Origin of the sequence: Bacillus sp. B1-WWTP-T-0.5-Post-4 (genome assembly GCF_009183795.1) — a bacterium.
Lineage (GTDB): Bacteria > Bacillota > Bacilli > Bacillales > Bacillaceae_G > Bacillus_A > Bacillus_A cereus.
This window is the reverse complement of the sequence record NZ_WEIJ01000002.1, coordinates 1-230,686: the sequence shown is the minus strand read 5'-3', so window position 1 is coordinate 230,686 and position 230,686 is coordinate 1. Positions and strand designations below refer to the sequence as shown.

Here is a 230,686-nt window from a genome sequence, read left to right as displayed (position 1 = left end):
TTCTCGTACTGGTGAAGTTATTCAGCGCTATTGGATAGAAATATGATTAAGTAGGAATTTGAAAAGGTAATGCAAGCTGTAATATCGAAATAGATAAATGAAATATAGGGGATTACTGCAATTTTAGGGGGAAATGAAATGGGATTAAAAGAGAAAGCGATAGAGATGTCAGAGATTTATAGGAAAAATCCGAAAGTAGAAGCTATTATTTTAGCGGGTTCAGTAGCTAGAAGGCTTGAAGATGAACATTCAGATATAGAATTACATATTTTATGGTCAACACCGCCGGAAGATGAGGATCGTAGGGCCCCTATTTATCATATTGATGGGAAAATATTATCGTATCATCCGTATGAGGAAGAAGAATGGTCGGAAACGTATTTAACGAAAGAGGGAATTAAATTAGAGATTAGTAACTTTTTAACAGAGACAGTAGAGAAAGTGATTTCGGATGTGGTGGATCAATATGATATAAGTTATGAAAAACAATGTATTGTATCATCCATTCATGATGGTGTTAGTTTGTATGGAGAAGGGAAAGTGAATGAATTAAAAGAAAAAGTAGCGGCATATCCAGATGAACTAGCAAAACGGATGATTTCAGAAAATCTATGGTTAAGTAATCGTTGGCACAATCGAAAGGCGCTTTTAAAACGGAAAGATTGGCTTATGCTTTATGACGTTATTTGCGAAGTACAAAGGAACATATTCGGTGTTTTATTTGGTTTGAATAAAATGTACGTACATCATCCAGCGTTTAAATGGATGCCTAATAATGTGGAACGAATGACTATTAAACCTGAAAAATTATATGAACGTATGGCGGACACATTAATAGGGAATCCAGAAAAAAGTGTGCAGGAGTTAGAGTTGCTAATAGAAGAAGTGTTGCAACAAGTTCATACATACGCGCCAGGAGTAAATGTGGATGAGCAAGAAAAATCTATTTTTTATTTTGTGAAATAGAAAATAGTAATAAGGGGGAAGTTATGGGGTTTTTTAATAGGTTTTTTAAAAAAGTTGAAAAAGTAAATGAGCAAGAAGCTACTCTTCATGAATTAAGTGAAGAATTGTATGTTGAATCACCGGTAGAGGAAGCGACTAGTTACTGGGTATCAATGGCACAAAATATAATTGTTAATGCTGTAAAAGCGGCTGACAATGATGTGGAACGTGCCTTCGTGTTATTGAATTTGAAGAAAGGTGAGGCTTCATTTGATATTTTTTATCAAATAAATGGGCAATTGTATTTCTGGGATCAGCTAGAAAATGAGACGATAAGAAATAGAATTCAGAACGAGTTGTTACCGCAAGCTCCAGAAGTTTCAAATGCAGTAAATGAGCAATTTCGTGGAGCTGATCACCCTATAATTTCGTTCGCACAATTGCAGTTTGAATGGGAAACGAAAGCCTGGTTCTCACATATAATTTGGGAAGATAGCCTTGCTGCTCAATTGCCCAAAACTCAAATTCTAAATGAATGGTTTCGTGTAATTAAAGAAGAAACGAAAAATAGACCACTGGATAGTGATGCGAAATTTTCTTGGTATCCATCAAACTCTTAAAAAATGAATACAGAGAGACAGGTTATGTTTCTAGATGATTTGTATTATTGAATAAGTATCAATAATACGTAATTCTTTTTCTATTGCCTGTTAGAATTCGTTATGTACTAAGCTACTTGTTTTCTAAACTAAAACTTATATTTCGAATTTTCAAATAGATTGTAATACATAAAAATTCGAAATATAAGTTGACACTATTTTTAATGTGTGATAAAAATGATAGTAATCAATTCGGAAAATAATATTTGGGCAATGAAAGGGTATAGTAGTGAATATCTCCCTATTTCAGAGAGCTGATGGTTGGTGTGAATCAGTATATAGATTATTCATGAAGTTCGTCCTGGAGCATCTTTCATAAATCTCATATTTTGAGGAAATGAAAGACGGTAGTTTATACCGTTATCAAATAAAGTGGTGAAGATTTTTTCACAACTAGGGTGGTACCGCGATATTTATCGTCCCTACGTATTTACGTAGGGACGTTTTTTATTTAGGTCCTAACTTTGGTGTGGCTTCATAACTAGGGTGGTACCGCGATATTTTATCGTCCCTACGTTTTTGCGTAGGGGCGTTTTTATTTAGGTGGTTTCTTAGTGTTCTTCACAACTAGGGTGGTACCGCGATAATTTTGTCGTCCCTACGTATTTACGTAGGGGCGTTTTTTTATTATTAGGGAGGAAGTGAACGTATTAGAAAAGAGTATTGATAGAACAATATAAATACCGAATTGTAACAAAGAAAAAGAGATAGAGAGGAGATTAACAAATGAATTCACAGCAATGGACATCGAAATTAGGTTTCGTATTAGCTGCAGCAGGTTCGGCAATTGGTCTTGGGGCGATTTGGAAATTCCCATATATGGCCGGCATTGGAGGAGGCGGAGCGTTCTTCCTAATTTTCATCGGTTTCACATTATTAATTGGTTTACCGCTATTATTAGCTGAATTTGTTATTGGAAGAAGTACACAAAAAGAGGCTGTCGATGCATATAGAGAGATTGCTCCTAAAACGTTATGGCCTTGGTTAGGTAAATTAGGAATTGTAACATGTTTCATATTACTTTCTTTCTACAGTGTTGTAGGAGGCTGGATTTTATTATATTTATGGAATGCAATTACAGGTAGACTATGGGAAGGAAATGGAGCATACGAAGCTACGTTTGGTGAAATCATTTCCAATCCATATTTAGCAGTTGGATCACAGCTATTATTCATCCTTATTACTATTTTCATCGTAAGTAAAGGTGTACAAAATGGTGTTGAAAAAGTAAATAAATATTTCATGCCAGCATTATTCGTTTTATTCTTTGTATTAATCGTTCGTGCACTTACATTAGATGGTGCTGGAGAAGGCGTTCGTTTCTTCTTACAACCTGATTTCTCACATGTAACATCAGAAGTTATATTATACGCAATGGGGCAATCGTTCTTCTCATTATCTGTCGGGGTAGCCGTTATGGTAACGTATAGCTCATACTTACCGAAAGAAGAAAGCTTACCACGTTCAGCATTTTCTATCGTAGCCTTAACTCTTGTTATTACATTACTTGCAGGACTTGCAATTTTCCCAGTTGTGTTCGCATTTGGAATGGAACCATCTCAAGGGCCGGGACTATTATTTATCGTGTTGCCAGCTATTTTCAGTAAAATGGCGTTCGGAAAATTATTCTTCATTGTTTTCTTATTACTATTCTTCTTCGCTACGATTACATCAGCAATTTCGATGTTAGAAATTAGTGTTGCATCGTTAACATCAAAAGGTAAAGGGAAACGTGAAAAAATGGCCTTAATCGTAGGGTTATTAATCTTCGTTGTTGGGGTACCATCAGCATTATCATTCGGTATATTAAGTGATCTGAAGATTTTCGGGAAGACAGTCTTTGATTTAGCGGACTATGCAGTAAGTAACGTATTAATGCCACTTGGTGTATTATTAGTTTCTATCTTTGTTCCTTTAAAAATGAAGAAAGATGTATTAATGAAAGAGCTAGGTGTAAGTAAAAATAAAGGTTATAAACTATTCGTATTATGGTTATTCTTACTTCGTTATATCGCACCAATTGCGATTATTATCGTATTCTTAAATGTACTTGGCATTATATAAAAAGAAAGGTAGCGTATCATACAAAGATACGCTACCTTTTTATTTTGCTCTTTTTTGCAATTCATTTACTGTTACGAACTGATAGCCCTTCTTAGATAAAGAATCTAAAATACCTTCAATCGTTTGTAAATTTTCATTAGACTCATCATACATAGAGTGCAGTAAAATGATAGAACCTGGTTTTACATTTTTATTAACGTATTTAATTTTATCAGCCGCAGATTTATAAAAAGTATCGGGCTCAAGATCCCATGTGATTGTTCCGATATTGTTTTTATTTAAATAATATGGCAGCCCTATTAACTTCTTACCGTTAGGGGGCCTAAAATCAATTTCGCCTGTAAATCCTGTTTGGCGGATTAATGAATTCGTTTTTTCTATTTCACCTTTAATAAAAGAAGGTGTTTTGAAAACCATTCTATTATGAGAATATGTATGGTTTCCAAGTTGGTGCCCAGATTGCGCGATAGCTTCACCTAACGATAGATTTTTCTCTAATTCATTTCCAATTAAAAAGAAAGTAGCTTTAGCGTTGTATTTATCTAGTAGCGGTAATATTTGTTTTACATTGTTAGTAGGGCCATCATCAAAAGTTAAAGCGATCACTTTTTCATTTGTTTCTACACGTTGTGTTAAATATCCAAATAATTGAAAGCTTCTTGCGTTCATCAATTTGTATGTTCCGAATAATGCCGTGATAATAAAGAATAGTGTAACGATTGTAATGATAATTTTTTTCTTCATAATGTAACCTCACAATGATTTTTGATTCAATTAAAAAGTATTATATCAAACTAAGTAATTTCGTGCTTTAAGAAGGGTGTGGATGCAAGGAGAAGGAATTTATCATATAATAAAATACAAAAGGTATATTAGGAGGTGTTTATATGGCGATTATAATTCAATTGCCAGACACTGCAACGTCTCATGCAAAGCCAAGTATGGAAATGGCGATACTTTGCGTGAGGTAGACAAGTAATATACAATCGCCTATATGAGCTCGTATCATTTTTTATATTTGGCTTTGCACCTTATTGAAATGAACCATAAAAAATAAGGGGCGAGCAGAAATGAAATACGTAAAAGCTAATGCTGTTTTACCGGAGAGTTTAATTACTGAAATTCAAAAGTATATACAAGGTGAAACAATTTACATTCCGAAACAAGAAACGAAACATTATAAATGGGGTACACGATCTGGCGGAAGAAAACAACTAGATGAAAGAAATAAAGCAATTAAAGAAGCTTTTAAAAGTGGGATTGCTATTCATCAACTTGCAGAAGAATATTTTCTTTCTGGGGAAACGATTAAAAAGATTGTGTATTCTAAATAAGAGGAAAAGAGTCTGATTCATATATTACTTTGAATCAGACTCTTTTTGTTTTATATGTATTGGATATATGAGGTGTGAATGGGCATGATAATAGAAAAAATGTGCCGTTTTTTTATTAAATGGTATACAGAGCATTTGAAAAGTAGAAAGGTGAACATATATGAATCATATTGGACAAATAACGATAGAGCTTTTAGTTGGTTTTTTTGTTCTATTAATTGCTACAAAAATATTAGGGAAAACACAAATATCTCAGCTAACGCCATTTGATTTTATTTCTGCAATCGTCCTAGGTGAGCTCGTTGGAAATTCAATATATGATCCTAAAATTAAAGTATGGTCTATTTTATATTCAGTATTTGTTTGGGTAATTTTAATTTATACTATAGAAGTGATAACACAAAAAGTAAGAGGAACAAGAAGGTTTTTTGAAGGATATCCTTCAATTATTATTCGTAATGGAAAGATTGATCGTGAACAATTAAGCGTAAATCATTTGGATATAAACCAATTACAACAAATGCTTAGGCAACAAAAAGATATATTTTCAATCCGAGAAGTTGAATATATGATATTGGAACCGAACGGAAACATAAGCGTTCTGAAAAAAAGTAAATACGAATCTCCTACTATAAATGATTTAAGTTTAAAACATAAGCCTGTATACTTACCAATTTCATTAATTAGTGATGGAAAAGTAGTTAAGGATAATTTGAGGGAAGCGGGATTTGATGAAGGATGGCTTTATAAACAAATAAAGCAAAAAGGAATTACTAAATTTGAAGACGTATTATATGCGGAATGGAAAACAGATGATGGCTTCTTTTGTCAGGAAATGCAGCGGTAGAGAATAAGTGATATATGTAATGTTTGTTTCTAAGTTATCTTTTACATATCAAAAAACGTAATCATTGTATACAATAAAACTAGATCAACAATTTGTATGGAGTGATAAAGATGGAAGCGTTTATTAGAAGTGATCAATATAATTTTATAAAATCACAAGCTTATATTTTAGCAAACGGGCATGCAACGGCAAATGATAGAGGTGTAATTCAAGCGTTAAAATCGCTTGCGATTGAAAAGATAATACATGTATTTGAGAATTTAACGGATGAACAGAAAGAGTTAATTGATACGGTATTAACAGTTCAAAATAGAGAAGATGCAGAATCATTTTTAATGAAAATAAATCCGTATGTAATTCCGTTTCAAGAAGTTACAGCACAAACATTAAAAAAATTATTTCCTAAAGCGAAAAAGTTAAAACTTCCTGATATGGAAGAAATGGATATGAAAGAAATATCTTATTTAAGCTGGATTGATAAGGGGTCAAGCAGGAAATTTATTATAGCGAAAAATGATAAAAATAAATTTGTTGGTCTGCAAGGAACGTTCCAAAGTTTAAATAAAAAAAGCATTTGTTCGTTATGTCATGGACATGAAGAAGTAGGAATGTTTTTAGTTGAAATTAAAGGCGATGTACCAGGAACTTTCGTTAAAAAGGGAAACTACATTTGCAAAGATGGTGTAGCTTGCAATCAGAATATGAAATCGCTAGATAAATTGAACGATTTTATTGAACGCTTGAAGAAATAACGAGAAAACCTCTAGTATTTAAACTGGAGGTTTTTATTTTTTGAAGAAGTACAATAAGCTTTCTTTGTAAATGTAGATTTATAATGAAATTTGATAAAAATATCTATTATGATACAGTTGCTTATATGCAAGGAGGTAAAACATGGATTACCTTTTATCGAAAGAAAAAGTGAAGCGATGGCCCAAAGATATGATAGCGGCGGGGCGTTGTCATACAGTTGGCCTGAAATCGGATGGCACGGTAGTAGCGGTGGGCCGGAATAAAGAAGGGGAATGTAATGTAAGTGGCTGGCGAGATATTGAAGCAGTCGCAGTGGGCAATGTTCATATGGCAACGAACACGGGTAATGCTCATACAATCGGTCTTACATGTGACAGTACTGCGGTAGCAGTGGGTTGGAATAAGCATGAACAATGTGATGTAAACGATTGGCATAATATTGTAGCGGTTGCGGCAGGGTGGCGTCGTACTATTGGCCTGAAATCGGATGGCACGGTAGTAGCGGTGGGCCGAAATAAAGAAGGAGAATGCAATGTAAGCAGTTGGCAAGGTATTGTGGCAGTCACAGCGGGTGACTGGCATACAGTCGGTCTTAAATTGGACGGCACATTGACGACTGTGGGGAATAATCGATATGGTCAATGCAATGTAAGTAGCTGGCGAGGTATTGTAGCGGTCAAGGCTGGGTATCTTCATACTGTTGGTCTTAAACGAGACGGTACGGTGACAGCAGTGGGGAATGATAAACATAACCAGTGTGATGTAAGTGGCTGGCGAGATATTGTAGCAATAGCGGCTGGTACGAATCATACAATCGGACTTAAATCAAACGGTACCGTGGTGGCAGTGGGTTGGAATGAGTATGGTCAATGTAACGTAAGTGATTGGAGAGATATTGTAGCGATAGCGGCTGGTTGTGCACATACAGTCGGACTAAAATCAGACGGCACGGTGATCGCGGTAGGTAATAATGAATTTGGCCAATGCGATGTAGTTAGCTGGCGCGACATTCGGTTACCTGGCAAATAGTCAATTTACAATAAATCATTAGTAATATTATTCTATTTTAGGAGTAATTATGGAATAGGATATGTAGAAAATAATTAAACTTAAATCTGCTGAATAAGAATCTCTTTTGAAAAGGGATTCTTATTATTTTTCATAAAATGAGGGTGTAAATGGAATTTTTGAACAAATTTTATTTCAAAATTACAGTAGAAGATATAAATTAAAAAGTATAGAGGAGATAAAGGAATGCTTAAAAGGTTTTTACTTTCTTTACCGGATGTTTTACTTATATGTATCGTTCTCTACATAATGTACACAAATTCTTTTAGTTTTGGACAGATGCTAGTAATTTCCATTGCAATCGGAATTATTGGTGGTCTTGCTATTAGAATTTGTAAGGATGTATTCACGTATATAAGATGGACAATTAAACAAAGAAAAAATTGAATATGTTTAATAGTTATTAGGAGGGAATGAAATGACTAAGAAAAAGAATAGAGTGAAAAACGAGATAATACTTTGGTCACTAACAGCAATTGTTCTGTTAATTGTATGGTACTTTTATCAAAAATAAAAACGCAACGTACTAAAAAAGCACGATGCGTTTTTATTATTTTTTTTGCCAATTTTCTTTTATAAAGTCTTCACGCCCAGATTCTTTTTGCTCAGTAGCATATTTCTCTGGATTCTTTTTATAGAAATGTTGGTGGTATTCCTCTGCTTCGTAAAAAGGTGCAGCAGGACGAATTTCAGTCACGATTGGATCTTTAAACATACCGCTTTCTGCAAGAGCTTGTTTTGATTTTTCAGCAAGCCCTTTTTGTGTTTCGTTATGGTAAAAAATAGCGGTACGATAAGATGGACCACGGTCAAAAAATTGTCCGCCATCGTCAGTTGGATCGATTTGTGGCCAATATAAGTCTAGTAATTTCTGATAAGGAAAAATAGAAGGATCGAATGTAATTTGAACAACTTCTAAATGTCCAGATGTTCCAGCTTTTACTTGTTCATATGTTGGATTTTCTACATGACCTCCTGCATAGCCAGAAAGTACTTTATGAATACCAGGAAGTTCATCAAATGGTTTTACCATGCACCAAAAGCAACCGCCTGCGAAGGTTGCGAGTTCGTATGTTTTTTCGGACATTGCTGTAATCCTCCTAAATGTATATGTTTTATATAGTATTATATAAATTGTTTTATTGCGCAATAAAAAAGATTTGAAAATATATGTTTTTTATAAACAAGATCCTCCGCTCACATCAATTAATTGTCCAGTAACCCAGCGGCTGTCTGGAGAAGCAAGGAATGCAGCAGTATCGGCAATGTCTTCTACTTCACCTAAGCGATTGAAAGCGGAAATAGTAGTAGCGTACTGCTTCATCATTGGGTCGCTCAAGAGTTCTGCATTCATATCTGTTTTAATAAACCCTGGAAGTATTGCATTCACCGTTATTCCTCGTGCTCCAAGCTGTTTTGCTAGCGTAAAAGTCATTGTATTAATAGCGCCTTTCGTCATACTATATGCAACAAAATCAGGTAAAGAAATGCGGGTGGCAGCGGATGAAATATTAATAATTCGGCTATTGTCACGTAAACGTGGTAGTGCTAGTTGAATGATAAAGAATGGAGCTTTTGCATTTACTGAAACCATTCTATCAAAAAATTGTTCAGTCGTTTCTTCAATAAAAGCACCAGGACCAATGCCAGCATTGTTTATTAAAATATCAAATTGTGTTTCACCAGTGCGCATTTGTAATTCAGTATCTAAAGCGTTATAAAGGTTTTCTACACCGTGTAAGGATTCTAAATTTGCGCCGATAGAAAAAGCTTGGCCACCATCTGATCGAATTTCATGAACAGTTTCTTCAGCGTCATCTTTTCGATTACCGTAATGAACAGCAACCAATGCACCGTCATTTGCTAAACGTTTAGCGATTGCTCGTCCAATTCCTCGGCTTGCTCCTGTAACTAACGCTACTTTCCCTTTTAACATAGTTTCCTCATCTCCCCATAAACTTTATAAGTTTTTCTTTATGTAGTAATGCAAACATACTTAAGTAATATATGAGTGTATGTAAGTAATGCATTCCAATTTTGATTTGAGAAAAAATAAATAGAATGAATTTTGATTTTTTTGAAAAAACATGTTGACAAGGAAAAGAACAACGTCCTATAATACGTGTAACAAATAAAAGTTAATTAAGAATTTTCTAACTTTACATGTTGTATATGCAAAGAAGAGGAAAGTAGATGATTATGATCGTTTCAGAGAGCTACTCCAAGGCTGTGAGGGTAGTAACAATCGAATCATTGAAGATCACCTCGGAGCATCGCTTGCGAAAGGGAAACTGAGTAGAGGGCGGCGGCATCGTCTCCGGTAAAAGGACGGAGGTCTGATTGGACCTACAAAGCTTATATTTCGTGAGAAGTATAAGGAAGCTGAGTGGTAACGCGAAACTCTCGCCTCAGCAATCAAAGCTACTAAATTGTAGTAGTTGATTGCTGAGGCGAGAGTTTTTATTTTTAAAAATAGAAGAAGAGAATGCGTAGAAGAGGAGAGTAAATGATAAAGATTGTTTCAGAGAGCTGCCCCGAGGCTGTGAGGGTGGTAACAATTCACTCATTGAAAATCACCTTGGAGCACTACTTTTGAAAACTAGTAAAAAGTAGCGGGGTTGTTCCCGATAGAAAAACAAAAGTCTAATTGGACTTGCAGAGCTTATATTTCGTGAGAAGTATAAGGAAGCTGAGTGGTACCACGATTCCCTCGTCTCAGTAATGGATTGCTACAAGTATGTAAGTAATCGATTGTTGAGACGAGTATATTTTTAAGGTTTATATACTGAATATTCTGTTAAAAATACTCATCTCAGCAATCGATGTAGAAATAGATTGCAAAAAATAGAGAAAAAAAGAGGAGCGATGTGAGATGGGAAACCAGTACATTTACATGAATGGGGAATTTGTAGAAAAAGAAAAGGCAGTTGTTTCAGTATATGATCACGGTTTTTTATACGGAGACGGTGTATTTGAAGGGATTCGTAGTTACGGTGGAAATGTATTTTGTTTAAAAGAACATGTGAAACGATTGTATGAATCAGCGAAATCTATTTTACTAACAATTCCAATGACGGTAGAAGAAATGGAAGAAGCAGTTTTACATACACTCCAAAAAAACGAATATACTGATGCTTACATTCGCTTAATTGTCTCAAGAGGAAAAGGTGACTTAGGGCTCGATCCGAGAAGTTGTGTGAAGCCGAGCGTAATTATCATTGCAGAACAATTAAAGTTATTCCCACAAGAATTTTATGATAATGGGCTAAGCGTTGTATCTGTTGCATCAAGACGTAATACGCCAGATGCGTTAGATCCACGTATTAAGTCAATGAATTATTTAAATAACGTACTTGTAAAAATTGAAGCAGCACAAGCAGGAGTGTTAGAGGCTCTTATGTTAAATCAACAAGGATATGTTTGTGAAGGTTCTGGTGATAATGTTTTCGTTGTGAAAGATGGAAAAGTATTAACCCCGCCATCCTATTTAGGAGCATTAGAAGGTATTACGAGAAATAGTGTTATCGAGCTATGTGAGCGACTGAGTATTCCGTGTGAGGAAAGACCGTTCACTCGCCATGACGTATATGTAGCGGATGAAGTATTTTTAACAGGAACAGCAGCGGAGTTAATTCCAGTTGTAAAAGTTGATTCGAGAGAAATTGGAGATGGGAAACCAGGAAGTGTAACGAAACAATTGACCGAAGAATTTAAAAAATTAACGAGAGAAAGAGGAGTACGTGTTCCCGGGCTGACGGAAAGCTTAGCGTAAATAAGGAGAGGAGTTAATGGAAATGAAGCAGCAGTATACAGCGTATGAGAAGTTACAGTATGAAGAAATGACAGGCGCTGGGCACGTGATTCAATGTTTGAAGAAATTGGGTGTAACGACCGTTTTCGGCTATCCAGGCGGAGCGATTTTACCAGTATACGATGCGTTATACGAAAGTGGTTTGAAACATGTTTTAACTCGTCATGAGCAAGCTGCCATTCATGCGGCTGAAGGATATGCGAGAGCTTCTGGAAAGGTCGGGGTAGTCTTTGCTACCTCTGGCCCAGGGGCGACAAATTTAGTTACGGGCTTAGCAGACGCTTATATGGATTCGATTCCTTTAGTTGTCATTACCGGTCAAGTTGCGACGCCTTTAATTGGTAAAGATGGATTTCAAGAAGCGGATGTTGTCGGAATTACAGTACCTGTTACGAAGCATAATTACCAAGTTCGTGATGTAAATCATGTATCACAAGTTGTGCAAGAAGCTTTTTACATCGCCAAAAGCGGACGACCGGGACCAGTATTAATCGATATTCCAAAAGATGTTCAAAATGCAAAAGTCACCAGTTTCTTTAATGAAGAAGTTGATATTCCGGGGTACAAACCAGAACTTGTACCAGACAGCATGAAACTTAGAGAGGTGGCTAAAGCAATTTCAAAATCAAAGCGTCCACTTCTTTATATTGGAGGAGGTGTCATTCATTCAGGTGGATCCGATGAACTCTTCGAATTCGCAAGGGAGAACCGTATTCCAGTCGTTTCAACTTTAATGGGACTTGGTGCATATCCACCGGGAGATCCATTGTTTCTAGGGATGCTTGGTATGCATGGGACATACGCTGCTAATATGGCGGTAACAGAATGTGATTTATTACTTGCATTAGGTGTTCGCTTCGATGATCGTGTAACAGGAAAATTAGAACTTTTTTCTCCGCACTCGAAAAAAGTACATATTGATATTGATCCTTCTGAGTTTCATAAAAATATAACTGTAGAGCATCCGATTGTTGGTGATGTAAAAAAAGCGTTACACATGTTGTTACATATGTCTATTTATACCCAAACAGACGAATGGCTTCAGAAAGTAAAGGCATGGAAAGAAGAATATCCACTTTCTTATAAGCAAAAAGAATCTGAGTTAAAACCACAGCATGTGATCAACTTAGTAAGTGAATTAACGAATGGTGAAGCGATTGTCACAACAGAAGTAGGACAGCATCAAATGTGGGCTGCTCACTTCTATAAAGCAAGAAAACCTCGGACGTTCCTTACTTCTGGAGGATTAGGAACGATGGGGTTTGGTTTTCCAGCAGCAATCGGTGCTCAGCTAGCTAAAAAAGAAGAACTTGTTATTTGTATTGCAGGTGATGCTTCTTTTCAAATGAACATTCAAGAACTACAAACAATTGCTGAAAATAATATCCCTGTAAAAGTATTTATCATAAATAACAAATTTTTAGGGATGGTAAGGCAATGGCAAGAAATGTTTTATGAAAATCGTTTATCAGAGTCAAAAATTGGATCACCAGATTTTGTGAAAGTAGCAGAAGCTTATGGAGTAAAGGGATTAAGAGCAACAAATTCAACCGAGGCGAAACAAGTGATGTTAGAAGCATTTGCTCACGAAGGTCCTGTCGTAGTTGATTTTTGTGTAGAAGAAGGTGAAAACGTATTTCCGATGGTTCCGCCAAACAAAGGAAATAACGAAATGATTATGAAGAGGTGGGAAGAATGAGTCATACTTTTTCACTCGTTATTCATAACGAGCCAAGTGTCTTATTACGTATAAGTGGGATTTTTGCTCGACGTGGTTATTATATTTCTTCTTTACATTTAAATGAAAGAGATACTAGTGGTGTTTCTGAAATGAAACTCACAGCAGTTTGTACTGAAAATGAAGCGACATTACTTGTTAGTCAGTTGAAAAAATTAATTGATGTTCTGCAAGTAAATAAATTATAAGGAGTGTATGGAATATGAAAACATATTATGAAAAAGATGCAAATGTAGAGTTATTACAAGGGAAAACTGTTGCAGTAGTTGGTTATGGATCACAAGGGCATGCGCAAGCACAAAATTTACGTGATTCTGGTGTAGAAGTAGTAGTTGGTGTTCGTCCTGGTAAGTCGTATGAAGTAGCGAAAGCGGATGGGTTTGAAGTAATGTCTGTTTCAGAAGCGGTTCGAACCGCACAAGTTGTACAAATGTTATTGCCAGATGAACAGCAAGCACATGTATATAAATCAGAAGTAGAAGAGAATCTCCGTGAAGGACAAATGTTACTTTTCTCACATGGATTTAACATTCACTTCGGCCAAATTAATCCGCCAAGTTACGTAGATGTAGCAATGGTTGCGCCAAAAAGTCCAGGTCATCTCGTTCGCCGTGTATATCAAGAAGGAAATGGTGTTCCGGCATTAGTCGCAGTGCATCAAGATGCGACGGGAACAGCGCTACATGTAGCATTAGCGTATGCAAAAGGTGTAGGTTGTACACGGGCGGGTGTAATTGAAACGACATTCCAAGAAGAAACCGAAACGGATTTATTCGGTGAGCAAGCTGTACTTTGCGGCGGGGTAACTGCACTTGTGAAGGCCGGGTTCGAAACGTTAACGGAAGGTGGATATCGCCCTGAAATTGCATACTTTGAATGTTTGCATGAATTAAAGCTAATTGTTGACTTAATGTACGAAGGTGGATTAACGAATATGCGCCATTCTATTTCAGATACGGCAGAGTTTGGAGATTATGTAACAGGATCGAGAATTGTTACAGATGAAACGAAGAAGGAAATGAAGCGTGTTTTGACAGAAATTCAGCAAGGTGAATTTGCGAAGAAATGGATTTTAGAAAATCAAGCAGGGCGTCCGACGTATAACGCAATGAAAAAAGCAGAGCAAAATCATCAATTAGAAAAAGTGGGAGCAGAGCTTCGTGAAATGATGAGTTGGATTCATGCACCGAAAGAATTAGTAAAGAAATAGAGTAAGAGAGTATAAATGAAAAATATGTAAGAGGGGATTTGACAAGATGAGAAGTGACATGATTAAAAAAGGTTTTGATAAAGCGCCGCACCGTAGTTTATTAAAAGCAACTGGTTTGAAAGATGAAGATTTTGATAAACCTTTTATAGCGATTTGTAATTCTTTTATTGAAATTATTCCAGGGCATAAACACTTGAACGAGTTTGGGAAACTTGTAAAAGAGGCAGTTCGTGCGGCAGGTATGGTACCATTCGAATTCAATACAATTGGAGTTGACGATGGTATTGCGATGGGGCATATTGGTATGCGTTATTCTCTTCCGAGTCGTGAAATAATTGCAGATTCAGTAGAAACGGTTGTAAATGCACACTGGTTTGACGGCATGATTTGTATCCCAAACTGTGACAAAATTACACCAGGTATGATGATGGCTGCACTACGTATTAATATTCCGACTGTGTTTGTTTCAGGCGGCCCGATGGCAGCAGGAAAAACATCTAAAGGAGAAGTTGTTGATCTGAGTTCCGTTTTTGAAGGAGTAGGAGCTTATCAATCTGGGAAAATTTCAGAAGAAGAATTAAAAGATATTGAAGATCATGGCTGTCCATCTTGTGGATCTTGTTCGGGTATGTTTACCGCGAACTCTATGAATTGTTTATGTGAAGTGTTAGGTTTAGCTCTTCCTGGTAACGGGAGTATTTTAGCAATTGATCCAAGACGTGAAGAGTTAATTAAACAAGCAGCAGAGAAATTGAAAATTTTAATTGAAAGAGATATTAAACCAAGAGACATTGTAACGGAAGAAGCAATTGATGATGCGTTTGCGCTTGATATGGCGATGGGCGGTTCAACAAATACAGTGTTGCATACATTGGCGCTCGCGCAAGAGGCTGGATTAGATTACGATATGAACCGTATTGATGCCGTTTCAAGACGTGTACCACATTTATGTAAAGTAAGCCCTGCTTCCAATTGGCATATGGAAGATATTGATCGTGCGGGCGGGATTAGTGCAATTTTGAAAGAGATGAGCCGGAAAGAAGGAGTACTTCATCTTGATCGAATAACTGCTACGGGGCAAACATTAAGAGAAAATATTGCTGAGGCAGAGATTAAAGATAAGGAAGTTATTCACTCTCTTGAAAACCCTCATAGTGAGGAAGGAGGATTGCGTATATTAAAAGGCAACCTTGCGAAAGATGGAGCGGTTATTAAAAGCGGTGCAACAGAGGTAAAGCGTTTTGAAGGACCTTGCGTTATTTTTAATTCACAAGATGAGGCACTTGCTGGCATTATGCTTGGGAAAGTGAAAAAAGGAGATGTAGTTGTCATTCGTTATGAAGGACCAAGAGGTGGCCCTGGTATGCCAGAAATGTTAGCACCAACATCAGCAATTGCTGGAATGGGATTAGGTGCTGAGGTTGCATTATTAACGGATGGACGTTTCTCTGGAGCTTCACGTGGAATTTCAGTAGGACATATTTCACCAGAAGCAGCAGCGGGCGGGATGATTGCACTTCTTGAACAAGGGGATATTGTATGTATTGATGTTGAAGAACGTTTGTTAGAAGTAAGAGTGAGTGATGAGGAATTAGAAAAGCGTAAAAAAGAATGGAAACGACCAGAACCGAAAGTGAAAACTGGCTGGCTTGGACGTTATGCACAAATGGTAACATCGGCGAATACAGGGGCTGTTCTGAAAATCCCAAATTTTGATTGAGCCAATTTAAAAGAGATAAGGATGATATATAATGGTGCAAAAGGTCAAGGAGAGAGTGAAAATTGAAGATATCTTAATGGCTCATAATTGCATGAAAGATATCGTTATTAAAACACCGTTACAACGTGATACAGTTTTATCTGAGAAATATGATTGTGACGTTTATGTAAAACGAGAAGACTTACAATTAATTCGCTCTTTCAAAATTCGTGGTGCATACAATTTGATTCAAAGTTTACCGAAAGAAAAGTTACAAAACGGTGTTGTTTGTGCAAGTGCTGGTAATCATGCGCAAGGAGTTGCTTATACATGTAATTTATTGAAGATTCCGTCGAAAATATTTATGCCCACAACAACACCGAAACAAAAAGTATCACAAGTACAATTTTTCGGTGGTGATTTCGCAGAGATTGTATTAGTTGGTGATACATTCGATAGCTCTTTCCAAGAAGCACAGTGTTATTGTGAAGAAAATAGAATGACATTTGTTCATCCGTTTGATGATCCGTATGTCGTTGCTGGTCAAGGGACAGTGGCAGTTGAAATTATGCATGATATGGAGAAACCGGTTGATTATATCTTTACAGCAATCGGTGGTGGTGGATTAGCATCAGGTGTTGGTACATATGTAAAAGGTGTTAGTCCTACTACAAAGGTTATTGGTGTAGAACCGATGGGAGCTGCATCTATGAAAGAGGCTTTTCTTCAAAATGATAATGTCGCATTAGAGAAAATAGATAGTTTTGTTGATGGGGCAGCGGTTAAAAAGGTAGGAAAGTTAACTTTTGAAACTTGTAAAGATGTAATTGATGACATTGTTTTAGTACCAGAGGGAAAAGTTTGTACGACGATTTTAGAACTGTATAAGAAAAATGCGATTGTAGCTGAACCGGCTGGTGCACTCTCTATTGCAGCACTTGATTTATACAGGGATGAAATAAAAGGTAAAACAGTTGTATGTACGCTAAGTGGTGGAAATAATGATATTGATAGAATGCAAGAAATGAAAGAGCGTTCGCTCATTTATGAAGGACTGAAACATTACTTTATCATTGAATTTCCGCAACGTTCAGGTGCGCTAAGAGAATTTCTTGATAAAGGATTAGGACCAGAAGATGACATTACGCGCTTTGAGTATATTAAGAAACATAATAAAGAAAATGGTCCAGCATTAGTCGGAGTAGAATTAAAACATAAAGAAGATTATGAGCAATTAATTACTCGCTTTAAAGAAAATAATATTCAATTTATGGAGCTTAATAAAAACCCTGTTTTGTTTGATTTGCTTATTTAATAGAAGGGAAGAGTTAGCATCTAAATAAAAAAGATAGATACAAGCGAGGAAATATAGTGCTTGTTCTATCTTTTTTATAGTTAAACTAGAACATAAAAGTAGAACTGCTATAGACATTTTATAAATATTCTCTAACAAACTTACATTTTCTAATAAGTCTTTCAGCATGTTTATCACCTATTCTGTAAAGTATATTACAGAGAAATAGATCTTGAACTGTCTAGTTTCGTTTGTTTTTTATTTTCCCTGTATCATCAATTTCTACATCAGTTGAAATTGTTTGTAAATATTGAAGAGCTTTTTTCTTTTCTTCCTCATTTACAGGGGAAACTTGGTTGTTGCGAATGATATAAGGATTGAATGACATTTGGACATCCTTTCCTTTAAAAGTTAAAGTTAATACGCCAGTTTCAGCGCTTTTCCCATTCACATAACTCGGGAATAAAAAGTTACCTAATGAGTAAGCGATAGGAACTTTATTATAATACTCAAATCCTTGTAACCAATGTGGGTGACTCCCGACAATCGCGTTAGCTCCTGCTTCAACCATTTTAGGTACATATTGCTTTTGGTATTCTACCGGACGGTTTGATTTTTCAACGCCCCAATGCATATAGACGATTAAATAGTCTGCATCTTTCTTTTGTTCTTTAATTGTTTTTGTTACAAGATTTAAATCATAGCCATTCGCAACGCCAGGTTTATTTTCACCAGCTACCCAATTAGAATCAGGCATAAATCGAACGAAGGAAAGAAATTTAAATTTTTTCCCTTTTACGGTCATTTCTCGTGCTGTATATGCATCTTTCGCATTTTTTCCAGCTCCAGTGTAAGGGAACTTTAATTTTTCTACGTGAGAAATCGTATCTAATAATCCATCTTGCCCATAATCAAGTGTGTGGTTATTCCCAATATTTACGATGTCATATCCAGTGTTTTTAATAGCTTGTAGTGTAGATGGATCACTTTTAATCCAAAACAGTTGTCCAGGTGCTTTCTTTTCTTTCGTTGTAAATGCCGACTCTAAATTCACAAAAGAAATATCAGCTTTTTTTATTTCTTCTTTTACATGTTGGAATGGGTAATCAGCCCCATTCTTTTCGATTATAGGACGTAATTGCCAATCAAACATTGTATCACCAGAGAAGGTGAGTGTGATTTCTTGGTCTTCTATTTTCTTTTCGCTTTTTGAAGCGGTTTTACTAGATTTGTTTTGTAAATCGGGTTTGTCTTTTGCTTTTGAAATAAAAGAGTAATTGATTAATAAAACAATCGGTGTAATGAAAAAGGCTATTAACAAAAATCGTTTTAGTAAAGTTTTCATGTATACCTTCCCTTTTAATATTATCCCGCAATTAAATTAACACTGAATCTATTAAAGGTAATTAAAGTTACAAAAAATAGCGGGTTATGCAGTGGAAAACATTTGTTAATATTCTCAATATTAAGTTAACATATAGATGACCTGTAAATCAATGTATAAACCAAAATATAGAAATAAAGAATTCGAAGGGTGAAGAATGAGAAATGGTTATATTAGGAGCAGTTGTAAATGGAATTTGTATTATATTTGGTACTTTACTTGGTAAATTATTTAGTAGGATTCCAGAAAGTATGAAAGGGACGATAATGCACGCAATCGGTTTAGCGGTTACTGTGCTTGGGCTTCAAATGGCATTAAAAAGTGAAAACTTTCTTGTTGTCATACTGAGTTTAGTGATTGGTACGGTAATTGGAGAATGGTTACAATTAGAAGAAAAGTTAAAACATTTAGGGGATTGGCTAGAAAATAAAGTTGGATCGAAAGGGAAAGGTAGCATATCAGAAGGTTTTGTAACAGCTACTTTAATTTTTGCAATTGGCGCGATGGGGATACTTGGTGCACTTGACAGTGGGATTCGCGGAAATCATGATATTTTATTTACAAAGGCGATTATCGATGGATTTATTTCTATTATATTAGCGACAACTCTAGGAATTGGCGTAGTATTTTCGGCGATTCCAGTTGTTTTATATGAAGGTGGTATTGCAGTTTTTGCAACACAAATTAATAGTTTTGTCCCGAAAGAATTAATGAACCAATTTATAGTGGAGATGACGGCTACGGGCGGCATTATGATATCTGCTATTGGATTGAACTTGCTTAGTATTATTAAAATCAAGGTGGCAAATTTACTTCCAGGTATATTGGTAGTGGGTGTAATTGTTTCAATTATTTATGGTTACGGTTTGTTAGTAAATTAGTAGAGGATGGAAACACATATGGAGGAATTTCAATTTACAAAACGTGTGCATAAAATATTGGAGATTGCAGCAAAAGAGAGTGAGTATAACATAATTCACCCAGTCCATCTGTTTATAGGTATGTGTAAAGAAGGTACAGGAGTTTGCGCTGAGTTATTTATGTATTTGTTTCACAAAGTCGGTCCAGATTTTTTAGAAAAACTTTCGTTACGAAAACAATTCGATTTACATAATCAAGAGTATAAAAAAATAGGGCAATATAAACTATCTTATAAGGCGATAGAAATTTTACAAATAGCGAAGAAACGTATGGAACGCTTTCAGCAAGTAGTAGTAAATGAAGGACATGTTATGTATGCATTATTTCGTGTAGATACAAATATTGGTGGATTTATACATACACAAATGCAAAAAGATATATTACGTATTACAGCTGCACCGAGAGACTTAGCGGTTGATTTAAATCGTTTTAAAGCTATTTATAATACATTATTTTGTCATGTAAGAAGAGTTAGTCCTTCTGATTTTGATAAGTTATCACGATTTGTAGTGGATGAATTTGGTGAACGGTGGTTACAGTCGATTGATTATGGATTTCGGACATATAACGAAAAGTTACCTATCTATATTGCACAGCAGGAGGAAGTAATAGTTGGTTTCGCCTGTTACGATGTAGTGAGAGGAAAGAAAGGCTTGTTTGGTCCAATGGGCATAGCGAAACAAAATCGTGTGAAAGGTGTAGGAAAAGAATTATTGCATCATTGTTTATATAATATGAAGCAAGATGGATATGAATATGCGAGTATTGGACAAGCAGGTCCCATTGAGTTTTACGAGAGAAATTGTAATGCTCGTTTAATACCGATAGATAATAAGTAACCAACTTCATATAGAGGAGTTGGTTTTATTATGAAAATGATGTAGAGATGTAGTGGTTTTTACTAGAAAATAGCGGGTTTTGTAGTAAATCTTGCATATAAAGCAAATTACTAAACTTTTTACAAGAAAGGGTGTAGAATGGGTATCTAAAGAAAGAAGGTGTGAAAATGGCCAGCTGGAAACGGAATTTAATGATTTGTTGGCTAGGTTGTTTTACCACTGCAGCCGGTATGAGTTTAGTAATTCCTTTCTTATCTTTTTATATTGAGGAATTAGGAGTAACTGGCACTTCAAGCATTGCACAGTGGTCGGGACTTGCATTTGGTGTAACATTTTTAATGGGTGCGATCGTATCGCCAATATGGGGAAAGCTTGGTGATATACATGGACGGAAATTGATGCTTATTCGTGCTAGCCTCGGTATGGCGATTATTATGACGCTTATGGGGTTTGTAACGGATGTGTATCAACTAGTCGCACTAAGATTTTTAATGGGAGCAGTATCTGGTTTCCTTTCAACAGCGATGACATTTATTGCAGCAGAAACTCCGAAAGAACATTCAGGTTGGGCGATTTCCACAATTTCAACTGGTGGTGTGAGCGGTTCGTTACTTGGCCCGTTACTTGGAGGTTATTTGTCTGAGTTAATTGGAATGCGTCATGTCTTTCTTGTTACAGGAGCTTTTTTATTCCTTTCCTTTCTCATCGTTTTTTTCTTCTTGCATGAAGAAAATCACTCTGCTCAAGCAAAAAAAACACAGCCGAAAAAAGTATGGACGATGGTCCCAGCGAAGCATTTAATTATTAGTTTATTTGTAACAACATTTATTATTCAACTTGCTAATATGTCAGTTCAACCAATTGTTACATTGTACGTGAAAAATTTAGTAGGTCCTCATACTGCACATATTGAAACAATTGCGGGTGCAGTTATGTCAGCGACAGGATTAGCAGTTATTTTGGCAGCACCAAGACTAGGAAGATTATCAGATCATATCGGTCCTCAAAAAACGTTAGTTGTAGCGTTGTTTGCAGCTGGAATTATTTTTATCCCGCAAGCATTTGTAACCTCAGCTTGGCAACTATTAATTCTTCGATTTTTATTAGGTATCGCACAAGCAGGATTATTGCCTTCCGTACAAACTCTACTAAAACAACATACACCAACCCATGTTACGGGACGAATATTTGGATATAATCAGTCGTTTCAGTTTTTAGGAAATATGATTGGGCCAGTGCTCGGGGGACAAATTGCAGCGCATGCAGGCTTCCAATATGTTTTCCTCTCTACATCATCACTATTATTTATTGCGTGTATTTGGGTTTATTTTCATAATAAGAACGAAGAAGTATCAGAGAAACAACGTTTGGAAGTTAGTTAACTAAGTGAATGAAAAAGAAAAAGGATGAAGCAACATGTGCTTCATCCTTTTTCTTTAAAATCGAAGACAAAGATAACTTAATGTACCAAGCTCGTAACTACGGTGAATGACTTCACCGCTATTTTCACTACTTCCCATAGCGATAAATAAAGGAACAAAATGTTCTGCTCTTGGTACTGCTAATTGTGCATGAGGAGCATTTTTCTCCCAATTAAACAATGAATCTTTATCGTTATTCTGCATATGTTTAATAATCCAATCATCAAATTCAATTGCCCATTTTTCAGGTGTAGTTTGATTCCATTTCAGTGCTCGTAAATTATGAACGGTAACGCCACTCCCGATTACTAAAATATCTTCTTGTCCGAGTCCTTTAAGTGCTTCTCCAATTTCAAATTGTTCTTTTGCAGAAAGGAATGGATTGACTGATATTTGCACGACAGGAATATTTGCTTCTGGATACATGCGGTGCAGGAGTGTCCATGAACCATGATCTAAACCTCTCGTCATATTATGATGGACTGAAATACCTTTGTTCTTAAATTTTGTTTCTAAAATAGATGCAATATGAGAAGAGCCTTTCGCACGATATTTGATTTCGTATAACTCAGGGGGAAAACCTCCAAAATCATAAATTGTTTCATACTCGTTATCTGATGAGGAAATCGTTAATACTTCACTTTCCCAGTGAGCAGTGAAAATAACAATTGCTTTCGGTTTATATGTTTCTCCAAGTATTTTTAAAAATCGTGTATAGTCTGTATCTTGAATAGCGAGCATAGGCGAACCATGTGCTAAAAATAATGATGGCATCATAATAGTAGAAACCTCCTAAAAATTATATAGTTACTTTATGTAAGTAACTATATAATTTTATTTTGAATTCGTCAAGAGATTAGTTTAAAAGCAAGTCTGAAAAATACATCATTTGTCATAATGAAAGCAATTACATATAATATAAAATAAGAAAAGTGAATGGATATTCATTTTCTTAAAGCTATACATAATAGAGTTGGGGGCTGACGAAATGAATGTACAGGAAAGTTTCGTTACGGCATTGGATGGATCGGAAATTTATTTGCGTAAATGGTTACCAGAAGGAGATCCGAGAGGAATTATTCAAATTGCACATGGCATGACAGAGCATGCAGGGGTGTATACAGAATTTGTAGATGCTTTATTGGAAGCAGGGTATGGTGTTTATGCGCATGATCATAAAGGACATGGGAAAACAGTAAAAAAAGAAGAAGATTATGGTCATTTTGAACCAAATATAGGGTGGAATCAAGTTGTATCGGATGTTATCTTTGTTTCAGAAAGGATAAAAGAAGAGCAGTCAAGTCCTTTGTTTTTACTTGGACATAGTATGGGTTCTTTTTTATCAAGACGTGCTGTACAACTTAGGGGTGAACTATACGATGGATTTCTGATTTCAGGAACAGGTGGAAATCCAGGGCTTTTAGGAGCTATTGGTCATAAAGTAGCAACAATCGAAATGAAATTGCGCGGGGCAAAAACGAAAAGTCCAATGTTAAACTTTTTATCTTTCGGAAACTTCAATTCGAACTTTAAGCCAAATCGTACAAAATTTGATTGGTTATCTTCAGATAATAATCAAGTTGATAAATATATTGCGGATCCGTTATGTGGTTTCATTTGTACGACGAGTTTTTACCGAGAATTATTTTCTGGAGTATTAGAAGTAAATAAACTAGAAGAATACAAGAAGACGCCAAAGAATCTTCCAATACATATATTCTCTGGTGATCGTGATCCTGTTGGCGATATGGGGAAAGGTGTAAAAGAAGTATATGAAAACTATAAAAAATGTGGTGTGAAAGATGTGACACTACGTTTATATGAAAATGGTAGACATGAAATGTTTCATGAAGTAAATAAGGATGAAGTATTTAAAGATTTAATTTCGTGGTTAGATGCGCATAATAAATGAGAAAGATAATCCCAAACTGTTTGTAGTTTGGGATTATCTATTATACAGAAATAGGGGCAATAAATTCTTAAATTCACTTTACTTAATAAAAAATAAATCTTATTCTATAGTCGTTCAAAAAATAAAGAAATATTGTATGAGAGGAAACCTCACTTTTCTGAAGTGAGGTTTTTTGTAGTAACGAAGTAATAGTGAATAAAACTAATTTTAAAAGTAACCTAAAATCAAACTTTTTATAAAGCAACAGATGCTCGTTCATAATAGTAGTATAATAGTGAATGAGGTGTTAATAGAATGGAAGATAGAACATTAGGTTTATTACTAGATGTTGTTGGGGAATTATTTTCAGATGAAATTTCAATTGCTGTTTCGAATACGAAAGAATATATTTACTATCGGCCAAGTAAACGAATTGATTTAAAGATTAGTGTCGGGGATCCTATAAAGGAAGGAACGATTGCTCATAAAGCGATGGTGATGAATCAAAAAACATCTGAGTTTATGAATCGGGATGTTTTTGGTATTCCTTATCATGGAATGGCTGTACCATTTTCAAACAATGGAAAGCTTGAAGGGTGCGTAACGGCAATTTATCCAGCTTTAACGGATGGAAAGTCAGTCGTTACTTTAAAAACAACAGACGGCTGGATTCCGGTTCCTTTTTCAAAGGTTATGTATTTAGAGGCTAAAGATAAAAAGACGTACGTGAATTCAGAAGAGTTATCAGGAACACATAAATACTCTCTGCAAGAATTCGAATACTTGCTTCCGAAAGATTCATTTATTAGATGTCACCGTTCGTTTATTGTAAATGTTAATCATATTAAAGCGATTTATCCTGATACCCATTCTACTTTTGTACTTTCGATGGATAATGGTGAGAGAGTACCAGTTAGTCAATCATACGCTAGTTATTTCCGTAAGCTTCTAGGATTCTAAATTTTTCTGCTTTAGAACCTAGATTTGCTGTTCTGTCTGAATTTTCGGCATTGTATACTAAAATCCCTATTTTGATAGTGTTAATGTGTAAAATAATTATGAATATTCAATGAGAGAGGGATTACATATGGAGAATAATTTAGATAGAATCAGAGATCAACGTCTAAAAGATCGGGTAGTTACACCTGAAGAAGCAGCTTCCTGGATTCAAAGTGGAATGACTTTAGGCTTAAGTGGGTTTACACGTGCAGGTGATGTAAAAGCAGTCCCATTTGCGCTTGTAAACCGAGTTAAGAATGATGAATCTTTTAAAGTAAATGTTTATACTGGGGCTTCTTTAGGCTCGGATGTAGACAAATTATTTGCTGAGGCAGGAATTTTAGGGAAAAGATTACCTTTCCAAGCTGACGCGACTATGCGAAAAGGAATTAATAACGGAGACTTTTTATTTGTGGATCAACACTTGTCTCATACAGCAGAGTTACTCCGCGCTGACGTTCTGGATATAGATTTCGCTATTTTGGAAGCGGTTGCGATTACAGAGGACGGAATGATTATTCCAACCACTTCAATTGGAAATTCCTTAGCGTTTTCCTTAAATGCTAAGTCTATTATTATTGAAATGAATATGGCTCAATCCGCGCAATTAGAGGGGCTACATGATCTATATGAACCAGGTAAACAAGGGGAGAGGCTTCCAATTCCGCTTGTGAAAACAGATGACCGAATTGGAACAATCGGTATTCCAATTGATCCTGAAAAAGTAAAGGGAATTGTGTTTACGAATCAATTGGATTCGCCATCGACAATTGTTCCTCCGGATGAAGAAACTGTTATTATGGCACAGCATTTAATAGAATTCCTTCGAGAAGAAGTTAAAGTAGGCCGATTAACAAATCGTTTAGCGCCGTTACAATCAGGAATTGGTTCAGTGGCTAACGCCGTATTGCATGGAATGTTAGATTCAGAATTTGAAGATTTAGAAGTATATTCCGAGGTTTTACAAGATGCAGTTTTTGATCTTATGGATGCTGGAAAAGTCAATTTTGCTTCTTGTTGTTCTATCACGCTTTCTGAAGAGAAAATGCAACAAGTATTTTCTAACTTTGAAAAATATCGTGACAAATTAATGATGCGTCCGCAAGAGATTTCCAATCATCCTGAAATCATTCGTCGCCTTGGATTAATCTCAATTAATACTGCATTAGAATTAGATATATACGGAAATGTTAACTCTACTCACGTTTTAGGTACAAAAATGATGAATGGTATTGGTGGGTCTGGTGATTTTGCAAGAAATGCACGCTTAGCTATCTTTGTTACTAAATCGATTGCGAAAGGTGGTAACATTTCAAGTATTGTTCCTTTCGTTTCTCATGTAGACCATACTGAACATGATGTAGATGTTATCGTCACTGAACAGGGGTATGCCGACTTAAGGGGACTTGCGCCAAGAGAAAGAGTGGAACTTATTATTGAGAATTGCGCACATCCAATGTATCGTGATCAACTACGTGCTTATTACGAAGAAGCAAAAACAAGAGGTGGACAAACTCCTCATATTTTAGAAAAAGCTTTTTCTTGGCATACGAATTATGCTAAAAATGGAACAATGCTTGAAGCGGTAGTAGAAACTGTATAGGTTTGTATCGTACAAAATAGTAAAATGAATGAGTGAGTTTGAAGATTAAATTTTAGAAAAAGAGAACGCCAACTTTTAGGGATGGCGTTCTTTTTCTTTAAAAAAATTGTTGAAAATTGTACTGGTTATAATAAAGATTTATAAAAATAATCTCTAATTTATGAAAATAAAAGGTTTTTTGAAGTGCTTTCCGAATCAATTTAGTAGTTTACATATCGAAGGTGAGGAAAAAGAATCATGAAGATAAGAGAAGTGTTATTAAGTGAAGCAAATGAATTAAGTGAACTCGCACTACAATCAAAAGCAACGTGGGATTATAGTGAAGAATTCATACTTGCTTGTAAGGAAGATTTAACAATTACAGAAGAATACATAAAAAATAATTTTGTATATGTTTTAGAAAACGATAATGCGAAGATTGGTTTTTTCTCATTTTTACGTAATGATAAAGCTCTCGATTTCTTGTACATTCATCCTGATTACAAAGGAAAAGGTTACGGGAAAATACTTTGGGAGTATGTAATAGAAAAAGCCAATGAACTAGGATTAAAAAGTTTTACGATTGATAGTGATCCGAATGCAAAAGGATATTACTTGAAAATGGGAGCACAGTTAATAGGAGAGACACCATCAACTGTCTTTAAGGGTCGTGTACTGCCTCTTTTGAAATATGATGTGTAAAACTATTAATAGTAGGGGAAGATTAGAATGGATGATGTAAAGGAAAAAAGAATATATGAAGCACTAATAAAATCGTGGTCGATTGAAACAAGTTCAAAGTGGATAATTGAAAACCCAGCAAAGGGACAATGTGGTGTTACAGCTCTTGTCGTTCAAGACATATATGGAGGAGAAATTAAAAAGACAAAAGTAAGAGAGGTATGGCACTTTTATAACTTTATAGATGGGCAGAGATTTGATTTTACAGAGACTCAATTCAATGGAAAATTGAATTATATGGATGAAAAGTCAAATCGGGAAGAAGCATTTGCAGATACAAATGAAAAACAATATAGCATTTTGAAGGGAAAAATAACGAAAGAATTAAAATTATCTTTTGACTCTTAATCTTTAATAAGTTACTATAATGGTGGTAACTTATTAAAGGGAACTTCATAGAGTTGAAAGGGGAAATACTTTTGAAAACAACTTATGTAAACGCTACAATTGTAACGATGAATGAACAAAACGAAGTGATAGAAAATGGATATATCATTGTAGAAAATGATCAAATTATAGATGTAAAGAGCGGAGAATTCGCTAATGATTTTGAAGTAGATGAAGTAATTGACATGAAAGGAAAGTGGGTTTTACCAGGGCTTGTAAATACACATACACACGTTGTAATGAGTCTCCTAAGAGGTATTGGCGATGATATGTTATTACAGCCGTGGCTTGAGACGAGAATTTGGCCACTGGAAAGTCAATTTACTCCCCAAATTGCGGTCGCTAGTACGGAATTAGGATTACTTGAGATGGTGAAAAGTGGTACAACATCATTCTCTGACATGTTTAATCCAATTGGAGTAGATCAAGACGCAATTATGGAAACGGTATCAAGGAGCGGGATGCGAGCTGCTGTTTCAAGGACTTTATTTAGCTTCGGAACGAAAGACGATGAAAAGAAAGCGATTGAAGAAGCTGAGAAATATGTGAAGCGTTACTATAACGAAAGTGGCATGTTAACTACGATGGTTGCACCACATAGTCCATATACATGTAGTACAGAATTGTTAGAAGAGTGCGCACGGATTGCAGTAGAGAATCAAACAATGGTTCATATCCACCTTTCTGAAACAGAGCGTGAAGTACGTGATATTGAAGCACAGTACGGAAAACGTCCAGTAGAATATGCAGCGAGCTGCGGATTGTTTAAACGCCCAACAGTTATTGCACACGGTGTAGTATTAAATGATGATGAGCGTGCATTTTTAGCAGAACATGATGTTCGAGTAGCACATAACCCAAATAGTAATTTAAAACTAGGTTCTGGTATAGCGAATGTAAAAGCGATGCTAGAAGCAGGAATAAAAGTAGGAATTGCAACAGATAGTGTTGCATCTAACAATAATTTAGACATGTTTGAAGAAATGCGCATAGCGACTTTATTACAAAAAGGTATTCACCAAGATGCAACAGCATTACCAGTTGAAACAGCTCTTACACTTGCGACTAAAGGGGCTGCTGAAGTAATCGGGATGAAACAAACAGGGTCACTAGAAGCTGGTAAGTGTGCTGATTTTATTACGATTGACCCGTCTAATAAGCCGCATTTACAACCAGCGGATGAAGTGTTATCACACCTTGTATATGCTGCTAGTGGAAAAGATATAAGCGATGTAATTATTAACGGAAAACGTGTCGTTTGGAATGGCGAATGTAAAACGTTAGATGAAGAGCGTATTATATTTGAAGCAAGTCGTTATAAACGAGGTCTGCAAAGATAGATAATTATGTGGCAGTTGAAAAAGCTATCCTTTTAAAAGGATAGCTTTTTTCTTGAACGAATAAATATTCAAAAGAATGTCGCATCTTTCTGTTAGTATTTCTGCTATAATATATTACGCTTTATAATATTTTATATTTAAGGAGAACAACTCATGAAGCGAAAAAAGAGCCATTTAATGGTAATGGCACTTGTTACATCTTTATTATTAACAGCTTGTAATAATAAAGCGGATAAAAGTGACATAGAGGTTAAAAAACAAGTGTTAAATGTAACAGTATCAGAAGAAATTCCTTCTCTGGACACTGTGAAAACAACAGATGGTACATCAGCACACATTATGCAGAATATATTTGAAGGGTTATATGTATTAAACGATCAAGATCAGCCTACTCCAGCCATAGCAAAATCGTTTAAAAGAAGTGAAGATGGTAAGAAATATACATTTGACTTGCGTAAAGATGCAAAATGGTCAAATGGGGATAATGTAACAGCAAATGATTTTATATTTGCTTGGAAACGTGCAATTAACCCTGAAACAGCCTCTCAATATGCGTCCATGCTCTTTTATGTAAAAAATGCGAAAGAGATCAATAAGGGAACAATGCCTCTTGATGCACTTGGGGTTAAAGCGATAAATAATTATACGTTAGAAGTTGAACTCGAACAGCCAGTTCCGTATTTTTTACAGTTGTTAGCACTACCTATATACTTACCACAGCATGAATCATTTTTGAAAGAACAAGGAAACAATTATGCATTGGAACCTAGTAATCTCATATATAACGGTCCATTTGTATTAGAAAAATGGAAGCATGAACAAGAGTTTCAATTAAAGAAAAATACTACATATTGGGATCGAAAGAAAGTGAAATTAGATGAAATAAACTTTCATATCCTAAAGGATACAATGACAGCTGTAAATTTATATGAAGCCGGAGATTTGGATCGAGTACCTATTAATTCGCAAGTTGTAGACAAGTATAAAGGGAATAAGGAATTACATATGTCGAGTGATCCTGGAATTGCTATGCTTCGTTTTAATGAAAAAAATAACGCGTTAGCAAATAAAAAGGTGCGTCAATCTATTTCATTAGCGTTAAATAAAGATGATTTCGTTGCTCACTTTATTAATAACGGAGCAAAACCTGCAAGTGGACTTGTACCAGTTGGTCATGTAAATGAAGTGACTGGTAAAGATTTTAGAAAAGAAAATGGAGATATTTCCTCATATGATTTGCAAAATGCGAAAAAACTTTGGGAAGAAGCGAAAAAAGAGCTTGGGGTAGAACAAGTAAACCTAGGGTTCTTAACGTTCGAACAAGATAACGCAATACGTATGGCAGAATATATAAAAGGTGATTTAGAGAAGAATTTGCAAGGACTCGCGATACAAATTAAACAACAGCCATTTAAGCAAAAATTACAGTTAGAACAAATAGGTGATTACGATATAACTATGGCAAATTGGGGACCTGACTATAAAGACCCAATTAGTTATTTAGAGTTATTTACGACAGGGAATCCGAATAATAAAATGAATTATTCTAATGTTCGTTACGATGAATTAATAAAGAAAGCGAAAACGGATTTTGTACTAGATACGGAAAAACGATGGGAAGCGTTGCGAGAAGCCGAGCAGGTATTATTAGAAGATGCTGCGGTGGCGCCGCTTTATCATATTGGCTCAGCATATGTACAAAAGGATTATGTAAAAGGAATTGAAAAGCATCAATTTGGTGGTATTTATACTTATAAGAATGCTTATATTGCTAATGAATAAATACAAAAAACCTTACTTTTTAAAAGTAAGGTTTTTTACACATGAATTCTATTAAACCGATTTTAATAAAGCGTAAAAATTCGTATCATATGGGACATCATCTTGATACATATAATTTTTTAGAACGCCTTCTTTTTCAAAGCCTAATTTTAATAGTACTTTATTGGAAGCTTCATTTTCAAGAAATACAATTGCTCCAATCCGCTTTAAATGAATCGTATGGAAACCGTATGATATAACTCCAGAAACAGCTTCAGTCGCATAGCCTTTTCCCCAGTATTCAGGCAAAAAGGCATAACTTAAATTGGCTCGTTTATGCTCAGAAGACCAATCGTGAAAACCGATGGTACCAATGAGTTCTTTTTGGTTTTTTAATTCAATTCCCCACTTTATACCGCTTCTTGCATTGTAATTCAGTTTAAAGTTATGAATGATTTGTTTTACTTGATCAATATCCTGTAATGGCTTTTGCCCATAATAGCGCAGTACGTCATTATTAGAGAAGCATTGTAGTATACGTGGTGCATCTTTTTCGGTAAGTTCTCTTAAAATGAGTCGGTCGGTTTTCAATATAGGAAACATGCTTTCACTCCATTTCTTTTGAAACTAGAATGTGTTGTTATTATATAATCTAGTCTGAAAATAAAGATTATTCAAGGCGTAAGGGAATTATTGTCTGGAAATAGATTATATAATTTATCTTAAAAAGAGTTTATAGGATTAATACAAATAATGAATTGAAAAAGGATATTCCAAATAAAAATTGGAATACCCTTTTTCATTACCCTATAAATGTTTGATACAGTAAGAAGATATTTAAAACGATAACGAGTGCTGCAATTATCCAAGCGATAAATGTTGTTATACGGTGGTTAACGAGTGCACCCATAATCTTTTTGTTACTTGTAAACATAATAAGTGGCACTAGTGCAAATGCAATACCGAATGATAAGACGACTTGGCTCATGACTAGAGCGTAAGTTGGATTTACACCTAAAGCGATAATAACTAATGGTGGAATCATTGTAATAAATCGGCGTAAGTATAACGGAATATGCATGCGAATGAAACCTTGCATAATAATATCACCCGACATTGTACCGACAGAAGAGCTAGATAGTCCTGCTGATAAGAGCCCAATTCCAAACAAAGCAGCTGATACAGGACCTACTAAGTTGGTAAATTGAGTGTAAGCAACATCTAAATCTTCAACGTGCAAGCCGTTTTTAAAGAATAGTGCAGCAGCAACAATTAACATACTTGCATTAATTGCTCCAGCAATAACCATTGCAATAATAATATCAATAAACTCGAAGCGGAAAATCTTTTTCTTTTGTTCATCATTTGTTCCGACTACGCGGCGCTGCGTTAAGGCGGAATGCAAATAGATTGCATGCGGCATAACTGTCGCACCTAAAATCCCTGCTGCAAGTAATATACTGTCTACGCCTTGGAATTTTGGAATAAATAGTCCTGAAAGAAGGGGACTTAATTCTGGTTTTGCATAAAAAACTTGAATCCCAAAAGCAATTACTACAATGAAAATCATTCCTGTAATAATAGCTTCTAGTGGACGAAATCCTCTACGTTGAAACTCAAGAATAATAAATGATCCGGCTGCTGTAATTAAAGCGGCAGGTAGCATCGGGATTCCAAATAGTAAGTAAAGTCCTAATGCAGCTCCAATAAATTCCGCTAAATCTGTAGCCATAATAACTAGTTCACCTTGTATCCATAAACCGATAGACACAGGCTTTGGAAAGTTTTCACGAGCTATTTCGGGTAAATTGTTTCCTGTAGCAATTCCTAATTTAGCTGATAAAGTTTGGATTAATACAGCCATTAAGTTAGAAGCGAGTATAACCCATAATAGTAAATATCCATATTGTGAACCAGCTGCGATATTTGTAGCAAAGTTGCCAGGATCAATATAAGCAACGGACGCGATAAAAGCGGGTCCTAAAAATGGTAACAGTCTTTTCCAGCCTTTTGTTTCTCCACTTAAAGCTAAGTGAGCTGATTGTACGGTTGTACTTTCAGAAGGGAGATGTTCATCTTTTGTTATATCTTTATTCATAGTAGTTTTCCCCTTTAAAATGTTAACTTGATGAAATTATTGTATTTATTCTTACTCATTATTTCAATACATTTAAATATGTTATATGATAATTTCATTTGAGCACGAAAGTTTCCTTAATGCAAATTATATGCCTTTATGCAATGGATGGTGTGATAACGTAAAATAAATTGGGAGTTTATGGTGGGATGACGTGGGGAAACATAATAAATTAAAGGGTCAATTTTGAAATTTATGTGAACATAAAGCCGATAATCCAGCATATTAATTGATGGAATTGCATTTGTATGATATATAATATATTGGGATTACAACATAACCATAGTGTTTTGATGTGTAATCTTGTTTTTTATTTTTGTTAACTGATAGAAAATAGTATAAAGAAAAGAAAATGGGATTCATTTTCTTATTATATATGTTTTGATATGAACGTTAACTTATACATGATTTTAAAAATTAGATAGGTGGTAGAAATACATTGGCAACTACAAAACCATACAGAGTATTACTATATTACATGTACACAACAATTGAAAACCCAGAAGAATTCGCGGCAGAGCATTTAGAATTTTGTAATTCACTTGAATTAAAAGGAAGAATTCTTGTAGCGAAAGAAGGTATTAACGGAACTTGTTCAGGAACTGTAGAACAAACAGAGAAATACATGGAAGCAATGAACAATGATCCACGTTTTGACGGTATCGTATTTAAAATAGATGAAGCTGATGGTCATGCATTCAAGAAAATGCACGTGCGTCCTCGTCCAGAGTTAGTTACACTTCGTCTAGAAGATGACATTAACCCACACGAAATAACTGGCAAGTATTTAGAACCAAAAGATTTTTATGAAGCAATGAAACAAGAAGATACAGTTATCATTGATGCACGAAATGATTATGAGTTTGATTTAGGTCACTTCAAAGGTGCGATTAAACCTGATATCGAATCATTCCGTGAATTACCAGATTGGATTCGTGAAAATAAAGAAGTACTTGAAGGTAAAAAGATTTTAACTTATTGTACAGGCGGAATTCGTTGTGAGAAGTTTTCTGGTTGGTTAGTTCGTGAAGGCTATGAAGATGTAAGTCAGCTTCACGGCGGAATTGTAACGTACGGAAAAGACCCAGAGGTACAAGGTGAGCTTTGGGATGGACAATGTTACGTGTTCGATGAGCGTATTGCTGTACCAGTAAACCAAAAAGAACATGTTATCGTTGGTAAAGACCACTTTACAGGTGAACCTTGTGAGCGCTATGTAAACTGTTCAAATCCAGAATGTAATAAGAAAATTTTATGTTCTGAAGAAAACGAAGCGAAATATTTACGTGCATGTTCTCATGAATGTCGTGTAAGTCCACGTAACCGCTACGTAATACAACATGAATTAACGGAAGAGCAAGTAGCTGCTGCATTAGAGCAAATCGAAGCAGGGAAGTAAACTGAATTCGTATAATAAAAGGGGTACTCCAAGTTTAATTTTGGAGCACCCTTTTTTTATTATCCGGCCCTTTTATTTGTCGGTTTTTGTCGGTAAGTCGATATATTAAAAAAATCGCTGATATATTTTGAGTTGCGCTGATATATCTTAAAAATCGCTGATATATTTCGAGTTGCGCCGATATAATCGGAAAATCGCTGATAAAAATTTCACTTACTGCAGCGCACCAAGAATTTGAAAATAACTTTCTTTAATTTTTATCTTCTTTCTCTTTAACGGCAGAAAGTACAGTTTGTTTTACCCAAGCTTTTCTTCGTTTATGCTGTAAACCCCATTGGTATAAACTTTGAGCTCCTAAAATAAGTGAAATGACAATGCCGCTAATCGCAATTAATAGAGCGAAAAATTCAAGAGGTGACGATATTTTGTTTGAATCGGTGTTTCTTAAAAGGTCAATCATAGTAAACCCTAACATTTGGCCCACTACAGAGTAGAGCGTTAAAATTAATAATAAGAGGCTATCTTTTTTAGAGGCGACATTTTCTTGATATTTAAACAAACTATCAAGATTTTGTTTCGCGTTCGAATATAGAACCTCAATATTAAAAAGTTTTCTTAAACGAAAGAAAATATCTTCACTCTGTGATTGGGATACTAATTCTAAAGAAAAATAATTAGCAGTGAACGAATTGATCGAATAAATTAATTTCTCTATTTCATTAGTATCTTGTTCAATATTTAGCTCAGCATAGGCGTTCGCCATTTTTAATAAAACAATTTTATGGAATAGGTTTAATAATAAAGCGTAATAAAATTCCCCGTACATTTGACTAGCAAGTTTAGCGATTTCGCGTTCTCCTTCATTTGTTACACATGTAAAAATATGTTCTTCCATTATGAAATAACGATTTGGAGCCCATCTCTGGTAAGCGTGTTTTTTTAAATAGTCATGAATGTAAGGAAGGTTATTTGCACTCACATATGGCTTACCATCACTTGTTAATCCGGAAAGACTAGAAGTACGATAAACATCCACTTCATTAAGTTCCATACCTTCTTTTAGTGACAATAAAGTTTGGACGTACATTCTTTGGTCTTCGAAGAAAGGGAAGGTTTGAAAGTATGAACTTCTTAATCTCTTCTTTTCAAAGAAATCAGTTACACCATGAAATAAATAACCAAAAATGAATTTTTCAACTTGGGAATACTTTTTTCCGTTACATTCAATACAAATAGTCTCATTTGTATCATTTTTAGTTTCAAGTACACGGAAGCGAGCAGCGAATTCGATTGCTTCAGATAAAGTCATGTTTGGAGCAGTGTTTACTTCTGTTCGAATTGTTAAGAAGCCAAGTTCATAAGGACAAAGTGTTACATCAATAGAGTGTATCTTGAATGGGATTGAAATAAGGTTTGTTGTTAAATGTCCAGTTAAGTTAAGGTCCTTTGAATAACGTTGCAAGCCCTTTTGATGCTCTGAGTGAGGAAAGAGAATTTTATTGGTAAATGAAAGATAGTATGCTTCCATATTTTGATGTGAAACTTTAAACTCCCCATAATATGTATTTTCATCATCGAGATGATCGAGCCGAAAAGGACGAAAATCGTTTTTTTGTAAGAAAGGGAACATATTTTGTTCATATCCAGTTTTAAAAGAAAACGGGAATATAAATTGAAATATAGCTGTTGTTACATCTTTTTCCTCAATTGCTTGTATTGCCTCCATCTACATTGTTTCCTTTCCGTATATGCTATAGAAACAACATGCCCAAATTTATTTGAAAATAACCACTGTTTTATACCCGATTGAGAGTGAAAATTCAGCTTATTTAGCAGAGGACATGTATAATGTTATGTATACTAAAAGTTATAAAATTTTATTTTGAAAAGGGGGATGCTGTATGCGGATTTTAGTATTAGGCGCTGGTGGAGTCGGAGGATTTTTTGGTGGCAGATTAGTCGAAAAGGGAGCAGATGTTACATTTCTTGTTCGTAGTAAACGGAAAAAACAATTAGAGGAAAGAGGACTTGTAATCCGAAGTGTTAACGGGGATTTTTCCTTTCAACCGAAATTAATAACGAAAGAAGAGAGAACTTCTCCATTTGATGTCATTTTATTTTCAACAAAAGCGTATCACTTAAACGAGGCAATTCAAGATTTGAAGCCGTTTGTTGGCGAAAATACTGTAATCATTCCATTGTTAAATGGTATCGCTCATTTATCGCTATTACAAAAAGAATTCGGCGAAGAAAAAGTAATTGGCGGTTTATGCTTTATCGAGACGACGTTAAACAATCAAGGAGAAATTGTACAAACTAGCGCTGCCAACAGACTTGTGTTTGGAGAAATTAAGTCTCAAAATTCAGAGAGAGTAAAGCATATTTCTAAAGCATTTGCAGGTACGAAATCTAGTTTTGTTTTAAGTGAAAATATTACGCAAGATATGTGGCATAAATATTTATTTATTACTGTAATGTCCGGTGTGACAACGTTAATGCGTGCACCAATTGGACCAATCCGTGAAAGTGAAGGCGGCCGTGATTTTATCCGTAATGTATTTGAGGAATCTGTACAAATCATGAGAGTATTAGGAGCTCCAATAAAGGAAGATATTGCCGAGGAACATATGAAAACAATTGATAAAATTTCGTATGATATGAAGTCATCGATGCAACGTGATATGGAGAAGGGTTCGTTTATTGAAGGAAAGCACTTGCAAGGATATTTACTGGATGTAGCAGAGAAATTTTCTATAGCGGCACCATTATTAGAATCTATATATCAAAATTTAAAGGTGTATGAAGAGATGACCTTTAACAAATCTGTAATAGAATTAGATGTATGAAAAAATAAAAAAGATAGCAATATATAAGTGTATTGCTATCTTTTTTATTTTTTTGTATGACAAATTATTTATTTCTTTTCGTTCTATCTGTCAAATTTATTTCCTGTTCACGTTTACCATATAACTGATTAATTTCATTTGCTACTGCATCTAAATATGAATCGGAAAAAATAGGCTTCTTTTCTTTAGACATATGGGTCTCCTTTGCGGATTTTTAATATTCATTATGTATATTTCTCAGCGGATTATGCGCAATCATTTTAATTTTTTTCTTATTAAAAATTTTTGTTTACTTTTTGAAAATAAAGGAGTATTATAATCCACAGTTTCAATTTTCTAAATCGCTGAAACCGCATGGTACGGGGGACCCGTTTTTACGGATTAGTACATAATCCGATGGGGTGAATCCTTGAAAAAGGTAGGGCTACTCATAGGCCCGAATCCGACAGCTAACCTCGTAAGCGTTATATTGAGAAGGAAGGTGGAGCTTGTGCGACAAAAAAAATAATGTCTACAAGTCTATTTCGCTATGGCTTGTAGACATTTTTTGTTTTCTGAAGAAATAGTTTACTGGCTGTAACAAGCAGAAAAGTTCGTACAAAATTATTGGAGAGTGGACAGCATTGGTTTCATCTATTAAAAGATTTTTAATTGGAAGACCGTTAAAATCAACAGAGCTTGGAGAACAAAAGCTTAATAAAACGAAAGCTTTAGCTATTTTATCTTCTGACGCATTGTCATCAGTTGCTTACGGTCCAGAACAAATTTTAATTGCTTTAGCAGGTGTGGGAGCGATCGCTTATTGGTATTCCATTCCGATCGCTGTTGGGGTATTAGTATTATTGACAGCCCTTATTTTATCTTATCGTCAAATTATTTTTGCTTATCCGCATGGCGGGGGAGCGTATGTTGTATCAAAAGAAAATTTAGGGATGAATCCAGGCTTAATTGCTGGAGGATCTTTATTAGTTGACTATATTTTAACTGTTGCGGTAAGTGTGTCCGCTGGTACAGATGCAATTACGTCTGCGTTTCCTAGCTTACATGCACACAACGTAATTATTGCGGTTATATTTGTTATATTAATTACGATATTAAATTTAAGGGGAGTAACGGAATCAGCTTCCGTTTTAGCATATCCTGTTTATTTATTCGTTTTAGCACTATTTATATTAATTGGTGTGGGCATATATAATATTTTAACTGGTCATGTTTCACCCACTTTACATTCGCCGATTGGTACACCAGTTGCAGGGATTAGTTTATTTTTATTACTAAGAGCATTTGCATCAGGTAGTTCTGCTTTAACAGGTGTTGAAGCAATTTCAAATGCAATTCCGAACTTTAAAGATCCTGCGCCAAACAATGCTGCAAAAACATTGCTTGCAATGGGTGCATTACTTGCTGTGTTATTTTCAGGAATTGTATTTTTAGCTTATTATTACGGAGTGACTCCGAGTAAAGAAGTAACAGTTGTTTCTCAAATTGCTGAACAAACATTTGGACGTAATTTCATGTACTATTTCATACAAGGTACAACAGCTTTAATATTAATTCTCGCTGCTAATACAGGTTATTCTGCATTTCCTTTATTAGCGGTTAACCTTGCAAAAGATAAATTCATACCGAGAATGTTTACGATTAGAGGAGACCGTCTAGGTTACTCAAACGGTATTATTATACTTGGAGTTGCTTCGATTATTTTAATTGTAGCTTTCCAAGGACAAACAGAACATTTAATTCCGTTATATGCAGTAGGTGTATTTATTCCATTTACACTTTCTCAAACAGGGATGGTATTAAAATGGCTTCGCGAAAAGCCTGAAGGATGGGCTTTAAGATTAGCGGTTAATTTAATTGGTGCAGTTATTAGTTTTATCGTAATGAGCATGTTCTTTTTAACTAAATTTGCACAAGTTTGGTCGATTCTTATTTTCTTACCAGTTATTATCTTCTTATTCCATCGAATTAAGAAGCATTATGATGCAGTGGGTGATCAATTAAGTTTAAAAACTTGCGAACCTCTTATTCCAATTGAGGGGAATGTAATTGTCGTTCCTGTAGCAGGTATGACCCATGTAGTAGAAAATTCATTGAACTATGCGAAATCTCTTTCGGCAGATCAAGTTATCGCAGTATATGTTGCTTTTGACAGAGAAGAGGAAAAGAAATTTGAAGAGAAATGGAAGAAGTGGCAACCTGAAGTAAGGCTTGTTACATTACATTCTCATTATAGAAGTATTATTCAGCCGCTAACGAAGTTTATCGATACAGTGCAATATAAGGCGAGTGAATCGAATTACCGCGTTACGGTCGTTATACCACAGTTTATTCCGAAAAAAGGTTGGCATAACATTCTTCATAATCAATCCAGTTTACTCATACGTGCGTATTTACTTTATAAAAGAAATGTTGTTATTACGACAGTTCCATATCATTTGAAAAAATAAGAAGATTTTTAAGGATAGCTTTGTGAAAATGAAGCTATCCTTTTTGTGTATATGCTATGCATAATTGCATACGGGCTTGAAAATTATACCGATATAATTTAATTGGTTATTTGAAAGTAGTGTTTTCTGTTGTGATATGTAGATATTTCAATCGATAAAGCGAATCGGATTATATTTTGAAATAAGGACATGAAAGCTTGAAAATAAAGGGAATGAAAATACTTCTTTACGATATATAAACAGCTGTGTTTAAATGACCTTACAGTACAAAACTTATATGAAAACAAAACGGAATTTCATATTTACTTACGTTATTAAGTTTAAAATGAATAATATTTTTATGTAATATATTCACTGTATCGATGTGGAAAATGAGGGTCGATAGAAAATTTATGCAATGTTATTCATACTAAGCACATATGAAAAGTTTTATAACAATAAGTAAGTACTGTAGCAATAACAGTTGGGAGAGATGGTTCGTACGTCAATCACGGTGAGTACGTCCTCTATTTTAACCATCTTAAATTATATGCAAGAAAATAGAATAATAAAATGCGATAGTAATAGTTGCTAATACATAGGAGGAGTTAAAGTGAAAAAAACTTTAATTACAGGGTTATTGGTTACAGCAGTATCTACGAGTTGCTTCATTCCTGTAAGCGCTTACGCTAAGGAGGGGCAAACGGAAGTGAAAACAGTATATGCGCAAAATGTAATTGCTCCAAATACATTATCCAACTCAATTAGAATGTTAGGATCACAATCACCGCTTATTCAAGCATACGGATTAATTATTTTGCAACAGCCAGACATTAAGGTCAATGCGATGAGTAGCTTAACGAATCATCAAAAGTTTGCAAAGGCGAATGTACGAGAGTGGATTGATGAATATAATCCGAAGCTAATTGACTTAAATCAAGAGATGATGAGATACAGCACTAGATTCAATAGCTATTATAGTAAGCTCTATGAACTAGCAGGAAACGTAAATGAAGATCAGCAAGCAAAAACAGATTTTATGAGTGCATATGGAAAATTACAATTGCAAGTACAGAGCATCCAAGAGAGTATGGAGCAAGATTTATTAGAGTTAAATCGATTTAAAACAGTATTAGATAAAGATAGTAACAACTTATCAATTAAAGCCGATGAAGCAATAAAAACACTGCAAGGATCAAGCGGAGATATTGTGAAATTAAGAGAAGATATTAAAAGGATTCAAGGGGAAATTCAAGCTGAACTAACTACTATTTTGAATAGACCTCAAGAAATCATTAAAGGTTCTATTAATATCGGTAAACAAGTATTTACAATCACAAATCAAACTGCACAAACGAAAACAATCGATTTTGTTTCTATCGGTACTTTAAGTAATGAAATTGTAAATGCCGCAGATAGTCAAACGAGAGAAGCAGCTCTTCGTATTCAACAAAAGCAAAAAGAGTTATTGCCACTTATTCAAAAGTTATCACAAACTGAAGCAGAGGCGACTCAAATTACATTCGTTGAAGATCAAGTAAATAGCTTTACAGAATTAATTGATCGTCAAATTACAACTTTAGAAACGTTATTAACGGATTGGAAAGTTTTAAATAATAATATGATTCAAATTCAAACAAATGTTGAAGAAGGCACGTATATAGACAGTAGTTTACTTCAAAAACATTTTAATCAAATTAAAAAAGTAAGTGATGAAATGAATAAGCAAACAAATCAATTTGAAGATTACGTTACAAACGTTGAAGTACATTAAACAGAAAAATAATTAGCGATATAGGGAGAGAAGAAAAATGACAAAAAAACCTTATAAAGTAATGGCTCTATCAGCACTGATGGCAGTATTTGCAGCAGGAAATATTATGCCGGCTCATACGTATGCAGCTGAAAGTACAGTGAAACAAGCTCCAGTTCATGCGGTAGCAAAAGCTTATAATGACTATGAAGAATATTCATTAGGACCAGAAGGCTTGAAAGATGCAATGGAAAGAACAGGTTCAAATGCTTTAGTAATGGATCTGTATGCTTTAACAATTATTAAACAAGGTAATGTTAACTTTGGAAATGTATCGACTGTTGATGCAGCTTTAAAAGGAAAAGTGATTCAGCACCAAGATATAGCTAGAGGAAATGCGAAGCAATGGTTAGATGTATTAAAGCCACAGCTTATTTCAACGAATCAAAACATCATTAACTACAATACGAAATTCCAAAACTATTATGATACTTTAGTTGCTGCGGTAGATGCAAAAGATAAAGCGACTCTTACGAAAGGCCTAACTAGATTATCAAGTAGTATTAATGAAAATAAAGCACAAGTGGATCAGTTAGTAGAAGACTTAAAGAAATTCCGAAATAAAATGACGTCGGATACGCAAAACTTCAAGGGTGATGCAAATCAAATTACATCTATATTAGCTAGTCAAGATGCAGGAATTCCACTTCTGCAAAATCAAATTACAACGTACAATGAAGCAATTAGTAAATATAATGCAATTATTATCGGTTCATCTGTTGCGACAGCTCTAGGACCAATTGCAATTATCGGTGGTGCAGTAGTTATTGCTACGGGCGCAGGAACACCGCTAGGAGTCGCATTAATTGCAGGTGGTGCAGCAGCTGTAGGCGGTGGTACAGCTGGTATCGTATTAGCGAAGAAAGAACTTGATAATGCACAAGCTGAAATTCAAAAAATAACTGGACAAATTACAACTGCTCAATTAGAAGTAGCTGGGTTAACGAACATTAAAACACAAACTGAGTATTTAACAAATACGATTGATACTGCAATTACAGCGTTGCAAAACATTTCAAACCAATGGTATACAATGGGATCAAAATACAATTCTTTACTTCAAAATGTGGATTCAATTAGTCCAAACGATCTTGTTTTCATTAAAGAAGATTTAAACATTGCGAAAGATAGCTGGAAAAACATTAAAGACTATGCAGAAAAGATTTATGCTGAAGATATTAAAGTAGTAGATACGAAAAAAGCATAATCGAATACGAATCGTTAGGGCGTTAAGTGTTGATGAATGATTTGAAGCTCCTGTTCAGTTGTGAGCAGGAGCTTTTGATATCCTTATAAAGAGAATAGGTGAAAAATATGCAGAAACGATTTTATAAAAAATGTCTTTTAGCGGTAATGATTGCTGGGGTGGCAACGAGTAACGCATTTCCTTTACATCCTTTTGCAGCAGAACAAAATGTAACGGTGCTACAAGAAAATGTGAAAAACTATTCTCTTGGACCAGCAGGATTCCAAGATGTAATGGCACAAACGACATCAAGCATATTTGCAATGGATTCATATGCAAAATTAATTCAAAATCAACAAGAGACGGATTTAAGTAAAATAAGTTCGATTAATAGTGAATTTAAAGGGAATATGATTCAGCATCAAAGAGATGCAAAAATTAATGCGGCATATTGGTTAAATAATATGAAGCCTCAAATTATGAAAACAGATCAAAATATTATAAATTACAATAATACTTTTCAATCGTATTATAATGACATGTTAATAGCGATTGATCAAAAGGATAGCGGAAAATTAAAAGCGGATTTAGAAAAGTTGTATGCGGATATTGTAAAGAATCAAAATGAGGTAGATGGATTATTAGGAAATTTGAAAGCTTTTCGCGATAGAATGGCGAAAGATACAAATAGTTTCAAAGAGGATACAAATCAGTTAACATCGATATTGGCAAGTACGAATGCTGGTATTCCAGCTCTAGAGCAACAAATAAATACATATAACGATTCGATTAAAAAGAGTAATGATATGGTCATTGCTGGTGGCGTACTTTGCGTAGCTCTAATAACATGTCTTGCTGGCGGGCCGATGATTGCGGTTGCGAAAAAAGATATCGCAAATGCAGAAAGAGAAATCGCCAATTTAAAAGATAGAATTTCAGGAGCACAAGCAGAAGTCGTAATTTTGACTGATGTAAAAAATAAAACAACAAACATGACAGAAACAATTGATGCAGCAATTACAGCACTACAAAACATATCAAATCAATGGTATACAGTAGGTGCAAAATATAATAATTTACTACAAAACGTAAAAGGAATTAGTCCGGAAGAGTTTACGTTTATAAAAGAAGATTTACATACAGCGAAAGATAGCTGGAAAGATGTAAAGGATTATACAGAAAAATTACATGAAGGTGTGGCAAAGTAAACAGTGGACTAGTTCTGCTGTTTATTTTTTTATCCTGTTTTTTGTAAGGGTTGAACTTGCAATTATATATAAGTTTGTCATGTGTTTTATCCATGTGTGCGTAAAAATCTTTTCGTTATCGCTCCCTTTGATAGAATCCATGTTCATATAGTTTTTTTACCGAATTTTTTAAAAATTAAATTTTACGACTTGATAATTCGTTTAAAATGATTTAATCTTATGTCAAATGATATATTTATCTATCAAAAATACTTTTGTAAAGATAAAGAAGTGATTGAGAATGTTAAACGCCCCATTGATGGTAAACCTTTAGGTGCAGCAGCATTGAAAAGATTGGGAAGAAATGAGTGAGCTTTCACAATAAAGAACTCTATAATTTGATGTAGTGTTTGATACCTTTCGATTAGATTTTTTGAAAAACAAACCAATATTAATTGAATCAAAGTTTAGAAAGTATGGTATGAAAGCAGGTTAGTGAGGGGAATTCAAAACCAATTTGATAAAAGCGAGGTAAATAATATGACTTTTGAAGAAAAATTACAAGCATATGCAGAACTTACGGTGAAAATCGGTGTCAATATTCAACCAGGGCAATACTTATTAGTCAATACATCAGTAGTTGCACTGGATTTCGCCCGTATAGTTGTCAAAGAGGCTTATAAGGCTGGGGCAGCGCGTGTTCATGTTAATTTTTCGGATGAAGAAATGGAACGTGCGTACTTTGATTATGCCTCAGATGAAGAATTTAATCGCTTCCCAGAGTGGATAGTCAAAATGAATGATGAGCTGCTCGAACGTAAAGGAGCACTATTAATGATAGATGCTGCAGATCCTGATAAATTTACAGGTATTTCATCTGATCGTCTAGCTACCTATCAAAAGGTAGCAGGAGCTGCTCTGAGAAACAATCGCAACGCCGTAATGAAGGATTCAATAGCTTGGTCGATGGTAGCAGTTCCTTCACCAAAGTGGGCATCGAAGGTGTTCCCGGATTTAGCAACTGAGGATCAAGTACCAGCATTATGGGAGGCTATTTTTAAAGCTGTTCGTATTGGTGAAGGCAGTGCTATTGAAAAATGGTGTGAACATGTAACAAATTTAGAATCTCGTGCGGTCCTACTGAACAATAAAAAATATATGAAGCTTCACTATACAGCGCCAGGTACTGATTTAACAATTGCATTAGCACCACAGCATAAATGGGTTACTGGAGGTGGTAAAACTCCTGATGATACTATCTTTATGGCTAATATGCCGACAGAAGAGGTTTATACGTTACCGATGAAACAAGGTGTAAATGGCTATGTAAGCAATACAAAACCATTAGTTTATCAAGGAAATATTATCGATGGCTTTAAACTGACATTTGAAGAAGGAAAAATTGTTAAAGCTGAAGCACAGGTAGGACATGATTTATTACAGGAGCTTATTAATGTGGATGAAGGCTCTTGCTATTTAGGTGAAGTAGCACTTGTACCACATGAATCACCAATTTCAGCATCGGGAATTTTATATTTTAATACATTGTTTGATGAAAATGCATCGAACCATTTAGCGATTGGTAAAGCTTATCCAACTTGCTTAGAGGATGGAAGAGATTTAGAAAACGATCAGCTTGAAACGTTAGGGGCAAATATTTCAGTAACACATGAGGACTTTATGATTGGCAGCAGTGAGATGGACATTGACGGTATTCTACCAGATGGAACTGTGGAACCAATTTTCCGTAAAGGTAGCTGGGCATTTTAAGTTTTTAATTTGAATAAAGGAGTAGAATGAATGAAACGGTTACTAAGCATAATTGGTGCAACTATATAGGTGTTTCATCTGCTTTTGCTTAGGCTGAAAACTACCTCTTTAATTAGAAGTAAAATGCATGCAAAGGAGATAGGCCAATGAATTTCTGGGAAGTTGTTTTGATAGTAGTGAATTTTAGTCTATTGAGTTGGATACTGTTAATAGGCAGAGAAACGAAAAAGTGGTCTAAATTAGCTACTTTGATTGCCGTTGTAATGGTTACAGTTCAGTTATTGGCAGAAGGTTTTAGGTGGCAGATGATTCCGGCATATGTATCCCCAGTTATCTTAATTTTATGCTATTTATTAACTGGGCGGAAAAAGGGCTTTAGAAGTTCGGGTATATTCATAGTTAAGACTTCGTTACTATGTATCTATTTGTCTGTAGCAGTTGCGCTACCCTTACTTATGCCAGTATTTTCATTTGAAGAACCAACTGGTCCACATAGGGTCGGTACGAAGCTATATCATTGGGTTGATCATCAGAGAAATGAACCATATTCGAAAAATCCAAACGATCGGCGCGAACTGATGGTGCAAATTTGGTATCCTGCAGCTGAAAAAAGCAAGGGGGATCCAGAACCTTATATTCGTAACATAAATGAGCTCTCCAAGGGATTGGAAAAAACATTGTCTATTCCTGCATTTGCATTCAGCCACATGGAATTGGTAAAGTCTCATTCGTTTATGGATTTACAACTCTCAGACTCAGAGAATCACTATCCCATATTACTCTTCTCTCATGGTTTTAATGGTTTTCGTAATCAAAACACGTTTCAAGTTGAGGAGTTGGCTAGTCAAGGATATATTGTTCTAAGTATCGATCATACCTTTGATGCTGCAGCTACCGTCTTTCCAGGTGGTCGAACTGCTTACGTACAGCCCATCAATTTAACTGATGAAGGAGATAGCCACATAAAATTATGGGAGGAAGATGTCAGCTTTGTCCTTAATCAGATAGAGAAACTTAACGAAAACGATGAGACCGGTTTCTTTACAGGAAGACTGGATACCTCGCGAATTGGAATGTTTGGCCACTCTTACGGTGGAGCTACCGCAGCACAAATACTTGCAAAAGATTCTCGTGTCAAAGCAGCTATCAATATGGATGGTACATTGTATGGTGAAATCTTGCCTGAAAGTGGCATTGGAAAACCATTTCTGCTCATGAGTGCAGAAGAGCCTGATGAAGCAGATCCCTTTGAAGTGAGGGAGCGATACGGACGCGGGTTAGCTGGCGGTGGTATGTCAATGGTCATTCCTCATACGGATCATACAAGCTTTACCGATTTACATTTGTTCTCACCTTTGTTGGAGAGCCCAGGTGAAAATCCAAAGGAAGTTCATCGTATTATTAACGAATTCAGCCTGGCATTTTTTGACCAGTATGTAAAACAGAAGGATGACGGCTCCACCCTTAAAAGGCTGATGACCAAATACCCGGAAGTGAATTTTAAAGTAAACCGATAACTTTATGCAGAAAGTAACGCGTACCATTTCTTTTGGCTTTTGTATTTATTGCATTAAAGAATTGAATTTCTTCATCGTTATCTAAGTAATGGAATGATAAAAATGAAACATTCAAAGTGCTATCAGTTTCAGTAATATAATTCTTTTTGAAAAGCTACATTCAGCAGCTGGACACTTTATTTGAGATTGTTTATTATAATATCAAATGATATATTTATCTATCAAAAATGACGACTTTATACAGACAAAGGGAGAGATTGACGATGAAGAAAGACTTGTCAGCGTTTAAGGAAGCGAGATTTAATGCAATTCTTGATTCAGCTACTATATTGCTTGTTGAAAATCCTACTGCTTCGATGAATGAAATTGCGGAATATGCGGGAATTGGAATTGCTACGCTCCATCGCTACGTCGAAAGCAGGGAGAAATTGATGCTGTTCTTGGGCCATCGGGCTATACAACTAGTAAGTGATACCGTAAACCAGATTCCACTGGATGAGGAAAGAATCGAAAACTATATCCCTGAACTCATTGAAGCATTAATCCCTTTAGGTGACAAAATCTATTTTCTAGGTCATGATGCATCTGTATTTAACAACAAAGAATTAGGTGAAGCAGAAGAGAAACTGAGGGAACCCTTACGACGCGTTATTGAACTGCTACAACAAAGAGGTTACTTTCAGCAAATGGTTAGCAGCGAATGGATTTTGAATACGCTTTATGCTCTGCTTTTCCATACTTGGGAACAGGTACATGAAGGAAATGTGGCTAAAAAATCTGCTGCAGAGCTTGTTTTAAATACATTTTATTATGGTTTCAAAGCTAAGGATGAATTGAGAGGGGAGTGAACTGATTCACATCCATGATAATTAATATTAATAATATAGAAAGTGAAAAGGAGCAATAGGATAATGAATAAAATTTCTATTGTAAAGGCTGTTCATCAATCCATGGTCGGCGCCCAGCTAAATGTAATGGCATTGGAATACATGGCGTTTCCACTTGCAGGATCTGAGGAGAAGAACACAGTCGATTGGACATTTTGTAAGCTATGGCGGCAGGAGAACAACCGTTTTAGTCATCAATACGCCTATGAAGCTCAAATGGACGGGAAAACTTTAGGGATGATTACTTGCTATCCCATACCCGTTTTAAATCGTCTTACCTGGCCCACTTTTAAACAGCTGCTTTCGTTCCGAAAGCTGGGGTTTGTTGTTTATAACATTCTGAATATCAAAATGCTTTATTCCATGTTTACCTTGAAGGAGGGAGAAGATGACGAGTTTCACGTCGGAACAATTGCCTTACTGCCCGAAAGTCGAGGACTAGGGATAGGTACCAGATTACTTGAGTTTGCAGAGGAGCAAGCTTCGCTGCAAGGCTTTTCAAAATGCTCTCTGACAGTAAAGAAAGAGAACCAACTTGCCATTAAATTGTATCAGAGGATAGGCTACCAGATTACAGGTGAAATCAATAAACCAAAGTTATCGTTGTACAGAATGGTCAAAAACGTAGAAACTTACAACCGTTTATAAAAAAGTTGTACAGTATTAGGGTAACGCAACATGCCCATAAACTTAAGGATTCAAAATTACCCCAAAGCGAAAAAATGGACATTTTGTACAAGTTAACACAAAATTTTTAGCTTGATAGTGATGGGATGGGGCCTCTATATAAAAAAACACAGTTTACACTCAAACTGTGTTTTTTCGACGTACAATGATTTATTAATATCTCTTTTTATTTACTTATATACGTACAGCTGTACCACTGACAGCAACCATTAACATTCCATCACGAACAACTTCGTAATCTACGTCAATGCCAACGATAGCGTTCGCACCTTTTTGTTTTGCAAGTTCTTTCATTTCGTCCATCGCAATATCACGGGCTTCTTTTAGCTTACTTTCATAAGCACCAGCACGGCCACCGACAACATCACGAACGGAGGCGAATACATCGCGTACAATGTTTGCACCCATAATAGCTTCACCATTTACAATATCAATATACTCAATAATCTCTTTACCTTGAATTCCAGAAGTCGTTGTTACAATCATGACTGACACTCTCCTAATATATTATAATTTTTGATTAGCTTTCTTATGCCATAGAAAAAGTAGTTCTGATGCCAAAAATGCTTGATAGAAACATAGAATATTTTTGGCATCAGAAACAAGTCTGGTTTCTTACAGAATGAAACCAAGGCAATTGTTTAACATATGTATCGCTATAACATATGCAATGGATCTTTTAGAAATAAGGTAAGCCGCAGTAAGTATCAACGATCCAGGTAAATAAATAGCAATATCCGCAAGTTGGTTCGTATGAAGAAGTGTAAAAATCATAATCGAAATGATAGATGCAATAGCAGTACCAATATGGTAAGAAAAACGATTTATTAATATGTGGCGAAACACAATTTCTTCAAGTATTGGACCCAGAATACCAAATACAAGCAATGTAAATACAAGAGGTACCTTTGTACCCGTTTCAAGGAGCTGCTCTTGGTTCTCTGGTTGACCAGTTGCTAGAAAATGCATAACACACTGTTCCACAATTAACGTAAATAAAACTACCATAGGAATACTTACTATTTTCAAAATTGTCTTCTCTTTAAAATAAGTAAAACTTTCAATAATTTCTTTCCTAAAGCAAATGATTCCTACAATAGCAGGTACAGTAAAACCGATGGCACTAAGAACAAATTCTGATTCAACTAAATTGACATTAGCTAAAAGTGATATGCCAAATAGTATGTACAAGCCAATTTGAAATGGTACAAACAGTGTAAAGATTATTAGCATAATGATTTCTTTTTTATTCATTTTTATAAAGTTCACTGTATTGCCCCCATAATTAAATTACCTATAATTTTTGATTTTTCTTTCTGCATAACGCTCTCCTTCTAAATATATTTATATAAGATTCTAAACCGGACGGTTCGGTCTGAATCGAAATCTAATGATACTACAAGTTTCTAGTTTTTTAAACCCTTTTTATAAAGTATTAACAAAATCAAAATGGAAAAAAGCAAATATATTTATATTTCAGTTGCTTTGTTACAATTTAATTCCAGTAATCATTAATGGTTAATCTTTTATAGAATGAAGTGAAAGTGGGAGTAGTTCAAACACTTTAGCTAAACATATTGATAAAAATTATATATAATAATCATATGTCTATACATTAAAATTAACTATATATTTTTACATCTCTACAATTTTAGATAAAATTAGTTGTATAATATGACTGAATTAAACAATTGGTCATGTTGTTTTAACAGAAAATTCACTTAATTTATGTGGGTAATACAATTTGATTAACTTCTTTTCAAACTGTATTGTTTGAGGTTTCCATAAGATAGGGATTGATAAGATATTTCTGTTCCAAACTTATTTATACTTACAAAAAAATTAAGAAAATAGAGGGTAAACATTACCTAGAATATTAGGATCGTTTTCATTAGGAGGATTACAAAGCATGACTAAAGTTGATAAGGTTAAAGAAAAAATTATTGAAACATCTTTATATTTATTTAATACTAATGGGATAACTCGCACATCCATCCAGGATATAATGACAGCTACTGAACTACCTAAAGGATCTATTTATCGTAGATTCAAAAGTAAAGAAGAAATTGTCCTTGCTGCCTACGACAAAAGTGGTGAGATTATGTGGAGTCATTTTCATAAAGCAATGGAAAATAAAAAAACAGCAATTGATAAAATCCTTGCAATTTTCCTTGTATATCAAGATGCAGCTAATAATCCTCCTATTGCTGGAGGCTGTCCATTACTTAATAGTGCCATTGAAAGTACTGGAGTATTTCCAGAATTACAAAAAGCAGCAGCAAAAGGTTATGATGATACAGTAATGTTAATGGCTTCTCTCATAAAGGAAGGAATAGAGAAACAAGAACTTAAAGAAGATATAGACATTATATCGCTCGCTTCTTTTCTTGCATCTTCAATGGAGGGAGCTATTATGGCAAGTCGAGTATCTAACGATAATATACACCATCATTATTTTATTGAACAAATAAAACATCATCTTTTCACTTATTCTAAATAAGTGAGAACTTGCATTGTTTCCATCCAATTTTTATAAAGTTGAATTGAATAAATACCCCTTATAAACAGTATCTTCTGTTTATAAGGGGTATTTGAATAGTTTTTAGCAAAGGTAGTCTTTAGATGATGTTTCATGTTTCTTATTGAACGATTTCATTATATATAATAAGCGTAATAGAAGTTCAGTTAAATAAAATTCAGTAGTCGAATTTTTTTGCATAAAGCTGTATAATGCTTGTAACGAAAGGGAAATACAGGAAGGGATTTGTAATGAGTTACTATGGAAAAAGATAAACAACAATTAAGCGTTGAAGTTGCAAGATTATATTATCAATCAGATTATAGTCAGCAAGAAATTGCTAATAAATTAAATATTTCAAGACCGACGATTTCTAGATTGTTAAAGTACGCGAAAGAAAAAGGGTTTGTTCAAATTAGCATCGCTGATCCATTTGCTGATTTAGATAACGTCGGGAATTTACTGAAAGAAAAGTACAACTTGTTAGAGGCACATGTGGTATTTTCTCCAGTGCCGGAATATGCAACGATTACAGAGTATATAAGTAAATATGCTGCTGAGTATATGGAAAAGACGGTTAAAAACGGTGATATTGTTGGTGTAAGCTGGGGCATGACTATGTATGAAATCGCTAGAAAAATCGTACCGCAACATGTAAAAGGGGTAGAGGTTGTCCAGCTAAAAGGTGGTATTAGTCATTCAAGTGTAAATACGTATGCGAATGAGACGATAGCTTTATTTGCAGATGCTTTTCAAACGACGCCAAGAAATCTACCTCTTCCGGTTATATTTGATAATGCAGTGACAAAAGAATTAGTGGAGCAGGATCGACATATTCATCACATTATCGAAATGGGAAAACAAGCGAATATTGCAATTTTCACTGTAGGAACAGTGCGAGACGAAGCACTATTATTCCGATTAGGTTATTTCGATAAGGATGAAACAAATTTACTCAAAAAACAATCGGTCGGTGACATTTGTTCACGTTTCTTTGATGGAGACGGAAATATTAGTAGTGAAGAAATCAATAAGCGTACCATTGGAATTGAGTTAGAGGAACTGAAATTAAAGAAACGCTCTATTTTAGTTGCAGGTGGTAATAGAAAAATAAAAGCAATTGATGGTGCGTTACGTGGCGGGTATGCAAATGTATTAATTATCGATCAGCATACAGCAAAAGAATTGTTACATTATCAAAAAGATTAGAAATAAAGGGCGTTCTCAAGATGTTAATTTTGAGAATGCCTTTTATTTTGTTATGTATGAATGATAGGAGTCTTTTTTGAACACAAATTGCCTTTTTAAAAATAATTATGGATATGGAGATACATACTACCATTGTTAACATAAAAATTTTGATTATATATCTGAAGTGTTCTTTGTTAGAATGCGCTTTATTTGCTACAAGAAAATTACTTTTAAAAAAGAATGAACAAAATTTCAAAAGTATATTTACATTTGTTCAACTAAGAGTTAGAATGAAGTTGTTAAAAGATATGAGGAGTGAAGATAATGAACATTGCAAAGTTAATTGACCATACAATTTTAAAAGCTAATTCTACAAAAGAAGATGTTATGAAAGTAATCGAAGAAGCAAAGGAATATAAATTCGCTTCTGTTTGTATTAACCCAACATGGGTAAAATTAGCGGCTGATGAACTAGCTGGACATGATGTAGATGTTTGTACTGTAATCGGTTTCCCATTAGGAGCAAGCACGACTGAAACAAAAGCATTTGAAACAAAAGATGCTATTGCAAAAGGTGCAACTGAAGTTGATATGGTAATCAACGTAGGCGCTTTAAAAGATGGTGACAACGAACTTGTTGAAAAAGACATTTATGAAGTAGTACAAGCAGCAAAAGGAAAAGCTCTTGTAAAAGTAATCATTGAAACTTGCCTATTAACAGATGAAGAGAAAGTACGTGCTTGTGAATTATCAGTAAAAGCTGGTGCTGATTTCGTAAAAACTTCAACTGGATTCTCAACTGGCGGAGCAACTGCTGAAGATATCGCATTAATGCGTAAAACAGTAGGACCAAACATTGGTGTAAAAGCATCTGGCGGTGTTCGTACACGTGAAGATGCAGACAAAATGGTAGCTGCTGGAGCTTCTCGCGTTGGAGCAAGTGCTAGTGTTGCAATCGTATTAAATGATGCAAAAGGTGCTACAGATAACTACTAATCGATAAAAGATTAAAGCAATAGATATACATTTAAAGTATATCTATTGCTTTAATAATTGAAAAAAATGTAAGCGGATACGAATGGGAGGAAACGGCTTATGAAATACTTAATCGGTGTTTTTGGCCTCGTATTGATTTTAGGTATCGCTTGGCTTGCTAGTAATGATAGAAAGAAAGTCAAATATCGCCCAATCATAACGATGGTTATATTACAATTCATTTTGGGGTTTCTATTATTAAATACAAGTGTAGGGAATATATTAATAAGCGGAATAGCAGATGGTTTTGGAGAGCTATTAAAATATGCTGCTGACGGTGTGAATTTCGTATTTGGTGGATTAGTAAATCAAAAAGAGTTTTCGTTCTTTTTAAGTGTATTAATGCCAATCGTATTTATATCAGCCTTAATAGGTATTTTGCAACATATTAAAGTATTACCTATTATTGTGAAATCTATCGGTCTAGCATTAAGTAAAGTAAATGGAATGGGGAAACTAGAATCATATAACGCTGTGGCATCAGCGATTTTAGGACAATCGGAAGTATTTATTTCAGTTAAGAAACAACTAGGGTTATTGCCAGAGAAAAGAATGTATACATTATGTGCATCAGCAATGTCTACAGTTTCTATGTCTATCGTTGGATCATATATGGTGTTATTAAAACCACAATATGTTGTAACCGCTTTAGTGCTTAACTTATTCGGTGGCTTCATCATTGCTTCTATCATTAACCCGTATGAAGTTACTGAGGAAGAAGATATGTTAGAAGTACAAGAAGAAGAGAAAAAGACTTTCTTTGAAGTATTAGGGGAATACATTATTGATGGATTTAAAGTTGCGATTACAGTAGCAGCTATGTTAGTCGGTTTCGTTGCTCTTATCGCATTCATTAATGCAGTATTTAAAGGTGTAATCGGTATTTCATTCCAAGAAATTCTTGGTTATGCATTTGCACCATTTGCATTTATTATGGGTGTACCTTGGCATGAAGCAGTTAATGCCGGAAATATTATGGCAACAAAATTAGTATCAAATGAATTTGTCGCTATGACAGATTTAGCACAAGGAAACTTTAATTTCTCAGATAGAACGACAGCGATTATCTCTGTATTCTTAGTTTCATTTGCAAACTTCTCTTCAATTGGGATTATTGCAGGAGCAGTTAAGAGTTTAAATGAAAAGCAAGGGAATGTAGTCGCAAGATTTGGTTTGAAATTACTATTCGGTGCAACATTAGTAAGTTTCTTATCAGCAACAATCGTTGGCTTACTATTTTAATAGATTCATATAATATAAAAAGGAATGGTGATTGTAATGAGAATGGTAGATATTATTGCAAAAAAACGTGACGGCAAAGAATTAACGACTGAAGAAATCAAATTCTTTATTAATGGATATACAGACGGAAGTATTCCTGATTATCAAGTGAGTGCGCTTGCAATGGCAATCTTCTTTAAAGATATGACAGATCGCGAACGTGCAGATTTAACGATGGCGATGGTTGAGTCTGGAGAAACGATCGACTTATCAGCAATTGAAGGAATTAAAGTAGACAAACATTCAACTGGCGGTGTTGGTGATACAACAACATTAGTATTAGGACCATTAGTAGCTGCTTTAGATGTACCAGTAGCAAAAATGTCTGGTCGTGGTTTAGGACATACGGGCGGAACAATTGATAAATTAGAAGCGGTAGAAGGATTCCACGTTGAAATTACGAAAGAGCAGTTCATTGATATTGTAAACCGTGACAAAGTAGCTGTTATTGGACAAACAGGAAACTTAACACCTGCAGATAAAAAAATCTATGCATTACGCGATGTAACCGGAACGGTTAACTCAATTCCTTTAATCGCAAGTTCAATTATGAGTAAAAAAATTGCAGCTGGTGCTGACGCAATCGTACTTGATGTAAAAACAGGTGCTGGCGCATTTATGAAAACAGAAGAAGATGCAAAAGAATTAGCACATGCAATGGTACGTATCGGAAATAATGTAGGACGTCAAACTATGGCTGTTATTTCAGATATGTCACAACCTCTTGGATTTGCGATTGGTAATGCTCTAGAAGTGAAAGAAGCGATTGATACGTTAAAAGGTGAAGGTCCAGAAGATTTAACAGAATTAGTACTTGTATTAGGAAGTCAAATGGTTGTACTTGCGAAAAAAGCAAATACGTTAGAAGAAGCTCGTGAAATGCTAATTGAAGTGATGAAAAACGGAAAAGCAATTGAGAAATTTAAAGAGTTCTTAAGTAATCAAGGCGGAGATAGCTCAATTGTAGACAATCCAGAAAAAATGCCACAAGCTAAGTATGTAATTGATGTACCTGCAAAAACTTCAGGTGTTATTTCTAACATTGTTGCAGATGAGATTGGTATTGCAGCTATGTTACTTGGTGCAGGTCGTGCAACGAAGGAAGATGAAATCGATTTAGCGGTAGGTTTAATGTTACGTAAAAAAGTTGGCGATGCAGTAAAAGAAGGCGAGCCATTCGTAACAATCTACGCAAATCGTGAAAATGTAGAAGATGTAAAAGCAAAAATTTATGAAAACATCTCTATCGCTGAAACAGCAGTGGCTCCTAAATTAGTTCATACAGTTATTACTGACTAATCATCATTTCATTTACTTTGAGGGGGAAATAATATGGATAAGAAAAAATATATTGAAGAAGCAAACAAGATGTTATCGAAAGCGTATATTCCGTATTCTAAATTTCCTGTTGGCGCAGCGTTAGTTACGAAAGAAGGGAAAATCTATACTGGTTGTAATATAGAAAATGCTTCTTACGGTTTATGTAACTGTGCAGAAAGAACAGCAATATTTAAGGCAGTATCAGAAGGTGAGCGCGATTTTAGTTATTTAGTTATTACAGGAGAAACTGATGGACCTATTTCACCATGTGGTGCGTGTAGACAAGTAATTGCTGAATTCTGTGATCCGAAAATGCCTGTATTATTAACGAATGTAAAAGGTGATGAAAAAGAAGTGACTGTTGAGCAATTACTTCCAGGTGCTTTCTCAATAGAAGATTTAAAATAAGTTGAAAAGTGAACTGCACCTCCAGTTGTTAGACACGCATAACAATTGGAGGTGCAGTTTTTTTACTTTATATTGCGGTGAATTATTTACTGATATTTCGTCCCCTTTTTCATCAATTTATTATTTTACCACATGTGAAATTTTAAAAATTAAATATTAATGTAGTGTAAGTACAATATAAATTCCCAATTAATATTAAAAGATGATAGGCTATTTTTATAATTGAATTACCTTTCGTACTCTAAAAAACACCCTACCAACAAAGGTTCTCTATCAATATAAAAATCTATACTAATATGGTATAAATTTCATGCTCTATTAAGTATAGAAGGGGTTTATACGCTGGGACAATTTCAAAGTAATTTTCAAAGCGCTACACAAATCGCAACGCAAATGAGGGTAGCTTCAGATACAATCCAAAGCGCAACAAATCGTTCTATAAAAAAGGCGACACGTACTACGCTTTCAGTTAATTCAAAAGCACAAGAAGCGAACCAACAAGTTTTAGATTTGACGAAACAATTTTCCACCGCCTTTCAACAAGCGGTCGATAATATTCATTCGGTAGCCAAAGAGTTTGAGAGAATGGATCACGAGCTTCACAATACTTTCCGCTAATATGACCACCTTCGTAAAGATAAAACGGTAGGAGGAAAAAAATGGATCGAGATATCAAAAACCAAATTAAACAGTTAAATCAAAAATTACGAAGTGTATTTGAAGAACAGGACCGAAATTAATCCGCGCTTCGAACTCAGGAACAAGCGGAAGCTGATTTTCACGAATTGAAAAATCGAAGCAACCGCTTATTTAACCGTATTTTAGAAACTTGGCACAACGATAAAGAGTTATCTCATTTCTTTATAAATATCCGTCAAGAAGCACAACACATTGAGCGAAAACTTACATTGAATGCAAAAGATTGGAGTACATGGCCGGGGCACCCTAAATACGGTAATGTTCCGGAAATTATAAGACTAGAAATGTTAGAACGTGAAGCAGTGGCTAGAGAAGCTTTGAAAAAATCAATAAAAGAGAGGTTACAATCCATTGAAAACAATAGTTAAAAATATAGGTGGTAAAAAGATAATAGCTACAGCAGAAGAACATTTAGGCCCCCAGATAGAAAAGTTATTGTATTTGCTAACTAAAGTAGAAGATAACAAATTAGTTGATAGATTTTCTATGCAAGTTGGTTGGTCTATTTTTGTTCTATCCAAACGTGAAGATGGGTATCATATTATTGCCCCAGATTATACAAAAAATCCATTTAAGGATACTACAGATGATCTAACAATTGCTTTATGGGTGCAATTAGAACAAGTACATTGTTTACGTCAGTTAAATATTGACGGTGAAACAATAAAGTTTAGCGATAAAATAGTGACTTCAAAAAATGTGTTACAACTAGATGAGGTTTATTTACAAAGAGCTAGGGATTGTGACAAAGGTGATTCTGGTTGGTATATCGGTCCTGTCGATGAAACAGAAGAAACTGACGGTGAATTAGAAGTATATTACGCATATCAGCTACTAAAAATTAGACCTTCAATTATTCAAGTTTTAGCCTTACCTTATGAATATCTGGTAGTTTTTGAGAAAGATAAAATCAAAGCCATTTTAGATGATAATGATGTCGATGTTTGGAATGGAGTTACAAACTAAGATTAGTTAAGTTCTAAAATAATTGAGAGGGCTTAACCGCATGAACTCAAAAATCCCGGAAATTTTAGGAATATTAGACGGTTATGAGAAAAGGGTAATTTTAGTAATTATAGAAACTGAAGCAATGGTTTAAATTAAGCTAGAAACTTACAGGATGGAAAATAATCAATAATGAATAAATTATAAAAGAGCATCCCACCATTAAAAACTGAACTGCACCTCCAATTGTTAGACACAGTCTAACAATTGGAGGTGCAGTTTTTCTATGGTTAAATTCACAACTGATGAAAAAATATACATCGTTCAACGTTATTTGAACGGAAATGAAAGTTACCGAGAAATTAGTAAAGCTATTGGTATAAGAGACACCGTAATTTTGAAATGGGTAAACCAATATAAACAAAATGGCTTTTTATTTGAAAATAGGATGTAATATTTTATTCATATTCCGTTCATAAACTTTCCGTAAAATGATTGCAGCGAATATAGAAAGTTTACAACAGGAGGAATAGAATGAAGAAATTATATAATGCGGCATTTATTTATTTAATTATTGGTTTATTATCAGGTGTATTTGCAAGAGAGTATACGAAAGCACAAGGAATTAAAGGATCCACAATGTTGCAATTAGTGCATACACATGTATTAGTGCTCGGTTTTGTATTCTTTTTAATTGCTTTAGCTTTATGTAAAGTGTTTCATGTACAAGAAACAAAGAGCTTTTGTGCATGGTTTGTTGTTTATAATGTAGGAGTAATCTTTACTATTGCTACAATGCTATGGAGAGGTCTTCTACAAGTAAATGGAACTGACTTTTACGGTTTAAGCCATATGGCTGGATTAGGTCATGTTATTATAAGTATCGGGCTCGTTTGGTTTATGATTTTGTTAAAAAAGTCATTTAAATAGATAGGAGTGGAAAGTATGATAGCACTTTTATCAAGTGTCGTAGCAGTTTGTATGGCTGTTGGGGTAATGTTTCTACGTTTTAAAGCAGCGAAAAAGCCGGTAACGAAAAAGAAAATTATATTGCCGCCAATTTTTATGAGTACAGGCGGGATGATGTACTTTTTACCAGAGTTTCGATTAACATCGTTAGAAATAGTCGAGGCAATTAGTATAGGGCTTATCTTTTCTATTTTTCTTATTAAAACAACTAAGTTCGAAATAAAAGGCGAACATATATTTATGAAACCGTCAAAAGCATTCATATTTATTTTAGTATGCTTATTAGCTGTACGCGTGGCATTAAAGTCATATTTAAGCCAATCAATTGATTTGGCAGAGTTAAGCGGAATGTTTTTCTTACTTGCATTTGCGATGATTGTGTCGTGGAGAATTGCGATGTATCGCTCGTTTACTAAATTAGAAAAGACAATAAACAGAGCTGGAATTTCTATATAGGAAATCCAGCTCTGTTTATGTTTTATTAAAATTCTTTAGCGCGGAACTCATTTGCTTAATTTTAAACGTATTTGAGCATCTTGTAATGCGGCTGGTGTAACGTTAAGACCATTTTGATCAACAATTTTTGTGTTTAATAAAATGGAATCTAAGCTTCCACGAAATGTTTGTGTATAGTTTTGACGCAACATTTGTTGTTCTTGTTTTTCATCAACTGTTAATCCAGTTGCTTTTTCTTTTTTGGACAATTCGTTAATACGGAATAAAATATTTTTCATTTGTTTCACCTCTAGTTAGATTTAATTACATTAGCTACTTACTAATGTATAGTTATTTTAACCTATCTTTTAATAAGTGTCAATGTCTATAAAATGCCTTGTTTTGTAAGTGTATGGGGTGAGAGAGAATGTAAATGACTACTAATACTTGAAATAGAAAAGATGTTAATATACAATACCGTAGTAGGGTATAAAATTGTTGTTTTACATTATGAAAGAAATGAGCACAAAGGAGTATGTAATAATGAATGCAGTAATTTCAAAGAAAGAAACAATCATCTCATATACGATTGCTATTTTATTTATTTTAGCCATGGTAACAGCGGGTGTGTTATTAAATGATCCAGAAGTCATTCTGCCGGAAATAGCAGCGATGGCAATTGCTTTATGGGCGTATCGTGAGCCAGGATGGTTAAGGCAACCAGAAAAAATCTTCATTGCACCTTCAATAACAGCTGTGATTGGTTTTATGGTGAATCAAATGGATATTGCTTATTTAGGGAAAGTAAGTTTAACGCTTGTATTCATGATGCTGTTTTTGCGTGTAATTCAATCCAATTTAGCACCATCAATTGCGACAGGTTTATTACCATTAGTAACAAATGCGACGGAATGGTCATTTGTTATCGCGGTCTGCGCTTTAACATTTATATTAATGGTTGGTGTACTTATATTTAAATTGAACAGTGGTCTGGAGCGAAAAGTGAATATACAGTATAAGTATATGATTGTATTTCTAATACTAAACTTTGTGTGGATCAGTTTATGTTGGATAACTGGTTATGAACAATTAGCAGTTATTCCACCAATATTAGTTGTCGTGTATGAATCACTTCAAAAGCCGATGTACAATGAAAAAATGGCTTTTAAACAAATAGTCGTATTAACTGCATCTGCAACTGTTGGAACAATATTGTACTTTGCGATTGATTCATGGATTGTAGTCACTTTATTAAATATGATATTAATGCTTATTTTATTAAAAATTGTTGGTGTACGTGTTCCAGCAGTGTATGCATTTCCATTATTGCCGCTCGTATTTCCAGATGGAATGATAAAGATGTTACCAGTAGCTTCATTTGTTGCGGGAGTATTTTTATTTGGTGCAGTACTACTGTATAAAAAGTGGGAGATGAAGCAAAAGGGCATGGCAATGTAGATAGAGTAAAGATAGCTTTTAATTAGTAAAATAAATAGACACCTGTGAGTGTCTATTTATTTTATGAAAAATTTAGTTTAATTCATTTAAGTAATGAACAAGTTCCGATGCTTTAGAGAAAAATGGAGAATGATCAGCTTCTAAAGTAATAATTTTCTTGCAAGGTGTTTCTGTATTCATTCGGCGCTGAAAATCAATTGGAATCGCTCTATCTAGAGTCGTTTCAATATAAATGCGATCTATGGCTCCAAAGTTTTCTTCAGATATTTTCAGCTCTTGTTGGAAGGGTCCTAGTGGTTGAGGACGCATTTGATTAAAAGATGCTTCTTTAATAGAACCGTCTTCTGTAGCATTTAAAAATGTTTGTTCAATTAGATTAGGTATAAGTTCAGCAGTCAAGTCATTTTCATTTATAGTGAATTGCGGGCCATCTTCTCCGTCTAATTTACTACCAAGACTTTCTCCGTTTTGTGGTAAAAAGGCACAAAGATATACTAATTTATCGATTTTATTTGGTATAAGTTCAGCAGTTTGAGTAATAACGATTCCACCCATACTATGTCCAACAAGAATAACCTTTTCATTTTGTTGATTTATATTAGCTGTTACTGCATCAACATAGGAATCTAACGTTATATTTTGTGAAGGAGTTGTATCTTTCCCACTTCCAGGTAAGTCTAGTGTAATAACAGTGTGACCTAAAGCCTCTAGTTGAGGTTTTACTAATTCCCATGCCCATTCACCTTGCCATGCTCCATGTACTAAAATGTAAGTACTCATTTAATCAACACTCCTCTAGGGTATATAAGTTTCATCTATTTGTAATATTGATGATGTATACTCAGTGTAAATGAAGTGGTTTCATAAATATAATGAAGGTTATTTATAGATGATATAAATATATTTTATATAAGGAGAACAGAATGAATGTTTTTGATTTTAAAGTCTTTACATATGTGGCTCGTTTAAATAGTATTAGTCTGGCAGCAAAGGAATTACATATGACACAGCCAGCAATAACCCATATTATTAACAAATTAGAGAAACGATATGCTATAACGTTATTTGATCGCTCTAGACAAGGAACGATTCTAACTGAAAATGGCAAAGAATTTTTAGTTGGTGTGAATCGACTTCTAATGGAGTATGAAAAACTTGAGGAAACAGCTTTCCAGTTGAAAAATAAAAGCTTGTATAAAATTGTACTAGCTACGTATCCTTCCGTTACTGTATATTGTTTGGCGGAGTGTATTCAACTAGGGAATATTGATCATAGTCAATATGTACTTGCAGTTCGAGAAGGAAGCTATCAAGAAGTGTTAGATTGGCTATCATCAGGTAGTGCAGATTTTTCTATTTCTATAAAAGAAAATTTAATACAAGGATTTCATTATGATGTCATTGGTGAAGATCCGTATGTTATGGTTTCTTCAAAAAAAGTTCCGCCTAACCTTACTATTAATGATATAAAAAATTATCCTTTTATTATGCCGCTTTCTGGTTGCAAAGAAGTGCTCGAACCGTATTTGATGAAAAATGAAATAACAGTTAATAAAGTGATGGAGTCAGAATCAATTAGTTCAGCATTAGCACTTACTATACAAGTTAATGGCATAACAATCGTTCCGTTATCAGGACTACATAAGCAAATTATTCATGACTTCATTGTACAGCCGATAGAAATTACAATTCCACGACAACTTATTATGCAATGGTCACCTAAAAAAGAGAATGACCCGCTGTTTCTCGCGTTTGTTAAGAACTTATTAGCTCAACTACAGCAAAAGAAAAAATGAATATAATATTACAAAAGATAAGCTCATTTCACTAGAGCTTATCTTTTGTATGTATTACCAATAAAGAGCAGTATCATAAAATCCGATTAAAATAAGGAGAAAACCAGCTATACGCTGAATGCTATTTCCTATTTTCCTGCTCTTCTTTAGTAATGCCCCGTTTAATCCCAGATAGGAGATGAAGGACATTAATACGACGATAGGAAGAGCAGTTCCTATCGAAAAGAACGTTGGAAACAAGTACCCGTAATTAAATGATAAAGATAAAGGGATTAACGTTCCAAAAAATAGAACGAACATAGTCGGACAAAAAGCTAAGGAAAAGAAGAATCCGAGTAAAAATGAACCAACTTCATTTTGATTTCGTATAAATTTAATCGAGAAGAAATATCTTCTTTTTATAATACCTGACAACAGTAGCCCCATTAAAATTAATAGAGGTCCCATCATTTTTCGTAACCATGGAAAATACAAAGTCAATATTTGCTGAATCTCTTTTCCTAAAAACCATACTAATAGTCCAAGCGTCGTAAAAGCCATTATTTTTCCTAAAATGAATAAAAGTATATGTTTCCATACATGTTCCTTTTGTAAAGATTGGTTGCTATAAAGTGTAATAGCACTAATGTTTCCTGTTAATTGGCAAGGAGCAAGGGTACCTACTATGCCTAATAAAAACGAAAATAAAAGAGGTACAGATTTCGTAGCATTCGCGGCATCCATTAAAGGAGACATGAGTTGATAGCTCCATTCACTAATTGTTGAAAACACGTTATATTCACCCTTCTACTTAAATTGGAATGTTCCTTCATTAGCAATCTGCTTCCACGTATTACCCTCATCCGTAGAAAGGAACACATTTGCTTTCATTGTAGCAAATACAATTTCAGCTGAATTTTGAGGGTTTTGTGATATATACATAATTGTATCTTTAGGATCTAAAGGTGGAATTTGTATGTTTGTCTCCTCATTTGTAGCAATTGATTTCTTCGTTACGATTTGCTTATTGATAGGCGCGTAAATAACATCTTCATTACTTAATGTAATTGCGGTCGATTCAAGTGATTTAGCGAATATTTCAAACGTATTTCCGTAATCTGTAGATAAGTAAACACCGTCTTTGGCACTTACTGCGACTACACTAGATTGATTCGGATGTACGGAAAAGGAATGAATCATACTTGAAAGACCTTTTAACTTACTATTTTCCCAATCTTGTCCGTTGTTCGTACTGAAATAAAAACCTTGTTGTAATTTAGAATTTGGACGCTCATTGTATAAATAAATTGCTTCTGTATTATATCCGACAGCAAGGTTATGAAAATCAGATTCTCCGTAAAATGCTAGCTTTTCAAGAGTATTACCACCATCAGAACTTTTCAATAATCCTAAAGGGTTTTTTAAATTTGCACCTGGTTCAGGGTGACCGCTGGCAAAGAATCCGTTCTTCGTTGCCTGAAATCCCATATAATCATGTAGCTCAGTCTTAGTTTCAAACCATTTGCCATCTTGATAAACTTTTATCCCGCTATGAGTGGCAATAGAAACACCTGGCATATTTCCTGCATAGCCAATTCCATGAATGTGCTCGATTTTTCCAGATGTAATTTCTTTATAGAAGTCTTGCGGATTCGTATTTGCTGTTTTTGTATTTTTTGGTTGAGATTGCGCCGTTCCTTTCTTAACTGGTGCTGTTTCGACGTTGCTAGAACATCCTGAAATTATTAATAAAGAAGTAATTGCTAACCCTGTTGCTACATAATGTTTCAAATTTGTAGGCCCCTTTCCTATATACGTGATTTTAAGTATATGGAATAAATGTCAAGAAATTGTGGAGTGGTATGCATAATTTAGCGTGGAAGGGACCTTAGTAATGAAAATTCTCCTTTGGCTATGAGTACTATTAATTGACGAAAAATTATAACAATAATAGAATGAATTGTATTGATGATTAGTTTCACAAGCATACATAGAACACTAGGGGGATTATTATGAAATCAACATTTTTTGCTCAAAATAGAGAACGATTAGCAAACACATTACCAGAGGGATCTATTACGATATTATTTGCGGGACAAGCACCGCATATGTCAGCTGATGCACATTATAAATTTGTACCGAATCGTAATTTTTACTACTTAACGGGCATCGATGAACCAAATGTTATTTTTATGCTGAAAAAGGTTGGAAGTAGTGTTGAAGAAACACTTTTCATTGAAAAGTCAGATCCAGTAATGGAAAAATGGGTCGGTAAAACAGTTTCTAACGAAGAAGCAGAGAAAATTTCAGGTATAAAGAAAGTTGTATATTTAGATAGCTTTGAAAAGACAATGTCAAATATACTTTTTACAGAAAATGCGAAGCATCTATATTTAGATATAGAACGTCGTGATTGGAATGGTACGGAGACAAAAACATTAGCATTTGCTAAACATGTAAGAGAAAAATACCCACACGTAACAATTGGTAATGTATATCCGAACATTTGTGAATTACGAGTATTTAAAACAGAGGAAGAAATTGAAATTATTAAAGAAGCGATTGCTATAACGAAAGACGGTATTTACAACGTACTTAAGCATGCAAAAGCAGGCATGATGGAGTATGAATTAGAAGCACAATTTGATTTTACACTGAAGTCATCTGGAATTAAGTACCATGCGTTCAATACAATTTTGGCGAGTGGGAAAAATGCTACAGTTCTTCATTATGAAGATAATGATGCACAAATTCAAAATGGTGACTTAGTATTACTAGATTTAGGTGCTCAAAAAGAATACTATAACGCTGATATTAGTTATACATTCCCGGCAAATGGAATATTCTCTAGTCGTCAAAAACAAATTTATAATATTGTATTAAAAGCATTAAAAGAAACAACAGCACTTATTAAGCCAGGATTAAAGTTCGCTGCATTAAATGAGCATACAAAAAAGGTACTGGTAGAAGAGTGTAAAGCAATCGGTTTAATTCAAGAAGATGAAGAGTTATCAAAATACTATTATCATGGTGTCAGCCATTTCCTTGGTTTAGATACACATGATGTAGGAACATATAAAGATAGAGTGTTAGAAGAAGGTATGGTTATAACAATTGAACCTGGTCTTTATATTGAAGGAGAATCAATTGGAATTCGTATTGAAGATGACATTCTTGTAACGAAAGACGGGTATGAAAACTTGTCAAAAGATATCATTAGGGAAGTTGAAGAAATTGAAGAATTTATGAGTGTAAATAATGAACATGTAAAAGGAAACCAAGCTGTAGTTAAATAATAAAAGAGTCATCACTAATTTATTTGAACTTTATCTCGAATCGTGGACAATTAAAAAATCCATGATTCGGGATAGGGTTCTTTTCTTCGAAATACTAATCTTTAATTATTAATCCTAATAAAGTAGCAAACTGAACAGCTTGATATGTTGATACTTTACATCCTCTTAAATCGTTCACTGAAACTGTAAGTGTATCAAAGGTAGAAGAACTAATATCTATCCCCTTCAGTGATGTCTGATCAAAATTAGCTTCATCAAGACTACATAATTGGAATTCAACTTTTTTAAGTTTACAGTCAAAAAAATCTGCATTATTTAATGAAGTTTCATTGAAGATGATTTTTTCTAGTTTGGAATTTCCAAATGCCGCTAAATTCAAAATTGAATTCTCAAATTTAACATTTCCTAAGCTAGATTCTGTGAAATTTACTCCGATTAATTTACTGTTTTTAAATTCGACTCTGTGAACAGAAGAATTGCTTAAATTAACATTTGATAGATCACAGTTTTCAAAACAAACATCTGTAATATCAATATTGCTAAAGTCTGTATTAGTAAACTTACAGTTTTTTATCACCGCATCATATAATCGCACTCTATCTACAGATTCATTTTCGAAAGTGGAGTCTATAATTTCACACACTTCCAATGTTGGATCTTCTTCATAAAAAATATCTTGAAAATTCTTTGAAGATAACTCTGGTGAAATTTTTGGTCTATCAATTTTCATCGTATATCAATCCTCTTCTATTTGATATATTTGTGTAATTTGAGTCCATTGTTTCCTTGTGAGGAACATTAGTTCTTATTATACAAAAATCTAAGTTCTTTTGTGAAGAGCATTTTAGCTACATTTTTCTTATTTAATAATAGCAGTGTTATTGTTTCTTAAGAAATAACGTCAAAATAAATATGAGAACGGCTAATATAGTCGCTACAAGGGAAGTATTTTATACTTTTAAAATATTCGCCTCTTGTAATGTCTCCGCTTTTAGTAATCTTCCAATTAGCTTACGTATTATCTAATTACATCTCCTTATTTTCTTGAAAATCAAGTTCTATAATGATTTTGAAAAAGAAAAAGGAGGGATTTTCCATGAAGCGATTTGTATTAACAGCTGTTACGGTCTCTGTAATATTTTTAATTGCTGCATGTTCTTTGGCCACAAATACAACAAATGATCATAAAAATATGAAAGATAAAAAAACAATACAGGCTGAAACAGCTACAAAACCATTGAAGGTTGAAAAAGGACCAGAAGTTACTTTAGTGGCGAAAGAAGAAAAGCAAAAGTTAGGTAACGGTGTTATTGTTCCAGTCTGGACATTTAATGGCTCATCACCTGGTCCAGAAATTCGGGTGAAAAAAGGTGAAAAGGTGAAAGTGACATTAAAAAATGAATTATCTGCACCAGTATCTATTCATTGGCATGGATATCCTGTCCCAAATAACATGGATGGAATTCCAGGCGTGACACAAGATGCAGTTGAACCAGGAAAAAGTTTCACTTACGAATTTGAAGCGAACGTACCAGGAACGTACTGGTATCACTCGCATCAAGATTCTGTAAATCAATTAGATAGAGGTTTGTATGGAGCGCTCATTGTAGAAGATACAAAGGAAAAATATGATAAAGATTACACATTAATGTTGGATGAATGGGTTACAGATAAAGAAGAAATGAATAAGCAGTTAAAAGAAATGACAAAAGGGCAAATAGGTAATAAATCTAAAGGTAATGAAAATGAGGAAAAGAATGATGATAAGAACGGCATGGCTCATTCTGGTATGGACATGGGCAGTGATCAAAAAGACTCTGGCAATATGGCGGGAATGGACCATGGAAATATGAAGATGGAAGGTCATGATATGAGTATGTATGATTTATTCACAATCAATGGAAAAAGCGGTGATTTAGTAGTGCCATTGAAAGTGAATAAGGGAGATAAAGTTCGTCTTCGACTCGTTAATGCTGGTTATCTATCACATGATATACATGTTCACGGTCATGATATAAAAGTAATTGCGACAGATGGTCAACCAATAAATGATCCAAAAGTTATAAAGGATAAAGTAATTTCAATCGCACCGGGTGAACGTTATGATATTGAATTTACTGCTAATAAAACTGGGAAATGGTATGTTGAAGACCATTCGAAAAATAAAGGTGCAAAAGGAATGAAAGCTGTTATTGAATATGATGGCAGCAAAGAGATGAAAGATAAAGCAGACGAAAAAGAAAAATTACCGAAAGTAGATATCATGAAATATGGTACTAAAAAATTAGGAAGTTTCCCGTTAAATCAAGAGTATACTGCCACATATAATATGGACTTAAATACGCAAATGAATGGAAATGAAATGGTATATACAATTAACGGAAAGGTATTTCCGGATATTGACCCAATTCAAGTAAAAAAGGGTGATTTAGTAAAAGTGAAGTTGGTAAATCGTTCTAAAATGGATGATCACCCAATGCATTTACATGGTCATTTCTTCCAGGTGTTGAGTAAAGATGGAAAACCGATAGAAGGTTCTCCGATTGTTAAAGACACATTGAATTTGAGGCCAGGAGAAGAATATGAAGTAGCCTTTGTAGCAGACAATCCTGGTGAGTGGATGTTCCACTGTCACGACCTACATCATGCTTCAGCAGGGATGGTAACGGAAGTGAACTATACAGATTATGAATCTGGTTATGTTCCAAACCCTAATATTCCTAATAAACCAGAATAATGTGAAAATCATGTAGTTTATTAATGATGAAAGCAGTTATCTTAATAGGTTGCTGCTTTTATATGTCATGTTGTGAATTGGGAATATTATTTTTATAAAAGTTTAGATAATACGAGAAGGTTATCCTGTAGAAAGAGTTTACAAGGTGAGAATGTTTTTTGTTATTTAAGAATTAAAAAACATGGTGGTTTTTGATTAGAAGTGGATAAATTTATTGTATTATATTGTAGTTCCACAAGATTGAATACTTATATTTGACCTTTCTTTTATTTTATACTACAATTCGTAGTGTGAAAGGAGAAGTCAGATATTCAAGCAAAATTATGAGTTAAATGAAGAAGGATTCAATTATGATTTTTTTATTTTTGTAGTATTAATTATAGGTGATTATTTTTTTGGTAATTAAAACTACATTGTGTAGTGTTCGATTGAAAGAATGAGAGGATTTTCAGAGTGTTATGAATTTAAATTTCTTTTATTACTAGATATAGATTATTGTGAATGATTAGAAATTTAATATGGGAAGTAAAAGAATAATTTTGCTGAATGGTTTAAGTGGGAAAAATATAATAATACTTGAATGTGTTTATAGGAAGGTGTTTTGTACTTATGAAAAAGATTTTAGCTAGTGTAGCAGTAGCTTCTGTTACAGGAAGTGTATTTATTAGTACTGCTCAAGCGAAAAATACTGTTATACCAAAAGACACGAAGCATGAGCAAACGACTGATGTAGTAAAATATGAAAATCAAGTAACAGTAAATACAAATGCTCTACGTGTCCGCACACAACCAAATATGTCTAGTGCAATAATGGGACGCGTGTATGAAGGAGAAGTTTTACAAGTTATTGGAGAAGAAAACAGTTGGCTGAAAATTAATCATAAAGGAAAAACTGGCTATGTAAGTAGTGAATTTGTTTCGGGAAATAATGTATCAGCGAAGACAAATGTAAGCATGAGTCGTAGTAAAACTGTAACTGCTAATGTATTACGTGTTCGCACACAGCCAAATACGTCTAGTGCAATAATGGGGCGCGTATATGAAGGGAAAGCTTTACAAGTTATTGGAGAAGAAAACGGTTGGTTAAAAATTAATCATAATGGAGAAGTAGGTTATGTAAGCAGTCAATTTGTAATAGACGGTAGTTCAAATGGAAGCGACAATAACAATGGAAAAGTTCAAGTAGCGAGTGGCAATTACAAAGTTAACGTATCTTCTCTCCGCGTACGTACAGGTCCAAGTACTTCCCATGCAATTTTAGGCTCTATACATAAAGGACAAGTTGTTCAAGTAACTGGTGAAATTCAAGATTGGGTCAAAATTAACTATAGTGGACAAACTGCTTATATTAGTAAAGATTATATTTCAAAGAGTGGTTCTAATGCAAATGTAGACCAAACAAATGAACAACAAAAGAATGTTACGGTTCAAACTGACGGCACATACATTGTAAACGCTACTTCTTTACGTGTTCGCACGGGCCCTGCTACTTACCATAGTGTAATTGGTGGTGTATTAAACGGACGAATATTGCAAGTAACTGGCGTTGAAAATGGCTGGTTGAAAATTAATCATAATGGAAGAACTGGTTATGTAAGTAGTGAATATGTAAAATTCGTTAAAGGAGGTACACCATCAAAACCTGAAACTAGTAATCTATCTACTGGGGCAACAGTTGGTGACTACTATGTTAACGTAAACGTGTTAAATGTAAGAAACGGCGCTGGTACAAATCATGGTGTAATTGGTGCATTATCAAAAGGAATAAAAGTACAGGTTCTATTTGAACAAAATGGCTGGTTGAAAATTAATTACAACGGTAAAAACGGTTATGTATCAAGTGAATTTTTATCAAAAACAAGTGAGACTGATGCAGAGAAGTGGCGGCAATCCCAAGAGGTAAATAAAACAAATGACTTTATTCAACCAGCTGCAGGAAGATATACTTCTAGATTTGAGAAACGTGGTGGGAAAATGCATCATGGATTAGATATTGCTGCTTCAGGAACAGTGCCGGTTGTTGCTGCCGCAGAGGGGGTAATCACTCGCTCTTATTATTCTACAAGCTATGGTAATGTTGTGTTTATTTCTCACAATATTAACGGACAAACATATACGACTGTATATGCTCATTTAAAGAGTCGTCCTGTTTCTGCTGGTCAAAAAGTGAAGCAAGGACAACAAATTGGCATAATGGGGAATACAGGACAATCTGAAGGACAGCACTTACATTTTGAAATCCATAAAGGTGAATGGAATGCAAAGAAGAGCAATGCTATGGATCCAAAAATATATATTGGTTAATTGAAAATTTATCCCGCACTAACGGGCAGTAAGCCCCACGTCTCAAAATTCAGCGAAAGCGAAGAAGTTAGGTTGGGGATCAACTGCCCGTAAAAGCCCGATTGGTGAGGGCTGATAATCAGTGGGGATGAACAAAACCCCTACTGATTAAAGTTTCGCTTTATTATTTCAACCTGGAATAGTATATTTTCTCAAGCAAAGAGAATTTCATAGATTTAGAAGTTTTGAACTAACAATTCAAAGTGTTTTTATATTTGTCTGTTAAGAAATAAAAATAATGAAATCGATCCCCTCTACTATGATGAAATAGTAGAGGGGATCGATTATAGTTGTTAATGTTTATGTTGTTCTTCTGTGGAAGAGGTGGGCGGGATATGCTCTGGGAACGTTACAAATATAGTCAGGATAATTACTACACCAATTGAGAGTAATAATGGAAAACGTCGCTGAATAACAGCAGAAAAACTTTCTGATAAAAACTGAATCATACATGACATAGTTATTGTTATAGTAAGTAAAAGGCTAATGAACAATATACTATGAGCTTGTTGAGCATTTAACATTTCTGTAATCATTGCTCCCATCATACTTGCCATTAATCCAGAAAACATTCCTTCTAAAGCAGTATATAGGTGAAAACGTAGACCCACTAAAAAACCGATAAAACCACTAATTAAAATAGCAAGTAAAGTAGAATATAGTAATTCCCCCTTAAAGAGAATGCCTAAATAAAAACCAATACTTAAACCGATACTCATACTAAAAGACATAATAAATACCATATACTCCATTAGGGTACCCTTACGTTTAGAAATATTGGATGTAATAAGAATTGAGGTACAGCAAAGTGTTAAGGTAGTTAACGTATAAGCAAACATTATGATACCTCCTTGTCCTATCGTTCATTTCATCATATGTGTACTTATAATAATTTATATCTGCATATTATCTGCACAATTTCATAGATGTAGGCAAAGAGACGTTTGATTTTTTAGGGCGTCTTTTTTAATTGTAAGCATGTGAAAGAAATTGTTATATTATGAGTTTCTATTGTGAAGCCATAAAGAATAAGCGTATAATATTATAGGTCTCCCATTTGCGAGACAAACCGCGAATGATAAATAAGATTGTTGTTTTATCATCGCTTCTAAACATATAGACAATGAAAGTAACACTGGAATACAGATAGGGAGTTATAAAATGAAATTAATTATTGCCGAGAAACCAGATCAAGGGTTGGCTCTTGTTTCACAGTTTAAATATCGCCGGAAAGATGGATATTTAGAAGTAGAAGCGAATGAGTTATTTCCAAATGGAGCGTACTGTACATGGGCAATTGGTCATTTGACGCAGTTATGTAATCCAGAGCATTATCACGCAGAGTGGAAAAAATGGTCACTTGATACGTTACCGATGATTCCTGAACGATTTCAATTTGAAGTAACAAAGTCAAAGTATAAGCAATTTAACGTTGTGAAACAGCTGTTACATAATCCACAGGTAACAGAAATCATTCACGCAGGAGATGCTGGGCGTGAAGGGGAACTGATCGTACGAAATATTATTAATCTTTGTAACGTGCAAAAGCCGATGAAACGTCTATGGATTTCATCTTTAACGAAGCAAGCTATTTACCAAGGATTTAAAAATCTACTTGATGAATCAGATACAATTAATACGTATTACGAAGCATACACAAGATCTTGCGCTGACTGGGTTGTTGGTATGAATGCATCACGTGTCTTTAGTATTTTGTTAAAGAAAAAAGGAATGAATGATGTATTTTCTGCTGGTCGTGTCCAAACACCAACGTTAGCATTGATTGTAAAGCGAGAGAAAGAAATTGAAAACTTTAAGCCAGAGCCTTTCTGGGAAGTGTTTGCAACCTTTAATATAGAGGGAAAGAAATATGACGGGAAATGGGAAAAGGATAATGAATCCCGCTTAAAAGACCCTGATATGGCGAATAAAATTGCGGCATTTTGCCAAGGGAAACCGGCTGTTGTGAAGGAAATGAAAACGGAGCGTAAAGAGTTTCAGCCGCCGCTTTTATTTAACTTATCATCACTGCAAGCAACGGCAAATAAAGCCTTTAAGTTTTCACCGAAAAAGACGCTTGATATAACGCAAGCACTATATCAAAAAGGGATTGTTTCTTATCCACGTTCAGATTCTAACTATGTTACACAAGGAGAAGCAGCGACGTTCCCTGATATTTTACAGAAGTTAAGTCAGTTTGATGAATATAAAGGCTTATTACCGGCTCCGGTTGAATCCATTATGAATAACAAGCGTTATGTAAATGAAAAGAAAGTAACAGATCACTACGCAATTATTCCGACAGAGCAAGTTACAAACCCAAGCAGACTATCAGGTGATGAAAAGAAAATATACGATATGATCGTAAGAAGGCTTATTGCAGCTCATTATGAAGTTGCAATCTTTGACTATACAACAATCATTACGCTTGTAGATGAACGTGCTGAATTCATTTCAAAAGGAAAACAGCAAATTCAAGAAGGTTGGCGTAAAGTTATTTTCCAAGACGATAAAGATGACGAAACCATTCTTCCAATTGTAGCTGAAGGCGAAGAAGGAAAAGTTGTAAAGGTGAAAGTGAAAGAAGGAAAAACACAGCCACCGAAGCGCTATACAGAAGGACAACTTATTACGTTAATGAAAACAGCTGGTAAGTATTTAGAGAATGAAGAGCTGGAGAAAGTATTAAAGAAAACAGAAGGTTTAGGTACGGAAGCGACTCGCGCAGGTATTATTACGATGCTGAAAGACCGTAAGTATATAGATGTAAAGAAAAACCAAGTGTATGCAACTGATAAAGGAAAAGTATTAATTACCGCAATTGGTGACAAAATACTAGCTTCACCAGAAATGACTGCGAAATGGGAACAACGTCTTGCGGAAATTGGTGAAGGTACAGCTTCACCAGCTACATTTATGGAACAGACGAAAAAGCTATCAGCTAAAATTATTGAAGATGCAGTGGAAATGTCAGAGAAATGGGACTTTACTGGATTGCATGTTGAATCGATTGAGCGAAAAGGATCGAAATTTACAACAGGTAAAAAGGTTGGTAGCTGTAAAAAATGTGATGGCGATGTAATTGATAAGTCAACGTTTTACGGCTGTTCTAATTACAACACGACACAATGTGACTTTACCATCTCGAAGAAAATATTAAGTAAAACAATTTCGCAAAAGAATATGACAAAGCTATTAAAAGGTGAAAAGACCGATTTAATTAAAGGCTTTAAAAAGGGCGAGAAAACATTTGATGCGAAGTTAGAGTGGAAAGATAATAAGATTAATTTTGTGTTTGAGAATTAAGTTGTTTTAACAAATAAAAATATGATAATTAAAAAATATCCTATAGAATAGACGCTTAAAAAAGTCTATTCTATAGGATATTTTTTTGAATAAGTAGTACTATATATTTTTGTTTGAAATGAAATATACAATAAAAAAATCTTTATAATTGATAATTATTTATTGTAAAACAATAAATTGTGTATTAAAATCATTATCATAATAAATCAGTGAGATGCTTTTTATAGAAAGGTAACAAAGCTGTTTTTTATTAGAGGAGGTAAAATTATGAACAATCAAAATTTGATTATCGAAAATATGGATAACCCTCATGAGTTGGAGAAGATGTATAGAAAAGATCCGAAAGCTTTTAAAAAATCATTCTCACAAGCATGGGACCAAAAACCTGATTCTCAGGTTCTAGCTGCTTGGTATGAAAGGTTGCATTTCAAGGAGAAGGTAAATAAAGAAAAAACATCTTTGTTTCAAAATGGTTTCTTATTCATGGGCCTTTTAGCTATTTTGGCCGGCATAAGCACTAGAATCATTTTCCACTTTGTTGAGCAGGAAGCAATTGCTCCAATTAATTTGGCTTTTGGTGTAATTCCCTTTATTGCTGCTTATTTTGTTTACAATAATACTCCGAAAAAAAGTATTATTTATTCCCTTGCAGCGTTGTTCCTAATTTCCGGGTATTATCTTAATACGCTGCCAGTAAATTATAAAGACAGTACCATACTTGCTTATTTACATCTTCCTATATTTTTATGGGTCTTAGTAGGGCTTGCATTTACAGGAAATGAATATTCAAAAGGCAGTACAAGATTAGCCTATATTAAATTTAATTTAGAATATTGTCTTCTCTACGGGAGCATGGCAGTGAGCGGAATGATACTTGCGGTATTCACCATGCGTTTATTTAGCTTTGTTGACTTAGATATAGGAGAATTCTATTTTAGTAATGTTGTTTTATTTGGAGCAGCGGCTCTCGCTATTGTGACTGCATACTTAGTATCAATGAATCTTAAGCTTGCTAAAAATATTACACCATATATATCTAAAATTTTTAGTCCTCTCGTCCTGATTACCTTGCTTATCTATCTTATAACGGTAATTTGGGTCGGGAAAAATCCATTCTTGGATCGCAATTTCCTAATGGCCTTCAACGGAATACTGCTTGGCGTATTGGCTGTTACTATATTTTCTATCGTTGAGAGTGACTCGGACGAGAAAAAGAACATTTCAGATTATATAAATTTTTCCTTAATTGTTCTGGCGCTTATTATTGACACTGTCGCATTGTCAGCCATAGTATTCAGACTTTCTTCTTACGGGATTACACCTAATAGACTTGCTGTTTTAGGTGTAAACATACTGGTCTGGGCAAATTTAATTTGGATTATGTTTTCCTATATGCGTTTCTTGCAAAATAAATCAGGACCAAAAGCTATCCAAGATGCCGTTACGAAGTATTTGCCAATATACGGACTTTGGGCAGCTTTCGTTATATTTACGTTTCCTATCATTTTTAATTAGAAAGGATCTGTTAATGTAACGAAAAGTTAATTCTCTATAACATATAAAATTTTTAGAGCCGATCAATTTATAATTGGTATTATTACGTTTGTAGTTTCGGTAATTTCATTTGTATTGATAAATAAGAAGTAAGTGTTGTATGTAGTCTTTCCATAATAAAAAACGTCCCAAAATGGGACGTTTTTTATTATGCATATTGCCGTTTTTTCTTAATAAGCAACAAAACTTGTGACACACAAGCTAGTACCGGTAACTCAATCAATGGTCCAATAACGAGTGCAAGTGCGATAAGAGGTTCGTCTGGAAAAGCGGTCACAGCGATAGCGAGTGCAACAGGTGAGTTTCTTGCTAACGTTGTTAAGCTTAGACTTACTGTATCTTTGTAAGATAAATGCATCATGCGCCCGATAAATTGTCCTAGTAAAAAATTAATGATGAAGAACAATAGAACAGGAACGAGTAATAATAAAACGACATTCATATTTTGCAGTAAATATTTACCTTGTGATGCAAACATCGCTACTATTGCTAAACTTAAAAATATAATTTGAGCAGAGCTGAAAAACGGAATGAGTTTATTCTCGAGAGTTTCAGCTTTTTTCATTTTATTCATAATGAACTTTGTAGCGTGTGCAAGTATAAATGGTAAGACGATTACGATAACAATACTTTCTACTAAAACAGAAATCGCTACAGTTTTCATGACACCAGCAAATAAAAATAAATAAATGGGAAGGAGCAGTACTTGCAAAATTAAATTTACAGGTAAAATTGCAGTAGAAAGTGCTACATTACCTTTCGCTATTTCAGTAAAGATTAAGTACCAATCTGTACATGGAGTAACCATTAACATTATAAATCCAACCCAAAGTGCTGGATGATCGGAAAGAAATAGTGCTCCTAACCCCCAAGCGAGTAAAGGTGTCCATAAGAAGTTAATAGTAAGACTTGTTCCAGCAAATTTTAAATTGCGAAATCCGTTTTTTATTTCTTTTAATGGAATGCTGAGGAATAATCCATATAGCATGAAAAATAAGAAGGGGACAATAAATTTGTCTGAATACGTATGTATCATATTAAATTGTCCGAGTACGATGCCGCATGTAACAGCAAAAAGAATAATAAAAGTTTGAAGCTTTTCTATAGTGCTCATGAATAAATCCTTTCTATATATGAATTTTCCTCTCAAAGTTTATTATACAAGTAATAAAGATGTATTTGGTGTTCAATTGTATTTTAGTTAATATTTTTAATTTGAGATTTTATTTTTTTATTAAAAGTTACTTGACTAAAGTAAGTGACTATATTACAATCACTTACATAAGGTAATTAAATAACAAAAAGTTGTGATAGCGTAACTTAAGGTATCTATTGGAACTTTTTCTTAGAATAAGAATTTTTATGATGATGAATAATGAATATGAAAAGAAAGATTAGGTGAAGAAAATGGGACTATTTAGCTCATTATTTGGTAAAAAAGAAGAAAATACGAATGTAGAGGGGAATAAAAAAATGTCAAAAGTATTATTTGTAAAAGCAAACGATCGTCCAGCGGAGCAAGCAGTTAGTTCAAAAATGTATGAAACATTTGTAAGTACTTATAAAGAAGCAAATCCAAATACAGAAATTACGGAATTAGATTTATTTGCATTAGATCTTCCTTATTACGGAAATATCGCGATTTCAGGTGGATATAAACGTAGCCAAGGCATGGAGTTAACTGCTGAAGAAGAGAAGGCAGTTGCTACAGTAGATCAATATTTAAATCAGTTTTTAGAAGCTGATAAGGTTGTATTTGCATTCCCATTATGGAACTTTACAGTACCAGCGCCATTAATCACATATATTTCATACTTATCTCAAGCTGGAAAAACGTTTAAATATACAGCAAATGGCCCAGAAGGTTTAGTTGGTGGTAAAAAAGTAGTTGTGTTAGGTGCTCGTGGTTCAGATTACTCTTCAGAGCAAATGGCTCCTATGGAAATGGCAGTTAATTACGTAACAACGGTATTTGGATTCTGGGGAATTACAAATCCAGAGACAGTTGTAATTGAAGGACACAATCAATATCCAGATCGTTCACAACAAATTGTTGAAGAAGGTCTAGAAAACGTTAAAAAAGTAGCAGCAAAATTTTAATTCATGATAGTAAATGGAAAAACCAACATGGATGACCATGTTGGTTTTTTAGTCTATTTTTCATGTTAAAAAATGTATATTTATAAAATAAAAGAAAAGTTCGAAAATAGTATTGCAAAATATTATATAGCAAACTATAATGAGTTCAAGAATAGTTGATAATTAAATTAAATATTCAGAAAATTCAATTAGTTAAAATTGGAAAATGAGATAAGGAAACTTGAATGGGGGTTATATTATGGCGAATAAAGTACCGTTTTCGTTCATAGTAGTTATTGGATTAATGTTATTTGCACTATTTTTTGGAGCGGGAAATTTAATTTTCCCAGCGATGCTTGGTCAATCAGCAGGAGAGAATGTATGGATTGCTAACGCTGGATTTTTAGTAACTGGTGTTGGATTACCATTACTAGGTGTGCTAGCATTTGGTTTTTCAGGTAAAGATGATTTGCAGTCGTTAGCTAGTCGTGCTCACCCAGTGTTTGGGATTGTGTTTACAACAGTTTTATACTTAGCGATTGGTCCGTTATTTGCAATACCGAGAACAGGAAATGTTTCTTATGAAATTGGTCTTAAGCCGTTTATGCCAGAGGGAGTAGGTTCTACACCTTTAATTCTTTTCACAATTATATTCTTTAGCATCACTTGTTTTTTTTCGCTAAATCCCGCGAAAATTGTCGATATTGTTGGAAAAATTTTAACGCCAATTAAGTTGACTTTCATCGGTATTTTAGTAATCGTTGCTTTTATACATCCGATTGGAGATATGCAAGCACCAGTGGAAGCTTATACATCACATGCATTCTTTAAAGGATTCCAAGAAGGATACTTAACGATGGATACGCTCGCATCATTCGTATTCGGGATTATCATCATCAATGCTATTAAAGAAAAAGGTGCGAAAACGAAAACACAAATTATGGTCGTTTGTGCAAAAGCGACAATTATTGCAGCATCTATTTTAGCAATTATCTATACAGCACTTTCTTATATGGGTGCTTCAAGTGTTGCAAAGCTTGGACATTTAGAGAACGGCGGAGAAGTATTAGCGAAAGTTTCTAACTACTATTTCGGATCATATGGCGGAGTATTATTAGGATTAATGATTACAGTAGCTTGTTTAACAACTAGTGTGGGACTTGTATCAGCATGTTCTTCATTCTTCCATAAGTTATTCCCAAATGTTCCTTACAAAGCAATTGCAATCACGCTATGTGTATTTAGTGCAATTGTTGCAAATGTAGGATTAACACAGTTAATCGCAGTTTCTGTTCCAGTATTAACAGCAATTTATCCACTAGCAATCGTATTGATTTTCTTAACATTCTTCCATTCATTATTCAAAGGAAGAGCTGAAGTTTATCAAGTGAGCTTAATCGTAACATTTATCATCAGCTTATTCGATGGATTAAGTGCAGCTGGAGTTAACATTGAAGTAGTAAGCCAAGTGTTCACTAAATTCCTTCCGATGCAGGAAGTAGGATTAGGCTGGATCTTCCCAGCGATTATCGGTGGATTTATCGGATATGGACTTAGTATTTTAAAAGTGAAAAACCAAGTTCAACCAGCAACTAGAGCGGATAAAAAAATAGGTTAAATAAAAAAAGTTATAGAACTTGTTTCTATAGCTTTTTTTGTTACTATTAATAATGAGAAAAAATAAAGTAGTAGGGGAAATAAAATGAAAAAAACAATTGATCATATCGGAATCGCAGTTCGTGATATAGATAGTACGATACGTTTTTATGAACAGGTTCTATCAGGAGAATTAATAGATCGTTACGTAAGTGAAGCTCCTGGTGTGGAAAGTGAAGTAGCCATTCTTGAAGTGGCTGGAGATAGAATTGAATTACTTGCACCGACGAATAATACGACATCTCCAATTGCCCGTTTTATTAAACAAAAAGGTAAAGGTGTTCATCACGTTGCGTATCGTGTCGATGATTTAGATGTGGCTCTAGAAGAGTTAAAAGAACAAGGTATTCGGACATTAGAGCATACACTACGCATTAATAAGCACGGTAGAAGGTTAATTTATCTTAACCCAGCGGATACTGAAGGAACGATTATCGAGTATTGTGATTATCCGGAAGAGAAATAGGAGAGGGATATTTTTTTAAAGGTGTTACGTAATAACGTAATACCTTTTTATTTATGTATTTCACATTTTCTTCACAAATGATTCACGATAACTTTTCTTCTTTGATAACTTACATAAATATATTTTATGATATAATAACAATCGGCTTTAAAAATGTAAGTTGTATCTATCATAATAGTTACTATTATATTGGAAGTTTAGAGGTGGAAGAGAAATAAAGAGTTATACTTTATAGAAATTTATATTTAATCAGGTTAATATTTCTATGGAGAATCAAACTTTGGAAGTTAAAGGAATGAAAATAGAGCAATGAGGAAGAAAGAAGTGAAATGAGTGTGAAAGTAATGAGAAGATTAGGGACATGGTTATTACTTGCATGTGTGCTTATCATATTGATACCGAAAAGTGCATCTGCTCATGCGTACGTTGTGAAATCAAACCCTATGGAAAATGAAACGTTGAAGAGAGCACCATCTGTTGTAAAAATTGAATTCGATGAGGACATACAAGTTTCACGTTTTAATACATTGTACGTGAGAGATACATCAGGTAAAAGGGTCGATTTAAAAGATGCTCATATTGATAAAAAAAATAAAAAACTATTAGAAGCCGGATTAAAAGAAAACCTCAAAAATGGTCTCTACTCTATTCAGTGGAAAGCTATTTCAGCTGATGGACATCCAATTCAAGGGGTTATTCCATTCCGTATTGGATTAGCAGAAGCGGGAACAGACGATGTACAAGTGGAAGAGATGGGGTATGTCCCGCAAATCGATATGATTATGGAACGTGGAATTTTATATGCGAGTTTCTCGCTATTTTTAGGAGTTCTCTTCTTTAATCTTATTATGTATAAAGGGAATGCAACCTCGGTTCGATCAAGGAGTAAGAACATAATATGGATCTCCTTATTTGGGATATTTAATAGCTTGTTATTCAACCTACCATTGCAAGCGAAAATAAATGCTGATGTTTCATGGCTAGAAGCATTCAATCCTTTACTATTAAAAGAAACATTACAGCTTTCTGTTTTTGGTTATGTATGGATTACTCAAATGGTTCTCATTAGTACGCTTATAATTGTTACGTATTTTGCGGTGAAGCATGAGAAGTTTTCGTCGTTTAAAGTATGGAGTATTCCAATACTATTGTTTATAGGGTTACTTGTTATGAAAGCCTTTAATAGTCACGCATACGGTTTAAAGTTTAAAGACATTGCTGTCGTTATGGATTTTCTACATTTATTCGCAGCTTCATTATGGGTTGGTGGTTTATCATCTATTATTCTTCTTTTACGTAAAGAGGATAACAAGTGGCATATGTATTGGGATATGATTAAGCGTTTTTCACCGTGGGCAACAGGTGCTGTTATCGTGATTTTAATAACAGGCCTTTTTAACAGTACATTTTTTATTCCAACAATCCACTCGTTATTTGATACGAAGTATGGATTGGCTTTATTAACAAAGATACTTTTATTCATTTTCATGGGGATATTGGGAATTATTCATTATATGAAAGGGAGAATGCGAGCGAAGCAAGGATTAGGTGCTACGGTGAAAGTAGAGTTTATCATTGGAATTATCATTTTCGTAATCGTAGCTTTTATGACAAACGTACAAACACCACCGATGCCTCCTACTGGACCTTTTACAGAGAGTAAACAATTAGATAATGGATATGAAATGACGCTAAATGTAAGTCCTAATAGAGTAGGACAAAATATATTCCATATTACTTTAAATGATGAGAACGGACAACCCGTTACTGATATGGAACAAATTATATTAACGACTCAATCGTTAGATATGAATATGGGAAAAGGATCATTTAAAGTTTCGGCAGTTTCACCGGGAGAATATGAAGCAGAAGGTATGTATATTAACATGACAGGAAACTGGAATATACAAGTACATGGATTAACGAAATCGCTTGATAGCTTCGATACGGATTATAAATTTATTGTAGGTGGCAGATAAAGTGAAACTTTAAGCAGCCCTCATCAATTGGGCTACCCGGCGAATAGCGGGATAAAGAGTAGGTATAGATAAAAAGGAGCTAATTGAAAATGAAACGCATAAAAAAATTAGGAACAACAATGATCGCAACAGTAATTGCAATGGGAATGTTTTCGTTACCTGTTAGTGCGCACGTTACTGTGAAGCCAGCAACTTCTGACATCGGTTCTTGGGAGACTTACACGATAAAAGTACCAGTTGAAAAGAATATAGCAACAACAAAAGTTACACTGAAAATACCGTCTGGTGTGGAATTCCAACAGTATGAACCAGTGCCAGGGTGGAAAATGGAAGAGCAAAAAGATAATGCCGGAAAAGTGAAAACTGTAGTATGGGAAGCAATAGGAGAAGGGATTTTACCCGGTCAGTTCCAACGATTTACTTTCGTCGCTAAAAATCCGGATAAAGAACAAAAAATAGCTTGGGATGCATATCAACAATATAAAGACGGAGAAATTGTTGAATGGACAGGCGATGAGAAAGCTGAAAAACCGCATTCACTTACTACAATTGCAAAAGGTACGTCATTAACAGGAGAACATGGTGAAGTATCTAATGTAGAAAAGAATGAAGGTACTAGTAATATGCAATTGATAGCGATTGTTTTATCTATTTTGGCAATTGTATCTTCGGTAGGTGCGTGTGTTTTTGTAGTGCGTCGTAAAAAATAAGATATAAAAAAGAGTCTACAAATAGTAGGCTCTTTCTCATATTTATTTCACTTCAACCTGCTGCCTTACAGCAAGTGTTTTCGGTTTTATATTTACAAAACAAATGCTCACAACAATAAATAATAGGCCAATAAATAAGCTCATTGTAATGGCTTCATGTAAGAAGATTGAACTTACAATAATAGCGATAAGGGGAATAAGGAATGTATAAGCCCCTACTTTACTCGCTTCACCAGCTCCAACGAGTGTGAAGTATGCAAGCCACCCCATTGCAATAACAAAGAATGAAATAAAGAGTAGTACACTAACAAATGGCATACTCCAAGCAATACTAGACCAACTTTCAAATTCTGAGCCAAATCCGATTAAACAAAGACCACCAATAAGAAGCTGAATTGTTACCATCCAAATGGCATTCACACGGTGACCAGTTTTCTTAATAAATACTGTTCCAAGTGCCCAGCCAATCGCACATCCTAATGCAAGAAGAATGCCAATGACAGAAATATGTCCAGTTAAACTACTAGAGCTAATAACACCTACACCAATAAATCCGAGTACAAGCCCGAAAATTTTTAAACCGTACATTGCTTCTTCAAGCCATATCCATGAGAAAATACCAAGTAAAACAGGTTGTAAAAATACGATAGCGGAAAATAGACCAGCAGGCATATATTGAAGGCCGACAGTTTGTAATCCGTAAAATATAATGATGTTAAGTAAGGAAGAAATAACGTATAAATGCCACGTTTCTTTTAAATGTAACTCTTTGTATTTCGGTAATGCGAACAGAAGTAAAATGAATCCTCCAATTAAAGTTCGAACGCCTGCAAATAAAACAGGTGGTGTATAATGCAGGGCAAACTTTGATAAAGGCCAATTGATTCCCCACATGAAAACGAGAAAGGTAAGGATGATGGCCGTCTTAGTTCGAGAAAGCTGTGTCACTGAAAGACCTCCTTGTTGTTATTCATTTCACTATGATATGATATCGACTGTAATAAATAAAATGAATCTTTTTTATGAGGAGTATAAGTGATTAGTTATGACCATTACACAACTGCAAGTATTAATAAAAACTGTTGATTTAGGTAGTTTTACGAAGGCTGCCAGGGTGTTAAATATGACGCAGCCAGCTGCTAGTCATGCGATTTCAAGTATTGAGTCAGAGTTAGGAGTTACTATTCTTATACGTGATAAACGAAAAGGGCTACTCGTTACGGATGTAGGAAATAGGATTCTTGTACATATTAGAGAGATTTTGAACGGTGTAGCGAAGATTGAACAAGAAGTTGCGATGGAGAAAGGACACGAAGTGGGGACGATTCGAATTGGGAGTTTTCCGAGTGCTTCTGCACATTTCTTACCGAAAATGATAAACCATTTTAAGGAGAAGTATCCGAGCTTAGAGGTCGTTCTTTGCGAAGGAACAATTAAAGAAGTTGAAGATTGGTTAATATCGAGGGTTGTTGATATAGGAATTGTTATTTTGCCTAATAAAGAGATGGAGATTGTCCCGTTAACGAAGGGGAAAATGGTTGCTATCTTAAGAGAGGATCATCCTCTTTGTAAGAAGGACTCTATTACAATTCGTGATTTGGAGAATGAACCGATCATATTATGTAAGGGCGGATACGAACCACCCATCATTGATATGTTTAAACAAGCCAACGTACCACTTCGGGCTGAGTATGTAATTTCTACCGTTACTACAGCTTTAAATATGATTCAAGAAGGATTAGGCATTGCAATATTAGCTGAATTATCTTTAACGAATTTACCACATAATGTGCAAACGAGAGAATTGGAACCGCAAGTATGGAGAGAAATTGCTTTAGCTGTTCCTTCATTAAAGGATTCTTCAATCGCTGTACAGCTATTTATTGAAGAATTTCAAGCGCTATTTGCAGAATAAAAAGGGGTGTCTCATATATCATAATGGGGCACTTTTTAATTTGCTTATAAAAAATCTATGAAAAGGATTGACTTATTTTTTAGTTGTAACTATAATGATTACATCGAGGTGGTGATTACGATGAAAATTAGTAGCCGCTTTTCCATAGCTGTTCATATTTTATCTATTTTGAAAAACAATCCATCTTCACTTTGTACTTCAGACTATATGGCTGAAAGTGTAAATACGAATCCGGTAGTCATTCGTAAAATGATGTCGTACTTGAAACAATCTGGCTTTGTTTACGTAAATCGTGGACCGGGTGGCGCGGGATTACTAAAGGATTTACATGAAATCACATTGTTAGATGTGTATCATGCAGTGAACGTAGTCGAAGAAGACAAGCTATTTCATATTCACGAGCAACCGAATCCAGATTGTCCAATTGGGGCGAATATTCAAGCGGTGTTAGAAATTATTTTAATTCAAGCGCAATCCGCGATGGAAGAAGTTTTGAGAAATATTACGATGGGGCAGTTGTTTGAAACTTTGCAAGAAAAAATGAATGTTTAAATAATATTTATATTTTTTTATCATCAATGTAACTGGTTTGATTACAACGATAAGGTAAGGTGTAAAAGTTATGACTGTAAAAATGAAAGTATACTCAGATTTTATATGTCCGTTTTGTTTTTTAGCAAAAGGTCCATTAGATGAGGTAGCGAAAGAGAAAGATGTAGAGATTGAATGGATGCCATTTGAATTACGTCCAAGTCCATATTCAAAAATAGATCCATGGAATGAACCAGAAAAATTAGGTTCATGGGATGCTTTCATTCTTCCGACAGCGAAGAAGTTAGGAATTGATATGCGCTTGCCACGTGTTTCACCACATCCATATACACATTTAGCTTTCGAAGGATGTCAATTTGCAAAAGAACGTGGACTAGGTAATGAGTATCATCACCGCGTATTCACAGCATTTTTCCAAGAAGAGCAAAACATTGAAGATATTGATGTGTTAACAAAATTAGCGGTAGAAATAGGACTTCCTGAGGCGGAATTTAAAGATGCTTTAGTAACTCGTAAATATAAAGAAAAGCATCAAGAAGCAATTCAACACGCATATGATGAAGCGAATATTATGGCTGTTCCAACTGTCATGATTGGAGATGAAGTCATTCAAGGGCTTGCTAGTAAAGAAACACTAGAAAGGGTCATTGATAAAGAAATTGAAAAGGATAAAACAAATTCATTTGAAGGTATGCAATGTAATACCGATGGATATTGCTAATTCGCTTGTTATGAAATAACAAAATAAATTATAAAACAAACATTTGGAGGAATTAAAATGTCAGCAACTACAACAAACTTAAAAGAAGCAATCGTGAACCGCCGTTCAATTCGTAAAGTAACAAAAAATGATGCAATTACAAAAGAAAGAATTGAAGAAGTGTTAAAAACAGCTTTACACGCACCAACATCTTTCAATATGCAAAGTGGTCGTATGGTTGTATTAATGGATGGAGAGCATGAAAAGTTTTGGGATATCGTTAAAGAAACACTAAGAGCACGCGTACCAGCAGAAAACTTTGAAGCGACTGTAGAAAGACTAAAAGGCTTCCATGCAGGTGTAGGAACAGTTCTATTCTTTGAAGATCAAGCAACTGTAGAAAAAATGCAAGAAAATGCTCCATTATACAAAGATCAGTTCCCATTCTGGTCTCATCAAGGAAATGCGATGTTACAACATACTGTGTGGATGCTATTATCTGCTGAAGGAATTGGGGCGTCATTACAACATTACAACCCAATCGTAGATGCTGAAGTGAAAGAAACTTGGAACATTCCGGCAGAGTGGAGCTTAGTAGGTCAAATGCCATTTGGTGAACCAAACGAACAACCAGCAGAAAGAACGTTCTTGCCTACTGAAGATGTAGTGAAATTTTATTAAGAAATACAATATGTAACGAGAAGGAAGCTGTGCTAAAAAACAGCTTCCTTTTTTGTAGTGGTGTTAATTTATGCGCATTTAGGGAAGAAATATAAGAAATAATACGGTGAGAAGGGAATTAGAAAAATGAATGATGAGAAAAAATATACAGTGGTAGGTACTGATGTTGAGGAAGTAAAGCGTTTAAATAAAAATTCAGGATTAACGTATAATCAAGTGAAAGAAATGTTAGCAAAGCAAATGCAAAAAAAGAAGTAATTAGATTGAAATCTTTCATTTTTTCATTTAGCATTTTGATTGGAGAGAGTTAAGTAAAAGGTAACTCTCTTTTTTGTATAGCTAAGCATCTTATAGAGTGGAGGAAGCAACATGAAGAAATGGGTAAAGGTAACGCTGTCTATCACTGGAGGCATTGTCTTATTAGCGTGTGCCGGCGGATATTACGTGTATAAAAATTATTTTCCAAAGGAACCTGAGCGTATTGTATATGATAAAGAAAGAGTGCTACAACCGATACATAATCAGCTTAAAGGAATCAATATAGAAAATGTAAAGATAAAAGAAAAAGAAGTCGTAAATGCGACTATAGATGAGCTTCAAAAAATGATTGATGATGGAAAGTTGTCATATGAAGAATTAACGAGTATTTATCTCTTTAGAATACAAGAACATGATCAAAATGGAATAACATTAAATTCTGTTACAGAGATAAATCCTAATGCGATGGAAGAAGCAAGAAAGTTAGATCAAGAGCGGGGGAGAAACAAAAAGTCGAATTTATATGGTATTCCTGTCGTTGTAAAAGATAATGTACAGACGGAAAAAGTGATGCCGACTAGTGCAGGAACTTATGTATTAAAAGATTGGATTGCAGATCAAGACGCAACAATTGTGAAGCAGTTGAAAGAAGAAGGAGCATTTGTTTTAGGAAAAGCGAATATGTCTGAGTGGGCGAACTATTTATCTTTTACAATGCCAAGCGGGTATAGCGGGAAGAAAGGACAAAATTTAAATCCGTACGGTCCGATTACATTCGATACTTCAGGATCAAGTTCAGGATCTGCTACAGTAGTTGCAGCAGATTTTGCGCCGCTTGCAATTGGAACAGAAACGACGGGATCGATTGTTGCACCAGCGGCGCAGCAATCAGTAGTTGGGTTACGTCCATCTTTAGGTATGGTAAGTAGAACAGGAATTATTCCATTAGCTGAAACTCTTGATACAGCAGGACCTATGGCAAGAACAGTAAAAGATGCAGCAACGCTATTTAATGCAATGATAGGTTATGATGAAAAAGATATTATGACAGAAAAAATGAAAGATAAAGAAAGGATTGATTATACAAAGGATTTATCAATAGATGGATTAAAAGGGAAAAAGATAGGGCTTCTTTTTTCTGTAGACCAACAAGATGAAAATAGAAAAGCAGTAGCAGAAAAAATTAGAAAAGACCTTCAAGATGCAGGTGCGATATTAACTGATAATATCCAGTTAAGTGCTGAGGGTGTAGATAATTTGCAAACATTAGAATATGAGTTCAAGCATAATGTAAACGACTATCTTTCACAGCAAAAGAATGTACCGGTAAAATCGTTAGAAGAGATTATAGCGTTTAATAAAAAGGATAGTAAAAGACGAATAAAATACGGACAAACATTAATTGAAGGGTCTGAAAAATCTGCTATAACGAAAGAAGAGTTTGAAAACGTAGTGCAAACGAGTCAAGAAAATGCAAGAAAAGAGCTAGATAGGTATTTAGTAGAAAAAGGTTTGGATGCTCTAGTTATGATTAATAACGATGAAGTCCTTCTATCAGCTGTAGCTGGTTATCCGGAATTAGCGGTTCCTGCTGGATATGATAAAAATGGAGAACCAATCGGTGTAGTGTTTGTAGGGAAACAGTTTGGTGAAAAAGAGCTTTTCAATATTGGATATGCGTATGAACAGCAGTCTAAAAATAGAAAATCACCTAGTTTATAAAAGATTATATGAAAAATAACTGGAATCCACCGAAATTATGTTGGTGGATTCCAGTTAAACGAATCTAACAATATGAAAAGAAAAAAAGGATTCTTCTCAATTAGTAAGAAAGATTGTCTATAGGAGTTCATAAAATGTAATATATTCAATTTCCATCCATTGAAGGGGGAGGTTAATTCTTAATGAATGAAGTAAAGAGTTTTTTTCGAAGTAGAGGGTTTCAACGGTTTCTCGTTTTAATAATAGTAGCGCTTGTATTATACGCATTAAAAAGTATGATTAATTTAATATTAATTACGTTTATACTGACGTTTTTAATGGATCGATTTCAACGTTTTATTTCAAGAAAATTGAAAGTAAACCGGAAAATTGTTATTGCATGTTTATATATAATACTAGTTTCCTTTATAGGCACAACATTATATAAATATTTACCTGTGCTGACGATACAAATTTCACAATTAATTTATCAATTTAAACTGTTTTTTCAAAATCCACCTGATAATGAAATCGTTAAATATGCACTTTCGACAATTAATGGGATGGAAGTATCAAAATATATAGAACAAGGTGTAGACGTCATATATCAATCAATAGCAAATATAGGGAAGGTAAGTTTACAAATATTATTATCTCTAATTTTAAGCTTATTTTTCTTATTAGAAAAAGAGCGTATTATTACATTTACATCTAAGTTTAAAGATAGTAAGTTAAAAATCTTTTATGAGGAAATTGCATATTTTGGTGAAAGATTTGCAAGATCGTTCGGCAAAGTAATTGAGGCTCAGTTTTTAATTGCCATTGTAAATTGTATTCTTACTGTCATTGCATTAATCGTTTTAGGATTTCCACAGCTACTTGTATTAGCTGTTATGATTTTCTTACTAGGGTTGATTCCTGTTGCAGGTGTGATTATTTCTTTGTTTCCACTTTGTATCATTGCTTACAACGTAGGCGGAGTTATGTACGTAGTATACATACTCGTATTCATAACAGTAATCCATGCTCTTGAAAGTTATTTTTTAAATCCGAAGTTTATGTCTGCAAAAACAAATTTACCAATATTCTACACATTTATGATTCTTATCTTCTCAGAGCATTTCCTCGGAATATGGGGGCTTATTATCGGGATACCAATCTTTATCTTTTTATTAGATGTACTTGATATAAATAATGAGGATGCGACTAAAAAATAAGAAATGATAGAAAATCACTAAAAAGTCATAGGAGATAATGAAAATAAAAAGCAATCCAAAATAAATTGGATTGCTTTTTATCTTAATTAAAGAACCGGAGCCATTGTTTCTTTCAATACTTGAACAGAGTGGTCGAATTTTAATTCTTCATCTTCACTTAATTCAACCTCTAAAATTTCACGAACACCGCCGCGATTTAAAACAGCAGGTACCCCGATATAAACATCTTTTTGACCGTATTGACCTTCTAAGTAAGCTGATACAGTTAATACACTATTTTCGTCGTTTAAAATTGCTTTTGTAACACGTAGAAGTGACATACCGATACCATAATAAGTTGCGCCTTTACGCTCAATAATATGGTAAGCTGCATCACGGACGTTTATGAAAATTTTGTCTAAATCTTCTTGATTATACGTGTTGTCTTTTTCAAGCAGTGTTTGTAGTTTTTGGATACCAACGGAAACATGGCTCCAAACTGGAAGTTCAGTATCGCCGTGTTCTCCGATAATATAAGCGTGAATGTTGTGTGGACCAATATCGAAGTACTCACCTAACATATAGCGGAAACGAGCAGAATCAAGCGTTGTACCAGAACCGATTACACGTTCTTTCGGTAAACCAGATTCTTTCCAAGTTACGTAAGTTAAAATATCTACAGGGTTTGTTGCGATTAAGAAGATGCCATCAAATCCGCTATCCATAATACTGCGAACGATTTGTTTGAAGATTTTAGCGTTTTTCTCAACTAAATCTAAACGTGTTTCGCCTGGTTTTTGTGGTAATCCAGCTGTAATAACTACAAGGTCAGCATCTTTACAATCTTCGTAGCTGCCTTTCCATACTCTAGTTGGAGCTGGTGCGAATGGAACAGCATGACTTAAGTCCATTGCTTCCCCTTCAGCTTTTGCCTCATTTACATCGACTAAAACAAATTCTTCAGCTACAGCCTGGTTAATCATGCAGTAAGCATAACTACATCCAACTGCTCCTGTTCCTACTAATACAACACGGTTAATACCTTTTTTCATTTCAAAATTCCTCGCAATTTCATTGATTTTATTATGTAAGATAATACGTCTTACTTCTATAGAGTCATATCTAGTTTATTACATTTTATAAAAGATATTCAAGTATTTGAAAATGTATCCGTGCAAATCAGCGAACAAAACATAGGAATTCAGTGAACCGAATATAATTCAGTAAAATCCTTTGTAAAAGGGGAAATGGCATGGGGAATCCATTAGCAATGGAAGAAATGCTTCATATTATTCATGCAGGGCTTGTTAAAAAGAATAACCCAAAACGGATTACGATTGCAGGTGCAGGGATTTCTGGATTAGTTGCAGGTTCTTTATTAAAAGAGGCTGGGCACGAAGTAACGATTATAGAAGCAAATAACAGAATAGGTGGCAGAGTGTATACGATTCGGGAACCATTTAGTGTGGGTTTATATTTTAATGCGGGCCCGATGAGAATCCCTGACACCCATAAGTTAACCTTAGCGTATATTCATAAATTTAAACTACCTTTAAACCTTTTTATAAATAAAACTTTTGCAGATATCATTTATACGAATAACATTCAAACGAGATTGAATGTGTTTGAAAATGATCCAAGTGTACTTGAATATCCGGTTTTGGATAAAGAAAGAGGAAAAACGGCAGAAGAGCTAATGATTGAAGTATTAGAACCAATACTAAATTACATTAAGAAGGATCCTGATAAAAACTGGCTTATCGTTGAAAAAAAGTATAAAACGTATTCGCTTGGTTCATTTTTAATGGAGTATTATTCAGATGGTGCGATAGATATGATTGGGGTACTTCTTGATATGGAAGCTTATATGGGAATGTCCTTAATTGAAGTATTACGTGAAATGATTTTCTTTACTTCAACAACGAAATATTATGAAATAACTGGTGGAATGGATAAGTTATCGAATGCATTCTTACCACAATTAAGGGAACATATTTTAATGCCGTATAAGGTTGATAAAATTATACAAGAAGATAATAAAGTAATGTTACAAGGAAATCATGAACAAACGTTAGAGCAATTTACAATAACAAGTGATTTTGCTATTATTACAATTCCATTTTCAGCGTTAAGATTTGTAGAAGTTCAGCCATACTATTTATTCTCTTATTTTAAAAAAAGAGCAATTCGTGAATTAAATTATATTGCTGCAACTAAAATTGCAATAGAGTTTAAAAGTAGATTTTGGGAGAAAGCGGGACAGTGTGGCGGTAAATCTATTACTGATTTACCGATACGGTTTACATACTATCCGAGTTATGGCATTCATACTCCAGGACCAGCTATCGTTATAGCAAGTTATACGTGGGCAGATGAGGCGTTAACATGGGATAGTCTCCCGCAAAGAGATCGTATTCGTTACGCATTAAAAAATTTAGCGGAAATATACGGTGACATCGTCTATAGTGAGTTTGTCACTGGAACATCTTTTAGCTGGAGTAAAAATCCGTATTCTTGCGGTGCATTTACAGCTTTCGAACCAGGCCAAGAGCTCGAGTTATTTCCGTATATTACACCACCATCTGGAAAAGTACATTTTGCAGGAGAGCATACGACATTAACACATGGATGGATGCAAGGGGCAATTGAGTCTGGAGTTAGAGTTGCATATGAAGTAAATGAACAGTGAATCTCTTATATTTACAAAAGGTCATTCTTTTAATAAAATGATAAATATAAATCGTAATTATTACGCTTTGAATACATTTGAAGTAAAGAAATGGATGGTCGGTTGAATGAATAAAGTGGAGATTCATATATTAGGTGGTTTTTTAGGTAGTGGAAAATCAACATTATTACAAAATTTATTGTTAGCAGAGAAAAAGAAGAATAGAAAAGTTGCAGTATTAATGAATGAAATTGGTGAATACTCAGTAGATACAGATATTATTGGAAAAGAGAATGTTTTAAGAGAACTTCTTAAAGGATGTATTTGTTGTACGTTAAAAGAAGAGCTTGAAATACAATTACATTCGTTATACCAACAAGAAAGACCAGATGTAATTTATATAGAAACGACAGGTGTTGCGCATCCAATTGAAGTGTTAGACGCGTGTGTCTCGCCAATTTTAGCTCCTTTTCTGGAAGTGAAATCAATTGTAGTCGTTTTAGATGCAGTAAGGTGGTTAAATCGAAGTATATTAAGTGCAAATGTACAACAGCTATTGCATGAGCAACTGAAATTTGGTAGTCACATTCTTGTTAATAAAGCAGATTTACTAACAGATGAAGATAAGAATACAGTATTTGAAGAAGTAAAGGCAATAAATGATCATGCGAAAATGTATGAGACAAAGTATTGTAATATATCTTTAAAAGATATAGAAGAAGCAGAATTTCCAAATGATGAGGAACACGAGACACTACATGTCAAACAGCATTTACATATACAAACAATGACATATCAATTTACGAAACCGATTGATCAAGACAAATTATATGAATGGCTTTCGAATTTACCAGATAGTATTTATCGAGTGAAAGGTTTTGTGAAATTCCATGGAGATAAATACCCTCACCTATTCCAATATTCGTTCGGAGTACCAACTTTATTAGAACAAGACTTCGGTTTCCCGACAAACTTAGTAGTAATAGGAGAAGGACTAGATAAGAAACAATTGGCTGAAGGGTTAGAGAAAGTAGAACTTAACTCTAATTAAGGGGAAAAGACTAACTTAAAAATAAGTTAGTCTTTTTGTATGGTCATTACTGAAATGAAACAGTATTTTCAATTGGATTGCAGAATATATATTGATTGTATGTTCGTTTCCATTACATAGGAAGGTGATTATATATTTGTGCCGAATGTAGAGGGTACTACAAGAGTTTTCCATTATCTATCGAATTAGTTAGTCATGATTACGGACAGGGGATTTTGGCGTGTTTGATTCTATCAGAAAGTAAAGTATGGGGAGGATCACAATGTCGATGAAAAAACGTAAGTGGCTAAAAACAATGTTTACTGGTTGTGTTTTAGGTTCGTTATTAATAACGGCAGCTTGTTCAGGAAAGAAAACAAGTACAGAGGATGAAAAAACGATTAAGGTAGGAGTCCTTGCTTCTTTAACAGGACCGCTAGAATCGTATGGAAAACAAACAGTGAACGGATTTGAATTAGGGTTAGATTATGCAACTGGTGGAACTGGGAAAGTAGATGGGAAAAAGATTAAGTTTGTTGTAGAAGATACAGAAACGAAAGCGGATGTAGCAGTTAAAAAAGCTACGAAGTTATTAGAAGAAGAGAAAGTTGATTTTTTAGTTGGATCGTCTAGTTCAAGTGATACGTTAGCGGTTTTACCACTGGCTGAAGAATATGAAAAGATTATGGTTGTAGAACCGGCAGTTGCGGATAGTATTACCGGGAAGAACTGGAATAAATATATTTTTAGAACTGGAAGAAGTTCCTCACAAGATGCGATTGCAGGAGCAGCAGCAATTGCGAAAAAAGATGTAAAGATTGCAACATTTGCCCCAGATAACGCTTTTGGTCGTGAAGGGATTGCTGCATTTAAAGCGGGTGCGAAAAAATTAGGTGCGAACATTGTGAATGAGCAATACGCGGATACAAATTCAACAGATTTTACAGCGAATATTCAAAATATCATTAGTTCAAAACCAGATTATTTATTTATCGTTTGGGCAGGGGCAAATTCACCTTGGAAACAGTTGAAAGATATGAATGTGGAAGCGCAAGGTATTAAAATTTCTACAGGTGCGCCAGATATACCAGCATTAAAAACAATGGATGCATTAGTAGGTATGCAAGGTTTTTCTGTATATTATCACACACTTCCAAAAAATAAAGTGAATGATTGGCTAGTTGAAGAGCATAAAAAACGTTTTAATGGTGCAGTGCCAGATTTGTTTACAGCGGGAGGAATGTCAGCAGCAATTTCTATTGTAGAAGCCTTAAAGAAAACAAAAGGTGATACAGATGTAGATACCGTGATTAAGAAAATGGAAGGAATGGAATTTGATACACCGAAAGGAAAGATGAAGTTTAGAGAGAAGGACCACCAAGCGATGCAGACACTGTATTCTATCACATTGAAAAAGCAAGACGGTGTTGAGTATCCGGTGCCAGTGTTAGAGCGAGAATTAACGATGAAAGAAACAGAACCACCAGTTCAAGATAAATAGACTGAATTTTCTGTTGTTTTAGTATAAAGAGGGGGGACCCTCTTTATACATATTTCTTTCATACTCACGGCTTTAAAGGGAGGGATTTCGTGACACATTTGCTAGAGACGAAAAATCTTAGTGTATCTTTTGGTGAACATCAAGTTATTAAAGATGTAAATTTAACTGTCCAAAAAGGAAAGCTCATTTCTATTATTGGGCCAAATGGTGCGGGGAAGACAACGTTATTTAATTTACTAAGTGGACAGATTTCACCCACAACAGGTGAAGTGTATTTTAAAGGGCAAGATATTACAAAACTATCGATTTCAGATCGAACACGCTTAGGAATCGGTCGCTCTTTTCAGCTTACAAACATATTCCCAGAATTAACGGTACTTGAAAATGTCCGTTTAAGTGTTCAATCATTCGTACAAGATTACTATAGTTTTTTCCCGAGTTCAGCAAAATTAAAGCAACAAGTTGGAGAGGCGAGACGTTTCTTAAAAACAGTATTACTTCATGAGAAAGAGAACGTATTAGCGAAAGATTTGGCACATGGAGAGAAAAGGAAGCTAGAACTTGCGATGTTATTAGCTTTAAAAACGGATGTGTTATTACTTGATGAGCCGACGGCAGGTATTTCGGTTGAGGAAGTCCCTGCTATATTACAAGTGATTGAAAATATTAAGAAACATCCAGAGAGCACAATTGTACTTATCGAACACAAAATGGATATGATACTAGGTTTGTCAGATCATCTTATCGTTTTATTTCATGGAGAGTTATTGGCTGAAGGATTGCCAGAAGAAATTATGAAAGATGAGCGTGTACAAAGTGCTTATTTAGGGGGATTATATAGTGGCACTATTACAAGTGAATAATATAGAAACGTATTTAGATCAGTTTCATATTTTGCAAGGAGTATCTCTTGCTGTTGAGAAAGGGACGATTACTGTACTGTTTGGTAGAAATGGGGCAGGAAAAACAACGACATTACGTTCAGTGATGGGGTTTCACCGCATTGCAGATGGTGAAATTTATTATGATAGTGCAAAAGTGAGTGGATTACCTACACATTTAATTTCAAGGAAAGGAATAGGGTATGTACCAGAAAATCAAGGTATTTTTCATGATTTGACAGTAGAAGAAACTTTCGCTCTTGCTAGGGGAAAAGGTGAGGAAGTAGAAGGGAAAATAGAGTGGATGCTGGAACTATTTCCGGATTTAAAGCAGTTTTGGAATAAGAAAAGTGGGCTCTTGAGCGGAGGGCAAAAGCAAATGTTGGCTATTTCAAGAGCGTTTATTAATAGTGATGGATTATTACTTATTGATGAACCGAGCAAAGGGCTATCCCCGATAATGGTGGAGAAATTAATGGTAGCTATTTTGAAGATGAAAGAGAAAACAACAGTTTTACTTGTTGAGCAAAATTTTATGATGGCCAGTCAAATTGGCGATTATTTTTACATTATGGATAACGGACGAATTGTTCATAACGGTTTTATGAATGAATTAAAAAAGGATAAGGAAATGTGTCATAAATATTTAGGAATCTCTTAACATGAATCCGAGGTGAAAAGGATGGATGTGTTAATCAATTTATTTGTAAATGGGATTTCAACAGGGATGCTCATTTTTTTGTTAGCATCAGGTCTTTCACTTATTTTCGGTCTAATGAGCGTTTTAAACTTTGCACACGGTGGTTTATTTGCATGGGGAGCATTTACAGGTGTTTGGTTATTTAATATGACAGGAAGTTATATATTAGCTTTAGTTGGAGCAGTAGCCATGGGAATGTTCCTAGGATTTATTTTAGAAAGGTTTCTTATTAGACCGGTATATGGAAATCATGTTCGACAGCTGCTCGTTACGCTTGGAGGAATGCTCGTTCTTAGTGAGTGTATTAAAATATTTTGGGGGCCAAACCCTATTAGTGCAAAATTACCGTTATGGTTACAAGGAAGTTTTACATTCGGAGGTATTATATTAATTAAATATCGTCTATTCGTTATTTTAATTGGGATAATTATTTACATTGCACTACTACTATTACTCAAAAAGACGAAGATAGGTCTTATGATCCGTGCAGGTGTAATGGATAAAGAAATGGTTCAAGCGCTTGGTATTAATGTAAAAGCGATATTTTCTTTCGTCTTTTTATTAGGGGCAGGGATGGCAGCTTTGGGAGGGTTCTTATTAGCACCGTATTCGGGCGTTATTTTCGCCGAGATGGGCATGCAGTATGCAATTTTAGCTTTTATAGTAGTAATTATCGGTGGATTAGGAAGCGTTCAAGGTTCAGCTATTGCTTCTTTAATTGTCGGATTAGCTGGTGCTTTTACAGCGTATTTTATACCAGATTTATCACTTGCAATTAATATGTTAATGTTACTATTTTTCTTAATAGTGAAGCCAACTGGACTTGTTGGTGAAAAGGGGTGAAATGGTGAACAACACATCGGACCGAATTAAAGTATACTTCGGAGTATGTATGCTCATTTGTTTAAGTGTATTTCCGTTCGTAAATGATTCACGGAGCCTGTTAATTTTGTTCACTCAAATCTTCATCTTTGCTATTTTTGCAATGAGTTTTGATGTATTGCTTGGGTATACAGGAATTGTATCGTTCGGTCATTGTATGTTCTTTGGGATAGGAGCATATGGGGTAGCGCTTTTATTTGATCGACAAGGCGTATCAATAACGAACTTTTTAATTGGAATAGTAGCTGCAATTATCGTTTCAGCAATCGTTAGTTATATAATTGGTTTGCTTTCTTTACGATTGAAAAGTCATTTTTATGCAATGTTAACACTTGCTATTTCACAGTTATTTTTCGTACTTGCTGAAAAATGGCGTGGGCTTACTCACGGAGGAGATGGTTTTACATTTGGGGTACCAGACGTATTCCGTGATCGTTTTACGTTTTATTATGTAACACTTATATGTTTACTTATCATTTTTGTTCTGTTACGTCTTTTCACCAAATCTTCTATTGGAAAAGTATTAAAGGCAATTTCCCAAAATGAGCAACGTGTTGAAGCACTAGGATATAAAGTGCTTCATTATAAAATTATTGCTAGCATTGTTGCAGGAGTAGTAGCTGCGATTAGCGGTGGTTTATTTGTTATCACATTGCGTTTTGTTAATACGACTGTATTTTCAATTGAAATGACATTAAATGCATTATTGATGACGATGATTGGTGGGGTTGGAACGTTAATTGGAGCAATTGCAGGAGCTGGAATTATTGAATCTCTAAAATATTATTTATCAGAACTAGCTACAGAGTATCCGATCTTTGAACGATGGACGATTATTCTTGGTTTATTGTACATTATCGTATTGCTAGTTTTCCCGAAAGGATTAGTTGGCACGGTTAAGGGACTGAAGAATATGAAACGGAATAAGAAGGAGAAAAGTGCAGAAGTGGAGCAAAATGTGTGAAAAATCAATTGTATAGAATATGAAAATCCCTCTTTTAGATTCATAAAGGAGGGATTTTTTATTAACCAAATAGTTCATCAGGGATTTGTTTGAAAGAGTTTTGATTTGTAAAAAAATGAACAGGTAATTTCTCAACTGGAACATCTTCAATTGGTACCAATTTATCATTTTTAATCGGCAAAAAGGCTATCCCTTTTCCGTCCTGAATAAACTCTTCCATAAGCGAATAAGAATCTAATTGTTGAAGTTGACGCTGAGATAAATTATTTTCTTTTAGAAATTGTATCGTCTTATTTCTAAAAGGGCACTTTTTGTCATTACTAACGAAGAAGAGTTCCTTTGAATAGTCAATGATACATTTTTCTTGATCTTTTAGTAAGCCTATAGAAATTGAAGTAGTAAATACTTTTTTAAAACCTGCACCAGAATCATCCTCGTAAGTGATGACCATATCAACTTTTTGTTGCTGCAGTAATTTTGGCAAATGACTACTATTTTCTACATATATTTGATAATTCATGAAATTTTCTTTAATACGCTTACTTAAATAATTAGTCAAAATCGATTGTGACGTCGCGATTATATAAGAAGACCCACTTGTTTTAATTTTATCTTTCGCTTCTTCTAATAGAGTTAATATTTGATTCGTGTAATCTAATAAAATGTCACCAGAAGGTAATAAGGAAACGCCTTTGTTATCTCTATGTAGTAAGGGCGTTTCTAATTCTTGTTCTAATTTTTTGATTCTTTCAGTTACGTTCGGTTGAACATAACCTAACTCTTTAGCAGCTTTACTAATAGAACCCTCACTGGCTACAGTTTTGAATATAATAAGATCATTTATTTCCATATATCTCAGCCCCTTATGCACTATCATTATAAATGATACCAAACATAATTTATACCTATTTTACGTTAGCTACTTATCGATTTATCATAGTGTATATAAGATTGAAAGCGAGTGATAAACATGATTGGAATGCAATATAAGGTCATTTTGCCAAAGGATTATGACATGGAAATTATTAAGAAAAGGGTAAAGGATAATGGTTATAAAATTGATGGTTTCCAAGCACTAAATTTTAAAGCTTATTTAATTACGGAAACGGAGAAAGACGGGAATTTTTATAACTGCTATGCACCTTTATATATTTGGGATGGTCATGAAGGGATGAATAAATTTATATTTGAAGGGTACTACGATAATATTTTACAATCTTTTGGATGGCAACAAATACATATAGGTGTTCCATTAGTTGTTAATCTAAGTGATGATTTTAAGAAATGTAAGTATGTTGTTGAATACGTGGGGAGTATTTCTCAAAAGAATTCATTGATTGAAACTCAATTTAACTTTTTTAATAAGAATGTCCAGAATACAGAAAATTGTAAAGGGAATGTAATAGTGTATAACCCAGATAAGTGGGGATATAGTCAGTTTGGATTTTATGAAGTAAAGCCTGAAATTGAAGAGATAGAGGATATTACATTATATGAGGTTTTACACATTTCACAGTAGATGCGGAATTGAAATAGAAATAAATTATTTATAAAAAATCCATTTTGATTCAAGTAATAATGTTCAAAATGGACTTTTCTTAATTATCTTATGTATATTCAAAACAAATTACTGCTTTTCTTAATTCTTTATTAAAGAATAAGTAAATACGATCGGCACCATAAGCTTGAAAATAATATCCTGTAACAAATCCAACATATGTAAAGGGATGTCCATATTCATCTTTTGGTACATATAGAAGATTCGTAAAGTCAAAAATTTCGTCTTCGTTATCGCAGTCTTCTAATAATTCTTCACCTTCTTCTGTCATAAAACGAATATCATCTAGGATACCATTTACCACAGGATAATTTAATCCCCAGCCATTTGTTTGTTTTTCAGCAAACTCTTGTTCTAATACTTCTACAGATGTTATTTCTTTTCCTAAGCTAGAATAAGGATAAATTTTTTGATTACGTTGAAAATACTCTTTACGGATTTGATAATCTCTTTTATTACGCTCATAGGCTTGTTCTATTATGTCAGAATTATTTTGTTCGATTTCGAAATAATTCCAATCCGCTTCAAATTTATATTTTCCATTAATGACATCGAATCCTAATGTATCTGCTTTCGTAAAATTTGTGTGAAATGGTTTGGTGAAATCACCCACGCAACCATCATGGATTTCTTTTGCTGACACAATATGTACCCATTCGTCTAATTCCGGTTCAATACATTGTAAGTTTATAGAACAAATGGGTAAAAAGTGCTTTTTATGTTGTTCCAAATCATCATAAAATATGTCTTCATATTCAGGGAATGGTTGTATAAATTGTTTAGAAATATGCATGTTCTGCCCACCTTTATATTAGTGATTTGTTTAATTTTATCATTTTATTTTAATTTTTTCTTATTTAAAAATTTATGATACACATAGTTATGGGAACAAAGAGTTCGTAAGTAAGGTGGATGTCTTATTGTTAAAATTTTATCATATGTCGAACAGTTGAGAGATGAAGCAAAGTAAGACTTCATACTTATACATAGCTTTATTACATTCGACACATAACGACAATATGCTGTTCATTTATCTGTTAGTATAATATATAGTTTTTGGGAATTTTTATCATTTTTACATTGGGGGAAGGGAATTTATGTTTAAAAAAATCGCGACAGTCACTTTAGCAGGGACGTTAGCTTTCAGTTTATCGGCATGTGATGAGAAGAAAGAAGTAGCTAAAACTGTATCAAATAATACGAAGGAAGAGCAAAGTAGTGCCAAAAAAGAAAATACGAAGAATGAAGATACAAGAGAATATAATGTTGAAAAAACTACTCAAATTAGAAATCAAAAATTAACAGTCCATAAAGTACAAATAGCACAAGTGGCAGAATATGATAAGCTGGAAAAAGGTAATGAGTTTGTTATTGTTCATGTTACAGTAGAGAATATTGGTAATCAAAAAGTTAGAATTAATCCATTAGATTTTTACCTTGAAAGAGGAGATGGAAGTATCGTGGACCATACATTTTCAACTAGTAATAAAAACGTTTTTAAAATTAAAGATGTAGATCCAAACGGTAAGATAACAGGAGCCATAACGTTTGAAGCGAAAAAAGGTGATTCTAATCTTGAATTAATTTATAGACCTGATGTTATGTCTAAAGAGGAAGTAAAGGTAGAACTTAAATGATATATCCTGTAAAAGCCCAATTGGTGTAAACAAGGTTTTTTATGCAAACTTATACAGGTTTTACATGAAGACGGTATGCTCAAATGAATTTACGTTACGATAAAAGAAAATAATAGATTAGATGGTGTGAATTTCAAACATACTGTTTTGAAAACAAAAAATAAATGCATGATAAGGATTGGCGTTGGAGCTTAATCCTTTTTTTATGAAGATGTAGAGAATGGCAAGTAGACCTAATACTACACGAGTGATGCCTTTAGTTAAGTAAAAGTAAGTTGAGTTATATAAAAAATGTGATTTTCTCTTGCATTACTATCACTTGAGTGGTAAAGTGATAGTAAGATTCACGATAGGAAGTGATCAAACATGCGTGATAATACGATAGGATCATTAATATGGTTACGTTTAATACGATTTACGAACCAAAGTAATCAAATGTCAAATGAGTTTTTAAAACGTTTTGATTTAACGACAGCTCAATTTGATGTGCTTTTGCAAATACGTACGTATCAACCACTCACACAAATGGAGTTAGCTGAAAAGGTAACTGTTACACAAGGTGGCATTTCTCGAATGTTAACTCGTCTTGAAAAAGAAGGATATATTGTACGAAAACAAGATTGGAAAACGAAAACAATTAGTCTTACAGAGCAAGGAGAAGCAGCTTTAGAGAGAGCATTGCCAGAACAACTTGCATTTCAATCTTCGTTTTTTGATGATGTATTAAATGAAGAAGAGCAGAAAATATTATATGAGCTGATGACGAAAGTTCATAAGCATAGTGAAAAAAAAGAATTACCGCAAGAGTAATTTTTTTTACACCATCAATTGACTAATCAAGTGATGGTGTAGGTAATACGGAGATAAACTTGACTTACCAACGTTTTTAGAAAAAAACTAATACTACTTTATTAAAGGGGAGAGTAACTATGGAAAAATACCGTATAGATACAAGAAAAGGAATTGAGTTTGGATTATATTCAATTGGTGATCATGTTTTAAATCCACATAATGGGGAGAAAATTACGCCAGAAAAAAGAATTCATGAACTAATTGAAACAGCTAAGTTAGCAGATGAGGTAGGGCTTGATGTGTTTGCTGTAGGTGAAAGTCATCAAACGCATTTTACAACGCAAGCTCATACAGTTATTTTAGGTGCGGTCGCGCAAGCTACGAAAAATATAAAAATTGCAAGTTCCGCAACGATATTAAGTACATCTGACCCAGTTCGAGTATATGAGGATTTCGCTACCATTGACTTGATTTCTAATGGTCGTGCTGAAATCGTAGCTGGTCGTGGATCTCGTATTGGAGGATATAGTTTACTTGGTTATGACGTGAATGATTATGAAGAATTATTTGAAGAGAAGATGGATCTTTTATTAAAAATTAATAACGAGGAACATGTAACATGGAATGGACAGTTCAGAGCACCACTCGCACATGCATCGGTGATTCCAAGAGCGAAAAATAATAACTTACCAATTTGGCGTGCAGTTGGAGGTCCACCAGCTAGTGCAATTAAAGCCGGACGTGCAGGTGTGCCAATGATGATAACAACACTTGGTGGTCCAGCAATTAACTTTAAAGTGTCAGTAGATGCTTACCGCGAGGCTGCTCAGCAAAGCGGATTTGATCCAGCTAGTTTACCAGTTGCGACAACGAGTTTATTTTATACGGCAAAAAATTCACAAGATGCACTTAGTGAATATTACCCTCACATTAATGCTGGTATGCTTACACTGCGCGGTGATGGGTATCCGAAACAGCAATTTACAAATGCAATAGATTACCGTAATGCTTTAATGGTTGGTAGCCCACAACAAATCATTGAGAAAATGCTTTACCAATATGAATTGTTTGGCCAACAACGCTTTATGGCACAAATTGATTTTGGCGGTGTACCATTTGATAAAATTGAGAAAAATATTGAATTAATTGCTACTGAAATTTTACCAGCCGTTAGAAAACATACAGCAAAATAAATAAAAAAACTGAGAGTTTAATCGACTCTCAGTTTTTTTATTTGTTCTGGAAAAATGACAAAAAAATGAACTTTTAGTCGAGGAAGAGGGAAGTTATTTTCTATTTTTGAATAACATTATTTCGAGTTTGAATTTTGAAAATACATTTTTCTCTTGACAAAAAATAAGCATTTATCGTGGGTGCTTTCGAGGACATTTTTCCGAGTAAAAGTCAAGCGTATGAAGAAAAAACGATTGTTTTATAGATATAAAAGTAAGAAGTATATTGAAAAAACACATTTTGCTAATGAGAAAAATCTGATTCAAAAAAATGACAAAAGACATATTTCAGACAAAATGATGTCAATAATACGTCAAAAATAACCTGAATTTACTATGCAGGTATATTATACAATTCGATTAACGAATAAAACACTACAGAAATAGTGAAAAGGTAAAAAATAGCATTACAATAGTTTGAAAAACTGAAACTTCATATTTTTCGACAATACATACAAAATGTTTTTGTCTTTTCGTATTTCTTAATAATTGAGTTTGATAAGATTGCTCAATGAACTTTTATTATAAAAACTATGAAGGAAGTGATTTTAGTATGGAAACGCTCGAATTGGCACGAATACAGTTCGCATCAACAACGATTTTCCATTACTTTTTTGTTCCGCTGTCAATTGGTTTAGCTTTTATTATTGCGATCATGCAAACGTTGTATGTGGTAAAAGGGCAAGAGGTATATAAGAAGATGGCAAAGTTTTGGACGCAATTATTCCTTATTAACTTTGCAGTAGGTGTAGTAACAGGTATTTTACAAGAATTTCAGTTTGGTATGAACTGGTCAACGTATTCACGTTTTGTAGGTGATGTATTTGGTCCCTCGCTTGCAATTGAAGGATTACTGGCATTTTTCATTGAGTCTACATTCCTAGGTTTATGGGTATTCGGTGAGGACAAATTACCGAAGCGAATTCACTTAATGTGTATTTGGCTCCTTTCAATTGGAACGATGTTATCAGCATTCTGGATTTTAACTGCAAGTGCATTTATGCAGTCACCTGTCGGGTATGAAATGGCAGCTGATGGTCGTGCGCAAATGAATGATTTCTTAGCCATTATTCAAAACCCACAACTATGGGTACAATTCCCGCATACAATTACAGCGGCAATTGCAACAGGTGCATTCTTTATTGCTGGTGTAAGTGCATGGAAAATTACAAAAGGACAAGAAACTGTAGTATTTAAAAAATCTTTCCGAATTTCTATCATTGTTGGAACAATTACAACGGCGCTTGTATTGTTCTTTGGTCATGCACAAGCGCAACAATTAATTAAGACACATCCAATGAAGATGGCGGCAGCTGAAGCGCTATGGAATACAAGTGAGGATCCAGCACCATTTACAGTATTTTCGAAAATTGATACAGAGAAGAAAGAAAATTCGTTTGAAATTCAAATCCCTTATATGCTAAGTCTATTATCGTATGATAAGTTTAGCGGTCAAGTTGAAGGGATGAATCAAATTCAAAAACAATATGAGGAAAAATATGGACCTGGAGATTATATTCCTCCAGTGCATACAATGTTTTGGAGTTTTAGAGCGATGGTAATGAGTGGAACATTCATGCTTCTTCTAGGAGCTTACGGATGGTTCTTATCAAGAAAAGATCGTTTAGCTGAAAAAACGTGGTATTTAAAATTAATGGTGTATGCAATTTCTCTTCCATTCATCGGTAATACAGTAGGGTGGATTATGACTGAAATGGGTCGTCAACCTTGGGTAGTATTTGGGGTAATGAAAACAGAAGATGCTGTATCACCAAATGTAACATTCGGTGAAGTATTATTCTCACTTATTTCATTCACATCAATGTATTTAATTATGGGTGGAATTTGTGTGTACTTATTTGTTCGTACCATTAAGGGCCACACGAATAAGAAAACGAAAAAGGATTATCAAAGCCATGATCCATTTGATAAGGAGGAAGAGTATGTTATCTCTTAATGAGTTGTGGTTTTTAGTTATTGCAATCTTGTTTGTTGGATTCTTCGTACTGGAAGGTTTCGATTTTGGTGTAGGAATGGTTTCGAGGTTTTTAGGAAAGAATGATTTTGAAAAACGAGTTTACTTAAATACAATAGGACCGTTCTGGCACGCGAATGAAGTATGGCTTGTTTGTGCTGGTGGAGCCATGTTTGCGGCATTTCCGCACTGGTATGCAACTTTATTTAGTGGTTTTTATATTCCATTTGTATTTATGCTTCTTGCTTTAATTTTAAGAGGTGTTTCCTTTAAATTTCGTGCGAAAATAGATAATCATAAATGGAAGAGTGCATGGGATTGGGGGATGTTTATTGGAAGTATGTTACCTCCTATCCTTTGGGGAGTTGCGATTGCAAACTTTATGGTAGGTGTACCTATTGATGAGAGTAAAAATGTTGTAGGTGGATTCTTGCAATTACTTCATCCATTTGCGTTACTTGGAGGAGTAATGTTTCTCCTACTATGTATTGTTCACGGATTACAATTTCTTACGATACGTACAACTGGTAAATTGAGAGAACGTGCACGAATTGCTGCAATAAAAATTGCACCATTTTCATTAATTACACTTCTTGTTTTTGCTGGTGTGGGGTTATGGAAAACCGACATTTTCACTGCTCATGGAACAGAATGGATTATGGTACCAATCGGAGCTTTTGTAGCACTATTAGTGTCCACTTTATTAAATAAAAGAAGAAGAGATGGTTGGGCTTTCTTTATGACGAGTTTAACAATCATTTTACTAAGTGCGAGTGTATTTATCGGTATGTTCCCACGTGTTATGATTAGCTCTTTAGGAGCAATGAATGATTTGACAATTTACAACGCAGCATCAGGAGCTTATGCATTAAAACTTATGACTTACTTTGCGATTGCTATTTTGCCTTTCGTTATCGGAAGTCAAATATGGAGTTATTATGTATTTAGACAACCTGTTAAGTCAGACAACGATTTGGAGTACTAATGAAAAGAAAAAGAGGACTTCCGTCTTATCCCGGTAGCCGTATTTTATATGTAGCGTTAACGATTATTAGTATTTTAGAAGCTTTTAGTATTATTGCGCAAACAATCTTTTTAGCACGAGCTATTACGTTTTTATTTCATGGAGAGACAGTACAAACAATATTAAGTGAAGTTGTGTATTTTGGTATCGCGTTTGCAGCGCGTAACATAGTAGTTCGAACATCACAAATATTAGTGGAACGTTTTGCTGAAAAAACAGGGTCGTTACTAAGAAAACAATTGATAGAGGCATATTTCACATTAGGTCCAAGGTATGTTCAAACTGTTGGAACTGGTCATCTGGTTACCTTATCAATTGAGGGGATTGAGAAATTTAAAACATATATTGAATTAACGATTCCTAAAATGATTAGAAGTAGTATCGTTCCAGGTCTAATTGTACTATATGTTTTTACGCTAGATATTGAGTCTGGAATCATTTTAGTTGTAACGATTCCTATCGTGATCATATTTATGATTCTTCTCGGATTAGCAGCGCAAAAAATGGCAGATAGTCAGTATGAGATATATCGTGTACTTTCGAATCATTTTGTAGATACGTTAAAAGGTTTAGAAACATTAAAGTATTTAGGGAAAAGTGAACAGCACGAAGGAAAGATTGAAAAAGTAAGTAAAAGATATAGAAAAGCAACGATGCGTACTTTGCGAGTTGCTTTTCTTTCTTCTTTTGCATTAGATTTTTTTACGAGTTTATCAATTGCGTTTGTGGCAGTTGGATTAGGGATACGTTTAATAGATGGAACGATTATACTATTACCAGCTCTTACAATTTTGATTTTAGCTCCGGAATATTTTCTGCCGATTAAACAAGTGGGAGCAAATTATCATGCGACATTAGATGGACAAATTGCGATGGAGCAAATAGAAGAGATTTTGCAACAACAAAAAGGAATACAAAAGAAAGATTTAAATGAAGATATAGTATGGAATGCCTCTAGTAGCTTGAAATTACAAGATATCAAAGTTAATAATACTGAATCTGAAAAGGCTATATTAGAAGGAATTAATTTTACTTGGGAAGGTAACGGTGCTATTGGTGTTATTGGTGAAAGTGGTGCAGGGAAATCGACGTTAATCGACGTATTAGCAGGTTTTTTATCTCCTTCGAGTGGAAAGATGTTAGTAAATGGTCTAGAAGTTGATGGATCTACTCGTGAAGAGTGGCAAAAAAATATTGCTTATATTCCGCAGCAACCTTATATTTTTCCGCTTTCATTAAAGGATAACATTCGTTTTTATGAAACAAATGCAACAGATGAAGAAGTTGAAAGAGTTATTAATGAAGTCGGCCTTCGTTCACTCGTTACATCACTTCCAAATGGGATACACGAAAGAATTGGAGAAGGTGGACGTATGCTAAGTGGCGGACAAGAACAGCGTGTTGCTATGGCGCGTGCGCTTTTAAGTAAAAAACCAATCATTTTATTAGATGAGCCTACGGCACATCTTGATATTGAAACCGAATTTGAAATAAAGCAAGCGATGTTACGTTTATTTAATGGAAAGTTAGTATTTTTAGCAACTCACCGTCTACATTGGATGAAACAAATGGACCATATCCTTATTTTAAATAAAGGGGAAATGAAAGAAAGTGGGACGTATGAAGAACTTTTAGAGAATGAGACATTACATTTTCATAGGGAAGAGAGGGGAGAGAAATGAGTAACTGGGTTAAACCTTATATAAAACAAAATAAAGGTAGAATGACTTTAACTATTTTCCTTGGTCTTCTTGGAGTTAGTTCAGGAGCGATGTTACTTTTTATTTCAGGTTATTTGATCTCAAAATCTGCCCTTAGACCAGAAAATGTAATGGCTGTATATGTTCCTATTGTTGCAACAAGAGCGTTTAGTATAGGGCAAGCTGTATTTCATTATATAGAGCGCCTAGTCGGGCATGATGTCGTACTACGTATATTAGAAAAAATGAGAACGAGGCTATATAGAATAGTAGAACCACAGGCGTTATTTTTCCGTTCTCGATTTCAAACGGGTGATATGTTAGGAGTGTTATCCGAAGATATAGAGCATTTGCAAAACCTATATTTACGTACAATATTTCCTAGCATATTAGCGTTAGTTGTTTATAGTATCTTCGTACTTGTTATCGGTGCATTTGATTTTGTTTTTGCACTTATTGTAGGTTGTATGTTAGCTATTATCGTTTTTCTTCTTCCGTTTGTATCATTACTTTTGATGAAGAAACATCATGTTACTTTAAAGCAAGGAAGAAACAGTTTGTATCAACAACTGACAGATGCTGTTTTTGGATTATCTGATTGGCAAGCAAGTGGTCGTAAAGATGAATTTATTAATGAGTATGTAAAACAAAATGATCAGTTGTTAAAAATCGAAAAGAGAGTGAAACGCTGGTATCATATTCGGGACAGTATCATTCAATTAGTAGTAGGTATTGTAGTTATTTCGATGATCATATGGACTGGGAATGAAGCGGCAAGTGAACAAATTGCTCCTACAGTTATCGCAGCTTTCGTATTAATGACTTTATCTGTAACGAACGCGCTTATTCCTATTGTAGATGCCATCGATCGAATACCGTCGTATGTAGAATCTACCCATCGTCTTAATGGCGTAGAAAGTAATAGTGTTTTACATGATGAAACGGATTTGCATGGAGAGAAAGATTATATTGAACCAAAACATGTAGATATTGAACTGAATCACGTATCGTATAGTTATCCAGATAGTAATGAGATTGTATTAAAAGATGTATCATTACAAATAAAAGCAGGGAAGAAAATTGCTATTTTAGGGAGAAGTGGGACAGGGAAATCTACTTTACTAAAATTGTTAACAGGGGCGTTAAGCCCAGTAAATGGCCAAGTTGTCTTGAATGGTGAAAGAGCTCATACGAATCTTTTATCTAAATATATTTCTGTATTAAATCAAAAGCCGCATTTGTTTGATACGACAATTGGAAATAATGTACGAATTGGCAAACCAGAGGCGACGGATGAAGAGATATGGAAAGCTTTAGAGAAAGCACAATTAGCTTCACATGTTACTTCTCTTCCGGACGGATTACAAACAAAAATGCATGAAATGGGAAAGCGGTTTTCTGGTGGGGAAAGACAAAGGGTTGCTTTTGCTAGAACTCTAATGCAAGAAACACCAATTATTGTACTTGATGAACCGACTATCGGTTTAGATCCAAAAACAGAATTGTCTTTAATCGAAACAATGTTTTCTGCAACGGAAGAAAAGACGGTTATTTGGATTACGCACCATCTTGTAGGAATAGAACATGTAGATGAAGTTATATTCCTTGATCGTGGCCAAATTGTCATGCAAGGTAGTCATAAACAACTTCTGAAAGAAAATGAAAAGTATCGTAAACTTTATGAGTTAGATAAAGGAATATAATTTGAATAAGCAATAATTGTAAAAATAGCTACGCCTAATGGTGGAGCTATTTTTTTGTTAGATTGCAGGTGTATATGATTGTTACGAATTAAAAATGAATTTCATATTATACATATAATGGAGGGGATGTGCATGAAGGAGCAATATAAAATCATTGTTTTAAGTGATGAATTATCAGGGGATAGGATTCGAAATACGTTAGACAAAAATAAATGTAAAACAATAGTTCATGTTGTAGACGTTTCAGATGTTGTTCGTATAGAAAGTTCTTTTCAATATATAGTCATTTGGAGAGGGGACGCAGAAAAACTTACAAATGAATTGATAAATAGGGGCGTGCAAAGTTCAAAAATTATTAATTTAACAAAATACATGTATGAATGGAAGGATAAATTAATTTCTATCTATCAAATAAATCCGGATCTTATGTCTTTATACATTTCTATGAAAAAAGCAAAGAGTGATCCGACGTATGAATTGTTTGCTACCGGTTTGTCTTATCCACATTGTGGCATAAGTACGGAGCTTCTCTCAAAAAAGTCAATAAAATTAACACTTCCATCGCAAGATCTATACTATGATTATTTAATAGCGTCACAACTTTTATCAAACAATCATTCATTTCAATATTGTTTAATAGGAATAGCCTATTTCTCGTTTTACTTTGATATGTCGTTATCATCTGAATCATATAGAATTCACAAAGTATATTATCCATTGTTTCAAGATGGTCATCATACTGTAGTTCACTCTCCTCTACCCACTGATGGATTCTCACATCTAAATACTCCGAAACCACTTCTTTCTATTTTTAATTTGCATTTTGAATATATTTTATTAGACGAACTAAAAGATGAATCATTGATACTGCCTTGGATAAATGCTGAATGGAATACTACTTCTCTTCATATTCCTTTTGAAGAACACGGGAAAATAAGAGCAGCTTCACATGCTAAATTGGCGTATCCTCATACTTTAGTTGAAAATAAAATGATTTTTAAAAAATATTTAGAATTACTGTTGAAAAATGATATAAAGCCATTAATTGTTGTGTTCCCTGTTACTTCACATTATGTCAATTGTAGTAGTAAGAAATTAAAAGAAGATTTTTATAAAGTTATAAATGATTTTCAAACTCAATATTCTTTTCAAATTATAGATCTATTTGATTCACCATTATTTTGTGATGATGATTTTTATGATAGTGATCATATGAATAAAAAAGGTGCAAATAAAATGTCCGCGTTATTAAATATGTTTATTTAGGAACGAAAAGTATGATATTTTGTTTCATGTTTGCATAAAAGTATATAGGCTCCATACAGTTAAAGTAATGTGATTTTTGTGTCGCGTATATAAATAATATGCGAAGAGGTGAGAGAGTTAAAATGAGAACTCGTATTGAAAGAAATGAAGAGGTGGTAGAGCAACTTCCGTTGGTAAGTGTATTAATTCCTACGTACAATCGTCCTCTTTACTTTGAAAAGGCGTTATGTAGTGTGTTAGAACAAACGTACCCTAATATAGAAATTATAGTTGGAGATGACAGCACGGATGATGAAACAGAAAAAGTGTTACAAAAATACTTATGTGATCATTCAAATATTATTTATATAAAAAATAGATCAACTCTCGGACAATTTGAAAATGCGCTAATGTTATTTAATGAAGCGAACGGTGAATATATAAATTTTTTAATGGATGATGATGTATTTCATGTGAATAAAATTGAAAAAATGATGAAGTATTTTTTCAATGATTTAGATAATGAAATTAAGCTTGTAACATCTCATCGTCAAGTCATTGATGATAAAGGGAAAGAGCTGCGACATATTTATTCGACTGTCCGTTTATTTGAAGAAGATACGATTATAGAGGGAACAGAATTAGGAAATAAGGTAATTGTGGATCAAAAAAATTATATTGGAGAACCGACAACAGTTTTATTTCGTAAAAATGATTTACAAGAACCATATGGAATTTTTGATAAGAGGCGGTATTTATGTAACGTAGATATAGCTTCATGGTTATCTTTATTAAGTAAAGGAAAAGCAGTATATATAGCAGAAACGCTTAGTTACTTTCGATTACATCCAGATCAACAGTTAAATGAATCTAATAAAATGATGGATGGGTTAGAAGATTTTTCACACAGTATTATAGCAGGCGAAAAATATGGTTTCTTATCCACTGAAAAAGAGTTAGACAAAGCAATAACTAATTTTCTAGATTATGCAAGAAGGATAGTTCCATCATCGATATTATATACATTAGACTATTACCAAAAAATTAGAGCGAAGAAAATAAACATAGAAAAGAAAAAACAACATATAAATAATAATTCTTCATTACCGAAAGTAAGTATACTTATTCCTGCATACAATAGACCTTATTACTTGGAATTAGCACTCAACAGCGCTTTGAATCAAACATATGAAAATATTGAAATTATTATTTCTGACGATAGTACAAATAATGAAGTCAATGCTATGATTCAACCGTACTTACGTGAATATGAGTGTATTACATATGTTAAAAATGAAACGCCGTTAGTTGCCGAAAACTTTAATAAGTGTGTAGAACTTGCGAATGGGGACTATATAAACTTTTTATTAGATGATGATTTATTTCATCATGAAAAGATCGAGAGAATGATGAAATACTTTTTGACGTTAGAAAATATTTCATTTGTGACGTCATATCGTGAACTGATTGATGAGAATGGAGAGATATTACCACCTTCAACATTAAATATGAAAATCGCGAAAGAAACTACACTTTTTGAAGGAAAAGAATTAGGAAATTATATGTTAAAAAACTTAAAAAATGTAGTTGGTGAGCCGACAACTGTTTTGTTTAATCGGGATTTGTTTGACGGGAAGTTTGGATATTTTAAAGGAAAGGCTTATTCTGCTATTAATGACATTGCAACTTGGCTAGATATGATGAGGAAAGGAAAAGTAGTTTATATGCAAGAACCTCTTAGTTATTTTAGACAACATAGTGGACAAAATCAAAAACAAATGCATTTTATTTTAATGACAATTGAAGAGTGGATTGAATTAATTATAGATGCATATAATAGTGGGTTTTTAAGCTCCGAAAGTGAGTATAAAGAGAGTTTATCTTATTGTTTAGAAAATGCGGGATTTATAGTTAAGGATGCAGTAAGAAATGGCGAACTAGATCAAATTTATAATGAAAAGATAAAAAAAGGGTTAAACAAGTTAGTTGCTCATATGTTTGAGAAAGAATCTTGTTATTGTCAATATTGCAATCAACAATTTGAAAAATTTTCACCTTGGCCAGCGCATTATGATTTTCCGAAATATAAATTTGAGATGTGGAATAAAGATACAGGGATATGTCCAGTTTGCAATTCGATGGATCGTGAAAGATTGTATCGTGCGTACATTGAAACGGAAACGGACTTGTTAAATAGAAACTATACAATGCTTCATATTGCACCTGAAGCGAAGTTAAGAGATTGGTTTAACGAGTATAAAAATATTACGTATGTATGTGGTGACTTAGAACCAAAGGATCCATTAATGAAGGAAATTGATGTTACAAGGATTACATATGATAGTAATACTTTTGATGTAATATTATGTAGCCATGTGTTAGAACACGTTCCTGATGATGACAAAGCAATGCGAGAGTTATATAGAGTGTTAAAGCCAAATGGATGGGGAATTATTCAAGTACCGATCGTAATGAATGTAGATTTTATTATAGAGAATGAATTAATTGTAACACCACAATTGAGGAAATTAGCTTTTGGTCAAGAAGATCATGTGAGAATTTACAATCAATCGGGATTTATTCAACGATTAATGAATGCAGGATTTAAGGTAGAATTATATAACATAGCGGAAAAACAAGGAATGAAAAGTGCTAGGAAATTTGGATTATCTGAAACAGATATGCTCTATATTGTCCGAAAATGATAGGAAGGAATAGATAGATATGGAGAATATTCCTTTTTTACGTGCTTCAACTGTACCTGTAAGTGAGTATTTGGACGAATTGAAGGAAATTGATACATCTCACATATATACGAATTATGGACCTATAAATCAACGTTTTGAGGAAACAATTATGTCGTCATTTTTTCAAAACAGGGGAGCTGTTACAACAGTAGCAAACGCAACGTTAGGGTTAATGGCGGCTATTCAACTAAAGAAAAGAAGAAAGGGAAAGTATGCTCTCATGCCTAGCTTTACATTCCCTGCGACTGCCTTAGCCGCTATTTGGTGTGGATTGGAACCTTACTTTATTGATATTTCAATAGATGATTGGTATATGGATAAAACCGTACTTTTGGATAAGATAGAAGAATTAAAAGAAGAGGTTGCGATTGTTGTCCCGTACGCCACTTTTGGATCATGGATGAACTTAGAAGAATATGAAGAATTAGAGAAGAAGGGGATTCCGGTTGTCGTAGATGCGGCGCCGGGATTTGGTTTAATGAATAGAGGGATGCATTACGGTCAAGATTTTAGTGGAATGATCGTATATAGCTTTCATGCAACAAAGCCGTTCGGAATTGGTGAAGGAGGGCTCATATATAGTAAAAACGAAGAAGATATACAACGTATTAAAAGAATGGGGAATTTCGGATTTGATAAAAATCGTGAATGTACGATGATGGGGTTTAATTGTAAAATGTCTGAATACGCAGCAGCTATTGGGATTGCGACTATAAAAAAGTGGGATCAAAAATTAAAAGAACGTACCCGTATTTCTGAATGGTATAAACAGTTGTTACAAAATACTGGGTTAATGAAAAAAGGGTGGAAAGCCCAAAAGACAGAAGCAGTTATTCACCAATTTATGCCTATCATTTGTCCAGAAGAAGTTCGCAACATACAAGTAATTGAAGAACTGAAAAAACAGAAAATAGAAGCTAGATTATACTTTTCACCATCTTGCCACCAACAAGTTCTTTTTAAAAACTATAAGTCTACAGATTTAACAAAGACGAATAAAATAGCAAAACGAATCGTAAGTTTACCTTTATGGGAAGGAATGACGAAAGAACTAGTAGAGCAAATTGTAATTTGTTTAGAGCAGAAGGTGGTGTCGGTAGATGAATAGTTTTTATAGTCAAGAAGAACTAAAGAAAGTTGGATTTTTATCTGTTGGGAAAAATGTATTGGTTAGTAAAAAAGCAAGTATATATAATCCGAGTGCTATATCAGTTGGCAATCATGTAAGAATTGATGATTTTTGCATTTTAAGTGGTAAAATCACAATTGGAAGTTATTCGCACATATCAGCGTATACAGCGTTATATGGAGGGGAAGTTGGGATTGAAATGCATGATTTTGCAAACATCTCAGCTAAAACAATCATATATGCAGTACTTGATGATTTCAGTGGAAATACATTAATGGGTCCAACCGTCCCGAATCAATATAGGAATGTGAAAGCAGAAAAAGTTATTTTAAAAAAACATGTGATTATTGGTGCTAATTCTATTATTTTTCCAAATGTAACGGTAGGAGAAGGTACGGCAGTCGGTGCGATGAGTATGGTAAAAGAGAGTTTAGATGATTGGTATATTTACGCTGGAGTTCCCGTAAGAAAAGTAAAACCTCGTCAAAAAAAGATGCTAGAGTTAGAAATTGATTTTTTAAAAAGCATTCATTCTTAACAAAAAAGAATGAATGTTTTTTATTTTTATCTCGCTATTTGCCGATAAAGATTCGACTGGTGAGGGCTAATTAAAGTTTCACTTTATGATAGAGCAGAGAGTATCTTAACTTATTGTGTTTTAAATTTTGCTGACCAAGGCAATACTGAGCCATAGTGAATGTAAAGTTGGAGGGCGAGCGTATATGTTTGATGAGGATGGGATTGTTTTAATTATGGAACCAGCTGATGAAAGAAACTTGAGGAGATTTATTTTTTCAGTGCCAAAGTCAGTGTATGAAAAGAAGGGGCTTACATTACACTATGGAACAGCTATAGGACAAGGATATATGGATATAATTGAAGATATTATAAGCGTACATATAGAAATAGATGTTGTAACGATAATAGGGCATGTAAGAGGATAAATAGCTATTTGAAAAAGGTTATAAACAATTTAGCTAGAAGTTATGTATAGAGAAAATTACAGACAATGATAAAGGCGAAGGGGGTCTAAAATGAAAATAAAATCAATTTTATTAGTATTTATAGTTTCAATTGGTTTAATGGGATGTTCAATAGTGGAAGAAGGAAAGAACTCCATAGATTATGCTCAAAAGGCGACAGACTATGTAAATGAAATAAGTGCATTTGCAAATGATGCGCCAGCATTAGCAGAAAAGGCCGTTAATGATAGCGAGGCTCGAAAAGAATTAGAAACGAAGCTTAGTGAAATTAAACAAGATATACCCGCATTCAATGAATTAACGCCACCTGATGTAGCAAAGGATCTTCATCAACAAATCGTCGGATATAATGAAAAGTTAAATACGTTAATTGATACGGCGATGACAAAGATAGAAGAAGGGAAAGTGGATGTAGAGCAATTTAAAAACTCTGAGCTTATGCAGACGGTAGATCAAGTTCGAGATTTGAAAGATAAAGTGCAAAATTTAGGTCAATAGTAAAAAGCTCCGTTTGTGATAAACGGAGCTTTTTACTATTGGATACAATAAACGATTACACCAACGATAATAATCATGTTGCCGATGAGTTTACGTTTCGTTATTTTTTCTCCTAGGAAATACCAACCGAAAATTAATATGATGATATAACTTAAGGATTCTAATGCTGATGCTTGTTTTAATGCCATACCCTTCATGGCGATAACATTTAATCCGGCGTTAATTACAAATAAAGAGTAGCCGATAATAACATAAGGATTCACATATTCTTTTATTCTAGAATCGTATTGTTGCAAAGTAGCTTTTTTTAATAATATTTGTGAGTAATTAGCTAAAATTATCCCGAAAATAAATAATAACATATAACTATTCATCTTTTGTCACCACCACAATTCCGACAATAATAATAGCTGCACCAAGTAAATGATTCCACTGAATCGTATCTCCAAATAGAAATACTGACCAAAGCATTGACCACAGTATAATAATTCCGCGATGTGAATATGCTTTTGAAATTTCGAAATGTTTAATTACTTGTTGCCATAAAATTGCATATCCGAATAAAAGTATAACTAGTCCGAAATAAGCAACAAAAAATGAGATGGAAGCAATGGGGAATTTAGCTGCCCATTTCATGTAAACCATAATGATAGAATATATCAAAAAAGCTACATGTAAAAATACGTAATTTTTAATAGTTGGTTTCATTTATTCACTCTCTTTTGCATATAAATATATATTTATACCTAATTTTTCTAATGATAGATATTGGAACGTATTTTGTTTAATCTTTCACATTCCAAATTATATAGTATCATGGCTTTTATTGTAAAACAATAGAAGCTATGCATTCATTTTTTCCAAGGTTCTACAATATGTATCGTTTTATTTGTTGCATCCAACTCTACTTGAACACCGATAGGCATGGTAATCATGGGATGTGTATGACAACAATCGAAGTCAGCTAGAAAAGGAATTCTTTGATTTTGAAGTACTTCTAATAGTATTTCAAAAGGTTTTCGATTTGTACCACAATCATCAAATTGCTCATGTTTTCCAAGAATGATACCTGAAATTTTATCGAATACACCGTTAATTTTAAGTAATGAAAAGCTTCTTTCAATAGTAGCTGCATCTTTTGAACTGTCCTCAATGAAGAGAATGTCGCCTTCTTGAATATGTGACATATAGGGGCTACCCCAAATTCCTTGTATCGTGTTTAAATTCCCGCCAATAATACGCCCAGTAGCTTTTCCATCAATTACTGAAATCCAATCGTTTGGTCGAAGTTCTTTCTCCTTCGTCTTTTCTTCCCAATTAATAAATTCATCTGACCAAAATAATGGTTGTTTTATATGATAAGGAAGAGAATGATCATGTAGTAAAGTTTCAGCAAAATATTTGTATGTGCAATCAACAAAAGGTTCAAATTCGCCAAAGGAAGGGACGAGAGCTGGTCCATAAAATGTAGGGATTCCTGTTTTGGCGTAAATTGCTAGTAATAAAGCAGTTGCATCTGAATACCCAATCATTATTTTAGGGTTCTTTAGAAAAGCATCATAATCAATATAAGGTAATATTGAATTTGAATTCATCCCACCAATTGTTGACATAATACAAGAAATATTAGGATTTCTTATTAAGACATTTAGCTCCTCAGCACGCTCTTGTATACTACCAGAACGATAAAAATCATATCGACCTGTTAATGAACCTTCTAATATATGAAACCCTTTCTGTTGTAAGTAAGATTTTGCTCGTTCAAATCTTTTTGGAGAAGTGTAGGTTACTGGTGAAGAAGGGGAGTAGATCCCAATTGTGTCTCCGTATTTTAATGATTTTGGAAGTAGCATTTGTATGAATCCCTTCTATTAAATAGTTTATCTCGCTATTTGACGGGTAGCCCGATTGGGGGGCTGATTAAAGTTTCGCTTTATTTACGAGATTTTATTATTGAATATTCTTACGTTTCAACATTGTAAGTTTAACATAAATAAATTAAAATAATCATTGCTGTATATGAATAAATATACCTTTTACCTTGACTATATAAAGGAATTGTTGATAAGGTTAAATGTGAGTGTATAAAAGGTTTGCTAAAGGAGTTTTGAAATGAATCGGTTAAAATGGGGAAGGATGACAGTCCTATTAGTCATTATTTTAGGGATATGTTGGTTCTTATTCCAAGGAAATCAAAAGAGCGTAGCGAATGTAGAGGGACAACCTTTGCAAGTGGCAGAACTACCTAAAGCAGGATTTACTGAAAAAGTAGTCCCGCCAAAGTACATCCCACCAGAAATTAACGCAAAAGCAGCTATGATTATCGATGCGAGTGATGGAGATATTATTTATCAATATAATGAAAATGAAGCTTTTGCACCAGCTAGTATGTCTAAGATGATGACAGCGTATCTCCTACTAGAGAGTATACATAACGGGAAAGTTCGCTGGGAAGATCCAGTGAAAATGAGTGCGAAGGCGGCACAAACAGAGGGAGCGAGAATCCCAGTACAAGTTAATGACACATTAACTGTTAAAGATTTATATCATGCATTAATGATTGAGTCAGCTAATAATGCAGCTGTGGCTTTAGCAGAACATATGGCAAAATCGGAGAAAGATTTCGTTCAGCTTATGGATGCAAAAGCGAAACAGTTAAAAATGTCGGAACATGCTAAATTTGCAAATGCTTCTGGATTACAAGAGCCAGATGGAAGTGAAACAAAAATGACGGCTGGTGATGTAGCACAATTGGCGTATCATCTTATAAAAGATTATCCGGAAATATTAGAAGTGACTCACTTACGTCAAAGTCAGCTAGCATTTAATAATATTAATGTTATAAGCACAAACGACATGTTAAATAAAAATAATAAAAGTTTATATATAGAAGGAATAGACGGACTAAAGACTGGATTTACAGATAGTGCAGGATACTGTTTTACTGGGACTGCAAAGCAAGGTGATAATCGAATTATTACAGTGGTCATGGGGACATCAAGTAAAACAAAACGTTTTACAGAGACAAATAAGTTAATGTCGTATGCATTTGGATTAGTTAATTAAGTAAGTAAAATACGAATCTAGATCGCTACATAAGTAAGACTGTTTGTTGTTACTAATTTTAGATAACAACAAACAGTCTTTTTATTTTCATTTTAAAAAGGAAAAAGAGTCTAAATACAAGTGTTAACATTTGAGTTTATTTGTTGCTGTGATATTATAAAGTTATAAGCTTATTAATAATAAGTTTGAGGGGCGTAATATGATATATACATATGAAATAGCCTCAATTGAAAATTGGAGGGAATTATGATGGCAAAAGATTTTTACTCAGCAATTGAAGACAGAAGATCTATTTATGCGATTAGTAAAGAGCAAGTAGTTTCTGATGAGAAAATTCAAGAAGTGATTTATCATGCTGTAAAACATACACCTTCAGCTTTTAATTCTCAAAGTGCTCGCGTTGTTGTTTTATTAGGAGAACAACATGATAAATTATGGGATATTACGAAAGAAACGTTACGAAAAATTGTACCTGAAAATAACTTTGTACCTACTGAAGAAAAAATGAATGCATTTAAAAGTGGTTATGGAACGGTTTTATATTTTGAAGACAGTGAAGTAGTGGAAGGCCTTCAAGCAAACTTTGCATTATATAAAGATAATTTTCCAACTTGGTCTCAGCAATCATCAGGAATGTTACAATTTGCAATTTGGACAGCTTTAGAAATTGAAGGGTTTGGTGCTACGTTACAGCATTACAATCCGCTAATTGATGAAGAAGTGAGAAAAGAGTGGGATGTTCCAGTAAATTGGAAACTCACTGCGCAAATGCCATTTGGTAAACCGGTAGTACATGCTGGTGAAAAAGAATTCCAACCGTTAGAGGCCCGTGTGAAAATTTATAAATAAAATAATTTGATAAAAGGTGAACAGGAATATAACCTGTTCACCTTTTTTTATACGTAATAAGGATTTTTTTGTCCGGCATTTTTCATCTGATTTTTTAATTCATTTTTACGTGTTTCAATAGCTGATACTTTTTGTAATGTTATCATTGAAACGAATTGAATAAAAGCATAGTATAGCTCTATATTTTTTTGTATTGGATCATCTATTATATTTCTCACAAATATGCCTCCTCTTTTTATTCCAATAAAAATCCGCATTAATGGGCAGCCCGAGTGGTGAGGGTTAAAAATTAGCGGAGGATGTATAAAACCCTTACTGATTAAAGTTTCATTTTATAAAATGAAACTTTAATCAGTTCGCTAAAATTCTTTTTTATTAAGATATGTATATAATACTATAAACATCCTATAAATTCCATTATCGGAAAAAGAGAACAGTTGGTATAGTGTGTGTTTTCTTTAAAGGAGAAATGGCTTTTGTGAAATAAATCTTACAATTCGTCAAATTATTTCAAAATTGTAGATAGTATAGAAATTTAGTTTTCTAAAAATATTATACTATTGATAAATAGAGTGATTTTTGTCATGATGAAAGTATACTTCATGTAAGGAGCTTTATAAGGAAATACATACTTGAGTTTGTATTAGGTTAATAGAATTTTTTATAATAGATAGAAAAGGGATATTTTATATTAAAATATTAAATGGAATGTCGAATTTTCATGCGATATATAAGAAATTTGAAAAAACCATTGCAAAAACACTGTGTTTAATGATAAAGTTCACATGAAGTTCACACGGATTTCACTTTGTTCATTTAAAATGAACTCTGTGTGAAAAATAAAACTCTTGCTAAAAAATGGAACTGGATGAATATTTTACTTTGATAATATTGTAAAGTATTAAAGTTTTAGTTTTTTTTAAGAGGATAGTAGGGAAAGGAAGTAAAGACAACTTATGAAAAAAGTAATTGCAGGTTTAGCAGCAGCTTCTGTAGCTGGCGTTGCAGTTCCAGGAATGGATTCTGCTCATGCACAAGTTTCAAATGAAGCGCTAAAAGAAATTAATGGACAAACTCAAACTCAAACGACTGTAACTGAAACAAAAACTGTAGAAACAACTTCTGAATTAAAATACACAGTAACTGCTGATGTATTAAATGTTCGTTCAGGTGCTGGTACAGGACATAACGTTATTTCTAAAGTAAAATCAGGCCAAGTGCTACAAGTAGTTGGACAAGAAAACGGTTGGTTCAAAGTAAACGTAAATGGTCAAACAGGTTATGTAAGTGGTGACTTCGTAACGACTGGTGGCAAAACAGGAACGACTGTTCAACAAGGAACAGGTACTTACACAGTAAACGTTTCTTCACTTAACGTACGTACAGGCCCAAGTACATCTCATACAGTATTAGGTTCTGTAAATAAAGGTAAAACAGTACAAGTTGTAGGTGAAGTACAAGATTGGTTTAAAATCAACTTCAATGGTGGAACTGGATACGTAAGCAAAGACTTCGTAACAAAAGGTGGTTCTGCTGTATCTAACGAAACACAACAACCAACTACAAACAACAATACTACAACAGTTCAAACTGGTGGTTCTTATGTTGTTAACACTGGTGCTTTAAAAGTACGTACAGGCCCAGCTACATACAACGCTGTAATCGGTGGAGTAACAAATGGTAAAGTATTAAACGTTACTGGCGCTGAAAATGGTTGGTACAAAATTAACCATAACGGCCGCACAGGTTACGTAAGTGCAGACTTCGTTAAGTTTGTAAAAGGCGGAGTAAACAACGTTACAAATAACGTTCAACAACCAACAACAGGTGGAGATACATCTTCAATCGCTGGATTCGCTAGATCTTTAGATGGTTCGAAATATGTATTCGGTGGTGAAACTCCTAAAGGAGGTTTCGATTGCAGTGGATTCATTTACTACGTTTTAAATCAAACTGGTCATAAAGGTAGCCGTTTAGATGTTGCTGGATACTGGAGTTCGAAAACAAAAACTAGCAATCCACAACCAGGTGATTTAGTATACTTCTCTAATACTTATAAAAAAGGTCTTTCTCACATGGGTATTTATTTAGGAAATGGTAAGTTCATTAGTGCGGAGAATGAAACAGTTGGTGTAAGAATTAGTTCAATTAATAACTCTTACTGGGCTAAACATCTAACTGGTTACACAAAAGCATACTAAGAAAGTAGTTTTATATACTTTTCGTATAGAGAAAAGGCTTTCCAAGGAAACTTGGGAAGCCTTTTTATAGTTGAATAAATTGGAAGTTTAATAGTTTTTATTTTAACTTTCCATTTAAAAATCGATCATATAAGTCATGGAAATAGTTAGGACGAAATAAGTTCGCTGCATGTCCTGCTAAAGGTATTTCCCTATATAGAACGTTAGGCAAAATAGATTTCAAATCAAATAGACAAGATTTATAGAGATGATCATGCTCTCCCATTACCCATAGTATAGGGTGAGGAAGTGATTTTAATTTAGATTTTAAATCGAATTCTAACCGATGTCGTAATGACTGGGCAATTATGGATGAATGTAATTGTAATCCGAAACGGTAGTAAATATTTCTTGAAATGACTGCGAACGGATTTGCTTTTAATATACCGCTTGGAAAAATAGTATTTGCGTATTGAGAGAGCCATTTAGAGTATTCATCTCCTCGCTTCTCCCAAAAATTTTGAAATACATTATATAAACGAGAAGGGTTATTGTAATGTCCTCCAATATGACAAATACTTAATACTTTTTCTGGATGCATTTGTGCAAAAATTGTAGAGATGTAACAGCCGTAACTTAGCGCACAAATATGTGCTTTTTTAATACCTTCTTGCTCATATAAGTTTAATAATTGATCTACGAGGCGCTGTAATGAAAAGTCGATTGCTTCTCCTTTATCATCACCGTGACCTAATAAGTCATAAGTTATAATGTTGTAGGAGGAAGAAAAACGTTTTTGCTCCTTTTTGAAGGCGCGACGATTGCCAACTAATCCATGAATAAAAATAATTGTTTCCTTTTTAGAATGTATATTTGTTTGCAAAAAGGATACTCCTTTCACTAACTGGAGATTTATATCGTGTTGTAAATTATTTATCTATCATTTACATAGAATAATATTAAGTACCAGGTAATAATATCAGATGTTTATATCTGTTGTAAAGATGAGTTTTTATGTATATTTTGTAAAAATAGAAAAAGTGTGTTTACATTCAGTTTACATTTGTATCGTATTCTAATTTTAGAAAGAACAGTTTTGTTTACCACGAGGAGATGAACAGGAATGGAAGTTAGAAATGAAATGAAGAAAAAAGGGAGTTGGAGGCAGTTTTTACGCCTTATTCAAGATACAAATCCTCCGAAAGGAATTTTAGTTTTTGCGTTATTAATGAGTTTGCTTTCTACGGGAGCGAGTTTATTTATTCCTATGCTTACAAAAGGATTAGTAGATAATTTTTCGCTTTCTTCAATTAGTGCAGGACAAATTGTTGGATTAGTTGCTTTCTTTGTAATGCAAACTATTGCGGCAGGGTTGTCTATATATTTACTAAATTATATTGGGCAGAAGATTGTAGCGGGACTAAGAGAACGTTTGTGGAAAAAGGTACTTATCTTGCCGGTATCTTATTACGATCAAAATAGAACAGGTGATACGATTAGCCGTATGACGAATGATACAGGTGTTGTGAAAACGTTAATTTCTGAGCATTTGTCAAACTTATTAACAGGCGGTATTTCAATTGTTGGATCGTTAATTGTATTATTTGTTTTAGATTGGAAAATGACTGCGTTACTTTTAACGGTTATTCCGTTGTCTGTATTAATTTTAGTTCCACTTGGACGAAAAATGTATAAGATTTCAAAAGCGCTTCAAGATGAAACGGCATCTTTTACAAGTGTGTTAACGCAAGTGTTATCAGAAATTCGTTTAGTGAAATCTTCAAATACAGAAAAAAGAGAATATGAAACGGGCAATACAGGTATACAAAAGTTATTACAATTTGGTTTGAAAGAAGGGAAAGTGCAAGCATTAATTTCGCCAGTTATGTCGTTTGTTTTAATGGCACTACTTGTTATTATCGTAGGATATGGCGGGATGCGAGTCTCTAGCGGTGCATTAACAACCGGTGAACTTGTAGCGTTTATTTTGTATTTAGTTCAAATTGTAATGCCGATGAGTCAATTATCTATGTTCTTTACACAATTCCAAAAGGCAATTGGTGCAACGGAAAGAATTAGTACGATTTTAGAATATGAAGTAGAAGATCATGAAACTGGTGTGAAAGTGACAAATGCTAAGGAACCAATTGTTCTTGAAAATGTACATTTTGAGTATAACGAAGAAGAGCAAGTTTTGAAAAATATTGATTTCACAATTGAATCTGGAAAAGTGACAGCGTTTGTAGGACCAAGTGGTAGTGGGAAAACAACGTTATTCTCATTACTGGAACGTTTTTATGAGCCAACTAGTGGTGCCATTAAATTAGGAAAAGAATCAATTACGAGTTATTCATTAGAGTCATGGCGACGTCAAATCGGTTACGTATCACAAGATAGTCCGTTAATTGATGGAACGATTCGTGATAATATTTGTTATGGTGTCGAGGGCGAAGTAACGGATGAAGAAATTGAAAAAGTAGCTGCAATGGCATATGTTGATGCGTTTATTCATGACTTACCAAACGGTTATGCAACAGAAGTTGGAGAACGCGGTGTGAAGCTTTCTGGGGGACAAAGACAGCGAATTGCTATTGCCCGAGCGTTACTTCGAAATCCGCAAATTCTTATGCTCGATGAGGCAACTTCAAGCTTAGATAGTAAATCTGAGTCTGTCGTTCAAAAAGCATTAAATAACTTAATGAAAGGCAGAACAACATTAGTGATTGCACATAGACTTTCTACTGTTGTAGATGCAGATAAAATTATCTTTATTGAAAAAGGGAATCTTACAGGTAGTGGTACGCATGATGAATTATTACAGACGCATGATATGTATCGTGAGTTTGCAACGCAGCAATTGAAAATTAAAGAGGGGGCATTATAAAATGAATCATCAGTGGGATTTTACTCCACTGATGATTCATTTTTAAAAAATATATTAGATGCTAAGTAGAAAGGAAATGGTTCCTTTGATACCTAAAATTTTAATAGTAGACGACGATCCACACATTAGAGAACTCGTTTCTGTATTTTTAGAACGAGAAGGTTTTCAAACATATGAGGCAATTGATGGAGTAGATGCACTTCAGAAAATGGATGACGTAAAAGTCGATATGGTTATTCTTGATATCATGATGCCAAATATGGATGGATTTGATGTATGTTTTGAATTAAGAAAATACTATGATATCCCGGTTCTGATGCTAACTGCCAAAGGAGAAACATCACAAAAAGTAAAAGGATTTCACCTTGGGACAGATGATTATCTTGTAAAACCATTTGATCCTATAGAACTAGTAGTGAGAGTAAAGGCATTATTGAAACGTTACCAAATTACAGTTTCGCAATCGATTCAAGTTGGAAATGTATTATTAAATCGTAAAACATTCGAAGTTACATGTGGAGAACAAACGGTTACGTTACCGTTAAAAGAATTTGAGCTGCTCTTTACTTTAGGGGCTAAATCGGGAAGAACTTGTTCGAGAGAGCAATTAATTGAAGAAATATGGGGATATGATTTTGAAGGGAATGAACGTACACTAGACGTTCATATTAATCGGTTACGTGAGAAGTTTCAAGAAGAGCAATCGAAATTTAGTATTAAAACAATAAGAGGATTAGGGTATCGCTTAGAGGTAAGTAAATGAGAAAAAGAAAACGAATGAGTAAGTTGAAGATGCTGAAAGTATTTGGAGCGGTATTAGCGCTCTTTTCTATTCTTACTATCATTTGGTCTATCGCATTTTATGTAGCAACTAGTTTATTGAATGCTTTTGACGTAAACGTATCGCCGTTTGTTGCCTTTCTAATTAGTGATATGGTCGGTTTTGTCTTTATTATTTTTATTTGGACATTGATTGGAATATTAATGAGACCAAAACGAGAGGCGATGATTTGGACTATTATTGAACCAATACAAAAAATTGCAAAAGGAGACTTCTCTGTAAAAATAAGAAATGAAGAAAAGTATGATGGTGAAATTGGCGTGCTCGTAAAAAGTATAAATGACATGACAGATGAACTGAATACGATGGAGAAAATGAGACAAGAGTTTGTATCGAATGTTTCTCATGAAATACAGTCGCCATTAACTTCTATAAAAGGATTTGCTAGAGCACTACAAGACGATAATCTTTCTGAGGAAAAAAGAAAGCATTATCTTACCATTATTGAAACTGAAACAACGAGATTATCTAAACTAAGTCAAAATTTACTAAAGCTAACTCTTTTAGAATCAGAAGAGTATACACCAGAAAGAGTGAGCTATCGATTAGATCAACAATTAAAGCAAATTGTGTTAAATAGTGAACCACTCTGGGCTGAAAAAGAAATTGAGTTAGAACTAGATTTAGAAAAAGTATATGTTATTGCTGACCAAGAAAGTATGAGTCAAGTGTGGATTAATTTAATTCATAATAGTATTAAATTTACTCCAAGCGGTGGTACGATTACTATTCAGTTAAAGGAACATGAGACAGTAGTGGAAGTGCGTATCCGTGATTCAGGAATTGGTATATCAGAAGAACAGAAACAACATATTTTTGAGCGTTTTTATAAAGCGGATTCTTCACGAAATCGTGCCTATGGAGGAAGTGGCTTAGGTTTAGCTATTGTAAAGAAAGTACTCGACCTTCATCAAGGAGAGATAAAAGTGGAGAGTGAGGAAGGAAAAGGTACTGAATTTATTGTGCGTATTCCTAATTATGAAGAAAAATAGTGTAGTGATAAAGAACCATTTTTTATTTCATACGCAGACACTCTCTTATGAGGAGGGTGTCTTTATTTTGCATGAATAATGATAAATACGTGTAATGAATGCATAGTAATTTTCTACAGTTACCTACAAGTAACCTACGCACATGAAAGTGCATCATTGCCTTTTTACATAAACATAGATACAATTTTAATATAATACATAACTGAGATGATTAAGGAGTGTTATACTTGGCAGAATTATTACAAGGTAAAAATGCTTTAATTACAGGAGCAGGTAGAGGGATTGGTCGCGCTGTAGCAATCGCATTAGCGAAAGAAGGCGTAAATGTAGGCTTATTAGCTCGTTCAGAAGAAAACTTAAAAGCTGTAGCGAAAGAAGTAGAAGCAGAAGGTGTAAAAGCTGTTATTGCAACTGCTGATGTTTCTTCATACGAAGAAGTAACAACTGCGATTGAAACGTTAAAAAATGGTTTAGGATCTATCGATATTTTAATTAATAACGCTGGTATTTCTAAATTCGGTAAGTTTTTAGAACTAGACGTTGCTGATTGGGAAAAAATCATTCAAGTAAACTTAATGGGTGTATACTATGCAACTCGTGCAGCTTTACCGAGCATGATTGAACAACAATCTGGTGATATCATTAACATTTCATCTACAGCAGGACAAAAAGGTGCACCTGTAACAAGTGCATATAGTGCTTCTAAATTTGGTGTCCTTGGCTTAACAGAATCGTTAGCGATGGAAGTTCGCAAACATAACATTCGTGTAACAGCTTTAACTCCAAGTACAGTAGCAACTGATATGGCTGTAGATTTAGGATTAACTGATGGAAACCCTGATAAAGTAATGCAAGCAGAAGATATTGCAGAATTTATCGTAGCGCAGCTGAAATTAAATAAACGTACATTTATTAAATCTGCTGGGCTTTGGTCTACTAATCCATAGGAATTAAATTTAACTTTAAAAGAAGGGATATCTATTCTGTAAGGGGTAGATGTCCCTTCTTTATTTTTTGTATTCGAGACAGAATTTTCGGTATAATTAAAAGTGAATGGTAGAAAGCATTGGGAAATTGAAAGGGATGGCAGTTGTAAAAGAGTGATGTAAGGAGGAAAAAGGATGAAAAAGAAGTTTCAAAAATTATAACATGTATCGTGTATAACGAGATTAGCTCGTGGACCTCCAATATACATAACACTATATTATATATTAAAAAATTGGAGGATATAAGTAGATGAGAACTGAAAAAGAAATGTTAGACGTAATTATAAATATAGCAAAAGAGGATGAAAGAATTCGAGCAGTTATCATGAATGGATCGCGTGTAAATCCAAATGTGAAAAGAGATTGTTTTCAAGACTATGATATTATGTATGTTGTAAATGATATACAATCTTTTACGTCTAATCATAATTGGGTTCATAGATTTGGAGAAATAATGATAGTACAAATGCCAGAAGAAATGTCGTTAGTTCAACCAGATGAAGATGGGAAGTTTTCGTATTTAATGCAGTTCATGGATGGGAATCGGATTGATTTAACGCTAGTTCCAGTTGAGTTAATAAAAAAGTTCGTTGGACAAGATAGTTTAAGTAAACTGCTTCTTGATAAAGATAATTGTATGGAAGGATTCCCGCCAGCAAGCGATAAGGATTACTTAATAAAAAAGCCTACAGAAAAAGAGTTTTTGGATTGCTGTAATGAATTTTGGTGGTGTAGTACAAATGTGGCAAAAGGGTTATGGAGAGAGGAACTTTCTTATGCAAAAGGAATGCTTGAAGGACCAGTGCGAGATATGTTCATTGTAATGCTAGAATGGCATATTGGTATGAAAACAGACTTTACAGTTAATACAGGGAAGTTTGGAAAGCATTTCGAGCAATATATTGAAGAAGATATGTGGGAGCAATTTAAAAGGACATTTTCTAATGCTGAATATGAAAACATATGGGAGTCATTCTTTGTCATGAGTGATTTATTTAGGGAAGTGGCGAACGAAATCGCTAACACGTATGAATATCAATATCCGCAAGATGAGGATGATAAAGTGACGAACTATTTAAAACATGTGAAAGCTTTGCCAAAAGATAGTACATCAATTTATTAATAATATAAAGTAGTAAGACTGTCCTAATTAAGGACAGTCTTATTTTTGTTTATGAATAACAATTTCTCTAACAAAGTGCAGATGAATCACATATGAAAATTTAGGGAGGTTTTTTATCATGTATTATTTTTATTCGCCAGAAATGTTTGCTCCATATCAATGGGGACTAGAACGAGATGTTTCGTATGCTTATATGCCATATAACTCATTTTATGATGGAGAATATATAAGCGCATTGCCATACGTATATATTCCTCAAAACTATGAAGTGAAAATGAAAGTAGATGATCGTGGATCGTGGACACCATTTTCATGGGTTGAAAAATATGCGTACGCATTTTCAGGACCGTATAATAAAGCGGAAGTCGCTCTTACATTTGATGATGGACCAGATTTAGAATTCACGCCAAAAATTTTAGGTAAGTTAAAACAACATAATGTAAAAGCTACTTTTTTCTTACTTGGTGAAAACGCAGAAAAATTTCCGAACGTAGTAAAGCGTATTGCAAATGAAGGGCATGTAATTGGTAATCATACGTATAGTCATCCGAACTTAGCGAAAGTAAATGAGGATGAGTACCGTAATCAAATTATAAAAACGGAAGAAATATTAAATCGTTTAGCTGGTTATGCACCGAAGTTTATACGTCCGCCATACGGTGAAATACTTGAAAATCAATTAAAATGGGCCACAGAGCAAAATTTTATGATTGTACAGTGGAGTGTTGATACGGTTGATTGGAAAGGTGTGAGTGCTGATACGATTACAAATAATGTGTTAGGGAATTCATTTCCAGGTAGTGTCATACTGCAGCATTCTACTCCAGGTGGGCATTTACAAGGTTCTGTAGATGCACTAGACAAAATCATTCCGCAGTTAAAAACGAAAGGGGCACGTTTTGTAACACTTCCAAGTATGTTCCAGACATCAAAAGAAAGAAAGTGAATGTGTTATAAATTGGGAAAATAAGGGTTATGTCGTATAATGAAAGTGTAAGTTAGGGGGGATATAATTGATTTATGCACTCGTAAACATAGGAATAAGCATATTGATTGGTATTATTTTTGTACTTGCGGCAATTATTCTTCAAAAAAATCCACCGACCGATATTAATGAGGCATATGGTTATCGTACGAAACGATCTATGAAAAATAAGGAATTATGGGATGCGGGTAACAGGTATAGTGCAGAAGTGATGAAGCAAAACGGATTCATCATGATGTTAATTGGAAGTGTTATTAGTATACTGTTTAGATATCCACATACAATAATAGCGATTATGGTGGTTATGGTATTGTTAATCATTCGCTTATTTATACGAGTAGAGAACAGATTAAAGACAATTGAACAATGATGATAAGGAAAATAGGACTCTCAGTCAATGATAGATAGGAGTCCTATTATATTTACAAACTATTATTTTTTAGTAGTTCTTTTCCTTGTGCAACAACAAATTCATAGTATGCAAGATCATACGGATAAATATCTTCAAATGTTATCGTAATCGGTTTATTGTTTAAGACTGAAATCGTTTTTAAAGATGAAATCTCTCCATTTAATAGTTGTAGAAAAGAAGTTGCATGTATTTTCATCACATCGTCTACTTCTTCACCTGGTGCGAATGGAAGTGGATTGATGACATTGTGAAAATACATATGACAAAATTCACGATCAGTAAGATTTGAAATTTCATAATCTATTTTAAAGATTCCTTTGTATACTAAATCAGTAGTTTGGAAAGAAAGCCCTAATTCCTCTTCAATTTCACGAAGACCACCAATTTGTACATCTTCATCATGCATAATATGTCCAGCTGAAGTAATATCCCATATACATGGAGCTTCTTTTTTATTTTTAGAGCGTAACTGGAAATATAAGAATATATCTTTAGCATCTTTTTCTACAAACCAACAGTGAAATGTTTCGTGCCAATCACCGTCACGATGCACTTCATCGCGTAATTTCTTCCCAAGTGTATTTCTTTCAGAATCAAATATTGTTAACCACTCTGTCATTTTAATTCCCCTTTCTGCAAATTTTATTATACAATATTCGTATTGAATTTTGGGAAAATAAAGAAAAAGGGGCGATTATAAGTGGAGATAGAGCGTATGGAAATAAAATCGATTATTTCAACAGAGGAAGAGTTACGAAAAATATTGGGGCAACCAAGTGAGCGAGCATTGAAAAAAGTTATTTCATCATTAGACCACCATTGTGTAGATTTCCTTTCTAAATCTCCTTTTCTAGTATTATCTACTGCAAATAAGTTGGGGGGGTGTGACGCCTCGCCGAGAGGAGACGCACCTGGATTTGTATACGTACTCAATAATAATAAAATTATCATTCCAGAAAGACCAGGAAATCGTCGTATAGACTCCATTTTGAATATTATTTCAAATCCACGTGTAGGACTAATCTTTTTTATTCCAGGTCTTGGGGAGACACTCAGAATAAATGGCCGAGCATATATTACAAACGACGAAGAAATTTTGAAAGAAATGCAGGCGAATGGACGCAATCCGTTACTTGGAATTGTTGTTGAAATAGAAGAGTGTTACATTCATTGTGCAAAAGCGTTTATTCGTTCTAAGATGTGGGAATCAGAATCTTGGTTAAATAAAAAAGAGTTACCTTCAGCAGCAAAAATGTTGCTGGAGCATGCGAAAGTGAATACTTCAGAAGAAGATGTTGCACGTTCTTTAGAAGAAAGTTATACAAAAAGATTGTATTGAAAATTTTATTGATATAGTTTTGTAAGGTGGGTATGTACGGGTTTTAGAATGGGGAATTTATCCCGCATTAACGGGCAGTAAGATTCCTACCTCAAAATTCAGCGAAAACAAAGAAGTTAGGTGGGGATAAACAAAATCCCCACTGATTAAAGTTTCACTTTATATATGAACCGTTGATTTATAAACTGGAGAAATGACAAAATAGGTAAATTGAGTGGCAGTTGCATAATGTTATTGTGAAATATAATAAAAAATTATTTTGAAAATAGTTAGTAAAAATAGGCTTGCTTTTTAAAAAGTTGATAACTATAATAAGTTAACAAATAGACATGAACGAAAAAGTAATGATAAGGACACGAAATCATTTTTACGGTTTACAGAGAGGGAAGTCAAGGGTGTGAGCTTCCTAACACGAGAAATGGTTTTACCACCTTTGAACTTCAATAGTGAACGAGTAATCTAGTAATTATTGGCGGTATCAGCCGTTATCTGAACTTGAGCAATCTAGGAGGAGGTACGTCTAGATTGGAACAAGGGTGGAACCACGAAAACACATTCGTCCCTTTCCTAGGGAAGAATGTGTTTTTTTTATAGTATTATAGATTGAAAATTTAAAATAATTAAAAATATTATTGATTTTGTTTTTTATGCGAGTATAATGAGTTAACAAATAAACATGAACGAAAAAAGTAGCGATAAGGACACGAAATCATTTTTACGGTTTACAGAGAGGGAAGCCAAGGGTGTGAGCTTCCTAACACGAGAAATGATTTTACCACCTTTGAACTTCAATAGTGAACGAGTAATCTAGTAATTATTGACGGTATCAGCCGTTATCTGAACTTGAGCAATCTAGGAGGAGGTACGTCTAGATTGGAACAAGGGTGGAACCACGAAAACACATTCGTCCCTTTCCTAGGGAAGAGTGTGTTTTTTTATTACTTTGAAAGGAGGTGCGGTAATATGAAACGATTTATAAGTACGGAAACCACCACCTGCATGACAAAAAAGCAGAGTAAGGTGATTTATAGATGTAACAATTAAACTTTTAGGAGGAGATTAGAAGATGAATAACGTTATAAATGTTGGGGTATTAGGTTTAGGTACGGTCGGAAGTGGTGTTGTTCATATTTTGAAAGAACATTATAAAAAAATCGCACTTGATACAGGATACGAAGTGAAAGTGAAAACAGTCGTTGTACGTGATTTGGAAAAAGAACGCGATGTTTGTATTGATGGAATTGCAGTAACAAGTCATGCAGATGAAGTTCTAAATGATTCAAATATTGATATTGTAGTAGAGGTAATGGGTGGAATTGAAGAAGCAAAGCAGCATATTGTTAAGGCTTTACGAAATAAAAAGCATGTCGTAACAGCAAATAAAGATTTAATGGCTGTATATGGTGCAGAGCTTCTTCAACTGGCGAACGATAATGATTGTGATTTATGTTACGAAGCGAGTGTAGCGGGCGGTATTCCAGTGTTAAGAGGACTAACTGATGGGCTAGCATCAGATCAAATTGAAAAAATAATGGGAATTGTAAATGGTACAACAAATTATATGTTAACAAAAATGAGTCAAAATGGATGGTCTTATGAAGAGGCTTTACAGGAAGCACAAAAATTAGGCTTTGCAGAATCGGATCCGACAGCAGATGTAGATGGACTAGATGCGGCAAGAAAAGTAGCAATTCTTGCAAACTTAGGTTTTTCGATGAATGTTTCATTAGATGATGTGCAAGTAAGAGGGATTCGAAAGGTCGAAAAAGAAGATTTACAAATGGCTGAAAAGTTAGGATTTACTATGAAGTTAATTGGTAAGGCTGAAAAACAAGGACCAGCCATTCATTTAAGTGTAGAACCGACGCTTTTACCGAGCCAGCATCCATTATCAAATGTGAATAATGAATTTAATGCGGTGTATGTCCATGGCCAAGCGGTAGGAGAAGTAATGTTTTATGGACCCGGAGCTGGGAAGTTACCGACTGGTTCTGCTGTAGTAAGTGATATTATTTCAATCGTTAAAAATATGAATCAAGTTCCGAAAAATAAAAGTGCGTTAAAAGAACCAGTTCCTTATGAATTACAAGGTGATGAAGAAGTAGTTTCGAAATATTTCTTACGTATTTCATTACGAGATGAGCCTGGGATGTTACAAAAAATAACAGAATGTTTCGTTAATTATTCTGTAAGTTTAAAAGAGGTTATTCAATTACCTTTAAACCGTGAACTGGCAGAAGTCGTTGTTGTGACACATCGAACTTCTAAGTATCAATTTGAACGAGTTTTAGAAGCGATAGAAGCTGTCGCAAGTGAAATAAACAGTTACTACATTATTGAGGAGGAAAAACAATATGTATAAAGGACTATTAAAACAGTATGCGTCTTATTTACCAGTGAATGAAAATACACCTGATGTCAGCTTAATGGAAGGAAACACGCCACTTATTCCATTATTAAATATATCAAAACAATTAGGGATTCAGCTATACGGTAAGTACGAAGGAGCGAATCCGACAGGTTCTTTTAAAGATCGTGGTATGGTCATGGCAGTTGCTAAGGCGAAAGAAGAAGGTTCAGAAGCAATCATTTGTGCATCAACAGGTAATACATCAGCATCAGCTGCAGCATATGCGGCACGTCTTGGGATGAAATGTATTATCGTAATACCAGAAGGAAAGATTGCACATGGAAAATTAGCGCAAGCGGTCGCTTATGGAGCTGAAATTATTTCAATAGAAGGGAATTTCGATGATGCACTTAAGGCTGTAAGAAATATTGCTGCAGAAGAGCCGATTACGTTAGTAAATTCAGTGAATCCTTATCGAATTGAAGGGCAAAAAACGGCAGCATTTGAAATTTGTGACCAATTGCAAAATGCACCAGATGTTCTAGCTATCCCTGTTGGGAACGCAGGAAATATTACAGCATATTGGAAAGGTTTCTGTGAATATGAGAAAGAAAAAGGTTATAAGAAGCCAAGAATCCATGGTTTTGAAGCGGAAGGAGCAGCTGCAATTGTAAAAGGGCATGTAATTGAAGAACCTGAAACAATTGCAACAGCGATTCGCATCGGTAACCCAGCAAGTTGGTCGTATGCAGTAGAGGCTGCCGAGCAGTCTCGTGGTGAAATAGATATGGTATCAGATGAAGAAATTTTACATGCGTATAGGTTATTAGCAAAAACTGAAGGAGTTTTCGCTGAACCAGGATCAAATGCTTCATTAGCCGGCGTAATTAAACATGTTGAATCTGGAAAAATCAAAAAGGGAGAAACAGTTGTTGCAGTATTAACTGGAAATGGTTTGAAGGATCCTGATATCGCTATTTCTTCAAATCAACTAGACATCGCAAATGTGTCAAATGATATAGAACAAATTAAAGATCATATTAAAGGGGTGATTATGTCGTGATACCATTTAGCGTTCGTGTCCCTGCTAGTACGGCGAATGTTGGTCCTGGATTTGATTCAGTTGGAATAGCTTTGTCATTGTATTTAGATGTGGTGGTTAAAGAAAAAGCTGATAAATGGCAAGTAATCCATTCCTTTGAAGAATCAATTCCAGCAGACGATAAAAATTTAATCGTTAGCACGGCATGTAAAGTATGTCCTTCTATATCACCCCATATAATAGAAGTTACTAGTAATATCCCATTAACGAGAGGGCTAGGAAGTAGTGCATCAGCGATTGTAGCTGGGATAGAGCTTGCGAATCAACTAGGCAATTTGAACTTAACTGCTGATCAAAAAGTTCAAATTGCTACAAATTTTGAAGGACATCCTGATAATGTTGCTGCTTCTATATTAGGTGGAACTGTAATTGGAGCACTTGATGGAAAGGATGTTTCCGTCGTAAGAATTGAGAGCAAGGAATTAGGTGTAGTTTCTCTCATTCCGAATGAAGAATTAAATACAGATGAAAGTCGATCTGTATTACCAAAGATGTTTCCGTTTCATGAGGCAGTTAAAGCGAGTGCGATAAGTAACGTATTAGTAGCTGCATTATGTCAAAAGCGGTGGGAAGTTGTAGGTGAAATGATGGAGAGAGACCATTTTCACGAGCCATATCGTTTAGAACTCGTACCGTTATTACCATCTATTCGTAAATGCGCAAAAGAATTTGGTGCGTACGGCACAGCACTTAGCGGTGCGGGACCATCTATTTTTATATTAGCACCATATGAGAAACGTCAAGAAATCGCTGGGCAGTTAGCGAGAGTATTTACAGATATGAAAGTATGTGAGCTTGAAATCGACCATAAAGGTATTATTGTAAATAAGGAAGAGCATATTGGATCGTAAAGAAAGCTGGCATGGCTAGCTTTCTTTACGTTGCAAACCTATTTTAAATTAGGTTTTTTCGGAAGAAAATATAAAACAAATGTTGATTTTGAATAATGTAAGTAAAGAGTGCATTCATTTTGGAGGTGATTACATGAATAAAGAGTCACCAGAAGAAAAAAGAGAGCGTATGAGACAAAGTGAATTAAAAAGTAATCCTACGGGTTCTTTACGTGACGGACTCAATAGAGCGGAAACAGGTAGTCCAGTTGATATAGCAGGCGGTATGAATTGGAAAGGCACAGGAATAATCATTTTAGTACTATTTTTAGGATACATTGTATACACTTATTTTTTCAGTTGAAGAATGCTTGTTAAAATTTTGATTTGCTTAGTTTCATAATTATTGAGAAAAAAACGCAGTTACTGTATTACATATCTTCTAAGCAAGTTATAGTTGTTCATATCAACTTTTAATACTCCAAATAGAGCTAGCAAAATGCTAGCTCTATTATTTTTTGCCACATTCCTGTAACAAAGCACCTGTATATTCATTGGTGGAGGTGCAGAGGATGAAAAAAATGATAGCGATATGTCTTCTTACAACTATGTCGTTTTCGACTTTAGTCGGTTGTGACGTAAAAGGTAGTAATGCTGTACAAGAGTCTAAAATAAAGAAAGCGACGTATAAAGATTTTACTTATGATGTAAATCCAGAAACATTCACATTAACTGTAGAACATGAGGGGGTAAAGGAACAGGCATCACAACCCCTACCGAAAATGAAGGTATCGAATGTAAAAAAAGAAAAGGATCGTACATCGTGGGAATATCCAGATCAAAAAGTAAAAATAAAATTAGAAAAGAAAAAAGACCACTTAAACATTGAAGTGGAATCGACTGGTGCAGAAAGCTTTACATGGCCGAAAGTAGAAGCTGAAAATTATACACTTCCGTTATGGGAGGGTAAGCAAATTCCGAGCAATGATGAGAATTGGAAGAAGTTTTTAAAGGATGATGCATATTCATTTGCTGAATCATTTTCTATGAAGTTTTTCGCATTAAATGGTTCGAAATATTCAATTGTATATATTGCAAAGAATATGTTTAATAATGAATTGAAATTTCATTCGGATCCGAAAATAGGATTTGATTTTACACATGAATTTCCGAGCATAAATAAAAATAAAACATATGGATTTCAATTATATGTGACAAATAATGATGCGGTAAGCATTACTAAACTGTATAAGGATGATATTGTTCAAAAAGGTGAATTTAAAACATTACAAGAAAAGGCTAGAAAAAATAAAGAAATCGAAAAGTTATATGGAGCGGCGCATTTTTATTTTTGGAATCAAAATGGTTTATCAGAAAGTAATATAAATTGGTCAAAACTAAGAGAGCAAATAAATAGCCCGCTGTTTAGTCATATAAAAGAACTTATTCAAAAGAATAGTTCAGAGCCTGGGGAACTGAATGTATTAGATCAAGTAAGTAAACAAGATTTTATTGATAAGTATCAAAAAAATGTTATTTTACGTTATATAAACGAAGTGTTATCTATGAAGGAATTTTATAAAGAGGATATTTTTCAAAACGTTAATCAGGAAGCTAGTGTGCTATTAAAGAAAGGTGTAGGTCACTTAACGAATACAGAATTGTATAGCTTAAATAAGCATTTATTAAAGTCGCTACTTGGTGATGCGGTTGAAGAGGTAAGTAAATGGGGTAATGCAGATGGAACGGACATACTAAAGGAAATGAAAGAGGCAGGAATAGAAAAAGCATGGATTGGTCTGCCGAACTGGGAACAAGGATTTATGCAACCTAATTTCGTGACAAAAGCTAAGGAAATGGGGTATTTAGTTGGTCCGTATGATTCGTATCATTCCATTCACGAAAAAAGTGATAAAAATTGGAACACAGCATCCTTTAATGACCCATCATTATACGAAGAGGCTACTGTAACGAAGAAAAACGGAGAAAAGGTGCAAGGCTTTTTAGGTAGAGGTCGCAAATTAAACCCGACTTTATCGCTGCCTAGTGTAAAGGAACGCATGAATGATATATTACAAAATGGTCCTAAATATAATTCATGGTTTATTGATTGTGATGCGACAGGTGAAATTTACGATGACTATTCAGCGAAACATATAACGACGCAAGAGCAAGATTTAAAAGCACGTTTAAAACGAATGGACTACATTGCGCAAGAAAAGGATATGGTCGTTGGTTCTGAAGGCGGAAATGATTTTGCTAGTAGTACGATTGCATTTGCACACGGGATTGAAACACCTGTTATTAAATGGGACGATGAAGATATGCGGAAAAATAAAACAAGTCCGTATTATGTCGGTGGATATTGGTCACCAAATCAAAATGTGCCTGAAAAATATGCAAAACAAGTACCATTGAAAGAAGAATATAAACAAGTATATTTAAACCCAGTATATTCGGTACCATTATATAAATTAGTATACAATGATTCCGTTATTACAACGCATCATTGGGAATGGGGAAGTTTAAAGGTAAAAGATGAAGTTGGAAATCGAATGCTGTCTGAATTATTGTATAATGTTCCTCCGTTGTACCATTTAGATGAAGTAGAGTGGGATAAGCATAAAAAAGAAATTACAGAGCATCTAAAAGTTTGGAATGAAGTTCATGAAAAAGCAGTAAAAGAAGAGATGACGAATTTTGCGTATTTATCAGAAGATAAGCTAGTACAATCTATTTCTTATGGAAAAGATATTAAAATCATTGTGAACTTCTCAAATGAAGACATGGAAATAGAAAAAACGAAAATAAAAGCAAAGTCGGCTTACATTGATAATCAGGGGAAAAAAAGTGTGTATACGCCGTTTGAGAAATAATAAAGTTAAATATACTGTATTCATAGAGATTTTATAATTAGCTGGATTCTTTATTCATATCGTTTGTTAGGAAAAAGACATTCTAATTTAAAATGAAAGAGTTAATAAATTTGTAAATCCGCATGTTGCGAAGTGCTAAATTTTTGAAATTGGTAAATAGTGACTTGCCAAAAATAAGTACGAGAGTATAATGTGAAATGGAATACGTATTGGGTTTAAGTAGTAACCTTACAAAATTGTAAGGTTAGTGAAAGGAAATTCAATATGAAGATAAATAGACTTACATTATACTTGGTAAAGAGAAAGAGAGGCGAATGGGTATGAGCTCTGAATTAGAACAAAATACGAGAAGTAATAAAAAGCGTTCTAAAAGAAAGTCAATAAAATGGTTCATATTAATTCCATTTTTCCTACTTATTTTTGGAGGAGTAGGATATGGTTCGTTTATATATAATAAAGCAAAAGCTGTTGTAAATGATGCGTATGCAAAAATTGATAAGTCATCAAAGCGTGATAAAGAAGTCGAACCTTTAAAGGATAATATTTCAATATTAATCATGGGTGTAGATGGAAGTGAAATGAGAAAAAGCCAATATGGCGAAGCAGTTCGAACAGATGCACTTTTATTAGCAACAATTAATAAAGATGATAAGTCTGTTAAGCTAGTAAGTATTCCACGTGATTCACGTGTTTACATTCCAACTAGAAAAAAATTAGATAAAATTACTCATGCTCACGTATTTGGTGGCGTAGAAAGCACACGCGATACGGTGGAAAGATTTTTGAATGTACCTGTTGATTATTATGTGAAGTTTAACTTTGAATCATTCGTACAAATTGTCGATTCAATTGGTGGTATTGATATTGATGTACCAGTTACTTTCACTGAACAAGATAGTAAAGACCAAGCTGGTATGATCCATTTAGAAAAAGGTTACCAACATTTAAATGGAGAACAAGCTCTTGCACTTGCAAGAACGCGTAAAATTGATAGTGACGCAATGCGTGGACAGAGACAGCAACTTGTAATAGAAGCAATTGCTAAAAAAGCGATGTCTGTTCAATCAATTAGCAAAATGGGCTCTTTACTGGATGCGGTTGATAAAAATATGAAAACGAACTTAACATTTGACGATATGCTGGCCATTACAAAAAATATGGCAGGATCTAATTTGGAAATGGAAAAAATGCAAATAGAAGGTACAGATAAACGTATCGGTGGTATTTATTATTACATTCCAAATGAAAAAAATGTAAAAGATATTTCAAAAAAATTAAATGATCATTTAGGTGTAACGCCAAAATCAGTCCGAAACGAATAATAAAAAAAGATTGGCTTTTGCCAATCTTTTTTTTTGGAATGTATTTGTAACTTTTCTGTAACGATTTTTTAGTTTAGAAAAATTATACTCATATGTATGAGTATAATGGATAGGTAAAAAAGTAAAAGGACATATTCAAAATTTGTGGTAAGGAAAGATATCATATGCAGAAATGGTTAAGCATGATGGGAATTATCTTTATATTGACTGGATGTAAAATGTCTGAAGCTCCAACAAGTCTAATGGAAGCTCCTACAAATGAAAAATGGATTAATGAATTAAAGGAACAAATTGATAAAGATTTACCTGTTAATTATCGCTTACTTACTCCAATGTCTAACAAAGATAAACAGATGATTTGGTCAATGAATTTTAAACAAGATAATAAGAAAGAAGCCATCTTATTTTATAAATTGCCGAATGAAGATCATAGCGTATATTTAGCCGTATATGAAGAAATCGGAAATGGCTGGAGAATAAAGTCCACACATAAATTTGATGGTGGAGATGTAGATATCGTTGAAGTCGGTGATTTTACAGGGAACGGGAAGAGAGAGTTGTTAATCGGAATCTCTGTAAATCGTGAATCGTTAGAACATGTTATGTATGTTTTTTCGGAAGAAAATGAAGAGATGAAGGAAATATATAATCGAAGTTATACGAAGTTATTCATAGAGGATCTAAATGAAAATGGACTGAAAGATATAAGCCTTGTTACATTTGAAAAAGATGAGAAGCTGACAGTTGAGTTCATGGAACAATTTAAGACTTTATCTGAAGTGTCATACGATCCATTTATAAATAGTATTCAAAGAATACAAATGGGGCGTATATCTAAATCACTAAAGGCGGTAGTAATTGATGCAGGAGTTGGCGCTCATTCAGGTATAACTTATGTAGCAAAATTTGATCAGGATCATTATGAAGTATTACCTATAGGTGGGAAAGAAGATTTATTTAATGAATATGTTGTAGAAAGTAAAGATGTTAATGAAGACGACATTATTGAATTTGTTCGTACTGTACGTCCAAAAGGTTGGGAGGATAAATCACATGGTGATAGTCCGCTTTTTGAACGTTACATACAGTGGAGTGAATCTGGAATTAAACCAATTGAAGAACGATATATAGATATAGAAAAAGGGTATTATGTGAAAATTCCTAAAGAGTTAATAGGGAAAATTACAATACCAGATCAGCAAAAAGAATCAAATTCTCAAAAGTTTTTGGATACAAGAACAAATAAAATATGGCTTGAAGTTCATATTTTTAAGCGGAAAGAATGGTTCAATATAAAAGGCTACAGCGCAGCAATTAAAACGGCTTCTCACGTATATGCAGTACCGAAGCAATCGGAATTTGAAAAAGTGAAAGCATATATAAAACCACTAGCGGATTATCAACAAGAGTAGGAGGTGGGAATTATGTCAAAAATTTTAGTTTTAGAAGATGAATTAACGATCCGTAGCTTTATTGTTTTAAATTTAAAACGTGCTGGATTTTATGTAATAGAAGCTACTACTGGAGAAGAAGCATTACAGATTTTGAGTGAGCAAACTGTTGATATAGCACTGCTGGATGTAATGTTACCGGGGATTGATGGTTTAGAAGTTTGTAAGGCTATCAGGAAAGAAAATAAAAAAATGGGTATTATTATGTTAACCGCACGTGTACAAGATGAAGATAAGGTGCAAGGACTAGGAATAGGTGCAGATGATTATATTGCAAAACCGTTTAGTCCAGTAGTATTAACTGCACGTATACAGTCTTTATTAAGAAGAATAGAAGTACATGAAGAAAAAACGAATATTGTTACGTCAGGTCCATTTTCGTTAAATATTATAGAAGAAAGATTGTATAAAGATGGACAATTAGTCGATTTAACACCTACAGAGTATATGATATTACAGTATTTAATGAATCAGGCTTCAAAGCCAGTTTCGCGTGATGAAATTTTAAATATGATTTGGGGAACCAATTACGTAGGTGAGACGAAAGTAGTAGATGTAAATATGAGACGGTTACGTCAAAAGATAGAATGTAATCCATCAGAACCTGAATTTATTCTTACGGTGTGGGGAAAAGGATATGTGTGGAAGGAAAGTATGAGATGAAACGGAAAGTGACTTTATATTTTATGACGGTCATTACACTTATGCTTGTATTATTTGAAGTTGTATTTTCAGTCTCAATTTATCGATACTATTATAATGGTATTGTGCAATATATAGAGTCTCATGCGAAAACGAGTACACGTTTTTTTTCAGAATACAATTCACTATACTTTATTCGATTACAAGAATATAGTGGTGACATAATTAGTAGCTTTCAATTAGAAGGAACAGAATTACAGTTAATTGATCGTCACGGCTCGGTTATACAATCTTCAAGTGGTGAAAAGGTAGAAGGTAAAGTGAATATTCCACAATCATTATTAGAAGGTGAAATGTATAATCAAGTTACTACGAAAGGTAATAAAAAACAACTAGAGGTGCTAAGCCCACTTATACATCAAGGACAAACTATTGGTGTTTTAAAATATACGACTGTTTTAACAAATGTAAATAAAAAGATTATTGAAATTATTACGTTTACTATTTCTGTAGGTATTGTTATTTCGGGAGTCGCCTTCTTAATTAGTAGACGTTTGGCAAATTCATTTGTTGAGCCAATTGAATCCATTATTCAAGCCTCTTCACAAATTGCAGAAGGCACATTAAAGCAAAAAATTAAAGAAGATTATCCTGGAGAATTAGGTGAATTGGCACATAGTTTAAATTATATGGCCTATAAAATAGATAAGGCTGAGCAGATGAAAAATGAATTCATTGCTTCTATTTCGCACGAAATACGAACGCCTTTAACAGGAATTAAAGGTTGGAGTGAGACGTTAAAAACAGTAGATCATTTAACAGAAGAAGAAATAAAGCAAGGTATGGGCATTATTTCAGGTGAGACAGATAGATTGATTCATTTAGTAGAAGAATTGCTAGATTTTTCAAGATTACAATCAAATCATTTTAATTTATATAAACAAAAGGTGCAGTTGTACGATATACTAGAGGAGACGATTTGGCAATTAACTCCTAAATCGGAAGAGAAGGAAATTCAATTTATTACTACTATAGACCGAATTGAATTGATGGGAGATCGAAATAGGTTAAAGCAAGTTTTCTTGAATATTGTTCAAAATGCAATTAAGTATTCACATAAAAAAAGTACAATACACATTGAAGCGACTAAAATAGAAGGACAAGCAGTGATTAAGGTAAGAGACGAAGGGATTGGAATTGCTAAAGAACATTTACCATATATTGAGCAATCATTTTACCAAATTAATAATCATGCTGCAGGTGCAGGTATTGGTTTAGCTATCGTTAAAAAAATGGTAGAGCTTCATGGCGGTGTGCTTAGTGTTACAAGCAAAGAAGGAATAGGAACAACAATTTTGATAAAACTCCCATTATAATACAAATAAAATCTATTTATATGGTGAAATAAAAATAAATAGATGTATAATTATATTGGGCGATTTATATATAAGATTAATAGGGAGAGGAATTCGATAGAATGGAAAAAGCTTTAAAAATTAAACAAATAGTAGTCGTTTTAATAGCGATTGCCGCAGTAGCTATTGGGTATTACATGTTTCAATCAATTACTTCACCAGCAAAAGCTGTTGCGAAACAAGAAAATGTAGTGCAGCTTGCAAGTGAACAGCCGAAAGTTGAAATGAATAAAACGGCACCAAGTCGTTTTAATGGAAAAGAAAGAAAAGTTGCTTATCTTACATTTGACGATGGGCCAGGGAAATATACGGCTGAATTATTAAATACGCTAAAACAACATGATGCGAAGGCGACGTTCTTTTTAATTGGAGCGAATGTAAAAGAATTTCCTGATTTAGTGAAACGTGAAAATGCTGAGGGTCATTATGTAGGCATGCATAGTATGACACATAATTTCGCAAAGTTATATAAAAATGGCGAGTATGTAAATGAGATGAAAGAAGATCAAGGTTTAATCGCTAATATTATTGGGAAATCACCTAAATTAACACGTCCTCCATATGGTTCGATGCCTGGATTGAATGAAGGTCTTCGAAATAAAGTGGTAGAAGGCGGATTTAAAGTATGGGATTGGACAATTGATTCATTAGATTGGAGATACAATAAAATGCCAGTTGATGCAGCTGCAGCACAAATTGCTCAAAACGTATTAACAAACGCAACAAAACCACAAGAAGTAATTTTAATGCATGATATTCACCCGCAATCAGTTGCTGCTGTGCCAGCAATTTTAAAGGGGCTAAAAGAAAAAGGTTATGAGTTTGAAGCTTATCATGAAGAGAGTCACTTCCCAGTGAACTTCTGGCATGATAACCGTATGTAATGGAGGAATGAACGTTGAAGTATGGAAAAGTAGCAGTAGTTGGAGCATTATCAGTAGGACTTTTAACAGGTTGTTTCGGTGAAAAGCCAGAAGAAAATCTATATACAGCTTTTGAAACAGCAGCAACACAAGAAAAATCTTTAGTGGATGAAGCAAAAAAATTAGAGCAGTTAGAGAAACAAGGGCAAGAATTATATGCTCAAATTTTGCAAGAAGGTAAAGATCATAATGAAGCAGTTGTGAAGAAAATAGAGCAAGCTACTGCAAATGTAGATGATCGTGAAAAAGTATTGAAAAGTGAGAAAGAAATGCTAGAAAAAGCACAGAAGGAAACGAAATCTGTTCAAAGTAATATAGAGAAGATTGAAGATAAGAAGTTACAAAAACAAGCAAAAGCAGTAGAAGAGTCGTATAAGAATCGTTATGATGCATTCCAAAAGATGAATGAAAATTACACGAAAGTGTTAGCAACTGAAAAAGAACTGTATGAAAAATTAAAAGTAAAAGAAACGAAATTAAAAGAAATCGGTGAAAAAGTTAAAACTGTTAATGAATTAAATGTGGAAGCACAAAAGTCGAAAGAGCAGTTTAACAAATTTACAAAAGAGTATAATGACAGTAAATTAGCATTCTACAAAGGTGCAGAAATTAAGATTAAAGATCAGAAATAAAGAAGAATCTAAAGTGTAATAAAAAGCCGGAGAAACATCGTTATAAATGTTTTTTCGGTTTTTTACGTTAAATGAATAGAAAAGACTGGAATTGATATCATAAAAGAGTTATAGTGAGTTATTCTAAGGGAAACATTGTAAAGTAAGGAGAATAGGAATATGTCATATGAATTTTTACTCAAATTAGGTTTAGCACTCTTTTTAGGATTATTCATCGGGATAGATAGGCAGCTAAAGAATAAACCACTTGGTGTGAAAACAAGTATGGTTATTTCTGTAGCAAGTTGTTTAATTACGATGGTTTCAATTGAATCTGTGCATGTATATTCTGTTCCAGGACATACAAATATGGATCCGATGCGACTGGCCGCTCAAATTGTTAGTGGAATTGGTTTTCTTGGCGCAGGTGTCATTTTACGAAGAAGTAATGACGTTATTTCTGGATTAACAACAGCTTCTATGGTGTGGGCTGCTTCAGCTTTAGGAATCGCAATTGGTGCGGGATTTTATTTACAAGCGACAGTTGCTATGGTTTTAATTATTTTAGCGATTAATGTACTTCCGCAACTTGTGAAAATTGCAGGACCGTATTCATTAAGACAAAAGGATTTATCTATAAAAATTACTGTTAAAGAGCATCATGAGTTAGATGGTATATTTAAGCAAATTAAAAATTTAGGCATGCATGTGAAACGCGTGAAAATTAAAGATATAGATAGTGGAGCATTTCAGCAACTAGAGATGGTTATTTTAGCTCCAGAAGATTTATATACAACAGAATTATATAGTTCCCTGAAAGAGATTGATCGAGTAGTTTCAGTTGAAGTGGAAAGTAGATAATTGTGATAAAAAAGAGTGAAGTGAATTCACTCTTTTTTATTTGGATTTTTAAGGAATGAAATTGATATAATGATGAGTAATAAAGGGGGAGAAATGATGGGAATACATATTAGAAGAGCAATAAAGGATGATATACAAGGTATAGCAAAGGTGCATGTCGATAGTTGGAAAGCAACGTATAAAGGGATATTTGCTGACGAAATTCTAGATAATATAGCATATGAGAAACGAGAAAAACAATGGGAAGATATTTTTCAAAAAGAAGGTAATCATCAATTTAGATTTGTAGCAGAGAATTTAAATGGAGAAATAGTTGGATTCATCGATGGGGGGATAGAAAGAACTGATACATATAATTGTGATGGAGAATTATATGCAATCTACCTTTTACAAGAGTATCAAGGAATGAAAATAGGACAAAAGTTATTTCAAGCGTTACTATCAGAATGTGTAAAGAATGATATGCAATCACTTTTAGTTTGGGTTGTTACGAATAATCCTTCTAAAAAGTTTTATGAAAAATTTAACCCTGAAAAAATTGATACGAAATTTTTAGAGAGAGTAAGGGTAGAAGAAACAGCGTATTGTTGGAGAGATTTAAATTTGTTACAAAAACAAACAGCTATATAGATTTATACATATAATAATATTATGTAAATATATCATAGGGAAAGGTATACCTCATTTGGTGTACCTTTTTATTAATCCATCAAAAAATGGATTAATAAAAAATAGTAGGTAATTAGTTTGAAAGCAAGAAATTTTCTAGTGTACTTTTAACTAGATTAAAGAAAAGAAAGAAAAAAATAAAAATTTAATTTGATAAAAAAATTCTGAAATATACTCTTGAATTGAATATCATTATCAATTAGAATCATAATTGATAACGATGTTCAATTATCAATTGTAATATGAAATTCTCATAGCGTTAATATAAAGAGGAGGACCAACATGCAGCATGCGAAACAAATCGCAGAACATGCAACATTACAAAGCTTTTTAAACTGTTATTTAAGAGAAACAGGGAGTGGAGAATGGATTACAGAGGATGAAAGAATGAAGAGTATCTTCAGTAATACGTTGAATAGAGATACAGTCCCCACATATTTATGTTGTCGGCTATCGGCACAGAACGTTACTTTGTATGGAGAAGTTATATATAAATCATCAACAGATCGCCATTTGTTTGGAGAACAATTTTATTATCAAATTGGAGATAGTCATTCTGTTATTACAGCAGATTATGTTACAGTTATTACATTTTTAATAAAAGAGATGTCTATCAACTACGGAGAAGGAACGAATCCTGCGGAACTTATGCTTCGAGTTATCCGTAGTTGTCAAAATATTGAGGAATTTACAAAAGAGAGAATAGAAGATACATCCGCATTATACGGTTTTCATACAACTTTTATAGAAGCGGAGCAGTCTTTATTATTTGGGCATTTAACTCATCCTACACCAAAGAGTAGACAGGGGATATTGGATTGGAAAAGTGCAATGTATTCTCCAGAATTAAAAGGAGAATGTCAGCTTCATTATTTTCGGGCACATAAAAGTATAGTAAATGAAAAATCATTATTATCAGATTCTACAACAATGATTATAAAAGAAGAATTAAGTAATGATGAGATGGTTAGTAAGGAATTTATAGCGAAGTACTGTAAGGAAGATCAATATGCATTAATTCCAATTCATCCGCTTCAGGCAGAATGGCTCTTGCATCAAGCTTACGTACAAGATTTGATAGTTCAAGAATTGCTTGAGTATATTGGTCCTGTAGGTAAGTATTATATGGCAACATCATCACTAAGGACGCTATATCATCCCAATTCGAAGTATATGCTTAAGTTTTCATTTCCGGTGAAAGTAACGAATTCAATGCGTATTAATAAACTGAAAGAACTTGAGAGTGGTCTTGAAGGGAAGGAAATGTTAAATACGGCTATTGGTGAAGTACGAGAAAGATTTCCAGGATTTGATTTTATTTGTGATCCAGCCTTTATTACATTAAATTATGGAACACAAGAATCTGGATTTGAAGTGATTATTCGTGAGAATCCTTTTTATAGTGAACATGCAAACGACGCAACATTAATTGCTGGGCTAGTTCAAGACGCTATACCTGGGGAGCGTACGCGGTTATCGAATATTATTCATCGCCTAGCAGATTTAGAAAGTAAAAGCTGTGAAGAAGTAAGCTTAGAGTGGTTTAGACGATATATGAATATTTCTTTAAAGCCAATGGTATGGATGTATTTACAGTATGGTGTTGCATTAGAAGCTCATCAGCAAAATAGCGTTGTTCAGCTAAAAGATGGTTATCCGATCAAATATTATTTCCGTGATAATCAAGGATTTTATTTCTGTAACTCAATGAAAGAGATGCTTAATAATGAATTAGCTGGTATTGGAGAACGTACTGGAAATTTATATGACGACTATATTGTGGATGAGAGATTTCGTTACTACTTAATTTTCAATCATATGTTTGGCCTCATTAATGGTTTTGGCACAGCAGGATTAATTAAGGAGGAAATTCTTCTCTCGGAATTAAGGTCTGTACTTGAATCATTTCTTCCATATAACCGGGAACCTTCTACATTTTTAAGAGAATTATTGGACGAAGATAAGTTAGCGTGTAAAGCAAATTTACTAACGAGATTTTTCGATGTCGATGAGTTAAGTAATCCATTGGAGCAAGCTATTTATGTGCAAGTACATAATCCACTCGTTAGAGAAGTGGCTGTTCGTTCATAAATAACGTTAAAATTTCACGTAATACAAATAATGGTATTTTGTCATAAGGTGGAGGGTTTTATGAGAGTGGACATGTATCATACGAAAGTATTGAAGGCGCTCGAATCAGAAGATTACATTTCAGTACGAAGAAGAGTGCTACGTCAATTAGTAGAATCGTTAATTTATGAGGGGATTATTACACCGGTTCGCATAGAAAAAGAAGAACAACTTCTTTTTCTAATACAAGGACTTGATGAAGAAGACAAAAGTGTCACGTACAAATGCTATGGCAGGGAACGGATGACATTTGGACGTATTTCGTTAGACTCATTAATAGTAAGAGTTCAAGATGAACAGCAAGAAATACAGTCTGTCTCGCAATTTCTAGAAGAAGTTTTTCGGGTTACTAGTGTAGAACAAGCTAAATTAGATTCTTTTATGCACGAATTAGAACAAACAATATTTAAAGACACGATTGCACAATATGAAAGAAATAATAAGAGAGAATATACTCAAAAATCTTACGATGAGTTTGAAAGCCAATTAATAGATGGCCATCCATACCATCCTAGTTATAAAGCACGTGTTGGATTTCAATATCGTGACAATTTTCAATATGGTTATGAATTTATGCAGCCAATAAAACTCATATGGATTGCAGCACATAAGAATTATGCGACTGTAGGTTATGAGAATGAAGTGATGTATAACAACCTTTTAAAAGAGGAGATTGGCGATCGTAAATTAGAAGAGTTTATGGAACGAATTCGTAATAAGGGATGTAATCCAAAACAGTACGTGTTTATACCTGTTCACCCATGGCAGTGGGAGAATTTCATCATTTCAAATTATGCGGATCATATACAGGGTAAATTTATTATTTATTTAGGAACATCAGAGGACGATTATTGCGCGCAACAGTCAATGAGAACGTTAAGAAATATTACGAGTCCAAAGAAACCGTACGTTAAATTATCGATGAATTTACTCAACACTTCAACACTTCGTACGCTGAAACCATACTCTGTTGTGAGTGCACCAGTAATATCAAATTGGTTAAATGATGTTGTAAGTAATGACGCCTATTTAATGGATGAAGCACGTTTAATCTTGTTAAGTGAGTTTTCAAGTGTAACGTATGACACGAATAAGAAAGCTATATATGGTTCATTAGGATGTATTTGGCGCGAAAGCGTTCATAAGTATTTAGATGCACAAGAGGATGCAATTCCTTTTAATGGTTTATACGCTAAAGAGAAAGATGGTACACCAATTATTGATGCGTGGTTGAATAAATATGGAATGAAGGATTGGCTACAATTACTTATTCAAAAAGCGATAATACCAGTTATACATCTTGTTGTAGAGCATGGCATCGCACTGGAATCACATGGACAAAATATGATTCTAGTCCATAAAGAAGGGGTGCCTGTTCGTATTGCGTTAAAGGATTTTCATGAAGGGCTTGAGTTTTATCGTCCATATTTGAAAGAAGTTGACAAATGTCCCGACTTTACTAAAATGCATAAAACATATGCGAATGGAAAAATGAATGATTTCTTTGAAATGGATGGCATTGAATGTTTGCAAGAGATGGTGTTAGATGCACTATTCCTGTTTAATTTAGGAGAATTAGCATTCGTACTTGCGGATGAATATGGATTGAAAGAAGAACATTTTTGGATGATGGTTGTTGAAGAAATTGAAGATCATTTAAGAATATATCCACATTTGAAAGGTAGATTTAAAAATATTCAATTATATGCACCTACATTCTATGCTGAACAATTAACGAAACGTCGATTATATATGGATGTGGAATCGCTTGTTCATGAAGTTCCAAATCCATTGTATAGAGTAAGAAAACTTATGAAACAAAAATCAATTGTTACAGGGGGAAATTATGCTAATCGTTAATAAACAAGAGTATAGCAAAAGTGATTTTAATTTGAGATTACAAGTTTATGAGGAATTGGAACAATTTCAAGAAGCAGAAGGAAATAGATTTGCACTTTGTCTGAAAGATCCATTCGATATTATTACGCTTGTGTTTTTCTTAAAAGAAAAGAAATCATCAGTATTACTTATACATGAAGATACGCCAAAAGAAACGGTTATTGAAATGGCAAAGCGTGCAAATTGTGTAGGAGTTTTATATGGAGAATATGGCGATTTTACAAAATTAGAAGTAGGGAACTTTTTACTAGAAGAGCCTTCTTTATTGCAATATAGTTCGGGAACTACGGGAGAACCGAAACTGATTCGTAGAGCATGGACGGAAGTTGATACAGAAATTACTGCCTATAATGAAGCTTTAAACTGTGAAGTAGATGAAGTGCCAATCGTTATGGCTCCTGTTTCACATTCATACGGACTAATATGTGGTACGTTATCAGCAATTACGAGGGGGAGCAAACCTGTAATCATTACGAACAAAAATCCTAAATTCGCATTAAATATAGTTCGCAATACAGAAAAACATATCATATATGCAGTACCACTTATGTTACACATTATGGGGAGTTTTCCATTAGGAACGTTCCAGTTTCATAAAATTATGACATCAGGATCGCCTTTGCCAGAAGCACTATTTTATAAACTAAAAGAAATGACAACATATATGATGCAGCAATACGGTTGTTCTGAAGCAGGTTGTATTAGTATATGTCATGATATGAAAAGCCATTTAGATTTAGGAAACCCTCTACCTCATGCAAGTATTAGCATAGGTTCAGATGAAAATGCACCGGAAGAAATTGTCGTGAAAATGAATGATAAGGAAATTTTCACGAAAGATTTAGGTTATAAATCTGAGCGTGGCATTCATTTTATGGGGCGTATGGACGATGTAATTAATGTTTCAGGATTAAAAGTCTTTCCTATAGAGGTAGAAGAAACGATGCTTCGATTGGAAGGTGTGCAAGAGGCAATTGTATATCGAGGGAAACATCCTGTGATGGGCGAAATAGTTAAAGCGAAAGTGATCTCTCATGTTGATCCAGTGAAAATAAGAGAATGGTGTATTCAGCACTTACCTTCTTATAAAGTTCCGTATGAAATTGAAAGTGTAAATGAAATTCCTAAAAATAAAACTGGAAAAGTAAGTAGAAAGTTACTAGAGATGGGAGAGGTTACAACATGAGACGGGAAGCGTTAAAGAATGCCGTGTTAAAAATTATGATAGAAAAAATGGAACTGAAAAATGTAACGCATTTAGAAGAAACGATGCGCTTAAATCAAGATTTATATATAGATTCGGTAATGATGTTACAGCTTATTGTATACATAGAAATGGATGTAAAGCTATGCGTTCCAGAGGATGAGGTAGATCCAAAGGCATTTCTTACTGTAGGATCTTTGCTTGATTTTATGGAGGAGTTAGAGCCGTTACAGGAAGTAAATGTGAATAACTAACCTTTAGGAAAGTGGATGAGAGTATGACTTCAATTAAAGTGCACTGTTTAGTGAGTTGTTTTTGTGAAATTATAAAAAGGCGTAGCGACATTGATTTTCGTCCATTTTATTTTGGACTATGGGATGGAGATTTTGATATAACAGAAGGCGGAATTATTTCATATCACTCTGAAAACATTAACCATGATCATTATTTACTTTGGTTTGAAAAATTGTACGGTATTAAAGTAAACGAATGGTATGATCATGCAAAAGATAAAGATAGCAATGTAGAAACGTTTTTAGAATTAGTAGAAAACAAGCCAGAAAATCGTTATGTCATTGTAATGGTTGATATGTCTCTATTACCAGAGAGGGAAAATAAATTTCATCAAAAACCGTTTCCACATTATTTAATGATATCAAAAACAGAGAAAGAAGAAGAGTGGTTCATGCTAGATCCAGATTTTCGTTGGGAAGGAAATATGGAAAGAGAAAAAGTACTTCACTCTATTCAAGATAACCCATTTGGTGGAGGGTATTTCATTGATATAGAAGGAATTGGGGAGCCAACGCAAGAAATAGTAGCTAGTTATTTCACAGAAACATTCAAAAAGAACGACAATGAACTGACTATGGAACTGAAAAAATTAATTGTAAAAATGGCAAATGAGGAAGAAGGATATGCGCTTTCTGGACTTGTAGCAGCAGTAAAACAAATACCAGTACTTGCAATTCGTAAATATAGTTATGAGCATGCCTTTGCATACTTCCGTGAAACGTTGCAATATTCGGAGCAAGAATTTGATTATTGGTGTGATCGGGTAGAGGATATTGTACAAGGATTTACAAATGTACAGTATCGTGCAATTAAAATGGCAATGACGAATAATAAAGGTATGCTAGTATCAATTATTGAAAAACTGGATGAAATGAATGCAATTGAACTGCAGATTAAGAAGGAATTAGAGAGACAGTTTCTATCATGGAAAGGTATGAAAACAAATCAATCTGTCGCAACTCTTTAATAAGCTAACTGAATTTAAGATAGGGGAGTTTAATGCTATGAAATATTCACTATGTACCATTTCATTTCGTCATCAATTAATTTCATTTACTGATATTGTTCAATTTGCATATGAAAACGGTTTTGAAGGAATTGAATTATGGGGGACTCATGCACAAAATTTGTATATACAAGAACGCGAAACGACAGAACGAGAATTGACTTTTCTAAAGGATAAAAACTTAGAAATTACGATGATAAGTGATTACTTAGATATATCATTATCAGCAGATTTTGAAAAAACGATAGAGAAAAGTGAACAACTTGTAGTACTAGCTAATTGGTTTAATACGAATAAAATTCGCACGTTTGCTGGGCAAAAAGGGAGCAAGGACTTCTCGGAACAAGAGAGAAAAGAGTATGTGAAGCGAATACGTAAGATTTGTGATGTGTTTGCTCAGCACAATATGTATGTGCTGTTAGAAACACATCCCAATACACTAACGGACACATTGCCTTCTACTATAGAACTATTAGAAGAAGTAAATCATCCGAATTTAAAAATAAATCTTGATTTTCTTCATATATGGGAGTCTGGCGCAGATCCAATAGACAGTTTCCATCGATTAAAGCCGTGGACACTACATTACCATTTTAAGAATATATCTTCAGCGGATTATTTGCATGTGTTTGAACCTAACAATGTATATGCTGCAGCAGGAAGTCGTATTGGTATGGTTCCGTTATTTGAAGGTATTGTAAATTATGATGAGATTATTCAGGAAGTGAGAGGTACGGATCTTTTTGCTTCCTTAGAATGGTTTGGACATAATGCAAAAGAGATATTAAAAGAAGAAATGAAAGTATTAATAAATAGAAAATTAGAAGTAGTAACTTCGTAATGTGAAATGATGTGAGAGTCTCGTTTTAGAGGCTCTTTTTTTATGGTAAAAAATAACCAAAAATTTCCATGTATTTTAATTTGAATTTAACACAATTTATATATAAATAAGGAGGTGATTGGTAATGGCTAGAAATCGTAATTCTAATCAATTAGCATCACATGGAGCACAAGCAGCTTTAGATCAAATGAAATATGAAATTGCACAAGAGTTTGGTGTACAACTTGGCGCTGATACTTCTTCACGTGCAAACGGTTCTGTAGGCGGTGAAATTACAAAACGCCTTGTAGCGATGGCAGAACAACAACTTGGTGGCGGATATACTCGCTAATTGTAGAAGGTTATAGGAGAAAGGAAGGATTCTTCCTTTCTTTTTTTTTCAATTAATTGGTATGGATATATTGTGAACTGGATTCAAAGAATAGGAATAATACTATAATTTCCCCAATTTCTTTTGTTGTGAATGGGAAGTAGTAAAGATGTAATAGCCCTGGTGGAATGAAAAGTTACGTTCCAGCGGGGCTATTATATGGTAAGAAATATATGATGAAAGGTTTCGAAGCCAACATGTTAAAAAAAGAAAACTGTTGTTTAATTGCGCTTGCATCAGTTCCACTTGTTATGACATTAGGGAATTCAATGCTCATCCCAATTCTGCCGACTATTGAAAAGAAATTACATATTTCATCGTTTCAAGTATCCATGATTATTACAATTTACTCTATCGTAGCCATTCTACTTATACCGATTGCTGGTTATTTATCAGATAGATGGGGACGAAAGATGGTAATGGTTCCGAGTTTGCTGATTGCAGCTATAGGAGGAGCGATAACTGGTTGGGTATCTTGGAAAGTTGATAATCCCTACAATTGGATATTGATTGGTAGAGCGATTCAAGGTATTGGTGCTGCTGGTGCAATGCCAGTTGTTATACCGTGTGTTGGTGATTTATACAAAGACGAAAAACAAGTTAGTACAGGTTTAGGAATCATAGAAACATCCAATACATTTGGGAAAGTGCTGAGCCCTATTTTAGGGTCTGCTCTTGCTGCCGTTGTATGGTTCTTACCATTTTGGGCGATTCCAATTTTATGCGTAGTATCAATTGTTTTATTACTTGTTCTAGTAAAGGCAAAGAAACAAGAAGGAGAAGTACCACCACTTAAAGAGTTTATAAAATCTATTCTGTCTACGTTTCGAGAAAAAGGAAGATGGTTAATTGCCATTTTTGCATTAGGTGCAATTATTATGCTTATTTTATTCGGAATTCTCTTTTATTTGTCGACTATACTGGAATCAAAGTATGACATTCATGGTATATGGAAAGGGTGTGTGCTTGCTATCCCGTTACTTGTACTGTCACTTAGTTCATATATGGCCGGTAAAAAAATTGGAGATAATCAAAATGTTATGAAGAAGTGTATCTATATTGGTTTTTTAATGGCAGCTGCATCAGTCATCATTCCTTTATTTATAAAAGGGATTTATTTACTACTTCTTTGTCTCGTTATTATGGGGATAGGGATTGGTATGGCACTCCCATGTTTAGATGCCCTCATTACACAAGGAATTGAAAAGGAGCAAAGGGGAACAGTTACGTCATTTTACAGTTCAATGCGATTTATCGGTGTAGCAGCTGGACCACCTTTATATTCTTTTTTCATGAAAGGGGCGGACCATGAAGTGTTTTATTTGACAAGTATTTTCGCTGCCATTGGTGCTGTCATAGCAATCATTTGGATTAAACCAGCAAAGGATGCAAAGACGTTAAAACAGAAACCAGAGCCTACTTCATAATTTGTAAGAGAATTGCATGATGTTTTGAGTAACATGCAATTCTCTTTCGTTCATTAAGAATAAATAACTTGTTTTAACATATAAAGCGCGACACCCCATATGATGAGACCAGAAAATTTATTTAATAATAAAATTGTCTTTCCGGTTGAGTCTAGTCTTTTTAGAAATTTCCCCGCTAACGCTAAGCTTATAAACCAAATCCAAGAAACGATAATAGTTGCAAGTGTGAAAGCCCATTTTTCACTTCCTATGTATTGAATAGAATTTGTTCCAATTACACCGATTGTGTCTAAAATAGCATGTGGATTTAATAACGAAACGGATGCTGCGAAAAGGATTTGCTTTTTTAAGGGCATACTTTTTTCTTGTTTTACATCGTTGGAAGGGTTACTTCTCCAAATAACAAAGCCCATGTATAGGAGAAAGAAAAATCCAATTATATATAACGAGTTAGTTAGCCAAGAAAAAGTAAGGAGTACAAGGGAGACACCTTGCACTGCAATCAATATGAGTAACGTATCACATATAGAGGCAGTTAATACTACAGGGGCTGCCCTCCAAATGTTTGGTTGGCTCGCACCTTGGTTAAAGACAAAAACATTTTGTACACCTAATGGAATGATAAGTCCAAATGCAAGAATGATACCATGAATAATTGCTTCACTCATCATATTACCTCCTATTTTAATTCATTATGATAGTGTATATTGTATAGAAGAAATGAAAATTTGTATCCATCCATATGGTTGGGGAGGTTACCAACCAAAAAGAATATAAGGTGATATAATGGAAAGATTCGTTTGGAAACCGAATATGTCTCTAGCGACTCCTCTGTATAAACAAATAGAAACGTATATAAAAGAAAGGATCGTTAATGGAGAATGGACCGTTGGAACGAAATTACCTTCACAAAGAGATTTGGCACATACATTTGGTGTGAATCGAAGCACAATTGTAATGGCTTTCGATGAACTAGTTGCAAAGGGATACATAGAAGGGAATGGCAGGAAAGGAACAATTGTTGTAAATAATAATGAGAATGCTTCAACTTACGCACCTCCGCCTAATTGGCAGTCTTATGTAGAAACAGGACTTCATTATCCGAATCTCCCAGCTATTCAGGAGATTAATCAAGCTGAATTTTATCCACATGTAATTCGATTAGGAACAGGTGAGCTCGCGCCGAGTCTCTTACCTGAGAAAAAGATGAAAGAAATTATGAATAAGCTTTTAAAGTCAAATGTGACGCTTGGGTATGAAGAGCCGAAAGGAAATTTTTATTTAAGGGAAAAGATTTCCGAATACTTAAAGGGGCATGGTATATGTGTATCTCCGGACTCTATATTAATTGTTTCAGGAGCAATTCAAGCGCTGCAACTTATCTCTATGGGGCTTCTTCCAAAAGGGGCATCCATCTTATTAGAAAAACCATCCTATTTATATTCGCTTAATGTTTTTCAATCCGCAGGAATGCGTTTCATTGGAATACCAATGGATGAGAACGGTTTAAATACATCATATATTACAAAATATAAGAAGCAATTTAATGCATCTATTTTATATACAATCCCGTCTTTTCATAATCCAACGAACTTTAGTATGAATGCGAAGAGACGAATAGAAGTGATGGAAATATGTAATGAAATTGGATTACCTATTATAGAGGACGCAGTGTATCAAGACTTATGGTTTGATGCACCTTGTTCGAAACCTTTAAAAGCCTATGATAAAAACGGAATCGTACTACATATTGGAAGCATGTCCAAAGTAATTAGTCCAGGGTTAAGAATTGGATGGATTGTTGGACCTGAGCCAGTAATTCAAAGATTGTCAGACATAAAAATGCAAACAGATTATGGTTCAAGCACTATATCCCAGCAAATTGCAGCAGAGTGGTTTACAAATGGTCTATATGATGAGCATTTGCGCTTTGTAAGAAGTGAATTGAAAAAACGAAGAGATTTTATGTTACTAATGTTAGATAAATATCTTCGTGAAATAGCAACTTGGCATGAACCAACAGGGGGATTTTATATATGGGTACATATAAAAGTAACCATTTCATATCGCAGTTTATTTGATAAAGCTCTGCAAGAAAAGGTTTTATTAAACCCAGGTACTTTATATGATAGAAGTGCAAATCAATTTTTGCGCCTATCGTATTCATACGCAACGTTAGAAGAAATTGAAATAGGTATAAAAAAACTTGCACAACTAATGAAAAAGTAAGAGGAGAAAGTAATGAAACAATATGTAATTTGCCAAATGATCAATGGAGAAAAATATTTAGCTGCTTATGCGGAGACGAAGCAAGAAGCGATTGAAAAAGCAGAACTGTTAGGATTAAGAACGGGAAATCGTTACATAGTTATTACTGCAGAGGAAGCCGAAGGGTTAACGTATCCTTAAACAATGTACGAGATTATATAATAATAAATAAGTCTAGTAATATAAGAAATTACTAGACTTATTTATTATTAAGTTGTTAAACGTTCTCGTATTTATACGCAAAGTAATAATATTATGAGTCAAGTTGACGAAAAAATCGATTTGTCTTTCGGTCTTGATTTCCTTTTCTATATTCATCGATATATTGCCTAAAGTTCCAAGCTTGTAAAAATTTATTAGCAGAGTTATAACCAGAATTGTAAAGCCATTCTTTTTCTTCCTTTGTCAGTTCAAAATTAGTACTTGTAATCGTTCCTGTTGGAATTGTAATCGTTCTTGCTTTTGATTCCTTATCTAAATGACGTAAATCATGAGCTTGCATCATTGTTTTAAATAGTCCTTTGAACATGGAAATAGGCTCGTTATAGTGAGCAGGATCAGCTTGAATCTCATCTTTTACAAAATGAAATCCGAAAGTCGGCCAGCGAGGAGTGGTAGGTGAATCGAAGATCCAAATTGGATAATTACTTAGAATTCCTCCATCAACCATATAACAAGGCTGCTTCCATTTTGGAGTTCTCCATTTTACGGGTTCAAAGAAGAAGGGGATTGTACTACTCATTCTTACCGCTTTAGCGATAGAGAAGCGATAATTTAAAAATCCGTAGTTTGGTAAGTCGTCAGGAAAGACAACCATTTTACCATTACTAATATCAGAAGCGATGATTTTGAGTTTGTTTAGATCCGGTAAATCAGTAAATAAATGAACACCTTTTTTTCGAAGTAATTCTTCAATCCATTCTTCTATAAATACATTAGAGTATATACCTAGAGTAGTCCATGCACTTAGTCCTTTTCCGATAAAGGGGATTTTGTCAATAAAGGTTTTCTTCGTAAATTTGTTATAATCGATATCAGTTATAATCGTTTTTAGCTCTGAACAAGAATATCCTGCCGCTACAAGTGCCGCGATAATTGCACCAGCTGATGTTCCAGCTACACGTTCCCATTCATAACCTTTTTCGGCTAATGCGCAAATTGCTCCAACATGTGCAATACCGCGTACACCGCCTCCTTCAAAAACACCATCGATCTTCATTAAACATACTTCCTTTCAAATAAAAGATTTGGAAATGGCAAAAAAGCACGTATTGTACGTGCTTTTTTACAATGGTTTTTAAGTTTACTAGCAGCCTACAAAGCCGCCCCAACAGCTAGCTCCGATGATGATTAGAAGGATGAATAAAACGATTAATAAAGCGAAACCTCCGTAACCACAACCACCACAGCTACCGCCGTAACCGTAACCGCCGCAACTATATCCGTAACCCATGTGGAATTCCTCCTTATATTAAAAATAAAAATGAACGAGGGGAAAATGTACTGGAAGAACTAAAGAACTATCGTGTTTGTAGGAACAATGTATAGTATGCTTTTTTAAACTTGTTCGCGTACGAAGGATAAGCCCGTTTTTGGGAGGCTTGTTGATTTTGTAAAGAATGAAGTATAATCTTTGTACTATGATATAAATAAGTATGTAAATGTAAGGAGAATTTATGAATAAAAAAATTGAAGTATTAATTGATAAATATGAACTAACACACTTGAAAGAAGAACTTATTAATACTGTATTTCCTTGTATAAAAGTTGTGCCAAAGCAGCAGGGAACTGTTGCGATAGGTAGTTCGAAAATGGGAGGAGTTCCTGATCTACCAGCTTTATTTGAATATCCAAAGCATAAAGGAAATCCACTACAATTTATCGCGCAATTTAACTTAAGTGATTTACAAAACGTTGGTATGAATCACAATCTTCCTAAGACGGGGATACTGTATTTCTTTTGCATTGAAAATTATTTTGAAGAAAATGTGAATCTAACAGAAGCTGGGCGTGTACTTTATTATGATGTTCCTGTAGAGCAATTACGAAGAGAAAATGAAATACAAGCGAAATATAACCAGTGTGCAATTACTTTTGAACTGACATACAAATTACCAGAACTTTTCATTGAAGATGAGGCTGATTCAGATCGTTTCTTGCAATTACTTGAAGAGCTAATTCCAGATAACTACGATAACCATCAAATGTTTGGTGAGCCATTCTCTGTACAAGAAGAAGTGTTATATGAGACAGGAGAATATATGGGAGTAGACCCGCAGCAAATGACTCTTTTATTCCAAATTGATTCAGATCATAAAAATTGTAATATGGTTTGGGGAGAACTAGGGATGCTATATTTCTGTATTAGTAATGAAGATTTGAAAAATCAACGTTTTGAAAATACATGCTGTGTATTACAAACATGCTAATGAAAAAAGGTTGTTCTTTTAAAAAGAACAACCTTTTTATGTGAATTAGTTAATATGCATAATCTCATATGACCTATACGAAAAAGTATTGTATACTCTGAAACTATACGATACTTTTTCGTATAGTTATAGAATATAAGGAGTGACAAGATGGGAAAGACAAGTAAGTATGTGACAGCTGCCGCACTTTGTTCAACTATAGTAATGGGAGGCTTGCAAGCGTCATCTGTATCTTATGCAGCTACAAATCCGACTACAGTGACAGCACAATCAGATGTAAAGTTATTAGATGATTTCAGAAAAGAATTAAAAAAACAGATTGATAATCGAGAAGAAAATATTACAATCACATATAAAACAAAAGATAGAAATGCTAGAAATATTATGGATCAATTGTATGGTGAGTTTAATAAAATTGTAGATGCTGATGAGTATGTAAAATATAATGTAGCGTCTACTAGATATTCTATTAAAGGAATGCCAGGGGACTATACGTTTACACTGCAAGTAAAATACCGTGAATCAAAAGAACAAACTCAATATGTAAAAGCTCAGGCGAAATCAATTGTTGGATTAATTGTAAAACCAGGGATGGATGAGCATGAGAAAGTAAAAGCTATTCACGATTACGTTGTTAAGCATGTGTCTTATGATACGTCTTATCAAGCGTATACAGCATATGAAGCATTAGCGAATCGTTCTGCCGTTTGCCAAGGATATACATTATTAACGTATGAGTTGTTAAAAGAGGCAGGTATTCAAAACCATATTGTAACAGGCACAGGAAACGGACAAGCTCACGCGTGGAATTTAGTGAACATTGAAAACAAATGGTATCACCTAGATACTACATTTGATGATCCAGTACCAGATAAAGCAGGGCGTGTAACTTACTCATATTTTAACATGTCTGACGAACAGTTAAGTAAAGATCACGACTGGGATCGTAGTAAATATCCAGCAGCAACTACAAGTTATTTTGGTGAATTAACAAACAAAATAAAAGCTGGTAGCTCAAAAACTGTCGTATATGAGCAGATGTTAAAAGAAACAAATTTACAATACTTATCTGCAGAATACGGAGCAGAAAATTATAATGAATTTAAGCAAAAGTTGCAGCAACAGTTTGCAGCCAAACCAGAAAAAGTAGAAGTGCGATATAAGCAGTCCATGGATGGGACGATGCAAGATATAAAGAAAGTATTAAATGAAATAAATTGGCCAAAAGGTGCAAAGCGTGTGTCTTATCAAGTAGCGCCTTATAGTGCATTGGCGGGTTATTCATTAGCGACAATTACATTTACGTATTAAGCAATGGGAAAAAGCACCTGTAAAAGGTGCTTTTTTTATTGATTGATTGATTGATTACTTTTGAATATTAAGAATTATGTGATAAAATAAAAGGATAAGGATGTGAATGTGGAATGAACTTGTTCGAAAGTGATATTTTTACATTGATATATACTTGTTTAGTAATCGGACTTATCGTTTTGTTTTTCATATCATTTACTTTGTTTATTAGAAGAGTATTACAAAGCAGTGCTGCAAAGAAACACCACGTGATTAATATGAACCAGAAGCTAGATCGAATCATTGAATTGCTTGAAAAAGATAAGAAATAGCGATAGAAGAGGTATGAAAAGGGGAATGAGAATGGCGAATTATATAAAAGAATTACGTGAAAAAGTAGGACATGATTATGTTTTCTTAAACTTTGCCGGTGGTTGTGTATTTAATAAAGAAGGAGAAGTATTACTGCAAAAAAGAGGAGACTTTAACGCTTGGGGCTTTCCAGGTGGTGCAATGGAGATAGGAGAATCAGCTGCGGAAACTGCAATCCGGGAAATAAAAGAAGAAACCGGGTATGATGTAGAAATAAATGAGCTTATTGGAGTGTATACAAAATATTTTCAATCATATCCAAATGGAGACAAGGCCCAGTCAATTGTGATGTTCTTTTCATTCTCAATAGTTGGAGGTGACAAAAAAGTAGATGGTGATGAAACGTTGGATTTGAAGTTTTTCCCGTTAGACGACATGCCACCGTTATTTTGTAAACAACATGAAGATTGCCTGCAAGATTTATTGGAGAAAAGAGTAGGGGTATATCGTTAACATATAAAAAAGAAGCTAAATGAAGATTAGCTTCTTTTTTATGTTTAATTTATTTCCACCAATCATCAAACATTGACGCTGGTACTTGTCTTTTATGCTCACTCACTGTGTAACGTTTTTCAATTTTCTCTGCAACGTCAGCTGGAACTGCTTTACCTTCTAAATAATCATCTAATTGATCATAAGTAATACCTAACTCTGTTTCATCAGCTTGACCTGGTTTTTCATCTAATAAATCAGCTGTTGGCATTTTTAAGTACAGTCGCTCGTCTGCGCCTAACTCTTGTAATAATGCACGTCCTTGGCGCTTCGTTAATCCCGTTAATGGTAATAAATCTGCACCACCATCTCCGAATTTTGTAAAGAACCCTGTTACAGCTTCTGCAGCGTGATCTGTTCCGATAACAAGTAGCCCTTTTTGTCCACCAATTGCATATTGAGTAACCATACGGATACGTGCTTTCACGTTACCTTTATTGAAATCTGTTAATGATTCACCCAATAAGTTTTCATATTGATTTGAAAAAGCATCAACAGTTGAAGCAATATCAAATGCAACAGATTGATCTGCTTGAATGAATTGTAATGCTAATTGTGCATCATCTTCATCTTTTTGTACTTTATAAGGAAGACGCACGGCGATAAACGTTGCATTACCACCTTCGTTACGAATTTCTTCAACTGCAAGTTGTGCTAAGCGTCCTGCTAATGTAGAGTCTTGTCCGCCGCTAATACCAAGTACAAATCCTTTTGCACCTGTTTTTTTTACATAATCCTTTAGGAAATCAACTCGTTTACGAATTTCAACTTTTGGATCAATTACAGGCTGAACATGTAATGCTTTCATAATCTGTTCTTGTAATGTCATTATGTTTTCCTCCTATTCATATTAAAGCGGTAAATAAGTTTATATGTATAATGGTACATACTTCTATCCTTTATTATTTCGCAAAACTAACGAATATACAATAGGATGTGTGTATGAATATGAATGTAGTCATTATAAATAAAGTGCTACGTATAAGCAATTTTTTTAAACCTTTCAAAAATGTAAGGTTTTTGTCATTTGAATCGATGGAAGGTATTTCCGCACTTTACTAATATAAAAACATAGATAGTAGAAGGGCGGAGAAGTAATATGAACATTAGAGAACTAGCATATCGGAATGTAACCCGAAATAGACGGACATACTCAGCCTATTTTTTGAGTAGTGCATTTGCAATTATGGCCTTTTTTGTGTATTCATTTTTTGCGTTTCATCCGGCATTAAGTGCAGGAGAATTAGGTCAGTACGTATTCGTAAGTATGTCTTTTGCACAGTCTATTATTTACTTATTTACATTCTTCTTTATTTTATATTCGATGGGAATGTTTTTAAAAACGAGAAAGCGTGAACTAGGAATTTTAATGATGCTAGGTATGACGAAATATCAATTAAAGCGTCTGATCTTTTTTGAAAATATTATGATTGGAATAGGGGCAATTATTTTTGGTATTCTTTCAGGTATGTTATTTTCAGGGGTATTACTATTTGTCGCTCCGATGATATTGAAACTAGATATCTCCTTATCCTATTACATACCGATGAAAGCAATTGTTGTAACGGGTATTATGTTTTTTATTTTATTTATGATCATATCATTGTTTAGTGCAGGAATGATTCGTAAAAATAAGATTATGAAGTTGTTTAGAGGATCAGCAGAGGCGAAACCGGAACCGAAAGCATCAATCATTTCTTCAATATTAGCAGTAGTATTGCTTAGTGCTGGCTATGTAGGAGCTCTTCTATCACATGGAGCAATGGTATTTATTATGATGATTCCTGTTACAACGGTAGTTATTATCGGGACGTATTTGTTGTACAAGCAGCTGAGTGTCTTTATTATTCGATTATGTAAAAAAAGTAAACGTTTCTATTGGACACAGACTAATATTATTACGTTATCAGATTTAGCGTATCGTATGAGAGATAACGCAAGAATGTTCTTTATTGTAACCATTATTTCTACTGTAGCATTTTCCGCAATAGGGACATTAGTAGGCTTCGCATCCATGACGAAAGGTATAATGGAGAGACCAATTGCGTTTCATTACCATTCTAAGCAAGGGAATAGTAACGAATCACAACATATACAAATGATTGACAAAGGATTAAAGAAACATAATATAGCAGCTTCAAAAACTAATATTTCGACAAAGAAAACGGAGGAACAGTCGTTAAGAAGCGCCACTTTTATAAAAGAATCAGATTATAAGGAATATGCAAAGTTAACAGAAGAACCATTTAATACTGTAGCAAATAAAGAGGTTGTATTTTTGTCAGCTGATATACCAGGGCCAGCGATGAAAGAAAGAAAAGAAATTACTTTACCCAATATGAATGAAAGTTTAAAGGTGAAAAAAGTTACTTCATCTTCATTGGGGAAAATATTAAGAGGAAATGTTTATGTAATCTCTAATAATCAATATGATTCATTACAAGATGGATTTATAGAGACAAAAGATTATATGTATAAAACTGAAAGAACGAAAGATGAGATTGAAATTGGTAAAGAGCTTACGCATCAAATTAAACCGTATCAAGAACAGTCAACGTTTAGTGCGGAAGAGTACGAACAAAACCAAAGTTTACAAATTGCAGGACCGATTTTATTTGTAGGTTTCTTTATTGGTATAGTATTTTTCGTTTGCGCAGGAAGTTTCCTTTACTTCCGTTTATTCTCCGATTTGGAGGATGATGCTCGCTTGTTCGAAATGATTCGAAAAGTTGGATTGACGAGTAGGGAATTATCGAAGGTAGTTACAATTCGATTGGTGCTTTTATTCTTCGTTCCAATTGGTGTTGCAACATTACATGGGGCAGTAGCCTTAACGGCGTTAGGGCAAATGTTTGAGTACTCATTGTTTAAAGAAAATACAGTTGTATTAAGTATTTTCATAGGTATTCAAGTTGTATACTTCTTACTTATAAGATCCCGTTATGTAAAACAATTGAAAGAGAGATTACGTATGCATTAAATGTGTTTTTTTAACTCGAGTACAAAATTTTCTAAAAAGAGGCAAGTATTGCCAAAAAGTGATAAAATGGAAAAAGCGAGGTGAAAAAAATTAATAGAGAGAAAGGGGGGAGAAATATGAAAGCAACAGGAGTTATTCGAAAAGTAGACGAATTAGGACGAATTGTTATCCCTAAAGAATTACGCGATGTATTGGGAATACAAATCAAATCACCGCTTGAAATTTTTGTAGAAGCAGATAAAATCATTTTACAAAAATATCAACCTTACAATGCTTGCCAAATCACAGGTGATGTTTCAGAGCAGAACATATCATTAGCAAATGGAAATATTACTGTTGGGATAGAGGGAGCGGAATATTTAGTAAAAGAAATAGAAAAGTTTTTAAACAAGAGTGAGGTTTAGTCTTAATTTATATTATTTTTCAAATTACATATCATTCTTTTAAAAGACTGTAAGAGGACCATTAATTGGTCCTTTTATTTTGGTTATTAGTTGAATGACCCAGGCTATTATTTCCTATAAATCATAGGGGAAATACAAAAGTAGTATAGAGTTAGTAAATGATGTTGAGAAATATTTGAAAAGAAGGAAAACAAAAAGAATAAAACGAATGTTACATTTACACGTATTCAAAAGTGGTCTGAAATGAAAATAATACATTTTCAGGAGGGATTACGATGAGTAGTACAGTGAATAAACAAAAAGGTATACAATTGATTCCATTTATCGTAAATAAAGTTGTAGAACAAGTAAATGAAATTCCACCAGGTGTACAACTGATTCACGCTCCGCAAGTATGGGAAAAGAGTGTGAAGGGGCAAGATGTAGTCGTTGCCGTATTAGATACAGGGTGTGATACTAATCATATAGATTTAAAAGATCGTATTATCGGCGGAAGAAATTTCACAAAAGATTATGAAGCTGATCCAAATGTGTATCTTGATAATAACGGACATGGTACTCATGTCGCGGGGACGATTGCAGCAACTGAAAATGGTGTCGGTGTATTAGGAGTTGCACCGCTTGCTAAAATGTTAGTATTAAAAGTTTTAGCGGGAGATGGTTCTGGAAGTTACGAGCAAATTATTGAGGCAATTCATTATGCTGTAAATTGGAGAGGGCCGAATCAAGAGAAAGTGAGAATTATTTCAATGTCACTTGGTGGTCCGCAAGATGTTCCAGAATTACATGAAGCAATTCAAAAGGCGGTAAAGCAGGATGTTCTCGTTGTATGTGCTGCTGGGAATAATGGAGATTGTAATGATAATACAGAGGAACTAGATTACCCAGGTGCTTACTCGGAAGTAATTGAAGTCGGCGCTGTCAATTTAGAACGGAAAATCACATGTTTTAGTAATTCAAATCAAGAAATTGATCTAGTAGCGCCAGGTGATGAAATATTATCTACGTATCCAGATGGGAAATATGCAGTGTTAAGTGGAACTTCCATGGCGACGCCGCATGTTGCTGGAGCGCTTGCCTTGCTCATTAAACAGTGTGAGAAAGAATACGGTCGAAAGTTATCAGAGCCGGAAATATATGCACAACTTATTAAAAGAACTGTACCTTTAGGGTATGAACGTACATCCGAAGGTAATGGATTATTAGATTTATTAAAAGAATAGCCATATTAAAAAAACATCTCATATGAATATGAGATGTTTTTTTAATATGGCTCTGTCGCATGTAATACAACTTGTAATAAACCTGGGAATCTAGCATTTAAATCTTCTTCACGAATTGAAATGAAACGTTGTGTTCCTTCAAGGCGCGTGTACATAACACCTGACTCACGTAAAACTTTGAAATGGTGAGATAAAGTTGATTTTGCAACAGGGATGTTTAAAGCACCACAAGATTGTTCATTTTTCTCTAGTAACATATTTACAATTTGTAAACGAATTTGATCGCTAAGTGCATATAAGACAGAAGAAAATTGAATTTCTTCTCGATTTGGATGATAGAGTGTACGCATATTTCACCTACTTGTATAAGTTAAGATATTTGCACTATAACATATAAAGTGGTATATTTCTATTGTTCGAATATGTTCGAACAATAGAAATATAGGGGGAGAAAAAATGAAGTATACAAAATTGCAAAAGGCAGGATTAAATATTTCAAAGTTGGGTTTAGGTACAAATGCAGTAGGGGGACATAATTTATATGCTGATGTGAATGAAGAAGAAGGAAAGCGATTAGTAGAAGAAGCTATTCAGCAAGGGATTACATTTTTTGATACAGCAGATTCATATGGTTTCGGTAGATCAGAGGAATTAGTAGGAGAAGTATTAAAGGGAAAACGTCATGAGTTTATACTTGCTACAAAAGGTGGAATTCAACCGTTGTTAAATGGAGAAACTTATATTAACAATGAACCAAGTTATTTAAGGAATGCTGTGGAAAATAGCTTAAGAAGATTACAGACTGAATATATTGATTTATATTATTTACACTTTACAAATCCTGAAACAAGTTACATAGATTCAATCGGAGAGCTTACTCATTTAAAAGAAGAAGGGAAAATTCGTTCAATTGGAATATCGAACGTAAACATAGAACAATTAAAAGAGGCGAATCAACATGGTCATATAGATGTTGTACAATCTCCATACAATATGTTAGAACGTACAGCTGAGGAAGAACTGTTGCCGTATTGTATAGAAGCGGGTATTTCATTTATTCCATATGGGCCTCTTGCTTTTGGAATATTAGGCGGAAAATATACAGAAGATTTTAAATTAAATGAAGTCGATTGGCGTCAAAATGTAAATCTATTTGAAGAAAATACATATAAGAGTAATTTTAAGAAAGTGAATAAGTTAAAAGGGCTAGCTAAAGAAAATGATATTGAAGTGTCTCATTTAGCGTTAGCATGGTTATTAAATAAAGAAGGAATTGATACTGTTATACCTGGTGGAAAGCGGGCAGAGCAGGTAAGAGAAAGTGTGAAAGCGGTAGACGTTGCATTGAATGAAAGAGTCATGAAAGAAATCCAATCTATTTTAGAAGATTAGTTAAACAGAGGGAGAGTACCCTCTGTTTATATAAGGAGAAGGTCTAAATGAACAGAGTACTAGCTGTATTTTTTATGATAATGTTTATGATCGGTACAGATACTTTCTTAATTTCACCACTGTTGCCGACATTGCAACAGGTGTATCATGTTTCAACTGAGTTGTCAGGATGGATGGTGAGTTCGTATGCTTTAGGGTATGCTGGATTTGCGCTTATTGCTGGTCCTATATCAGATGGATTAAACAGAAAAAAAGTGATGGTACTAGGTATGAGTTTTTTTGCAATAAGTACGTTTTTGTGTGGAATTGCACCGAGTTTTTTATGGATGCTAACATTTAGATTTTTAGCAGGTGTAAGTGCAGCTTTTGTATCTCCACAAGTGTGGGCATCTATTCCGCTCCTTATAGAGAAGAAGCAAATTGTGAAAGCAATTGGGGTTGCAACAGCAGGGTTATCAATCTCTCAAATTTTAGGGCTGCCACTGGGAGCTTATTTAGCAACGATACATTATACAATCCCATTCTATTTCATTGGTATATTATCAGCACTACTTGTCATTCTTATTTATGTTGTATTACCAGAAATACAGTCGGTTCATATAGGTGGAAATAAAAAAGCGATTTTACAGCGTTATAAACAATTACTTACAGATTCAAAGGTTTCACTTTCTTATTTTGCATACTTTGTTTTTCAAACCGGAAATTTTGCTGCATTTTCATTTTTTGGTGTATGGCTTTCCATTCAATTTGGCTTACAAGTTCATGAAGTAGGTACAGCTATGCTCGTATTAGGGTTAGGAAATTTAACTGGTAATATTTTTGGTCCTAGAATCGTAAATAAAATTGGTTATAACCTTTCTTTCTATGGTGGAATTATATTTACAGCAGTGCTATATGTATTACTTCCACATGTAAAGAACATTGTATTGGTGGAGTTATCGTTCTTTGCTTTGTTTTTTTGGACAGGAATTTTGTTTGTATTAATGATGAGGCACTTACAAAACATATCTAGTGCAGCAAGAGGAACAGGAGCCGCGCTTGCAAATGCTTCTATGTATATTGGTCAAATGATTGGTGCGGCAATAGCAGGAATGTTATTTGCAGTATCTCACAATTTTATACTTATAGGTAGTTTTACTGCGTTACTATATATAGGAGCTTTATTTTTGTTTAGAAAAAGTGAAAAACTTACTGAAAATAGTGAAACAGGAATTGCATCATAAAGCTTGTATAAATATTTCGCAAATCAGAATTAATAAGAGTGTGAATACATGAATGTGCTTTTAATTAAAGTAGTTACTAAAAGTATAGAAATAGTAGAAGAAATGTATTGTAACAAAGTTATGAGGAATCAAAAAATAAAAATCCCTATAAAGATAGGGATTTATATATCGGCATATAGTTCCTTGGAAAAGGATATACTTAGTTTAGCATATCGGACTACTTATATTTGTGAAATAGATGTGAAAGTAATGTGAAAAATGCCGAAGGAAAAAACTATTTAAATAGAGGGCAATTTAGATGGGGATATGGATTTTACATAAATGTTGTGTTATATTTCTACTTATCTGTTAATAATTACATATTTTAATTTTATTAGGGATAAAAGGGAGAGGTTTAAATGCAATGGTATTTGAAAGCTCTAAAGAATTATGGGAATTTTAGTGGTAGAGCTACGCGAAAAGAGTACTGGATTTTTAGTTTATCCAATATCGTAATTTTTTGGCTACTGTTATTTTTATCATCATTTTCAGAGGTGTTAGTTGCTATTATTGCGTTGCTATTTATGTTAGTAATGATTATACCAAGTTTTTCGGTTGGTGCACGACGATTACATGATATTGGGAAAACGGGATGGTGGCAACTATTAAATTTTGTACCGTTTGGTAGCGTTGTTTTACTTGTATTTTTTATCATTGAAAGTGAAGAAAATGACAATCAATACGGACCAAATCCGCATTCAGATTTAAAAGAAGCGATTTAATAAACTTATTTAGTTTGTAGCATTACTAGTTCAATTATTTTATCTATTATTAAAATGGTTTGCGTGGGCTAATATTATTAGGTTGATCTTTAGGTCTAGATGACTTTTGAAACTGTAAAAATGGAAAGATAAAGGCGGAGAGAATATAGCATGGAAAGAAAAAAATTCTAAATAAAAAGCACTGTTTTAGCTAATGTAGCTAAAACAGTGCTTTTCTCTTTGATTGAACAGTTGCAGCATTTTCATCATGTATACCTGCATCTTTAATAATTCGTTGTTTTGCTTTATTTAATAGATGGTTTACTGCTTCACCAAAATAGTTAGCTTCGCTTTTTGTGCGGGCTTCTCGTAAACATTTATAGTTTTCTAGCAGTTCCTCTTTTTCGGAGTTTGTTAAGAAATCTTCTATTTTCTTTTTTGTCATACGAAACACCCTTTCTCCTGACAAACGACGCAATAGAAAATATTTATTTCTCATTATAACAATAATTTTAAAAGAAAGTATACACTAACGTCGCAATAATTTGTCAATTTCTTGAATCTTCTCATCAGCTTTCCCAATTTGCGTATTTTTAGCCTGTTCGCCACCAAGAGCTTGATGTAGTAAGAAAGTTTGGCCAGAAATAGCAGTTACAATGGATACTTTTATAATTTCTTTTATCGCGGTGACATCGAATAAAACGAGCCCAAGAAGTGCGGCTAGGCTACCAGTAAAAATATCAGTTAAAAATCCAAAATGAAAAAATGTTTTCAAACGGCGTGGAAGCAATAACTTACCTTGGTTATTGATTAGATGGGAAACGAAGCCGGTAATGCCACCAACGAGAACAGCGGTTAGCCATTGATACATTTCCATCGAATCCACTCCTTTTAGTGAATAAGATTCGATTATTTTATATTGATTCCTTTTAATATTTCATATAAGCATATTGAGAAAGTTTGTTTGGGTATATTTTGTATTCAATTTAATTATAACAGAAAATTTCGAAAGGTTTCAGTCTATTATATGAATCATTTTTACAATAATATGAATGCAGAAAGGGGTGCGTGATATGAAGATAGATTATCGAATAAGAAGTGTAGATGGTTATACAAAAAATATAGGGGAATTAGTAAGCATGCTGGAGCATACGAGGGCTGTAACATTAGGCGAAGTAAAAAATTTATCAGTTGAGCAATTAGATTTAATTATGCAGAGCAGCGGAAATTCAATTGGCGCCTTATTAAAGCATATAGCAGCTATTGAAAAAGTTCATCAGCTTATTTCATTTCAAAATCGTGACTTTACAAAAGAAGAATTAGAAATATGGGAAGATGCACTGTATTTAGGGGAAGCGGGTAGAGCGATCCGTGGTCATGAAATACAGTATTATGTACAACTTCTACAAAGTGTTCGAGAAGAATCTCTGAAGTATTTAAGTGAACAAAGTGATGAGTGGCTCATGTCAGAAAGAAAGTGGCCTAACGGTGTAATATATAACCAGCACTATCTTTGGTATCATGTGCTAGAAGATGAAATTAGTCACCGAGGACAAATTAGAATGCTCAAAAGAAAGTTGTTTGAAAATTACGTTAAATAATGTAGCTTTTTATAGGAGAATTCCATATAATGAGAGTAATTAAAAGAAGAACGGGGTGATGTATTATGGCGAAAATAACTTATATGAATAATAAACCAAATACAAAGGTGGATGGAAAGGGCGAGACTATATAAGTGAGCGCACGATCCTTCCGCTTAGCTTACACTAGGGAGGATATCAATTTGAATCAAAATATTTTAGAATCGTTCGGCTGGGATTCTTTTTTTGAGGAACAAGCTGTTGAGAACTTTGAAGTAGGACGAATTTTACTCGAGCATAAGCATATATATCGAATTATTTGTAATGATGGTGAGTATATGGCAGAACTGTCTGGGAAGTTTCGGCATGAAGTAGTTACGAAAGGCGATTATCCAGCAGTTGGTGATTGGGTGTATATAAAGAAAATAGAAGATGAAAAGAAAGCGATTATTCATCGTATTTTCCAGCGAAGAAGCTCTTTCTCAAGACAAGAGGCTGGAACAAGAACAGAAGAACAGATTATAGCAGCAAATGTAGATTATTTATTTTTAGTGAATGCACTTAATCATGATTTTAATGTTAGAAGGATGGAACGTTATTTATTATTAGCGTATGAAAGTGGCGCTATGCCAGTTATTGTTTTAACAAAGAGTAGTATATGTAATGATATAGAACAAAAAATTGTAGAAACGGAAGCTATAGCAATTGGTGTTCCTATTTTTGTTGTTGATAGTTTAGAGCATACAGGTATTGATTCGTTGAAACAATTCGTTTCTTCAGGGAAAACAATTGCTTTAGTTGGGTCATCAGGGGTAGGAAAGTCAACTTTGTTAAATGCGCTAATAGGAATTGAGGTAGCAAAAACGGGAGATATACGTGAGGAGGATAGTAGGGGAAGGCATACGACAACGCATCGAGAGTTATTTCAATTGCCAAGTGGCGCTCTCGTAATTGATACTCCCGGTATGAGGGAATTGCAACTTTGGGAAGGAAGCGAAGCGATTCAAACAACATTCTCTGATATTGAAGAACTTGCGACAACATGCCGTTTCCGTGATTGTAAGCATGAGAATGAACCAGGGTGCGCGGTGTATAGTGCAATTGAAAACGGACTTATTACGATAGATCGTTTGAAAAGCTATAAAAAATTACAAAGAGAACTGGCGTATTTTATAAGAAAACAAGATGCAATCCTTGCCAGAGCAGAGCGTGATAAGTGGAAAAAACTTTCTAAACAACATAAAAAAATGTAAAAACCAAAGGGTGCCCCTTTGGTTTTTTCTATTTGTAAATTTTATAATAATATTATTTATATATATAGACAAAGGGAAATTAATTGTTTAAACTTTACAAAGTATTCATCATAATAGGTTATGAAAATAATAATTAGGGATTGGGAAATATTCATAATTAACTCAATTTAACTTTTAAATTTGAAAATTAGGAGGTTCATAATGGGTAAACTATTAAATTTGTTTCGTGATATGAAAGTAGCAAAAAAGCTATTAATTTCATTCTTTGTAATTTTAATTGCGGCTGTGTCTATTATCGGAGGCATGTCTTATCAAACAGCCAAAAAGAATTTTGAATCGCAAATTAAGAGTAGTGCCAACGACAATATAAAAATACTGGATAATTTAATCAATCAAATGATTGATGCAAAATTTAATGATGTGAATAATTTTGCACGGGTGATTCAGGGGAATATGTATCAAGGAGATAATCAGGATGAATTAAGAAAAATGTTATCTCAATATATAAATTTAAATAAAGATATTGAACAAGTATATGTTGCCGGAAATGATAAAAAATTTGTACAAGAACCAAATATACAAATGGCAGCAGACTATGATCCAACAGAGCGTTCTTGGTATAAAGATGCGGTTGCAAAACAAGGTGGTATTGTTGTTACTGAGCCATATAAGGCAAAAGGAAATGGACATATTGTCGTAACAATCGCAAAACAAACAGAAGATAAAAATGGAGTTGTTGCGCTAGATTTAAGTTTAGATAATTTATTAAAAACATCAAAGTTAATTAATATTGGTAAAAAAGGATATGCCTTCATTTTAGATGGAAAGCAAAAAATAATTGCTCATCCACAAGAAAAATCAGGGGAAAAAGCGGCTGATTCTTGGGCAAAGAAAATTTATGAAGATAATCACGGTGCTTTTTCATATTCTTATGGCGGTAGTGAAAAGAATATGGTATTTGCTACAAATGTAAAAACAGGTTGGAAAATTGGTGGGACGATGTACTCAAGTGAAGTAATTGAAGCGGCTCAACCTGTATTTTATAATATGTTAATTGTTATGCTTATCTCATTAGTAGTAGGCGGGGCACTTATTTATTTTGTAACACTTTCAATTACGAAGCCTTTAAAGAGATTAGTTGTTACCTCTAAAGAAATAAGCGAAGGGGATTTAACGCAAACAATTGAAATTCATTCTAATGATGAAATCGGCCAACTTGCTAAAGGCTTTAATGAGATGACGAATTCGTTACGGACGTTAATTGGAAGAATTAACGATTCAGCTGGGCATGTTGCAGCGGCATCAGAAGAGCTAACTGCAAGTGTAAGGCAAGCGAGTGAAGCAACTGAGCAAATCACAATCGCAATGGATGAAATATCAAGTGGGGCAACGACGCAAACAACAAGCGTAGAAAATGGCGCTATGTTACTGTTTGATGTAACGGAAGGAATTCAACATGTAGCAAATAGTTCATCATCTATTAATACGGCTTCTGCACATACTCGTGAAAAAGCAGAAGATGGTGGGAAACTAGTAGGAAGAACAGTAAACCAGATGCAGTCTATTGCAGAATCGGTTTCACAATCAGATGCAGTTATACAATTACTAAATAATAAATCAAAACAAATTGGTGATATTTTAGAAGTAATTCAAAATATTGCAGATCAAACAAACCTTCTAGCTCTAAATGCGGCGATTGAAGCCGCAAGAGCCGGTGAGCATGGAAGAGGTTTCGCAATTGTTGCAGATGAAGTGCGTAAATTGGCAGAGCAGTCTAGCGTATCTTCTAGTGAAATTAGTAAATTAATATGTGAAATACAAGATGATATGGGTAAGACAGTCAAATCTATGAATCATGTAAATGAGGAAGTTCAATCTGGACTTGTTATCGCAAATGAAACGAAGCAAAACTTTGCTGAAATCTTACAATCTACAAATGAAATAGCTAATCAAATTAAGACGATGGTTGAAACGGCTAATGGAATGTCAAAAGGGGCAAATGAAGTATCTATTTCGGTAGGACAAATTGCAATGACAGCACAAAATAATGCGACAAGCACACAAAATGTTGCGGCTTCAGCTGAAGAACAGCTAGCTTCGATGGAGGAAATTGGATCTGCAGCAGGCACGTTATCTCAAATGGCTGAAGAGTTGCAAGGACTAATTGAGAGATTTAAAGTTTAATAGAGAACAGACTATCCCCTAGTAGCATTATGCCAATAGAGGGTAGTCTGTTTTATTGTGTAAAATCAAATGGAGATGTAAACTTCCTTTATGACGTTTAAAATGGTATTTTGCATAATGTTTGTCGAAAAATAGAGGTATTTGTTAGCTTTGTGTATAATTATTAACGTATAGAATACAAATAAAAGGAGAGTATTATGGGAGTGTATTGGGGGACAAAAAGACATTCTTGGCTTAGTTACGTCTCATTTTGGCTAAGTATTTCATTTTTTATTGTTTTTCTAATTGAAGTGTTTATATTAAAAACACTTTCGAATAGCTCGGTGCAAATTGTTAAATATTTTTATTTTATATTTGTACCAGTAAATATTTTTCTTAGTTTAAAGTTACTATTTAAGAAGAATGAAAAGAAAGCGTTACCTATTTTTAGTTTCATTGTCTCATTATTATTTGCAATTTTAATAATCGTATTAGTTTTAGCAGCTATAGGGAAGGTCTTTTGAGGGGAGTGGTATAAGTCACTCTCCTTTTTTATTTGTGGTAGTCTTACTATATGTAAAAGTGTGAATGCTGTGAACTAATAAAAGCAGAAAGTAGACAATATTTGCATGGATTAAAGTCTGTCGTTATTTGAACTTGTAAGAGTGTATGGAGTAATGAGGTAATATACATAATAATGGAGATAGAATTAGTTATTTTATAAGTATGTATGAAGCAAATGAATACGGTAAGAACGTTGATATATGGTACAATAGCTATGGATAGTGATAGAGATAAAGGGTATATAAAATACTCATCGTTTTTTAGTAAGAGAGGGGTTATCTTATGCTATACGAGGATTTGGAGACATTATTTCAAACAGCTCCGAAAGAAGATAGAGGCGGATGGAAATATATAATCCAAGAACAAAATAATACATTTAAAATTGTTGATGAAATACTGAAAAATCAAATGAGTGTCGAATTATATTTTAATGAATACGATGAGGTGAAAATCACTTTATATAAAGATGGAATTCCCATTACGACTATGCAAAGAATTGCGATTTCAAAAGTTGAATTAGACGAAGATGAAGAAGGTATTCACTTTGTTTTAGAGCGCATGCCTAGTCGAATGATTCGGTTGCAGTTAAAGCCATATTTAGCATTAGAAATGGGACCGTATTGGGAAGTATGTGATGATTGTGAATGAGCATAAAAAAGCATCCAATAACATGGATGCTTTTTTATGTTTTTTGAAGTTGTTTAAACGCAATGATTGGCAGTATAACAATACTTACCCATCCGATGATAGGATATAGAATGTGAAGTAAGTCACTGTAACCGATGTAGCTAAAGCAATAACTAATTAGTAAAATGAAGAAAATAATATTGTTATTTTTCCACCCAGTAATAGATTGCATCTGTTTTGTCATTCCGAACACATTACCAACTAAAGTTGTGAAAACTTCACCGAAAATAATGAGAACGAAAAAGAAGTGAAAAGTTGCATTAAATCTTCTTATGACTTCAGCCATTGGGATGTTATATTGGTAAAATTGATCGACTGATAAGATTGCTAAATGGCTGCATAATAAAATTAAAGAAAGTCCAGCACCACCTAAAATCCCACCCCAAAAAATAGCTTTTCGATCCTTTACTTCACTGGCTAATGGGACGAGAACACTTTGGGCGAGAGAAAGATTTAAGGCGACATATGTAATAGGGCTAGTAATCCATTTCATATTCCAGCTCTCTGCAGGAATAGTGTTGTTAATAGGAGTTGTACCGTGAAAAAAGGTTGTAATAGCAAGTCCGATAATAAAAATCATCATAATAGGTACGACAAGTGTATTTACTTCAAAAACACCTTGTAATCCGCGGCTACTTATAATGAGACAAGCGATAACTGTAATAAGAATACCGAGTTGTCTTGGTAAGCGAAGTTGCTCTTCAAATACTGCACCAGCCCCTGATAACATAACGCTCGTTACGCCGAATAAAACGAGTAATAATAATGTGTTTACAACATTCCCAAATACATCCCCAAATAAATATTTGTTAAATTCTTGCGCTGAAAATGCCCCGATTTGTGATGAAAGTAACATCATCTTTGTGCCAAGCCAAATAAAAAAAAATCCACTTACACATATGCCAATTGTCCCGTATAATCCATTCACTGTGAAAAATTCAACAATTTCTCGTCCAGTAGCAAATCCAGCTCCAACGACAGTTCCGATATAAGTAGCGGCTACTTTCTTTGCTACTTGCCATTGTTGATTGTCCATGTTATCCCTCTTTCTACTATGATGAGCTTGATGTACTATTATGCATATGTATGAGCTTGGACAATTAGACGTATGAAGTGTTTGAAAAAATACATGAATTTAATGATATTAGGGAAGCATTAAAGGTGTTAAAACTTTGTTACATATAAGCCAATTGTTCGAAAGGAAAGGGAATGTATGGTAAAATGTAATTAGGTTATTAAAAGATAAACATTACAAAATGATAAGAGGAGTGATTGTATGAGTACGAAAACAAATGTTGTTGAAGTATTAAACAAGCAGGTAGCAAACTGGAATGTGTTATATGTGAAACTACATAATTATCACTGGTATGTGACAGGGCCACACTTCTTTACATTACATGAGAAATTTGAAGAGTTTTATAATGAGGCTGGAACGTATATTGATGAGTTAGCAGAACGTATTTTAGCTTTAGAAGGTAAACCATTAGCGACAATGAAAGAATATCTCGCAACATCTAGTGTCAGCGAAGGGACAAGCAAAGAATCTGCAGAAGAAATGGTGCAAACATTAGTGAATGATTATTCTGCACTTATTCAAGAATTAAAAGAAGGTATGGAAGTTGCAGGTGAAGCTGGCGATGAAACATCAGCTGACATGCTGTTAGCAATTCATACAACATTAGAACAGCATGTATGGATGCTAAGTGCATTCTTAAAATAACGATAAATATAATAGAAACCCATTGAAAAATTATTTCAATGGGTTTTTTTATGATTTTTCAGTTTTCTTTTATGCTATAATATAGTAAAAAGGAGGCGATGCGATGTTTCGCTTTTTCAGAACTGGAAAAGAAGAGCGGGAAATTACGAAAGATGAATTAGAACAAGCGATGGCTCAGTTTTTAGAAACGAATGCTAATATCGTTTATACAGTATTAGTAAATGAAGATTATACAGTAAATTATGATTTGTTAAAACCGTATTTACCTGCATTTCCAACAAATGATTTTCTCATAACGAAGGAAACGCTTGAGGTATTTGAACATACAGCAGAAAATTTAAGCCTAGTGAAAGAAATTGATGTCGTACAAAAAGCAGTAGACCAATACGTAACAGAAAAAGAAATGTTCCCAATTGTTGAAGGTAGCGAAGATCGCCTCATATGCGGAATGAAGCTAGGACCTTACTTAAATCGTAGCTTAAAAAGAGACTTATATATTTCAGAAAAACATTATTTAGTTTCAAGTAAACCAGATAGAAAAAAACAAAAGAGCGGGTAGATGTAATGAAAACAACAATAGATATATTGTTGTCTTTTTTTGTTTGTTAAAATATTGATTTTTCAGTCTATTATTATTTATACTAAATGTATTGGACAGGGAAGAGTAACTATTAAGCATCATTTTGAGAATAAGGTATTGTTAGCGTGGGTTATACAAAGTGGTATAAAGATTCGCAAAAAATATTATAAAAGGTTTCGGGGGAATTGGTACATGAAAAATAGCATGACTTACATTCAATTATTAAATGAAACGTTACGTTGTTATGCAAATAAAGGAAGTTTTGAAGCGTACAATTATATAATGGAAAACGCTACAGGTGTAATAGGGAATGAGGCGCAAATATATAATTTTAAGTATGCACTCGCAAGTGCATCGGGACTTGAAAAAGAAGCATTACATTTAATGAGAGAGGCCATTATAGAAAAGGGATTCTGGTATGGAAATGAGTATTTAATTTCCGACGAAGATTTAAAATCACTACATAAATTTGAAGAATTTCATACAATGGTGCAATTATGTAAAGAAAGAGAAGAATTAGCACATAAAAAGGAAAGACCAGATGTGAAATATATATACAGCAAGAAAGAGGGAAATCTACTACTTACATTGCACGGTGACCAAGAAAATATACAAATAGTAGAACCATATTGGAAATCTGTGTTGACACAAGATTATATGTTAGCTTTACCACAGTCTTCACAAATTGAGTTTTCAGATGGATTTGTTTGGGATGATATAGAGAGAGGAAAAGAGGAATTAAAAGAGCATTACAATAAGTTTATAGAAAATCATACAGTAGAAAGTGTAATCATTGGTGGTTTTTCTGCAGGGGCGAGAGTAGCTTTATATACGATTTTACAACAAGATATAAATGTAGATGGTTTTGTTTTTATGGCACCATGGCTTCCCGAGATTGAAGAATGGGATGAGTTGTTAAGAGTGCTGCAGGATAAACATATAAAAGGATATATAGTATGCGGGGATCAAGATGAAGATTGTTTCGAATCCACGCAGCAATTTGTACAACTATTAAGAGAGAAGAATATAGAACATAAGTATAAAGTTGTGCCTGACTTAGATCATGATTATCCTATTAACTTTGAAGAGCTATTAAAAGAAGCTATTGAATATATAGGAAATGAAAACAATAAGTAGTAAGAAAAAGAGATGCATCACATGTGATGCATCTCTTTTTAGAATTATAAATTAAAAGCATTTGCTAATAAGCGATAAGACTTTAATTTATGTTCAAATTGATGAGTAATCGTGACAATCATAAATTCGTCAGTATTGTATGCTTTGCTTAAGTTTATTATTTTTTCTTTTACAGAAGACGGATCACCAACAATCATACGTTGACGATTTTCTTTTATACGGAATAAATCATAAGCGCTGTATGAATAATTTTGAGCAGTTTCAATAGAAGGTGTACCAGTAGTTCGTTTTCCTTGCTCTAATAATAAGATTGATAAATCTAAACTAGAAGCAATTTTTTCCGCTTCTTCATTTGTTTCTCCGCATATAACAAAGATGGCAACGATTGAATTAGGCTTATCTCCTAAAAATGAAGGCTGATATTGTTCTTGGTAAGCCCTCATAACTTCAGGGCCTCCGAAGCCGTTAATAAATTGTGCAAATGCGAAAGAAGCTCCGTTGTTTGCAGCAATTTTAGCGCTCTCTCCGCTAGAACCGAGCATCCACATTTCAGGAGACGTTGGGATAACTGGAGTGGCTTTTAAGTTTGCATAGTGATGGTTTTCTGGTACTTGATCATGTAAGTACATTGCAACGTCTGCAATTTGTTCTGGATATTGATCAAGTGAGACCATTTTCCCTTCTTGAAGTGCGCGAGTTGCTATTGGCATACCACCAGGAGCTCTACCAACACCGAGATCGATGCGGTTCGGATACAATGCTTCTAGAACACGGAAATTCTCAGCAACTTTATATGGGCTATAATGCGGTAACATAACACCACCTGAACCGACTCTAATACGGTCCGTTTTTGCGGCAATATGAGAAATAAGTATTTCTGGACTTGAACCAGCTAAGCTTACGGAATTATGATGTTCGGATACCCAAAAACGTGTGAATCCGAGTTTTTCAACTTCTTGTGCAAGCGTAACTGTATGTGAAAAAGCTTGGGCTGCTGTGCTACCATCTGAAATAGGTGATTGGTCTAATACACTTAACTTGATCATAGAATATACCTCTCAATCTTAATGTACATCCTATTATATATTTACTTATGAAAAATGCGTAGTGAAATGCTCAAAATGAAAAGCGGATAATCTTATTTCCGCTTTTAACGAGAAAATCCGCGTTCATAATGATTCATTTCGACTAGATTTAAAATATATTCATAGTTGTCAATTTCACGTTTTAGTTGTTCACGTTCTTTTTCAGATAGTGTCATATTGCTAAGTTTTTTACATAAGTTTTGTTTCTTTAATTCTAAATGTTTTTTTGTAGCATCATAGTCATAGGTATGTTTCATTTTTAACCACTCCTTCTTTGTAGTTGCTATATTATACGAAGTATAAAGAAAAGTGAGATCTGTCTCTTATGTACTTTTAGTGAATATTCAAATTGCAATGGTGTTATGTTTATGGGGATGTATGAATAAAATGCACTAAACCACTAACGTCCATTTGATGAAGTAAGGGGTGGAATTGTGCAGAAAGATATAATGTATAACACTGAAATGGATGAAGCGTTAAAAGTTATAGATAAAGGATTGAATAAGACGACAAGCCCAAAACAGATTATTGTAGTGGGAGCTGGTATGGCTGGGTTAGTTTCAGCCTCTTTATTAAAGGCTGCAGGACATGATGTGAAAATTTTTGAAGCAAATAACCGGGTAGGTGGCCGTATAGAAACGGTTAGAATGGAAGATACCGGATTATATTTAGATGTTGGAGCAATGAGGATTCCATATTCGCATACATTAACGATGACATATATAAGAAAATTTGGGCTACAGGTGAGACCTTTTATTAATAGGAATGAGACGGATATTATATACGTAAATGGACGGAAAACGACGTTAAAACAATATGAAAAAGATCCAAGTATTCTAAGATATCCTGTGGAAATGAATGAAGTTGGAAAAACGTCAGAGGAATTATTATTGTTAGCGGTACAGCCCATTATAAATTTTATAAAAAAGAACCCAGAAAAAAATTGGGACGTTGTAGTAAAGGATTTTGGAAGATACTCTACTGGGCAATTTTTAAAGTATCATCCTTATCAGTATAATACTTACTTTTCGCCAGTAACAATTGAGATGATTGGTGTTCTATTAGATTTAGAAGGTTTTTTGGAACGATCGTTTGTAGAGACTTTACGCTTTCTATACATTATGCAAGAGGAGAGCGGATTTTGTGAAATTGTGGGCGGGAACGATAGATTGCCAAAGTCATTTTTACCGCAATTAGAAGAGAATATTATATATAATCAAAAATTAATGAAGCTACATCAACACGATAATGGTGTGACAGCTTTCTATCGGAACGAGGAAACTTTTGAATATAGTAGTATTACAGGAGATTTAGTTATTGTTACCATTCCGTTTTCGACAATGCGTTTTGTAGAAGTAGATCCGTTTGATTCTATATCTCATGAAAAATGGAAAGCAATTCGTGAATTACATTATATGCCTGCGACGAAAATAGGAATTCAATTTAAAAGCCGATTTTGGGAAGAACAAGGACAATTAGGCGGCAGAATTATAACAGATTTGCCAATTCGTTATGCCTATTATCCAAGTTATGGAATTGGGCAGAAAGGACCGGCTATGATGTTAGGTAGCTATACATGGTCTTATGACGCGTTGTTATGGGATGGTTTATCAAAAGGTGATCGTATTTATTACGCATTACACAACTTAGCAACAATATTAGGTGGTCAAGTGTATGATGAGTTCATATCTGGAATATCAAAAAGCTGGACCTTGGATCCGTATGCGCTTGGAGGATTTGCACTTTTTCAAGCAGGTCAAGAATCTGAGTTGCAACCAGCGATTGTCAAACCAGAGGGGAGAATATTCTTCGCTGGAGATCATACAACGCTATATCACGGATGGATTCAAGGTGCGATTGAATCTGGAATTCGTGTAGCGGTGGAAGTGAATGAGTAAAAGGTTTTCAATTCAGAAAATTCTTTACTATATAACTTGAGATGGATATTATTATATATAAAAGAAATATAGGGAGTGTTTACAGTGAATCCGTTATTATTCGATTTTCCTTCTGAATTTTATACTGACAGGCTTTTTATTCGAATGCCGAAACCAGGAGATGGTAAAGTTGTATATGATGCAATTCAGGCTTCAATAGAAGAACTAAAACCTTGGATGGTGTTTGCACAAAAAGAGCAAACAGAGCAAGAAGTAGAAGAAAGTATTAGAAAATCACATATTCAATTTTTGCAACGTGAGGATTTAAGATTACTAGTATTTTCGAAAGAAACAGGTGAATTTATTGCTTCAGCCGGATTACATCGTATTAATTGGGATATACCTCAATTTGAAATCGGATATTGGATTGATACAAGGTTTAGCGGAAAAGGCTATATGGTAGAGGCTGCGAAAGGTATAACGGATTACGCTTTTTCTGAATTGAAAGCAAACCGTGTAGAAATTCGTTGTGATTCTTTAAATAAGAAGAGTAGAGCGATACCTGAGAAATTAGGTTTTAAGTTAGAAGGTACGTTAGAAAGTGCGAGTGTTGCGGTAGATGGAAACGGATTAAGGGATATGTGTGTATTTGCCATGACTAGAAATACATATGAAAAAGAAGAGCTGTAAGAAAATAGCTCTTCTTTTTATGCATTATGGTACAGGATGTCCATTAGAGCTTTCGAAAATTGTAAACCATTGTTGACGGTCTAAGTTAACTTTTGTAGCAAGAGCAGCAGTTTTTACGCGATCTAATTTACCAGAGCCAACGATTGGCATCATATTAGCTGGATGAGCAAGTAACCAAGCATACATAACCGTATCGATATTAGAAACACCTAGCTCAGTAGCAACTTTTTGCACAGTTTCGCGTACACGTACAGCACGTTCTGATTGACCAGTAAAGATCTCACCACCAGCAAGAGGTGACCAAATCATTGGATTGATTCGTTTTTCTTGGCATAAGTCAATTGTTCCTTTTTCAAAATGCTCAAGCTGCAATGCAGAAACTTCAATTTGGTTCGTAATAAGTGGAAAATCTAAGTACGAATTTAACATATTAAATTGTGAAGGTAAGAAGTTAGATACACCGAAGTGACGAACTTTTCCTTCTTGTTTTAATTGTGAAAAGGCTTTTGCCACTTCATTTGGATCCATAAAAGGATCGGGACGATGAATAAGTAATACGTCAATATAATCTGTATGTAAATTTTTAAGTGATGCTTCTACACTTTGTATAATATGCTCTGTACTAGTATTGTAGTGAGCAACATATCGTTCTGGAAATTTCGGTGATGGGGGAGCGATTCCACACTTTGTAATAATTTGCATGTTTTCTCGTAAGGAAGGCTTTAATTGTAAAGCTTCGCCAAATAACCCTTCACACGTATATGCGCCGTAAATATCAGCGTGATCAAAAGTAGTAATTCCCATATCCATACAATCTTCAATGAAAGAAAGTAATTCTTGTTTTGTCATATTCCATTCTGCTAAACGCCAAAATCCTTGAATAATACGAGAAAATTCTAGCGTTTCAGCCATTTGAACTCGCTCCATTATAAGTACCCCCTTGATGAATAATAATGTTTTGAAAAGGCTTTCTTACTACATATTATTATATAGTTAATTAGGTGTACAGACAATAAATATGTTTTGCTATAAAAACGATTTTTTCTATCATGCCTTTCGAGAGGACTCCCATCTCTAAACGTAAATGAAGGTGGTGAGGTGAATCGAAAGAAATATTTTATTTTTGAGAAAAAACGGAAACATATGTTCTTTTTTGCTATAATATCCTTAACAAGAAGGTGAATAAAATGGCAAAAGAAAATCCATCAAACTATAAAACTCTTCAAATCTGGATAAAAAAAGGGCATCGTATGTATTCTTATTTTCAAGAATGTTGTCATAACGCTAAGAATATGTACAACACCACAAACTTTTATATACGCCAGGTGTACACTGGATTAACACAAGAAAAAGAGTTGCAGCCTTTGCAAAAAGAAGTTCTGGATAATATTCATAAAAATATTGGGAAGATGAATGACACACAACGTCTTGCCTATCGGAAGAAATTGGAGAAAGAGAAAGTAAAGCCTAAAGAAGAACAGAAAGAGATTACATGTAATTTGTTTTCAGAACCTAATTTTGAAAAACCTTATGTAGATTACAACTTTCTAGATGCACTATTTAAGGCTATGATTCAAAATGATTATCGAGCTTTGCCTACGCAATGTAGCCAGTCCATCATGAAAGGTTTGTTCCAAAATTGGAAATCTTTTTTTGCTAGTTTAAAAGACTATAAAAAGAATCCAAACAAATATGATGGAATGCCTAGGATTCCAAAGTATATTCGTTCTTCTGAAAAAGAGATTCTGTATACAAACCAAGATTGCATCATTAAAAACGGTAGATTTTTAAAGTTTCCAAAGACGAAATTGCAATTAAATATTGGGAAACTAGGTTTCACTGAAGGTAAACTGAAACAAGTTCGTGTGATTCCAAAATACAATGAATATGTAGTGGAATTGGTAATTGATGTTCCTTCTGAACAACAAATGATTGAAGAGAATGCTCGTTATATGAGTATTGATTTAGGGATTGATAACCTTGCAACCATCGTAACAAACACAGGTATGAAACCTGTCCTTGTTAAGGGCAAACATGTCAAAAGCATAAATCAATATTACAACAAAATGAAGAGTCATTTTACAAGCATTCTTAGAAATGGAAAACAAACGAATGAAGGACCTTTTACTTCTAAAAGGATAGAAAAACTTCATCAAAAACGTTACTTGAAAATAAAAGACGTCTTCCATAAAGTTAGTCACCACATCGTAAAACTAGCTCAAGAAGAAGAAGTTTGTAAAATCGTTATTGGTCAAAACAAAAGTTGGAAACAAGAAACGAATATGGGAAAAAGAAATAACCAATCGTTTTGTCATATCCCACATAATTTACTGATTCAAATGATTACATACAAAGCAAATGCTGTAGGCATTCAAGTTGTTGTAACTGAAGAATCATATACATCGAAAGCAAGTTTTCTGGATAACGACTTCATTCCAACGTATGGAGAAAATGACCAAAATACAACTTTTTCAGGAAAACGAATAAAGCGCGGTATATATCGTTCAGCAAATAAAACTTTAATTAATGCAGATGTAAATGCTGCGGCTAACATTTTACGAAAAGTAATTCCAAATGCATGGACAAATGGGATAGAGGGGTTAGGCGTGAAACAGCTCGCTAATGTGTTAACTCCCCTGACGTTAATCGTCCGTTAGGTCGAAACGTTAGAAACCCCCACTTCAAACTTTGTTAAGTGGGGGAGTGTTCATATGTTATAATGTAGAAACATATAGCTATAAGGAGATGTACGAAATGATTCCAGTAACAATATTAACTGGTTTTCTTGGATCGGGGAAAACGACATTATTAAATCGTATTTTATCAGAAAATCACGGTAAGAAATTAGCGGTGATTGTAAATGAAATAGGGAAAATTGGCATTGATAATCAGTTGATTATGAATGTGGAAGAAGAAATTATGGAAATGACAAATGGCTGTTTATGCTGTACTGTACGTGAAGACTTACTTGTTGCTTTAAAACAGTTATTGGACGTAAAAGCAGAAGGGAAAATGGATTTTGATGGTTTAGTAATTGAAACGACTGGCCTTGCAAATCCAGGCCCGATTATTCAAACATTCTTTTTAGATCCAGTCATCCAATCTGCTTACCAAATTAACGGTGTTGTAACGGTGGTAGATAGTTATCATATACATAAACATTTTGAAAAAGGATTAGAAGCAAAAGAGCAAATTGCGTTTGCTGATGTTGTTTTAGTAAATAAATTAGATTTAATTGAAGAGAATGAGAAAGAAAATCTCTTGCATGAAATTCAAGGAATTAACCCGACTGCAAAGTTAATTGAGGCGACTAACTGTGAGGTAGATATACCATCTTTATTACAAATCCAAACGTTTAAAACGAAAGATACGTTGCAAATTTACCCTCATAAAGAACATAACCACTTAGAAGGTGTGAAATCATTTGTATTACGTGAAGAACGTCCGCTGGATTTACAAAAGCTTAATGAGTGGATGTCAGCTGTCGTGCAAGAGCTAGGGGAATATTTATATCGTTACAAAGGAATTTTATCGATAGACGGAGTAGATAAACGTATCGTTTTCCAAGGTGTACATACGTTATTTGCTGCTTCGTACGATAGAGAGTGGCAAGAGGGCGAAGAGCGAGTAAGTGAAGTAGTTTTTATCGGAAGAGATATTAATAAAGAGTGGTTCCAAGAACATTTCGAGGAGTGTGTGAAATAAGTCTGCGTAAATTGTAGGCTTATTTTTTATGAGCATTCTATTAGATTGCAAAACAGAATTAAATAAGGGAAAGAAACTAAAAATTGATGACTGTATAATAAAAAGCCTGTTTTCACAGGCTTGTATTTTCGTCTATTAGTAACTCCATTACAACACCTACAACTGGACCTTCATCATCAATATCCCCATTTAAGCGGAAACCAAATGATTCATACAGTCCCATTGCAAGTTTGTTGTCTGGATGTAAACTTAAGTAAATTATTTTACATTCAAATTTTTCTTGTAAGAATTGAATAAGTAAGCGAAGGAAACGTTTTGCGTATCCTTTTCCTTGATATTGTTGGTCAATCATAAAGCGATCGAGCCATACACTTTTATGTTTTACTGAATACCATCCATACATTGCGTATCCTACAAGTGTTTCGCCATCATATAAACCTACTGACGTTCCGTTTCCTTCATATAATGATTCTGCTAAAGAAAACGCGTTACTTTCAATAAATTGTTGCTGATCTTTTGCGACGTCTAAAGCAACTACTGAACGCCAATTTTTTGCTGTTACTTCACAAATGTGAAGATTCATAATTCCAACTCACCTTCTAAATTAATATAGCTTTCAAGCTAATATGGATAATTTTACTTGTTATTTTGGTCAAGTCAAGGATAAATACATAAAAAGGCAGCTGAATAACAGATTCAGCTGCCTAGAAAATATAATGGATTAGTTTGTTGCTTCTTTCAATGTATTTACGTTTTCTTCCATTAAAGTGAAGTAATCTTTATTATTTTTTGCATCATCTTCAGAAATAGTAGCTAAGTGATTTAAGCGTAAAACTTTTGTACCAGTTTCTTTTTGAATTACGGATGCTACTTTTGGAGTAGAGAACGTTTCGAATAAAATATATTTTAGATTATGTTCTTTTACTGTTTTTGTAATGTCAGCAAGCTGCTTTTGAGATGGTTCATCAGAAGCTGAAATTCCAGCGATAGGAATTTGTTTTAGGCCGTATCGTTGTTCCCAGTAACCATAGGCAGCATGAGAAACTAAAATTTCTTTCGTTTTTGCGTTCGCTACAGCTGCCTTAAATCCATCGTCTAAATCAGTAAATTTAGTTTGAAGTGCTGCAAAGTTTTTTTCGAATTCTTTTTTATGTTCAGGTTGTAATTCTACAAGTGCATTTTTAATTTTTTCTGCTTGTTTCATTGCTAGAGTAGGATCTAACCAAACATGTGGGTCTTTATCGTGATGATGTTCATCTTCTTTATGGCCATCTCCATGATCATGATGCTCTTCTTCAGTAGAAGCACGAAGCTCAATACCTTTAGATGCATTTACAATTTTAACATTTTCTTTTTGTAATGTTTTTTCCATTTTTTCAGCAAATGGTTCTAATTCAGCGCCGTTATAAACAAATAAATCGGCTTTTGCAACTTGTACTGTTTGTTTTTGACTTGGTTCAAATGTATGTGAATCTGCACCAGGTGGGTAAATTGCTTCAACATTTACATAGTCGCCACCAATTTTCTTTGCGAAATCAGCAAGTGGGAAAATCGTTGTATAAACTGTTAGCTTTCCATCTTTCTTGGCATTACTTTCTTTTTTATTTGAGCAGCCAGCGAAAATTAAGGTAAAAATAAGTAAGAATGAAAATATAGTCAATCTTTTAGGCATGAAGTTCTCCTCTTTTCTTTTTTACGGATATATTTTCCCCAATTATAGAAGAAAAATATCATTTTAATACAAAACGGAATAATTACGTTTTAGTTTGCGAACTTAGTATAATACATCTTTAATAAAGTTGCAATAAATAATAATCATTCCGATTTGTTTTTGTTATAAAGTTGTCAAATATAGGTGTATTATTTTTGCAAATGCATGCATATGTGACAACGCTGTTTTCATATATTGAAAAGGAGGTAAAGAGGGGGATGAGCGCTTGGGTTACTTAATGGAAGCTATTTTATTAATATTAGCGGTAGTATTGCCATTATCTTTCGTATTAATTTTTTTAAGAAGATTAATAAGTAATTTAGGGGACGCTACAACAATAACGAAATTACAAGAGAGAAATGAGAAAAAAGAGTGAGTAAAGCACTATGCGTACGCATAGTGTTTTACTTGTGGTAAAATAAGAGCAGGAAACTCCTAAAGGTTGTATTTTACTGAAGGAGAGAAAAGTAAAATAAGAGGTATATGTATATATGAATAAGCGAACAGCGTTAATACTTGGTGCAAGTGGTTTAGTTGGACAAGAGATAACGCGTCTATTACTTGAATCAGATTACTACGATTCGGTTACTATTTTTGTAAGAGAGCCAATGCAATTGCAACATGAGAAGTTACAGCAGAAACAAGTTGATTTTTCGGTATTAGAGGAATATAAAGAGTTCTTTGCTGTGGATGATGTTTTTAGTTGCTTAGGAACAACAATAAAAAAAGCAAAAACAAAAGCAAATTTTAAAAAAGTAGATTATGAATATACGTTACGAGCTGCTTGTTTAGCTGAAAAACAAGGGGTACAAAATTTCCTTGTCGTGTCTTCTATGGGAGCGAATCCTAAATCATTTTTCTTTTATTCACAAGTGAAAGGGAAAATGGAAGAAGAATTGCAAAAGTTAGTGATCGGTGGTATTCACATTTTTAGACCATCATTATTAGTAGGAAATCGACAAGAATTTCGTTTCGGCGAACAAATGGCTGAAAAGTTATCTCGTATTATTCCTTTTATCTTTAAAGGGGCTTTCAAAAAGTATAAACCAATTTCAGCTAAAGATGTGGCGAAAGGGATGTATATAACCGCGCTGCGAGAAGAATCGGGTATCCATACTTATAATTCAAATGAAATTACAACGATAGAATAAATAAAACCGAGAAGAATGACTTCTCGGTTTTATTTATTCGTATGAATTTTCCCTGGCGCTCGCTTGTATTGATATGGTTCTTGCAATTCAAAGCCAAGTTCATTGGCCGCTATTCTCGGGAAGTACGGATTGCGAAGTAACTCACGTCCGATGAAAATTAAATCAGCTTCGTTATTGTTTAAAATTTGCTCTGCTTGTACTCCGGTCGTAATTAATCCAACTGCACCAGTTGCAATGTTAGCATGCTCTTTAATATGTTTAGCATATTGTACTTGATACCCAGGATAAACATCGATGTGTGCAGGGACAACAGCTCCAGAGCTACAATCGATTAAATCTACTCCTTGTTCTTTCATCCATTTTGTATACTGAACATAATCTTGAACTGTTAACCCTTCAGGATGATAATCATTTGCTGAAATACGGACAAATAACGGTCCGTTCCAAACTTCATTTATCGAGTCAATGATTTCGCGTAAGAAACGATAGCAGTTTTCAGGTGAGCCGCCGTATTCATCCGTCCGTTTATTAGTAAGTGGTGATAGGAATTCATTGATAAGGTAACCGTGAGCGCCATGTATTTCAATAACATCAAATCCAGCTTGTTTTGATCGTACTGCAGCTTGCTGAAAAGCTAATACAGTATTTTTAATTTGGTGTTTGCTCATTTCTATTGGCATTTTCATTGTTTCATTAAATGGAATGGCTGAAGGAGCTAACGCATCTGTTTCTAATTCTGCTTTTCTTCCGGCGTGAGCGAGTTGAATGGCAGCTTTTGCGCCGTTATCATGTATAAAAGTAGTCGTTTTATGTAAGCCTTCAATTAGGTTGTCATCCCAAATACCTAAGTCTTTGTTAGAAATTCGTCCTTCAGCTAACACCGCAGTTGCTTCAACCATAACTAAACCTACTTGGCCAGCAGCGCGAGTTCCATAATGAATGAGATGAAAATTCGTAACGCTGCCATCCTCATTCCCCGAGGAATACATACACATAGGCGACATAACGATACGATTTTTTAGTGTAACGTTCTTAATTGTATAAGGTGAAAAAAGCTTGGAATTCATCAAATAGCCTCCTTGATTGAATTTTCTTATATTTTACCATTCTCTTTTTTGTTTCTCTAATAAAACGCTTATACGAAAAATTTTGTATATTCGTGTTACAATGACTAATATGAACTGAATTGGAGGATGGCATATGTACCAGGCTTATTATGAAAGCGAATTAGGTTTGCTTGAAATTACAGCGAATCAAGAAGGAATTACGTCTGTTATATTTGTTGATGAACGACAAGAAGAAAATAAAAATGAAATGATAGAACAATGTATAAATGAGTTAGATGAATATTTTAAAGGGAAAAGAAAAGAGTTTACGGTCCCGCTGTCTGCGGAGGGAACAGCATTTCAAAAAAATGTATGGGATGCACTTTATACTATTCCATACGGCGTAAGTGCTTCATATTTAGATATTGCAGAGAAAGTTGGAAATATAAAAGCTGTACGGGCAATAGGAGGGGCAAATAGTCGGAATCCAATTTCAATAATTGTTCCATGTCACCGTGTAATAGGAAAGAGTGGAAAGCTTGTTGGATATGCTGGTGGTTTATGGAGGAAAGAGTGGTTATTAAAACACGAAGGTATTTTGAAATGACGTATGGATGGGAAGAGGGATTGTTTTGAAATGTATAAATTGTGGGCAACCTTGCGAGGAGGAACAGTTAAATTGTGCAAGTTGTCAGCGAAACTTGGATAATGAACAAGAGGAAGGTAGCTCGTTAATAGATAAAGAACTGGAAGTATATGTAGGGAGACAATATCCGTATTACAAAAGGAAATGGGATCTTGAGAATAAGCGGATTGCTAGGTGGAGCTGGAATGGTTGGGCTGCTATTTTCAATATAGGCTGGCTAGGATATCGTAAGTATTATGTACCAGCTGCTTTATTTATGTTGTTATTAGTAGCGTGTGATGCATTTTCGTATTATATGGGATTTAATGTAGCGTTGCCAATCATTAATATGGTGCCTCTTACGTTTTTATTACTCATTTTTATTCTGTTTGGAATGGGGATTTTTGCAAATGGATTATACTATCAATTTGCGGAAAGACGTATATACCGAATAAAAGCAAGAGAAATAAAAGATAAATCAGTTGAAAACTATCTAATCAATGATAGCGGCGGAACGAGCAAAATGGGAGCGACAATTGTTACTATTTTAGCAGTTGCTAGCATATTTTTTAGTCATTTCTTTTTTCCGACTGATCGAGACGTTATTCAAAAGGTTCGTACAAGCTCGCTTTATGAATATCCTTTCTTTTCAATAGGTGAATCTTTCGAAAATTATTTTCAAAATTCAGGTTGGATATATTATCGTGGAACGGAAGGGTTAGAATTAGTAGAATTCCAAGGATATAACACCGGAACGCCAAGACAAAAGGTGAAGATTCAATTTGTTGTCGATTATAAATTAGGTGAAGTGGAACCATACTCACTTATGGTTAATGGTGAATCTAAAACTGAAGAAGAGTTTTTGAAGCTGATGGAAGAAATATTTAAAGTTCAAAATCCATTTGATATAGAGGATGGATTACAAGTAAATGCTATTCAAGAAAGCGGCTGGAAAGAAATTTCCGATCGCTTTTTTCTATGTTTGTTAAAATAAATATTTAAAATAATCAGAATCTTTTGTATAATGAAATATATTATATAGGATTTAACTTATACATATAGATTGGGGGAAGGAAGAATGAAGAGAAAGACAACAACAATTGCTGCACTTGCGTTAACGACAAGTGTATTGGTTGCAGGATGTGGGAATGGTGAGAAGGCTTCGACAACGAAGAAAGAATCGAATAAGGGAATGGCCGATAAACAAGTTTTAAATTTGCTAGAAACAGCTGAAATTCCTTCAATGGATACATCTAAATCAACGGATTCTGTATCTTTCCGTGTATTTGTAAATGCAATGGAAGGTTTATATCGTCTAGATAAAGATAATAAACCAACACCAGGTATGGCAAAAGATGTGAAGATTAGTGAAGATAAAAAGACATATACATTTGAATTACGTGATGCGAAATGGTCAAATGGTGATCCAGTTCGAGCACAAGATTTTGTATATGCATGGCAACGTACATTAGATAAAGCATTAGCGGCAGAATATGCATTCATTTTATTTGATGTGAAAAATGCACAGAAAGTAAATAAAGGTGAATTACCAGCAGATCAATTGGGTGTTAAAGCGAAGGATGATAAAACGTTGGTAGTAGAATTAGAGCAACCAGCACCTTATTTTCTTGAGCTTACGTCGTTCCCTACATTTTTCCCATTAAATGAAAAATATGTGAAAGAGCAAGGAGATAAATACGGATTAGAAGCAGATAAATTAGTATATAATGGACCATTTACAATGAGTCAATGGAAACATGAACAAAATTATCAGTTGAAGAAAAATCCTAATTATTGGGATAAAGATACTGTAAAATTAGACGAAATTAATGTAAGTATTGTGAAGGAAACAAGCACGGGAGTAAATTTATATGATAGTGATCAAGCAGATCGAGTTATTTTAACTTCTGAATTTGTTGATAAATATAAAAAGAATAAGCCAGATGAATTTAAAACGAAGTTAGATCCACGCATATATTTCTTACGTTTTAACCAAAAAAATGCAACATTTAAAAACCAAAAAGTACGTGAAGCGATTGATTTAGCATACGATAAAAAAGGAATTGCTGATGTCATTTTAAATGACGGTTCATTGCCAGCATATTTCTTAGTACCTGAAAAATTCACGACAGGTCCGGATGGAAAAGATTTCCGCTCTGTAAATAAAAACTTCCGTGATAGTAAAGATAATGCAGAGAAAGCAAAAAAATTATGGGAAGAAGCGAAGAAAGAGCTTGGTCAAGATACAATTACGGTTGAATTACTAAACGATGATAACGGTAGCCGGAAAAAAGTAGGCGACTTTATTAAGGAAGAACTAGAGAAAAACTTGCCTGGTATTAAAGTAAATTTGAAACAGCAACCATACAAGCAGAAGCTAGATTTAGAAAAGAAATTCCAATACGAATTCTCATTATCTGCATGGAGCCCTGATTATCCGGATCCAATGACTTATATTGATATGTTTGTTACTGGAAGCTCATTTAATGAAATGGATTATTCTAATCCGAAGTATGATGATTTAGTAGCGAAATCAAAAGGAGAGCTATTAAAAGATGATAAAGCACGCTGGAATGCACTTGCGGAAGCTGAAAAAATCTTAATTGGTCAAGACGCAGCAATTTCTCCTACGTACCAACAAAGTACAGCTTATTTAGAGAAGCCGTTTGTAAAAGGCATTGCTAACCATACGTTTGGCGGGGACTTCAGTTATAAATGGGCATATATTACAAAAAAATAGTATAATAAAAGGTGAGTGAATTTTCGCTCATCTTTTATTTGTATAAGGAGGAATTATAGTTGTTAAGGGGAATCAATCATATTTGTTTTTCGGTATCTAATTTAGAAAACTCTATTATGTTTTATGAAAAAGTATTAGAAGGAGAATTATTAGTTAAAGGAAGAAAATTGGCTTATTTTAACATATGTGGAGTATGGATAGCGCTTAATGAAGAGACGCATATTTCGAGAAATGAGATTCATCAATCTTATACGCACATTGCATTTTCTGTTGAACAAGAAGACTTTAAATGTCTAATACAGCGATTAGAAGAAAATGATGTTCATATTTTACAAGGAAGAGAACGTGATGTAAGAGATTGCGAATCTATATACTTTGTTGATCCTGACGGTCATAAATTTGAGTTTCACTCAGGGACACTGCAAGACCGTTTAAATTATTATAGAGATGAGAAACCTCATATGACATTTTATTAGGGAGGGATAGCATTTGCATGCACTTGTAATTGGTGGAACAGGAATGCTAAAGAAAGTTTCTATGTGGTTTTGTGAGAAAGGATTTTATGTTTCTATTATCGGGCGAGATGAAGTGAAATTAGAAAATGTTAAGCGAATGAGTTCTGCACCAGAAAATATTACATGCCTTTCGTTAGATTATCATAATGATGAAGATGTAAAGCTAGCTATTAAAAGTACAATTGAGAAAAATGGCCCAATCACATTAGTTGTTGCATGGGTACACACAAGTGCAAAGCATGTACTATCAAATATTTGTAAAGAACTAGATTTGTCGTCTAAAACATATAGTTTATTTCATATTTTAGGTAGTAAAGCATCACGTATGCCTGCACAAAAAATAGGGAGTACGCGATGTATTTATCATAGAATTATTTTAGGTTTTATTTTAGAAGATACATATGGAAGATGGCTTACTCATGAAGAGATAGCTGATGGAGTTATAAAAGGGATTGAAAGTAAACGAGCGGAGTGGATTGTAGGGAGAGTTGAACCGTGGGAATTACGACCAACATGGTGAGGGGGAGTAAGAAATGAAAACAACTATATATGTAACAAGGCATGGTGAAACAGAGTGGAATGTAGCGAAGCGAATGCAGGGACGGAAAAATTCTGCTTTAACTGAAAATGGTATAGTTCAGGCGAAACAATTAGGGAATCGAATGAAAGATTTACCAATCCATGCGATCTATAGTAGTCCGAGCGAAAGAACACTTCATACGGCAGAGTTAATAAAGGGGGAACGTGATATACCCATTATAGCGGATGAGCATTTCTATGAAATCAACATGGGTATATGGGAAGGACAAACAATCGCGGATATAGAAAACCAATTTCCAGAAGAAGTGCATCTGTTTTGGAATGAGCCACATCTTTTTCAGTCAACATCAGGCGAAAATTTTGAGGCCGTTTATGAAAGAGTAATTGAAGGGATGCAGCTTCTTTTAGAGAAGCATAAAGGACAAAACATATTGATTGTTTCTCATGCGGCAGCAGCAAAATTACTTGTAGGGCATTTCGCGGGAATTGAAATAGAAAATGTGTGGGATGATCCATTTATGCATAGTGCCAGTTTGAGCATAATAGAATTTGAAGAGGGTATTGGTAAAGTGAAACAATTTGCAGATATAAGTCACTTTCAATAAATGTAAAAAAGGCCGCAAAACGGCCTTTTTTGGGTGGTATAAAAACTAGCAGTTACGTTTTTTATACCAGAAGTGATCGAATTTCTTATTTTTGCAAGATGGGAATTTATGTCCGCCTTTGCAATCATTCCATTTGTGTCCGCTATCGTGACAGTCTTTACCATGATCACATGAATCATCGCAAGAGTGACCGTGTCTGTTAGGGAAGAATTCGCATTTTTTACAGAAACTTCGTTTTGTCCAGAAAAATTTCTTTTCAAAGCGTATGCATTTTGTAATGAATGTACAATGTTTTCTGCGAGTACGTTTTGTAACTAATACGCATTCTTTTCTACGCGTTACTTTCGTAACGAACGTCCATTTTTGAACACGTACACGTGTACATTTCGTAACAAATGTCCATTTTTTTACGTGCGTACATTTTGTAACGAACGTACAATGTTTCACGCGAGTACATCTTGTTCTTGGACATTTACCCCCAGTTGTACATTTACATCCAGTTGTACAATGATGATGAGTGAATTTATCATCATCGCATTCAAAAGTACTTGGATCTTGGTGTAAGAAATCCTCCATCCCAGCACTTTTGATTTCTTCAACAGCTTTTCTAATATCACGTTTCATAGAAATCCTCCTTATCATGTATTAAAGTGAAAAGGTATTCTTTTTCCTTAACATGATATGTATGTAGGCATCTTTCTGAACAGGACAAGAGTGTAATTTTATATAAATAGATGATTGCGGATGTATGGACAAGACAAGGCGCATACATTGAATGAAGAGAACTGAGAAGGGATGAGAAAACATGCTGCCTTCATATGATTTTTTTGTTCATCCAATGTACTTAGTGGAATTGAAAAAGGACATTTGGTCAGATAGTCCAGTGCCAGCAAAATTAACTTATGGAAAAAAGAAGTATGATATTGATATCGTATACCGAGGAGCTCATATTCGCGAATTTGAGAAAAAGTCTTATCATGTTATGTTTTATAAGCCTAAAAAATTTCAAGGTGCGAAAGAGTTTCATTTGAATTCGGAGTTTATGGATCCGTCTCTCATACGAAATAAATTATCTTTAGATTTTTTTCATGATATTGGTGTACTTTCGCCAAAATCACAACATGTATTTATAAAAATTAATGGTCAAATTCAAGGTGTGTATTTACAGTTAGAATCGGTTGATGAAAATTTTTTGAAAAATAGAGGATTACCGAGTGGTTCTATTTATTATGCGATAGATGATGATGCGAATTTTTCATTAATGAGTGAACGAGATAAAGATGTTAAGACAGAGCTCTTTGCGGGTTATGAATTTAAATATTCGAATAAAAATAGTGAAGAACAACTGAGTGAATTTGTATTTCAAGCGAATACTTTGACGAGGGAAGCCTATGAAAAAGAAATTGGGAAGTTTCTACATGTAGATAAATATTTACGATGGTTAGCAGGAGTTATTTTTACGCAAAACTTTGATGGTTTCGTTCATAACTATGCACTATATCATAACGATGAAACAAATTTATTTGAAGTTATACCGTGGGATTATGATGCGACTTGGGGGCGAGATGTACAAGGGAGACCACTTAATCATGAATATATTCGCATTCAAGGGTATAATACGTTAAGTGCAAGATTGCTAGACATACCTGTATTTAGAAAGCAGTATCGAAGTATTTTGGAAGAAATATTAGAAAATCAATTCACAGTTTCGTTTATGAGGCCGAAAGTAGAAGGGTTGTGTGAATTGATTCGCCCATATTTACTACAAGATCCATACATGAAAGAAAAATTAGAAACATTTGATCAAGAGGCTGATATGATTTATGAATATATAAATAAAAGAAGAAAGTATATACAAGACCACTTACATGAATTAGATTAATTTTGAAAGAGATTGAAACGTTATCAATCTCTTTTTTTTGTATAATAAAGATGTATCAATAAAAATGAAGTAATATATTTGATAGAGAATGGGGATGCGGATATATGACGATTAAATGGATTGATTGGGTAAAACAAATACAATCTATAGCTCAAGCGGGTTTAACGTATTCTAAGGATGTGTATGATATTGAGCGTTTCCAGCAATTACGAGATATTTCTATTTCAATGATGTCACATTACACGAAAACAGATTGGGAAGTCGTAGAGAAATTATTTGCACGTGAGACAGGCTATCAAACACCTAAAGTTGATATAAGAGCGGTTGTTTTTCAAAATGAAAAGTTATTATTTGTGAAAGAAAAAAGCGATGGGAAATGGGCATTGCCAGGTGGATGGGCTGATGTCGGTTATACGCCAACCGAAGTTGCAGCAAAAGAGGTTTTCGAAGAGACTGGTTATGAGGTAGATCATTTTAAGTTACTAGCTATATTTGATAAAGAAAAACATCAACCCTCTCCATCGGCGACGCATGTATATAAGATTTTCATTGGATGCGAGATTATTGGTGGAGAAAAGAAAACTAGTATTGAAACAGAAGAGGTGGAGTTTTTTGGTGAAAATGAATTGCCTAATTTATCAATTGCTAGAAATACAGAAGACCAAATTAAAGAGATGTTTGCCTACATGAAGGACCCGCAGAAAGAGAAATTAATAGATTAATCCTGCTTGAATTGTACATATTGTTAAAATGAAGATATTGGCAGATTGCAGCCTTTATGTAATAATGGGATGGTATGTGAAGAAAAAAGGAGATAAAAAAGAACATGTTAGCAAACATAATAGATCAGTTATTGCAATTTTTTGCAAGCTTAGGTTACTTTGGAGTAGCTCTTGCTTTAATGATTGAAGTAATCCCGAGTGAAATTGTACTTTCGTATGCTGGCTTTTTAGTAGCGAATGGTAAAATTAGTTTTGTGGGTGCAGTTATCGCCGGAACGATTGGTGGTACTTTAGCGCAAATCTTTTTATACTGGCTTGGATACTACGGAGGGCGTCCGGTTGTAGAGAAATATGGGAAATATCTACTTATTAATAAACATCATTTAGACATAGCGGAAGGTTGGTTTAAGCGTTATGGAGCAGGCGTAATATTTTCTGCGCGCTTTATCCCAGTAGTACGTCATGCGATCTCTATTCCAGCAGGGCTAGCTAAGATGCCATTAAAACTATTTACACTTTATACGGTTGTAGCGATCATTCCATGGTCAATTCTATTTATATACTTAGGTGAAAAACTTGGTGGGAATTGGCGACAAATTAAAGAGTATGCATCTGATTACACACATTACATAATTATAGGAGCTGTTCTTTTTATTGCTCTATACTTTGGTTTAAAGTATTTCAAAAAGAAAAAAGCAGCGCGTTAAAGTCAATGATTTTTCATTGGCTTTTTTTGTTTGTTTCGGTTCTAAAGAAAAGGAGTTGTCCATAATGTGTAATAATAAAGCGTAGCGGAGGAATGTGATGAAAGGGTCACCGTTTATACGTGGAACGATATTTTTAACGATGGCAACGATGATATCAAAAATGTTAGGGTTTATATATGTTATACCATTTACAGCGATGGTCGGTACGAGTGGTTACGTTCTATACACATATGCATATCGTCCTTATACCATCATGCTCAGTATAGCAACAATGGGATTACCGCTAGCTGTTTCAAAGATGGTATCAAAATATGATCAACTGAATGATTATCATACGGTTAAGAGAGTGTTGAAAAGTGGAATCGTGTTTATGTTTATAATGGGAGTCATTTCGTGTTTTACGTTATATATGCTAGCTCCGCATTTAGCTAAACTTGTCATCGATGGGAATGATCAAACGGGGAATAGTGTAGGAGCGGTTACTACTAATATTCGAATTGTAAGTTTTGCGTTAATACTTGTGCCAGTAATGAGTTTATTAAGGGGCTTCTTTCAAGGATTCCAATCGATGGGGCCTTCTGCATTAAGTGTAGTTGTAGAGCAATTTTTTCGGGTTTTAACCATTTTAATAGGAAGCTTTGTCGTTTTATATGTTTTAAAAGCTTCTGTTTCGCTAGCAGTTGGTATTTCAACGTTCGGTGCATTTATGGGAGCTGTAGGTGGATTAACTGTTTTAAGTGCGTATTATATAAGAAGGAGAAGGCACTTAAAGAAAAAAGAGATGGAAAGTATACCACAAACAACGAAATCTTTTTTCTCATTGTATAAGGAGCTCTTTACATATTCTATTCCTTTTGTTGTGGTGGGCTTAGCAATTCCGTTGTATCAGACGATTGATACATTTACAATTAATAAACTACTTATACAAATAGGGTATATGCAAGGAGAAGCGGAAAAAATTAATGCGATAATTGGTCTTGTTCAAATGGTTGTGCTTATCCCGGTATCCGTTGCGACAGCTTTTAGTATGTCTCTCGTACCAGAGATGACGAAAGCTTACACAGCAGGAAATACGAAGCTATTGTACAAACATTTTACGAGAACAAATGTATTAGTAGTAGCAATTACGGTACCGGCGGCAATTGGAATGATGGTGTTAGCCAAACCTGTATATACTCTTTTATTCGGTGCTGGAAATGATCCAGAGATGGGGAGAATCATTTTACAGTATTATGCTCCTGCTTGCATACTATTTTCTCTTTTTACAGTAACGGCTGCTATGCTACAAGGAATCAATCAACAGCAGAAGACGGTGCTAGGACTAGTGATTGGAATTATTGTGAAGATAGTTTTAAATATTGTATTGCTTCCGTATTTCGATTATGTAAGTTTTATCATTTCAACATACGCGGGTTATACGATTTCAGTCGGGTTTAACTTGTGGATGCTTTCTAAATATGTTATAAAGGCAACATAAGCTTTTAAGGCAGAGAGCACTCTGTCTTTTTCTATGTTTATCCCGCTTTAACGGGCAGTGAGACCCTCACCTCAAAATTCAGCGAAAAAAAGAAGTTTGGTTGGGGGCGGATAACCCGTAAAAGCCCGATTTGTAAGGGCTAATAATTGGTGAGGATGAAGCCCCCCACTGATTAAAGTTTCACTTTATAATATTTTTCTTATAAAAACGTTTTCAAAATAATTTTTCTATTGAAATTTAAACGTATGTTTCATATGCTGAGAATGGCGGTTTAAAAACTGTGATTTAAGAGAGGTAGATTCCTACATGTAAAAAGAATCGGGGTGATAGTATGTTAAATATATATTTAACAGACCGAAACGGAAAACTACAAGAGATTGAGGAAATGCAAAAGGGGTGCTGGATTAATGTACTTCATCCAACAGAAGAAGAAATTCAATATCTAGTACAAACTTTAAATGTAGACTTAGATTTCATTAAAGACCCTTTGGATGATGAAGAACGCTCTCGTATTGAAAAGGAAGACAATAATACTTTAATTATCGTGGATATTCCGACAGTTAGACATGATGAAGAAGGAAATTCGATTTATGACACGATTCCAATAGGTATGATTGTGATGCCGGATTGTTTTGTTACAATCTGCTTAGAAGAGAATCCAATTTTTGAACGTTTTATTAATCAACGTATTAAAGAATTTTATACGTTTAAGAAGACGCGCTTTGCACTTCAGCTCTTATATACGATTTCTACTTATTATTTAAGATACTTAAAGCAAATAAATCGAAAAACAATTGATTTAGAGCATCAATTAAATCAGTCAATGAAAAATAAAGAGATTTTCACATTGTTAGGCCTTGAGAAAAGTTTAGTATACTTTACAACGTCATTAAAGGCTAATAAAATTGTAATTCAAAAGTTAATGCGTAATAGTACATTTTTAAAAATGTATGAAGACGATCAAGATTTATTAGAAGATGTATTAATTGAAAATAAACAGGCTATTGAAATGGCGGAAATATATAGTCACATTTTAAGTGGAATGATGAATACTTTTAGCTCCGTTATATCAAATAATTTAAATAGTGTTATGAAACTGTTAACGTCAATTACGATCATTTTATCTTTACCGACGATGGTTTCTAGTTTCTTTGGAATGAACGTAAAGGTTCCGTTTGAAGGGGAAGCCCACGGTTTTGTAATTGTACTCATCATATGTGTAACACTATCTTTCACGTTAGCTTTTGTTTTTTGGAAGAAACGTTACTTTTAACGATAAGAAAGCTGCTCTAGCATAGTTATATAACTACGCTAGAGCAGCTTTTTTGCTATGAAATCTCAAATTTTGAATAGAATATAACTTGTACAATGTAATGTATATAAAGGGTATGTATGCCATATAAACCTTGTTCAATTAATGAAATGGGGTTAAAATTACATATTGTTAATGAAAAGTTGGAGGAAATACATCATGGAATTGTTTCAATTACCGAAAGCATTCCTGCAAATGAATACAATTTTTATCTCCATATTGATCGAAGCACTTCCTTTCGTGCTCATTGGTGTATTTATTTCAGGATTCATTCAAATGTTCGTGACAGAAGATATGGTGGCAAAATGGATGCCGAAGAACCGATTTCTGTCTGTTTTATTAGCTACTTTTTTAGGTATGTTGTTTCCAGGTTGTGAATGTGGAATTGTTCCGATTGTAAGACGATTAATTGGAAAAGGCGTTCCACCATACGCAGGGATTGCATTTATGTTAACTGGACCTATTATTAATCCAGTTGTATTATTTGCTACTTATGTTGCCTTTGGGAGTAGTATGCACATGGTATGGTATCGTTCTATTGTAGCGATTATCGTAGCCATTATCGTTGGAATTATATTATCCTTTATGTTTAAAGAACTTCAATTAAGAGATGATCACTTCCCAGAAGTGAATAATAAGCGTCCACTGCGTAAAAAAATGTGGGATGTATGTACACACGCTGTTGAGGAATTCTTCTCAATGGGAAAATATTTAGTACTAGGTGCGTTAATTGCAGCAGCGGTACAAACGTTTGTACAAACTTCAACACTTCTTGCTATTGGACAAGGTCCGTTTTCTTCATCAGCTGTTATGATGGGACTTGCTTATATATTATCACTTTGTTCAGAGGCAGATGCATTTATCGCTTCTTCGTTCCAAAGTACGTTTTCAACAGCTTCACTTGTCGCGTTCCTCGTTTACGGACCGATGGTGGATATTAAAAATATGTTTATGATGCTTGCGACATTTAAAACTAAATTTGTAATTGTTGTTATAGTTACAGTTACTCTTGTTGTTTATGCAAGCTCACTACTCATTTATGCGATGGGGTGGTAGGTTATGTTTCGAGCATATATATTATTAGGTTTTACAATATTAATTGCGCAGCTTCATATTTCCGGTAACATTACGAAGTATATCAATATGAAGTATGCCTATTTATCAACAACAGCAGCAATTATTTTAGGTTTCTTAACGATTATACAAATTATCGTCGTTTTCCAAAAAGAGCACCAAAAGGAAAAAGAGAAAAATGATTGCAGTTGTGACCATAGCCATTGCGGGCATGATCATTCAAAAGATGAGAATACATGGTGGAAAAAAGCATTTTCGTACTCCTTGTTTTGTTTTCCAATTATCTCAGGGTTATTTTTCCCAATTGCGACGTTAGATTCGGATATTGTTAAAGCGAAAGGATTTCACTTTCCTGTTGCACAAGCAGAAAGTAAGGATCCATTTATGACAAGACAATTTCTAAGACCTGATACGAGCATTTATTACGGGAAAGAAGGATACCGTGGTGTAATGGAAAAAGGGAAGAAAGAGTTTGTTACGAAAGACAATATTAATTTGAAAGATGAAGACTTCCTAAAGGGTATGGAAACAATTTATAATTATCCTGGCGAGTTTACTGGGAAAAAATTATCTTTTAAAGGGTTTGTTTTTAGGGATGATTCTTCTAAAAAAGAACAATACTTCTTATTCCGTTTCGGTATTATACATTGCGTAGCAGATTCTGGTGTGTATGGTATGTTAGTGAAAAAGCCAGAAGGCGTAGAGTGGAATAATGATGACTGGATTCAAGTAGAAGGAGAGATAACTACTGAGTTTTATCAGCCGTTTCATGCGAATATTCCTGTATTAGAAGTAACAAAATGGAATAAAGTTGAACAGCCGAAAGAACAATATGTATTTAGAGGAGCCGATTGATAAAATCGGTTCTTTTTTGTGGACTAAAAGTTCTGAATGTTGTTAATATTAAACGTGTAGTTCATTTAGTATAGTGATTATTGAAATATTAGGGATAAATCATTAAAGGGGTGATAACAATGACAGAAGTAAAGGGGAAAACAGCCAATGAGTCAAGGGTGTTCAAAACGAGCCGAGTATTCCCAACAGATTTAAATGATCATAACACGCTATTTGGTGGGAAGATATTAGCGGAGATGGATATGGTTGCTTCTATTTCAGCATCCAGACATTCGAGAAAGGAATGTGTCACAGCATCTATGGACTGGGTCGATTTCTTACATCCTGTTCGTTCTTCAGATTGTGTTAGTTATGAATCTTTCGTAATTTGGACGGGAAGAACTTCGATGGAAGTGTTTGTGAAGGTAGTAGCTGAAGATTTAATTTCAGGTGAGAAGCGTATAGCGGCAACGTCATTCGTTACTTTTGTGGCACTTAGTAAGGAAAATAATCCAGTTCCAGTACCGCGTGTTATCCCTGAAACAGAAGAAGAGAAAGAATTACATCGTATTGCTGTGTTACGTGCAGAACAGCGTCATATACGTAAGGCAGAGAGTAAGAAAGTAGCCACATTGTTAACCTTTTGAGATGAATATTTAGCCATTTAAGTTGCTATAGCAGTCGGAAATGGTTTTAAAATGAAAAGCGGACACCTAAAAATAGGTGTCCGCTTTTATAGTTTTTTCATCCACATATCATATGACAGTAGCTACTTAGCAGAAGCAAGCAGCACCGACGATGATTAAGAGGATAAATAATACGACTAATAGCGCAAATCCATTACCATGTGCGAAGCCCATTGTTATTTCCTCCTTTTATTTTAAGATACAACATACAATATGCAAATGAGCTATTGTTTGATATGGACATATATCATGCAATGACATATTTTCTTGAATGATAATGTAATAAAAAAGGGAAGATATAGAAATAACAGTAAGTGGAGAAAGGAATTTATCCATGAAGCACTTTTTCGCTATAATCCTTTGTTTAATAGGTGTATTCATTTGGATGAACATCGATGTGGAAATGGGGAAGGAAATGGCTAGTGAATATGAATTAGGACAAGTTCGATTAGGTGAATTTCAATTATATACGAACGGTGAAGAGTTATATAGAAAATTATTTGAGGATATAAACGATGCAGAAAAGTATATATATATCCATTTTTATATTGTAGGAAAAGATGAAATAAGCCAAGAGTTTTTACAGTTATTAGAGAAAAAAGCATCTAGCGGAGTAGAAGTGAAATTGTCAGTCGATCGGATAGGTGGATATAAGCTGAAGAAAAAGGTAATTAGCCGATTAAAGGAAAACGGTGTGAAGTTTACATTTAGTAAAAAACCGAAACTGAAAAATGTGTTCTATTCTTTGCATCAACGGAATCATAGACGTATTGTTACGATAGATGGAAAGGTATCATACGTCGGTGGTTTTAATATCGGAAAGGAGTACCTTGGACAAAATCCAAAGTTTGGGCCATGGCGTGATTATCACGTGCGCATCCATGGTGAGGGTGCAGCGGATATGGAAAGAAAGTTCGCCGAAGATTGGAAAGAAGATACAGGAGAAAAAATGCCTATACATGAAAGTATACCTACATTAGGGAATGTGAAATATCAATATTTATTTTCAAATGGAAAAGGCTTATGGGAAAAGTATGGGGCACTTTTAAAAAAGGCTAAAAAGTCTTTAATTATCGCTACACCATATTTTGTACCAAGTAAAGAAATGGTGAAAGAGTTAAAAGCTGCATTAAATCGTGGTGTTAATGTGAAAATTCTCGTGCCATTTAAAAGTGATGCCATATTGTTAAAACAAGCTGCCTATCCATATTTGAAAGATATGTTACATGCTGGAGCGGAGATTTATCAATATCGAAATGGATTTTTTCATGGGAAAGTAACAATTATTGATGGAGAAATTGTTGATATTGGGACAGCGAATTTTGATAATAGAAGTTTTTATTTAAATTGTGAGTCTAACTGTATCATATATGATAAAACAGTTGTTGATGAAGTATGGAGTCGATTACAGGTAGACTTTCATAAATCAAAACGATTTTCTGAAGAAGATTTTGAGAAAATTAGTAGATGGGATTGGTTTTTAGCGAGAATAGCGAATGTTTTAGCATCATATTTATAGTATATGGACAAAAGAGAAGGGAGGCGCTTTAATGGACTGTATGAAAGAATTAATGAAATATAGTTATATGCTAATATACAAGGTTGGAGAGTATGCTGGAAAGGTCAGAGACGAAGAATTAAAAAATCTATTACAGCACCATTTACCATATATGTTACAAGCATATAATGAACAAGTAAATTTTCAAGAAGGAGAGAATGTGCAGCATATAACCTGTGAAACAATGGAGTTTGATTTGCATGAAATGGGAAAGGAAACAGTTAGTAAATATACAGGGGATATTCATATTGCAACCAGTTATATTGCGCATTTGAAACGATTAGCTTTAAAGTTTGCTCAAGTTGCAGTGGAAGTTGCTAACCCAGAGTTTCGCTCATTTTTGGAAAATTGTTTCCTGAAAATGAACCGTTACGCTTATAGTGTGTGGCAATATGTTATGAAGAAGGAATATAAGATTACACATCTATATGAAAATGAAAAGTTTGCATGAGAAACTAAGGCGAAATGGTATGCGCCTTAGTTTTTTTTACGTCTATTGAGAGAAAAAACTAGTTTTATTGTGTATCGATTGGAAATGAAATATATAAATTAAAATTAGGTTTTGTTATCGGAAAATTTACAAAAATTTACCGTATATTTACTGTTTTTCAATCTCTCCTTTAAAAATAGAGAGTAATATGAGGTTGTACATATTCTATCACAAGGAGGAAACGCAAATGAACAAATGGGTTAAATCATTAACTGCTATGGCACTTGCAAGTTCTTTATTAATGGTAGGTTGTAGTAAAGGTGAGGACAAGAAGAAAGAAGACGACACAACAACACAACAAGAGGACAAAAAGGATAAAGAAACAAGCGGAACCGAGAAGTCTACTGATTCTAAAGAAAAGAAATAAAGTAATAATAAAGCTTCCTCTTATATATGAGGAAGTTTTTTTGTTGTAAATTGACTGAGATTATTGAAAAATAGAAAGAGAATGAAAGAGGGGGAAAACAAATGAAAGTATGTATATTGGGAGCAACAGGACGAGTAGGTTCAAACATAATTAATTTAGCATTAAAGGATTCAGCTGAAGTGACTGCATTAGCGCGTGATTTAAATAGAATAGAAATACAACATGAAAGGTTAAGAGTGATAGAAGGGAATGTATTGAACGAAAATGATATAAAGAAAGCGATAGAAGGAAGTGATATAGTAATTAGTGCACTTGGAACGGATCAAAATGGAACATTAGCGAAGAGTATGCCACAAATTATAAAGAAAATGGAAGAAGATGGGGTTCGTAGGATCATAACAATAGGAACAGCTGGTATTTTACAAGCAAGAACAGATCTAAATTTATATCGTTTTCAATCAACGGAATCAAAAAGGAAAACGACAACGGCAGCGGAAGATCATTTGGCTGCATATAAGGTACTAAGTAATAGTAATAATTTATGTTGGACAGTTGTTTGTCCGACACATTTAATAGATGGTGAGGCGACAGAGGTATATCGAACTGAAAAAGATATATTGCCAGAGGGTGGATCAAAAATTACAGTGGGTGATACAGCACACTTTGCATGGGATCTATGTAAGAAAAATATATATGAAAATAGTCGAGTAGGTATTGCATATTAAAAAACCATCCCGAAGTCGGGATGGTTAAAAGATGATATAACACAAGAAGATGATAATCATAATGATTTGGAGAATTGCTTTCGCTACTGTACTGCTTAAAAAACCAACTACAGTAGCGACTCCAACTAGAAAAGCATCTTTTGGCGATTTTTTATGTACTAGTTCTGTTATAAATACTGATAAGAACGGTATGATAATAAGTCCGAATGGTGGGAAGAAGAACGAGCCGACAATGATAGAAATCATTCCGACACGTTCACCCCATTTAGAACTACCGTATTTTTTTAAGAAATATCCATTTGCAATAAAATCAGCAACGAAAATGAAAAGAGTGAAAATGACTTGAATAATCCAAAAAGAAGTTGTTAATTCGCCTCCATTTATACCGAAATGGTAAATCAAATATCCAGCCCAGACAGCTAGTATGCCAGGGATAATTGGATAAATAAAGGCGAGAAATGAAACAACGAAACAGGCAATGATACAAATTGTTAATAAAACAGTCACTTTATAGCTCCTTTTTAATATCTAGTTTATGTACAGCAACTTTTTTGACTTGATGTCCATCAAGTTCTAATACTTTAAATTGAAAACCAGCGTATTCAATGGAATAGCCAGCTTCAATATTTAAGTCAACTGCTTGGGAGAGAAGCCATCCTCCGATTGTATCTAAATCACTATCATCAATATGTAGGCCAAACATATCATTTACTTCAGAAATAAGCACCTTTCCATCTAAAACAGTAAGCTTAGGTGTACGCTTTTCAATCATAGGTGATTCATCAGCATCGAATTCATCTTGAATTTCTCCAATGATTTCTTCAAGAATATCTTCCATCGTTAAAAGTCCGGCAGTACCACCATATTCATCCATAACGATTGCCATCTGAACGCGATTTTTTTGAAGGTGGACTAACGTTTTACGAATTGGAACTGTTTCAAATACAGTTAGAACAGGATGTATATAAGATTCAAGTGGTTTATAAATACCTTTCGTTTGATCATGGAATACTTCTTTCGTATTGATCATCCCAATGATATCATCTTTATCTTTTTCAATGATTGGATAGCGTGTATATTTTTCAGTAGCGACGATATCCATATTTTCTTCTAACGTATTTTCAGTAGACAAGCAAATCATTTCGGTACGAGGAACCATAATTTCTTTCGCAACTCGATCATCAAATTCAAAAATGTTATTTACATATTTATATTCGGTTTGGTTTATTTCACCGCTTTTAAAACTTTCACCTAAAATGAGTCGCAATTCCTCTTCAGAATGAGCAAGTTCACTTTCCTTCGCAGGTTCTAATCCGAGTAGTTTTGTGAAAAATATAGCTGTACTATTGAGTAGCCAAATGAATGGATACATAATTTTATCAAATAAAATAAGCGGTCTTGCAAATTTGAGTGTGATTGCTTCTGCTTTTTGAATTGCGAAAGACTTTGGAACTAATTCACCTAATACAACGTGGAAAAATGTAATAACACTAAAAGCAATAACAAAAGATAAAGTGTTAGCCATTGTTCCAGTAATATTAATTTTTTCAAAGAGCGGTCGTAGTATATGTTCCACAGTCGGTTCACCAAGCCAACCAAGCCCTAAAGAAGTGATTGTAATTCCGAGCTGACAAGCTGATAAATAAACATCTAAATTAGATAGGACGCTTCTTGCAGCTAAAGCTTGTTTATTACCTTCATTTGCAAGTTGGTCAATTCGACTTTTTCGTACTTTTACAACAGCGAATTCTGATGCAACGAAAAAGCCAGAAATAAGAATAAGTACAAAGATGAGAAAAATATTTAATATGTCCAAGCGTGTTCTCCATTCCAAGGTCTGGAATAAAGATGTCACCTCCTGCAATTATGTTATACTTTTATAATAAATCCAAATGAAAAGAATAGTCAAAGGAAAAGGGTAAATATTGGTATGTTTCTGTAATAGTTTTTGAATTTGCTGTTATTTTGTCCGCTATACAAAAGGAATAACCCCCTACTTTTAGATTATAGAGGGTTATTTTAAATTAAGGTTTTGGAACACTTCTCGTTAAAGTGTATGACTGTTGCTTGGAGTAGTTTGTGGTCCATAGTGTTTGAAGGAAAGAAAGTATGCTATATGGGATATAGAGTAGTAATAAGCCGATTGTAACAATTATAGGTGAATTTCCGCCAAATTGAACGATAAATTGTAACAGTCCATTTGCATGAAAAACGCATTCCATAAAAACGAATGAAAGAATAATGGAACCTAAAATTGATTTATGATTTGAAGTAAGCGCTAAAAACAATGTGTCTACAAGAAAAGAATCATGTTTTATTTCATATTCATTTGTGTTTTTTAAGAAAGGAATCCATTTTTTTACTGCTTGCATAACGATAATCATGGAAGTACTACATACGATGATAAATGATGAGTAGTAAGGAAGGTTTATAAATTGTGCGATGTATAGAAGTAGTAATAAGACTGAACATTGTAATACTACAGTGCAAAAAGAGTAAGGTATCCATTTCAATACAGTAGTAAACTTTTTAAACGAGTTAGGTACTTTGAAAAATAAATGGCCGATACCCAAACTTATGAAAAATCCGATCGCAAGGGTAAAAGTAAAACGAACAATCGATATAAAATATATTTCCCATATGTAAGGGAATAATGGTGTTGAATGATTAGAAGTATGTATCATTTGGTTTGCTGAGAAAAAGATAGATTCATGCATCCAATCAACCTTTGGAATTGATATAGAAGAAAGCTGTGCGAAGTTTTGAAAAATGCTAATAAATCCATTTTGATAAGAGTAATTGTGTGTAATAAAAAGAGCTGGAATAGGACTTATGGCAAAAATAAAAATAACACCAATTATAAATTTACATATATGTGAGCGTAATAAGGACATATAACCACCTACTCTTAGAATATTCAGAAAATTCTTATTCTTATTTTAGCTTTTTTTGAAAGAAGTTACAATATATTTTTCATTTAGTAATTCAGAGAGAAGATTTGATAGCAAAAATATACAAGTGAAGGATTCATGAATAAATTATGACAAGAAAATGAATAATTTTCAGAAAAATAAAATAAATTATTTATTTTTTTCTGAAAATATAATATAGTTATGGCACAGAAAGTATTTTAACATAAGGAGGCTTTTTATGAGGATTAAAGGGAATTACGTGCCGAAAAGGGAAGTTTTACTGTGCTCAAGTTCGATTACGATTGGGGAAGCGTTAGAGCATTTAAATAAAACGGGGTATCGTTGTGTACCAGTTTTAGATGAAAAAAAAGAGAAATTTTTAGGGAATATATATAAAGTAGATATTTTAGAATATAAAGGATCACTTGATGAGAGTGTAATACAATTATTAAACGATAAAGAAGGATTTGTGAGAGAAGATTCATCTTTCTTTAAAGTATTTTTTACAATAAAAAAATTGCCTTATTTATCAGTAGTTGATGAAAAAGGGGTTTTCCTTGGAATTTTAACGCATAAAAAAGTTTTTGAGTTATTAGAGGATGCATGGGGCGTTCACTCTAGTAAATACTCTGTCATGATTGGAACGCAAGACTATAATGGAGCAATCCAAAAATTATCGACAGTTTTAAAGAAATACACTGGTATTCAAAGTTTGATGACTTTTGATAATGATGCCTTATTAGTTCGTAGAATTATGTTTACATTAGGAGAAGAGTTTAACGACGGTGAATTAGAGACATTATTGAAAGATTTAGAAGATCACGGATTTAGAGTTGTGTATGTGGAAGAGATGAAAAATCCACGTGAAGTTGAAACGATAGAGTAACATACAAAAGCCATCTAATTATATTATTAGATGGCTTTTGTATGTTACGTGTATAAAGTTATTTGAAAATAACAATTGAATAATAGGTGAGATTGTAACAATATTTGTGTAAGAGAATAAAAAATGTAGATAATTTCGATTTTCAAAAAAATCAATTTGAAAATATGTTTTTATTTTGCAACTAAATATGTTACTATATGTGTGATAAAAACAAAGAGGTCTGACATCTACACTCCACGTAATAACACTCTAATGATTTAAAAATTCAAAAAAATCAAAATTCAAAATAATAATTGTATTAATGATTAGAGTAAAAATAAGGGGAATGGAGAAATTATGGAGAAAGACACTGCTTTGTAAGGGGCATATTTTATCATCTTGAGCAGAGAGGAGGATGCATAGCATATTGTAAAATATAGAGATAAACAATGAAAAAGTGCTATGCAAATGAAGAGCATGAAGGGACGTTTAAGGCCAGGTGATACGGTAGCAATTGGTTTAATGCTATTTGCATTATTTTTAGGAGCAGGAAATTTAATTTTTCCGCCAGTTTTAGGTCAACAAGCAGGAGAGAATGTTTGGATTGCTACAATAGGATTCCTTGTAACGGGAGTCGGATTACCCCTACTAGCTGTAACAGCTGTCGCGTTTGTAGAGGGGGACTTGAAAGCGCTATCTTCTAGAGTCCACCCTATATTTGCGTTTATTTTCCCATTGATTAGTTATTTAGCAATTGGACCATTTTTCGCGATTCCTCGTACTGGAGCTGTTTCGTTTGAAATGGGTATGAAGCCGTTTTTATCAGAGGCAATGGTTTCAGAGTGGTACATGCTATTTCTTTTCACGATAGTTTTCTTCGGAATAACGTGGTATTTATCATTAAATCCATCTAAATTAGTGGATTGGTTCGGAAAGTTTCTTACACCATTATTAGTATTAATTGTCGCTGTTATTGTCGGAAAGGCAATTATTGATCCAATTGGAGAGCCAGCTGCGCCGTTAGCTGCTTACAAAGAAAATGCTTTCTTTGGTGGATTTATTCAAGGATATTTAACGATGGATGCAATTAGCGCGCTTGTATTCGGAATTGTCGTTGTACAAGTTATCCGCTCTAAAGGGATAAAAGAGAGTAGTCAAATTGCAAAAATAACAGTAGTATCAGGTATTATTGCTGTACTTGGTTTAACGTTAATTTATTTATCACTTGCTTATCTTGGTTCAACAAGTACATCACTCGGTATCTCAGAAAACGGTGGCCTTATTTTAACGAATGTTGTAAATGAGCTATATGGGACGAGTGGTAAAATTTTATTAGGGCTTGTTATTATACTCGCTTGTTTAACAACTTCTGTTGGGTTAACATCTGCGTGTGCAGGTTTCTTTACAAACTTATTCCCAAAACTTTCGCATAAAACGATTGTAACAATGGTATGTGTATTTAGTTTAATTGTATCTAACCTAGGTTTAACACAATTAATCGCAGTAACATTACCTGTGTTAATGATCATTTATCCAGTTGCAATTGTATTAATCGTACTTTCGTATTTCCATAAGTGGATTGGGAAGCGTAATACAATTTATATTGGAGCTATTTTAGGTGCATTGTTAATTAGTTTCTTTAACGGTTTAGAAAGTGCGAAAATTAAAATTGACGCGATTTCTAATGTACTACAAATGTTACCGTTATATAACGAAGGAATCGGATGGTTAATTCCATCATGTATTGGCGGAATTCTCGGTTTCTTCTTCTATAAATCAAATGAATCAAGTGAATTACAAAAGAAAGGTGCTTAGGCACCTTTCTTTTTTTGAAGGGGATTTTTGTATTTTGTCTAAGTAATAATTGGGGGGAATGATAAATGGCTAATTTTGAAGATTTTTTAAATTTGGATTTGAGAATTGGAACTGTAATACATGCAGAGGAATTTAAAGAAGCGAGAGTACCAGCGATTAAACTAGCAATAGATTTTGGAGAAATCGGGATAAAGCAGTCAAGTGCTCAAATTACGAAAAGGTATATTCCAGAAGATTTAATCGGTCAACAAATCGTTGCTGTTGTAAACTTTCCACCAAAGCGTGTAGCTGGATTCAAATCAGAAGTGCTTGTGCTTGGTGGTGTTCCTGAAGCTGATGATGTTGTGTTACTTCAGCCTAATATGGAATTGCCAAATGGAACAAAAATTAGCTAGGGTGAAGGTAGGGGCTAATATGGATATCGGACGAGAATATTTGCAATGTGCGATTTCGAACTTTAAAGCAACAAAGAAACAAGGGGAACGGGCACTTTCTCAATTATCATATGAACAAATACAATGGTCTTCTCATGAAGAAACAAATAGTATAGCGATTATTATTAAGCATCTGCACGGTAATATGCGTTCTAGATGGACGGATTTTTTAACGTCTGATGGTGAAAAAACAGATCGTAATCGAGATGGTGAATTTGAAGGATGCTATCATTCAAAAGAAGAAACCCTTATAGCTTGGCAAGAAGGATGGAAATATGTTTTTAATACGATGAATACTTTAACGCCGGAACACTTATTGAAGACGGTATACATTCGCGGTGAAGCACATACTGTCATGCAAGCAATTGAAAGGCAAATTTCTCATTATGCATTGCATATTGGTCAGATTATTTACATTGGGAAGATGTTAAAAGAAAATGAGTGGGAATGTTTAAGTATTCCGAGAGGTCAGTCTGCGCGTTATGTAGAGAAAAAACGTTCAACATAATAATAAGAAAGCAACCGATAAAAAATAGGAAAAAAGAAAGTCAGCCAAATAATAGATGGTTCTGTAATCATAAGAATACTGCCAAAAATAAGTCCATATATAATAAGAAAGAAATTGAAAAGTGTATTCACAGGGAGAAATCGTGAGATGAACACTTGCTGTCGTTTAAAACAATCACTGTGAAATAAATAAAAGCGGAAGTACCATGTGGCTGTAATAAGGTCTTTCTTTCTCACAATTTTTTTTTTGCATGTATGACAGATAAATGGTGGTTGCATTTCATTACGCTCCATTTTTTATTTTCATAATAATGTGAGACAAAAGTAGGTACAAAGTGTATGTTCCTATATACGCTCCTGCAATAAGGAAAAATGGATTCAGTAAAATTCCATGAATGCTCGTCATGAAAACTAAATCTTGTATTAAAACATCGTATATATTAATGGAAATAATTGTACCAAGTACATATAGTGCCAAGTACGCAGAAATATGTAGCACAATAGAGATTTTTGGTTGCTTAGCGGACAAATAAAAAATGAATGATAGAGCGATTGGTAATATTCCTATTAATAGCTTCAATTCATTTCACCTCATTAACAATATAGCCGAAATTTTAACGGTCTATTCTCTAGGGCTTGTACATAACTTGAAATAGAGAGGTGATAGTATGAATCGGGGCTTTTTTTTTATGAAGTTTACAAATATGCGTAAGTTAGTTTTATTTGTTATTACTACAGTGCTAGCGACTTTTTTTCTTATTAGTCTGATGGTAACCTCTATGAAAGAGACAAAGTCAACGTATTTATATAATTGGTTAAATGAGTTATCGATGAATGGTTACATGTATGTACTTGGAAAAGAGAATCATTATTTTACACAGGAGTATCGAAATTTGAATCAAGATTTTTCAATTTCTTCTTTTCTCTTTTCTATGGCTACAAATATTCGCTTTAATGATGTACGCAGTTTTGTCGGGAAAGAGCTCCCGGGATTTGGTAAGTACGATACAGAAATTGTTATTGCGGGTGAGGGTACAAATTATTCTAACTTACCGATAGAGTCGAGTGTTCCTCTTGAAGAAGTAGTGAAGGAACGGACTAGTGGAACTGGACAAGCACCTAAACAAGATACGAATAAAGAGAAAAAACAGCCGTCCCAAACGACTGGGAAGAGACAAGTTGCGTTTATTTATCATACACATAGCTGGGAATCTTATTTACCTTTACTTAACTTAACGAATGACCCGAATCCGAATAAAGCAACGAGTTCTGTGTCGAATATTTCTATATTAGGAGATCGTTTCCGTGAACAACTAGAAGGTGAAGGGATTGGGGCTACTAACGATAAGAGTGATGTTGGTGAAAAGTTAATAAGTAAAGGTTTAAACAGTAATAGTTCGTATAAAATGTCACGAGAAATTGTGCAGCAAGCTATGGCTGGAAATAAAGATCTTCAATACTTTTTTGATTTGCATCGTGATAGTGCCCGAAAGAATGTAACAACAAAAACAATTGGAGATAAATCATATGCAAAGCTTGCATTTGTAGTAGGGAAAGGAAATAAAAACTATGAAAAAAACTTACAATTAGCGACAGCTTTACATGAGGCGATTAATAAGAAATATCCAGGAGTGAGCCGTGGGGTCATTCAAAAAGGGTTTCAGACAGGAAATGGAATCTATAATCAAGACCTATCAGGACAAGCGATATTAATAGAAGTTGGCGGTGTAGATAATACAGAGGAAGAATTGAATCGATCAATTGATGCACTTGCTAAAGCATTTGGTGAATATTTTTGGCAGGCAGAAAAAGTGAATGGATAAAGTGAAATTTAAATTGGTGAGAGACCTCACCTGATGAGGAGGAATTCACAGTATTTTTGAAAAAACGTAAGTGTAATGCTTGCGTTTTTTCTTTGTAATGATGAGACGTCACAGAATAGACATAATTTGTCGTTGTTATAGTAATATCGAAATTTGTCAATTTATAGCAGGAGATTTACAAAGGGATTTTCAGGAAAGTAGAGAAAATCTTTTTATAAGGAAAACTTTTTATTATGAAACTGGTAGGGTGATTGAAGTGATTAGGGAGATCGAAATAGAAGATGCATCATCATTTTTGCAATTAAGTAAGCAATTAGATGAAGAAACGAAGTTTATGTTATATGAACCAGGAGAAAGAAAAACTACAGCTGAGCAACAAGAAAAAATGATCCATCGCTTTATAGAAAATGAATATGCAACAATATTTGTAGCAGTTGAAGATGAGAGGATAGTAGGTTTTATATTAGTGAATGGAAATAACATTCAAAGAAAGAGGCATGTGGCAATCATTGTAATTGGTATTTTGCAAGAGTATAACGGGCGAGGTATTGGGACGAGATTGTTTAAAGAGGTTGAGAAGTGGGCAAAATTACATGATGTATGGCGTTTAGAATTAACAGTAATGGCCCACAATACAAGAGCTCAGGCACTATATAAAAAAGCTGGATTTGAGAAAGAAGGTGTCAAAAAAGCTGCTCTTATTATCGATGGAAAGGGCATCGATGAGTATGAAATGGCCAAATTATTAAAATAAGAGGTCGTTATATGAAAAAAAGATGGGCACTACTTGGTATTGTAGCTGCAATAATTATTATTGGAGTAGCAGGAATCAATTATAAAATGTATAAGGATAAGCAGGCGCGGGAAGTAAGTGTAAACAGCATATTTCCGAAAGCGAAAGAAACGATTGCTAATATGGATGGGGATATTGCGGTAATTAATAATCCGAATTCAATGCTTGTACTTGTAAATAAAAGTAGGCGTTTACCAGATGGGTATAGACCGCCAGATTTAGTTATTCCGAAAGTGCGCTACTCTAGTGAAGGTGATCAAGAAAAGAAAAAGATGAGAAAAGAGGCAGCGAGGGCGCTTGAGGATATGTTTCAGCAGGCTGACAACGAGCGTATTTTTCTTTTTGCAGTTTCTGGATTTAGATCTTTTGATCGACAAAAAGCATTAAATACGATGTATAAAAAACAAGACGGGGAAGCAAAAACAGCAATGTCTAGCGCGGTTCCTGGCACAAGTGAGCATCAAACTGGACTAGCTATGGATATTACGTCTCAATCTGCTAAATTTCAGTTAGAGACAGTTTTTGGGGAAACGAAAGAAGGTCAGTGGCTTTCTGAAAATGCCCATAAATTTGGTTTTGTGGTTCGATACACAAAAGCGAAAGAAACGATTACGGGCTATCGGTATGAACCATGGCACGTAAGGTATGTGGGAAATCCACAAGCTACATATTTGTATGATAATCAACTGACGCTTGAAGAAGTAACAGAGTGAACAATTGAGGGGAGAGATGTACAATGACGATGTTATATAAGAAAAAAGTACATGCATATATTACAAGAGAAAAAGAGGGGGTTATGCAATTACTTGTTTTTAAACATCGTGATATACATGAAGCTGGTATTCAAGTGCCAGGGGGAACGGTTGATGAAGGTGAAACGTTAGAAGCTGCTATATTGCGTGAAGTACAGGAAGAATCCGGATTGCGTCATTTATGCATAGAGCGTTTTTTGGCAGATTACATTATACATATGAAAGAAAAACAGGAGTATGAAAAACGCCACTTTTTCCATGTAACTTTACTAACAGATGTAAAGGATACTTGGGAACATATTGTAAGTGCTGGTGAGGAAGATAAAGGATTAGTATTTTGCTACGAATGGGTTGATATTGCAAAATGCCCTGAATTAGCTGGAAAACAAGGTGAGTTTTTACATTTATTAGATGAAGTATACGCACAGTAATGTAAGAGTCTGAAGCGAAGGTTAATCCGTTTCAGACTTTTTTTATTTTTCGGGAAATTAAAGGTGTTTAAATAAGGATATTGAATTTCTTTAAAGGGATATTAATTTAGGATGTGTTGAGATGAAAAATTGAAAAAGTAAGGGGTATATGCTAAAAAAAGTTCATATAAGGGAGAATATAAATGGAAATTCAGTTTAATCCAATCTTAAAAAAGGAATTAACAATTCAAGATATTCAAAATGAAATGGAATCTGGAAAGTTAACTTCAAAAGAGCTAGTGATGTATTATCTTTATAGAATCGCAAAGTATGATCAAGACGGACCGAAAATCAATTCAATTTTAGAAATCAATCCAGATGCAATTTTTATTGCAGAAGCGTTAGATTATGAAAGAAAGACAAAAGGTATAAGGGGTCCATTACATGGAATACCTGTTTTGCTTAAGGATAATATTGAAACGAATGACTCCATGCATACAAGTGCAGGTACAATAGCTCTAGAACAAAATATAAGCAGTGAAGATGCATTTCTCGTTACTCAACTGCGAGAAGCAGGAGCGGTGATAATAGGAAAAACAAATATGACAGAATTAGCAAATGCAATGTCTTTTGAAATGTGGGCTGGATATAGTGCAAGAGGTGGTCAAACAATCAATCCATACGGAACGGGCAAGGACCATATGTTTGTTGGCGGATCTAGTACAGGATCTGCGATAGCAGTTGCTGCTAACTTTACAGTAGTATCTGTTGGGACAGAAACCGATGCTTCTATTTTGAGCCCCGCTGTTCAAAATTCTGTAGTAGGTATTAAACCGACTGTCGGTTTAATTAGTCGTAGAGGAATTATTCCATTTACTTATTCGCAAGATACAGCTGGACCATTTGCTAGAACGGTAACCGATGCTTCTATTTTGCTAGGGAGTTTAATTGGGGTAGATGAGAAAGATGTTGCTACTCATAGAAGTGAAGGTAGGGCAGAGCATGATTATACAAAATATCTTGATGTTAATGGCTTAAATGGAGCGAAGATTGGTGTGTTTAACGCTGCACCAAAAGATTATTACGAAAATGGTGAGTATGATGAAATCTTGTTTAAGGAAACGATCCAAGTATTACGTAATGAAGGAGCGACAGTAGTAGAAAATATTGATATTACTTCTTTTCATAGAAAATGGAGTTGGGGAGTTCCGCTTTATGAACTGAAGCATAGTTTAGATAACTATCTTTCTAAATTACCTTCTACTATTCCGGTACATTCTATTTCGGAGTTAATGGAGTTTAATAAAAACATAGCAGAAAGAGCTTTAAAATATGGACAAACCAAGTTAGAGGGAAGAAAAGACTTTCCAAATACGTTACGAAATCCAGAATATTTAAATGCGAGATTAGAAGATATATATTTTTCTCAAGAACAAGGCATTGATTTTGCATTGGAAAAATATAATCTTGATGCGATACTGTTTCCTTCCTATATAGGTTCTACTATATGTGCGAAAGCGGGTTATCCGTCTATAGCAATACCAGCTGGGTATATGGAAAGCGGGAGACCTTTTGGAATTACGATTGCAAGTACTGCCTTTAGTGAAGGGATATTAATTAAGCTAGCTTATGCTTTTGAACAAGCGACAAAGCATAGAAAAATCCCCAACTTATCATGAATAGAATAAACAAAGAGGACAGGAATCCCTGTCCTCTTTGTTTTAGTGATTAAAGTGAAATATCGTTCTGCTCTGTCTTATGATATTTTAATAAACTAAAAGATAAACAAGCGGAACATAAAATAAGAATAGAAGCAATGATATAAATTGTACGAACACCGAACATATCAGTAATAATGCCAATGCTAAGCATAGATAGTCCAGAGGCTGTTGAAAGAAGTGCACCATGTGCTGTATACATTTTGGATAATAAAGCAGGGGCGACACTTGATTGTAAAACAGTCGTTTGGGAAATATCTCTAATTTGATAACATGGTCCCATTAGAACACATAGAAAAAGCGCAATAAATCCGCTGCTCGTCATACCATATAAAAATGTAAGAATGCTAAATATAAGAGAGCCAATCGACATAGATCGTATTAAATTGTTTTGAATATAGGAACTCATTTTCCAGGCTAATAGACCACCGATTAACGTGCCAACATAATAACTTGTATTAATATACCCCCACCATTCTTCGCCCTTATGAAGGATAGTCGTAACGTATGCCATCGTAATAGCGCCAATCCATATTGTCCCTGCGAAAGTTTCGATTAAGTCCATATATGTAACGGTACGGAGAGAAGGATTTTGAAATAGGAGTTTCCAACCTTCTAATAAAACAGTACTTTTGGAAGAGGGAGAATCTGCTATTCTTTCAGTATGTATGGAACGTAATGAAAAATGTAATGCAATGCATCCGAAAATCATTAAAATGTTATTAATCATGAGTGTAGAAGTAGCGCCAATGAGAAGAACGACAATACTCGTAAATGAATAAGCAACGGCTTGCACAATTTGTGTTGAAAAGGAAAAGATACTATTTACTTTTACTAATTTTTCTTTCGGTGTAAGGCGCGGAAGAATACCGTATAATAATGGAGCACTCCACCCACTACATAATGAAATGACAAAAATAAAAGTTAATAGAGCTATAATGTTTGTGGATAAGACCGGGAACAAAATCATTAATAATAGTAAAAAGACTGTTTTCAGCCATTGGAGCGTATATAACAGCGTATAAGATGGAAAACGATTTATTATAAGTGGTGCAGAGATGTTAGCAATTAGATTTGTGATAACTTGTAATAATGGAAAAAGAGCAGTAATAGTAGCTGATTTAGTTGCTATATAAATATGAGTTGTAATAATCATTACATATACGATGTCAGCGAGAGTAATGCATATTTTGGAACCTAAATAGTAGATTAGTGACAGGTTTCTCAATAAGATTATCACCTCTATAAAAAATAGTATTTAGTAATTAGAATAATTGTAATTTAAAAATTAAAATTTTTAAAGAATTTAATTTTTTGTCACTTTTTGAAAGGGATTTTCATGTATAATGAAGAATATATTGATATAGTATTATATTAATGATCATTGTAACAGTGAGTATGTACAATAGCTTGTAGCAAACGCCCAAGTGTAAGAAAGGGCGGATAAACCATTCTTTTCTTCATATACATATAGAAAATGAGAAAGAAAGTGAGGGTTGCATATGGCTGCTTGGGTAATTTGGTTTATAATAGCTGGTATTTTATTTATCGCAGAAATGTTGTCGATTACATTTTACATGCTTTGGCTTGGAATTGGAGCTGTTGTCGGAGGTCTTATTGCTTTGTTTACTCCTGATGCACTACTGTTACAAGTTACTGTTGGTGCAATTGTAAGTTTAACTTTGACATTCTTTACGAAAAGAATTTCAAAAAACTTTCGAGAAGCAAAAGGTTTTACTGATACAGTAGATATGCTTGTTGGTAAAAGAGGGATTGTTATGCAAGCGATTACAAATGAAGCGAATGGTATTGTGAAAGTGGATGGAGATACTTGGACAGCTATTGCAGATTCTTCAATTGATGCTGGAGAAAAAGTCGTTGTTATAAAGAGGCATAGTACTATATTACAAGTGAAAAAGGAGAGTGAATAAATATGGTAGCATTAACGTTAACGATTATATTCGCACTAATTGTAGTTACATTTATCGTATTAACAATTAAAATTATTCCTCAGCAAAAAGTTGGGGTTGTTGAAAGATTTGGTAAGTTTCAACGTATCATGCACCCAGGGTTAAATATTTTAATACCAATTGTAGATCGTGTTCGTGTATATCATGACTTACGTATTCAACAAACGAATGTACCACCGCAAAAGGTAATTACGAAAGATAATGTTCAAGTAGAGATTGATACAATTATTTTCTATCAAATTGTTGAACCAGAACTTGCGACATATGGTATTTCAAACTATGAATATGGTGTTCGTAATATTACTTCAGCAACGATGCGTCAAATCATCGGTAAAATGGAACTGGATGAAACGTTATCTGGTCGTGAAAAAATTTCAACAGAAATCCGCTTAGCGCTTGATGAAGCAACAGAAAAATGGGGCGTACGTATTGAACGTGTCGAAGTTGTTGATATTAACCCGCCAAAAGATGTGCAAGCATCAATGGAAAAACAAATGAAGGCTGAGCGTAATAAACGTGCGATTATTTTAGAAGCTGAAGCAGCAAAACAAGATAAAGTCCTTCGCGCTGAAGGTGAAAAGCAAAGTAAAATCTTGATGGCTGAAGGGGATAAAGAAGCGCGTATTCGCGAAGCTGAAGGTATAAAAGAAGCAAAAGAATTAGAAGCACAAGGGGAAGCACGAGCAATTGAAGAAATTGCAAAAGCAGAACAAAATCGTATTGAATTGCTTCGTGAAGCGAATTTGGATGAGCGTATACTTGCTTACAAATCATTTGAATCATTAGCTGAAGTTGCAAAAGGACCAGCAAATAAAGTCTTTATTCCGTCTAATGCAATTGAAACACTTGGTACTCTTGGGGCAATTGGAGAAATATTTAAAGAAAAACAAGCGAAGAAACTACTTTCAAATGATACAGGAAAAGAACAATAAAAGTGAGGAAGAGAAATGGTATACCATTTCTCTTTTTTTGTGCGTATATTCTGAAAAGCTTGTACATATCCATGTATAAAGAAGGTGATGCAGTGAAAAAGTATGCAATTCGAATACATGGGAAGAAGCTGATTTCGTTACTCCTTTTATATGCGCTAATAGTAATTATAATAGCGTCGATTTTGACGTCATTTTTACATACAATGAAATCGAATTATGCAAATCAATGGTTTGGAAAAGTATCGATGCAAGGTTTTGTTCAAATGATAGAAAGTGAGAATCGCTATTACGGATTTGATTATTTTAAGAAGAATAAAAGAGAGTCAGTTGGGAATTTAATGTTCTCTATCGCGACAGATTTGAAAATTAAAGATTTAAGAACATTCGTCGGTAAAGAAGTACCTGGTATGTCAAAGTATTATTCTAATATTATCGTAGCTGGGGAAGGGACAAACTTGACGAATATCCCAAATGAATCTAGTGTACCGATTGAAGAAGTAACGAAAGAACGGGAAATAGCAAAAGATAAAGTTACAGAAGCGGAAAAGAATAATCCGGTTCAGAAAAAGAACGGAGCGAAAAAAGGTGAAAGTGCAGTATATATTTATCATACACATAGCTGGGAATCCTTCTTTCCATTATTACCAGGGGCAACTGATCCATCTAGCCCAGATGTAAATGTGTCTTTACTAGGGAAACGTATGAAAGAGCAACTTGAAGGACAAGGAATTCCGGTAGTTCATGATAAAACGAATATGGGTGATTTATTAGCGAGTAAAAAGTGGGTATGGTATCAGTCATATAAAGCGTCTCATGAATATGTAAAAGAAGCATTAGCACAAAATAATAAAATTGCGTTTCCGATTGATATACACCGTGACGATCAGCGTAAGAAAGTAACAACAAAAGTAATTAACGGAAAATCGTATGCAAGATTATATTTTATAATTGGGATGGAAAATGAAGGCCGTGCTGAAAATGAAAAAATTGCAAGAGCGATCAATAGTTATTTAGATGAAAACTATTACGGATTAAGTAGAGGGATTTTTCCAAAGTATAAAAAAGATGGAAATGGCGTTTATAACCAAGATTTATCGAAAAATGCGATGTTAATTGAAGTTGGTGGTGTTGATAATACGTTAGATGAATTATATAACACAATTGATGTGTTAACAGAAGCGTTTAGTAAATATTATTGGAATGATGCGGAAAAAGTGAATGGATGAGGGACGGGAGACCGTGCCTTTTTTATTTTGGAATCTTAAAATGTGATATAATGGAATTTTATGAATATTAAATAAAGGGAGAGAGAAACATGCAAATACTACTAATACGCCACGGAGAATCAGAAGCTGATATTTTACATGTGCATGAAGGTCGAGCTGATTTTGAGTTAACTGACAAAGGGAGACAACAAGTACAAAGACTTGTACAGAAAGTGAAAAAAGATTTTTCACCAGATTTCATTTGGGCAAGCACATTAAAACGCGCTCGTGAAACGGGTGAAACATTAGCAGAAGCAATTGGTTGTCCAATTCAATTAGAAGAGGAATTAATGGAGTTTAATAATGGAGTGCAAGCAGGCTTATCATTTGAAGAAGCAAAGAAATATTCAGAGCCAAAGTTTCTTCATGATCGTTTTGAAAACGGGGAATCGTTTATTGAGTTTCGAATGAGAATAGAAGGAATCTTTTCTAAAATCTTGACAGAGAATACATATGACCGAATTGCAATTGTTGCCCATGGAGGCGTAATTAATAGTCTATTACGTGCATTTTTCAAAATGCCAATTTCAATGGACTACTATTTCAAAATGGGAGATACGGGAATAAGTTTAATTGAAATTGAGGGTGAACAAAAAACGGTGCATTTCATTAATGATACGAATCATTTGGACGGGATGTAAAGACTTATGTACAAAGTTGTATTTTTCGATGTTGACGGTACGTTATTAAGTGAGATTGATAGAAGCATGCACGAAAGTACAAAAGAAGCGGTACAAAGATTAATAGATAAAGGAATTCACGTAGTTGTTACAACTGGAAGACCATATAGTTTATGCTCACAATTTAAGGAACTAGGTATAAATACGTTTATTTCAGCAAATGGTGCACATATAAAATGTGGGAAAGAAGTTATACATAAATCAGTACTTTCAAGCGAAATCGTTCATGATATTTCAAATTTTGCTGAATTACATGGTCACAGTGTTTCTTACTTTACAGAAGAATTTGCAATGAATAATATTGCTTCCAAAGATGAACGTGTCATGCGAGCGTTAAATGAAACTTTAAATTTAGAGCAGTATCCTGACAAAGTTAGAAACTTATCAGATGAGATGTATTGCATATGTCTGTATGCTGATGACACAGAAGCTCAAAAATTCATTGAAAGATATCCAGCACTTACGTTTGAGCGTTTTCATGGTTACGTTATAAATGTATTGGAAGATAGTAAAGTATCGAAGCTAACTGCAATTCAAAAAGTATTGGAACATTTAAATATTAGTAAATCAGAAGCCATTGCTTTTGGCGATGGTGGAAATGATATTGAAATGTTGCAGTATGTAGGATTAGGAGTTGCGATGGGAAATGGTGGAGAGGAGTTGAAGAGAAGGGCTGATTTCCTTACAACGAAGGCGAGTGAAGGCGGAATTTCTTATGCGTTAAAGAAGTTGCGCATTATTTAAAACTAATAGTTAGTCAGTGTGAAAAATCCTGTTTTAATAATGGCTTTTGTTAATATGTATACTGTTTTAGGGAATTATTTGAGCTCTCCTACTTACAATTTAACTGCAGAACAAATCCTTTATTTTCGCTTAGCAGAGCTGTTTGGTATGTTGCTGTCACCACTTGCAGGTCGTTTAACAAAGAGGTTTGAAGTAAGGAAAATTCTTCAAGGAGGATTGTTGATTGCTATTTTTAGTCTAAGTTCAATGGGCTTTGTTTCGTATCTATCTCTACTTGTAATGATGAGTGTCTGTTTTGTAATAGGTATTGCTATATCCGTTCCGTCTTTAGTTTCTCTTGTAGGTCAATTAGGAGGGAAAGCAAGGGGAATAGCAGTATCTATTTATACTTTTATTTTATTTTTAGGTACTAGTATAGGACCTATCATTTCTATTTATCTTATGAAAATAGGCGGTTATGCTCAAACATTTATTTTATTAGGAATGATACTTTTTATTGGTTTTGTAGCTTCTCTATTTATAATTAATGAATGAGTGGAAAATCACTCAAATAAAGGAATGCGAGGATCTTTCATATGCTCGCATAATAAAATATGAATTTGTCCACGATGATGATAAAAGTGTGCAACGATTTCAAGTAACCATTCAAAGCGCGAATAAGAAATACCCCAATAGGCAGTCATAACTTCTGCTAATTCTATTTGGGAGTAGGAAAGAAATGTTTTAGAGAGAAGGTTGTATCCTTCAATCATCGTTTGTTGCATGTGAGCAACTGTTACGGGCGTATGTTCTATATAAAAGGTATGTAATTCTTTTTCTGAAATACCATTTAAAATGAGTAAATCAGCATGACAAATAAGAGAAAGATGTGCACACATTTCAAATAATGATCGTTTTGAGTGAATCGGTTGTATTTTTAAATCGTTTTCACTATATTGGTTAAGCATATAAATAGAAGTATCAATAGCAACTTTTAGTTGATGCAATGCAGATTGAACAAACATTGTAATTCTCCTCGTCTCCGTATATAATAGTTTCTTGAGGATATTATATCATACTCAAAATTCCGAAAATTCTAGTAGTTTGACTAGCATAATGAAAAGTATTATATTGTAAAAGGTCATATGAAACGTGAAATAGAATGGAATGCAATTATTGAGTTAGGAGTTAGACCAATGAGTTTGAAATATGGAAGAGATACAATTGTAGAAATCGACTTAAATGCTGTAAAACATAATGTAAAAGAATTTAAAAAACATGTAAATGATGAAGAAATTAAGATGATGGCTGCTGTAAAAGCGAATGGGTATGGCCATGGGGCAGTTGAAGTTGCCAAAGCTGCAATTGAAGCGGGAATACATCAACTTGCAGTTGCATTTGTAGATGAAGCAATAGAATTAAGAGAAGCAGGAATTACTGTGCCGATTTTAATTTTAGGATACACACCAGTAGCGGCTGTAGAAGATGTAATTCAATATGACGTTATGATGACTGTTTATAGAGTAGAAGATTTACATGGTATAAATGAAATTGCAAACCGTCTTCAAAAGAAAGTACAAATTCAAGTGAAAATTGATACAGGAATGAGTCGTATCGGTTTACAAGAAGAAGAAGTTAAACCATTTTTAGAAGAATTAAACCGTATGGAGTATGTAGAGGTAGTAGGGATATTTACGCATTACTCTACGGCAGATGAAATCGATAAATCATATACGAATATGCAAACAAGTTTATTTGAAAAGGCTGTTAATACAGCGAAAGAATTAGGAATTCAAATACCATATATTCATAGTTCAAATAGTGCGGGATCAATGGAATTAAGTAACACATTTCAAAATATGGTACGCGTTGGAATAGGCGTGTACGGTATGTATCCGTCAAAAGAAGTGGATCATTCAGTCGTTTCTTTACAGCCTGCGTTGTCGTTAAAATCAAAAGTAGCTCATATTAAACATGCGAAGAAGAATCGTGGTGTAAGTTATGGGAATACGTATGTAACAACTGGTGAAGAATGGATTGCGACTGTACCAATTGGTTATGCTGATGGTTATAATCGTCAATTATCTAATAAAGGCTATGCGTTAATTAACGGGGTTCGAGTACCTGTTATTGGCCGTGTTTGTATGGATCAGTTAATGTTGGATGTTTCAAAAGCGATGCCAGTACAAGTAGGAGACGAAGTAGTATTCTACGGTAAACAAGGTGAAGAAAATATCGCAGTAGAAGAAATAGCGGATATGTTAGGTACAATAAACTATGAAGTTACATGTATGCTAGATAGAAGAATTCCGCGTGTCTATAAAGAAAATGACGAAACAACTGCAGTTGTAAATATATTAAGAAAAAACTGAATCATTTCGATTCAGTTTTTTTATTCATATCAAATGCGAATATACCCTCGTTATGTAATACGGAGTAAACTTTGTGAAACACACTTTTTAGTTCATCTAAATTAAACTATCACCGGCAGAGATGACCAGTCCCGCAACAAAGATCTAATATACGAGAGTAGCATCTTGTAAAACGAGGCTGGGTAGGAGTATTAAACAAAATGTCTCCAATGTTTATTATAGATGTTTGCTAAAATATCATAATTAGAATAAATTGTTTTTTTAACATATGTATTCACCTAAAAATTCATTAAATTATAATAGTCATGCCTCGTTTTAATTTCAAAACCACATTGTGTATATAGTTTTAAAGCGTGGATATTTTTCGTTTCGACGTCTAATTCAATTGTTGAAACTCCTTCTGTAATAAGGGTATGTACTATATTACAAAGAATATCTTTTCCGTATCCTTTACCTTGATAAGAAGGATGAACGGCGAATCCTGATAGTGTAGTAGATTGCTCTTGTTTAGAAACTGTAATTGTTCCTATCACTTTTTCAGCAATAAGGGCACTGTAAACTTGATGGGAAGATGAATTCATCATTTTTTGTAACCATGTAGCCGTATTTTCTACTGAATCACCAAAAGCTTTACTAGAAATTTTAATAAGGTCAAGAAGTGATTCTGAAGGTGCAAGAGTAAGCTGTATATTATTATCTGTTGTTTTTTGAATTTCGTTTGTTTTGCACTCCATACTATATTCACTATATAAATATGGTAACTTCATATGTTTTACAAATTCATTCCCAGAAATAGAATCCCCATTAATAATAAGAAGAGCTTCATCTGTCTCTCTATTTTGTATTTCTTTCATTGCAGTTTGTAAAAGGATAGTTCCGAAACGTTGTTTTCTAAAATGAGGATGTACAAAGCCTATTAGTTCAAGCTTTGTTGGTCTTTCGAAATCATACATATTTAAAGCGCCAATTAATTGAGTACCGTTATAAAGAAGAAAATCGTTTATATAATCTTCATTTCGATTTTTTAAAAAGTTGATATGTAAATCTGAAGAGTAATCAAGATTGTCTTGTTGCCCACAAATATAAGCCAAATCCTTCATTTGCTGTATTTCACTTTCTGTTACAGAACGCTTTTTCTGAATATCCATTGTATACTCCCTCTCATTCGTATTTAAAAATAGGATGGGTGACTTAACCATTTTTTAAATTCCACATTACCTTGCACAGATAACAGTCGGTATAAATAACGATAAGGCTGTCTATATTCTTCTAAGTGAGGAATAGACATAATTGTTTCGTAACCACTTTTAAAGGCATGTGCTTATTTTTCTGTAAATTCTATAAATTCATTATATAGCAGATGATGTGTTATGAGGATAAAGATAAAAAGATAGACAGCATACTTACATTTATAGTGAAAACTCATTAAAAATATTATATTTCTCTATTTTTGTATGAATTGTCTAAAAATAATATTGGTAATACTTGAATGTAAGACTCGTATCTTTAAATCTATGAAGAGTAAAAGTAAAATTAAGCATTCATTTATAAGATTGTGAATCACAATAATGTAGACTATAGAAAATATTTCTCAATAATAAAATGAAGAGAAAAGCATGAAGAAGTAGAATGCATTCATTTATAATAGACTTAAAT

The 230,686-nt window shown here is 34.1% G+C and carries 231 protein-coding genes, 6 pseudogenes, 1 riboswitch and 4 other annotated features (1 of these 242 cut by a window edge); of the genes and pseudogenes, 182 read left to right on the top strand and 55 right to left on the bottom strand.

The window, feature by feature from the left end:
- From GBN91_RS06760 to GBN91_RS06745, 4 genes are all read left to right on the top strand, one after another.
- Window positions 1-46: the final stretch of a GNAT family N-acetyltransferase gene (locus GBN91_RS06760; RefSeq protein WP_000771277.1), read on the top strand. The gene continues 467 nt to the left of window position 1, outside the view; the window shows 46 of its 513 coding nt (coding positions 468-513); the start codon falls outside the window, past its left edge; its stop codon occupies window positions 44-46.
- A 92-nt stretch (window positions 47-138) separates the two neighbouring features.
- Complete coding sequence (locus tag GBN91_RS06755; RefSeq protein ID WP_000523181.1) at window positions 139-966, top strand: DUF4037 domain-containing protein; 828 nt, start codon at window positions 139-141, stop codon at window positions 964-966.
- 23 nt (window positions 967-989) lie between these two features.
- Window positions 990-1,565 (top strand): hypothetical protein, encoded by a 576-nt coding sequence (locus tag GBN91_RS06750; RefSeq protein ID WP_000505545.1) that lies wholly within the window; start codon window positions 990-992, stop codon window positions 1,563-1,565.
- Between the two features lie 243 nt (window positions 1,566-1,808).
- Window positions 1,809-2,031 (top strand) — a binding site (T-box leader).
- Window positions 2,032-2,330: 299 nt separating this feature from the next.
- Entirely contained in the window at window positions 2,331-3,668 is a 1,338-nt protein-coding gene (locus tag GBN91_RS06745) for a sodium-dependent transporter (RefSeq protein ID WP_001088187.1), read from the top strand.
- Between the two features lie 39 nt (window positions 3,669-3,707).
- Here GBN91_RS06745 and GBN91_RS06740 read toward each other — a convergent pair whose 3' ends face one another.
- Window positions 3,708-4,412 (bottom strand): polysaccharide deacetylase family protein, encoded by a 705-nt coding sequence (locus GBN91_RS06740; protein ID WP_000726866.1) that lies wholly within the window; start codon window positions 4,410-4,412, stop codon window positions 3,708-3,710.
- A 326-nt stretch (window positions 4,413-4,738) separates the two neighbouring features.
- Here GBN91_RS06740 and GBN91_RS06735 point away from each other — a divergent pair, with 326 nt between their 5' ends.
- From GBN91_RS06735 to GBN91_RS06715, 5 genes are all read left to right on the top strand, one after another.
- Window positions 4,739-5,002, top strand: coding sequence for a CD3324 family protein (locus GBN91_RS06735; protein WP_000878325.1), 264 nt, complete (start codon window positions 4,739-4,741; stop codon window positions 5,000-5,002).
- A gap of 160 nt (window positions 5,003-5,162) precedes the next feature.
- Window positions 5,163-5,849 carry a DUF421 domain-containing protein gene (locus GBN91_RS06730; RefSeq protein ID WP_001015543.1) on the top strand — a complete coding sequence of 229 codons (687 nt, stop codon included), beginning with the start codon at window positions 5,163-5,165 and terminating at the stop codon, window positions 5,847-5,849.
- Between the two features lie 110 nt (window positions 5,850-5,959).
- Window positions 5,960-6,601 carry a FusB/FusC family EF-G-binding protein gene (locus GBN91_RS06725; protein ID WP_000387074.1) on the top strand — a complete coding sequence of 214 codons (642 nt, stop codon included), beginning with the start codon at window positions 5,960-5,962 and terminating at the stop codon, window positions 6,599-6,601.
- Between the two features lie 142 nt (window positions 6,602-6,743).
- On the top strand, window positions 6,744-7,631 hold the full coding sequence (locus GBN91_RS06720; RefSeq protein ID WP_000385092.1) for an RCC1 domain-containing protein: 888 nt from the start codon (window positions 6,744-6,746) through the stop codon (window positions 7,629-7,631).
- A 225-nt stretch (window positions 7,632-7,856) separates the two neighbouring features.
- Window positions 7,857-8,057 (top strand): hypothetical protein, encoded by a 201-nt coding sequence (locus GBN91_RS06715; protein ID WP_000919314.1) that lies wholly within the window; start codon window positions 7,857-7,859, stop codon window positions 8,055-8,057.
- Between the two features lie 163 nt (window positions 8,058-8,220).
- Here GBN91_RS06715 and msrA read toward each other — a convergent pair whose 3' ends face one another.
- Both msrA and GBN91_RS06705 read right to left on the bottom strand, forming a co-directional pair.
- Window positions 8,221-8,757: a peptide-methionine (S)-S-oxide reductase MsrA gene (msrA, locus tag GBN91_RS06710; protein ID WP_001291883.1), complete on the bottom strand. Its 537-nt coding sequence runs from the start codon at window positions 8,755-8,757 to the stop codon at window positions 8,221-8,223.
- 90 nt (window positions 8,758-8,847) lie between these two features.
- Window positions 8,848-9,606, bottom strand: a complete 759-nt coding sequence (locus GBN91_RS06705) for an SDR family oxidoreductase (RefSeq protein ID WP_065228619.1) — start codon at window positions 9,604-9,606, stop codon at window positions 8,848-8,850.
- Window positions 9,607-10,151: 545 nt separating this feature from the next.
- Window positions 10,152-10,391: a binding site (T-box leader), on the top strand.
- Between the two features lie 151 nt (window positions 10,392-10,542).
- Between GBN91_RS06705 and ilvE the strand changes: the two genes are divergently transcribed.
- The 6 genes from ilvE to ilvA are packed head-to-tail and all read left to right on the top strand — an operon-like array spanning window position 10,543 to window position 17,443.
- Window positions 10,543-11,442 (top strand): branched-chain-amino-acid transaminase, encoded by a 900-nt coding sequence (gene ilvE, locus GBN91_RS06700; protein WP_000528161.1) that lies wholly within the window; start codon window positions 10,543-10,545, stop codon window positions 11,440-11,442.
- 22 nt (window positions 11,443-11,464) lie between these two features.
- Window positions 11,465-13,180, top strand: a complete 1,716-nt coding sequence (ilvB, locus tag GBN91_RS06695) for an acetolactate synthase large subunit (RefSeq protein WP_152121472.1) — start codon at window positions 11,465-11,467, stop codon at window positions 13,178-13,180.
- Complete coding sequence (locus GBN91_RS06690) at window positions 13,177-13,407, top strand: ACT domain-containing protein (RefSeq protein WP_000019916.1); 231 nt, start codon at window positions 13,177-13,179, stop codon at window positions 13,405-13,407. Before ilvB ends, GBN91_RS06690 begins: the two co-directional genes overlap by 4 nt.
- A 14-nt stretch (window positions 13,408-13,421) precedes the next feature.
- On the top strand, window positions 13,422-14,429 hold the full coding sequence (gene ilvC / locus GBN91_RS06685) for a ketol-acid reductoisomerase (RefSeq protein WP_149149504.1): 1,008 nt from the start codon (window positions 13,422-13,424) through the stop codon (window positions 14,427-14,429).
- Window positions 14,430-14,475: 46 nt separating this feature from the next.
- The gene (gene ilvD, locus GBN91_RS06680; protein ID WP_001255815.1) at window positions 14,476-16,149 is read left to right on the top strand and encodes a dihydroxy-acid dehydratase; all 1,674 of its coding nucleotides are present in this window, start codon (window positions 14,476-14,478) and stop codon (window positions 16,147-16,149) included.
- Between the two features lie 31 nt (window positions 16,150-16,180).
- Complete coding sequence (gene ilvA / locus GBN91_RS06675; protein ID WP_000250323.1) at window positions 16,181-17,443, top strand: threonine ammonia-lyase IlvA; 1,263 nt, start codon at window positions 16,181-16,183, stop codon at window positions 17,441-17,443.
- Here ilvA and GBN91_RS29540 read toward each other — a convergent pair.
- Together GBN91_RS29540 and GBN91_RS06665 are read right to left on the bottom strand one after the other, a co-directional pair.
- Window positions 17,363-17,611, bottom strand: a complete 249-nt coding sequence (locus GBN91_RS29540; RefSeq protein WP_016122285.1) for a hypothetical protein — start codon at window positions 17,609-17,611, stop codon at window positions 17,363-17,365. The genes ilvA and GBN91_RS29540 overlap by 81 nt on opposite strands.
- A gap of 52 nt (window positions 17,612-17,663) precedes the next feature.
- Complete coding sequence (locus tag GBN91_RS06665; RefSeq protein WP_006918222.1) at window positions 17,664-18,767, bottom strand: CapA family protein; 1,104 nt, start codon at window positions 18,765-18,767, stop codon at window positions 17,664-17,666.
- Between the two features lie 203 nt (window positions 18,768-18,970).
- Between GBN91_RS06665 and GBN91_RS06660 the strand changes: the two genes are divergently transcribed.
- The 3 genes from GBN91_RS06660 (at window position 18,971) to GBN91_RS06650 (ending at window position 21,948) form a co-directional block, all read left to right on the top strand.
- Window positions 18,971-19,687, top strand: coding sequence for a DUF554 domain-containing protein (locus tag GBN91_RS06660; protein WP_152121347.1), 717 nt, complete (start codon window positions 18,971-18,973; stop codon window positions 19,685-19,687).
- An 18-nt stretch (window positions 19,688-19,705) separates the two neighbouring features.
- Window positions 19,706-20,566, top strand: coding sequence for a GNAT family N-acetyltransferase (locus GBN91_RS06655; protein ID WP_152121346.1), 861 nt, complete (start codon window positions 19,706-19,708; stop codon window positions 20,564-20,566).
- Window positions 20,567-20,733: 167 nt separating this feature from the next.
- Window positions 20,734-21,948, top strand: a complete 1,215-nt coding sequence (locus GBN91_RS06650) for a multidrug efflux MFS transporter (protein ID WP_000179302.1) — start codon at window positions 20,734-20,736, stop codon at window positions 21,946-21,948.
- A 54-nt stretch (window positions 21,949-22,002) separates the two neighbouring features.
- Here the strand turns inward: GBN91_RS06650 and GBN91_RS06645 are convergent, their stop codons facing one another.
- The gene (locus GBN91_RS06645) at window positions 22,003-22,764 is read right to left on the bottom strand and encodes a DODA-type extradiol aromatic ring-opening family dioxygenase (RefSeq protein WP_046392611.1); all 762 of its coding nucleotides are present in this window, start codon (window positions 22,762-22,764) and stop codon (window positions 22,003-22,005) included.
- A gap of 211 nt (window positions 22,765-22,975) precedes the next feature.
- Here GBN91_RS06645 and GBN91_RS06640 point away from each other — a divergent pair, with 211 nt between their 5' ends.
- The 7 genes from GBN91_RS06640 to GBN91_RS06610 all read left to right on the top strand — a co-directional run bounded on the left by GBN91_RS06640 (window position 22,976) and on the right by GBN91_RS06610 (window position 30,709).
- The gene (locus tag GBN91_RS06640; protein WP_001102583.1) at window positions 22,976-23,899 is read left to right on the top strand and encodes an alpha/beta hydrolase; all 924 of its coding nucleotides are present in this window, start codon (window positions 22,976-22,978) and stop codon (window positions 23,897-23,899) included.
- 294 nt (window positions 23,900-24,193) lie between these two features.
- Window positions 24,194-24,838 carry a LytTR family DNA-binding domain-containing protein gene (locus tag GBN91_RS06635; protein WP_000390211.1) on the top strand — a complete coding sequence of 215 codons (645 nt, stop codon included), beginning with the start codon at window positions 24,194-24,196 and terminating at the stop codon, window positions 24,836-24,838.
- A 127-nt stretch (window positions 24,839-24,965) separates the two neighbouring features.
- Window positions 24,966-26,480 carry an acetyl-CoA hydrolase/transferase family protein gene (locus tag GBN91_RS06630; RefSeq protein ID WP_000429811.1) on the top strand — a complete coding sequence of 505 codons (1,515 nt, stop codon included), beginning with the start codon at window positions 24,966-24,968 and terminating at the stop codon, window positions 26,478-26,480.
- A 237-nt stretch (window positions 26,481-26,717) separates the two neighbouring features.
- Window positions 26,718-27,161 (top strand): GNAT family N-acetyltransferase, encoded by a 444-nt coding sequence (locus tag GBN91_RS06625; RefSeq protein ID WP_152121345.1) that lies wholly within the window; start codon window positions 26,718-26,720, stop codon window positions 27,159-27,161.
- A 27-nt stretch (window positions 27,162-27,188) separates the two neighbouring features.
- Window positions 27,189-27,548, top strand: coding sequence for a YunG family protein (locus tag GBN91_RS06620; protein WP_000342902.1), 360 nt, complete (start codon window positions 27,189-27,191; stop codon window positions 27,546-27,548).
- A 53-nt stretch (window positions 27,549-27,601) separates the two neighbouring features.
- Window positions 27,602-28,927, top strand: a complete 1,326-nt coding sequence (locus tag GBN91_RS06615; RefSeq protein WP_002023818.1) for a bifunctional S-methyl-5'-thioadenosine deaminase/S-adenosylhomocysteine deaminase — start codon at window positions 27,602-27,604, stop codon at window positions 28,925-28,927.
- Window positions 28,928-29,080: 153 nt separating this feature from the next.
- A complete protein-coding gene (locus GBN91_RS06610) occupies window positions 29,081-30,709 on the top strand; it encodes a peptide ABC transporter substrate-binding protein (RefSeq protein ID WP_000823500.1) in 1,629 nt (542 codons plus the stop codon).
- 51 nt (window positions 30,710-30,760) lie between these two features.
- Here GBN91_RS06610 and GBN91_RS06605 read toward each other — a convergent pair whose 3' ends face one another.
- Together GBN91_RS06605 and GBN91_RS06600 are read right to left on the bottom strand one after the other, a co-directional pair.
- Window positions 30,761-31,291, bottom strand: a complete 531-nt coding sequence (locus tag GBN91_RS06605) for a GNAT family N-acetyltransferase (protein ID WP_152121344.1) — start codon at window positions 31,289-31,291, stop codon at window positions 30,761-30,763.
- Window positions 31,292-31,490: 199 nt separating this feature from the next.
- The gene (locus GBN91_RS06600) at window positions 31,491-32,786 is read right to left on the bottom strand and encodes an Nramp family divalent metal transporter (protein WP_152121343.1); all 1,296 of its coding nucleotides are present in this window, start codon (window positions 32,784-32,786) and stop codon (window positions 31,491-31,493) included.
- Between the two features lie 478 nt (window positions 32,787-33,264).
- Between GBN91_RS06600 and trhO the strand changes: the two genes are divergently transcribed.
- Window positions 33,265-34,224 carry an oxygen-dependent tRNA uridine(34) hydroxylase TrhO gene (gene trhO / locus GBN91_RS06595; protein WP_000246231.1) on the top strand — a complete coding sequence of 320 codons (960 nt, stop codon included), beginning with the start codon at window positions 33,265-33,267 and terminating at the stop codon, window positions 34,222-34,224.
- A gap of 250 nt (window positions 34,225-34,474) precedes the next feature.
- Here the strand turns inward: trhO and GBN91_RS06590 are convergent, their stop codons facing one another.
- Window positions 34,475-35,950, bottom strand: a complete 1,476-nt coding sequence (locus GBN91_RS06590; RefSeq protein ID WP_088859462.1) for a hypothetical protein — start codon at window positions 35,948-35,950, stop codon at window positions 34,475-34,477.
- A 175-nt stretch (window positions 35,951-36,125) separates the two neighbouring features.
- Between GBN91_RS06590 and panE the strand changes: the two genes are divergently transcribed.
- Window positions 36,126-37,070: a 2-dehydropantoate 2-reductase gene (gene panE / locus GBN91_RS06585; protein ID WP_152121342.1), complete on the top strand. Its 945-nt coding sequence runs from the start codon at window positions 36,126-36,128 to the stop codon at window positions 37,068-37,070.
- A 64-nt stretch (window positions 37,071-37,134) separates the two neighbouring features.
- Here panE and GBN91_RS29430 read toward each other — a convergent pair whose 3' ends face one another.
- The gene (locus GBN91_RS29430) at window positions 37,135-37,263 is read right to left on the bottom strand and encodes a hypothetical protein (RefSeq protein WP_000031873.1); all 129 of its coding nucleotides are present in this window, start codon (window positions 37,261-37,263) and stop codon (window positions 37,135-37,137) included.
- A 139-nt stretch (window positions 37,264-37,402) separates the two neighbouring features.
- A riboswitch (cyclic di-AMP (ydaO/yuaA leader) is annotated at window positions 37,403-37,549 on the top strand.
- Between the two features lie 144 nt (window positions 37,550-37,693).
- On the opposite strand from GBN91_RS29430, the gene GBN91_RS06580 reads away from it, so the two are divergent.
- The 9 genes from GBN91_RS06580 to GBN91_RS06545 all read left to right on the top strand — a co-directional run bounded on the left by GBN91_RS06580 (window position 37,694) and on the right by GBN91_RS06545 (window position 48,507).
- Window positions 37,694-39,520: an APC family permease gene (locus tag GBN91_RS06580; RefSeq protein ID WP_152121341.1), complete on the top strand. Its 1,827-nt coding sequence runs from the start codon at window positions 37,694-37,696 to the stop codon at window positions 39,518-39,520.
- A 592-nt stretch (window positions 39,521-40,112) separates the two neighbouring features.
- On the top strand, window positions 40,113-41,273 hold the full coding sequence (gene nheA / locus GBN91_RS06575; RefSeq protein WP_113303903.1) for a non-hemolytic enterotoxin NHE subunit A: 1,161 nt from the start codon (window positions 40,113-40,115) through the stop codon (window positions 41,271-41,273).
- Window positions 41,274-41,310: 37 nt separating this feature from the next.
- Entirely contained in the window at window positions 41,311-42,519 is a 1,209-nt protein-coding gene (gene nheB, locus GBN91_RS06570) for a non-hemolytic enterotoxin NHE subunit B (protein ID WP_152121340.1), read from the top strand.
- Window positions 42,520-42,626: 107 nt separating this feature from the next.
- Complete coding sequence (nheC, locus tag GBN91_RS06565) at window positions 42,627-43,706, top strand: non-hemolytic enterotoxin NHE subunit C (RefSeq protein WP_001171992.1); 1,080 nt, start codon at window positions 42,627-42,629, stop codon at window positions 43,704-43,706.
- Between the two features lie 219 nt (window positions 43,707-43,925).
- Entirely contained in the window at window positions 43,926-44,057 is a 132-nt protein-coding gene (locus tag GBN91_RS29425) for a hypothetical protein (protein WP_257790052.1), read from the top strand.
- 168 nt (window positions 44,058-44,225) lie between these two features.
- Entirely contained in the window at window positions 44,226-45,455 is a 1,230-nt protein-coding gene (locus tag GBN91_RS06560; RefSeq protein WP_152121339.1) for an aminopeptidase, read from the top strand.
- Between the two features lie 146 nt (window positions 45,456-45,601).
- Complete coding sequence (locus GBN91_RS06555; RefSeq protein ID WP_113303906.1) at window positions 45,602-46,972, top strand: alpha/beta hydrolase family protein; 1,371 nt, start codon at window positions 45,602-45,604, stop codon at window positions 46,970-46,972.
- A 263-nt stretch (window positions 46,973-47,235) separates the two neighbouring features.
- The gene (locus tag GBN91_RS06550; protein ID WP_113303907.1) at window positions 47,236-47,820 is read left to right on the top strand and encodes a TetR/AcrR family transcriptional regulator; all 585 of its coding nucleotides are present in this window, start codon (window positions 47,236-47,238) and stop codon (window positions 47,818-47,820) included.
- Window positions 47,821-47,883: 63 nt separating this feature from the next.
- Complete coding sequence (locus GBN91_RS06545; protein WP_049107649.1) at window positions 47,884-48,507, top strand: GNAT family N-acetyltransferase; 624 nt, start codon at window positions 47,884-47,886, stop codon at window positions 48,505-48,507.
- A 213-nt stretch (window positions 48,508-48,720) separates the two neighbouring features.
- On the opposite strand, the gene GBN91_RS06535 is transcribed toward GBN91_RS06545, so the two are convergent.
- Window positions 48,721-49,032 (bottom strand): heavy metal-binding domain-containing protein, encoded by a 312-nt coding sequence (locus GBN91_RS06535; protein ID WP_000637514.1) that lies wholly within the window; start codon window positions 49,030-49,032, stop codon window positions 48,721-48,723.
- A gap of 129 nt (window positions 49,033-49,161) precedes the next feature.
- Window positions 49,162-49,815 (bottom strand): CPBP family intramembrane glutamic endopeptidase, encoded by a 654-nt coding sequence (locus tag GBN91_RS06530; protein ID WP_049107648.1) that lies wholly within the window; start codon window positions 49,813-49,815, stop codon window positions 49,162-49,164.
- Between the two features lie 640 nt (window positions 49,816-50,455).
- Between GBN91_RS06530 and GBN91_RS06525 the strand changes: the two genes are divergently transcribed.
- The 12 genes and pseudogenes from GBN91_RS06525 (at window position 50,456) to GBN91_RS06470 (ending at window position 59,368) form a co-directional block, all read left to right on the top strand.
- Window positions 50,456-51,046: a TetR/AcrR family transcriptional regulator gene (locus tag GBN91_RS06525; RefSeq protein ID WP_152121338.1), complete on the top strand. Its 591-nt coding sequence runs from the start codon at window positions 50,456-50,458 to the stop codon at window positions 51,044-51,046.
- A gap of 279 nt (window positions 51,047-51,325) precedes the next feature.
- On the top strand, window positions 51,326-52,273 hold the full coding sequence (locus tag GBN91_RS06520; protein ID WP_000409780.1) for a sugar-binding transcriptional regulator: 948 nt from the start codon (window positions 51,326-51,328) through the stop codon (window positions 52,271-52,273).
- Between the two features lie 306 nt (window positions 52,274-52,579).
- Window positions 52,580-53,251 (top strand): deoxyribose-phosphate aldolase, encoded by a 672-nt coding sequence (gene deoC / locus GBN91_RS06515; protein WP_001017432.1) that lies wholly within the window; start codon window positions 52,580-52,582, stop codon window positions 53,249-53,251.
- Window positions 53,252-53,350: 99 nt separating this feature from the next.
- Window positions 53,351-54,532, top strand: coding sequence for a NupC/NupG family nucleoside CNT transporter (locus tag GBN91_RS06510; RefSeq protein ID WP_000876188.1), 1,182 nt, complete (start codon window positions 53,351-53,353; stop codon window positions 54,530-54,532).
- A 36-nt stretch (window positions 54,533-54,568) separates the two neighbouring features.
- Window positions 54,569-55,870, top strand: a complete 1,302-nt coding sequence (locus GBN91_RS06505; protein ID WP_025710128.1) for a pyrimidine-nucleoside phosphorylase — start codon at window positions 54,569-54,571, stop codon at window positions 55,868-55,870.
- A 33-nt stretch (window positions 55,871-55,903) separates the two neighbouring features.
- Window positions 55,904-56,299, top strand: a complete 396-nt coding sequence (locus GBN91_RS06500) for a cytidine deaminase (RefSeq protein ID WP_000358532.1) — start codon at window positions 55,904-55,906, stop codon at window positions 56,297-56,299.
- Between the two features lie 342 nt (window positions 56,300-56,641).
- Entirely contained in the window at window positions 56,642-56,917 is a 276-nt protein-coding gene (locus GBN91_RS06495; protein WP_152121337.1) for a TIGR04197 family type VII secretion effector, read from the top strand.
- A 41-nt stretch (window positions 56,918-56,958) separates the two neighbouring features.
- Window positions 56,959-57,222: pseudogene (locus GBN91_RS29210) on the top strand (DUF3958 family protein); the annotation flags it as partial.
- Window positions 57,223-57,349: 127 nt separating this feature from the next.
- Entirely contained in the window at window positions 57,350-57,964 is a 615-nt protein-coding gene (locus GBN91_RS06485) for an immunity protein Imm33 domain-containing protein (RefSeq protein ID WP_006919945.1), read from the top strand.
- Between the two features lie 265 nt (window positions 57,965-58,229).
- Window positions 58,230-58,373, top strand: a pseudogene (locus tag GBN91_RS06480) (transposase); the annotation flags it as partial.
- A 104-nt stretch (window positions 58,374-58,477) separates the two neighbouring features.
- Window positions 58,478-58,873 carry a DUF2871 domain-containing protein gene (locus GBN91_RS06475; RefSeq protein ID WP_000737876.1) on the top strand — a complete coding sequence of 132 codons (396 nt, stop codon included), beginning with the start codon at window positions 58,478-58,480 and terminating at the stop codon, window positions 58,871-58,873.
- A gap of 15 nt (window positions 58,874-58,888) precedes the next feature.
- Window positions 58,889-59,368, top strand: coding sequence for a CcdC family protein (locus tag GBN91_RS06470; RefSeq protein WP_152121336.1), 480 nt, complete (start codon window positions 58,889-58,891; stop codon window positions 59,366-59,368).
- Between the two features lie 47 nt (window positions 59,369-59,415).
- Here GBN91_RS06470 and GBN91_RS06465 read toward each other — a convergent pair whose 3' ends face one another.
- Complete coding sequence (locus tag GBN91_RS06465) at window positions 59,416-59,646, bottom strand: DUF896 domain-containing protein (protein WP_000789783.1); 231 nt, start codon at window positions 59,644-59,646, stop codon at window positions 59,416-59,418.
- 244 nt (window positions 59,647-59,890) lie between these two features.
- Between GBN91_RS06465 and GBN91_RS06460 the strand changes: the two genes are divergently transcribed.
- A complete protein-coding gene (locus tag GBN91_RS06460; protein ID WP_152121335.1) occupies window positions 59,891-60,805 on the top strand; it encodes a hypothetical protein in 915 nt (304 codons plus the stop codon).
- Between the two features lie 72 nt (window positions 60,806-60,877).
- Here the strand turns inward: GBN91_RS06460 and GBN91_RS06455 are convergent, their stop codons facing one another.
- Window positions 60,878-61,585, bottom strand: coding sequence for an alpha/beta fold hydrolase (locus GBN91_RS06455; RefSeq protein ID WP_000109163.1), 708 nt, complete (start codon window positions 61,583-61,585; stop codon window positions 60,878-60,880).
- 143 nt (window positions 61,586-61,728) lie between these two features.
- On the opposite strand from GBN91_RS06455, the gene GBN91_RS06450 reads away from it, so the two are divergent.
- A complete protein-coding gene (locus GBN91_RS06450; RefSeq protein WP_001100328.1) occupies window positions 61,729-62,601 on the top strand; it encodes a LysR family transcriptional regulator in 873 nt (290 codons plus the stop codon).
- A gap of 54 nt (window positions 62,602-62,655) precedes the next feature.
- Here GBN91_RS06450 and GBN91_RS06445 read toward each other — a convergent pair whose 3' ends face one another.
- Both GBN91_RS06445 and GBN91_RS06440 read right to left on the bottom strand, forming a co-directional pair.
- Window positions 62,656-63,372: an urease accessory protein UreH domain-containing protein gene (locus GBN91_RS06445; protein WP_000493100.1), complete on the bottom strand. Its 717-nt coding sequence runs from the start codon at window positions 63,370-63,372 to the stop codon at window positions 62,656-62,658.
- A 15-nt stretch (window positions 63,373-63,387) separates the two neighbouring features.
- Window positions 63,388-64,371, bottom strand: coding sequence for a F510_1955 family glycosylhydrolase (locus tag GBN91_RS06440; RefSeq protein WP_152121334.1), 984 nt, complete (start codon window positions 64,369-64,371; stop codon window positions 63,388-63,390).
- Between the two features lie 221 nt (window positions 64,372-64,592).
- Between GBN91_RS06440 and GBN91_RS06435 the strand changes: the two genes are divergently transcribed.
- On the top strand, window positions 64,593-65,876 hold the full coding sequence (locus GBN91_RS06435) for an aminopeptidase P family protein (RefSeq protein ID WP_152121333.1): 1,284 nt from the start codon (window positions 64,593-64,595) through the stop codon (window positions 65,874-65,876).
- 94 nt (window positions 65,877-65,970) lie between these two features.
- Here GBN91_RS06435 and GBN91_RS06430 read toward each other — a convergent pair whose 3' ends face one another.
- Window positions 65,971-66,606 carry a pentapeptide repeat-containing protein gene (locus GBN91_RS06430; RefSeq protein ID WP_000687270.1) on the bottom strand — a complete coding sequence of 212 codons (636 nt, stop codon included), beginning with the start codon at window positions 66,604-66,606 and terminating at the stop codon, window positions 65,971-65,973.
- A gap of 366 nt (window positions 66,607-66,972) precedes the next feature.
- On the opposite strand from GBN91_RS06430, the gene GBN91_RS06425 reads away from it, so the two are divergent.
- Window positions 66,973-68,613: a multicopper oxidase family protein gene (locus GBN91_RS06425; protein WP_016122305.1), complete on the top strand. Its 1,641-nt coding sequence runs from the start codon at window positions 66,973-66,975 to the stop codon at window positions 68,611-68,613.
- A 609-nt stretch (window positions 68,614-69,222) separates the two neighbouring features.
- Window positions 69,223-70,917: an SH3 domain-containing protein gene (locus tag GBN91_RS06420; RefSeq protein WP_049107641.1), complete on the top strand. Its 1,695-nt coding sequence runs from the start codon at window positions 69,223-69,225 to the stop codon at window positions 70,915-70,917.
- A 332-nt stretch (window positions 70,918-71,249) separates the two neighbouring features.
- On the opposite strand, the gene GBN91_RS06410 is transcribed toward GBN91_RS06420, so the two are convergent.
- The gene (locus GBN91_RS06410) at window positions 71,250-71,795 is read right to left on the bottom strand and encodes a hypothetical protein (RefSeq protein ID WP_025710121.1); all 546 of its coding nucleotides are present in this window, start codon (window positions 71,793-71,795) and stop codon (window positions 71,250-71,252) included.
- 322 nt (window positions 71,796-72,117) lie between these two features.
- Here GBN91_RS06410 and topB point away from each other — a divergent pair, with 322 nt between their 5' ends.
- Together topB and GBN91_RS06395 are read left to right on the top strand one after the other, a co-directional pair.
- On the top strand, window positions 72,118-74,262 hold the full coding sequence (gene topB / locus GBN91_RS06400) for a DNA topoisomerase III (RefSeq protein WP_152121332.1): 2,145 nt from the start codon (window positions 72,118-72,120) through the stop codon (window positions 74,260-74,262).
- 267 nt (window positions 74,263-74,529) lie between these two features.
- Window positions 74,530-75,777 (top strand): DUF4153 domain-containing protein, encoded by a 1,248-nt coding sequence (locus GBN91_RS06395; RefSeq protein WP_001064721.1) that lies wholly within the window; start codon window positions 74,530-74,532, stop codon window positions 75,775-75,777.
- Between the two features lie 187 nt (window positions 75,778-75,964).
- Here the strand turns inward: GBN91_RS06395 and GBN91_RS06390 are convergent, their stop codons facing one another.
- Window positions 75,965-76,930: an arsenic resistance protein gene (locus GBN91_RS06390; protein ID WP_000103825.1), complete on the bottom strand. Its 966-nt coding sequence runs from the start codon at window positions 76,928-76,930 to the stop codon at window positions 75,965-75,967.
- A 293-nt stretch (window positions 76,931-77,223) separates the two neighbouring features.
- Here GBN91_RS06390 and GBN91_RS06385 point away from each other — a divergent pair, with 293 nt between their 5' ends.
- From GBN91_RS06385 to GBN91_RS06365, 5 genes are all read left to right on the top strand, one after another.
- Window positions 77,224-77,916 carry an FMN-dependent NADH-azoreductase gene (locus GBN91_RS06385; protein ID WP_152121331.1) on the top strand — a complete coding sequence of 231 codons (693 nt, stop codon included), beginning with the start codon at window positions 77,224-77,226 and terminating at the stop codon, window positions 77,914-77,916.
- Between the two features lie 238 nt (window positions 77,917-78,154).
- Entirely contained in the window at window positions 78,155-79,513 is a 1,359-nt protein-coding gene (brnQ, locus tag GBN91_RS06380) for a branched-chain amino acid transport system II carrier protein (RefSeq protein ID WP_001284786.1), read from the top strand.
- Between the two features lie 84 nt (window positions 79,514-79,597).
- Window positions 79,598-80,017 (top strand): VOC family protein, encoded by a 420-nt coding sequence (locus GBN91_RS06375; RefSeq protein WP_000750854.1) that lies wholly within the window; start codon window positions 79,598-79,600, stop codon window positions 80,015-80,017.
- A gap of 329 nt (window positions 80,018-80,346) precedes the next feature.
- The gene (locus tag GBN91_RS06370) at window positions 80,347-81,996 is read left to right on the top strand and encodes a copper resistance CopC/CopD family protein (RefSeq protein ID WP_149215513.1); all 1,650 of its coding nucleotides are present in this window, start codon (window positions 80,347-80,349) and stop codon (window positions 81,994-81,996) included.
- Window positions 81,997-82,085: 89 nt separating this feature from the next.
- On the top strand, window positions 82,086-82,706 hold the full coding sequence (locus GBN91_RS06365) for a YcnI family copper-binding membrane protein (protein ID WP_000821416.1): 621 nt from the start codon (window positions 82,086-82,088) through the stop codon (window positions 82,704-82,706).
- Window positions 82,707-82,748: 42 nt separating this feature from the next.
- Here GBN91_RS06365 and GBN91_RS06360 read toward each other — a convergent pair whose 3' ends face one another.
- Window positions 82,749-83,654 (bottom strand): DMT family transporter, encoded by a 906-nt coding sequence (locus GBN91_RS06360; protein ID WP_000192791.1) that lies wholly within the window; start codon window positions 83,652-83,654, stop codon window positions 82,749-82,751.
- A gap of 97 nt (window positions 83,655-83,751) precedes the next feature.
- Here GBN91_RS06360 and GBN91_RS06355 point away from each other — a divergent pair, with 97 nt between their 5' ends.
- From GBN91_RS06355 to GBN91_RS06330, 7 genes are all read left to right on the top strand, one after another.
- Window positions 83,752-84,621, top strand: coding sequence for a LysR family transcriptional regulator (locus GBN91_RS06355; RefSeq protein ID WP_152121330.1), 870 nt, complete (start codon window positions 83,752-83,754; stop codon window positions 84,619-84,621).
- Window positions 84,622-84,741: 120 nt separating this feature from the next.
- On the top strand, window positions 84,742-85,173 hold the full coding sequence (locus tag GBN91_RS06350; protein WP_152121329.1) for an Rrf2 family transcriptional regulator: 432 nt from the start codon (window positions 84,742-84,744) through the stop codon (window positions 85,171-85,173).
- A gap of 70 nt (window positions 85,174-85,243) precedes the next feature.
- Complete coding sequence (locus GBN91_RS06345) at window positions 85,244-85,894, top strand: DsbA family oxidoreductase (RefSeq protein WP_006922059.1); 651 nt, start codon at window positions 85,244-85,246, stop codon at window positions 85,892-85,894.
- Between the two features lie 57 nt (window positions 85,895-85,951).
- Window positions 85,952-86,554: a nitroreductase family protein gene (locus GBN91_RS06340; protein WP_001277021.1), complete on the top strand. Its 603-nt coding sequence runs from the start codon at window positions 85,952-85,954 to the stop codon at window positions 86,552-86,554.
- Between the two features lie 126 nt (window positions 86,555-86,680).
- On the top strand, window positions 86,681-86,812 hold the full coding sequence (locus tag GBN91_RS29420; protein WP_000997344.1) for a hypothetical protein: 132 nt from the start codon (window positions 86,681-86,683) through the stop codon (window positions 86,810-86,812).
- A gap of 111 nt (window positions 86,813-86,923) precedes the next feature.
- Window positions 86,924-88,534, top strand: a complete 1,611-nt coding sequence (locus GBN91_RS06335) for an amidase family protein (protein ID WP_152121328.1) — start codon at window positions 86,924-86,926, stop codon at window positions 88,532-88,534.
- 182 nt (window positions 88,535-88,716) lie between these two features.
- Complete coding sequence (locus GBN91_RS06330; protein ID WP_006922064.1) at window positions 88,717-89,730, top strand: AI-2E family transporter; 1,014 nt, start codon at window positions 88,717-88,719, stop codon at window positions 89,728-89,730.
- 86 nt (window positions 89,731-89,816) lie between these two features.
- Here the strand turns inward: GBN91_RS06330 and GBN91_RS06325 are convergent, their stop codons facing one another.
- Window positions 89,817-90,761: an L-lactate dehydrogenase gene (locus tag GBN91_RS06325; protein WP_000715321.1), complete on the bottom strand. Its 945-nt coding sequence runs from the start codon at window positions 90,759-90,761 to the stop codon at window positions 89,817-89,819.
- Window positions 90,762-90,961: 200 nt separating this feature from the next.
- Between GBN91_RS06325 and GBN91_RS06320 the strand changes: the two genes are divergently transcribed.
- From GBN91_RS06320 to GBN91_RS06285, 7 genes are all read left to right on the top strand, one after another.
- The gene (locus GBN91_RS06320) at window positions 90,962-92,398 is read left to right on the top strand and encodes a flavin monoamine oxidase family protein (RefSeq protein ID WP_000528002.1); all 1,437 of its coding nucleotides are present in this window, start codon (window positions 90,962-90,964) and stop codon (window positions 92,396-92,398) included.
- 106 nt (window positions 92,399-92,504) lie between these two features.
- Complete coding sequence (locus GBN91_RS06310; protein ID WP_001044939.1) at window positions 92,505-93,428, top strand: CobW family GTP-binding protein; 924 nt, start codon at window positions 92,505-92,507, stop codon at window positions 93,426-93,428.
- A 262-nt stretch (window positions 93,429-93,690) separates the two neighbouring features.
- Window positions 93,691-94,908, top strand: a complete 1,218-nt coding sequence (locus tag GBN91_RS06305) for a substrate-binding domain-containing protein (protein ID WP_152121327.1) — start codon at window positions 93,691-93,693, stop codon at window positions 94,906-94,908.
- 89 nt (window positions 94,909-94,997) lie between these two features.
- Window positions 94,998-95,771, top strand: coding sequence for an ABC transporter ATP-binding protein (locus GBN91_RS06300; RefSeq protein ID WP_000149338.1), 774 nt, complete (start codon window positions 94,998-95,000; stop codon window positions 95,769-95,771).
- Window positions 95,749-96,450 (top strand): ABC transporter ATP-binding protein, encoded by a 702-nt coding sequence (locus tag GBN91_RS06295; RefSeq protein ID WP_001196696.1) that lies wholly within the window; start codon window positions 95,749-95,751, stop codon window positions 96,448-96,450. The genes GBN91_RS06300 and GBN91_RS06295 overlap by 23 nt, the downstream gene beginning before the upstream one ends.
- 21 nt (window positions 96,451-96,471) lie before the next feature.
- On the top strand, window positions 96,472-97,332 hold the full coding sequence (locus tag GBN91_RS06290) for a branched-chain amino acid ABC transporter permease (protein ID WP_000382787.1): 861 nt from the start codon (window positions 96,472-96,474) through the stop codon (window positions 97,330-97,332).
- A 49-nt stretch (window positions 97,333-97,381) separates the two neighbouring features.
- Window positions 97,382-98,335, top strand: coding sequence for a branched-chain amino acid ABC transporter permease (locus GBN91_RS06285; protein WP_002040965.1), 954 nt, complete (start codon window positions 97,382-97,384; stop codon window positions 98,333-98,335).
- A gap of 61 nt (window positions 98,336-98,396) precedes the next feature.
- Here GBN91_RS06285 and GBN91_RS06280 read toward each other — a convergent pair whose 3' ends face one another.
- Window positions 98,397-99,185: a LysR family transcriptional regulator gene (locus GBN91_RS06280; RefSeq protein WP_061113357.1), complete on the bottom strand. Its 789-nt coding sequence runs from the start codon at window positions 99,183-99,185 to the stop codon at window positions 98,397-98,399.
- Between the two features lie 120 nt (window positions 99,186-99,305).
- On the opposite strand from GBN91_RS06280, the gene GBN91_RS06275 reads away from it, so the two are divergent.
- Window positions 99,306-99,854 carry a DUF4865 family protein gene (locus tag GBN91_RS06275; RefSeq protein ID WP_152121326.1) on the top strand — a complete coding sequence of 183 codons (549 nt, stop codon included), beginning with the start codon at window positions 99,306-99,308 and terminating at the stop codon, window positions 99,852-99,854.
- A gap of 88 nt (window positions 99,855-99,942) precedes the next feature.
- Here the strand turns inward: GBN91_RS06275 and GBN91_RS06270 are convergent, their stop codons facing one another.
- A complete protein-coding gene (locus GBN91_RS06270) occupies window positions 99,943-100,686 on the bottom strand; it encodes a hypothetical protein (protein WP_044307241.1) in 744 nt (247 codons plus the stop codon).
- A gap of 304 nt (window positions 100,687-100,990) precedes the next feature.
- Between GBN91_RS06270 and GBN91_RS06265 the strand changes: the two genes are divergently transcribed.
- The 13 genes from GBN91_RS06265 (at window position 100,991) to GBN91_RS06205 (ending at window position 116,558) form a co-directional block, all read left to right on the top strand.
- A complete protein-coding gene (locus GBN91_RS06265; RefSeq protein WP_000473159.1) occupies window positions 100,991-101,530 on the top strand; it encodes a DUF4352 domain-containing protein in 540 nt (179 codons plus the stop codon).
- A 366-nt stretch (window positions 101,531-101,896) separates the two neighbouring features.
- Window positions 101,897-102,340: a MarR family winged helix-turn-helix transcriptional regulator gene (locus tag GBN91_RS06260; protein ID WP_001205523.1), complete on the top strand. Its 444-nt coding sequence runs from the start codon at window positions 101,897-101,899 to the stop codon at window positions 102,338-102,340.
- 119 nt (window positions 102,341-102,459) lie between these two features.
- Entirely contained in the window at window positions 102,460-103,515 is a 1,056-nt protein-coding gene (locus GBN91_RS06255) for an LLM class flavin-dependent oxidoreductase (RefSeq protein WP_152121325.1), read from the top strand.
- A gap of 592 nt (window positions 103,516-104,107) precedes the next feature.
- Window positions 104,108-105,511: a cytochrome ubiquinol oxidase subunit I gene (cydA, locus tag GBN91_RS06250; RefSeq protein ID WP_000448870.1), complete on the top strand. Its 1,404-nt coding sequence runs from the start codon at window positions 104,108-104,110 to the stop codon at window positions 105,509-105,511.
- On the top strand, window positions 105,498-106,514 hold the full coding sequence (gene cydB, locus GBN91_RS06245; protein ID WP_000950083.1) for a cytochrome d ubiquinol oxidase subunit II: 1,017 nt from the start codon (window positions 105,498-105,500) through the stop codon (window positions 106,512-106,514). The genes cydA and cydB overlap by 14 nt, the downstream gene beginning before the upstream one ends.
- A complete protein-coding gene (gene cydD / locus GBN91_RS06240; RefSeq protein WP_048558190.1) occupies window positions 106,514-108,235 on the top strand; it encodes a thiol reductant ABC exporter subunit CydD in 1,722 nt (573 codons plus the stop codon). Before cydB ends, cydD begins: the two co-directional genes overlap by 1 nt.
- A complete protein-coding gene (cydC, locus tag GBN91_RS06235) occupies window positions 108,232-109,956 on the top strand; it encodes a thiol reductant ABC exporter subunit CydC (RefSeq protein ID WP_006921899.1) in 1,725 nt (574 codons plus the stop codon). Before cydD ends, cydC begins: the two co-directional genes overlap by 4 nt.
- Before the next feature lie 132 nt (window positions 109,957-110,088).
- Window positions 110,089-111,222: a hypothetical protein gene (locus tag GBN91_RS06230; protein ID WP_152121324.1), complete on the top strand. Its 1,134-nt coding sequence runs from the start codon at window positions 110,089-110,091 to the stop codon at window positions 111,220-111,222.
- A gap of 122 nt (window positions 111,223-111,344) precedes the next feature.
- Complete coding sequence (locus GBN91_RS06225; protein WP_152121323.1) at window positions 111,345-113,906, top strand: glycosyltransferase; 2,562 nt, start codon at window positions 111,345-111,347, stop codon at window positions 113,904-113,906.
- 19 nt (window positions 113,907-113,925) lie between these two features.
- On the top strand, window positions 113,926-115,056 hold the full coding sequence (locus GBN91_RS06220; RefSeq protein ID WP_152121322.1) for a DegT/DnrJ/EryC1/StrS aminotransferase family protein: 1,131 nt from the start codon (window positions 113,926-113,928) through the stop codon (window positions 115,054-115,056).
- The gene (locus GBN91_RS06215; protein ID WP_001084190.1) at window positions 115,049-115,615 is read left to right on the top strand and encodes an acyltransferase; all 567 of its coding nucleotides are present in this window, start codon (window positions 115,049-115,051) and stop codon (window positions 115,613-115,615) included. Before GBN91_RS06220 ends, GBN91_RS06215 begins: the two co-directional genes overlap by 8 nt.
- Window positions 115,616-115,799: 184 nt before the next feature.
- A complete protein-coding gene (locus GBN91_RS06210; RefSeq protein ID WP_000459099.1) occupies window positions 115,800-116,021 on the top strand; it encodes a hypothetical protein in 222 nt (73 codons plus the stop codon).
- A gap of 90 nt (window positions 116,022-116,111) precedes the next feature.
- Entirely contained in the window at window positions 116,112-116,558 is a 447-nt protein-coding gene (locus tag GBN91_RS06205) for a DUF6376 family protein (RefSeq protein WP_000695203.1), read from the top strand.
- 35 nt (window positions 116,559-116,593) lie between these two features.
- Here the strand turns inward: GBN91_RS06205 and GBN91_RS06200 are convergent, their stop codons facing one another.
- The 3 genes from GBN91_RS06200 to GBN91_RS06190 form a co-directional block, all read right to left on the bottom strand.
- Complete coding sequence (locus tag GBN91_RS06200; protein ID WP_001089868.1) at window positions 116,594-116,932, bottom strand: EamA family transporter; 339 nt, start codon at window positions 116,930-116,932, stop codon at window positions 116,594-116,596.
- Window positions 116,925-117,266 carry an EamA family transporter gene (locus GBN91_RS06195; RefSeq protein WP_000805125.1) on the bottom strand — a complete coding sequence of 114 codons (342 nt, stop codon included), beginning with the start codon at window positions 117,264-117,266 and terminating at the stop codon, window positions 116,925-116,927. Before GBN91_RS06195 ends, GBN91_RS06200 begins: the two co-directional genes overlap by 8 nt.
- A 143-nt stretch (window positions 117,267-117,409) precedes the next feature.
- Window positions 117,410-118,411, bottom strand: coding sequence for a S66 family peptidase (locus tag GBN91_RS06190; RefSeq protein WP_025710349.1), 1,002 nt, complete (start codon window positions 118,409-118,411; stop codon window positions 117,410-117,412).
- Window positions 118,412-118,670: 259 nt separating this feature from the next.
- Between GBN91_RS06190 and GBN91_RS06185 the strand changes: the two genes are divergently transcribed.
- Both GBN91_RS06185 and GBN91_RS06180 read left to right on the top strand, forming a co-directional pair.
- A complete protein-coding gene (locus tag GBN91_RS06185; RefSeq protein WP_001080877.1) occupies window positions 118,671-119,624 on the top strand; it encodes a D-alanyl-D-alanine carboxypeptidase family protein in 954 nt (317 codons plus the stop codon).
- Between the two features lie 246 nt (window positions 119,625-119,870).
- A complete protein-coding gene (locus tag GBN91_RS06180; RefSeq protein ID WP_006921889.1) occupies window positions 119,871-120,473 on the top strand; it encodes a nitroreductase family protein in 603 nt (200 codons plus the stop codon).
- Between the two features lie 47 nt (window positions 120,474-120,520).
- Here the strand turns inward: GBN91_RS06180 and GBN91_RS06175 are convergent, their stop codons facing one another.
- Window positions 120,521-120,691, bottom strand: coding sequence for a hypothetical protein (locus tag GBN91_RS06175; RefSeq protein ID WP_001244279.1), 171 nt, complete (start codon window positions 120,689-120,691; stop codon window positions 120,521-120,523).
- Between the two features lie 738 nt (window positions 120,692-121,429).
- Between GBN91_RS06175 and entFM the strand changes: the two genes are divergently transcribed.
- A complete protein-coding gene (gene entFM / locus GBN91_RS06170) occupies window positions 121,430-122,674 on the top strand; it encodes an enterotoxin EntFM (protein WP_152121321.1) in 1,245 nt (414 codons plus the stop codon).
- A 97-nt stretch (window positions 122,675-122,771) separates the two neighbouring features.
- Here the strand turns inward: entFM and GBN91_RS06165 are convergent, their stop codons facing one another.
- Complete coding sequence (locus GBN91_RS06165; RefSeq protein ID WP_001194315.1) at window positions 122,772-123,536, bottom strand: alpha/beta fold hydrolase; 765 nt, start codon at window positions 123,534-123,536, stop codon at window positions 122,772-122,774.
- 240 nt (window positions 123,537-123,776) lie between these two features.
- Between GBN91_RS06165 and GBN91_RS06160 the strand changes: the two genes are divergently transcribed.
- From GBN91_RS06160 to GBN91_RS06130, 7 genes are all read left to right on the top strand, one after another.
- A complete protein-coding gene (locus GBN91_RS06160; protein ID WP_152121320.1) occupies window positions 123,777-125,537 on the top strand; it encodes an ABC transporter ATP-binding protein in 1,761 nt (586 codons plus the stop codon).
- Between the two features lie 85 nt (window positions 125,538-125,622).
- Window positions 125,623-126,300 (top strand): envelope stress response regulator transcription factor HitR, encoded by a 678-nt coding sequence (gene hitR, locus GBN91_RS06155; RefSeq protein ID WP_139372016.1) that lies wholly within the window; start codon window positions 125,623-125,625, stop codon window positions 126,298-126,300.
- The gene (gene hitS, locus GBN91_RS06150) at window positions 126,297-127,370 is read left to right on the top strand and encodes an envelope stress sensor histidine kinase HitS (RefSeq protein WP_131249802.1); all 1,074 of its coding nucleotides are present in this window, start codon (window positions 126,297-126,299) and stop codon (window positions 127,368-127,370) included. Before hitR ends, hitS begins: the two co-directional genes overlap by 4 nt.
- Window positions 127,371-127,597: 227 nt before the next feature.
- Entirely contained in the window at window positions 127,598-128,317 is a 720-nt protein-coding gene (locus GBN91_RS06145; RefSeq protein ID WP_000818985.1) for a 3-ketoacyl-ACP reductase, read from the top strand.
- Between the two features lie 289 nt (window positions 128,318-128,606).
- Window positions 128,607-129,479: an aminoglycoside 6-adenylyltransferase gene (locus tag GBN91_RS06140; protein ID WP_152121319.1), complete on the top strand. Its 873-nt coding sequence runs from the start codon at window positions 128,607-128,609 to the stop codon at window positions 129,477-129,479.
- Between the two features lie 118 nt (window positions 129,480-129,597).
- The gene (locus GBN91_RS06135) at window positions 129,598-130,425 is read left to right on the top strand and encodes a peptidoglycan-N-acetylglucosamine deacetylase (RefSeq protein WP_152121318.1); all 828 of its coding nucleotides are present in this window, start codon (window positions 129,598-129,600) and stop codon (window positions 130,423-130,425) included.
- Between the two features lie 67 nt (window positions 130,426-130,492).
- Window positions 130,493-130,834, top strand: coding sequence for an SdpI family protein (locus GBN91_RS06130; RefSeq protein ID WP_193222113.1), 342 nt, complete (start codon window positions 130,493-130,495; stop codon window positions 130,832-130,834).
- Between the two features lie 52 nt (window positions 130,835-130,886).
- Here the strand turns inward: GBN91_RS06130 and GBN91_RS06125 are convergent, their stop codons facing one another.
- On the bottom strand, window positions 130,887-131,495 hold the full coding sequence (locus GBN91_RS06125; RefSeq protein WP_065223527.1) for an NUDIX hydrolase: 609 nt from the start codon (window positions 131,493-131,495) through the stop codon (window positions 130,887-130,889).
- An 81-nt stretch (window positions 131,496-131,576) separates the two neighbouring features.
- Here GBN91_RS06125 and GBN91_RS06120 point away from each other — a divergent pair, with 81 nt between their 5' ends.
- The 22 genes from GBN91_RS06120 to bcbE all read left to right on the top strand — a co-directional run bounded on the left by GBN91_RS06120 (window position 131,577) and on the right by bcbE (window position 156,438).
- Window positions 131,577-132,215 carry a pyridoxamine 5'-phosphate oxidase family protein gene (locus GBN91_RS06120; RefSeq protein WP_152121317.1) on the top strand — a complete coding sequence of 213 codons (639 nt, stop codon included), beginning with the start codon at window positions 131,577-131,579 and terminating at the stop codon, window positions 132,213-132,215.
- Between the two features lie 335 nt (window positions 132,216-132,550).
- Window positions 132,551-132,782: a binding site (T-box leader), on the top strand.
- A gap of 116 nt (window positions 132,783-132,898) precedes the next feature.
- Window positions 132,899-133,130, top strand: a binding site (T-box leader).
- Window positions 133,131-133,281: 151 nt separating this feature from the next.
- Window positions 133,282-134,577, top strand: coding sequence for a homoserine dehydrogenase (locus GBN91_RS06115; RefSeq protein WP_001066901.1), 1,296 nt, complete (start codon window positions 133,282-133,284; stop codon window positions 134,575-134,577).
- Window positions 134,570-135,628, top strand: coding sequence for a threonine synthase (gene thrC / locus GBN91_RS06110; RefSeq protein WP_000276437.1), 1,059 nt, complete (start codon window positions 134,570-134,572; stop codon window positions 135,626-135,628). The genes GBN91_RS06115 and thrC overlap by 8 nt, the downstream gene beginning before the upstream one ends.
- Entirely contained in the window at window positions 135,625-136,518 is an 894-nt protein-coding gene (gene thrB / locus GBN91_RS06105) for a homoserine kinase (protein ID WP_000612098.1), read from the top strand. Before thrC ends, thrB begins: the two co-directional genes overlap by 4 nt.
- Before the next feature lie 133 nt (window positions 136,519-136,651).
- Window positions 136,652-136,861 carry a DUF6366 family protein gene (locus GBN91_RS06100; protein WP_001031482.1) on the top strand — a complete coding sequence of 70 codons (210 nt, stop codon included), beginning with the start codon at window positions 136,652-136,654 and terminating at the stop codon, window positions 136,859-136,861.
- 208 nt (window positions 136,862-137,069) lie between these two features.
- On the top strand, window positions 137,070-139,373 hold the full coding sequence (locus tag GBN91_RS06095) for a glycoside hydrolase (protein ID WP_086388633.1): 2,304 nt from the start codon (window positions 137,070-137,072) through the stop codon (window positions 139,371-139,373).
- Between the two features lie 320 nt (window positions 139,374-139,693).
- Entirely contained in the window at window positions 139,694-140,695 is a 1,002-nt protein-coding gene (locus GBN91_RS06090; RefSeq protein WP_001987131.1) for an LCP family protein, read from the top strand.
- A 164-nt stretch (window positions 140,696-140,859) separates the two neighbouring features.
- Window positions 140,860-142,107 (top strand): hypothetical protein, encoded by a 1,248-nt coding sequence (locus tag GBN91_RS06085; protein ID WP_152121316.1) that lies wholly within the window; start codon window positions 140,860-140,862, stop codon window positions 142,105-142,107.
- Between the two features lie 12 nt (window positions 142,108-142,119).
- Window positions 142,120-142,809 carry a response regulator transcription factor gene (locus tag GBN91_RS06080; protein WP_000036071.1) on the top strand — a complete coding sequence of 230 codons (690 nt, stop codon included), beginning with the start codon at window positions 142,120-142,122 and terminating at the stop codon, window positions 142,807-142,809.
- A complete protein-coding gene (locus tag GBN91_RS06075; protein WP_000824532.1) occupies window positions 142,806-144,164 on the top strand; it encodes a sensor histidine kinase in 1,359 nt (452 codons plus the stop codon). Before GBN91_RS06080 ends, GBN91_RS06075 begins: the two co-directional genes overlap by 4 nt.
- A 101-nt stretch (window positions 144,165-144,265) precedes the next feature.
- On the top strand, window positions 144,266-145,087 hold the full coding sequence (locus GBN91_RS06070; RefSeq protein ID WP_000409484.1) for a peptidoglycan-N-acetylglucosamine deacetylase: 822 nt from the start codon (window positions 144,266-144,268) through the stop codon (window positions 145,085-145,087).
- Between the two features lie 14 nt (window positions 145,088-145,101).
- Window positions 145,102-145,758: a YkyA family protein gene (locus GBN91_RS06065; protein ID WP_000873566.1), complete on the top strand. Its 657-nt coding sequence runs from the start codon at window positions 145,102-145,104 to the stop codon at window positions 145,756-145,758.
- 159 nt (window positions 145,759-145,917) lie between these two features.
- Complete coding sequence (locus GBN91_RS06060) at window positions 145,918-146,598, top strand: MgtC/SapB family protein (protein WP_000119510.1); 681 nt, start codon at window positions 145,918-145,920, stop codon at window positions 146,596-146,598.
- Window positions 146,599-146,691: 93 nt separating this feature from the next.
- The gene (locus GBN91_RS06055) at window positions 146,692-147,228 is read left to right on the top strand and encodes a GNAT family N-acetyltransferase (RefSeq protein WP_012593210.1); all 537 of its coding nucleotides are present in this window, start codon (window positions 146,692-146,694) and stop codon (window positions 147,226-147,228) included.
- 321 nt (window positions 147,229-147,549) lie between these two features.
- Window positions 147,550-149,358: an IucA/IucC family protein gene (locus GBN91_RS06050; protein ID WP_001163343.1), complete on the top strand. Its 1,809-nt coding sequence runs from the start codon at window positions 147,550-147,552 to the stop codon at window positions 149,356-149,358.
- A gap of 60 nt (window positions 149,359-149,418) precedes the next feature.
- Window positions 149,419-151,257: an IucA/IucC family protein gene (locus GBN91_RS06045; protein WP_001261828.1), complete on the top strand. Its 1,839-nt coding sequence runs from the start codon at window positions 149,419-149,421 to the stop codon at window positions 151,255-151,257.
- Complete coding sequence (locus tag GBN91_RS06040; RefSeq protein WP_000909583.1) at window positions 151,244-152,482, top strand: AMP-binding protein; 1,239 nt, start codon at window positions 151,244-151,246, stop codon at window positions 152,480-152,482. The genes GBN91_RS06045 and GBN91_RS06040 overlap by 14 nt, the downstream gene beginning before the upstream one ends.
- Window positions 152,479-152,754 (top strand): petrobactin biosynthesis protein AsbD, encoded by a 276-nt coding sequence (gene asbD, locus GBN91_RS06035; protein ID WP_001250560.1) that lies wholly within the window; start codon window positions 152,479-152,481, stop codon window positions 152,752-152,754. Before GBN91_RS06040 ends, asbD begins: the two co-directional genes overlap by 4 nt.
- 23 nt (window positions 152,755-152,777) lie before the next feature.
- Entirely contained in the window at window positions 152,778-153,761 is a 984-nt protein-coding gene (locus tag GBN91_RS06030; protein ID WP_000200702.1) for a DUF6005 family protein, read from the top strand.
- A gap of 37 nt (window positions 153,762-153,798) precedes the next feature.
- A complete protein-coding gene (locus GBN91_RS06025) occupies window positions 153,799-154,641 on the top strand; it encodes a sugar phosphate isomerase/epimerase family protein (protein WP_000877670.1) in 843 nt (280 codons plus the stop codon).
- A 124-nt stretch (window positions 154,642-154,765) separates the two neighbouring features.
- Complete coding sequence (locus tag GBN91_RS06020) at window positions 154,766-154,972, top strand: alpha/beta-type small acid-soluble spore protein (RefSeq protein ID WP_000113545.1); 207 nt, start codon at window positions 154,766-154,768, stop codon at window positions 154,970-154,972.
- Window positions 154,973-155,208: 236 nt separating this feature from the next.
- On the top strand, window positions 155,209-156,438 hold the full coding sequence (bcbE, locus tag GBN91_RS06015; protein WP_033687723.1) for a bacillibactin exporter BcbE: 1,230 nt from the start codon (window positions 155,209-155,211) through the stop codon (window positions 156,436-156,438).
- A 53-nt stretch (window positions 156,439-156,491) separates the two neighbouring features.
- Here bcbE and GBN91_RS06010 read toward each other — a convergent pair whose 3' ends face one another.
- Window positions 156,492-157,106 carry a LysE/ArgO family amino acid transporter gene (locus GBN91_RS06010; protein WP_001287303.1) on the bottom strand — a complete coding sequence of 205 codons (615 nt, stop codon included), beginning with the start codon at window positions 157,104-157,106 and terminating at the stop codon, window positions 156,492-156,494.
- A gap of 118 nt (window positions 157,107-157,224) precedes the next feature.
- On the opposite strand from GBN91_RS06010, the gene GBN91_RS06005 reads away from it, so the two are divergent.
- Together GBN91_RS06005 and GBN91_RS06000 are read left to right on the top strand one after the other, a co-directional pair.
- Entirely contained in the window at window positions 157,225-158,667 is a 1,443-nt protein-coding gene (locus tag GBN91_RS06005) for an aminotransferase-like domain-containing protein (RefSeq protein WP_000439414.1), read from the top strand.
- A 12-nt stretch (window positions 158,668-158,679) separates the two neighbouring features.
- Window positions 158,680-158,847, top strand: a complete 168-nt coding sequence (locus GBN91_RS06000) for a DUF3933 family protein (protein WP_000816389.1) — start codon at window positions 158,680-158,682, stop codon at window positions 158,845-158,847.
- 112 nt (window positions 158,848-158,959) lie between these two features.
- Here the strand turns inward: GBN91_RS06000 and GBN91_RS05995 are convergent, their stop codons facing one another.
- Both GBN91_RS05995 and GBN91_RS05990 read right to left on the bottom strand, forming a co-directional pair.
- Window positions 158,960-159,925: a patatin-like phospholipase family protein gene (locus tag GBN91_RS05995; RefSeq protein WP_000686794.1), complete on the bottom strand. Its 966-nt coding sequence runs from the start codon at window positions 159,923-159,925 to the stop codon at window positions 158,960-158,962.
- An 87-nt stretch (window positions 159,926-160,012) separates the two neighbouring features.
- Entirely contained in the window at window positions 160,013-160,159 is a 147-nt protein-coding gene (locus tag GBN91_RS05990) for a YjcZ family sporulation protein (protein WP_000540425.1), read from the bottom strand.
- Between the two features lie 223 nt (window positions 160,160-160,382).
- On the opposite strand from GBN91_RS05990, the gene GBN91_RS05985 reads away from it, so the two are divergent.
- The 4 genes from GBN91_RS05985 (at window position 160,383) to GBN91_RS05970 (ending at window position 163,250) form a co-directional block, all read left to right on the top strand.
- Window positions 160,383-161,135 (top strand): YwqG family protein, encoded by a 753-nt coding sequence (locus GBN91_RS05985; protein WP_069604269.1) that lies wholly within the window; start codon window positions 160,383-160,385, stop codon window positions 161,133-161,135.
- A gap of 150 nt (window positions 161,136-161,285) precedes the next feature.
- Complete coding sequence (locus GBN91_RS05980) at window positions 161,286-162,446, top strand: transglutaminase domain-containing protein (protein WP_152121315.1); 1,161 nt, start codon at window positions 161,286-161,288, stop codon at window positions 162,444-162,446.
- A gap of 113 nt (window positions 162,447-162,559) precedes the next feature.
- Window positions 162,560-162,757 (top strand): DUF4083 domain-containing protein, encoded by a 198-nt coding sequence (locus GBN91_RS05975; RefSeq protein WP_001048091.1) that lies wholly within the window; start codon window positions 162,560-162,562, stop codon window positions 162,755-162,757.
- Between the two features lie 31 nt (window positions 162,758-162,788).
- Entirely contained in the window at window positions 162,789-163,250 is a 462-nt protein-coding gene (locus GBN91_RS05970) for an NUDIX hydrolase (protein WP_000024999.1), read from the top strand.
- A gap of 49 nt (window positions 163,251-163,299) precedes the next feature.
- On the opposite strand, the gene nadE is transcribed toward GBN91_RS05970, so the two are convergent.
- On the bottom strand, window positions 163,300-164,118 hold the full coding sequence (nadE, locus tag GBN91_RS05965; RefSeq protein ID WP_000174901.1) for an ammonia-dependent NAD(+) synthetase: 819 nt from the start codon (window positions 164,116-164,118) through the stop codon (window positions 163,300-163,302).
- A gap of 270 nt (window positions 164,119-164,388) precedes the next feature.
- Here nadE and GBN91_RS05960 point away from each other — a divergent pair, with 270 nt between their 5' ends.
- The 3 genes from GBN91_RS05960 to GBN91_RS05950 all read left to right on the top strand — a co-directional run bounded on the left by GBN91_RS05960 (window position 164,389) and on the right by GBN91_RS05950 (window position 167,896).
- A complete protein-coding gene (locus GBN91_RS05960) occupies window positions 164,389-166,269 on the top strand; it encodes an ABC transporter permease (protein ID WP_152121314.1) in 1,881 nt (626 codons plus the stop codon).
- 116 nt (window positions 166,270-166,385) lie between these two features.
- Window positions 166,386-166,673 (top strand): AbrB/MazE/SpoVT family DNA-binding domain-containing protein, encoded by a 288-nt coding sequence (locus tag GBN91_RS05955; protein ID WP_000648324.1) that lies wholly within the window; start codon window positions 166,386-166,388, stop codon window positions 166,671-166,673.
- A gap of 275 nt (window positions 166,674-166,948) precedes the next feature.
- Window positions 166,949-167,896, top strand: a complete 948-nt coding sequence (locus tag GBN91_RS05950) for a serine protease (protein WP_000099746.1) — start codon at window positions 166,949-166,951, stop codon at window positions 167,894-167,896.
- 41 nt (window positions 167,897-167,937) lie between these two features.
- On the opposite strand, the gene GBN91_RS05945 is transcribed toward GBN91_RS05950, so the two are convergent.
- Window positions 167,938-168,246 (bottom strand): ArsR/SmtB family transcription factor, encoded by a 309-nt coding sequence (locus GBN91_RS05945; protein ID WP_001259906.1) that lies wholly within the window; start codon window positions 168,244-168,246, stop codon window positions 167,938-167,940.
- A 106-nt stretch (window positions 168,247-168,352) separates the two neighbouring features.
- On the opposite strand from GBN91_RS05945, the gene GBN91_RS05940 reads away from it, so the two are divergent.
- The 4 genes from GBN91_RS05940 (at window position 168,353) to GBN91_RS05925 (ending at window position 171,272) form a co-directional block, all read left to right on the top strand.
- The gene (locus tag GBN91_RS05940; RefSeq protein WP_000877965.1) at window positions 168,353-169,288 is read left to right on the top strand and encodes an aldo/keto reductase; all 936 of its coding nucleotides are present in this window, start codon (window positions 168,353-168,355) and stop codon (window positions 169,286-169,288) included.
- A gap of 47 nt (window positions 169,289-169,335) precedes the next feature.
- Complete coding sequence (locus GBN91_RS05935; RefSeq protein ID WP_001082492.1) at window positions 169,336-170,511, top strand: MFS transporter; 1,176 nt, start codon at window positions 169,336-169,338, stop codon at window positions 170,509-170,511.
- 48 nt (window positions 170,512-170,559) lie between these two features.
- The gene (locus tag GBN91_RS29535) at window positions 170,560-170,766 is read left to right on the top strand and encodes a hypothetical protein (RefSeq protein ID WP_001101741.1); all 207 of its coding nucleotides are present in this window, start codon (window positions 170,560-170,562) and stop codon (window positions 170,764-170,766) included.
- Between the two features lie 143 nt (window positions 170,767-170,909).
- Entirely contained in the window at window positions 170,910-171,272 is a 363-nt protein-coding gene (locus tag GBN91_RS05925) for a DUF805 domain-containing protein (RefSeq protein ID WP_001198796.1), read from the top strand.
- A gap of 199 nt (window positions 171,273-171,471) precedes the next feature.
- Here the strand turns inward: GBN91_RS05925 and GBN91_RS05920 are convergent, their stop codons facing one another.
- Complete coding sequence (locus GBN91_RS05920; RefSeq protein ID WP_000162602.1) at window positions 171,472-171,696, bottom strand: hypothetical protein; 225 nt, start codon at window positions 171,694-171,696, stop codon at window positions 171,472-171,474.
- Window positions 171,697-171,780: 84 nt separating this feature from the next.
- Window positions 171,781-172,128 (bottom strand): DUF4257 domain-containing protein, encoded by a 348-nt coding sequence (locus tag GBN91_RS05915; RefSeq protein ID WP_000426317.1) that lies wholly within the window; start codon window positions 172,126-172,128, stop codon window positions 171,781-171,783.
- 196 nt (window positions 172,129-172,324) lie between these two features.
- Here GBN91_RS05915 and GBN91_RS05910 point away from each other — a divergent pair, with 196 nt between their 5' ends.
- The 6 genes and pseudogenes from GBN91_RS05910 to GBN91_RS05890 all read left to right on the top strand — a co-directional run bounded on the left by GBN91_RS05910 (window position 172,325) and on the right by GBN91_RS05890 (window position 177,459).
- A complete protein-coding gene (locus tag GBN91_RS05910; protein ID WP_000687338.1) occupies window positions 172,325-172,852 on the top strand; it encodes a DinB family protein in 528 nt (175 codons plus the stop codon).
- A 182-nt stretch (window positions 172,853-173,034) separates the two neighbouring features.
- Entirely contained in the window at window positions 173,035-174,084 is a 1,050-nt protein-coding gene (gene rsgA / locus GBN91_RS05905; RefSeq protein WP_046392630.1) for a ribosome small subunit-dependent GTPase A, read from the top strand.
- 201 nt (window positions 174,085-174,285) lie between these two features.
- Window positions 174,286-175,326, top strand: a pseudogene (locus tag GBN91_RS29665) (HAMP domain-containing protein); the annotation flags it as partial.
- Window positions 175,321-176,268, top strand: a complete 948-nt coding sequence (locus GBN91_RS29660) for a methyl-accepting chemotaxis protein (protein WP_407707358.1) — start codon at window positions 175,321-175,323, stop codon at window positions 176,266-176,268. The pseudogene GBN91_RS29665 and the gene GBN91_RS29660, both read left to right, overlap by 6 nt.
- 197 nt (window positions 176,269-176,465) lie before the next feature.
- Window positions 176,466-176,771: a hypothetical protein gene (locus tag GBN91_RS05895; RefSeq protein ID WP_000539569.1), complete on the top strand. Its 306-nt coding sequence runs from the start codon at window positions 176,466-176,468 to the stop codon at window positions 176,769-176,771.
- 322 nt (window positions 176,772-177,093) lie between these two features.
- Window positions 177,094-177,459, top strand: a complete 366-nt coding sequence (locus tag GBN91_RS05890) for a DUF3979 family protein (protein WP_000965067.1) — start codon at window positions 177,094-177,096, stop codon at window positions 177,457-177,459.
- A 34-nt stretch (window positions 177,460-177,493) separates the two neighbouring features.
- Here the strand turns inward: GBN91_RS05890 and GBN91_RS05885 are convergent, their stop codons facing one another.
- Window positions 177,494-178,534: a YkvI family membrane protein gene (locus tag GBN91_RS05885; protein WP_000370210.1), complete on the bottom strand. Its 1,041-nt coding sequence runs from the start codon at window positions 178,532-178,534 to the stop codon at window positions 177,494-177,496.
- Window positions 178,535-178,774: 240 nt separating this feature from the next.
- On the opposite strand from GBN91_RS05885, the gene GBN91_RS05880 reads away from it, so the two are divergent.
- The 3 genes from GBN91_RS05880 to GBN91_RS05870 all read left to right on the top strand — a co-directional run bounded on the left by GBN91_RS05880 (window position 178,775) and on the right by GBN91_RS05870 (window position 180,935).
- Entirely contained in the window at window positions 178,775-179,218 is a 444-nt protein-coding gene (locus GBN91_RS05880; RefSeq protein WP_000105199.1) for a Dps family protein, read from the top strand.
- A gap of 103 nt (window positions 179,219-179,321) precedes the next feature.
- Window positions 179,322-179,777, top strand: a complete 456-nt coding sequence (locus GBN91_RS05875) for a DUF3939 domain-containing protein (RefSeq protein WP_000488210.1) — start codon at window positions 179,322-179,324, stop codon at window positions 179,775-179,777.
- 213 nt (window positions 179,778-179,990) lie between these two features.
- Window positions 179,991-180,935 (top strand): alpha/beta hydrolase, encoded by a 945-nt coding sequence (locus GBN91_RS05870; RefSeq protein WP_000798313.1) that lies wholly within the window; start codon window positions 179,991-179,993, stop codon window positions 180,933-180,935.
- A 44-nt stretch (window positions 180,936-180,979) separates the two neighbouring features.
- On the opposite strand, the gene GBN91_RS05865 is transcribed toward GBN91_RS05870, so the two are convergent.
- Entirely contained in the window at window positions 180,980-181,981 is a 1,002-nt protein-coding gene (locus tag GBN91_RS05865) for an LLM class flavin-dependent oxidoreductase (RefSeq protein WP_000594045.1), read from the bottom strand.
- Window positions 181,982-182,085: 104 nt separating this feature from the next.
- Window positions 182,086-182,277, bottom strand: a complete 192-nt coding sequence (locus tag GBN91_RS05860; RefSeq protein WP_000683359.1) for a DUF3896 family protein — start codon at window positions 182,275-182,277, stop codon at window positions 182,086-182,088.
- A gap of 177 nt (window positions 182,278-182,454) precedes the next feature.
- On the opposite strand from GBN91_RS05860, the gene GBN91_RS05855 reads away from it, so the two are divergent.
- Both GBN91_RS05855 and GBN91_RS05850 read left to right on the top strand, forming a co-directional pair.
- Complete coding sequence (locus GBN91_RS05855) at window positions 182,455-183,918, top strand: flavin monoamine oxidase family protein (protein ID WP_001168130.1); 1,464 nt, start codon at window positions 182,455-182,457, stop codon at window positions 183,916-183,918.
- Window positions 183,919-184,002: 84 nt separating this feature from the next.
- Window positions 184,003-184,587: a GNAT family N-acetyltransferase gene (locus tag GBN91_RS05850; RefSeq protein WP_001068736.1), complete on the top strand. Its 585-nt coding sequence runs from the start codon at window positions 184,003-184,005 to the stop codon at window positions 184,585-184,587.
- A 24-nt stretch (window positions 184,588-184,611) separates the two neighbouring features.
- Here GBN91_RS05850 and GBN91_RS05845 read toward each other — a convergent pair whose 3' ends face one another.
- Complete coding sequence (locus GBN91_RS05845; protein WP_049107628.1) at window positions 184,612-185,514, bottom strand: aldo/keto reductase; 903 nt, start codon at window positions 185,512-185,514, stop codon at window positions 184,612-184,614.
- 260 nt (window positions 185,515-185,774) lie between these two features.
- On the opposite strand from GBN91_RS05845, the gene GBN91_RS05840 reads away from it, so the two are divergent.
- Window positions 185,775-187,244 carry an RNA-guided endonuclease InsQ/TnpB family protein gene (locus tag GBN91_RS05840; RefSeq protein ID WP_049107629.1) on the top strand — a complete coding sequence of 490 codons (1,470 nt, stop codon included), beginning with the start codon at window positions 185,775-185,777 and terminating at the stop codon, window positions 187,242-187,244.
- Window positions 187,245-187,341: 97 nt separating this feature from the next.
- On the top strand, window positions 187,342-188,292 hold the full coding sequence (locus GBN91_RS05835; RefSeq protein WP_000613418.1) for a CobW family GTP-binding protein: 951 nt from the start codon (window positions 187,342-187,344) through the stop codon (window positions 188,290-188,292).
- A gap of 112 nt (window positions 188,293-188,404) precedes the next feature.
- On the opposite strand, the gene GBN91_RS05830 is transcribed toward GBN91_RS05835, so the two are convergent.
- Both GBN91_RS05830 and GBN91_RS05825 read right to left on the bottom strand, forming a co-directional pair.
- A complete protein-coding gene (locus GBN91_RS05830) occupies window positions 188,405-188,875 on the bottom strand; it encodes a GNAT family N-acetyltransferase (protein ID WP_001048677.1) in 471 nt (156 codons plus the stop codon).
- Between the two features lie 138 nt (window positions 188,876-189,013).
- On the bottom strand, window positions 189,014-189,964 hold the full coding sequence (locus GBN91_RS05825; protein WP_001126148.1) for a metal ABC transporter substrate-binding protein: 951 nt from the start codon (window positions 189,962-189,964) through the stop codon (window positions 189,014-189,016).
- Between the two features lie 265 nt (window positions 189,965-190,229).
- Between GBN91_RS05825 and GBN91_RS28750 the strand changes: the two genes are divergently transcribed.
- Both GBN91_RS28750 and GBN91_RS05820 read left to right on the top strand, forming a co-directional pair.
- The gene (locus tag GBN91_RS28750) at window positions 190,230-190,379 is read left to right on the top strand and encodes a hypothetical protein (protein WP_000540933.1); all 150 of its coding nucleotides are present in this window, start codon (window positions 190,230-190,232) and stop codon (window positions 190,377-190,379) included.
- A gap of 115 nt (window positions 190,380-190,494) precedes the next feature.
- On the top strand, window positions 190,495-191,154 hold the full coding sequence (locus tag GBN91_RS05820; RefSeq protein WP_001042735.1) for an oxidoreductase: 660 nt from the start codon (window positions 190,495-190,497) through the stop codon (window positions 191,152-191,154).
- 29 nt (window positions 191,155-191,183) lie between these two features.
- Here GBN91_RS05820 and namA read toward each other — a convergent pair whose 3' ends face one another.
- Window positions 191,184-192,221: an NADPH dehydrogenase NamA gene (gene namA, locus GBN91_RS05815; protein ID WP_076876562.1), complete on the bottom strand. Its 1,038-nt coding sequence runs from the start codon at window positions 192,219-192,221 to the stop codon at window positions 191,184-191,186.
- Window positions 192,222-192,354: 133 nt separating this feature from the next.
- On the opposite strand from namA, the gene GBN91_RS05810 reads away from it, so the two are divergent.
- The 6 genes from GBN91_RS05810 to GBN91_RS05785 all read left to right on the top strand — a co-directional run bounded on the left by GBN91_RS05810 (window position 192,355) and on the right by GBN91_RS05785 (window position 197,225).
- Window positions 192,355-192,807, top strand: a complete 453-nt coding sequence (locus GBN91_RS05810) for a methylated-DNA--[protein]-cysteine S-methyltransferase (protein ID WP_000283907.1) — start codon at window positions 192,355-192,357, stop codon at window positions 192,805-192,807.
- 7 nt (window positions 192,808-192,814) lie between these two features.
- Window positions 192,815-193,819 (top strand): DUF2628 domain-containing protein, encoded by a 1,005-nt coding sequence (locus tag GBN91_RS05805; RefSeq protein ID WP_002023926.1) that lies wholly within the window; start codon window positions 192,815-192,817, stop codon window positions 193,817-193,819.
- Between the two features lie 84 nt (window positions 193,820-193,903).
- Window positions 193,904-195,565 carry a peptide ABC transporter substrate-binding protein gene (locus tag GBN91_RS05800; protein WP_000824278.1) on the top strand — a complete coding sequence of 554 codons (1,662 nt, stop codon included), beginning with the start codon at window positions 193,904-193,906 and terminating at the stop codon, window positions 195,563-195,565.
- Window positions 195,566-195,624: 59 nt separating this feature from the next.
- Entirely contained in the window at window positions 195,625-196,041 is a 417-nt protein-coding gene (gene fosB / locus GBN91_RS05795; protein WP_000943774.1) for a FosBx1 family fosfomycin resistance bacillithiol transferase, read from the top strand.
- Between the two features lie 13 nt (window positions 196,042-196,054).
- Complete coding sequence (locus GBN91_RS05790; protein WP_000543106.1) at window positions 196,055-196,600, top strand: short-chain dehydrogenase; 546 nt, start codon at window positions 196,055-196,057, stop codon at window positions 196,598-196,600.
- 13 nt (window positions 196,601-196,613) lie between these two features.
- Window positions 196,614-197,225: a phosphoserine phosphatase 1 gene (locus GBN91_RS05785; RefSeq protein ID WP_000858832.1), complete on the top strand. Its 612-nt coding sequence runs from the start codon at window positions 196,614-196,616 to the stop codon at window positions 197,223-197,225.
- Window positions 197,226-197,270: 45 nt separating this feature from the next.
- On the opposite strand, the gene exsB is transcribed toward GBN91_RS05785, so the two are convergent.
- Window positions 197,271-197,849 carry an exosporium protein ExsB gene (exsB, locus tag GBN91_RS05780; RefSeq protein ID WP_000817498.1) on the bottom strand — a complete coding sequence of 193 codons (579 nt, stop codon included), beginning with the start codon at window positions 197,847-197,849 and terminating at the stop codon, window positions 197,271-197,273.
- Window positions 197,850-198,030: 181 nt separating this feature from the next.
- Between exsB and cotH the strand changes: the two genes are divergently transcribed.
- The 8 genes from cotH (at window position 198,031) to GBN91_RS05740 (ending at window position 205,880) form a co-directional block, all read left to right on the top strand.
- Window positions 198,031-199,107, top strand: a complete 1,077-nt coding sequence (gene cotH / locus GBN91_RS05775) for a spore coat protein CotH (protein WP_000938001.1) — start codon at window positions 198,031-198,033, stop codon at window positions 199,105-199,107.
- Window positions 199,108-199,211: 104 nt separating this feature from the next.
- Complete coding sequence (locus GBN91_RS05770; RefSeq protein WP_000153583.1) at window positions 199,212-199,829, top strand: NUDIX hydrolase N-terminal domain-containing protein; 618 nt, start codon at window positions 199,212-199,214, stop codon at window positions 199,827-199,829.
- A gap of 104 nt (window positions 199,830-199,933) precedes the next feature.
- Window positions 199,934-200,536 carry an undecaprenyl phosphate transporter UptA gene (uptA, locus tag GBN91_RS05765; protein WP_000880691.1) on the top strand — a complete coding sequence of 201 codons (603 nt, stop codon included), beginning with the start codon at window positions 199,934-199,936 and terminating at the stop codon, window positions 200,534-200,536.
- A gap of 97 nt (window positions 200,537-200,633) precedes the next feature.
- Window positions 200,634-202,013 (top strand): putative polysaccharide biosynthesis protein, encoded by a 1,380-nt coding sequence (locus GBN91_RS05760; protein WP_000678845.1) that lies wholly within the window; start codon window positions 200,634-200,636, stop codon window positions 202,011-202,013.
- Window positions 202,014-202,344: 331 nt separating this feature from the next.
- Window positions 202,345-203,286: a magnesium transporter CorA family protein gene (locus GBN91_RS05755; RefSeq protein WP_000932389.1), complete on the top strand. Its 942-nt coding sequence runs from the start codon at window positions 202,345-202,347 to the stop codon at window positions 203,284-203,286.
- Between the two features lie 198 nt (window positions 203,287-203,484).
- The gene (locus GBN91_RS05750) at window positions 203,485-204,381 is read left to right on the top strand and encodes a permease (protein ID WP_152121313.1); all 897 of its coding nucleotides are present in this window, start codon (window positions 203,485-203,487) and stop codon (window positions 204,379-204,381) included.
- 3 nt (window positions 204,382-204,384) lie between these two features.
- A complete protein-coding gene (locus tag GBN91_RS05745) occupies window positions 204,385-205,254 on the top strand; it encodes a TIGR03943 family putative permease subunit (RefSeq protein WP_000488043.1) in 870 nt (289 codons plus the stop codon).
- A 119-nt stretch (window positions 205,255-205,373) separates the two neighbouring features.
- Complete coding sequence (locus GBN91_RS05740) at window positions 205,374-205,880, top strand: acyl-CoA thioesterase (protein WP_000141164.1); 507 nt, start codon at window positions 205,374-205,376, stop codon at window positions 205,878-205,880.
- 126 nt (window positions 205,881-206,006) lie between these two features.
- Here the strand turns inward: GBN91_RS05740 and GBN91_RS05735 are convergent, their stop codons facing one another.
- Entirely contained in the window at window positions 206,007-206,093 is an 87-nt protein-coding gene (locus GBN91_RS05735; RefSeq protein WP_000505094.1) for a YjcZ family sporulation protein, read from the bottom strand.
- Between the two features lie 160 nt (window positions 206,094-206,253).
- Between GBN91_RS05735 and cls the strand changes: the two genes are divergently transcribed.
- From cls to GBN91_RS05715, 4 genes are all read left to right on the top strand, one after another.
- Window positions 206,254-207,438 carry a cardiolipin synthase gene (gene cls, locus GBN91_RS05730; RefSeq protein ID WP_002023919.1) on the top strand — a complete coding sequence of 395 codons (1,185 nt, stop codon included), beginning with the start codon at window positions 206,254-206,256 and terminating at the stop codon, window positions 207,436-207,438.
- A gap of 31 nt (window positions 207,439-207,469) precedes the next feature.
- The gene (locus GBN91_RS05725; protein WP_000340527.1) at window positions 207,470-207,928 is read left to right on the top strand and encodes a spore coat protein; all 459 of its coding nucleotides are present in this window, start codon (window positions 207,470-207,472) and stop codon (window positions 207,926-207,928) included.
- 226 nt (window positions 207,929-208,154) lie between these two features.
- Complete coding sequence (locus GBN91_RS05720) at window positions 208,155-208,334, top strand: hypothetical protein (RefSeq protein ID WP_001045960.1); 180 nt, start codon at window positions 208,155-208,157, stop codon at window positions 208,332-208,334.
- Window positions 208,335-208,435: 101 nt separating this feature from the next.
- The gene (locus GBN91_RS05715; protein WP_000861645.1) at window positions 208,436-209,059 is read left to right on the top strand and encodes an NAD(P)-dependent oxidoreductase; all 624 of its coding nucleotides are present in this window, start codon (window positions 208,436-208,438) and stop codon (window positions 209,057-209,059) included.
- Window positions 209,060-209,083: 24 nt separating this feature from the next.
- On the opposite strand, the gene GBN91_RS05710 is transcribed toward GBN91_RS05715, so the two are convergent.
- The 3 genes from GBN91_RS05710 to GBN91_RS05700 all read right to left on the bottom strand — a co-directional run bounded on the left by GBN91_RS05710 (window position 209,084) and on the right by GBN91_RS05700 (window position 211,953).
- Complete coding sequence (locus tag GBN91_RS05710; RefSeq protein WP_000217339.1) at window positions 209,084-209,566, bottom strand: DUF456 domain-containing protein; 483 nt, start codon at window positions 209,564-209,566, stop codon at window positions 209,084-209,086.
- Between the two features lies 1 nt (window position 209,567).
- Window positions 209,568-210,875 (bottom strand): hemolysin family protein, encoded by a 1,308-nt coding sequence (locus GBN91_RS05705; protein WP_000353738.1) that lies wholly within the window; start codon window positions 210,873-210,875, stop codon window positions 209,568-209,570.
- Window positions 210,876-211,083: 208 nt separating this feature from the next.
- Window positions 211,084-211,953 (bottom strand): hypothetical protein, encoded by an 870-nt coding sequence (locus GBN91_RS05700; RefSeq protein ID WP_000055265.1) that lies wholly within the window; start codon window positions 211,951-211,953, stop codon window positions 211,084-211,086.
- A 256-nt stretch (window positions 211,954-212,209) separates the two neighbouring features.
- On the opposite strand from GBN91_RS05700, the gene cbpA reads away from it, so the two are divergent.
- The 4 genes from cbpA (at window position 212,210) to GBN91_RS05680 (ending at window position 215,593) form a co-directional block, all read left to right on the top strand.
- Entirely contained in the window at window positions 212,210-212,857 is a 648-nt protein-coding gene (gene cbpA / locus GBN91_RS05695) for a cyclic di-AMP binding protein CbpA (protein WP_001220526.1), read from the top strand.
- A gap of 456 nt (window positions 212,858-213,313) precedes the next feature.
- Complete coding sequence (gene brnQ4, locus GBN91_RS05690) at window positions 213,314-214,651, top strand: branched-chain amino acid transport system II carrier protein BrnQ4 (RefSeq protein WP_011110049.1); 1,338 nt, start codon at window positions 213,314-213,316, stop codon at window positions 214,649-214,651.
- A 65-nt stretch (window positions 214,652-214,716) separates the two neighbouring features.
- On the top strand, window positions 214,717-215,046 hold the full coding sequence (gene csaA, locus GBN91_RS05685) for a chaperone CsaA (RefSeq protein WP_001263013.1): 330 nt from the start codon (window positions 214,717-214,719) through the stop codon (window positions 215,044-215,046).
- On the top strand, window positions 215,027-215,593 hold the full coding sequence (locus GBN91_RS05680; protein ID WP_000435830.1) for a DUF1572 domain-containing protein: 567 nt from the start codon (window positions 215,027-215,029) through the stop codon (window positions 215,591-215,593). The genes csaA and GBN91_RS05680 overlap by 20 nt, the downstream gene beginning before the upstream one ends.
- Here the strand turns inward: GBN91_RS05680 and GBN91_RS05675 are convergent.
- Complete coding sequence (locus tag GBN91_RS05675) at window positions 215,566-215,871, bottom strand: hypothetical protein (RefSeq protein ID WP_033686733.1); 306 nt, start codon at window positions 215,869-215,871, stop codon at window positions 215,566-215,568. The genes GBN91_RS05680 and GBN91_RS05675 overlap by 28 nt on opposite strands.
- A gap of 4 nt (window positions 215,872-215,875) precedes the next feature.
- A complete protein-coding gene (locus GBN91_RS05670) occupies window positions 215,876-216,172 on the bottom strand; it encodes a hypothetical protein (RefSeq protein ID WP_000770738.1) in 297 nt (98 codons plus the stop codon).
- An 88-nt stretch (window positions 216,173-216,260) separates the two neighbouring features.
- Between GBN91_RS05670 and spoIIP (GBN91_RS05665) the strand changes: the two genes are divergently transcribed.
- The 5 genes from spoIIP (GBN91_RS05665) to GBN91_RS05645 all read left to right on the top strand — a co-directional run bounded on the left by spoIIP (GBN91_RS05665) (window position 216,261) and on the right by GBN91_RS05645 (window position 221,049).
- Entirely contained in the window at window positions 216,261-217,415 is a 1,155-nt protein-coding gene (spoIIP, locus tag GBN91_RS05665; protein ID WP_152121312.1) for a stage II sporulation protein P, read from the top strand.
- Window positions 217,416-217,671: 256 nt separating this feature from the next.
- On the top strand, window positions 217,672-218,169 hold the full coding sequence (locus GBN91_RS05660; protein WP_152121311.1) for a GNAT family N-acetyltransferase: 498 nt from the start codon (window positions 217,672-217,674) through the stop codon (window positions 218,167-218,169).
- Window positions 218,170-218,180: 11 nt separating this feature from the next.
- Window positions 218,181-218,921, top strand: coding sequence for a M15 family metallopeptidase (locus GBN91_RS05655; RefSeq protein WP_000747647.1), 741 nt, complete (start codon window positions 218,181-218,183; stop codon window positions 218,919-218,921).
- A gap of 23 nt (window positions 218,922-218,944) precedes the next feature.
- On the top strand, window positions 218,945-219,391 hold the full coding sequence (locus GBN91_RS05650; RefSeq protein WP_000178285.1) for an NUDIX hydrolase: 447 nt from the start codon (window positions 218,945-218,947) through the stop codon (window positions 219,389-219,391).
- A 182-nt stretch (window positions 219,392-219,573) separates the two neighbouring features.
- Window positions 219,574-221,049 carry an amidase family protein gene (locus GBN91_RS05645; protein WP_152121310.1) on the top strand — a complete coding sequence of 492 codons (1,476 nt, stop codon included), beginning with the start codon at window positions 219,574-219,576 and terminating at the stop codon, window positions 221,047-221,049.
- 49 nt (window positions 221,050-221,098) lie between these two features.
- On the opposite strand, the gene GBN91_RS05640 is transcribed toward GBN91_RS05645, so the two are convergent.
- Window positions 221,099-222,316 carry an MFS transporter gene (locus GBN91_RS05640; protein ID WP_001245227.1) on the bottom strand — a complete coding sequence of 406 codons (1,218 nt, stop codon included), beginning with the start codon at window positions 222,314-222,316 and terminating at the stop codon, window positions 221,099-221,101.
- 274 nt (window positions 222,317-222,590) lie between these two features.
- Here GBN91_RS05640 and GBN91_RS05635 point away from each other — a divergent pair, with 274 nt between their 5' ends.
- From GBN91_RS05635 to GBN91_RS05610, 6 genes and pseudogenes are all read left to right on the top strand, one after another.
- Complete coding sequence (locus GBN91_RS05635) at window positions 222,591-223,019, top strand: NfeD family protein (RefSeq protein ID WP_000741986.1); 429 nt, start codon at window positions 222,591-222,593, stop codon at window positions 223,017-223,019.
- A 2-nt stretch (window positions 223,020-223,021) separates the two neighbouring features.
- Window positions 223,022-223,990, top strand: a complete 969-nt coding sequence (locus GBN91_RS05630; protein WP_152121309.1) for an SPFH domain-containing protein — start codon at window positions 223,022-223,024, stop codon at window positions 223,988-223,990.
- A gap of 71 nt (window positions 223,991-224,061) precedes the next feature.
- Window positions 224,062-225,216, top strand: coding sequence for a stage II sporulation protein P (gene spoIIP / locus GBN91_RS05625; RefSeq protein WP_025710179.1), 1,155 nt, complete (start codon window positions 224,062-224,064; stop codon window positions 225,214-225,216).
- 89 nt (window positions 225,217-225,305) lie between these two features.
- On the top strand, window positions 225,306-225,896 hold the full coding sequence (locus tag GBN91_RS05620; RefSeq protein ID WP_152121308.1) for a histidine phosphatase family protein: 591 nt from the start codon (window positions 225,306-225,308) through the stop codon (window positions 225,894-225,896).
- Window positions 225,897-225,902: 6 nt separating this feature from the next.
- Window positions 225,903-226,679, top strand: a complete 777-nt coding sequence (locus GBN91_RS05615; RefSeq protein ID WP_000278974.1) for a Cof-type HAD-IIB family hydrolase — start codon at window positions 225,903-225,905, stop codon at window positions 226,677-226,679.
- 30 nt (window positions 226,680-226,709) lie between these two features.
- Window positions 226,710-227,213, top strand: a pseudogene (locus GBN91_RS05610) (MFS transporter); the annotation flags it as partial.
- A gap of 8 nt (window positions 227,214-227,221) precedes the next feature.
- On the opposite strand, the gene GBN91_RS05605 reads toward GBN91_RS05610, so the two are convergent.
- Entirely contained in the window at window positions 227,222-227,683 is a 462-nt protein-coding gene (locus GBN91_RS05605) for a DinB family protein (RefSeq protein WP_000498002.1), read from the bottom strand.
- A 171-nt stretch (window positions 227,684-227,854) separates the two neighbouring features.
- Here GBN91_RS05605 and alr point away from each other — a divergent pair, with 171 nt between their 5' ends.
- On the top strand, window positions 227,855-229,030 hold the full coding sequence (gene alr, locus GBN91_RS05600; RefSeq protein ID WP_002182683.1) for an alanine racemase: 1,176 nt from the start codon (window positions 227,855-227,857) through the stop codon (window positions 229,028-229,030).
- A 22-nt stretch (window positions 229,031-229,052) separates the two neighbouring features.
- On the opposite strand, the pseudogene GBN91_RS29205 reads toward alr, so the two are convergent.
- From GBN91_RS29205 to GBN91_RS05585, 3 genes and pseudogenes are all read right to left on the bottom strand, one after another.
- A pseudogene (locus GBN91_RS29205) lies at window positions 229,053-229,308 on the bottom strand (class I SAM-dependent methyltransferase); the annotation flags it as partial.
- On the bottom strand, window positions 229,309-230,178 hold the full coding sequence (locus GBN91_RS05590; protein ID WP_152121306.1) for a GNAT family N-acetyltransferase: 870 nt from the start codon (window positions 230,176-230,178) through the stop codon (window positions 229,309-229,311).
- 23 nt (window positions 230,179-230,201) lie between these two features.
- A pseudogene (locus GBN91_RS05585) lies at window positions 230,202-230,351 on the bottom strand (nitrate reductase); the annotation flags it as partial.
- Window positions 230,352-230,686 lie beyond the last annotated feature (335 nt).

What these genes read in the sequence shown, in the direction of transcription:
- GBN91_RS06735 (WP_000878325.1), top strand. Translation starts at nt 4,739, where the DNA reads ATGAAATACGTAAAAGCTAATGCTGTTTTACCGGAGAGTTTAATTACT.
- GBN91_RS06100 (WP_001031482.1), top strand. Translation starts at nt 136,652, where the DNA reads ATGAATAAAGAGTCACCAGAAGAAAAAAGAGAGCGTATGAGACAAAGT.
- GBN91_RS05945 (WP_001259906.1), bottom strand. Translation starts at nt 168,246, where the DNA reads ATGCGTACACTCTATCATCCAAATCGAGAAGAAATTCAATTTTCTTCT.
- GBN91_RS06225 (WP_152121323.1), top strand. Translation starts at nt 111,345, where the DNA reads ATGAGAACTCGTATTGAAAGAAATGAAGAGGTGGTAGAGCAACTTCCG.
- GBN91_RS06330 (WP_006922064.1), top strand. Translation starts at nt 88,717, where the DNA reads ATGAATGAAGTAAAGAGTTTTTTTCGAAGTAGAGGGTTTCAACGGTTT.
- GBN91_RS06285 (WP_002040965.1), top strand. Translation starts at nt 97,382, where the DNA reads ATGCTCATTTGTTTAAGTGTATTTCCGTTCGTAAATGATTCACGGAGC.
- GBN91_RS06730 (WP_001015543.1), top strand. Translation starts at nt 5,163, where the DNA reads ATGAATCATATTGGACAAATAACGATAGAGCTTTTAGTTGGTTTTTTT.
- GBN91_RS06635 (WP_000390211.1), top strand. Translation starts at nt 24,194, where the DNA reads ATGGAAGATAGAACATTAGGTTTATTACTAGATGTTGTTGGGGAATTA.
- cydB (WP_000950083.1), top strand. Translation starts at nt 105,498, where the DNA reads ATGTTATCTCTTAATGAGTTGTGGTTTTTAGTTATTGCAATCTTGTTT.
- GBN91_RS06660 (WP_152121347.1), top strand. Translation starts at nt 18,971, where the DNA reads ATGGTTATATTAGGAGCAGTTGTAAATGGAATTTGTATTATATTTGGT.
- GBN91_RS06270 (WP_044307241.1), bottom strand. Translation starts at nt 100,686, where the DNA reads ATGCATATTTCTAAACAATTTATACAACCATTCCCTGAATATGAAGAC.
- GBN91_RS06395 (WP_001064721.1), top strand. Translation starts at nt 74,530, where the DNA reads ATGAACAATCAAAATTTGATTATCGAAAATATGGATAACCCTCATGAG.
- GBN91_RS06520 (WP_000409780.1), top strand. Translation starts at nt 51,326, where the DNA reads ATGGAAAAAGATAAACAACAATTAAGCGTTGAAGTTGCAAGATTATAT.
- GBN91_RS05835 (WP_000613418.1), top strand. Translation starts at nt 187,342, where the DNA reads ATGATTCCAGTAACAATATTAACTGGTTTTCTTGGATCGGGGAAAACG.
- msrA (WP_001291883.1), bottom strand. Translation starts at nt 8,757, where the DNA reads ATGTCCGAAAAAACATACGAACTCGCAACCTTCGCAGGCGGTTGCTTT.
- GBN91_RS06745 (WP_001088187.1), top strand. Translation starts at nt 2,331, where the DNA reads ATGAATTCACAGCAATGGACATCGAAATTAGGTTTCGTATTAGCTGCA.
- GBN91_RS05810 (WP_000283907.1), top strand. Translation starts at nt 192,355, where the DNA reads ATGTACCAGGCTTATTATGAAAGCGAATTAGGTTTGCTTGAAATTACA.
- ilvB (WP_152121472.1), top strand. Translation starts at nt 11,465, where the DNA reads ATGAAGCAGCAGTATACAGCGTATGAGAAGTTACAGTATGAAGAAATG.
- GBN91_RS06220 (WP_152121322.1), top strand. Translation starts at nt 113,926, where the DNA reads ATGGAGAATATTCCTTTTTTACGTGCTTCAACTGTACCTGTAAGTGAG.
- GBN91_RS06425 (WP_016122305.1), top strand. Translation starts at nt 66,973, where the DNA reads ATGAAGCGATTTGTATTAACAGCTGTTACGGTCTCTGTAATATTTTTA.
- GBN91_RS06725 (WP_000387074.1), top strand. Translation starts at nt 5,960, where the DNA reads ATGGAAGCGTTTATTAGAAGTGATCAATATAATTTTATAAAATCACAA.
- GBN91_RS05740 (WP_000141164.1), top strand. Translation starts at nt 205,374, where the DNA reads ATGACAGAAGTAAAGGGGAAAACAGCCAATGAGTCAAGGGTGTTCAAA.
- GBN91_RS06230 (WP_152121324.1), top strand. Translation starts at nt 110,089, where the DNA reads ATGAAGGAGCAATATAAAATCATTGTTTTAAGTGATGAATTATCAGGG.
- GBN91_RS06475 (WP_000737876.1), top strand. Translation starts at nt 58,478, where the DNA reads ATGAAGAAATTATATAATGCGGCATTTATTTATTTAATTATTGGTTTA.
- GBN91_RS06045 (WP_001261828.1), top strand. Translation starts at nt 149,419, where the DNA reads ATGAGAGTGGACATGTATCATACGAAAGTATTGAAGGCGCTCGAATCA.
- GBN91_RS06460 (WP_152121335.1), top strand. Translation starts at nt 59,891, where the DNA reads ATGAATGCAGTAATTTCAAAGAAAGAAACAATCATCTCATATACGATT.
- GBN91_RS06210 (WP_000459099.1), top strand. Translation starts at nt 115,800, where the DNA reads ATGTTTGATGAGGATGGGATTGTTTTAATTATGGAACCAGCTGATGAA.
- GBN91_RS06740 (WP_000726866.1), bottom strand. Translation starts at nt 4,412, where the DNA reads ATGAAGAAAAAAATTATCATTACAATCGTTACACTATTCTTTATTATC.
- GBN91_RS06280 (WP_061113357.1), bottom strand. Translation starts at nt 99,185, where the DNA reads ATGGAAATAAATGATCTTATTATATTCAAAACTGTAGCCAGTGAGGGT.
- GBN91_RS29660 (WP_407707358.1), top strand. Translation starts at nt 175,321, where the DNA reads ATGACGAATTCGTTACGGACGTTAATTGGAAGAATTAACGATTCAGCT.
- GBN91_RS06525 (WP_152121338.1), top strand. Translation starts at nt 50,456, where the DNA reads ATGACTAAAGTTGATAAGGTTAAAGAAAAAATTATTGAAACATCTTTA.
- deoC (WP_001017432.1), top strand. Translation starts at nt 52,580, where the DNA reads ATGAACATTGCAAAGTTAATTGACCATACAATTTTAAAAGCTAATTCT.
- GBN91_RS06340 (WP_001277021.1), top strand. Translation starts at nt 85,952, where the DNA reads ATGTCAGCAACTACAACAAACTTAAAAGAAGCAATCGTGAACCGCCGT.
- GBN91_RS05985 (WP_069604269.1), top strand. Translation starts at nt 160,383, where the DNA reads ATGAATAAAAAAATTGAAGTATTAATTGATAAATATGAACTAACACAC.
- GBN91_RS06275 (WP_152121326.1), top strand. Translation starts at nt 99,306, where the DNA reads ATGATTGGAATGCAATATAAGGTCATTTTGCCAAAGGATTATGACATG.
- GBN91_RS06325 (WP_000715321.1), bottom strand. Translation starts at nt 90,761, where the DNA reads ATGAAAAAAGGTATTAACCGTGTTGTATTAGTAGGAACAGGAGCAGTT.
- GBN91_RS06620 (WP_000342902.1), top strand. Translation starts at nt 27,189, where the DNA reads ATGGATGATGTAAAGGAAAAAAGAATATATGAAGCACTAATAAAATCG.
- GBN91_RS05920 (WP_000162602.1), bottom strand. Translation starts at nt 171,696, where the DNA reads ATGACAAAAAAGAAAATAGAAGATTTCTTAACAAACTCCGAAAAAGAG.
- GBN91_RS05865 (WP_000594045.1), bottom strand. Translation starts at nt 181,981, where the DNA reads ATGATCAAGTTAAGTGTATTAGACCAATCACCTATTTCAGATGGTAGC.
- GBN91_RS06010 (WP_001287303.1), bottom strand. Translation starts at nt 157,106, where the DNA reads ATGAGTGAAGCAATTATTCATGGTATCATTCTTGCATTTGGACTTATC.
- GBN91_RS05840 (WP_049107629.1), top strand. Translation starts at nt 185,775, where the DNA reads ATGGCAAAAGAAAATCCATCAAACTATAAAACTCTTCAAATCTGGATA.
- GBN91_RS06715 (WP_000919314.1), top strand. Translation starts at nt 7,857, where the DNA reads ATGCTTAAAAGGTTTTTACTTTCTTTACCGGATGTTTTACTTATATGT.
- ilvA (WP_000250323.1), top strand. Translation starts at nt 16,181, where the DNA reads ATGGTGCAAAAGGTCAAGGAGAGAGTGAAAATTGAAGATATCTTAATG.
- GBN91_RS05870 (WP_000798313.1), top strand. Translation starts at nt 179,991, where the DNA reads ATGAAAAATAGCATGACTTACATTCAATTATTAAATGAAACGTTACGT.
- GBN91_RS06215 (WP_001084190.1), top strand. Translation starts at nt 115,049, where the DNA reads ATGAATAGTTTTTATAGTCAAGAAGAACTAAAGAAAGTTGGATTTTTA.
- GBN91_RS06350 (WP_152121329.1), top strand. Translation starts at nt 84,742, where the DNA reads ATGAAAATTAGTAGCCGCTTTTCCATAGCTGTTCATATTTTATCTATT.
- GBN91_RS06450 (WP_001100328.1), top strand. Translation starts at nt 61,729, where the DNA reads ATGAATGTTTTTGATTTTAAAGTCTTTACATATGTGGCTCGTTTAAAT.
- GBN91_RS06255 (WP_152121325.1), top strand. Translation starts at nt 102,460, where the DNA reads ATGGAAAAATACCGTATAGATACAAGAAAAGGAATTGAGTTTGGATTA.
- GBN91_RS06310 (WP_001044939.1), top strand. Translation starts at nt 92,505, where the DNA reads ATGAATAAAGTGGAGATTCATATATTAGGTGGTTTTTTAGGTAGTGGA.
- GBN91_RS06095 (WP_086388633.1), top strand. Translation starts at nt 137,070, where the DNA reads ATGAAAAAAATGATAGCGATATGTCTTCTTACAACTATGTCGTTTTCG.
- GBN91_RS05630 (WP_152121309.1), top strand. Translation starts at nt 223,022, where the DNA reads ATGGTAGCATTAACGTTAACGATTATATTCGCACTAATTGTAGTTACA.
- GBN91_RS06435 (WP_152121333.1), top strand. Translation starts at nt 64,593, where the DNA reads ATGAAATCAACATTTTTTGCTCAAAATAGAGAACGATTAGCAAACACA.
- GBN91_RS05650 (WP_000178285.1), top strand. Translation starts at nt 218,945, where the DNA reads ATGACGATGTTATATAAGAAAAAAGTACATGCATATATTACAAGAGAA.
- nheB (WP_152121340.1), top strand. Translation starts at nt 41,311, where the DNA reads ATGACAAAAAAACCTTATAAAGTAATGGCTCTATCAGCACTGATGGCA.
- GBN91_RS06550 (WP_113303907.1), top strand. Translation starts at nt 47,236, where the DNA reads ATGAAGAAAGACTTGTCAGCGTTTAAGGAAGCGAGATTTAATGCAATT.
- cydC (WP_006921899.1), top strand. Translation starts at nt 108,232, where the DNA reads ATGAGTAACTGGGTTAAACCTTATATAAAACAAAATAAAGGTAGAATG.
- GBN91_RS06030 (WP_000200702.1), top strand. Translation starts at nt 152,778, where the DNA reads ATGACTTCAATTAAAGTGCACTGTTTAGTGAGTTGTTTTTGTGAAATT.
- GBN91_RS06320 (WP_000528002.1), top strand. Translation starts at nt 90,962, where the DNA reads ATGGGGAATCCATTAGCAATGGAAGAAATGCTTCATATTATTCATGCA.
- hitS (WP_131249802.1), top strand. Translation starts at nt 126,297, where the DNA reads ATGAGAAAAAGAAAACGAATGAGTAAGTTGAAGATGCTGAAAGTATTT.
- alr (WP_002182683.1), top strand. Translation starts at nt 227,855, where the DNA reads ATGAGTTTGAAATATGGAAGAGATACAATTGTAGAAATCGACTTAAAT.
- GBN91_RS05725 (WP_000340527.1), top strand. Translation starts at nt 207,470, where the DNA reads ATGGACTGTATGAAAGAATTAATGAAATATAGTTATATGCTAATATAC.
- GBN91_RS29540 (WP_016122285.1), bottom strand. Translation starts at nt 17,611, where the DNA reads ATGCTGAAAGACTTATTAGAAAATGTAAGTTTGTTAGAGAATATTTAT.
- csaA (WP_001263013.1), top strand. Translation starts at nt 214,717, where the DNA reads ATGGCTAATTTTGAAGATTTTTTAAATTTGGATTTGAGAATTGGAACT.
- bcbE (WP_033687723.1), top strand. Translation starts at nt 155,209, where the DNA reads ATGTTAAAAAAAGAAAACTGTTGTTTAATTGCGCTTGCATCAGTTCCA.
- GBN91_RS06140 (WP_152121319.1), top strand. Translation starts at nt 128,607, where the DNA reads ATGAGAACTGAAAAAGAAATGTTAGACGTAATTATAAATATAGCAAAA.
- GBN91_RS29420 (WP_000997344.1), top strand. Translation starts at nt 86,681, where the DNA reads ATGAATGATGAGAAAAAATATACAGTGGTAGGTACTGATGTTGAGGAA.
- GBN91_RS05950 (WP_000099746.1), top strand. Translation starts at nt 166,949, where the DNA reads ATGAGTAGTACAGTGAATAAACAAAAAGGTATACAATTGATTCCATTT.
- GBN91_RS06465 (WP_000789783.1), bottom strand. Translation starts at nt 59,646, where the DNA reads ATGAAAAATATTTTATTCCGTATTAACGAATTGTCCAAAAAAGAAAAA.
- GBN91_RS06195 (WP_000805125.1), bottom strand. Translation starts at nt 117,266, where the DNA reads ATGAAACCAACTATTAAAAATTACGTATTTTTACATGTAGCTTTTTTG.
- GBN91_RS06535 (WP_000637514.1), bottom strand. Translation starts at nt 49,032, where the DNA reads ATGATTGTAACAACGACTTCTGGAATTCAAGGTAAAGAGATTATTGAG.
- GBN91_RS06180 (WP_006921889.1), top strand. Translation starts at nt 119,871, where the DNA reads ATGATGGCAAAAGATTTTTACTCAGCAATTGAAGACAGAAGATCTATT.
- GBN91_RS29535 (WP_001101741.1), top strand. Translation starts at nt 170,560, where the DNA reads ATGAATGTGCTTTTAATTAAAGTAGTTACTAAAAGTATAGAAATAGTA.
- brnQ4 (WP_011110049.1), top strand. Translation starts at nt 213,314, where the DNA reads ATGAAGGGACGTTTAAGGCCAGGTGATACGGTAGCAATTGGTTTAATG.
- GBN91_RS06755 (WP_000523181.1), top strand. Translation starts at nt 139, where the DNA reads ATGGGATTAAAAGAGAAAGCGATAGAGATGTCAGAGATTTATAGGAAA.
- nadE (WP_000174901.1), bottom strand. Translation starts at nt 164,118, where the DNA reads ATGACATTACAAGAACAGATTATGAAAGCATTACATGTTCAGCCTGTA.
- GBN91_RS05925 (WP_001198796.1), top strand. Translation starts at nt 170,910, where the DNA reads ATGCAATGGTATTTGAAAGCTCTAAAGAATTATGGGAATTTTAGTGGT.
- GBN91_RS05995 (WP_000686794.1), bottom strand. Translation starts at nt 159,925, where the DNA reads ATGAAGATCGATGGTGTTTTTGAAGGAGGCGGTGTACGCGGTATTGCA.
- GBN91_RS05955 (WP_000648324.1), top strand. Translation starts at nt 166,386, where the DNA reads ATGAAAGCAACAGGAGTTATTCGAAAAGTAGACGAATTAGGACGAATT.
- GBN91_RS06385 (WP_152121331.1), top strand. Translation starts at nt 77,224, where the DNA reads ATGGGACTATTTAGCTCATTATTTGGTAAAAAAGAAGAAAATACGAAT.
- GBN91_RS06720 (WP_000385092.1), top strand. Translation starts at nt 6,744, where the DNA reads ATGGATTACCTTTTATCGAAAGAAAAAGTGAAGCGATGGCCCAAAGAT.
- GBN91_RS06590 (WP_088859462.1), bottom strand. Translation starts at nt 35,950, where the DNA reads ATGGAGGCAATACAAGCAATTGAGGAAAAAGATGTAACAACAGCTATA.
- namA (WP_076876562.1), bottom strand. Translation starts at nt 192,221, where the DNA reads ATGAATTCCAAGCTTTTTTCACCTTATACAATTAAGAACGTTACACTA.
- GBN91_RS05700 (WP_000055265.1), bottom strand. Translation starts at nt 211,953, where the DNA reads ATGTCCTTATTACGCTCACATATATGTAAATTTATAATTGGTGTTATT.
- GBN91_RS06365 (WP_000821416.1), top strand. Translation starts at nt 82,086, where the DNA reads ATGAAACGCATAAAAAAATTAGGAACAACAATGATCGCAACAGTAATT.
- GBN91_RS06610 (WP_000823500.1), top strand. Translation starts at nt 29,081, where the DNA reads ATGAAGCGAAAAAAGAGCCATTTAATGGTAATGGCACTTGTTACATCT.
- GBN91_RS05590 (WP_152121306.1), bottom strand. Translation starts at nt 230,178, where the DNA reads ATGGATATTCAGAAAAAGCGTTCTGTAACAGAAAGTGAAATACAGCAA.
- GBN91_RS05980 (WP_152121315.1), top strand. Translation starts at nt 161,286, where the DNA reads ATGGGAAAGACAAGTAAGTATGTGACAGCTGCCGCACTTTGTTCAACT.
- GBN91_RS05615 (WP_000278974.1), top strand. Translation starts at nt 225,903, where the DNA reads ATGTACAAAGTTGTATTTTTCGATGTTGACGGTACGTTATTAAGTGAG.
- GBN91_RS06070 (WP_000409484.1), top strand. Translation starts at nt 144,266, where the DNA reads ATGGAAAAAGCTTTAAAAATTAAACAAATAGTAGTCGTTTTAATAGCG.
- GBN91_RS06265 (WP_000473159.1), top strand. Translation starts at nt 100,991, where the DNA reads ATGTTTAAAAAAATCGCGACAGTCACTTTAGCAGGGACGTTAGCTTTC.
- GBN91_RS06290 (WP_000382787.1), top strand. Translation starts at nt 96,472, where the DNA reads ATGGATGTGTTAATCAATTTATTTGTAAATGGGATTTCAACAGGGATG.
- ilvE (WP_000528161.1), top strand. Translation starts at nt 10,543, where the DNA reads ATGGGAAACCAGTACATTTACATGAATGGGGAATTTGTAGAAAAAGAA.
- entFM (WP_152121321.1), top strand. Translation starts at nt 121,430, where the DNA reads ATGAAAAAAGTAATTGCAGGTTTAGCAGCAGCTTCTGTAGCTGGCGTT.
- nheC (WP_001171992.1), top strand. Translation starts at nt 42,627, where the DNA reads ATGCAGAAACGATTTTATAAAAAATGTCTTTTAGCGGTAATGATTGCT.
- GBN91_RS06605 (WP_152121344.1), bottom strand. Translation starts at nt 31,291, where the DNA reads ATGTTTCCTATATTGAAAACCGACCGACTCATTTTAAGAGAACTTACC.
- GBN91_RS05975 (WP_001048091.1), top strand. Translation starts at nt 162,560, where the DNA reads ATGAACTTGTTCGAAAGTGATATTTTTACATTGATATATACTTGTTTA.
- GBN91_RS05970 (WP_000024999.1), top strand. Translation starts at nt 162,789, where the DNA reads ATGGCGAATTATATAAAAGAATTACGTGAAAAAGTAGGACATGATTAT.
- GBN91_RS06335 (WP_152121328.1), top strand. Translation starts at nt 86,924, where the DNA reads ATGAAGAAATGGGTAAAGGTAACGCTGTCTATCACTGGAGGCATTGTC.
- GBN91_RS06260 (WP_001205523.1), top strand. Translation starts at nt 101,897, where the DNA reads ATGCGTGATAATACGATAGGATCATTAATATGGTTACGTTTAATACGA.
- GBN91_RS06060 (WP_000119510.1), top strand. Translation starts at nt 145,918, where the DNA reads ATGTCATATGAATTTTTACTCAAATTAGGTTTAGCACTCTTTTTAGGA.
- cotH (WP_000938001.1), top strand. Translation starts at nt 198,031, where the DNA reads ATGCTGCCTTCATATGATTTTTTTGTTCATCCAATGTACTTAGTGGAA.
- GBN91_RS05745 (WP_000488043.1), top strand. Translation starts at nt 204,385, where the DNA reads ATGTTTCGAGCATATATATTATTAGGTTTTACAATATTAATTGCGCAG.
- GBN91_RS06390 (WP_000103825.1), bottom strand. Translation starts at nt 76,930, where the DNA reads ATGAGCACTATAGAAAAGCTTCAAACTTTTATTATTCTTTTTGCTGTT.
- ilvC (WP_149149504.1), top strand. Translation starts at nt 13,422, where the DNA reads ATGAAAACATATTATGAAAAAGATGCAAATGTAGAGTTATTACAAGGG.
- GBN91_RS06625 (WP_152121345.1), top strand. Translation starts at nt 26,718, where the DNA reads ATGAAGATAAGAGAAGTGTTATTAAGTGAAGCAAATGAATTAAGTGAA.
- GBN91_RS05820 (WP_001042735.1), top strand. Translation starts at nt 190,495, where the DNA reads ATGAATAAGCGAACAGCGTTAATACTTGGTGCAAGTGGTTTAGTTGGA.
- GBN91_RS05635 (WP_000741986.1), top strand. Translation starts at nt 222,591, where the DNA reads ATGGCTGCTTGGGTAATTTGGTTTATAATAGCTGGTATTTTATTTATC.
- GBN91_RS06125 (WP_065223527.1), bottom strand. Translation starts at nt 131,495, where the DNA reads ATGACAGAGTGGTTAACAATATTTGATTCTGAAAGAAATACACTTGGG.
- GBN91_RS06600 (WP_152121343.1), bottom strand. Translation starts at nt 32,786, where the DNA reads ATGAATAAAGATATAACAAAAGATGAACATCTCCCTTCTGAAAGTACA.
- GBN91_RS06085 (WP_152121316.1), top strand. Translation starts at nt 140,860, where the DNA reads ATGCAGAAATGGTTAAGCATGATGGGAATTATCTTTATATTGACTGGA.
- GBN91_RS06750 (WP_000505545.1), top strand. Translation starts at nt 990, where the DNA reads ATGGGGTTTTTTAATAGGTTTTTTAAAAAAGTTGAAAAAGTAAATGAG.
- GBN91_RS05880 (WP_000105199.1), top strand. Translation starts at nt 178,775, where the DNA reads ATGAGTACGAAAACAAATGTTGTTGAAGTATTAAACAAGCAGGTAGCA.
- cydD (WP_048558190.1), top strand. Translation starts at nt 106,514, where the DNA reads ATGAAAAGAAAAAGAGGACTTCCGTCTTATCCCGGTAGCCGTATTTTA.
- GBN91_RS06055 (WP_012593210.1), top strand. Translation starts at nt 146,692, where the DNA reads ATGATGGGAATACATATTAGAAGAGCAATAAAGGATGATATACAAGGT.
- GBN91_RS05875 (WP_000488210.1), top strand. Translation starts at nt 179,322, where the DNA reads ATGTTTCGCTTTTTCAGAACTGGAAAAGAAGAGCGGGAAATTACGAAA.
- cbpA (WP_001220526.1), top strand. Translation starts at nt 212,210, where the DNA reads ATGAGGATTAAAGGGAATTACGTGCCGAAAAGGGAAGTTTTACTGTGC.
- GBN91_RS06025 (WP_000877670.1), top strand. Translation starts at nt 153,799, where the DNA reads ATGAAATATTCACTATGTACCATTTCATTTCGTCATCAATTAATTTCA.
- thrC (WP_000276437.1), top strand. Translation starts at nt 134,570, where the DNA reads ATGTATAAAGGACTATTAAAACAGTATGCGTCTTATTTACCAGTGAAT.
- GBN91_RS06470 (WP_152121336.1), top strand. Translation starts at nt 58,889, where the DNA reads ATGATAGCACTTTTATCAAGTGTCGTAGCAGTTTGTATGGCTGTTGGG.
- GBN91_RS06115 (WP_001066901.1), top strand. Translation starts at nt 133,282, where the DNA reads ATGAATAACGTTATAAATGTTGGGGTATTAGGTTTAGGTACGGTCGGA.
- GBN91_RS06075 (WP_000824532.1), top strand. Translation starts at nt 142,806, where the DNA reads ATGAAACGGAAAGTGACTTTATATTTTATGACGGTCATTACACTTATG.
- GBN91_RS06050 (WP_001163343.1), top strand. Translation starts at nt 147,550, where the DNA reads ATGCAGCATGCGAAACAAATCGCAGAACATGCAACATTACAAAGCTTT.
- GBN91_RS06640 (WP_001102583.1), top strand. Translation starts at nt 22,976, where the DNA reads ATGAATGTACAGGAAAGTTTCGTTACGGCATTGGATGGATCGGAAATT.
- GBN91_RS29425 (WP_257790052.1), top strand. Translation starts at nt 43,926, where the DNA reads ATGTCAAATGATATATTTATCTATCAAAAATACTTTTGTAAAGATAAA.
- exsB (WP_000817498.1), bottom strand. Translation starts at nt 197,849, where the DNA reads ATGAAACGTGATATTAGAAAAGCTGTTGAAGAAATCAAAAGTGCTGGG.
- GBN91_RS06020 (WP_000113545.1), top strand. Translation starts at nt 154,766, where the DNA reads ATGGCTAGAAATCGTAATTCTAATCAATTAGCATCACATGGAGCACAA.
- GBN91_RS05755 (WP_000932389.1), top strand. Translation starts at nt 202,345, where the DNA reads ATGTTAAATATATATTTAACAGACCGAAACGGAAAACTACAAGAGATT.
- GBN91_RS06375 (WP_000750854.1), top strand. Translation starts at nt 79,598, where the DNA reads ATGAAAAAAACAATTGATCATATCGGAATCGCAGTTCGTGATATAGAT.
- spoIIP (WP_025710179.1), top strand. Translation starts at nt 224,062, where the DNA reads ATGTATAAAGAAGGTGATGCAGTGAAAAAGTATGCAATTCGAATACAT.
- spoIIP (WP_152121312.1), top strand. Translation starts at nt 216,261, where the DNA reads ATGAATCGGGGCTTTTTTTTTATGAAGTTTACAAATATGCGTAAGTTA.
- GBN91_RS05915 (WP_000426317.1), bottom strand. Translation starts at nt 172,128, where the DNA reads ATGGAAATGTATCAATGGCTAACCGCTGTTCTCGTTGGTGGCATTACC.
- GBN91_RS06555 (WP_113303906.1), top strand. Translation starts at nt 45,602, where the DNA reads ATGAATTTCTGGGAAGTTGTTTTGATAGTAGTGAATTTTAGTCTATTG.
- cydA (WP_000448870.1), top strand. Translation starts at nt 104,108, where the DNA reads ATGGAAACGCTCGAATTGGCACGAATACAGTTCGCATCAACAACGATT.
- GBN91_RS06665 (WP_006918222.1), bottom strand. Translation starts at nt 18,767, where the DNA reads ATGAAAACTTTACTAAAACGATTTTTGTTAATAGCCTTTTTCATTACA.
- GBN91_RS05825 (WP_001126148.1), bottom strand. Translation starts at nt 189,964, where the DNA reads ATGCCTAAAAGATTGACTATATTTTCATTCTTACTTATTTTTACCTTA.
- GBN91_RS05760 (WP_000678845.1), top strand. Translation starts at nt 200,634, where the DNA reads ATGAAAGGGTCACCGTTTATACGTGGAACGATATTTTTAACGATGGCA.
- GBN91_RS05715 (WP_000861645.1), top strand. Translation starts at nt 208,436, where the DNA reads ATGAAAGTATGTATATTGGGAGCAACAGGACGAGTAGGTTCAAACATA.
- GBN91_RS05960 (WP_152121314.1), top strand. Translation starts at nt 164,389, where the DNA reads ATGAACATTAGAGAACTAGCATATCGGAATGTAACCCGAAATAGACGG.
- GBN91_RS06355 (WP_152121330.1), top strand. Translation starts at nt 83,752, where the DNA reads ATGACCATTACACAACTGCAAGTATTAATAAAAACTGTTGATTTAGGT.
- GBN91_RS05940 (WP_000877965.1), top strand. Translation starts at nt 168,353, where the DNA reads ATGAAGTATACAAAATTGCAAAAGGCAGGATTAAATATTTCAAAGTTG.
- GBN91_RS06185 (WP_001080877.1), top strand. Translation starts at nt 118,671, where the DNA reads ATGAATCGGTTAAAATGGGGAAGGATGACAGTCCTATTAGTCATTATT.
- GBN91_RS06135 (WP_152121318.1), top strand. Translation starts at nt 129,598, where the DNA reads ATGTATTATTTTTATTCGCCAGAAATGTTTGCTCCATATCAATGGGGA.
- GBN91_RS06040 (WP_000909583.1), top strand. Translation starts at nt 151,244, where the DNA reads ATGCTAATCGTTAATAAACAAGAGTATAGCAAAAGTGATTTTAATTTG.
- panE (WP_152121342.1), top strand. Translation starts at nt 36,126, where the DNA reads ATGCGGATTTTAGTATTAGGCGCTGGTGGAGTCGGAGGATTTTTTGGT.
- GBN91_RS05645 (WP_152121310.1), top strand. Translation starts at nt 219,574, where the DNA reads ATGGAAATTCAGTTTAATCCAATCTTAAAAAAGGAATTAACAATTCAA.
- GBN91_RS06305 (WP_152121327.1), top strand. Translation starts at nt 93,691, where the DNA reads ATGTCGATGAAAAAACGTAAGTGGCTAAAAACAATGTTTACTGGTTGT.
- GBN91_RS06205 (WP_000695203.1), top strand. Translation starts at nt 116,112, where the DNA reads ATGAAAATAAAATCAATTTTATTAGTATTTATAGTTTCAATTGGTTTA.
- GBN91_RS06345 (WP_006922059.1), top strand. Translation starts at nt 85,244, where the DNA reads ATGACTGTAAAAATGAAAGTATACTCAGATTTTATATGTCCGTTTTGT.
- GBN91_RS05785 (WP_000858832.1), top strand. Translation starts at nt 196,614, where the DNA reads ATGAAAACAACTATATATGTAACAAGGCATGGTGAAACAGAGTGGAAT.
- GBN91_RS06630 (WP_000429811.1), top strand. Translation starts at nt 24,966, where the DNA reads ATGGAGAATAATTTAGATAGAATCAGAGATCAACGTCTAAAAGATCGG.
- GBN91_RS06545 (WP_049107649.1), top strand. Translation starts at nt 47,884, where the DNA reads ATGAATAAAATTTCTATTGTAAAGGCTGTTCATCAATCCATGGTCGGC.
- GBN91_RS05750 (WP_152121313.1), top strand. Translation starts at nt 203,485, where the DNA reads ATGGAATTGTTTCAATTACCGAAAGCATTCCTGCAAATGAATACAATT.
- GBN91_RS05800 (WP_000824278.1), top strand. Translation starts at nt 193,904, where the DNA reads ATGAAGAGAAAGACAACAACAATTGCTGCACTTGCGTTAACGACAAGT.
- GBN91_RS06420 (WP_049107641.1), top strand. Translation starts at nt 69,223, where the DNA reads ATGAAAAAGATTTTAGCTAGTGTAGCAGTAGCTTCTGTTACAGGAAGT.
- GBN91_RS06005 (WP_000439414.1), top strand. Translation starts at nt 157,225, where the DNA reads ATGGAAAGATTCGTTTGGAAACCGAATATGTCTCTAGCGACTCCTCTG.
- GBN91_RS05675 (WP_033686733.1), bottom strand. Translation starts at nt 215,871, where the DNA reads ATGCAACCACCATTTATCTGTCATACATGCAAAAAAAAAATTGTGAGA.
- GBN91_RS06505 (WP_025710128.1), top strand. Translation starts at nt 54,569, where the DNA reads ATGAGAATGGTAGATATTATTGCAAAAAAACGTGACGGCAAAGAATTA.
- GBN91_RS06650 (WP_000179302.1), top strand. Translation starts at nt 20,734, where the DNA reads ATGGCCAGCTGGAAACGGAATTTAATGATTTGTTGGCTAGGTTGTTTT.
- ilvD (WP_001255815.1), top strand. Translation starts at nt 14,476, where the DNA reads ATGAGAAGTGACATGATTAAAAAAGGTTTTGATAAAGCGCCGCACCGT.
- GBN91_RS06510 (WP_000876188.1), top strand. Translation starts at nt 53,351, where the DNA reads ATGAAATACTTAATCGGTGTTTTTGGCCTCGTATTGATTTTAGGTATC.
- GBN91_RS05735 (WP_000505094.1), bottom strand. Translation starts at nt 206,093, where the DNA reads ATGGGCTTCGCACATGGTAATGGATTTGCGCTATTAGTCGTATTATTT.
- GBN91_RS05680 (WP_000435830.1), top strand. Translation starts at nt 215,027, where the DNA reads ATGGAACAAAAATTAGCTAGGGTGAAGGTAGGGGCTAATATGGATATC.
- GBN91_RS05605 (WP_000498002.1), bottom strand. Translation starts at nt 227,683, where the DNA reads ATGTTTGTTCAATCTGCATTGCATCAACTAAAAGTTGCTATTGATACT.
- GBN91_RS06455 (WP_000109163.1), bottom strand. Translation starts at nt 61,585, where the DNA reads ATGAGTACTTACATTTTAGTACATGGAGCATGGCAAGGTGAATGGGCA.
- GBN91_RS05860 (WP_000683359.1), bottom strand. Translation starts at nt 182,277, where the DNA reads ATGAAACATACCTATGACTATGATGCTACAAAAAAACATTTAGAATTA.
- GBN91_RS06190 (WP_025710349.1), bottom strand. Translation starts at nt 118,411, where the DNA reads ATGCTACTTCCAAAATCATTAAAATACGGAGACACAATTGGGATCTAC.
- GBN91_RS06410 (WP_025710121.1), bottom strand. Translation starts at nt 71,795, where the DNA reads ATGTTTGCTTATACGTTAACTACCTTAACACTTTGCTGTACCTCAATT.
- GBN91_RS05770 (WP_000153583.1), top strand. Translation starts at nt 199,212, where the DNA reads ATGACGATTAAATGGATTGATTGGGTAAAACAAATACAATCTATAGCT.
- GBN91_RS29430 (WP_000031873.1), bottom strand. Translation starts at nt 37,263, where the DNA reads ATGTCTAAAGAAAAGAAGCCTATTTTTTCCGATTCATATTTAGATGCA.
- GBN91_RS05990 (WP_000540425.1), bottom strand. Translation starts at nt 160,159, where the DNA reads ATGGGTTACGGATATAGTTGCGGCGGTTACGGTTACGGCGGTAGCTGT.
- GBN91_RS05895 (WP_000539569.1), top strand. Translation starts at nt 176,466, where the DNA reads ATGGGAGTGTATTGGGGGACAAAAAGACATTCTTGGCTTAGTTACGTC.
- GBN91_RS06500 (WP_000358532.1), top strand. Translation starts at nt 55,904, where the DNA reads ATGGATAAGAAAAAATATATTGAAGAAGCAAACAAGATGTTATCGAAA.
- GBN91_RS05830 (WP_001048677.1), bottom strand. Translation starts at nt 188,875, where the DNA reads ATGAATCTTCACATTTGTGAAGTAACAGCAAAAAATTGGCGTTCAGTA.
- cls (WP_002023919.1), top strand. Translation starts at nt 206,254, where the DNA reads ATGAAGCACTTTTTCGCTATAATCCTTTGTTTAATAGGTGTATTCATT.
- GBN91_RS06705 (WP_065228619.1), bottom strand. Translation starts at nt 9,606, where the DNA reads ATGTTAAAAGGGAAAGTAGCGTTAGTTACAGGAGCAAGCCGAGGAATT.
- brnQ (WP_001284786.1), top strand. Translation starts at nt 78,155, where the DNA reads ATGGCGAATAAAGTACCGTTTTCGTTCATAGTAGTTATTGGATTAATG.
- GBN91_RS05805 (WP_002023926.1), top strand. Translation starts at nt 192,815, where the DNA reads ATGGGAAGAGGGATTGTTTTGAAATGTATAAATTGTGGGCAACCTTGC.
- GBN91_RS05655 (WP_000747647.1), top strand. Translation starts at nt 218,181, where the DNA reads ATGAAAAAAAGATGGGCACTACTTGGTATTGTAGCTGCAATAATTATT.
- GBN91_RS06560 (WP_152121339.1), top strand. Translation starts at nt 44,226, where the DNA reads ATGACTTTTGAAGAAAAATTACAAGCATATGCAGAACTTACGGTGAAA.
- GBN91_RS06370 (WP_149215513.1), top strand. Translation starts at nt 80,347, where the DNA reads ATGAGTGTGAAAGTAATGAGAAGATTAGGGACATGGTTATTACTTGCA.
- GBN91_RS05620 (WP_152121308.1), top strand. Translation starts at nt 225,306, where the DNA reads ATGCAAATACTACTAATACGCCACGGAGAATCAGAAGCTGATATTTTA.
- GBN91_RS05890 (WP_000965067.1), top strand. Translation starts at nt 177,094, where the DNA reads ATGCTATACGAGGATTTGGAGACATTATTTCAAACAGCTCCGAAAGAA.
- topB (WP_152121332.1), top strand. Translation starts at nt 72,118, where the DNA reads ATGAAATTAATTATTGCCGAGAAACCAGATCAAGGGTTGGCTCTTGTT.
- GBN91_RS06000 (WP_000816389.1), top strand. Translation starts at nt 158,680, where the DNA reads ATGAAACAATATGTAATTTGCCAAATGATCAATGGAGAAAAATATTTA.
- GBN91_RS06430 (WP_000687270.1), bottom strand. Translation starts at nt 66,606, where the DNA reads ATGAAAATTGATAGACCAAAAATTTCACCAGAGTTATCTTCAAAGAAT.
- GBN91_RS06090 (WP_001987131.1), top strand. Translation starts at nt 139,694, where the DNA reads ATGAGCTCTGAATTAGAACAAAATACGAGAAGTAATAAAAAGCGTTCT.
- GBN91_RS06080 (WP_000036071.1), top strand. Translation starts at nt 142,120, where the DNA reads ATGTCAAAAATTTTAGTTTTAGAAGATGAATTAACGATCCGTAGCTTT.
- GBN91_RS05720 (WP_001045960.1), top strand. Translation starts at nt 208,155, where the DNA reads ATGAACAAATGGGTTAAATCATTAACTGCTATGGCACTTGCAAGTTCT.
- GBN91_RS06645 (WP_046392611.1), bottom strand. Translation starts at nt 22,764, where the DNA reads ATGATGCCATCATTATTTTTAGCACATGGTTCGCCTATGCTCGCTATT.
- asbD (WP_001250560.1), top strand. Translation starts at nt 152,479, where the DNA reads ATGAGACGGGAAGCGTTAAAGAATGCCGTGTTAAAAATTATGATAGAA.
- GBN91_RS05885 (WP_000370210.1), bottom strand. Translation starts at nt 178,534, where the DNA reads ATGGACAATCAACAATGGCAAGTAGCAAAGAAAGTAGCCGCTACTTAT.
- GBN91_RS06690 (WP_000019916.1), top strand. Translation starts at nt 13,177, where the DNA reads ATGAGTCATACTTTTTCACTCGTTATTCATAACGAGCCAAGTGTCTTA.
- GBN91_RS05935 (WP_001082492.1), top strand. Translation starts at nt 169,336, where the DNA reads ATGAACAGAGTACTAGCTGTATTTTTTATGATAATGTTTATGATCGGT.
- uptA (WP_000880691.1), top strand. Translation starts at nt 199,934, where the DNA reads ATGTTAGCAAACATAATAGATCAGTTATTGCAATTTTTTGCAAGCTTA.
- GBN91_RS06200 (WP_001089868.1), bottom strand. Translation starts at nt 116,932, where the DNA reads ATGAATAGTTATATGTTATTATTTATTTTCGGGATAATTTTAGCTAAT.
- GBN91_RS06655 (WP_152121346.1), top strand. Translation starts at nt 19,706, where the DNA reads ATGGAGGAATTTCAATTTACAAAACGTGTGCATAAAATATTGGAGATT.
- GBN91_RS05910 (WP_000687338.1), top strand. Translation starts at nt 172,325, where the DNA reads ATGAAGATAGATTATCGAATAAGAAGTGTAGATGGTTATACAAAAAAT.
- GBN91_RS05845 (WP_049107628.1), bottom strand. Translation starts at nt 185,514, where the DNA reads ATGGAGCGAGTTCAAATGGCTGAAACGCTAGAATTTTCTCGTATTATT.
- GBN91_RS06160 (WP_152121320.1), top strand. Translation starts at nt 123,777, where the DNA reads ATGGAAGTTAGAAATGAAATGAAGAAAAAAGGGAGTTGGAGGCAGTTT.